This window comes from Grimontia sedimenti, assembly GCF_011045095.1.
Lineage (GTDB): Bacteria > Pseudomonadota > Gammaproteobacteria > Enterobacterales > Vibrionaceae > Enterovibrio > Enterovibrio sedimenti.
Genome location: NZ_JAALDL010000002.1, coordinates 346,029 through 576,714 on the forward strand (window position 1 = coordinate 346,029; position 230,686 = coordinate 576,714).

Genomic DNA, 230,686 nt, shown 5'->3' on the forward strand with positions numbered 1-230,686 from the left:
GTGGCGAAGTGCCTTTCTATGGCGAAGATATGGAAGGTGACGACGTTAACAGCCGTGTTTTCAACAACGATGAATTCCAGTCTCGTGTCAAGAACACTATTCCGGTGAGCCAGTTGAATGCCGACGACTACGACGCGATTTTCTACCCAGGTGGTTTTGGTCTGCTTTCTGACCTTGCACAGCATGCACCAACGGCAAACCTAGCAGCCAAGCTTTACGAAAATGGAGGTGTTGTTGGTGCAGTTTGTCACGGCCCTGCGGCTTTGTTGCCAGTCACGTTGAGCAATGGCCAGCCGTTGATTGCAGACAAAACAGTGACCGCTTTTACCCGTGAGGAAGAAGTAGATTTCGGCACCATCACGGATATTCCGTTCTTGCTGGAAGAGTCTTTGACACGCAAGGCTGCAAAATACAGCAAAATCCAACCTTGGGGCGTTCACGTGATTACTGACGGCAAGTTGGTGACAGGCCAAAACCCTGCAAGTGCGCATGGTGTAGGTGAAGCCATGGTTGAGCTTTTGAAATAATCATTCCTCGGAAGCGATAAGCAAAAAATCAAACGTCAGTGAAGAGCAATACCACTGCCTGCTCGACACTGGCGTTTACTTTTGCATACGCTTTGGAGTAACTAATTAGGCTTCTCGCTGCCCCACAGCCATGATGACCCTCATGTCTCCCATGCAGAATGGCTGGGTAATGGAAACCACATTAAGCCCTGCACTTTCGTAAGCCTCTTCAATTTCAATTGAAGAGAAGCCCACGCTGGAGTCACCCACTTTCTCCCAATCCCACTGAACCAACACACCTTTATCGGCGAGTAGCATTGTCAGTAATTCAATGGTTTCAGCATAATCAGGGACAAAAGCCAGCGCTGAAGAGGCTACCACCACATCAAAGCGTTTACCTGATTGGCGACAGTCACGAACAAAATCTTCGTCTACCTCACCCACCACTGTGGTGACATTGCCAAAACCCTTATCCTCCAACACTTGGATCATTTTGGTGGCAGGATCAATTGCCGTCACTGACGTGACACGAGGGGCGAGTTGCTCAGTCAGCAATCCGGTACCACAACCGAAATCCAGTACTTGTGCGCCGCGGATCTCGATGACTTCACAAAGGGTGCCGAAAGCTTTCTCTGAATAGGCAATGACGGCTTCGTTTTCATCCCATCCCGCCGCCAGATCATCCCAGCTTTCGCTCATTTTAGTACCCTTAATACGTAGTGAATCTATGGAAATGGTATGGCATTCTATAAAATGAATCTATTCAGTTGGGCCAAAACCCTTTCTAATTTCGACATTTTCATCGGTTCTGATGATTTTTCTCTGGCCCCAAAACGAAAAAGCCCGCTACTGCGGGCTTTGAATAGAATGAGAAGAGGCTTATGCCATTGGTCCGCCAAACCGGTGGAGGTTCGGGAACACAGTAGACAATCCCGCATTATTCATTCCCAGCCATTTCACCATGTGCGCAGCATATTGCTCATGGGCGATTTTAGGAATCAAGCGACCTTGACCGTTGTCATCCTGCCCACCGCGGGTGAAGTCTGGGTAAGTGCCGAAGCAAGTCCCCGAAGTAGTGCCACCACCAAACATGAAGTGACCACCACCCCAACCGTGATCGGTTCCCTCGCGCGAGTTATCGTGCATGGTGCGGCCAAACTCGGACAAAGTACACGTCAGTACGTTATCAGTGAGCCCTTCCTCATCCAATGTGGCATACAGTGCAGCAATCGCTTCAGAAAACTCTCTCATCAGTTCATCCTGACGACGAACTTGATTGTCATGAGTATCAAAACCACCCAGCGACACATAAAATACCTGGCGGTTATGACCCAATAACTGCGCACCTTCAATCATTTGCTTCACCGCACGCAGCTGCATACCCAGATTGGAGCCCGGAATACGGGTGTCCATTGGGATGGAATCGACAACAGGGCTCATCTGATCCTGCGCGTACATGGCTTGTTTTACCGCTTCGGCATAACCTGCCGTCAGTGGCGAATCATAGTATTGGTTGGCATTGTCTTCGTAACTGGAGCGCATCGCTGCATTTTGAAGCATCTTAAACGACTCAAAACCGTTCTTGTTAACGAAGATCTTGTCGGAATCGTAGGCATCTAACAGGGTATTCGGGCCAGTATGGAACGCGTTCGGCAAGCCACCATAGCTACGCGACAGTACATCCATCGACATACCCAGCCAACCGTTTTCACTGTAGTCCTGCCCCATCCAACTGTGCTGCCAAACTTCCTGTTGTTTGTTGTGCGCAAACAGGAAAGGAGGAAGCTCTGCGCGGTCTGCTGCTATATCATCCGCAGTAACTGGAGCAAGAAGTGGACCCACATTCAGGGCGATATTCGCTTTGCCTTGGTTAAAGAGGTGCATCAGGGGTGACATCGCTTTGTGCAGGCCAAACTGCACACCATTGGCATCCTTGATATTCAAAGGGTTGATCTGGCTACGCGAAACTAATGTGGAGTTACGTGACGACGCGTACTTATTGTAGTTGGTGCTGTCCAGTGGCAGTACCTGGTGGAAAAAATCGTTACCGCCAGCGAGGAAAACGCAAATTAGAGCTTTGTAATCTTCTGCGCCATTCGCTTTTACGCTGAAACTCATTGGAGCGGCAACCGTCGCACCCGCTGCACCCAGAGATTTGATGAAGTGTCTTCTTGTCAGTTTCATGCGCGGTTCTCCTGAACGTGGAAGTATGGTGATGCCAGAGCAATAAACAGTAAACGCTGTACCCATTTGCCCGGGTTCAAGTCCATCCCGTTATAATGTTTACGAAGTTCCTGTTTTAGTGGAGTAGGCATCGCGCCATTGAAAAAGCGTTCTGATGTTTCTTGGATAAAGCCTTCGATATTTTTAGCGGCAATCAATGATTTAAATTCTTCAACATTGATATAAAGCTGTTTAGCTAAAGGCGCGCTTAATTTCTGAAGGTTCAGACGAATAAGACCGTAAATAAAGTTGTGAACATAAATAATATGTGACCAGTCAACGATTTGTAGTTCTGGCGCAACCAAATTATTCTCTTTCACTACGCCTTTAGGTGCATAGTCTGGCAAGAAGAAATTAAATACCGATGGTGAACCCAGTGGATATTGATTACAGGTTTTCAAATAAACCAAATCAGTTTCCACCACTGCACTGCCAGCGCCCGGTTTAACATCCAGGGCTCGATATATAGCCACCAGAGACAACCAAGGCTCACGTACCTTACTCATGGTCGTCGGTGTTGCGGTGTAAACATCAGGGTCTGTCAAAATGGCCCAAACGACCGCTTTCAAGTCACCCGTCACGCCCATACCGTTATCGAGGAATACCTCAGCCACACGGCGAACGTAGTCAGGAGATGGGTTTGAGGTGGTCATTCGTTGAATCAAACCATGACAGATATTAGGTGCAGTCGATGGATGATGAAGCAACATATCCATGACCTGATCCATTTCCTGCTCTGCTGGCATGTTTTTCGGGAAACGATGCCCCAGCACTGATTTTTCACCGCGATCATGGTCAACAGCGTTATTCACCATTGGCACCATCAGATCCGCATCAGCGTGGTTCCAACCTGTGAAGACGCGTGCCAGCTCCTGAATGTCCTTTTCGGTATAGCAAGGAATTGGCTTGCCGTTACCATCCAGATAGTAGGTGCCATCCAGATCACGCTCATAAAGTCCGATTGAAAAGAGCTGCATGATCTCGCGGGCGTAGTTTTCATCAGGGCGGCGACCTGAAGCTGGGTCTCCTTTCTTGTTACCGACCATAGACAGGTATTGCCCCATCACCGGTGACACGGACACATCTTTCAGGAGGTCACGGAAGTTGCCAAACGCATGCTGGCAAAGAAGGTCGTTGTAGTTCGCGATAGCTGGCGCATGGTTGGCCAAATTCGGATCTTGATCCGACGCGACGAAGATTTGTGACAACGCATAGGCGACACGTTGGCGAAGTTGGTCTTTAGAGTAGAACGCGACATCCAGCCAGGCTCTTACACGGGTGGACTTTGAAGGTCTCTTCCCGTAGCCCTGCGCCACAAATTGCTTCTGGCATTGCTCTACGTGGGATGTCGCTGGAAGTGCTACTTGTTCATCAAACCAAGTTTTAGCGCGCTTATTTATTAAAATGTTTGCTTCGCCTTTCTTAGGACCGAAAGTCGCGAGGTCCAACCAACGCGAAGCATGTGCAAAAGAATCAAACTGCATATCAAATACCCTCAATTTGCCGAGGCAAACGGACCACTCTCCTTTGAGAGGCTGTCCGACTTTAACACCAGGTGTTATGCAAATGAGAATATTCATACTTTTCTAATCGAAAAATGTTTTGGTCTTAATTTTGGACTACATATTCAGAAAATAAATATTTTCCAATAAATGAGCCATGCGTTTATTTGATTTTTTACACCAATATGTTCTATGGGTTTTCATTCCCACAACTGGTTGTTGATAACGAATACAATGAATATTATTGATTAAATTCAATTGTTTTTGACGAGAATTAAGATGTCGTTATTTTTTACAGTTAATCAATATTACTTTAATATTCATTTGTTTATATTTGTATTTATCATTAAAAATAGACTAATTAGACATTAATTTTGTCGAATTTCACCGATTCACTGGATCGGTGTCTGAGGTTGAAAAGATATTTGATGGATAGGCGTGCCAGGTAACAGCGGCGTAAATGCATTATTTACATAATTTTCAAAGCCTTCACGATAAAAAGGCGATAATGGATGACCACTTTGCCCTCCTGGAAGCGTCAGAACCCCATTGACTTCGTCTCCTGGCTGAACAATAAGACGTTGAGAAGCACCAAAGGTTCTCCCCTGCACCGCAGGCATAAATCGGTCGCCAAACCCTGCCACGGGAGGCATATCTAAAATACCGCCTAAAATGGGGATTTGCTTGCTGAACGGATGCTGCACCTTTAGCTGATTAACTTCTCCCCATTTCAATGCTTGCAAAGAGCCATCGGCATGGCCTGTTATTTCAATCATGAGGGCATCGCGCATATCCAAGTAGACTTGCTTTAGAAAGGCATTCCAGCTTTCATGACCAGCAGGTAGCCAAGTCGGAGGCTGTTCCATCATCAGTTGCCAAAGTGCTGGTTCAATCTGTCGTTCAATGAGGGAAAGTGAAAGTTGCTGAGATTCAAGCTTGGTTTCAAGGGGTGCAAATAACGCATCAATAAGTGCATCACGGTATTTTCGCACCAAGGTATAACCAACAGAATCTGCACAGGCGCAGTTATTCCAACTGTTAAGCGCAACGATATCTTCCTGAAAAACGCCGGCATCCTGTTCTAGCACCTCAAGCAAGCGTGCATGCCAGCGTTTTAAGAACACGGCCTCATTGTCCAACTGGATGGCGTAGAAATCTTCAATATCGAAAAGATCTTTTTCCATCAATCTTTGTTTTATTTGTGCACTTCTCGCCCCGAGCGCGTATCCACCATTGCCAAAGCGTGGATCCTGCTTGGCACTAACGACACGGCTATTGCCTGTCCAAATTCGATCAGTTTTCGGGTTCATGGAAAAAGGGACATCCTTCGCTTGTTGCCACCAGCGTTGGTCGAATCGCGAAGAGGCTTCCGGCCTCGAGAGCGGTTTGCGTCTATCAGGTAGGGCTCCCGTCGCCTGCCAAGCGATATTGCCGGCAGAGTCCGCCACCACTAGATTCTGTACCGGTATGCCAGTATTTTTGCTGACCCCCAAAGCTTCCTGAACCGTTTTTGCCTGTTCCAGTTTCATCAGGTTCAAATTGACGGCATAGTCTCGGTGCGCCACCCAACTCAAGGCATATTTAAGGCCATTTATCACCTTAACTGGCCCATACTGACTTTGCTCGAGCAGGTACTTGTGTTCGCCTTCTTTTAGGGGAATGGTTTCTGTTTCCAGCGTCGTTTTCTCTTTGGGGCTCAACAGATACCAGTCTGCCGTATCCATATATCCATTGGTAAAGCCCCAAGCCACATGACCATTTGTTCCCACCACGACGGCCGGTGCGCCCGGTAAGCTCACTCCCGTGATTTGGGTTAGGTCATCACCTGAAAGGAGATTGATTTGGGTGCGATACCAGATAATGGGCACATTCAAACCGAGATGCATGTCATCAGAAAGCATGGCTTTGCCATTTCGGGTTAAAGAACCGCGTACCGCCCAGTTGTTACTCCCCACCGCCTGCGGTTTTTCTATTGTGATCTGCTGGGCATTCGCCAATAAAGATGGGTTCAAATCTGGAACAGACTGGGGCTTTATTGTGGTGGTTGAGCCATCCAATGCAGCCTGAAACGGCGAAGGTTGAAGAATGAAGCGGGCGATTTCGTCACCAAAATTGTTGTGTAGCGCGTCGATCAGTAGATCACGTTCAAGACTTCTTCCCTGCAAGTCCAGATACATACTGAAGATTGCCAATACCGAATCTTCTGGCTTCCATGGCAAGGGTTGGGTTTGAGTGACCAGATATTCAAAGGACGGCAGTGAAAGCTGGGCTAACGCATCATTCACGCCATTGGCGTAGGTTTCTAACGATAGCTGATCTTCTTTTGACAGTTGTTTAAAGGCGGCTTCACTTCGTTTGCGGAACTGATGGAAACGACGGTTTTCATCAATGGGCAATGCCGCCTCTCCAAACAAAGCAGACAATTCTCCTGCTGCGTTTCTTCTGAGTAGATCCATCTGGAAGAAGCGATCTTGCCCATGGGCATATCCAAGCGCATAGGAAGCATCAAGACGGTTCTCGGCGATAATAATAGCAGTGCCTAATTCATCGCGCTGCAGATGAACTGTATCGCTCACACTGTTTGAAGAGGCACTACCAGAGAGTGTTGGAAGGCTGAGCGTGAGCGCGCCGTAAAATACAGCGGTCGCGAGTAGCGCCAGCAAGATAGCACTATAGATGACAAATTTAATTGCCTTGAGCATCAGTCTTCCATGACTCCTTAGTTTTCTTGAATGTAGTCAACACTGACTGGTTTATTAGACTTCGTGAATAGTAACTGCACGCATTGAGTGTCATTTCAACACATTGAGGGCGCTGAAAAAATAACCACTCAAGCAAAAGCGGCCACAAACGTGACCGCAACGCCAGATTTTTTACAACTTGTCGCTTAAGTGTGACTATGTATACCTATTAAGTTTCCTTCACTGTCACGAAGCTGTGCGAAAAAGCCAAAGTTTTCACCAATTGCTGTTTTAGGGACAACAACAGCTTCTTCCGTTACGCGGCCTAAAACATCCTCAATGCTGTTTACACCAAAGTAGACAGTAGTCGCTGAAGCACCAGGCTCGCCCAAGACCAAAGCGCCGGTCGCACCATAGGCTGTTTCTTTTTCAACGGGGAACCAAGCCATTTGCTGCCCACCCACTTCTTGTTTACTTAGCGTCATGCCTAAAGCGGCTTCGTAAAATGCCATTGCTCTGTCCATTTATACCCAAACAACCTGAAGATGCATGATTCAGCGAGATTGACTGGCGTTGTGATCGCGGCGTTCCTTTGCAGGTGTAGTTCATCTCCATCAAAAAGGAACAACAATGAGCACGGCGTCAGTCAACTCGCCCGAAGGGAGGCCTTCAATGCGCCCACTTCTTCGTTAAACTCCACGGAAATAGAATGACTATTCCTCGCGGAATTTGCCTCGAATTGAACGCATTGATGACCTCTGAGTGCGAGCATCTTCAGGTCGTTTGGGTATAGCTAACTGCAATTTCAAACCAACCAACAGGATTCATCTTCCTTTCTCCTTCTGTGTTTTCTTGAAATCTAGCTGATGATTGTCTTCTTAGCAGAAAAAGAGGGGGATAAAAAAACGCCCCCTTAAATAAGGAGGCGTTTTTATCAAAGTCAGGACGATTTCCTGTTACAGATGCTCACCTACGCGCAGTGATGCAATGCGCTTATCTAATGGAGGGTGAGTCATGAACAGTTCGCTAAGCGATTTCTTGCCATTGATGCCGAAAGCCATCATAGAACCTTCAAGGCGGCTCTCATGGCTCATTTTCAGGCGCTCCAGCGCTGCAATCATTTTCTCTTTACCTACCAGCTTGGCAGCACCAGCATCCGCTTTGAACTCGCGATGGCGGCTAAACCACATGGTCAGGATGCTTGCCAGCAGGCCAAACACGATTTCCAGAATAGAAGATACGATGAAGTAAGTGATAAAGCTGCCGCCACCTTCACCCTCTTCATCACTGTTGTTAACACCACTAATGGCGCCAGCAATAAGGCGGGAAATGAAGATAACGAAGGTGTTCACAACACCTTGCATCAGAGTCATAGTCACCATATCGCCATTTGCGATGTGGCTGACTTCGTGCGCCAGAACTGCTTCTGCTTCATCACGGGTCATGTTTTCCAGCAGACCGCTGGAAACCGCAACCAGTGAATCATCGCGCTTCGCGCCTGTCGCGAAAGCATTGATGTCGTCTGAGTAGTAAACAGCAACAGTTGGCATACCAATGCCTGCTTGCTGAGCCTGACGGCTCACTGTGCTCATTAGCCAGTGCTCAGTCTCGTTACGTGGGTGTTCGATAACTTGGCCGCGCACTGAACGTAGTGCCATAGATTTCGACATCATCAGCGAAATCAGTGAGCCACCAAAACCGAACAATGCTGCCATCACCAATAGTCCAGACAAGCTGCCAGGTTGCAGACCGGTAACAGCGTATACGATGTTTAGTACGATGCTGAAGACAAACAGTACAGCAAGGTTTGTCATCAGAAATAATGCGATGCGTTTCATTGCGTCAATATTCTCCGAATCATGAAAGCGTATTACTCAAGCTACCTCAAGTCGCTGATCGCAGTGACCTCAGCTAGCTTGGGTATACAGTTCGAATAGTAGGGTCGAAATGTGGAAAAACAAGCCTGTGTAACAATTTAAAACACAAATCACAGGAATTTGTTGTTTTTGTTCTCTTGGTCAGAGGGTTAAAAGAAAAACCATTCACTCCTACTCGACCTTGAAGCCAAAGCATTCATCTACGTCATGTGCTTTGGAGTGGGTCAGCTCTGTACACTCTGCTATGGATTAACATCTCCACTACTCGTTATTTGCGAGGGAGCACAGTTTAAAACGCAAATTCTTGCAAACATACGCCGTATGCTATTTTTAAACCGTACAAATAACCATCAATAGATAAGGGTGTACGACGAGGGTATTAGACTTTTGTCGAGTTGTAATTATCGCTATTGAGGAATAACGTACGCACAAGGACGAAATGCCGAAGGCATATATTGTGGCCCTGCAGGGACGCGATTCTAAGGAGAGAGAATCATGGCTGACAAAGAAAACTATCGTATGGCAATCGATATCCTTTGCTGTCACTTGGGAATGAGCTTTGACGAAGCTTGTGCCGAGTTGGGGCTTGCCGACGATGAGAATCAAAAGCTCAAAGAAGTGTCCGATGTTCAGCAATCGCTGATGGGCTTGCTGCCGGAAGATAGCAAATAAGCACCAAACCAAGTTCCAAAAAAGCCAGCTTTAAGCTGGCTTTCTTTTTGTCACAACCCCAGTGGTGAGATGTCTATGTACCCACTCAAGTCACGCGACTTGATGGATGGCATGTAAGGGATCTCACCCAGCTTAGGCACTTTCAGGTGATGTTCCAGTGTTTTGACGATATCACTGTAGTGCTCTGTCCCCGGGTTAACGCGGTTCGCGACCCAGCCCACGATTTCCATGCCATCTCGGCGAATCGCTTCAGCGGTCAGATAAGCGTGATTTAAACAGCCCAGCTTAATACCAACAACTAGAATCACGGGCAGCTTCTCACCCACAACCCAGTCCGCCAGCGTAGTGTCATAAGTGACAGGCACTCGCCAACCTCCAGCACCTTCTACTAATGTGAATTCCGATCGCGCCTGCAGATTCTTCAAGCCATCTGTTAGAAGACTAAAATCGACCGTTTCATTTTCCAATTCAGCAGCAATATGCGGTGAACAAGCCGCATGCAAAAGACACGGATTCACGTCTTCGTAGCTAACTTCTACTGTCGTACATTCACGCAGACGAATGGCGTCTGAGTTCATTGGGCCTTGTTCTGTTTCCTTACTGCCTGCAGCCACAGGCTTGTAACCTGCCACACTATAGCCAGCCTTGGAGACGGCCTGCATCACCGCCATTGATGCGACGGTTTTTCCAACTTCGGTATCCGTACCTGTGACGAAAAAGCTTTTATTCATTATTTATAGCTCCAAAGCAAACCTGATACGTAGCGGGTACGGTGCCATCTTCGTTTCGGTAAACGTCATATGCGCTTTCCAATTCAATAAAGGCACGTCTGCCAACTAATCCCGCACTTCTGCCCTCTTGTAAATGCGTAGCACCAATCCCTTTTAGGTCTTTCATCAGTGCCAACGCCGAGGGGTAATACTCCGTAATCGGCTTACATTCTATGTGGTAGTGGTTGCAGTGAGCTTGAGCGAGCGCAATGTTTACCTGCTTGTGTGATAAAAAGGTATTAACGTGAGACTGCCCGTTCACTTGACGCCACGATTGCTTCAGCTCTTCCAGCGAACCTTCTAACAAGGTCGTAAATAGGATTTTGCCCCCCGGCTTCACGACTCTTTTTAACTCATTCAAAGGGACAGAAAGGTCATGACACCATTGCAATGCCAATGAACTGAAAGCAATATCAACACTGCTATCTGCCAATGGCAGTGCTTCGGCATCGGCGGAGACATAGTCCACGCTGTCTCCGCAACGTGACCTCGCCTGCTCAAGCATCTTGTCGGAAAGATCGAGCGCAATCATGTTTGCGCCCTGCTCCAGAATTTGTTTGGTGAAATAGCCAGTGCCGCAGCCCAAATCAAGGACAGTCTTACCTTGCCAATCCGTATTCATGTCCATCAGCAAATGGCCAACACGTCGCTGAAATGAAGCGCTGTTGTCATACGTTTTTGCCGCACGGCCGAAGGCGTCTTTGATGGCTTTCTTTTCGTCATTCAGCATGGTGAATGCACCTTGCTGAAGATCCATAGCCTGACTCATGATGCCTCCTGCAAAATCTGGCTCAGTGTCGCTGCTAACTCTTTCACTTGCGATTCGCTTTGGTTGACTGACAACGTAATTCGAAGGCGGGAGGAATTTGCTGGCACCGTCGGTGGACGAATCGCCCCCGTCCAAAAACCAGATGCTTTAAGGGATGTTGCTGCAATTTGCATACGTTCTACATCGCCTAGTACAACGGGTTTGATTGGCGTTATCGTAGGAATGACTTCTGAGACGTCAGCTAGCGAAGAGTGAAAAAGCTCAGAGAGTGCAGTAAGTTTTTCACGACGCCATGATTGTGTGCTGATGACCTCCACCGCTTGTGTTAAAGCATGTGCCTGAGCAGGAGGCATCGCAGTTGAATAAACGTAGTGACGGGCAAACTGCGTCAAATAATCGTGGACACTCTCACTGCAAAGTACGGCCGCGCCCATCATTCCGAAGGCTTTACCAAAGGTCACGATCAGTATGTCAGGTTTAATACCTGCATGATTACTACTACCTCGACCATCTTCGCCTAGAATCCCGCAGCCATGCGCATCGTCCACCATCAGCCATGACCCGTGAGCTTCACATTGTGCTTTCACATCAGCCAGTGGTGACAAATCACCATCCATACTGAAAACGCCTTCTGTGACCGTCAACGTTGGGCTGTCTGCTTTCTGGAGAAGTGCGCCAAGTTTAGTCACATCATTATGGGGAAAGCGTTTCATAGTGGCTTCAGACAGCATCCCTGCTTCCATTAAAGAGGCATGATTGAGCTTGTCTTGAAGCAGCAAATCTCCCTTTTCTAGCAAAGAGAAAATCACCGCCTGATTGGCAGAGAAACCACTGTTAAACAATATTACTCGATCAAAACCCAGCCACTCGCAAAGCTGGTCTTCCAAGAACTGGTGGGCTTTAGAGAAGCCAGTTACCAACGGCGAAGCTGTGCTTCCCGTGCCGTAAAGGGAAAGCCCCTCATGCCAGGCTTTGATGAGGGATGCGTCCTGAGCGAGGCCAAGGTAATCGTTGCCCGAGAAGTTCACGAACTGGCGATTATCTTGGTCCGTTATCAGTCCGTCTTGGCGGCTGAAAGCAGCCACCTGACGGTGAAGGCGTTGTTGCCGCCGCGCTTCGAGCCTCTGCTCGATACGGCTTTGCAGCTGGCATTGTTCACGCATTGTCGAAGCACGCTCCTAAACGTTCGCTTCGTAGAAGAGATCGTCTTTGCCCGGACGAGAAGCTACGCGTTCTGCCACTTGAGTCAACAGCGTTTCTTCCTGAACCTGATCCGGTTTTTGAACAGCCTGCTCGCTGTTAATGCCCAGCTTCTTAAAGAGCATCATATCTGAGTCTTCATCTGGGTTTGGCGTAGTCAGTAGCTTACATCCGTAGAAAATCGAGTTCGCACCTGCCATAAAACACATGGCTTGCATCTGTTCATTCATGTTTTCACGACCAGCTGAGAGACGAACGGCAGACTTTGGCATCATGATGCGCGCCACGGCAATAATACGAACGAAGTCAAAAGGCTCAACGTCGTCGACGCTTTCCATCGGCGTACCTTTGACCTTAACAAGCATGTTAATTGGCACACTTTCTGGGTGATGTGGAAGGTTCGCCAGCTCGACAAGCAGACCAGCACGATCTTGTTTGCTCTCGCCAAGGCCGATGATACCGCCGGAACATACTTTCATGCCCGCTCCGCGAACATGAGATAACGTGTCCAGACGATCCTGGAATGTACGGGTAGTAATAATGTTGCCGTAGTGCTCGCGAGAGGTATCCAGGTTGTGGTTGTAGTAATCCAAACCTGCACCTGCTAGCTCATTCGCTTGATCCGAACTCAACATGCCAAGCGTCATACAGGTTTCAAGGCCCATACCTTTCACACCCTTGATCATGTCTTTCAGATAAGGCATGTCACGCTCTTTCGGGTTTTTCCACGCTGCGCCCATGCAGAAACGCGTCGCACCTGAGTTCTTCGCTTTTTGCGCTGCATCCAGAACACGCTCTACCTCCAACAAACGCTCTTTCTCAACGTCTGTACGGTAATGTGCGCTCTGGGGGCAGTACTTACAGTCTTCAGGACACGCGCCAGTCTTAATGGAAAGCAGTGTGCTGACTTGCACTTGGTTAGCGGGTTGGTACTGTCGGTGAATCTGTTGCGCTTCAAACATCAGATCCATAAAAGGTTTTTCAAAAAGGGCCTGTACTTCCTCGACAGTCCAGTTATGGCGAACGTCCACCTGTCTTTCCTCAAATTGATTAAACGATAACTTGTCCAGTCTAAGGTCGCCCTTTACAATGTCAACAGCAAACACTTTACATAGTTTACATCTGGATATTTTTTAAGCATGGATATCGCATTCGACCGCAATCACATTTGGCACCCTTATACATCCACCATTAACCCACTGACTTGTTATCCCGTTAGCCGGGCGGAAGGCGTTCACATTTATCTGGAAGATGGCACCGAGCTTATTGACGGCATGTCTTCTTGGTGGGCAGCGATTCATGGCTACAACCATCCTGTATTGAATGAAGCTGTTACATCTCAGCTAGCCAACATGTCTCACGTGATGTTTGGTGGCATCACACACGAGCCGGCGATCGAGTTGTGTAAGAAGTTGGTAGCGATGACTCCGCCTTCGCTTGAGAAAGTATTTCTGTGTGATTCAGGCTCTATTTCTGTAGAAGTCGCGCTCAAAATGGCGCTGCAGTATTGGCATTCAAAAGGAGAAAGCCGGGCGAAGTTCTTGACGCTTCGCCACGGCTATCACGGCGACAGTTTTGCAGCCATGTCAGTGACCGATCCAGATAACTCGATGCACAAACTCTATAAAGGCTTCCTGCCGGAACACATCTTCGCGGACTCCCCGCAATGCGGTTTCCACGATGAGTGGGACGAAAATGACATTGCCGATTTCAAAGACAAACTAGAAAGCAATGCAAAGCAAATAGCAGCTGTGATCCTCGAACCTATCGTTCAAGGAGCAGGTGGGATGCGGATTTATCACCCAACCTTCCTCAGACGCGTCAGGGAGCTATGCGACGAGTTCGGCATCCTTCTAATCTGCGATGAAATCGCGACAGGTTTTGGCCGCACAGGCAAGCTTTTCGCTTGTGAACACGCTGGTATCGAGCCCGACATTCTCTGCCTAGGCAAAGCCTTAACGGGGGGCTATATGACCATGGCGGCAACTATCACTTCCAAGCATGTTGCAGACACAGTGTGTGGCGGTGAAGCGGGTTGCTTTATGCACGGCCCAACCTTTATGGGAAACCCTCTCGCTAGTGCTGTGGCCAACGCCAGCCTCCAATTACTTCAAGACACTCCTTGGCAGGGAAAAGTACTTGGTATCGAAGCAAAGTTAGCTGAATTACTTCCAGCATTGATGGAAACGCCACACGTAAAAGATGTACGTTGGCTTGGTGCTATCGGTGTGGTGGAAACGCACTCACCCGTCGATGTCGACACCATACAAAAACACTTCATTAACAAAGGGGTATGGATCCGTCCATTTGGTCGATTGGTTTACATCATGCCGCCATACGACATGAACAGTGTGCAATTACAGCAACTGGTTGAAGCTATTCGTTCTGGCTTGAATGACTATTTTAATAGCAAAGGTTAAAAAGCGGTGATCGCACACATTGTTCCCTCCGTAAATTTCTACGTGATTTTATGGAGGTTTCAATGCACTTAGGTCTTTTCCCATTACCACTGTTTTTATTGCCAGGCGGTGTGACCAAGCTGAGGATTTTTGAGCCGCGCTACGTGCGTCTGGTAAAAGAATCTATGGCGACCGACAGCGGCTTCGTTCTGGCAATGAAAGACGGTGATGCAATATGCCGCTTTGGCACGCATGTGAAGATCGTCGATTTTGAAACCCTGCCAGACGGGCTTCTTGGTATAACTATACGAGGCCAATCCCGTGTCAAACTCGACAACATAGGACAGGAAGAGGATGGATTATGGATTGGCAATGCCGAGGCACTACCTGATTGGAATGAAGTCGAAGTTGCCGGCGTGTTGGGCGAAGCGCTGGAAAACCTGTTTGATGCGCACCCTGAACATGCCTCCCAATACCATAGCGAAAAGCAATTTGATGATATGTTGTGGGTCTGCCAACGCTGGTTGGAAATCCTTCCGCTGGCAAACAATCAACGCCAATGGTTTTTGGCACAGCAAGACCTACAAGAAGCAAAACAATTCATTTCCTTGCTCCTCACAGAAGAAAAAATTTGATGTATTAGTGATCCAAAATTGAATTTAATTCGTTTCGACTGATAAGACATTTAAAGGACACAATCATCATGGAACTGGTCGAAAGCACTTATAATTCAAGCAACCAGAAGCGATCAAACAGTCGGTCATCTATGTCTACACCTACTCCTGAACATTTGGCGGAGTTACTCACACTCGTTGCGAACAACAGAGACGATAAGGCTTTTTCAAGCCTCTTTAGTCATTTCGCTCCGAAAATCCGAGCTTATGGTCTTCGCCATCTCAGAGCAGACGGCCAAGCGATGGAGTTGGTGCAAGAAACCATGATACTGGTATGGCGCAAAGCACACTTATACGACGGTTCCAAAGGCGGGGCTTCCACCTGGGTCTTTACGATCATGCGTAATGTGAGTTTTGACATGCTCAGAAAAGTGAAGAGTAACAGAGAAGATTGTTTGAGTGGCGATATTTGGCCGCTTATTGATGGAGAGGTCGGCGACCAAGAAGACGAAGCTCTGCAGGATCAGATCCAAACTCAGCTTCTCTCTTACATCGATTTGCTTCCTGATCTTCAGCAGCAAGTCGTGAGAGGCGTCTACTTGAAACAACTGACACACCAAGAACTCGCAGATCAGCTCAACGTACCACTTGGCACAATTAAGTCGCGTTTAAGACTGGGTTTACAAAAACTGCGTAGTCATCTGGAGGTAAACAATGATTAAGTACCATCCGTCTGAAGCTTTACTAGCGTCGCACGCGGCGGGTGAATTACCGGCGTCAATGTCTATCGCCGTAGCAGCTCACTGCGAACTGTGCCCTTGCTGTGCAGAAAAGCTCACACATTATGAGGCAAAAGCCGCAGACGCAGCATTTAATGACGACAATGTTATAGAGCAAGATAACGTCCAAGAAGACATTTTTGCCGATATGATGGCGTCCATCATCAGCGGAGAAAGCGCGCCATTGACGAAAGTCTCCGCATCACCTGTTTCGGAGATCGAGGTCGCTGGTGAGCGTTACAATTTGCCCACGGCACTTCGCCGCTACCACCATCTAGGTTGGAGTTCGATCGGTGCTATAAGCCGAGCCAGGCTTCCATTGAATGAGGGCGACACAAGAGCGAGCCTGCTTCATATCGGTATGAATGGTAGCGTTCCAAGCCACACACACAAGGGCATGGAAGTAACGCTGCTACTGAGTGGTCATTTCGAAGACGAGCACGACAAATATGTCCCAGGCGATTTTATCGTTCTTGATAGCTCGAATCATCATACGCCACAGACCCATGATGGATGCCTATGCTATACCGTCGCTGATGCTCCACTTCACTTTACCAAAGGGGTGAGTCAGCTGCTGAACACCGTAGGTAGGGTTATTTATTAAAGCGATAAATTCAGCCTGATACATTCACAGCTCATCTAAAGCGCCCTGTAGGGCGCTTTTTTATTGGCTTCATTAACAACTGATAAACAGTAATTTATCCAACACATTACATTATTTATTACAAATATACCGTTATAAAATCATGCATATGCGATCTGATTGTATATTTTATATCATTTTCCGCTTTACAGAACGGCAGCCCTACTGATTTAATCCAACCGCTAACCTCGTGTTAACAGTTTTACCTCAAGCGTGATGACGTTTGAGGCTTTGTAGGTTATGGGCCCAAGACCCTTACACAGTGAAGTGAGAATATAATGAAGCAAACACAATCTCCTCTCGCTCGCATTGCCAATGCCAGTCTGGTTGTCCAGATTCTGGTCGGTATTATTGCGGGTGTCGCGTTGGCAAGTTTTTCGCCAGAAAGTGCCAAAGCCGTTGGATTCCTGGGCGGACTTTTTGTCAATGCATTGAAAGCTGTCGCGCCAATTCTGGTATTCATCCTGGTTGCCGCATCCATTGCTAATCAACGCAAAGGCCAACATACACATCTTCGTCCAATCGTTATCCTTTACCTTGTTGGTACCTTTGCAGCTGCACTGACAGCAGTAACCATGAGTTTTCTGTTTCCAACGGAACTGACGCTAACAGCCTCTGACGCTGCAATCGCACCGCCTGAAGGTATTGTTCAGGTCATCACTACCCTACTGTTCAGCATCGTTGACAACCCAATCAATGCCCTGATGAATGGCAACTTCATCGGTATTCTTGCATGGGCAATTGGTTTAGGGATCGCTCTTCACCACGCGAATGACACCACAAAAACCGTATTCGGTGATGTTGCGGAGAGCGTGTCTTTTATCGTTCGTAACATCATCAAACTAGCACCACTGGGTATCTTTGGTCTGGTGGCGAAAACCTTTGCGGAAACTGGTTTTGAAGCACTGATGGGCTATGCTCACCTGTTAGCCGTTTTACTTGGAAGCATGGCGATCATCGCACTGGTCGTTAATCCAATTATCGTCTACTTCAAAACACGCTCTAACCCATACCCATTAGTGTTCCAATGCCTGCGTGAAAGTGGCATGACTGCCTTCTTTACGCGAAGCTCCGCTGCCAACATCCCTGTGAACATGCAGCTATGTAACCGTTTGAAGTTGGATAAAGACACTTACTCCGTTTCAATCCCTCTGGGTGCGACCATCAACATGGGCGGTGCGGCGATTACCATTACAGTGCTGACGCTGGCGGCAGTTAACACTCTGGGCATTCAGGTAGATCTGGCAACTGCACTTCTGCTAAGCATTGTTGCGGCAGTTTCGGCATGTGGTGCATCTGGTGTAGCAGGCGGTTCTCTACTGCTGATCCCTCTGGCGTGCAACCTGTTTGGCATTCCTAATGATGTGGCGATGCAAGTTGTCGCGGTAGGCTTCATTATCGGCGTGGTTCAAGATTCAGCTGAAACCGCACTAAACAGCTCAACAGACGTAGTGTTTACTGCGGCGGCTTGTCGTGAAGTAGAGCGAAAAGCGGTACTGGAAAAGCTGGCGAAATAGCAACCTGTTCCCATATTTTGACAAAGGCGCTTCGGCGCCTTTTTTATTGGTTCTCAATTTCGCTCCGTTCAAAGCTTCATCAAACGTCTATCTTGGTTTACAGAAAGGTTTAGACGTCTAGACTGATAGCTTTCCTTTCTCCAAATTTATCCTATATAATCCCGCCTCATTTTTTGCGAGCCACTTAAAATATTTGCATCACGAAGCGTCCTGGCTCGCCTTCGATCAGCCGGGCGTGAAAGGTTATCTATGAATCTCTCTGCAAAAACAGTCGTTATTATTGCTATTGGTGCCGCTCTTTACGGCATCGGTGGCTTGCCCATGTTTGGTATCCCCGTTTTTGCCAACACCACACTGAAACCTGCTATGGCGATTCTGGCGCTGTTCAGCGTGCTCTTTGGCCCAGGTGTCGGTTTTTTTGTTGGCTTCATTGGCCACTGGGTGACAGACCTTTTCGCTGGATGGGGCGTATGGCTGACCTGGGTATTGGGGTCAGGTATTGTTGGTATGATCATCGGCCTCTTCCCGGTTCTAACCAGAAAGCGCCTCAAATATGGCCACTTCAAGCTGCCTGATGTGTTCTTGTTTTCGCTTTTAGCATTGCTCGGCAATGTGGTCGGTTACGGCTGCTCAGCTTTTCTTGACACTATTTTGTACGCAGAACCTTTCACCAAGGTGTTTATCCAGCTTTGTATCATTGCCGCTGGTAATGCTTTGCTCGTGTCAGTTGTCGGCTACTTCATCCTGCAATCTGTCGCCAAGCGCAATAGCCAGTGCCGTAACCTGACTGAGGCCTGACCGTTCTCCATGACCATCGAATTTAAAAACTTCAGCTTCCGTTACGATGCGCTGGTAAACCCGACGCTTAAAAATATCAATCTGCGTATTGAGAAAGGTGAAAAAGTCCTGATTATTGGCCCAAGTGGAAGCGGGAAATCCACGCTGGGTCAGTGTATTAACGGTTTAATTCCTCATGCTGTAGAAGGCGATATTTCTGGCGACCTTTTTATTGGCGGTCACAACGCTAACACCATGTCGTTGGTTCAGCATACCGAACAAGTCGGCACCGTTTTGCAAGATACCGACAGCCAGTTTGTTGGCCTAACCGTAGGTGAAGACATCGCTTTCGCACTGGAAAACCAACAGGTTTCAGTTGCTGATATGTACCCTGTTGTGAAAGCCACTGCCAAGATGGTTGAGCTGGAAACCCTACTCAACCATGCGCCTCATGATCTATCCGGTGGCCAGAAACAACGCGTATCTCTTGCTGGCGTGCTGGTCGACGATGTCGATGTGCTGCTGTTCGATGAACCGCTAGCCGCTCTTGACCCAAAAACAGGCAAGCGCACCATTGAAATTATCGACCAACTTCACCGTGATACCGGTAAAACTATCATCATCATTGAGCACCGTTTGGAAGATGTGCTGACCCAACATGTTGACCGAGTGATACTGATGGATAACGGTACCATAGTGGCAGACACCACACCGAATGCGCTGATGATGTCTGGTTTGCTTGAAACTCATGGTATCCGCCAACCGCTCTACTTTTCTGCTCTCAAACATGCAGGTTGTCAGCTGACTGAATCCGATTCTCCTGCTTATCTGTCAGCGCTACCTGTCGAGAAGTTCAAAGAATCGCTCCAACATTGGGCAACAGTGAACAACGCTTCTGCTCGCACAGAAAATCAGCAGCCTTTGCTAACTGTGGAAGAACTCACCTACTCCTATGACGGTGAGAAAAATGCGCTTGAAGACGTTTCCTTCACTGTTTACCGCGGCGAATTGGTATCCATTCTCGGTAAAAACGGTTCGGGCAAATCCACCATCACCAAGCTGGTGATGGGTGTGTTGGAGCCAGACTCAGGAAGCATCACTTTCGAAGGTCAGGATTTCAATCAGATGTCGATTTTTGAGCGAAGCAAGAAAGTCGGCGTCGTAATGCAAAACCCTAATCATATGATCTCCCACCATATGATCATGGATGAAGTGGCATTCGGCCTGAAAAACCAAGGCTTGGATGACAAAGAGATCGAACAACGCTGTCTTGAAGTACTTGAATTCTGCGGTCTGAGAAAATACCGACACTGGCCGGTTGATGCACTCAGCTACGGCCAGAAGAAACGTGTCACTATCGCTTCTATTCTAGTGATGGAACCTGAACTGCTAATTCTGGACGAACCGACTGCGGGTCAGGATTACCGTAACTACACCGCGATGCTGTCCTTCATCAAACGACTAAACGAAGAACGTGGAGTGACAGTGATCATCATCTCCCATGACCTGCACCTGGTGCTTGAAAACACCACCCGTTCGATCGTAATTGCTGACAGTAAGTTGATTGCTGATGCACCAATGACTGACGTCTTCAGTCAGCCGGCTTTATTAGAGAGTGCCAACTTAACCACCACCAGCCTTTATGAGCTGGCAGAGCGGGCTGATATCAGCGATATCAATGGATTCATGCAGCAGTTTATTGAGACAGAGAGCAACGCCAAATGAAAGCATCCAAAATGAAGTTCGGTATCAACTACATTGATACTCAATCGCCACTTCATGCGCTAAATGGCATCACCAAATTTGCCCTGTTTATGGCTTGGGTCACTGTGGTTCTCACGACCTTCGACCTGCGTATTATTGTTGCAATGGTGCTGCTCGGCCTAGCCTTGCTGAAGATGACAGGCGTAGCCTTTCAGGTTTATAAACCACTTTTGTTGGGTACATTGAGCGTGCTCGGCATGAATGCCTTGTTTATGTTTTTGGTTGCGCCCCAACAAGGCTCAGAATGGACAAACACTGCAACTGAGATCATTGCGTTACCGGGTCACTATTCGCTAACCCAGGAAACCTTGTTTTACTTACTCACGGTCACGTTGAAATACTTCAGCATGTTCCCTATCGCGCTGGTGTTTGTGTTTACCACTCACCCAACGGAGTTTGCCTCTAGCCTGAATCGCATTGGTGTACCCTACAAGATTGCTTATGCGGTCAGCCTGACGCTTCGTTATCTGCCAGAAGTGAAGAATGATTTCGTCAATATCATGCATGCACAGCAAGCTCGCGGTGTGGATTTCTCAAAGAATGCACCGCTGATGACACGTTTCCGTGGTGTGGCAAAAATTCTTATTCCACTGATTTTTTCCAGCCTAGATCGTGCCGACGAAATCTCTAATGCCATGACACTTCGCGGCTTCGGACGCAATAAATCGCGTACTTGGTATAACGAGCGCCCGCTGGCTCTGAAAGACTGGAGCATGCTGGCACTTATCGCTATCTGTGTTGCGCTGGCGCTGACGAAACGCTCGCTCGACAATGGTGTTGTCTGGTACCCGCTACAATACCAATCGTAGTAAATATCTGCTCATCCTAGCTTGTTAAAATGCTCGATAACTGTGTTGAAAAATTTGATTGTAGAATAACGACTTATTGAAATTTTTTGCCTTGCTCTCGAGCATTTTTCCTGCGCTATTTCTGATCACCTACCTACTGTGATTGGTATAAACAACAAAAGGAGCCAATGGCTCCTTTCTGCATTGTCACTCTTAGGGGCTGTCGATCTTTACCCTTCCAGCACCTTCATCAGCAAGTACCCGTCATACATGGCGCGTTTCACCAGTGCAGCGCCTGGCATGGTTGCCTGTGTATAGAAATGGCTTTCTTCCAGTATCAAGTTCTCAAAGTAATGTGGAAGTGTTTGGTTTTGAATGCGCTCCATGATGGCTGGGTACAACACAGATTTCGCCTGGTTGAATTCACCGCCAATCAAAATTCGCTCTGGGTTAAACAAGTTCACCACGATGGCAATTGCCTGACCCAGATTGTGTCCGAGCTCAGTGATCACTTTTACCGCAACACCGTCACCCGCTATTGCCGCAGCACAGAGAGAATCAATCGTCAGCGGTTTGTCCTGCAATACACTTTCATGGCCTTGATCCAGCAGTACCTGCGCATCTTCGAGCACTGCTTGTAAACTGGCCACCGTTTCCAGACAACCGCTGTTTCCGCAATAGCAGCGTTTGCCGAAAGGTTTAATCTGAATATGACCTAATTCGCCGATGTTACCCACTTGGCCTTCAAGCACTTTGCCGTCAATCATGATGCCAGCGCCGACACCGTGGTGGATCGAAATCAGTACTGAGTTTTCAACATCACGCGCATTCCCGAACAGCTTTTCCGCCAATGCCCATGAACGGGTGTCATTACCGATAAAAACAGGTAAGCCTGTCGCACGGTGAATAGCTGGTCCCAAAGGCATATTGTGGACATCATAGTGCGGCATTTGAATCACAATACCTTGCGTGCTGTTCACCAAACCGGGCAGGGAAACGGCAATGGCAGTGACACGATCAACCACCTCAGAGTGGGTGGAGAAGAACTGGTTGATGTGTTGCTGAATCAATTCGAGCAGTAAGTCTTGTTCAAGCACCAGAATGTCATGGCGTTCTTCCACCAAAATGTCGCCACCCAACTCGTGGAGTGCCAGTGTCAGGTAGCCACGTCCAAGACGGATAGAAAGGAATTGCCAGCCTTCATTGTTTAACACCAATCCGATAGCAGGACGTCCACGGCTGACTGGCTCACCGTACTCAGTCTCTTTGACCAAATGGGCTTCAATCAGCTCACGGGTGATTTTGGTAATACTGGCAGGCGCTAGCTGGCTGCGCTTAGAGAGTTCAATTCGGGAGATTGGCCCTAGCTGATCGATCAACTTATATACTGCTCCAGCGTTGTTACGCTTGATGTGATCTATATGTCCTGGCTGGGCGAGGATCATCCCATACTCCCTGTAAAATTCTTGAATAATGAATTTTTTTACTTTGCGAAGTAATTGTGAAGCGTCATGAGATAATGTCGTGAAGCTCGTCACGAGCTAATTAATTTACCGCATAGATAAAAAGCTCAGATTCATAAAATCAATAAGTTAGCGCCATTTCAATCGGTAAGAGATGTATCTGTTTATTTCGGGTCAAGACAGTCGCCCCCGAAACTGACATAATCTGCCCCCTTCTTTGAACCAGTGACTGTTTTAGCGGTATGTACAACGTCAACGAAATATTCGAAACTATTCAGGGCGAAGGCACCTTCACCGGCGTACCTTCTGTCTTTGTTCGTCTTCAAGGCTGTCCGGTAGGCTGCCCTTGGTGTGATACGCGCCAGACATGGGATACTCTGCCAGCCGATGAACGTGATTTTGGAACCATTATCGCGAAAAATGGCGATAGCCCATTGTGGACGAAAGTCACTGCCGAAGAAATTCTGACTCACCTGCAAAGCAGCTATCACGCCAAACATGTGGTGATTACTGGTGGCGAGCCTTGTATGTTTGATCTACTGCCTTTAACTTCACTATTAGAATCAAATGGTTATCGCTGTCAGATCGAAACCAGCGGCACCTATGCAGTAAAAGCCACCTCCAATACCTGGGTCACTGTTTCCCCTAAGATTAATATGCGAGGAAAACTGCCAGTTTTGGGAGAAGCCTTAGCGCGTGCCAATGAGATAAAGCACCCAGTGGGTACAGAAAGTGATATTGAAAAGCTCGAAGAACTACTGAAAGGCATTGATTTATCAGACAAAGAAGTTGCACTTCAACCAATCAGCCAAAAAGAACGCGCAACTAAGCTATGTATTGAAACCTGCATCAAGAAAAACTGGCGTCTTTCGATTCAAACACACAAGTATCTGGAAATTGCCTGATATTACTCTCTGAAAAAGGCAGGTAGACTGCTTATTTTTCAAGGCACAAAAAAAGGGCCAAGTTGGCCCTTTTTTATTCCGCTGTTAAAGCAAACTGCTTACTCGCCAGTGTAAATACAACCCGCTGTACAGGTTTCTTTAATCATAACCTTACTAAGGATTGGCAGTTCTGGTTTTAGCTGATCCCAAATCCACTTCGCCAACACTTCACTGGTTGGGTTTTCCAGACCTTCAATATCATTCAGGTAGTAATGGTCCAGGCGATCATAGATAGGTTTGAATGCTTGTTTGATCTCAGAAAAATCAATCACCCAACCAGTATGCGGGTCCACTTCACCAGCCACATAAATTCGAACCAGGAAAGAGTGGCCATGCAGACGACCGCACTTATGTCCCTCTGGGACATTCGGCAGCCGGTGTGCCGCTTCAAACATGAATTCTTTAAACAGTTCGGTATGCATTTTTAGCGTTCCTGTGATCGAGTGTTTTTACATTGCGCGGCGATGCTACTCAATAATTGCGTTGAGCTCAAACTGATTCGGCTGCAATAACAATATCCAAGCGTGCGAGACGACCCATAAATTTTTGTGTTGCAACAATCACACATTAACATCATGGTTAATACTTATTCACATTATTGCAGCTAAACTATTGATAATAATAACTACATGGAAGTCATCGTTAACAATGCGCCTACCAATAGCGGTCAAAATACTCTTCGTCTTGCTCGGTATATTTTCTGTCGTATTAGCTGTTTCCCTGATCTACCAAACTAACCACCAGAAAACTTTTGTTACTGATATTGTCGGAGAGCAAACCTTAGATAAAGCCAGCAATTATTTCGATAGCCTGAACATGATGATGCTGACCGGCACCATCCATCAAAAGGAAGCGCTGAGAAATAAAGTACTGGAACAGAATGGCATTGAAGATGCCCGAGTTATCCGTGCCGATGGCATTACAAGCATCTTCGGCCCCGGAAATCCCAATCAGGCAATTCTCGATAACATAGATCAACGTGCGGTAGCAGGAGAAACCATTGTAGAGCGTGTTACCCGTGATTATGGTCCCGGTATTGTTGTCGCTCTGCCTATGAAAGCCAGCGCAAACTATCGCGGCACCAATTGTATGCAGTGCCACATTGTTCCAGAGGACACCGTTCTTGGCGTCGTGAGGCTGGAATATAACCTGTCTGAACTCTATGAAAGTATCAACGGGGATATGTGGGTCACGGCTGGCATTATGGGAGCCATTACCCTCGGCGGTTTCGCACTGACCTTCGGCTTTGTTCGCGTCAGTTTGGTTTCGCCTTTGAAGCGAATCTCCCATTTCATGCATCGTTGCAGCGAAGAAAAAAACCTCAGCCAACGCTTGGCCATGCACCGGGACGATGAAATCGGCCAATTGGCAGCCAGTTGCGATACCCTGCTCGACAGCTTTTCTAGCAGCCTGAACCGCGTGAAAGGTACAGCCATGACATTGCTTGAGGAAGCCACAGTGCTGACTAATGTCTCCAGTGAAACCAATAACCTGGTTGAGAATCAACACCGGGAAACGCAGGAGATGTCTTCGTCTATTGATGAAGTTCAACATCATCAGCACATCGTGGAAGAGAAAACCACGGAGGCAGCAGAACTGAGCCAAAACCTGGCCGAGAACGCACAACAAGGTCGCAACGTCGCGAATGTCGCAGCGGAACAGATCCAGCAATTGGTTCAGGAAGTCGATCAGGTTCGTCATCAAATCCTTGCTGTGAACCAGCAAAGCAAGGAAGTAAACAGCATTCTGGAAGTCATTCGCGGTATCGCCGAACAAACCAACCTTCTCGCGCTTAACGCTGCGATCGAAGCAGCCCGAGCTGGCGAGCAAGGTCGCGGGTTTGCTGTTGTCGCTGACGAAGTGCGAAGTCTTGCCAGTCGCACCCATGATGCGACAGGCGATATTCAGAGCATCATCGAGCAACTGACAGCCGATGCCGAGCGCTCAGCTTCAGCCATCGAGACCACTTGCGAAAACACGGCTCAGCGCTCTGATACCGTCATGCAACTGTCTAACTCATTGGCTCAGATCGCCGAGGAAATACTGATTGTGAATGCGAACGCCAAAGAGATCAGTCAAGATACAGTACATCAGGCTGAAATGGCGGATAACCTTAGAGAACAGGTGGTGACCATTCAGTCCCATGCGGAAGACACATCAACCAACGCCAACCAGACACAGGCCATCAGCGCGATGCTGAAAAACCTCGCCGATCAACTCGAGCAACTGATCGACCAATTCAAGTTGGCATAACCCAGCGAGCTCAGTCTTAAATATCAAAGTCCCGCAACCAAGGCGGGGCTTTGTCTTTCTGGCAGTATATCTTACCCACTATTGTCCCATTCGATGACTTGAACCCCAGGCTCAACCAGCCCAATAAAGCCTTCGACATTTTTTCACACGCTTCGATTTATATCTAACGTTTAATCCTTTGAAGCAACGGACTGTTAGAAATGAAAAGCCGTATTCCCGAACAAAAATTCGTTTCGGTTCCAATGACGTTGGCAGCATTACCCCTTATTTTTGCCGCAAGTTGTTACTCACAAGATGACTTCAACACTTATCAGCTAGATATCACAACGGAAATTCTTACCGAAGGCGGCGTCGCCGCCGAGGATGAGTTATTGATTGGCGGTGAGTTTAGATATTTCTTTTTGCGCCAGTCACCTTTTCATTTGTACCTGTCTTCCGGCTACCGTACAGACTCCGACGATGAAGGCAGTACTTTTGACATTTACAACGCTGACTTCGGCTCTCAGTGGGACTTTGGTTACTTCTGGGGAAACCGAGCATTTTTAGAAGCCGCAGTTGGGGCTGCTTACATTCAAGAGTCCTATGCCATTTCGCTCATCGACCGCAATGCTAGCAGTGACTTTGATGAATTCACTTACAAAGCTGCTTTTGGACTGGGTGTTGAATGGCAAAACACAGTCGGAACCAAGCTCTTTATCAATCAATACGGCTCGGATTACCGCACACTCGGTATCAGCCTTTCCTATTCATTCTAAGAGGTATTCATGATGAAAAGACTTTTTACCATGGTACTTCCACTTCTTCTAACAGCCTGTGGTGACGCCTCATTAGGTGGTAATGGGAACAACCCTCAAGTCGGAAGCTTGCCACTATCCATCATTGAGCCGGCAGACAATCCATCTACCAACGAAAAAATCGCTCTTGGCAGGATGCTGTTCTGGGATCCGATTCTTTCAGGCAATGAAGATGTAGCTTGCGCCACCTGCCACCACCCGAATGTTGGCTATGGCGACAATCTCGATGTCAGCATGGGCGTCGGCGGCCTTGGTTTAGCCACAGAGCGCGTCTCTGGTGCGCTGGTGTTGCGTAATGCGCCCACCATTATCAACACGGCTTACAATGGGATTGACGAAGATGGCAACTACGACCCCAGTGCCACCGTGATGTTTTGGGATAACCGCTCAGTGTCTCTTGAAGCACAAGCGCTTGACCCTATCCGCTCTTTGGAAGAAATGCGCGGCGAGATGTTTACAGAAGAGGAGATCCTGCCAGAAGTCGTCTTCCGTCTCTCACAGAACTCAGAATATATTTCGATGTTTACCGACGCCTTTGGTGACAGCACGATTAACGAAGAGCGAATAGGTAAGGCCATCGCCGCTTTCGAGCGTTCTTTAATCGCCAATAACTCGCCTTTTGACCGCTATGCGAGGGGAGATAATTCAGCGCTCAGCCAACAACAAATCCAAGGGCTTAACGCCTTTATTGATGCCGGTTGTAATGCTTGTCATAGCGGCCCTATGTTCTCAGATTTTCAGCTTCATGAGTTACCCGTCGACAGCAACCACAAACTGGTTTCTGAAGGCATCAGCGACAATGGCGTCAACAACACATTCAGAACACCTAGTCTACGAAACGTTGAACTCACCGCGCCTTACATGCACAACGGCACAGTCAAAACGCTCCGTGAAGCCATCGTATTTTATGACGACATGGCGAACCCCGGTGGAGACCCTGATATTTCCCAACTGGACTTTGAGGATGTTGACGCTGAGACCATTGATGCGATTGAAGCCTTCCTTCGCTCGTTGACGGATCAAGATTTTGATAAATCGATTCCTGAATCTGTACCCAGTGGATTGAACCCGGGCGGCAACATCTAACCGACAACCAGACCACAATATTGCAGTTTTGGCCCGGCGCTCTGCGCCGGGTCATAAGTTTTTCTACTTATTCCTATATTTCTGCTGGTTTTTTCTTCGATCTCATCGCACCATGAAGCCTCGTTATTACTGCATCTTGAGGTAGCTCAGGTATGCGGGTAAACTTGCCAGTCCTAGTGCGAATTATCCTAATCCGACGACTCTGAATCGTCGGATATTCTTCAACGGAGTTAGATGCAAATTATGAACTATGTGCCTGTAGCAGACGTCCTGCACGGCAAAGCGGCAGTAGACACAGAAGTCACTGTTCGCGGTTGGATCCGCACACGTCGTGATTCAAAAGCCGGTATTTCTTTCCTTGCCATTTATGACGGCTCTTGTTTTGACCCTATCCAGGCGGTTGTTCCTAATGAGCTGAATAATTACCAGGAAGAAGTATTGCGTCTTACCACAGGCTGCTCTGTAGAAGTTACCGGTAAAGTGGTAGAAAGCCCGGGACAAGGTCAGGCATACGAACTGCAAGCAACTGACGTGAAAGTGGTTGGTTGGGTTGAAGATGCTGACACGTACCCAATGGCGAAAACCCGTCACTCGATTGAGTACCTGCGCGAAGTGGCTCACCTGCGCCCACGCACCAACGTCATTGGTGCAGTAGCACGTGTACGTAACTGTCTGGCACAAGCGATCCACCGCTTCTACCACGAGCAAGGTTACTTCTGGGTATCTGCTCCACTAATCACAGCGTCTGACGCTGAAGGTGCTGGTGAGATGTTCCGTGTTTCTACACTGGACATGGAAAACCTGCCTCGCACTGACAAAGGCGACGTTGATTACAACGAAGATTTCTTCGGTAAAGAAACCTTCCTGACCGTATCTGGTCAGTTGAACGCAGAAGCTTACGCTTGTGCGATCAGCAAAGTTTACACCTTCGGTCCTACTTTCCGTGCTGAAAACTCAAACACCAGCCGCCACCTTGCGGAGTTCTGGATGGTTGAGCCAGAAGTCGCGTTCGCAGAGCTGGACGATGTTGCGAAGCTGGCAGAAGACATGCTGAAGTTTGTGTTTAAAGCTGTGCTTGAAGAGCGCCGTGACGATATGGAATTCTTTGCTCAGCGTATCGACAAAGAAGCGATCACCCGTCTTGAGAAGTTTGTTGATTCTGACTTCGCTCAAGTGGATTACACCGATGCTATCGACATCTTGATCAAATCTGGCAAGAAGTTCGAATTCCCTGTTGAGTGGGGTATCGATCTGGCATCTGAGCACGAGCGCTTCCTGGCTGAAGAACACTTCAACGCGCCAGTTATCGTCAAAAACTACCCGAAAGACATCAAAGCTTTCTACATGCGTTTGAATGACGACGGTAAAACTGTTGCTGCGATGGACGTTCTGGCACCTGGCATCGGCGAAATCATCGGTGGTGCACAGCGTGAAGAACGTCTGAATGTACTTGACGAGCGTATGCGCGCGATGAACATCGACCCAGAGCACATGAACTGGTATCGCGACCTGCGCCGTTACGGCACTGTGCCACACGCTGGTTTCGGTCTGGGCTTCGAGCGTCTGGTTTCTTACGTGACAGGTATGGGCAACGTTCGTGACGTTATTCCATTCCCACGTACCCCACGTAGCGCAAACTTCTAATCCATTTTGGTTTTTTAAAAAGGTCGCGAAAGCGGCCTTTTTTGTCTGTAATTTTTCTTCATCTGGCGCACGAGATTTTCATCTTCTCTGGCACGTCCGACTCCCCTTCTCATGGGTGTTTCAGGATTTTGTGTCACTCCTCCAAAACTTGTCTGTCCCGCATCACGCCAATAAGAAAAGATAGAGAAATAGAGGCTTTATTGTCATCCAGTAGCCAAGTGATAGCTAATCGTAAAAAATCCTTAAATTTCCGTTTTATTACGATCAGCCAAATGTTATAAAAAAAGAAAGTTACTAACGCCATGGATGAACGAAGATGTTTGAAAAAATTGCTGCGGCTCCCGCCGACCCTATTCTAGGCCTAACCGAAGAATTCAAAGCCGATACCCGTGCTGAGAAAATCAATTTGGGTGTAGGTATTTACAAGGATGAATCCGGAAACACCCCTGTTCTGGCAACCGTTAAAAAAGCAGAAGCTGTTCTGCTGGAAAACGAAACCACCAAATCTTATCTGGCGATTCCAGGTACCCCTGAATACGGTCTGGCAGTGCAAAAACTGCTGTTCGGCGCTGATGCTCCAGTAATCGCAGACAAACGTGCACAAACTGCACAAGCTCCGGGTGGTACCGGTGCTCTTCGTCTGGCGGCGGAATTCATCAAACGCCAACTTGGCGAAGTGAAAGTTTGGGTGAGCAACCCAACTTGGGCAAACCACAATGGCGTATTCGCAGCGGCAGGTCTGGAAGTCGCACAGTACAGCTACTACAACGCAGAAACCAAAGACATGGACTTTGATGCCATGCTGGCTGACCTGCAAACCGCAAATGCTGGTGATGTTGTGCTTCTGCACGGCTGCTGCCACAACCCAACCGGTATCGACCCAGATGCTGGCCAATGGCAACAACTGGCAGCACTGGTGAAAGAAAAAGGTCTTCTGCCTCTGTTTGACTTCGCTTACCAAGGTTTTGCAAAAGGCGTTGAAGAAGATGCTGCAGGTCTGCGTATTTTTGCAGAAAGCTGCTCAGAGCTTCTGGTCGCAAGTTCATTCTCGAAAAACTTCGGTCTTTACAATGAGCGTGTTGGTGCATTCACACTGGTCGGTCAATCTGCTGAACAAGCAGCAACTGCATTCAGCCAAGTGAAGAGCATTGCACGTGTTATCTACTCTAACCCACCAGCGCACGGCGCTGCGGTTGTGACTGTTATCCTGAACGATGCCACACTGCGTGCAGAGTGGGAGCAGGAAGTGGCAGACATGCGTGTTCGCATTCAGGCGATGCGCGAACTGTTTGTAGCGACCTTGAAAGAAGAAGGTGTAGACAGCGACTTCAGCTTCATCGAACGTCAAAACGGCATGTTCTCTTTCTCCGGCCTGACCAAAGAACAAGTGAACCAACTGAAAGAAGAGTTCGGTGTTTACATTGTTGGCTCTGGTCGAATCAGCGTCGCTGGTATGACCCGCTCAAACATGGGCCCACTATGTAAAGGTATCGCTGCTGTTCTGAAATAATCTGGAACGGTAGAGACAGAAAAAGCGCCAATCGGCGCTTTTTCTTTTTGATCTGCTTTTTACCAACCAGCTTTGTCAGCCGATGCCGTGAAGAAACTCAGCACGGGTTGAAGCATTCGATTTAAATATGCCACCCAAAGCAGTTGTCGTGGTCGCACTGGTAGCATCCATAACACCACGTGCTTTCACACAGTAGTGAGTAGCATTCATGTGAACTGCTACGTTGTCGGTTTCCAACAGTGTTTGCAGAGCCACCAAGATTTGACGCGTTAAACGCTCCTGAACTTGTGGGCGCTGGGAAAAGAAACGCACGATGCGGTTAATCTTTGAAAGGCCGATAATCTTGTTCTTTGGCAGATAGGCCACAGTACATTTGCCGTCTATCGTCACTAAGTGGTGCTCACAGGTACTGGTCAACGTAATGTCTTTCACCCGCACCATCTCGTCACAGCCCATCTTGTTGTCGATAACTGTAATTTTTGGGAAGTTGGTGTAATCCAGGCCAGAAAAGACCTCATCCACATACATTTTTGCTATGCGGATCGGTGTTTCGGTCAAGCTGTCATCTTCCAAGTCGAGATCCATTGCAGTCAGGATCTCGCGCATGTGGTATTCGATTTTCTCTTTCTTCTCTTGGGCGGTCATAGACGAACCGGCCTGCATCGGAGTCTCAATGCCACGTGCTATCAGCGCCTCACGGACTCGTTTTGCAGAATCGCTCAATGCTGTCATAGTCATTCCTCGGATCGTTCCAATGTTATAGTTTTATTTATTACTCGCCTTTTGAGGACAAGGATCAATGTGCTGTCAGAATTTTGAAGCATAACGTTAATAGTAGGAAAATTACACCTCGAATTGCGTGTGGGCATTAGTTTCCGCCCACAAAGTTTGCGATAATACCGCCTTTCTTCTACGAGCTGGGCGGAATACGCTCTGACATAAATCTCGTTGCCCCGATGGCGAGAGCCATATGTACATCTCTACATAGAGATCATAGGCTAAGCATCAAAGTCACGTCATATGACCTGACATTCGCAATCGGCTACAGTATTCAAAAATCGAAAGAGAGTTTTTATATGGGTTGCTGCGACACGCCGGGATTGATGCCCGTTTCTGAGGCCATTACCACCCTTCTGGACAACACAACACCGCTGACAGAAACAGAAGTGGTCTCTCTCGTGAATGCGCAAAACCGCATTACCGCGGAAGACATCCGCTCACCGCTAAACGTGCCACCTTTTGCTAACTCTGCCATGGATGGATACGCACTTCGTACCAGCGATTTGGGAGAATCCCACACCTTGACGTTGGCAGGCAAATCATTTGCCGGTGTGCCATTTGAAGGCGAATGGCCAACAGGCAGTTGTATCCGCATTATGACAGGCGCAGAAGTACCGGAAGGTGCGGACGCAGTTATCATGCAAGAACAAACGACAGTTGAAGGCGACCAGATCACTTTTACCGCATCTGCAGAACCACAGCAAAACATCCGCCCTATTGGTGATGATGTAAAAGCAGGTGACGTTGTTATTCCAAAAGGCACGCTGCTAACACCACGCGAAGTGCCAATGCTGGCGACACTGGGCATTGCTGACGTTACTGTTATACGCCGCCCAAAAGTCGCCTTTTTCTCGACAGGTGATGAATTACGTCAGGTGGGTGAAACACTGGGCAAAGGTGAAATCTACGACAGCAACCGCTATACCATTCGCGCCATGCTCGAGAAGATGCATTGCGAAGCCATTGATCTCGGTGTAATTCCTGATTGTCCCAACCAACTTCGCGAGGCTTTCCTTAAAGCAGCAACTGAAGCCGATGTCATTGTGACTTCGGGTGGTGTCAGCGTGGGTGAAGCCGATTACACCAAAGACATTCTGGATCAGGAAGGCGAAGTCGGGTTCTGGAAAATCGCCATTAAGCCAGGGAAACCTTTTGCCTTCGGTAAAGTAAAGAATGCCCTCTTCTGCGGTCTGCCAGGTAACCCGGTTTCAGTGCTAGTAACGCTGCACGTCTTGGTTCAGCCGCTATTGGCAAAATTGGCAGGCCATACACAGTGGCAACCTTCAATTACGCTAAAAGCCAAAGCCGAAACCCGCTTCAAGAAAGCACCTGGTCGTGCAGATTATCAACGTGCAATTTATCGCACGGATGAAAATGGCGATTTATTGGTTTCAACAACGGGCAATCAAGGTTCAGGTGCATTCAGTTCTCTGTCTCTCGCGAACTGTTTCGCGGTACTTGAACAAAGCCGTGGTCATGTAGAAGTGGGCGAAACCGTCACCATTGAACCTTTTAATGCTGTGTTGAACTGAGGAAAGCGTGGATATTCTCTCTCCTGAAGAAGAACTCAGATATAACCGTCAGATCATTCTGCGTCAGTTTGATTTTGACGGTCAGGAAGCGCTCAAGGAAGGCAGTATTCTGGTATTGGGTGCAGGCGGCCTTGGCTGTGCTGCGACTCAATATCTTGCTGCTGCAGGGGTCGGGAAACTGACCCTGATAGACGATGACGTCGTTGAATTGTCTAACCTGCAGCGCCAAGTCCTCCACAGTGACAGCACTATCGGCGAGCTCAAAGTCGAGTCAGCGGCATCCAGCCTTCGTCAACTTAACCCGCATGTTGTGATTAATACCATTGCCAAGCGGTTAGATGACGATTCGCTTCGCCACTTGATTGCACAACATCATTTGGTAATGGATTGCTCCGACAATATCGAAACCCGCAACCAGTTGAACCGTCTTTGTTTTGAAGTGAAAAAGCCATTGGTCAGTGGTGCTGCTATTCGTCTTGAAGGACAAGTTGCAGTGTTCACCTATGGTGATCAAGAACCCTGTTATCAGTGCCTCAGCGCCCTGTTCGGCGAGCAAGCTTTAAGCTGCGTTGAAGCGGGGATTTTGAGCCCAGTAGTAGGCATTATCGGTGCTTGCCAGGCACTGGAAGCGATAAAACTGTTATCAGGATTTGCGCCTGCCCCAACAGGCAAGGTTATGCTGTATGACGCCATGAGCAGCGAATGGCGAAACTTCAACTTGCCCAAGTATCCAACCTGCACTGTCTGCAATAGTTAACACCACCACCTTGATTTGCTGACACTTTTCTCAATATCGACAAATCTCTACTACATTTATAACAGTTTATGCTGCCTAGGCATATCGAGGCAGCCCTAACCTCCTTGCAAGGGTCTTTTGACCTTAGTATTTCACCGCGGGCGAAGTGATAGGACGATGATTACGACCGTCTCAATAGTGCTTGTCATACTTGGAATGCTCGCCCTCATATCGGCGCTGAAATCCTCGATCATCCTTTATCGTCGAGATCGCCGTCCGTCTACGTTTAGCTTTATTCCGGTCATGCTCGGCTTTGTGTTGGGATATGCGACTTTTGCAGCCTACCTCTCCACGAAAGCAGATGCGTCGACAATTGAATTCATCGTCTCGATGGTCTTTTTCGGCGGAGGGATTTTCTGCGTCATGATTTTCAGCGTGGTCTCACGCAGCATGGAGCGCATTGCCTATGCGGAATTTCAACAACGCCACAACGAGTCTCATGACAACCTGACAGGACTACCCAACCGGAAGTTTCTGCTGAGCAGCATTTCCACACAGATTGTCGACTACAACATTTCCCAGCAACACTTCGCATTGATCACGTTTGATATCAATAACTTCAACAACATCAACGAAGTATTCAGCCATCAAAAAGGGGATGTGTTGCTCGCACAGTTTTCGGCTCGACTGAAAGAGTTTGTGGATGAAGACATTTTTCTCGCGCGCTCCAGCGGCAACCGCTTTACCATGATTATGAATGATCCTGAAAACATCAATATTGCTCAGTACATCGAGGGCATTCAGAGCTATCTGGACTACCCACTAACGATCAATGACCACGATGTGAATCTCACCAATACGGTCGGCGTGGCACTTTTCCCAGAACATGGCAGTAACGCCGAAGAAATTCTCAAACGAGCGGAAGTAGCCATGTACAACGCCAAGCGGATTCAGGCGCCATACGCTATTTACGAGCCAGCGGCATCCAGCCACTTCTACGATAAAACGGAATTGGCCGCCATGCTTCACAACGCGCTTGAAACCATGGATTTTGAGCTCAATTTCCAACCCGTCATGAACGTACACAATCCGGGCAGCACCACCTTTGAAGCCTTAATACGCTGGCCTTTGGCTGACGGTTACAGTGTCAGACCGGATGACTTTATCCCGCTTCTGAACAAACCAATGCCATACAAAAAATTACCCATTGGGTACTGGAAAGCACAGTCGCCCAGCTCGCCGTGTGGCGACAGCAATCTATAACGCCGCAAGTTCAGGTCAACCTTTCGGCAAAAGACATTGAAGATGACTCACTCGAACCTTACCTGTCAAAACTGCTCAGCCGTTATGCCATCAACCCTGCCCAACTGACGCTGGAAATCACGGAAACCAGCATGATGCAGAATCCGGCGAAAGCGCGGGCTGTACTGGAGAAAATTAAGAAGTTGGGTGTATCACTGAGTATTGATGATTTCGGAACTGGCTTTTCATCACTGTCGATCCTGAGCAATATGCCGATAGACGAAATCAAAATTGACCGCAGTTTTGTGACCGATCTTCTTTACAGTAGCAACCATGAAGCCATCGTAAGATCAACCATTTACCTTGCCCATAGTCTGGATTGCCGTGTGGTTGCTGAGGGTGTGGAAACCGAAGCTTTAGGTCAATATCTCGTCTCTATTGGTTGTGACAAAATACAGGGCTACTGGTACGGCCGCCCAATGAACCTTGCTCAGACCGATGCCTGGCTAAACGAAGCCCTACTTATCAACTCCCGCGTTGCCAGTCAAAACTGACCGATATTTCTTTCTCAGAACCCCCAACCTATTCATCCCAAACATGCCTGCCTACTGAACCATACGACTCATATCTAACTCCCTGTCTCGTCATTAATGCTTAATTTTGTTGAAACATGAGTGTCATAAAAGAGACCTAAAGTTGCCATCGTTGACTCATACACGACCTTCGAGAAAGGCAACGATTAAGGAAATCTATAATGAAATCAAAAGTATTCACCGCACTTTGTATGGCTGGCGCACTCGTTGCTCACACTGCTACCGCTCAAGAAACCATCACAGTATCTGGCTCAACGTCTGTAACAGAAGTGATGGAGGTTTTGGCTGAGACTTACCAAACACAGAACAACAACACCTTTATCGAAGTACAGGGAACAGGCTCTTCTGCTGGCGTAAAAGCCGCTAAGAACGGAACGTCAATGTTCGGCATGGCATCCCGCGAATTGAAAGATTCAGAAAAAGAATCATCACTGAAAGAAACCGTGATTGCGCGTGACGGCATCGCCGTTGTGGTTAACAACGCAAACACGCTGGACGATCTGACTATCGAAGACATCGCAAAAATCTACCGCGGGGAAGTGCAAAACTGGTCTCAGGTTGGCGGCGAGAATAAGCCAATCGTGGTTGTTACCCGTGACACAGCATCCGGCACCCGTGGCGCATTCGAAGACATCATGGGTCTGAAGCGCAAAGTTAACGGCATAAGTGTTTCTGCTATCTCGCAGCGCGCTCAGGTAGGCAACGGTAACGGCGTGATCAAAACCATCGTCGCGAACAACCCATTCGCCATCGGTTATATCTCTCTGGGTTCGATCGATGAATCACTGAAAGCCGTCAAAGTGAACGGCGTTGCGCCAACTTCTGAAGCAGTCGCAGCCGGCGATTACAAAGTAGCCCGTCCTTTCCTGGTTCTCAGCAAAAATGGCAAACCTTCACCAGCAGCAGATGAATTCCTGAAGTGGGTCGTTTCTTCTGAAGGCCAGAAAATCGTTTCAAACCAAGGCTACGTGCCAGTTAAGTGATACCCCTTGGCCTGATGGTTTTCATCAGGCCGCTTTTTCAAGAAGTTAAGCATTTCCCTACTGTCATCATGTGACACAAAGGACAGCAATTATGACCATCGCAACCGAACAATCTATCCAAATCCCCGCAGGTAAGCTGGGAACAGGCAAACGCCGAGACTGGCGTGAAGACATCTTTCGCACGCTATTCCTGACAGCCGCAGCGCTGGGCGTGTTGTCTCTCGCGACTATCGGATTCTTTATTTTCCGTGAAGGCCTCCCTGCTATCCAGGAGGCCGGTGTTACCGGTATCGTCACCGGCTCAGAATGGCTGCCACCAGCCCTTTACGGCATCGCGCCAATGATTGTGGCGTCGCTGGCATCAACCGCAGGCGCTGTTGCGCTCGGCGTGCCAGTCGCGGTTTTAACCGCCGTTTTTATCGCTGAAGTTGCACCAAAATGGCTGGCAAACATCATCCGTCCAGCCGTTGAACTTTTGGCAGGTATCCCTTCTGTGGTATACGGCTTCTTCGGTCTGGTGATTATCGTTCCAATGATTCAGGACATCTTCAACGTTCCAGCGGGTAACACACTTCTGGCAGGTATCATCGTTCTTGCCGTCATGATTCTGCCAACGGTTATCGCTGTCTCCGAAACGTCGCTGCGCGCAGTACCAAAGGCCTATAAAGAAGGCTCTCTGGCACTTGGTGCTTCGCCGATGTTCACCACTTTCAAATTGCTGGTGCCTGCTGCACGTTCAGGCATCATGACAGGCGTCATCCTTGGTATCGCCCGCGCTTTGGGTGAGACCATGGCCATTATCATGGTGATGGGTAATGCACCTGCTATGCCCAACGGTCTGCTCGAATCAGCACGTACCCTGACCGCCAACATCGCACTGGAAATGTCATACGCATCAGGTGTCCACGCCAGCGCTCTCTACGCAACAGGTATCGTCCTTCTGGTCTTCATCATGATCCTGAACGCATCCCTGCTTTACCTTAACCGTGAAAAAGCGAGGTAATGACCATGTTGACCCGTCAAATGAAAGACAAAATTTCACTGGTTACCGTTTGGGCCGCAGCAGCGATGACCGTCGGTTTCCTGTTCTGGATTATCTGGTACATCCTGAGTAATGGCCTGCAATACGTCGATTGGTCATTCATTACCAGCGATTACACCCGTATTGGTGAGCAATCAGGTATCTGGCCGATGATTGTTTCAACCATCTACATGGTGATCGCATCTATCTCTATCGCGGCGCCTATCGGCATCATGACGGCAATCTACCTGACCGAATACGCAAAAGTAGGAAGTCGTCTGGTGAAAGTGATTCGATTTTGTACTGAATCACTGGCGGGTATCCCGTCTATCATTTTCGGCTTGTTCGGTATGACATTCTTTGTCGCCGTGCTTGGCCTTGGTTTCTCTATCCTCTCTGGTGCACTGACGCTGAGCATTCTCATCCTGCCAGTGATTATCCGTACTACTGAGGAAGCGCTAATGGCGGTGCCTCAAACCTATCGAGAAGGCTCGTATGGTCTGGGCGCATCGAAGATATACACCATCTGGAAACTGATTCTGCCTAGTGCGATGCCAGGCATCGTGACTTCCATCATTTTGAGTGTAGGTCGCGTCATTGGCGAATCTGCACCGGTATTTCTGACAGCAGGCATGGTCGCACGTATCCCAGAAAGCGTGTTGGATTCAGGCCGTACACTGACCGTACACCTCTACAAATTAACCCAGGAGCTCTACACCATTCATGAATGGAACCAGGCGTATGCCACCGCGACAGTGCTGATTGTTGTCGTGCTGTTTATCAACATGCTGACCAAGATTATCGCCAGCAAATTTAGCAAAGCCACTTATTGAGCCCGGGAGAGAACACAATGATGACTGCAACTGCAATGAACACAGCAAACAAATTCGATATCGAAAACCTGAACCTGTTTTATAACAACGGCGCTAACCACGCACTGAAAGACATCACTCTGCCGATCCCGAGCAAGAAAGTAACGGCGCTGATAGGTCCTTCAGGCTGCGGTAAATCTACCCTGCTACGTTGCCTGAACCGCATGAATGACCTGATTGAAGGGGTTAAGATCAACGGTCGCTTGGAGATGGACCGAGAGAACGTTTACGGTAACATCGACATCGCCAACCTTCGTATCAAGGTGGGCATGGTGTTCCAAAAGCCAAACCCTTTCCCAATGAGTATCTACGACAACGTGGCTTATGGCCTGCGTGCGCAAGGCGTGACTGACAAGAAAAAGCTGGATGAAGTGGTAGAGAGAAGTCTTCGAGGTGCAGCGCTTTGGGATGAAGTAAAAGATCGCCTGAAATCTCACGCTTTCGGTCTGTCTGGCGGCCAGCAGCAACGTCTGTGTATCGCCCGTACCATTGCCATGGAGCCAGAAGTGATTCTGATGGACGAACCGACTTCTGCACTTGATCCGATCGCCACCAAGAAAATCGAAGATTTGATGGAAGAGCTCAAGAAGAACTACACCATCGTCATCGTGACGCACTCTATGCAACAGGCACGTCGTATTTCAGACCGCACCGCCTTCTTCCTGATGGGCGAATTGGTGGAACATGATGAAACTGCCAACCTGTTTGCCAACCCACGTGACGATCGTACCCGTGGTTATGTGAACGGTGATTTTGGTTAAAAACCAACCGTTCAGTACAAGAGCTTCTCATTACTACTATAACAATCGCGATGGATTATTTTGCCCCCGTCTCCCGGGGGCTTTTTTATTTCTTCGCTAAAAACCAGCCCAATATAAATGACTGATATTTATAAAATATCGTCATTTCGGTTAACAAATCGTTGAGACAATTCTTAAAACGAACAAACCCTGTCCAAGTTCCGCAATTTAATACCAAATTGACAGATTTCTGACTTGCTAAGCGACTAAGATTCATAATAATCATTGAACCAAGCCAATCAGGCGCTGTCTCTACGTGACGAAATGTAGAAACACTCAGAGATCAATCTGGAGTTAATAATGAAAAAGATGGCAATCGCAATGCTGGTCGCTCCTGCAATTCTGGCAGGCTGTGCAACCAGCACTTCAGGCAAAGGTGACGCAATGGAAGTGTCTCAAGCAAACATGCAGCACCACAACTGGGTTTTGGAAAGCGTTGATGGTCAACCACTGAGCCTGCCAGAAGGTTTTGCAGCACCAAGCTTAGAAATTGGTGAGTCATTCACAGCAAACGGCCATGGCGGCTGTAACCGTTACTTCGGTCAAGGTGAGCTGAAAGGCAGCAAATTCCGCATCGACAAAATGGCTAGCACCATGATGGCGTGTCCTGAGCCTGCGATGAAGCTGGAGGGTGTGATGACCAATGTACTGAGCGATTGGAGTGATGTCACGCTGACCAAACAGACACTGGTTCTCGAAAACGGCGAGCACGTTCTGACTTTCCAACTGCGTGATTGGGTAAACTAAACCCACACGAAGTGATGAGGACACCTAACTTCAGGTGTTTCTAACAGCCTCCTCCGGGAGGCTGAATTGTTTCTGGCACATACACCCAGTTATATGTTCCCCTGCCTTCGGCAACAACCTTACCCAGCGCCACCTCTCCGTAAGCCAATACTTTCGCTGCATCGAGAGACTTCGCTTCCTGAACAGTCACACCACCGATAGAAATCGATATGATTGCCGGGCCTTCCTCTTTGTCAAAAGGCAATCTCAGCTTCTGCACCGCTTCAATACAGGCTTCCGCCATTGGCGCACCGTCCTTTGTGTTGGGCAAAAGAACAGCAAAGGTTTCACCGCTGTAACGTGCCAGCAAATCACCAGGGCGCTTGAGGGTATCTGATATCGCAGCGCCAATCAGCCGGATAGCCTTATCTCCCGCTACCCTGCCATGTTTAGTGTTGTACTTAGACATTTGATCGATTTCGATGATCATCAGACTGATAAACAGATTGTCTCGCTGACTTCGTCGCACTTCGGCTTCCACAATCAATTTGAAGTAATCCCGGTTGTAATACCCCGTCAGACCATCACTTTTAGAAAGCTTTTCCAGTTTCTTGTTCGCATCACGAAGTTCCCGCGTTTTTTCGTCGACCCGTCTTTGAATCGTCATCGCACGGTATTGCAGCATGTAGAGAAGATAAGCAAGTAAAGAGAAAATCAGTACGCCGATAAAGAAAATCAGATGCGGAACAATACTCATCCGGGAATGAACATAAGACGCCGATGGCGTGCCTCGCAACAACCATTCCCTTCCGGCAAAGAAGATAGGTTCAGACTCATAACGCAGCGCTTCAACGGGCGGTTGGGCCAAATCAACCACGTTGCTGTAAATCACACCGCTTTGCTCAGAAAGCCCTTTGTCCACCAACTCAAGGTTGATCGACTCTTTCACTGTGTTGTTAATGGCCAGATCAAAAATATCGGAGACATCAAACAGTGCCACTAAAAAGCCGCGCAGTGCTTCCTCCCTGTCGGCATCCGTCTCCGGATCGCCAAAAAACACCGGTAACAGCATTAGAAATGCGCTGTGATCTTCAAACTCGCGCTTCAAGCGAATCGCTGGCGTAGCGATGGGGACACCACGATACCAGCTCATTTCCAGTGCATCTTTCATTAACGGGCGGGAAGCAAGATCGAAGCCCATGACATTTTGGTTGTTTTCGTAAGGATGAACATAACGAACAGGAAAGTAGCGGCTGCGACTTACCGCAGACACCAGATTACCCTCTTCACTGAGCTCGACAATCTCAAACAAAGCGAATTCTAATGCCGCTTCTGCTTCATAGAGTTCACGGTCATTTTCGTTGACCACTTCCGCCCACTCCATTGCGTGGATATTGGGGTGTCTGTCCATTACGACTTGGGAAAGATTGATGAAGGCGTTTTCATTGATGTCCTCATTCATCAGCAATTGATTTCGGAGGGCGTACATGAGCTCAATGCCGATGTTTAACTCGCGCCCGAGAGAGAGCGCCGCATTCTCGACATCTTTCTGAATTTCATGCTCGATTGATTGCTGTTCAGACTGGTAAAGAGACATGGCGGCCAGGAACGAAAAAAACAGCCCCACAAAGACTGTAAGTATCGTTGAATATAAAACCCGCTTCGCCATCCCTTCATTGCCCTTTTCAATATGTTAACTAATTGTTGGACATAATCTTAGATCCCGCCAGCATTGGGCAGTCGATACAGCGTAACCGCACGTTGAAATACAATAACGCCCGGACCTTTAAAAAGACCCGGGCTGTTTGTTAACGTTCCGTAAATTTTTCTACTGTGTAGCAGAGCGCAACGTTTTCGCCGCTTCTACCAGGTTAGTCAATGCCACTTCTACTTCCGTCCAGTTGCGGGTTTTCAAGCCACAGTCTGGATTGACCCACAAACGTTCATCCGGAATGGTTTTGCGCGCTTTTTCTAGCAATCCCACGATGCTTTCCACTGAAGGAATGTTTGGTGAATGTATGTCGTAAACGCCAGGACCAATTTCATTTGGATACGCAAAGTCTTCAAATGCCCCAAGCAACTCCATGTCAGAACGAGAGGTTTCGATGGTGATGACATCAGCATCCAGCGCCGCCACAGATTCAATGATGTCGTTGAATTCGCTGTAACACATGTGGGTGTGAATTTGGGTGTCAGACACCGCACTGGAGGCTGAGATCTTAAACGCGTTGACCGCCCAGTCCAGATAGGTTTGCCACTCACTGGCTTTCAGCGGCATCCCTTCACGGATAGCGGGCTCATCAATTTGAATGATTTTGATACCCGCCGTTTGGAGATCCGCAACTTCATCACGCAAGGCCAGTGCGATTTGCTCTGCAATTTGCTGACGTGAAAGATCTTCGCGTGGGAACGTCCAACCCAGAATCGTCACCGGTCCTGTCAGCATGCCTTTGACGGTTTTTTCTGATAATGACTGTGCGTAGGCCGCCCATTCAACAGTGATCGGTGATTCACGGGAAATATCGCCAACGATCACCGCTGGTTTCACGCAACGCGAACCATAACTTTGTACCCAACCAAATCGTGTCGCTGCGAAGCCATCGAGATTTTCGGCAAAGTATTCCACCATGTCGTTCCGTTCAGGCTCTCCGTGAACCAAGACATCCAGCCCCAGTTTTTCCTGACGCTCAATGGCATCTTTGATGTGTTCTTGCATTGCCGCGACGTATTCCGTCTCGGAAAGGGTTCCGGTTTTATAGCCACGACGCTGTTGGCGAATTTCGCCGGTTTGCGGGAAAGAACCGATGGTGGTAGTTGGGAACAGGGGAAGATTCAGGGCCGCCTGCTGTGCTTTGGCGCGTTCCACGTAATTCTCTTCACGCTCAGCCAATGCTGCCGTTATTCCGTTTACACGTGCCTGTACATCAGGTTTGTTCACCCGCGTGCTCGTCGCTCTGGCTTCAATGGCCGCACTGTATTCACGACATTTTGCAATGGCAGACTCGTGACCATTCAGAGCGTCAGCAAGCAAAGTCACTTCGTGGGTTTTCTGCTTGGCGAAAGCCAGCCAGGATTGCACTTCCGGATCGAGATCAGTTTCCTGATCTAAATCTACCGGTGTGTGCAGCAACGAGCAGCTTGTCGAAACCCACGCCCTGTCTCCCAGCTTTTCAACCATAGGAGACAGCGAATTAAGCCAGGTATTCAAGTTCGCCTTCCACACATTCCGGCCGTTGATGGCTCCTAAAGAGATGATCCAGTCTTGCGGCACCTGGTTGATGACGGCATTGAGCTGTTGTGGCGCCACACTCAAATCGATATGAAGGCCATTCACTTTCAGGTCGGAAATAATGTCTAGCTGCTGCTCTACAGATTCAAAGTAAGTTGTCAGCAACAGCTTCACATCACCTGCAATCACCTGATACGCGAGTTTATAGGCTTTTCGCCAAGACTCAGGCAGCTCTAATGCCAGAATAGGCTCATCAATCTGCACCCATTCAACGCCTTGTGCTTTGAATTTGGCAAAGATTTGTTGGTAAACAGAAAGCAGACGTGGCAGCAGGTCTAAGCGATTAAAACCGGCCTCTTTTTCTTTGCCTAAATAGAGGTAAGAGATGGGTCCCAGAATGACTGGCTTAACAGTGTGACCCGCCTTTTGCGCTTCGTTAACCTCATCGAAAATTTGGTTCCAGCTCAGGTTAAACTCATCATCCTTGGTGAATTCAGGAACGATATAGTGGTAATTGGTGTTAAACCATTTCGTCATGTCTGATGCCGCGCAACTGCATCCTGTCGGTGCTTTCCCGCGGGCAATACGAAACAAAGTATCCAAATCTGGATGGCCGCTGCGATGACGTTTCGGGATATGGCCTAAAGTCAGGCTGGTTTGTAGCACCTGATCGTACCAAGCGAAATCACCGACAGTGACAAAAGAAAGGCCCGCGTCCTTTTGTACCTGCCAGTTGTGATGGCGAATTGTCGCGCCAACATCCAGCAATCCTTGTTGATTGATTTCACCTTGCCAGTATTGTTCGAGTGCAAATTTCAGTTCGCGTTTGTTACCGATGCGAGGGTAACCAAGAATATGCGTTGTGGTCATGACTCTTTCCTTATTTTTAGCCGTCCAGATGTTTACATGTCCACATTGATTCATTAGAGTGCATAAAACAAACTCAAATTACTCAAACGGATGTTGAGAAAAATTCATGCTAGAAGTGAAACACTTACGTACGTTGGCGGTACTCAGAGACACGGGCTCATTGACCTCAACCGCCACACAATTGTGCTTGACTCAATCCGCGTTGAGTCATCAGTTGAAGGACTTAGAACAGCGTATCGGCGCGCCTCTGTTTCTTCGTAAAACCCGCCCTGTGCGCTTTACCGCTGAAGGTCAGGTACTTCTGAAACTGGCGGATAATGTGCTGCCAAGACTCGCTCAAGCAGAAACTGAGTTGGCCGCTTTGAAGGAAGACGCGCAAGGACGCCTGCACATGGCTATCGAGTGCCATTCCTGTTTCCAATGGCTGATGCCAGCACTAAAAGAGTACAAAATCAGCTGGCCCTTGGTCACACTGGATTTCTCTTCAGGGTTTGGCTTCGAACCATTACCAGCGCTGGCCGGTGGTGAACTGGATTTGGTGATCACTTCTGACATTGCGCCTCGCAGCGAAATTCATTACGAAGCGTTGTTTGATTTCGAGATGCGTTTAGTGCTGGCTGACAACCACCCATTGGCGAGTAAAAAGTCCATTGAGCCGGAAGACTTGGCTAACGAAACCTTGCTGACCTATCCGGTTCAGCGTCAGCGAATGGATGTGATTAAGCATTTCCTGCAACCCGCAGGTATCGAGCCCGCGCACTTCAAATCGGCTGACAACACCTTAATGCTTATCCAAATGGTGACCGCAGGCCTTGGTGTAGCAGCACTTCCTAATTGGGCAATCAGCGAATTTTCTCGACAAGGCTTGGTTGTAGACAGACCTTTAGGGAAGGGATTATGGCGACGCTTATTTGCGGCGGTCAGAAACCAGGAGGCACAGCGTCCGTACCTTCAAGCTTTCTTTTCCACCGCCCGTAACCAATGCCACACACACTTGGAAGGCATTAAGCGCGTGTAACTTGTGGGTCTGTTGACCTTAGGGGCTATTTTTGACGAAGCTGGTTCACCAGTGGATCGTAATAGCACCCCATGGCGTCGATTTTGGCCTGGAACTCTTGTAAATCCAGGTCGAATTGCGACGCCAAATCATCCAGTGAAGAACATTCAAGACGAAGCTTTTCATTCACGATGCCATACATGATGGCGCTATCGAGGTGATCAAGGTTATGTATTTCCATGATGGCAATCCTACACGCGGACACATACTTAAAGCATAGTTCGGCTGCCGTCCTGCCAGTGTGAATCAAACAACAAAAAAGGCACTTCACGTGCCTTTTTATTGCTGCTGAGACAGGGATTCCTGAAACGGCTAGATAACGCTCGACAAAGCCACACCGGATGCGCACCCGATCACCAGCAAGGTGACACAAAGCTGTGCCAGATGAGGGGTGGTCTGTCGAACTAAGTGGGAAGTCCACACAATGACACCGGCAATCGCCAGACCTAGGCTGATTACGACTGTCGACACCAGCGATTGAGCCGCTTCCGGCTCCAACATCATGCTTGCCACAGCCAGTGTCACGGCGGTCAACATCACTGCGACAACGCCAATCACGGGCAAAATACGGTGGAACGCCTGCAGACGAGAACGCGCTCTAACCAGCAAACAGTGTGCGGTGATTGCCCCTACCAGAAGTACCTGCGATATCATCAATAACGTGGTGATCACGCCCTGCTCAACACTGACCATCAAAAGTGCCAGCACGCCAAAGGCATTTGAAAGATGCAATAACGGCACGGGTCCCGTTTGACGTGTTTTGCCTGATTTAGAGCGCAGCGAGAAAATGCCGAGGGTAATAAAAGGCAGCGCTGAAAATGGCGAGAAAGGAACGGTTAGCGCCCAGCCAACAACCAAGAACCAGAAAGCTTTGTGTAAACGCCCACGCTGTCCCGGACAAATGTCCCCTTTCAGCAGGACTAAGGTTAAAACAGCTTGTGCTCCCAGCACACCCGCAAGCGTCACTGCGCTAAAAATTTCGTACATCTTTTCTTACCCAGATCAATTGAGCACCGATTATATACCGATTAAAAGCGATATACCCAAATGTTCTGAATGAAGCATCTTCAGATTTTTTCGGTCTAAAACCACACAAAAAGTGTGTAACAACGTTGAGACGCTCACAGTTATTAACGATTATTTTGCAATCAGTCGCACGGATATGTAACTGTTTTTATATCAAAGTTACAAGTGTGAACACGCTTCAAAAAAATGGCCTAGTGAAGAGTAAAAAAGCCTAGGTGTATTGATGACTTCAACTAACAGGATGACAAGTGCGGGATATGGAATTGTCCTTATCACAGTACAAAACCCAAGTGTTAGAGCTGCTGACTGACCGAACACATGCTGCAGCGTTCAACACAACGCGCGCCACTTACCTTCGCACCCGCATTATGGCGCTTTGCTATATTTGGGCGGCGCTCTGTCTGCTTTGGATCCCCATTGACGCGATACTTCTTGAAGACGCTGCTGGCTCCATAGCCATCCTGAGACTGAAGCTATCTGCCGTGTTGATATTTATTGGTTGGATGACCAGTCTGCGCAGCACATTAAGCGCCTGTAGAAATGGCATATTTGCGCTGGTGTTCAGCCTCAACATGTTTTACGTACTGGCAAACCATATTCTGGGCTACCCACATAGTATTGATGCTTTCAGTTACTGTTATAACCTACTGCCATTCGTGTACGTGGTGATCCTGACTATTCTTCCCTTAACGGTGAAAGAATCTGTCAGTGTCATGCTGATGACGGCGGTTTCACAAATATATGTCGATGTGCAAAGTGGCGCGTTACTCTCTTTCGAAACGCTGGGGCTATATTGGTTGCAAACCGTGGTTGGCTTCCTGGTAATTTGGGCACAGACCTCAAAGCTTCACATGATGCTAAGACTCTACCGTCACGCCACGCTCGACCCGCTAACAGGTGTCTACAACCGCCGCATGCTGTTGACGCTTGCCCGTCGGGATTTCGAAAACACCCGTACAAAATCACGCCCCTACTCCGTGCTTCTGATGGATTTAGACAGGTTCAAGCGCGTCAATGACAGATATGGGCATCACGCGGGTGACATGGTGCTTCAGGCATTCACCCAAGCCGTACAGGAAACCCAACGTAAGAGCGATATTTTTGGTCGGTTTGGCGGTGAAGAGTTCATTTTGTTCCTACCACGTTGCAGTGCAGACAACGCGCAGTTGGTGGCTGACCGTATCATGACAAGAGTTCGCGATATGGGTATCAAGGTCGACGGCTTTCCCGAACCTTTGAAAGTCACCACCTCAATCGGGATCAGCACCAGCCTGTGTAAAGATGATGACCTCTCCAAGATTCTCGAACAGGCAGACCTCGCGCTCTATCAAGCAAAGAATGCTGGCCGTGATCAGAGCAGCACGTTTGATCAGGTGAACGAAGCGGTCGAAGATGGCATGAAGCGCCCGTGGTTGGAATTGGTCAACTGACAGTGCTGTCCAACTTACATTAACAAGGTTCCTGAACAGGGACCTTTTTGTTTTTGGCACCAAGCAGTTGAATCAAAATAATGTTTGCGAACGCGAGTGACAAAGCACCAAGCGTCACAGCGTGCCAACCTCCGATTTCCCAACACCCAACAAGATAGAACCCGCCGAGACTACCACCCACGTAGTAATGAACCAGATACAATGCCGTTGCAGTCGCTTTTCCTTGCCGCGCTTGACGACTAACCCAACCATAAGCCAGTGAATGAGTGAAAAACGCACCGCCACTGACCACAAGTAAACCAATTACCACCGCAGCCTGATGCTCAATATTGGCAATCAGAACACCCGTTAATGTCACCAAGGTACCAAACGTCATGCCCGAAATGGGTGAATATCGGTTTGCCCAGCGGCCGCTCAATCTCGAAGTTAGGGTTCCCGCCAGATAACAGATAAAAATGGCGGAAGCGATACTAACCGGGAGGTTGAAAGGCGCGGCAAGCAGACGAAACGTGGTCACAGAGTAAATATTCACGAACACGGCAAAGTTGATGCCGCCGATAACCATCGCCATCCACAAAATCGGATTTCTGATGTGCCTACCTACCATTCTGAATTGTTTGAAAAAGGAATCGTTTGAAGGCACAAACTGACGCTGAGGAGGCAGCAGACAATACACCAATGCCATCCCCAAGACAGTGAATGTCGCCATGGCAGCCACTGCCCCTTGCCATCCATAGAAGTCAGCCAACATACCGCCGGAAAGGCGTCCAAAAATGCCACCTAAAGAGTTGGCACTGATATAGGCCCCCACTGCAACCACCAAAGCAGTCGGACTGAATTCATCCGCCATATAAGCAACAGCAACAGCCGCATAACCAGCCAGCGCAATACCCATTAACCCCCGAATAGCAACCAAGCCCCAAAAGGATTCAATCAGAAGCGATAACACGCCCACTAAAGGCATCAACACCAGACTGAACAGCATCACAGGTCGTCGACCGATTTTTTCTGATATCACCGCCCATGGAATCAAGCTGACAGACAAACCCAAAGTGGATGATGCCAGCAACCAATTCGCCTTAGTGGCTGTCACTTCAAACGCATTGGCAAAAACAGGCAACAAGGGTTGAAACAGATAGAGATTACAGAACACAAGAAAAGAGCCAAATGACAAGGCAAAGGCAGCTTTTCGATAGGCGGGTGTCTGTAATTCAATCATGATGTTATTCACTGTTTATCTCTGGATATACAGTGAATTTAGCAACGCCCTCATGATAAAAGAAGTATATTAAATATATAGAAGTAAGATCTTTTATTTATACCTACTCACCTCTTTCTATGCGGGATCGATAGGAATCGAAATGGATATTCGTCAGTTACGCTACTTCGTCTGCGTTGCAGAACAACAGAATTTCACACGTGCCGCAAGGCAACTCAATATTGCGCAACCCGCACTGAGTATCGCCATCAAAAAGCTGGAGCAGAGTATTGGCCTGCCTTTGTTTGACCGTAATGAGCGTCAGGTTCATTTAACCCACGAGGGTGAAATTCTATTACCCCATGCTCATCGGGTGCTTCAACAGGTTAAAGACGCCAACACTGCGATGGCAGAGCTGCGCGGTCTGCAAAAGGGAGAAGTTCGCGTCGGCGTTCCTGGCATGCTGGGTTCTTACTTCTTCCCTTCGATTCTGATGGGCTTCAAAAGCCGCTACCCAGACCTCAAGCTCAGCGTGGTGGAAGCCGGAACACAATCCATTCGTCAGATGTTATTAGATGGCGACTTAGATATTGGGGTGATACACAATCAAGATGTTCCGTCAGCCCTGGAAACCACTCATCTGATTTCCTCGCAAATGGTGGCGGTCACTTCAACTGACCATCCGTTGGCAGAGCGCGAGTCGATCAGCTTTCATGAATTCTTTAATGAAGAGTTGGTGATGTTCAAGAAAGGGTACTTTCACCGCGAATTTGTCGATCGAATTTGTGCCAGCCATAAAATCTCACTGCATCTGTCGTTCGAAACGAACCTGTTAGCCATGATCCTCAATATCGTCCGGCATGGATTTGCCATCACGGCACTGCTGGAAATGGTGACAGAACACGAACCGGGGTTGATACCCATTCCTTTTGAAGAACCAGTCACACTGGACATTGCGATGGCGTGGCGTAAACATGGCTACCTTTCCTTGGCCGACCGCGCCTTTATCGACTTTGTCCAGAATAACAAATAGGAAATCAAAGTGAGTCACTATGCCTTTGGCGACAGCAGCGCAAACCTCCATGTCTATGTTGAAAAAGCGCCGCCATCAGAAGAATTATGGGGAGAGGCTCCGGAAAGCGGCCACGTTAAAGCCCTTCAAGAAGGTGACATTAAATCCCTTGGCAATATAGGCGGTAATGGTTGGCGAAAAGTCTTCAATGTCTACGCCAAGTTGTTGTTCACTTTTCCAGAGAGTTCCCCATTTAAACCGAGCGGCTTCTCAAGCTGGCAAGATTTCAGAGACCAAGCGCTTTTGCAATATCAAAGCGGAACGTCACTTCTGTTCGGAGATTGGGATGTCGAGCGAAACGCGAGACAAGGCGGTATCCATATTGTTGCTGGGAGAACACATGCCCTGAAATTGGGTCTCTCTGAACAATGTGTCTGGCTGGATAATGAATTTGCCAAACATGCCACCTTGCCTATTTTTATTTGCCCATATTTTGACTATCGCCAACTATCAAACTTGAAAATTGAACGGCTTGTTGGGCTAATTGAAGGTTCACAGAGGTGATCTTTACTGACCGGTATTCCGTATTTGTTATTCGTAACTTATAGATATTAAATTGTTTTTTAAGTTTCCCAGTCTGTTAACATAATCAAACAACCTTACGACGCAAGACTCAGGTTGTTGAGTTATCCATGCACCGCACAACACCTCAGGGACAGAATAATCGATGAAAACAACGACCCCTCTTCTTACAGCCATTGCACTTTTGCCGTTTGTTGCTCATGCAGGTCTCGCTGAAAAAGGCGGATTGAGTGGTGAAATTTCCGTTATTGCCGGCGCGACATCAACAAATTCTAATCTTTCAACCAACGGCAATGCGGTTAAAAACGCACCTTTGAATTCCGAAGGTGAGCAAGAGACAAGCTCCATCGTGGGTGCGTTGGGTAGCGTTGCATTTACCTTTGGTCAGAGCTTGGATAAGCAAATCTTCGTCGGTACGTCCCGTGAAGATATCGCCATCGGTACCATTGCACTGGAGCTTGGCTACCAACAAGAGCTTGAATCTGGCACCCGGGTTTCCTTGTCATACCTTCCAACGGTACTCGCAGAAGATGTGTGGACAGACCCTTTCACACTGGGCGCTGCCAGAAGTGAAACGGAAAAATCCGGAGACGCTTACCGACTCCAGTTGAATCGCATTGGCGGCTCTATGCTCTCGCTCGATTTGGCCTACGCCCAAACTGAGGTCGATCTTGAACAAAGCGGCAGCACACTGGGGCTTTCGCCTGCCCAGCAACAAAGTCTGGATCGCAGCGGAGACACCTTCTACTCCAAAGTCAGTTATCGCCAATTTCTTGGCCGCGGATTAGGTATTTCACCTGCATTCGTTTACATGAAAAATGAATCTGACGGCGATGCCATGTCACACCAAACCTACGGTGGCGAACTCAGTTATTTCAGCTTTGCAGGCCGAAACAAAGTGGTACTGACCGGTAAATACCATTACCGCGATTACGATGCCGTGCATCCGGTGTTTGGCGAAGTGAGAAACGATCAAGAATTCAGCGCATTCCTGGCATACGAATATGCACATTTCTTCGAAGTTCATCCGCTCTCGTTTGTCACACTGGCGGGTTATAACAACACTGACTCAAACATCGACTTCTACAACGCCAGTGAGTTCTTTGGTTCAGTTGGCGTGACCTACCGCTTCTAAACTTCACTTCAAACACGCTCAAATTGACGCCGTCTTGCTATTGGCTAAGACGGCGTTTCTTTTCGTGTCAGAAAATCCTAGCAAATCCATCTTTAAAGCAAATGTTTGAATTAACTGAAATTCACCCCACCAATAGTCCGGTTATGTATTTGCATTCTGAAAATCATTTTGCGAAAAGACAACAAACTTAGGCATCCGCCCTTTATGTTAAAAGAAGAAGATTAACCTATTGATATCTTGATTATTTAGGTGCTAATTAAAAAAGTTGGCCTGTAGGTTGCTTTAGGAAAATAACAGTACGACGTAGAGTAACGAGAGGTCTAAAACAAAAACGAATGGATACTGTTAGCGTGCAAAAAGCAATTAAAAGAGTTTGTTGAGGAGCTTTGTATGATTTGCATGAACAAACACGGTGAGCTAATCCAGCTGCAATACCATAAAAAATGCCCAGTTAAAGGGTCGGTATACGTGAAATATTTGGATGGATTGAAAAAAGGGAATTTTTACATTGAGTTAGAACCTGATTCACTCGTGAAAGTGACGGTTCATTGAACATTGACGCTGTTTTCCTTTAATCGCCGCTGTATCGCGATTGCCTTAACAACAAACCGGGCCTTGAATATCTTCGCCTTTTCACTCTCAAGGCCCAACTCGTTAGTACAATTCGATATCATCAACATCTCGCCACAGACTATTTGTCCAACATTTCAAATACCAATGAATTTATTGTGTAAATAATTCATACACAAACGGCTCACTTTCAACTCACACCCGTTAAATAATCCGATATTCACTTCATTAATGACACATCACAATCAAAGCTAAGTCTATCCGCTGCCAATTAGTTGGTAAGCGGCTCCATGGAAAGGATTCATTGGTTTAATTGTTTTGGGGAAAACAACGTGGACAACATAAAAAGATTGAGAAGAGACGTGTTTTTATGGCCATTAAAGAGTCATTTATAAGCACCGTTCCTTACTTGGTTTTATCTTCCATCATTGTGCTTATTAACCAACTTCTGATCTTAACGGATTTCACCACCCCCTATCTGAACAGCATTGTGCTCACCAAAATCATCGGTTACATGAGCGACTTCTTTCCCGTCATACTAATGACTTCAATCGCGTTCCACTTTTCAAAACGTAATAACATCAACAATATATTTATCATCACCTTATCCTTCGCGATTTTCATCACCATTGAGTCCATGATAAATGCACACAAGGTTCAATGGTTACTTCATGATGCTGGCGTCTCCTTTTTTGTTCTTATCATACCCATCGTGTCCGTTGCGCTGTTCAACATCCTTCCTCAGTTTGAAAAAGACCTGAAGCTATCAAATGGTCAACTTAGCCACGTTTTCTTCCACCTGAAATCTTTTATCCTTATTTATTTTGTCTCGATTGTGGCCTATTTACTGATGGTTAAAGGGTTGGAAATCATTGCCAGCAATATCAGTTTCGGCTTTCTGGACTTAGATCTTTTTTCCATCATGACGCTCAGAACGCTTGCGTCACAGTTTCTTTGGTTTTTAGGGGTCCACGGCCCCAACACCCTCTCGATTATTGCGCCAAGTGGTAGCCTCTCTTCCCCCATCATCAACGATATTTCCTACAAAGCTTTTTATGACGTATTTGTCATATATGGCGGCTCAGGGTCAGGTTTATCATTAATTTTTGCAGCACTTATTTACTCAAAGAGCAAGCACATCAATAAGGTGTCAAAGATCTCTCTTCCTTTCGCGATCTTTAACGTCAATGAAACACTGGTCTACGGCCTGCCCATCGTCCTCAACAAGTACCTGCTTGCCCCGTTTATTCTTATCCCTGTTTTCAACATTGTTATCGCCTACTTTTATGTGGATTTTTTTAATATTTCCTTCGTCAACAATCAGGTTTCCTGGATAACCCCTATATTTATCAACGCCTTCATCGCTACCGATGGACATGGTGGAGCACTATTGTTGCAGCTCCTTCTCGTCGTTGCTGGCACCTTCATTTACGCACCATTTATCAAACGGTATTCACTGGCACAGTCTTCTTCCAATCATCTGGAAAACCTGAAAAACAATCTGGAGATGATTGAATTAATGGAGTCAAACGAAGGCATTAAGTCCAATGCCGCGGAATCGAAAATCATCAAGTCCAATCAAGAAGTCGACAAAATCATCAAGTTCATCAGCTCAAATAAGCTCGAAGTTCACTACCAACCCAAAGTAGACATTATTGAAGGACGTTGCAGTACCTACGAAGCCCTACTCAGAATCAGGAGGGACGACGGTACCATCTCAGGCCCATTTTTCCTTGAATCTCTCGAACTCGCAGGTTTAGCAAGCGTCATTGATCTGTGGGTATGCAAGGAAGTGAGAAAACACTTCCAGATTTGGCGTCTTGGAGGATTTACGCCAAAAGTCGCTGTCAACATTCACCCTGACACGCTCACCGATAACAAAACCATTGAGCTAATTATCAGAGAGTTGAAAGGACTGAGTGTCGAGTTTGAAATTATTGAGCGTGATTCTGTCAAAAGCCCCAGCTCTATCGCCAATATTATGCGGCTTCATGACAACGGATTTGGTATTTCACTTGACGATTTCGGCGTTGGCTACAGCTCATTTGAAACGCTGACCTTCCTGCCAATCAATACAATAAAAATCGATAAGTCTCTGATTGACAACATCGAATCAGAGAAGGGCTATCACATTTGTAAGAACATTTTCTCCCTATGCAATGACCTAGGTCTCCACTGCGTGGCTGAAGGGGTTGAGAAAGACATCCAATATTTAAAATTGAAAACGATGGGAGTGAGGTACATCCAAGGTTTTTATTTTGAGAGAGCGATTCCTTTTGATCATATTGATAGATTTAAACCTCGATTCAAAGATCACGAGTCCTATCAGAAAGTTGCGACATAAGCTCCCAGCAATCCCCAAAGGTATTCTTTAAGGACGTTGCTCAAGCAAATCCCTTTTAAATTTGCGGATTTATTCGATCTGGCTCTCACCTGCGCAAGCCGCTATAATTCACGCCTCGCGAGAAAGAGGTTAAAAAATGCGCAATTCTGTAACTCCGATTTTCGATTACCCGAAATACTGGGCTGAGTGTTTTGGTCCTGCTCCTTTTCTGCCTACCAGCAGAGAAGAAATGGACATGCTCGGCTGGGATAGCTGTGACATCATCATTGTTACCGGCGATGCCTATGTCGACCATCCTAGCTTTGGTATGGCGGTTATCGGTCGTACGCTTGAGGCACAAGGCTTCCGCGTAGGCATTATCTCGCAGCCAGAATGGCAGGATAAGAAAGCCTTTATGGCACTTGGCCAGCCAAACCTCTTCTTTGGTGTAACAGCCGGTAACATGGACTCCATGATTAACCGCTACACCGCTGACCGTAAACCTCGCCATGACGACGCCTACACAGCAGGTAATGCTGGCGGCAAACGTCCAGATCGTGCCGTACTGGTTTACTCGCAACGCTGTAAAGAAGCATACAAAGACACCCCTATCGTACTGGGCGGTATCGAAGCCAGCCTTCGTCGTCTTGCGCATTACGATTACTGGTCAGATAAAATTCGTCGTTCCGTCCTGTGCGACGCTAAAGCTGACATTTTATTGTTCGGTAACGCCGAGCGAGCGCTGGTTGATGTGGCGCACCGCCTTTCTCGTGGCGAAAATATCGCGGATATGACCCGTATTCCTGGCACCGCAGTGATGCTGAAAAAAGTGCCGGAAGATATGAAGGAAATCGACAGCTCACGTATCGACAAACCGGGCAAAGCCATGGTGATGCCAAACCCGTATGCAACGGAAACGGCCTGCGCGACTGACAAGAGCGAAGTAAAAGAAGAAGCGCCGAAGCCTGTGATGGTGCGTCCTTCCCGCCACGATGCGGAAAATAGCTTCGTTCGTCTGCCTTCTTACGAAAAACTTCTGAATGACCGTATTCTGTATGCGCACGCAAGCCGCGTGATGCATTTGGAAACCAACCCTTATTCCGCACGTGCGCTGGTGCAAAAGCACGGCGAGCGTGAACTTTGGGTCAACACGCCGCCTATTCCTCTGACAACAGAAGAAATGGACTATGTATTCGGTCTGCCGTTTGCGCGTGTTCCTCACCCTAGCTATGGCGATGCGAAAATCCCTGCGTATGAGATGATCAAAACCTCGGTTAACATCATGCGTGGTTGTTTTGGTGGTTGTTCTTTCTGTTCGATTACCGAGCACGAAGGCCGCATCATCCAGAACCGTTCAAAGGATTCCATCCTTAACGAGATCAAAGAAATCAAAGAAAAGGTACCGGGCTTTACTGGCGTGATTTCAGACTTGGGTGGCCCAACCGCGAACATGTACCGTCTGGGTTGTTCAGACCCACGCGCAGAGAAGAACTGTCGTCGTCCTTCCTGTGTGTTCCCTAAAATCTGTGAAAAGCTGGACACTGACCACAAACACACTATCGACCTCTACCGCGAAGCACGTGAGCTTGAAGGCGTGAAGAAAGTGGTTATCGCATCCGGTGTTCGTTATGACCTGGCGATTGAATCACCAGAGTACGTGAAAGAGTTGGTCACTCACCACGTGGGTGGTTATCTGAAAATTGCGCCTGAGCACACAGAGAAAGGCACACTGGATCTGATGATGAAGCCGGGAATGGGCACCTATGATCGCTTTAAAGAGCTGTTCGAGAAATACTCGAAAGAAGCGGGTAAGAAACAGTACCTGATCCCTTACTTCATCGCAGCGCACCCTGGCTGTACTGACGAAGACATGATGAATCTGGCACTGTGGCTGAAAGAAAACGATTTCCGTTGTGACCAGGTACAGAACTTCTACCCATCACCGATGTGTAATGCAACGGCGATGTACCATGCGGAAACCAACCCGCTGAAACGCGTGAAGTATAAGAAGCGTGAAGATTTGTTCGTCGCTAAAGGTGAACGCCAGCGTCGTCTGCATAAAGCCTTCCTGCGCTACCACGATCCAGCAAACTGGCCTCTACTGCGTGAAGCGTTGATCTCTATGGGCAAACGCCACCTGATTGGTGACCGTCCGGGCTGTCTGGTGCCTCGCGAAGGTACAGAAGCGGAAATGACACCAGCACAACGTCGTGGTTCAAGTCGTCATGGCGCTAAACGCTTTGCAACGAAACACCCGAACCAGCCAGATATTCGTAAGCCTAACCAGCGTAGCGGCAAACCAGCGGGCAAGAAACCAACCAATGGCAAAGCAACGCCACAAGGTGGTAAGCCAAAAGCACATTCAAATACTGGCGGTAAACCAGCGCAAGGTGGAAAGAAACGCCCTGCTGGAAACAGAAGCCGTCAGGCGGTGAGATAAATTCCTAACAAAAAAGCGAACCATCCGGTTCGCTTTTTTATTCGGTTTATACCCAAGCGACCTGAAGATGCTTGGGCATAACGTTTAACGCATTAATTCTGAAATCACCAGCAACACCACAGCCAATGCGACTGTAGAAACAGCGCCAATCAAAAACTTCTTCTGGGACTTTTCATCGAGGAACTTGGCAACCAAAACGCCAATAATGATCAGGCCAACAATAAATCCAATTTTAATCATTCTGATACCTCTGAATGAGATAGTTCAGATCGTCTCTTACAACCATCCATTTGATTTTTAAAGCTAACACATATCGATTCCCAGCGTAACAACTACCCAATTGTAAATTACCCCCCCTTAAAGCCGCTGAATTGTGACACTCGAACCAGCATACAGGTCATAGGTACGTTTGATGGCACGTTGGGGTATCAAATTATGAATAACACTCTAAATAAAGCATAGAGTGCTACTTTTAAGCATGTACCCAGATCTAAATAACTCAGATGGCAAGGTAGTCATGAGTACGGTTTTCTCACGTGCCGTCCTAAATACAACTAGGGAGATCGTGAAATGTTGAAGAAATTGACAGCAGAATTTATTGGCACCTTTTGGTTGGTGCTTGGGGGTTGCGGTAGTGCTGTATTCGCAGCCGCTTTTCCCGAACTTGGTATCGGCTTCTTGGGCGTCGCGCTGGCCTTCGGTTTAACCGTTGTGACCATGGCTTACGCCATTGGCCATATTTCCGGTTGTCACCTCAACCCAGCCGTATCCTTTGGCCTATGGGCCGGCGGACGCTTTCCTACCGCTGAGCTGATTCCCTATATGCTGGTTCAGGTCGCAGGCGGTATTGTCGGCGCGTATGTTGTTTACATTATTGCCAGCGGCGCACCGGGTTTTGATTTAGCGGGTGGCTTGGCATCAAATGGCTACGGTGACCATTCACCAGGCGGCTATGACATGCTCTCCGGCTTTATCACCGAAGTGCTGATGACCTTTATGTTCCTGATTGTCATCATGGGTGCGACCCACAAACTGGCAAGTCCAGGCATGGCAGGATTAGCGATTGGTCTTGCCCTGACTTTGATCCACCTCATCAGTATTCCAATCACCAACACATCAGTGAACCCAGCACGAAGCACGGGTCCTGCGCTGCTTGTTGGTGACTGGGCAATGGCACAACTTTGGATGTTCTGGGTGGCCCCATTGATTGGTGCTTTCATCGCCGGTGTGGTTTACCGCTGGCTGAGTCCGAACGAAGATTAAATACTCCATGAAAAAGCCCCGACAATTCGGGGCTTTTATACCTAAACAACCTGAAAATGCTGGATTCGGCTGTTTAGGTATACTAAATCTCTACGTGTTCGGCGGGACAACTCAGCATCCACCTTATCCCGTACTTGTCCGTCACCATACCAAAGCGCACTTTCCAAAACGTGTAATCCAACGGCATCACAATTTGCCCCATTTCAGAAAGCGCCATAAAGACTTCGTTTTGTCTTTTCTCATCCTCAAAACTGACATGGAACGCCACATCGCCAGAGCCTTGCGCCAACGAATCGTCTAACCCATCGGACGCATAGAAGCTCACTTCCGGCGATTCGAATTCCGCATGCATGACTCTACTGAGTAAATGATTGGGAAACTCCACCGGAGATTCGTCAAATGTCGCGATTGTCTTAATTTCCCCGTTAAGTGCCTGACTGTAAAAGCCAAGAGCCTCTCTACATACACCATGGAACGTCACATGTGGCTTAATCTTGCTCATGTCTGACTCCTTTCCATCTATCTATGAATCAGACTATCAGGTGCCACTTTACGCCCCGCCTAATAATTAAGACGTTTTAGGATTTATACCAATCACAGTAAGTAGATGATCAAAGATAGCGCAGGAAAAACGCTCGAGAACAAGGCGGAAAATTTCGATAAGCAGTTATTCTACAATCAAATTTTTCAACGCAGTTATCTGGCATTTTAACAAGCTAGGATGAGTAGATATTTACTACGATTGGTATTCTACCCAAACAAGAGCAAAAAGGGGGAGCCCAATGGCTCCCCCTTCAATACAGCAATAAGCGGATTAAACCAACTTCACCAGCACTTGTACCGGGTGCTTGAGCTTTTTACTTTCAAAACGCTTCACCTGACTGCGGCACGAGTAACCTGTTGCCATACAGCGTGATGGTGGCAAAGATTCCAAGCGAGGTTTCCAACTCAAACCGAAAATACCTTTTGAGCTTTCCAGCTTGTCAGATTCGTGCCCGTAAGTCCCTGCCATGCCACAGCAACCGACTGCAACAGCCTCGAGCTTGCCGCCAAAGTGATGGAAGATTTTGCCCCACTCAGCTTCTGCATTTGGCATCTTGGTTTTTTCAGTACAATGCGCAAACAGATACCAGGCGTCTTTGTCGGCATTTTCTTTTGCGGAACCTCAGCAATTGCATTGAGCAACCACTCATGCGCGGTCTGCACTTGAAAATCGCCCCGGCTTTCGCCCAGAATCTCGTTGTACTCATCGCGATAGCAAAGCACCAGCGCAGGGTCGACACCCACCATTGGCACGTCCAACGCTGCCAGCTGATTCAGGAAGTCAGCGGTGTTGCGAGCTGTTTTGGCAAATTTCTTGAGGAAGCCTTTAATGTGCTGCGCTTTACCGTTTGGCTTAAACGGCACCAGCATCGGCTTTTTACCCAGCTTCTCAACCAAGGTCACCAGGTCCTTAACCACACCCGCTTCATAGAAGCTGGTGAACGGGTCTTGGACAATCAGCACATAGCGGGAACGTTCTTCGTCGCTCAACGCTTTCAGCCACTCCAAGTCGAACTTGGTGGCATGGTGGCCATCCAGCGACTCCATCAGTGTAGGTACTGACAGCGCAGGCGTATCCACATAACCAATCGCTTTTTCAGTGACAGACTGCGCCCATTTTGGCTGGGTGAACGCATTCACAATCACCGGCGCTTTTGCCATCCAAGGCAGCATAGTTTCGATATTTGCCACCAGATAGTCCTTCGCAGGACGCTGATAACGGCTGTAGTAGAGATTGATAAAGCGAGAACGGAAGCTCGGCACATCAACCTTGATAGGACACTGAGTCGCACAGGCTTTACATGCCAAACAACCATTCATCGCTTCCATCACTTCGTGAGAGAAGTCGTAGTCATCTTTGTTTGAAAGCCAGGTGTTCTTGAACCGTGCGAAGATTTGGCGAACCGATGGTGTTTTCTCCATCAGCTCTTTTTCCATGGTAATTGGGTCAACACCCTGCTCTGCCAACAAACGCAGCCACTCACGCACGATGCCCGCACGGCCTTTAGGCGAATGACGGCGGTCATAGCTGATCTTCATCGACGGGCACATTGGTGAGCTGGTATCGTAGTTGAAGCAAAGGCCATTACCGTTACATTCCATCGCCTGCTTAAAGCTATCACGCACGGTAATTGGGATTTGGCGGTCCAAGGTTCCGCGCTTCTCATCATCCACTTTCACCAACGAATCGCTGCTATCGATTGGCGTACAAATCTTCCCTGGGTTCATGCGGTTATGAGGATCAAACGCCGCTTTGACTTTACGCAGCTCGTTGAAAAGCTCCTCACCAAAGAATTCAGGACCGTATTCAGAGCGGAAGCCTTTACCGTGCTCACCCCACATCAGGCCGCCGTATTTCGCCACCAGCGCGACCACCTGATCGGAAATCGTCTTCATCAGACGTTCCTGCTCTGGGTCGCAGAGGTCAAGGGCAGGACGAACATGCAATACACCCGCATCAACGTGACCAAACATGCCATAGTTGAGGTTATGACTGTCCAATAACGTTCGGAATTCGGCAATAAAGTCCGCGAGGTTTTCCGGCGGTACACAAGTGTCTTCCGTAAAGGCAACTGGCTTCGCAGCACCTTTGGCAGCGCCAAGTAGTCCAACGGCCTTCTTGCGCATATTGTAGATTTTGTTGATAGAGGCCAGGTCGTTACAGACTTGATAGCCAATCACGCCTTTGTCACCGGCTTCGACCAATACATCCAAACGCTCACACAGTGAAGCGATTTGTGCGTCGATTTCCTGTGCATCATTACCGGCAAACTCAACGATATTGATGCCCTGCATATCTTTGCCAGGAACGTCCGTCAGCAGGTCTTTCACCGTGTTCCACACGATATCTTCACGCGCCAAATTCAATACACGGGAATCCACCGTTTCAACGGACAAGGCATTCGCTTCCACCATCACAGGCGCACTGCGAAGTGCAGAGTCGAAACTGTCGTACTTCACGTTAACCAGCGTACGGGCTTTAGGAATTGGCGTGATATTCAGTTTGGCTTCGGTGATAAATGCCAGAGAGCCTTCCGCGCCACAAAGCACACGCGCCATGTTGAAAGTGTCAGTCTCAGGCTGGTACGCATTTTTCAGGTCGTAGCCTGTCAGGAATCGGTTCAGTGGCGGGAATTTTGCGTCGATTTCCGCACGTTTGCTTTGGCAGATTTCCGCCACGCGGCGCAGTGCTTCACCTGCGTAATCATCACGGGTGTTACCCGTCACATCCGCCATCGACTGGGGTTCGGTATCCAATACTGAACCGTCTGCCAGCACCGCTTTCAGTGCCAAAACATGGTCTGAAGTTTTACCGTAGCGTAATGAACCCTGGCCTGATGCATCTGTGTTGACCATGCCACCCACTGTTGCGCGGTTACTGGTCGAAAGATCAGGCGAGAAGAAAAAGCCGTGCGGACGCAGTGCATCATTCAGTGCATCTTTGACCACACCAGCCTGTACGCGCACCCAACCCTCTTCCGGGTTAATCTCAAGGATATTGCGCATGTGGCGCGACATATCGACAACGATATGTTGGGTCAGGGACTGGCCATTGGTGCCGGTACCACCGCCACGGGCAGAGAATTTAATCTCAGCGAATTCGGCATCTTTGCAGACTTCGCCTAACAGCGTTAAGTCTTGCGTTGAGGTAGGAAAAACCACCGCCTGTGGAAGAAGCTGGTAAACCGAGTTATCGGTCGCGACAGCAAGGCGGCTGGCATAGAAGGTCTCCGTCTCACCCTGGAAACCTCTCTCTTTTAAAGTATCAAGAAAACGCCCGACGATGGGATCGAGCGTATGCTGGTGTGTAAGTGCTGGTAACATCTTGCTCCCTGAAGCCATTTGTACGATCTATTTCCATACGATCGTTGGCAATCTTATAAACTAACGACTGCCATAACTTTACCTCAGGTGTGAGATCCATCAAAGAGGTAATCCTAAGAGAAATCCCTTTAAAAACACGCCGCGCAATCGTTTACGTGTCACCGAACAAATTGATGAAAAATACGTGGTGTCACCACCAGCAACCATACTGAGATGCCCCAGGCCGCTGCGCAGTTCACGGCAACAATAATGGTGCTCACGGCATAACGGGACGAAATCACGTAGTCTGCGTATAGGATCGCCAAAACACCTGCCAATGCAATCATGAAAAAAGTCAGCTTAGCGGGGCGTCGAACGGCGGAAATATAAAGAGGAAATGCCTTCAGCCAGAGAATCGCACAGTAAGTTCCCAAGCAAAACGCAGAAAGATACACAATATGCGGTTTGTGAATGGTGATGCCAATCAGTGCGGTTGCCACAAAGCTCATCAACCAATAACGCGCGGAGCTCAAAGCACGGTTACGGTTGGCAAAACGCCACTCTCTCAATCGTTTGAAACCGACAGCAAACCCAAGGCCGATCAGTAGCCCCAAGACCATGTCTGATGGATAGTGCTCGCCAAGCAACATGACTTTGCCACTGATCGCCGACACACATATCACAGCACAGGCAAAGAGGCGCTTTCGCCCTGCGGGGCAAACCTCTTTGTCCCAGTTAAGCAGTAACCAGCTAAAGAAAAACGTGGTGAGCGCGACCATACAGCTCGGCAAGGTATAACCCAAGGTATCCTGCTCACCAAACACAGGATCGATGAAGTAAGGTCTGGGTAGCTCAATCACGGTGGTCAGTATCAGCACAAATACAGAAAGCGACAGCAATCCCGCGCCGTAAAGCAGTGCTGCACGGTGACCATGGTAAGCGCGGATAAAAATAAGCGTGCCGATAAACAGCATGGGTGTAAACAGACTTCCCAGCACGATCGTCCCTTTCACCAAAACCTGCACAAAAGCACTCTCGGCTTTCCATTCATGCAAGGATTGAAGCGCTGATAACTGTGCACGATAAAAGGGTGTGAGCACCACAGAATCTCCCTCCGAGAGAACAAACTCACTCGGCGGCACCTCCGGCACCCAATGCCTAAACATCCATTTATGCTCCGGGAAGCGGTAGTTATCGCGCACGGCTTTATTGTCCGGCATCATCAAAACACGGGTCACTTCCTTACCGAAATGCGGTGCCGACCACGCCATCAGCACCTTTCTTCCCATCGAATCGATAAAATACGGTGTGGGTGAAGCCAACTGACAGGCGAAAATGGCAGAATTATAAGTGCGGGCGATTTGCTGACCGACTTTCACCTCTAGACCGGTTTCCTCGTAAGCTTCGCGCTTGGCGGTTTGTTCCGGCGTTTCTTCTCCAATGATTGATCCGCCAGGAATGGAATAGCGCCCGCTGATCGCTTCATCAATCATCAAGATGTTTTTGTCTTTGTCGACGATAAGGCAATCTGCCGCCTCGATTGGCAACGTACTATTGATTGCGTTTTCTTGGCTTGCCATCACTCCCGACGATATAAAAAGAAGTGATACCAGAAGAAGTATCCTTGAAATGAGGCGTGTTATGCTCACTAACTGTCTGTCCCTATTGAATGCTATTGAACGATTGAATGCTACTGAACCATCGAGTAAGTCTTCGTTTTAAATCGACAAGGATGCCATGAGCCCGTTGACCACCCCGCCAGTTTTGCCGCCTCACTACTATCTGGATAACTTCCTATCCATCGTCGATGTCGTCTCGACCCGATACAGTGATTTACTCACAGAAACAGAAACGCACTGGCTTACTGCATTTTCAGCGCTACCCAAAAATGCCCAACTCTTGTTGGTTCGGCTGCTGACACGCAAAGGGGATTGGTTCCGCTGCGATAAACTTATTTACCCGGAGATCCCGGATATTGAAATCGCTACCAAACGGTTATCTGAAGAAGGTTTCCTCACTGAAACGACGCAACCGCCGTTTGAAATCGTCGCGAAGCTGATGACAAAAGCGGAATTACTCTCGCTTTATTGTCACCTTTCTATAAAAGCTACCCTTCGGAAGCCAGAAATCATCGCGACCATTGCTGAAAACAATGAAGAAGCTGTCCCACCTTTGCCAACCCGTTTTCTTTGCCTGAAACACGATGTTTTGCCTGTATTCTTGCTGCTCTACTTCGGCAATTCTCGTCAGGATCTCAGCCAGTTTGTTCTTAACGATTTAGGCATCTACCGCTTTGAAAGCGTCCGGCTTCGTCCAGAAGACAGATTATTTACTTCGCGGGAGCAAATCGCTGACTGGCTTTTCTTGTCATCACTTGCTGATTTGTATTGGGAGTATACAGAAGCAAAAGAAGTCACTTCTGCATTAAAAGTGAGTCAACAACTTCCTGAGAAGCCCGACTGGCCTCCGTTGACACGGAAATGGGAAAGGCTGGCGAACAAACTGGCTAGAGAGTTCGAAAGACAAAAAGACGAAGAAAGCGCCCAACACCTGTTTTCACAGTCCTCGCTTCCCCCTGCCAGAGAGCGATTGGCGAGGATAGCCATCAAACAAACGCGCTTTGAAGACGCTGCAGCTATTGTCACCGATATGCTCACTGCACCAAAAAATGAGGATGAAGCCGATGTTGCCGCGCGCATAGCAAGACAGCTAGCCAAAAAAACCGACTGCCCTTCGCCAGAAAAAGCGGGCGAGGCGTTTGGCTCAGAACACATCACCTTGGTGCTTAATGAGCGCGTAGAACTCGAATCTGCGCGACATTATGCAAAACAAGGCTGGCAAGTCTGGTATTGCGAAAACAGCCTGCTCAATGCGCTGTTTGGCCTGCTGCTGTGGGATATCATTTTCGCCCCTGTACCCGGTGCGTTTCTCAATCCTTTCCAACGCGCGCCACGGGACATGTACTCGACGGATTTCACCACCGCTCGAAGAGAAATGATTGAGCAGCGCTTCGAGGCTTTGGAACAGGGTGAATACGACCTCCTTGCGGTTTATGATGCAAAGTTCGGCATCACTAACGATTGGGTAAATTGGAGTTGGGCAGAACGGAATATGATTGAAGCGGCGCTTTCAACAATGTCACCAACGCAAATTATCGCCTGTATAAAACGCATCCTGTTCGATGCCAAATCCAACCGAGCCGGACACCCTGACCTGTTTATGGTGAAAGAAGGCAAATGCCAGTTAGTTGAAGTCAAAGGACCCGGCGATAAACTTCAACATCACCAAGTGCGTTGGCTTAACTTCTTCACCACTCAAGGGCTTTCCGCTCACACACTCTACGTGTCTGCTGATATACCCAAACAAGCTGATGACCTCTGAATCCTGCCTCTTCAGGTTGTTTGGGCATAATTGATTTCTCATTTGTGAGGCAAAAATTTCAAGTTAATACATACTTATAGAAAACAGGCCTTATCGATGGAGATAGGAGTTCAAAATGAGCGATAACTTACAGCAGATCGTCTACATCAGCAGCGCAGAACACCCTTTCACTGATGAAGAATTCGCTGAAATGCTCGCCGTGATCCGCGATAACAATGAAAAGCTCGGCGTCACCGGAATGTTGCTTTACAAGGATGGTGATTTCATACAGGTGATTGAAGGTAAGGAAGACATTCTCGCCCCCCTGTTTAAGAAGATTTGCAATGATTACCGCCACTATTCCATCGTTGAAATGATGCGGAAAGATATTGTCGAGCGACAATTCAAAGAATGGAGCATGGGCTTCCATCACATCAACAATGATGACCCAAGATTAGAGGGCTTCAACGGCTTCTTTGATGACCATGCCGATCATGAAGTCGACCCGGGCGACGCGCTTAATCTGTTACTGGTATTCCGTGAGTAACAGCCATTTCCAAAGACATTAAAAAGGGTGCCGAAGCACCCTTCTTGCTAGTTGTTTACTTCACCGCCACGCCCACATCAAGTCGTTCGAACCAATCCAAGAACTTGCCAACATTTTCCCCTGTAAACATTCGGCCATGTTGGGGACACATCATTTCGATATCCAGTTCGCGCACCCGACGAATCCAGTCATTTTTGGCGGTGTTCGATGGCATCCAGCGCTGGTGAAACCCTTTCATCTTCGGAATATGTTCCTCAAAGTCTTCCACTTCCATTGGTGCATCGTCCGCCTCCAGAGCCGCACCAATATCGCCACTCATCAGAATCTTCGCCACTGGGTCGTAAACATGAAAATTGCCTGAAGAATGGAGGTAATGCGCCGGAATGAAGCGGATTTCAACGCCGTTCAACACCAGGGTCCCGCCCTCGTCAGCGATTGGAGCATATTCAATATGCTCCATCCCAAAGTGGCGAACAAATCCTTCCCAAAGCCAGGGAGCATGAAGCTTAGATTCGGTTAAAGCGGTATCCCATAAACCGAGGGAAGAAATAATGTCTGGATCCTGATGCGAAGCAAAAAGATGCCCAATCTGGTTAATCGGTACCTGTTTAACAACGGACGCCAGCATCGCGGAGAAAATCTCTATGCCACCCGGATCCATCAACAGCGCGTTATTGTGAGTGCGTATCATGTACTGGTTGGTGTCGATGATTTTTTCAGGCTTAGACGGGTCACGCCCGAACATAAACCACTGGTGCGTTTCCCCTGAATAGATTTCCTTTGTGATCATTCGATCTGTCTCCGAAGCGTTTACGGTTCGAGCGATTAGTATTCGTCTGCCAATTCACGACACAGCGACTGAGACAGCATGACGTGTGTCTGTATTCGATCTGCAGCGGTAGAAACGTTGTCTGCGACAACGTTCAGTCCCTCTTCAAATTTCTTACCGGACTGTGAAGCCTCAACACGCGACATAGCAGACAGCACAGAGGCGGTTTTGATCTCGCGGGCCAAATTTTCCAGTAGCTCTGATAGCGAAGTGACTTCGCGGTAAAACTGGCGGAGCAACTGCGCATGCTCTGCCTTCATATTTTCAATCGGCTTTTCTATCGTGCCAACGAAGGCGGCACCTTTACTTATTTTCGCGGCTTTCTTGAAGCATTCCATGGTGCGTTCGTTACGCACCGCAACCGTCGCCAATCTGCTGATGGTGACTGCTTTGAGGTTAATGATGTCTGAGGTTTTTACCGTGGTATCGGCCAACTGATCGATGAAATCGGTAATTGCCCTAAACCCCGCCGCACCTTGCCCAGCGCGTAATGCCAGCGCGCGCGCATTGCTTGCGGTAAGTGATATATCGTTCGCGATTTCCCGGGCTTTATACAACTCCGCCGCGACTACCGCTGCCGTCACAAAGTGACTGTCTGCGTTTGCATCTGTCATGGAGGTATCTGATTTATTAAGACCTTTTATCAGTCTAGACAAGTATTTCTGTCTGTTCAGAAATGAGACAGCATTTCTCTACATTTTGTAGGGTCTGTTGACCTTTGGTAGTTAAATTTTGTTCTAGCCCTAAGCGTTTTTGGCGAGGCGAGGTTTGTGCCGCGTAGTTACTCTAAGCAACTACGCCTCAACAAAGCATAAAACGCATAGGGCTGAACCCTTCGGGCAGAGTTTGTGGGGACTTTCTCCTGCGTTATCGGCTTCTCATGTAGGCCAGCTACACATCGAAGCCTCTGCCTTGAATAAAGCCCCCACAAACTGCTGCAAAAATCATCACTAAAGGTCAACAGACCCTGGAGTTTCTTCGATTTCAGGCATTAAAAAACACCGCAGTTGCGGTGTTTTCACTAACCACCAAAGGTCAACAGACCCTCGCTAAGCACCCGGCGTCTGATCTTTTTTCGGGCTCTTGAACACGTATTTTGTCCCGTCGTAAATCAGGTTCGACAGCAAACGACGACAGTTCGCCTTTCCGGGTTCATCAAAGACCATACCGTAATTCTGCTTACCCCGCTTTTTACGGCAGTTCTTCACGGCACCACTCAAGGCGTAAGTGTCGCCAGTAAATCCGTTGATAACTTCCAAAACAATCTTGGTGTCCACATCAAATTCTGGGGAAATGGCATCAAAACTAAAGCCACACCCACCGGATGAAACGTCGGTCAACACCACACGTAATTTGCGGTTTGAGAGCTGAATGTCACCAGGAAGTTTAAGTTCATAGCGTACTTCATTACGAAGCAACACCAGTTTTGCTTGCTGAGGCACTGGGAAAACCAGAAGCTGAATAGGCCTGAACACCACATGTTCTATTCGCGTTCTGAAACGAACCAACGCCCCTTCACCTTGCTCAGAAATGCCTTCAATATCGACGTTGAAACCTTGCATGAAGAACTCTTCATATTCGCTCTTCTGAAGGCGAGGCATCGTGAAGAAGATATGTTGCTGGTCATCAAACCCAATAAAGTTGGATTTGAAGTTAAGACGTTGCCCCAATGGCGTCACAATCTCCAAAGACGCTTCAGTGCCATGTTGGATAAAATCCATGGCCTGAAGCCCCATAATGACGCGTTCTTTTTGTTTTGCCGGCGGCTTTTTCGCTTGAGCCGAATTTGTGTTCATCTAACATCCTCGCCGGAAATGCTGCTCTGAATGGAATACCTTTTGCCGTTAACAGAAAGTGGCTTTGATGTTTTCTATGAAGCACTTTCCGCAAACCCTGAATGCCACTTGCTTGCTCTGCTATCGACTGAGCTTATTAAAACTGTTGGATATTTTTACAACCGCATCACAACAAACGTTGGCTAAACAACTCATTGCATTAATAACTTATAGGCAAAAGAACACATTATTTCAAAGCGATAGTTACTGTTTCATAATTAATAAAACTATCATTTCGCCTTGTTTATCCAAGGATTTTCTGAATACTCACTCTCAAGAACTTAATTCACAAATGAAACTTTTTGTTTTCTTTTGTGACAGTGTCATCAAATAATTTCTCAAGAATCTAAGCACGCGACCGCTATCGGCATTAAGGGGCATTGTTCATAAAGTGTGCAATTTGGCATCACATATCGACGACCGTTCACCTTGTTACGGCGACCATTGAGAGGTTTGTTATGGCTAATCGCTTAGTAAAAACAGTCTGCTTATTCATGGGGATTCTCTTATCACCAAGCGCGTTAAGTGACCGCATGGACAACACCTTCCCGGATTCGAGTCAAATGAAAAATGCACTCTTTGCTCTGGGGTTTGACGAACCATGGAACGCAACACAAGACGGAGAGAAGCAAACCCTGACCAACGGGGAGTTGTGGATTCGTGAAGGCAATTACTTTGCCGTGATGGCGGTACATGATGACAACGAGCAAGTCATGCAACTCTCGCTGATCAATAATCTTTCTGTCTGTGCGCAATTAGGCATTGCTGCAACGGGCGATTCCTCAAAATCGGTTTTCAGTGCTTTTAGCCATCTCACCGGACAAGCCTTAACCCAGCCAGAAACCACCGCTTTCAATCAGCACCGCGCTTTTCATTACCATGTGTTGATCACTGAAATGATTGCGGAGAGAACCCTGATGCAATGTGGTGTTAAAAATCAATGAAATAAGTTCGCTTTCTCGCAGGTCTCATTATTAAGACTAAAATCTTAGAGAGACCCAGGGTCTGTTGACCTTTGGTGATGATTTTTGCAGTAGTTTGTGGGGGATTTTATGCAAGGCAGAGGCTTTGATGTGTAGCTAGCCTACATAAGAAGCCGATAACGCAGCAGAAATTGCCCACAAACGCTGCCCGAAGGGTTCTGCCCTAAACGTTTTATGCTTTGTTGAGGTGTATTGGCTTAGACTACTAGGCGGCACACACCTCGCCGCGCCTAAAACGTTTAGGGCCAGAACAAAATTTGACCACCAAAGGTCAACAGACCCTAGTTGAAGGCAAAGGGACTTATGACAGATACCACACACTATCAGTCGCCGACCCGCGCGGTGCTGCACTACGTCACCGCCGTATTTATCTTCACGCTCTATGGCGCCAGAGTCTGCCCCTTTATCGATGCCTTGCCCACTGCCGTCCTCTTCATCCAAACCGCGACCGTGTTCATTCTGCTCTATTTCGCCCGATTGCTTATCCGCGCTGTAAAACATGACGAAGCGAGTCTGGCCACCAATGTGGGTTTATTTACGATTGTCGGGATTGGCTTTGCCGCCTGGTACTCGGTACTTTACGACTTTCCTTTCGATAGCAATCTCAAAGTCATTTTCGGCATGACCCTACTGGGTATTGTCATTAATCTGGATTTGGCCATTTCCAACGCCCGCCACCTTTCCAAGCACAAGATTGATAAGAACCAAATGCCAGACAATATCAAACCGCTGGCGGGTCAAATCGGCTTGGGTGCCATGTTCCTGACCGTGATGGTCACCGTGCTACTGGGGCTGGTCGTGACGAAAGATTTGTTGTGGCTGGTTGAACACACTGAACATCAGGTTGCCATTGCAGACATCGATAGTATTCTGAAAGAGTTCGTGTATGTTGCAGGCGTCGTATTGGCATACATCGCGCTGATATCCTTTAACGGCAGCGCACTGATCAGCGAACAACTCACCCGCCAGACCAACGCCATGACATCCGCAGCTTCCGGCAATTTCGACGAAAGAGTCCCTTTGAACCAGACCGGTGAGCTCAGTGTGATCGCCTACTACACCAACAAAATGTTTGGCGATCTCAAAAACAGTTATGATGAGATTAACCGCACCCGCGATGCCACCATTGTCGGGCTCTCTACCCTCGCTGAAGTACGTGACAACGAAACTGGCGCGCATATTCTTCGCACTCAGCATTATGTAAAAGCCCTGGCCGACGTGCTGAAACGCCAGCCGAAATACTCGAGCTACCTGACCGAAGAAACCATCGACCTGCTTTACAAATCAGCCCCTCTGCATGATGTCGGTAAGGTGGGCATTCCGGATTCGATTCTGCTCAAACCCGGCAAGCTGACAGACGAAGAATTTTCCATCATGAAAACCCACGCCCAGCTTGGCGCAGATGCCCTCAGCATCACTGAGAAAAGTGGCGATGGCATTGCCTTCCTGCGCTTTGCCCGCGAGATTGCTGCCACCCACCATGAAAAATGGGACGGTTCAGGGTATCCAAAAGGTTTATCCGGCGAAGAGATCCCGCTATCGGGCAGGTTGATGGCGCTGGCAGATGTTTACGATGCACTGATTTCCAAACGCGTCTACAAACCCGCTTTCAGTCATGAAAAAGCCAAAGAGATTATTTTGGAGGGAAGATGCACCCACTTCGACCCTGCCGTGGTGGATGCTTTTCTGGCCTGCGAGCATACCTTTATCGATATTGCCAAGCAGTACAAAGACGAAGATATGAAGGCGGCTTAAACCGCCTGCAGCACCTTCTTCGAAAGCTTAGACGTGACAGGATAACTTCCTTGCCACAATTCTTTCGCGAAAACAGATGGTTTTTCGGGATGTGAGAACACCCAGCACTCATGTCGTGCACGGGTCAACGCCACATAGAACAGGCGTCTTTCCTCCGCATGTTCCATTTCATCAACCACTGACAGCAATGCAGATTCCAATCCTTCACCTGATGATTTGGCTGGAAACGTGCCGTCATCCACATCCAGAATAAAGCTGTAATCTGCTTCAAGACCTTTACTGCCGTGTGCCGTGACATAGCTGATAGATAGGTTCGGATACTGACTCTGCCACTCACCAAGAGATTCTGGTTTGTTTGCGTTATTGCGCCCAATCAACAATAGGCTGGTTGGTTTGTCGCCAACGGATTTTGCCAGCTTCTCCAATACCGACTCCACCGCATCCGAGGGCATCAAATGCACCGCTTTTTTCTTTTGCTCTCGTGCACTGTCGAGCGGTTTGCTGAGTTGCTGTGGGTCAACCTGAATAAAGGTATTGGCAACAGCACCAATCTGAGAATTAAAGCGATAAGTGGTATCAAGATAGCGAATGACACCGGAAGGAAAACGGCTCATAAAACCCGTGGTCAGGCTGACATCAGATCCCGCAAAGCGGTAAATCGCCTGCCAGTCATCCCCCACCGCAAACAGCGACGGCGCACGGTTTCGTTTACCGCCGCAAAGCGCTTCCAGTAACGCAAGACGCGCAGGGGAAATGTCCTGATATTCATCGACCATAATGTGGTCGTAGCGTGCACCGAAGGATTCACTTTTCTTGGAAAGCAGCTTGGTGGCTTCTTTGATCAGGCTGTTAAAGTCATAGGCCTTCTGCTCTTTCAGCGCCGCGAGGTAGCCTTTCAGCACAGGCTGAACCAATGCCAGTTCACTTTCGGCTTTTTCATCGCCTTTGATCGACGCCTTAATCGCGGTTGCTGATTGGCTTTGTTGCGCGAGTAAATCCACCAGTCGCCACAGCCACCTTTGCAGCTTAACCTCGTGAGCCTGTTCCACCAGCGGACGCTCTGCAGATAAACCCGGAATTGACCACTGCGCCAAATGCTTGAGCCAGCGCTTTTCAACCGCAGGCTGTGCGAAGTTTTCCGCCAGCCACAGTGTCATCCAACTGTGTTTGGTTTCTTCATCCGTCGCCATTGGTGCAATGTTAGCGTCCTGCCCAGAAATCTCTTTGATTGCCTTGAGCGCAAAGGCATGGAAGGTCGACGTTTCCACGCCATTCAAACCCACTTTCGCCAAACGCTCCGCCATTTCCTCACTGGCTTTCTTACCAAACGCCAACATCAGAATGCGCGAAGGTTCCGTTTGCTGGCTGGCAACCAAATACTGCGCCCGTGCCATCAAAACACTGGTTTTGCCCGAACCCGCCCCCGCCAACAACAAGTTGTGGTTATCGTCCATCAACACCGCCTGACGCTGTGAATCATTCAACGGTGACGATTCCACGCCATCAAACCAGGTAGACCAACGCGCTAATTCTTCATCACGCCATGCAGTATTTCGGGCGTTGCGCTGCGCTTCACCATTTTGCAGCCAGCCATAAAGTGATTGATAAAGCGCAGGATTGGCTGTCGCCATCACTTGCGGTAATACACCACACCGTTCAAACAATTCCTGCGCTTTCACCTGCCACGCTTTCAAATCTTCATATCGCAGAAAACCCGAGAAGTCGCGCAACTCATCACGCAGCGCAATCAATTCCGGTTCCACCAGCATGAACTTGTTTTGCTGCTTACCCAGCCACGCTTGATAGTGCTCAGAGAGCGTCTCAGCAAACTCATGCACCTGACTCCAGGGCAAACCATAAACCGTGATTTTCTGTGCGGGCCTATCCGCAGGAGAAACAATGAAAGTCAATCGCCCCCAAACCAGACCGCGAGACACGCGGCACTGCCCATCCCAAATGGAAAAAGGGACGGTTTGCGTCATTTGTTTGGATTCAAAAACCAGTTGATTTTCGTCCAGCGCGATACTGTAGTGATCGCCCTGTACAAACCACTGAGCCAGATTGGAGGCGGTGAGTTTCATGGTTGGATTCTATTTTCCTGTCTATATGTACAGCATATCAATTTCAGGCGTTATTTATAGCCCAACAACGCAAAGAGTTTAGATAGATGAATGAAAATCAAGCAAAAGGACGCTTTCCCTGTCTTGTCCAAGCGAAATAGTCTTCGTTTTTGATCTCGTCCCTTGGATGACACCTTTAATCTGCTATCTTAGCCACACTTGCCTTAACGCTGCATTGAAATGATTTCAAAGAAAACTTCTCTTACATTCAGGGAATACTGGGCCAACAGCCGCATTAACTACAGTGTCCGCGTGTTTATCGCCCTTGTGGGTGTTGCCCTTCCCTGTTGGTGGTATGGCGCCTCAGAAGCGATCACACCACTGGTTCTTGGCATTATTGCCTCTGCACTGGCAGAAACAGACGACAACTTCTCCGGCAGACTCTCTGCGCTGCTCACCACTCTTTTCTGTTTTGCCGTCGCCACCTTCTCTATCGAACTGCTTTTTGATTACCCATGGTGGTTTGTTACCGGTCTCATGACCTCAACCTTCGGTTTTATCATGTTGGGCGCAATAGGCGCGCGGTATGCCAGTATTGCATTTGCATCCTTGCTTATTGCTGTTTACACCATGCTCGGCGCGCACGAGTCACAAAACCTTTGGTATCAACCTTCACTTCTGCTGGCAGGTGCCGCGCTTTACGGCGTTATTTCACTGATTTGGCTGCTGCTATGGCCGCACCAGCCGGTACAACAAAGCCTCGCTGCATTGTTTAAATCCCTTTCCGGTTATCTCGACCAGAAATCAGAGATGTTCCACCCCAGTAGAGATTTAAAGCCACAGCCTTTGCGCCTGCGTGATGCAAAAGAAAATGCGCTGGTTGTCACAGCGCTAAACAGTGCCAAAGCCGCGCTGCTAAACCGTGTACGTGGCGGCAGACTCAGCGACAGCAACCGCCAATACCTCAAGATTTACTTTCTGGCGCAAGACATTCACGAGCGCGCCAATTCCTCGCACTACCGCTATCAGGAACTGGCTGAAGTCTTCTTCCACAGCGATGTCTTGTTCCGCTTGCAGCGTCTTTTGCATCTGCAATCCAAAGCGTGTTTGGAAGTCTCGCAGTGTCTGACGTTGGGACAGCCTTACCGACACGGCGAAGAAAGCGTAAAAGCGCTGGATGAGCTCAACGAATCCCTGCTGTATGTGAAAGCGCAGAACAATCCAGAATGGACACCATTACTGCCGCAGCTCGATTTTCTGTTCCGCAATCTGGCGACCGTCGAGCGCCAGCTTTCCAATGTCAGCAACCCGGATGCCACACAAACGGATGAAGACAAAGAGATTGCCGACTCAGATGCGCACGGCTTCCGCGACAAGCTTTCGCGCATTCGCGCCCAGTTAACACCGAAATCCCTGCTGTTCCGTCATGGGGTGCGTTTGAGCCTCGCATTGGCGGTCGGTTACGGCATTATTCAGGGCTTCGACCTCACCCGCGGCTACTGGATTTTGCTGACGATCCTGTTTGTCTGTCAGGCCAATTACTCCGCCACGCGCAGCAAACTGACCGAGCGTATTTCCGGCACTTTGATTGGTTTGTTGGTGGGCTTACCGCTGCTGACCCTGTTCCCGGACTTGACCGGACAACTGGTGTTGATGGTGCTGTTCGGCGTACTGTTCTTCGCGTTCCGAACCACCCACTACGCCGCAGCAACCGCGTTTATTACCCTGCTGGTATTGATGTGCTTTAACCAGTTGGGTGAAGGTTACGCCGTGATACTGCCGCGCCTTGGCGATACCTTAGTTGGCTGCGCCCTTTCCGTGTTGGCAGTACGTTTTGTGTTGCCGGATTGGCAGGCTCACCGACTGCGCGGGATCATGAAAGATTCTGTTGCGGCTAACCGAGATTATCTGGCGCAGATCATTGGCCAATACCGCATTGGTAAGCGTGACAACATGGCTTACCGTGTCGCCCGTCGTGAAGCGCATAATGGTGATGCCCAGCTTACGACCGCTATCAGTAACATGCTGGCGGAACCTGGCCGGTATCGCACAGCCACTGATGAAAGTTTCCGATTCCTTTGCCTGAACCACGCCATGCTGAGTTATATCTCTGCACTGGGCGCACACCGCATGCAAATGGACGACGACAGCATTCACGAGTTGGTTTCCAAAGCGCACCGTGGCATTCACGAAGAACTGGATTGTCTGGTGTCGAAGCTTTCAGGCGAATCCTTCGAGAAAACGCCATGTCTGGATGAAGCGCTCGGCAAACACCTTGAGCGCTGGCGAGAAGAAGAAAGCAGTTCTGCCCGAATGGTGCTGCAGCAGCTGCATTTGATTCACCGTATCATGCCGGAAATGCACAAGCTGACGGATGATCTGGCGAAGAAAGCACTGAATAGCTCGAAGTCTTAGTATCGCTCCCGGCGGCACCTTCGCCGGGATTTTCTTAATTCCGCAGCTCCAAGCCCCACATACATCTCTTTTCCCTACTCTCGAATCTGCATCACATTTCGGGCATTTCAATTGCTCTCTCTTTGTAACTGTCTTTACTTTCTACTCAAATCGATAATAATTATCACTTGCGAATAGTTATCATTATGATTGGGGCGCAGTGATATGGATGATTGGAGAAACTTGATATTGGCGGGGAACCAATACTTCGCCATTGATGAGATGGAGCATGCTGAAGACAACTACTTCGATGCCCTCACCTTGCTGGATGAGAACAGCGAGTCTCTGTTCACAGACCGCGAAAAGCTCTCAGCCTGGCTGGCCTGTCATCACAACCTCGCCACCGTTTACAAGCAATCAGATCAATCTGAACTCGCCAGATTCCACCTTGAATCGCCGCTGGAAATCATCGAAGTCCAGCTGAAAAAGGCCTCACCGGACCACCAGCATTTTGTTGAGCTTTTAAAAGCTTATTCAGCCGGACTCAGTGAGTTGGTCGTGTTCAAACAAACTACCCAACGCGCTGCGTGAGTGGCCGGAGGAAACCATGTTCAAGAATTTCACACTGTTTGCCCTTCTGTTTCTGTTCAGCACAGAAGTACTCGCCCACAAAGGCCACGATCACGCGCATTGGACAGCCGATTTCATTCACTTTCTGTGGCTAATGCCGATCCTGTTTGGCTGTGCGCTCATCATCTTTGCGATTACTTATCTGGATAAGAAATCCAAGTCACGGAGATAGCCACCATGCTTCATTCTTTGATGGAACGCCTCGACCACACATTCTCTTTTGGCAGAGTTTCTGCCCACTGCGATATTCCCTGCAAAATCTACGATCCTGTCCACGCGCAAATCGCCGTACTGACGATGATCCGTATGATTGACCTGCTCAACGAGCTGCCGGAACAAGATCTGACTAAACAGCAGAAAGCGACATTTGCACGCCTGATTGAACAGAAAGAAGAGCACGGTAAAAAGCTGAAAGAAGAAGTCCGCATTATCTGGGGAGATTATTTCAAGCAGCCACAGCTTGACCAGTTTCCGGAAATCCACTCCCTGACTCATGAAATCATGATGCTGGCGTCAGTGGTTAAGCAGGAATCAGACAAAGATGCGGCACTGAAACTGTTGGATAAAGTAAACCGCTTTGCAGAGATATTCTGGGCGACCAAAGGCGTGAAAACTTACACGGCAGACTGTCCCTATCTCCCCGAGTTGCCAACTGTGTATCCTGACCTCAAGCCCTAAGTGCCTAAAGCGAAACCTTTGAGATGCTGAAAATCATGCGTATTGCGGGCTCTTCAATGAGCCCGACACTCAACACAGACGATTACGTGATTGCTATTCGCCAACCCAAATGGTGGCCGAAAAAGCGCGATCAGATTTACCTGTTCGACCACCCGAGCATGGGCTGGATAGTGAAAAGGTTTCAAAAAACCACGCTCGGCAGTTTCTTCACCTTCCGGGGTGAACACCCTTTCAGCATCAGCGAAGAGGCCATTGGCCCTATCGACAATCAACTGCCGCTGTATCGTCTGGTCTTGGCGATTAAGGCCGATTAGTTACCACTTATTAAAACTCAAGAACACGGTTAAACACATATCGGATATATCCATCGCGCAGCACTGTTCCGCGGGAAACAAATTCCACTGTCCAGAGCGGATAACTGTTCGATTTCAGCCCCAGCGAGTCAACAAACTCCACCGCTTCTGATTGGGTAAATTCCACATCTTTTGGGAACATGTCCGCGATATCTTCCGTGGACTGATGTTCTGGCGTTTCAACACGGCAATGAAAAACCGTATTAATCGGTTCAGGCTTGTATCGGAGAAATTTAGCGTAGAGCTTCGGATGACTTTTGATGTAAAGATCCAAATCGTGTTCAGCTTCCCCTTTTACAGGGAATAACGAACTGGGAGAAAAGAATTCCTGAGTAAATGCTGCCTTGCCCGTATCGTCGATAAACCGCTTCGCGAATACCAACGTTTTATCTTCAAGTGCTTTGCGTGAAGGGCTGAACGCCTTAAAAAGCTCAATACGGTAGATCTGCCAAACACCAGATTGCGTGGTGAACACCCAATCGCCAGTTTTAAATTCGAACATCCATACCTCTCTGGCTGTTTTTCCAGCGCAAACTCCATTGTTCGTCATGCTCTCACTGCCGCTTCTATCAATACGACACGCTCAGCATTACCTTCGACAATCTGTCGTTATTCTTCCCGCGGTTCTTCATCAGGTGAAGGCATTGAAGGGTCTTCACCTGTAATATCCTGATAGGCGAAAGAGAGCGCGATAACCGCCAAAACCGTCACATAAGAAATCATGATGTTGGTTGCCAGAATGGCATACAGGGGAGAGTTTTCAGGCGCGGTATAGGCAATCAGCGCTGTGATGGGAATAAACACAATGCCAAAGATAAAAGGGGCAATCACCACCACGCCGATCATCAGCCAGGTTTTTTGTGCCGTTTGCGCCCAGGCATAAGGAAAAGAGACACCTTTTCCCATCGCAATCGCAGGGAACACCAGGCTAAGGCGACACCCAAACACCAAGCTGATAATCAACAGGAGAATGAACAGCGGCCCTATCCAATTCATCGCAAAGGCCATAAGCAAATACGCGACACCAAGCCCCATATAATGCAGCCAAAACCAAATCTCGATTTTACCGAAGGTAAAGCGTCCAAAGGTCGGCACAGAATCCGGCCCCATTAACACAACCCGATGCACGTTTACCGCGAGAATAGTACTCAGCACACTCCACAAGAAGTAATCGACCCACTCCATCCACTCACTGTCAGAAGAAAACGCAGCCACTTCCAGTGCGGCCGTCAGAAGAATGGGGATGAGAGTGACGCGAAACAGCAACCCCTTGTAGCTATATGCAAAGTTAAACGCTGAGGAAAGAATGTTTCCAAACATCGCCAAATCCTTTTCAATCCATTGAACCCACTCGCCATAGCCGCGAGCCACTGCATCTAATCACCAAACTATCGCAATTCTCCTTACAACTATCGTTCAAAACTAAGACACGATGGAGAAATTTGATAAGCAGGATGCCACCGCTGAAAAAGGTTTCAGGATATACGCCTTCCCTAGGTGATTCCCAAGAGAAGGCAGTAATAATGAAGGGGGGAATGGCCTAGTAAAGAATCACATCAGAATCACTGGCACGGGGAGAACTCACCTGACCGCCAGCACTGGGGTCAAGGTCGACTTGTAGCGTCACTTCCTCACGCAGAGGACGCACAAAGGTCGCATTCACGCCGACAAAGGAATAAGTGTCGCCAGGGAAAATGCCTCCATTGCCGATGTAAGTAAAAGTGTGGAGACCGCCGACCGAGCTGTATGTCCAATCTGCATTACTCACGCTGCGACCATTTAAACTCGTCAGTGTTGGGTCATATTCCACCCCAAAGTAATCGCCTGACGGAAGGGTAAATTTCACCGGATGGACGCCATTGCTATCGACGCCATTAATTTCGCCGACGAACACCACAAAGCTCATGTCGCCGACATCCTGACCCACAAAGTTAGTCGATCCGGTCATGATGCTCGTGACATAGCTCGGCGGGTTGAACGTCAAGAAAGGGAGTTTTTCTTCAGCGCTGGTTGCATGGCTGAACAGGATAGACAGAGAGAAAACTGCCGCCAAGACACCGGCACTTTTCATGGTTTTTAACGATTGGGTAAAGCTCGAAAACGGAAGCATACTCATACCTCTTTGCAATGCAGAGAATGCAAACAGGTAAAAGTGAAATATTGGCCTGCATTCCCGCATGAATCAGACACACAACCGGCGAATCCGGCTGCGCTCGATACATTGAAGCGTTGGCAGACTGACTGTCATTCCTACTTCGAAGGTGCCGCATTCATCCGAAAACGGTTCCCCACTCTGACCTCACCAAGTGTTCAATCAGTAAATAAGCTAATGAAGGAAAACAGGAATGGAAAGGCACTCAGGCAGACATTGATAGGCGGATACATCAATTCAAACACTGACTACATATCTAAGATATTTACGCGTGTAAGTACAAAAATCTGAGCGGCTTTGCCAGAAATCACAGTTTGAACGTTATCCATCCAACAGCTTGTTCACGTCGATAAACTTGCTGTCAATTCACACAACAATCATTTAATACAAAGATAAATCAGGTTTATTTGATAAATTTCCAAACAGATACATCGACTCTGCAGGTAACGCGCTTAGGACAAAACAGCGGAATTACCTGTCACTTAAAGTCTGCTCTCAAAAGATAAGGATGTTGGTTTGGAAAAATGGCTTAGAAGATACCTTGGCGCGACATTAGTCGGCGGTGGAATGATTGCGGTCGTGATATTTGGCGGATATCTAGTTTCCGGCGCCTTAGACACTTTATCCTACATCCTTCTTATCGTAATGATGACGCTTTACACTTGGGGCTTCATTGCGGGAATGTTGATTCTGGAGGGTGGAACATCAAGACACCTTTACTTCCAGGCTCTCGCATTACAGATCATTCAGATACCTGTCATCTTTATTAGCGAGCTAAGCTATCAATTCGCATCTGGATTTCGCTTCGAACTTTTACGTTTCCCAGAAGATTCAAGTTTCAAGTTTGTGTTTAATCTTGGGTCGATGAGCACATTAAGTATTAACGAAGAGCCACTGACGCCGATCTGGGGCGTAAACATCGCGGCACTCATTACATCCGTACTGATTTGGAAGTGTTTTATCAATCCAAAGCATGCATCAACCAGTGAGACTTTGGATAAGTCTGACCAAGAATGACCTCAACTTTTTCCCAACGACCAATGAAAGCACTCTGCCTAGTTGGTCGTTGGAAATCACCAGCGCCCTTAAAGCTGCACCGAAGATCAAGGGTCGCTGACAAAGTTTGTTAAAAGCTGGATTGACCGGGATGGGCAGGATTGAACTGGTCAAGCTGACACCTCAGTTCCACCACATTTCCCTCAGGGTCTTCAAGATAGATGGAATTACCATAACCTTGCGCGCCATATCGGCTGGCAAAATCTTCATGGGCAATCCCGTGTGCATTGAGGTGGTCGAGAATGCTTTGTTCAGACACCGCTTTAATCTGAAGACAGAAATGATCCACGTTGCGTTCTGATTGCGTGGGCGCGCCGCCGCCCATCTTGCCCAGTCTGCTGTCCACCACCACGATATCGATCAATGCATTGCCCGCACGCAATTGCGTTAAGCCCGTTTCCGGTGGGGTTTCGCGTTCAACCGCGCAACCCAACACCTCGGTATAAAAGCGCAACATCTCTTCCAGTTTGGTGGTTCGCAAAACAATGTGGTCGATGGCCAACACTTGGATCATCGTACAGCTCCTTTCGATATTGAGTGATAGCTCATTAATGATAGGAAATCGCCCTTCCCTCACAACTTAGCCACACTATGATGCGATGCGGACTTCACAATCACTGTGCCTGTTGCAGAGCCTGTAGCATGCCTTTTTGTCATCCTGCCAGATCGTAACTTTTGGTAACGATATTTGGCTTAGCTTGGCTTAATCACGGATTAACCCCTCATCGCCATCATTCTCGAATATTTGCTAAAATGCTGCCCTTTCAGACTTTATCAGCAATACAAACTTGCCCAGAGAGATGCATTCCATGACAGAACCGCGCGTAATCATTGGCCTATTTAACCCCAAAAGCCCAACCAATGTGGGAGGCGTGATGCGTGCCGCCGGATGCTATCAGGCAGACAGTGTCGTCTATACCGGTACGCGATATGACCGCGCAGCCAAGTTCTACACAGACACCCAAGACGCGATGGAAACCATTCCCCTCACCAACGTCGACTGTCTGACGGATGACCTGCCGTCTGACATGAAAGTGGTGTGTGTGGAATTGGCCGTCGGCGCAACGCCGCTTCCGCATTTTGAGCACCCAGAGAAGGCGATTTACATCTTTGGCCCAGAAGACCACTCGCTGCCTCAAGCGGTGGCAGATAAAGCGGATCACGTTGTGTATGTGCCAACGATTGGATGTATGAACCTCGCCGCAACAGTCAACGTAGTGCTGTATGACCGCCTCGCAAAGGCTGAAACCTCACTCGCTGGCGATGACTTGATTCGCCAAAGCCGTGATAGCCGCAATCGCCTTACCGTAAAAGCCTCCACTGAAACGGCATAAACCGCTCTCCCAGATACCAATAAGGCCGTCACAAGACGGCCTTTCTTTTGCCCTTCGTCCCTTCCCCTTTCCAAGGGGAAAGCTAGGATGGGGTTTGGCTCTTATGCCCTCGCCTGCTTATCTCTTTCCTGAACCAATCTCTCATTATGCAACTTGTTGGTTTTATTGATGAATGTCGCAATATTCATACGGTCTTATGGATAGAATGTCGTCCATGTTTATGTACATGGGATCGTGAAGTGTTTGAGTGTTGAGGCAGGTAGAAACAATTTACTTTCTGAGAGTTTGGCGTTTGGCATCGCAAATTGATATTGCTCCAAAGCGAGTTAGCGTTCCGACCATCCAAGTGCTCGAACCATCCAACAAAGTCTAGATTTTTCTTATTGATTTTATCTGTATAAATGCACAGTGTAATGCATATAGTAAAAATGAGCTGGATTTTAGTACGGGGCGCCTTTTTTCTTTCATTCAAGTTGCGAACTAAAACTTAAATAACTGTTTTTGCGAGGACAAATGGTAAGCCAGCAGAAGTTTGCGCGGACTAGTCGGGCGTCCCGTTTTTGTACTAAACGGGCAAGTTTCCCGCTAATAAGTTGTTATATTTCCTTATCAATTTCGGAGTAAGGTTTGAGTGAAATAGCAGAAGCTGTAGAGAGTTTAGAGGCACTTCTTGGTTTGCCAAAGGGGTTTTACAGTAAACTACATCAAGAAGATGACTGGTCATTTATTATCAAGTTAAGTGCGCTATTCGAAGCTGCTAGCACAGAAGCGATAGCTTCAAAACTCCAGCATCCCGAGATCTCTAGTGCTTTATCCAGTCTAGATCAAGCTCACCCTCGGCATGGAAAAATTGCACTTATGTTGAAGCTAGGAATTATTAGTCCAGAGCAAAAAACATTCCTTGTTAAATTAGCCGAATTAAGGAACAAGTTAGTTCATAACATTTCAGAAGTAGCCTTTGATTTTGAAAATTATTTGAGTTCATTGGAAAAGGGTCAACAAAACGCACTGGCTAAGATACTTGGTCACGGTGTTAATCCAACATTTAAGATCCAAGGTGTTTCCTTAAATCGTACGGATTTCACCATTGAAAACCCCAAAATAGCAACATGGGTTACAGCTAATGAAATCTTGGCTTGCTTGCACTCAGAAATCGCGCATGGTGTAGATATGCAAGAGATTACAAGGCTAGGTATATCAGTAATCGAGAATATAACAAGGCATTTAAGCCAGATTCACAACGCTTAGCAACTTTAGTGTTAACGTTAGGTTCTGTGTTTACGGTGTAGTAATTAGGTAGTGTGGCAGCGTTGCTCATTATTTAACGCGGCGTTACATAGCTAAATAAACATCTCAGTCAATTAAGGAGTTGATGTGCATAAAATTGATTGGATCAGAATTCGTAATTTTCGCTCTTGCTCTGATATCACTTTGAACTTAGAGCCATATTCACCGCTTGTTGGTTATAACAATGCAGGAAAGTCGAATATTCTGAAAGCAATAAAATGGTTTTTAAGACCATCAGGATTACAAGAAAAAGATTTCAACAATACCGAAGAAAAAGTACTTGTTTCTGCAAAAATTAGTGGTATTAGTTCTGACTTGCTTAACTCATTAGATGATAACCATAAGGCAAGTATTGAACCATACATTACAGATGAATCTTTCTTTGTAAAAATGGAGCAAAGAGCGCCTGGTGGTGCAAAAGGTCTTAGGAAACTATATGTATCAACTGGAGGTGATAGTCAGGACGAGGATTCTTGGGTGTGGGGTTCAAACCCTAATGGGCTTCAAGAAGCATTACATGATCTTTTCCCTGAACCAATATTTGTCCAATCTATGGACAATGCAACAGATGACGTTTCAAAATTTAAAACAACCTCTACAATTGGCAAATTATTACAACTTCTTAGTTCACAAATAGAAAATGAACAGCATGAGTTAGTCGAAGCTCTTGAAACAATAAGCAGAAAATTGAATTTTGATGGTTCTGAACGCCTTGCAGCGCTAAACCATTTTGATGATATAGCAAACAACCGTGTAAAGGATTTTTTCCCTGGCGTATCTCTCAAAATTCATGTTCCTACTCCTTCTCTCAGCAAATTGTTCACTGACGGAACTATAAAAGTACAAGAGCCAGGTCGAGATATGGCAGATGTCGATTCTTTGGGGCATGGAGCGCAAAGATCGATTCAGATGGCACTTATTAGGCTCTTGGCAGAAGTACAGACAGAAACAGACTCTGGACAGACAACTTTACTATTAATTGATGAACCAGAATTATATTTGCACCCTCAAGCGATTGAACTGGTTAGAGAAGCTCTGAAATCCTTAAGTGGTTCAAACTATCAAATTGTATTTTCGACGCACTCTTCTCTTATGGTCGAACAAGAAGATGTTCCGTACACAAATATCATAAGAAAAGGTACAGGAGAAAATACTGTTGCCTGTGAGAGAATTTCTGAGGCTATTGAAGCAGTAATTCATGGCAATATGAATCAAGCTAGAATACTTTTTGAAATTTACAATATGAATCAAATTTTATTTGCTGATAGGGTTCTAATTGCTGAGGGTGCAACTGAACAATCAGTATTACCAGAACTGTTCAAATCATTAGGTAGGCAATTTAGCACGCATAAAACCGCTCTGGTTATAGCTGATGGTTGTGCTGGAATTCATAAAATGGGACGTATTCTCGATAGAATCGGGGTTCCTTACAAAGCACTGGTTGACCTTGACTATGCTTTTACAACAGCTAGAGCTGCAAATTTATTAGCAGATGATGATGAAACACTCACTGAGGCAATATCTTTATTGTCAGCATCAGCTTTTCAAAACAATTTTGAACTTGAAGGTGGAGTACTTCCAAAGAAAACAGGAGGTATTAAAGCTTGTGTAGCCTATGAGCTTTTCGCCGATGAAGAAGCATCTCAAGATGTAATAGCAACTTTGCACAACAAACTCAAAGCTCATGGTTATTGGCTTTGGACTAAAGGTGCTATCGAAAAGCACCTTTCACTAGAAGCTAAAACAACAAACGATTGGATATCATTTAAGCTATTACTTAGAACTGATGGTGCAGAGCAAGTATTAGACGATTACGAAACTGTAAATGATATGGCTATTTGGGCTACGTCATAGTCGCCATGTAACAAGAAAATCCAGGTGATGCCTAAGGCGCACCTGGTTTAGGCGTTAGTTTTCAAAATGGATTTCGCATGCAGTACATAAAAGGTTTTTACACTTGGTTTAACGAGCTTTTCAGTGATTCTCGTAACAACAAAGAACCGTTACTTACTAAAACTTTAGCAACCATACTAATAGTAGCAGCTAGTATTGCTTTAGTTTTGATCTTGATTAATTTCTATGCTTTATTTTTCACAGATAAAAGTAGTAACTTAGGTGCATTTGGTGATTTTTTGGTGGTGTTTTAAACCCGATCCTGACATTTTTGACTTTATTTGGCCTGATATCGACTATTGTGATTCAAAAGCAAGAATTAAAACTTGCAAGAATTGAATATGAAAAGACAGCTGATGCCCTAAGCACTCAAGCAGTGGAAGTGACATTCTTTAATATCCTCGATTTACATCATAAAATTGCTGAAAATTTGAAAGTGGATATTAATGAATTAAAAGAACGTGGAGAGTTTGTTGGTCTCGCGGAAGAGCTAATTTCCAGCTTTATAAAAATCTCCAAGAAGTCAACTTTTGAGGGGCGCGGTGCATTTGAAGAAATACTCAATTTTGTCTCATATAATGTTTCCAAACCACAAGAAGTAGTCGACAGATATAAATTAATTCAGCAAAGGCATAATCATGTTCTAGGTCATTATTTTAGAAATCTATATCAAGCATTAAAAATAATACACAGTCATGATAAAAATGTCGTTTCGGATGATGACAAGCGTAAATATGCAAGTATCTTAAGATCTCAACTTTCTACCAAAGAGCTCGCGCTCTTATTTATAAATTGCTTAGAGGGAGTCTCTGATAAAGGGCAATTTAAAAATTTATTGATTGAATACTCGATGCTAGAGCACTTACCTATAACAAAGGATGGCGAAAAGCTAATTATAGCTGGTAGCTTTGAAGTAACTGAAGAGATGTTGCTAGAGTATAAACAATTAAAAGTTTTTGGAACAATAGAGTTAGATAAGTTTTATGGTGGTGCATTTGGAAAAAACAAAGGTGTGCCATACAACTTGAAGAAAACTAGGAAGGTATTAAAGTCGGATTCGTAACAGCTTGCTCGGTTCCATTTCGTTCCACATTTTAGCAAGCTATTACTCACCGCTCAACGCGGCGTTAGCTCCACATGATTTGAGCTGTCGATATCAATATTGAGCGTTGGAATAAATATGTTTCATTCTTTCGAGCTAACTTCGAAGAATGTGTATTCAAAGATGAACTCATAAGTAAGTGTAGTGGAAGACAAAAACCAAAAACACAAAGACCGCCTCCCGGCGGTCTTTTGTCTTACGGAACATTGCTTGCTTTTAATCTATACGGCTTAGCCGTTTTCACGCATGGCGCGGAGCATCCAGGCGGTTTTCTCGTGCTCTCGCATACGGTCTGAAACCAGTGATGCGGAAGATTCGTCGTCAGCGTCTTGGGCTACTTTCAACACGCTTCTTGCAGTGCGTACGACTTGCTCGTGACCTTGGGTGAGTATATCTACCATCTCGTCTGCACTTGGTACGCCTTCCACTTCTTCAATCGCGCTCAGTTCAGCAAAGGCTTTGTAAGTGCCCGGTGCGGCGACGCCAAGGGTACGAATTCGCTCTGCAATTTCATCTACCGCCAGCGCCAGTGCGCTATAGTGCTCTTCAAACAGCAGATGCAGTTCACGGAATTGTTTACCGGTAACATTCCAGTGGAAGTTGTGTGTTTGCAGGTACAGGGTGTATGAGTCCGCCAATAGGCGTTTCAGCCCTTCTGCGATCGCGATTCTGTCTTGTTCTTGAATGCCGATATTGATGCTTGTCATAACCCCTTCCCCACTTGTCTTTTGCTTCAAAAAAATAGGCTTTTGCGTTTGCCGCTTCGCCTTAATGTCTATGGGGATATCTTATGACGGGAAGAGTGATAGGTATAATCGTTGATGATTATAGATTCAATCTGTCATACCTATCACTGAGTGTGGGTTTTAGCTGTTGCGGTAACGCGATGGAAATTGGTGGCCGATGTCGGTAAATACACCGTCGACGCCCCAGTTAAAGAGCTGGTTAGCGCGCATCAGGCTGTTTACTGTGTACACGTTCACTTCTAAGCCAAGGTCTTTGAATTCTTCCACTTTGGCTTTGGTCAGCCCTTCGTTCGCAACGTGGATGGTGTCAGATTTACAAGCCTGCATGATAGTGAACCAGTCTTCCGGCATCTCTTTGTCGAACAGGCAAGCAACTGGCACATCTGGGCAACGTCGTTTGAATTCGGCCAATACCAGTGGGTTGAAGCAAGAAATCAGTACGCTGGCGTCTTTGTTGAGGTTTTTCATGCCTTCAATCACGCCGCTGATAAGCTTCTCGGTGTTTTCCCAACTGCTGGTGCAGGCTTTGATTTCTATGTTCGCATTGAGCTTGAGAATGTTCATCAGGGTGATGAACTGATCAAAGGTTGGCAGCTTTTCACCGATAAACTCGTCGCCGAACCAGCTTCCGGCGTCGATATCTTCCAGATCTTCGCGGGTGAAGTCGCAGAGGCTTCCTGAATGGTCGGTGCAGCGGTCGAGGGTATCGTCATGGCAAAGCACGATAGTGCCATCGGCGAGGATATCCACGTCGCATTCGACCCATTTCAATCCGTGCTCCGCACAAAGTGAAAAAGCAGCCAGTGTATTTTCAGGGGCCAGGGCTGACATCCCCCTGTGGGCGTAAAGGGTTTTCATGGTTCTTTTCTGTTTTGTTTGAGTGACTAAAACTTACATCAAGTTTTGTGATTACGACATAAAAAAGCACTGCTTATTGCAGTGCTTTTGTTATTTGCTTCAAGAATTAAACGCCGTTATCTGTGATACCGCGCTTAATCCAGCTTGAGCGTTTGCAGTTGAACCAGTTCCGTCAGGATTTGCGTGGTGGTTGCACCGTCTGCAAGGCCAAGGTCGGTCAGGCCGACAGAGTCCAACACGATGTCCTGCGCTTCCATGCTGCCCGCAGTTTGCGAGATATGCAGGGTTAAGCTGCCATCTGCGCCTGCTTCTGGGCGAATGTAATCCAACAGTTCTTCAATGCTGGAACCACTGCCCACGGCTTCTGGCAGCAAGGCGGAAATATCCAGCTTGTCACCGGTGGTTTCTGTGCCCAAATCGAAGTCCAGCACGGTATCAACCGCGACGGTGCCGACTTCCACATCAGACTCCGCAAAGGCATAGGTGTCATCGCCTGCGCCGCCGGTCAGGGTGTCGTTCCCCGCCCCGCCCATCAGCAGGTCGTCTCCATCGCCCCCGCTGAGGATGTCTTCGCCATCACCACCAACGAGAATGTCTTCGCCGAGGCCACCTGTGACGGTGTCATCGCCTTCACCGGCGTAGATGCGCTCGCCGTCGTCATCTGCGGTGAGGGTTTCATCCGCTTCGGAGCCGAACTGGGTGGTTGCTGGATCAAACACCACCAACTGACCCGTCATCATCATGGATTCGAGGATTTCATCTTGCGTGAGTCCTGTTGCGTCCACGCCTAAAAGGTCATTGAGCGAAACGCCTTCGACGATGATGTTCTGGATTGGTGCGCTGGTGTCATCCAACACCTGAATGCGGGTGTTACCGTCTACGGTCTGGATGTCCAGGCGGTTCGCCAAATCAGTGAAGGTGACAATGCCCGTCGAATCGAATGCGTCGGAGATGTCGATAACATCAATACCTGATTCGAAGTCTTTAATGGTGTCGGTCGCTGCTGCTGCCGCGTTGCCGAAATCACCGGACTGCCATTTGAAGGTGTCTTTGGTGCTATCGCCTGTGCCGCCAAGTTCGCCGCCCCACATTTCGTCGTCGCCTGCGCCACCAACGAGAATGTCTTCGCCGAGCCCGCCGACCACAATGTCTTCTCCGTCGCCACCATGGACTTCGGTGTCAGCATCGCCATCAATCACCAGATTGTCTGCGCTGCTGTCGGCCGGTGCGGTGTTCAGCTCGCCTGTGGTTTCGGTATCCACTACGTTGGCATTGATGGTGAGTGTGGCTTGTTGCGGATCGCCATCGCCCACATCAGAGAGCGCCGTGACGGTAATGTCGCTCGGTGGCTGAGCGCTGAAGCGAAGGTTGAGGTCGCTCAGGGTCAGGGTTTCCAGCTCGGTTTGGTTGAATGTCCAGGTGCCGTCGCCGTTGTTGGTGCCGACTGGCGTGCCTGCTGCATCCACGATTTCAGCCGCTGTGCCCATGCCGCTGAAAGTGAGGCTGAACTCATTGTCGATAGGGTCAACCAGCGACGTCATCAAGCCCAGCAGCGGTACCAGTACGCCTGTGGCTGCGCGCATTGACGCAAGTTGCGTTGCGGCAGTGAGTTCTGGCAAATCCGATTTCGGTGCAACAATGATCGCCACTTCATCGCGGTCAAATTTCTGACCGCCAGAACCAAAGTTACCGCGGTCTCGCGTGGTCATGGTCAGGCTGTCCTCACCTGATGTATTTTCCCCGGCAAATGCGTAATCCACACCTTCTGCCAACAAGGCATTAATGGCATCAATATCGCCTTCCATCACCAGTTTGTTTGTGCCGTCACCGGTAACGGTAATGCCTGTGGTGTCGCCTTTCAGGGTCAAGCTGTTACCAGCACCCACCACCAGCTCCACATTGACAATGCTCGCACCATCACGGGCATCCACATCTTCGACTTGTAGATCGGTGATGGTGAGCACGGTGTCTTCTTCGGCTTCGTAGCTGTCAGCCAGAATGTTGACTGGCTCGTCGTTCACAGCGCTGACGCTGACGTTGACCTGCTTGTTCACCACATCATCAGAGACTGCGCCGTTATCCACGGTCTGTATCGCCAGATCCAGCGTGTAAGTGCCGTTTCCATCCTGTGGTGGCACAAAGGTCAGGTCGTTGAGTTCGGTGCCAGACACGGTGATCACGACGTCGCCGCCGTCTGAGGTTTCCGGTGTCACTGTGCCTGTTACGCCATCTGGCAACACAAGCTGACCACCTTCCGGCACGCCAGAAACGGTGATGAGCAAGGTTTCTGGTTCATTTTCCGTAAACGACACGCCCGGAGGCTGAGTGGTGGACAGGGTGTCTGTGTCGTCTTTGACAGAGATATCCAAATCCAGTGCGATCTCGGTGTCTTCCTCACCTGACGCGCTGCCATCAACAAACGCTATGGCACCATCGCCCTCTGGCTCAACCGTCAGTGAAAGCGCCTGGCTTTGACCAACGACGAAGTTTGCGCCCGCTTCTTTGGTGTAAACCGTCATCAGCAGGTCAACTTCACCACTGAAGTTAGCCGGAGGAATAATCTGCAACTGTGACAGTGAAGAAAGATCGGTCACATTACTTCCGGCAATAACCCAAATGCCGGTGCCTGCATTCACTGCAGGTGCCGCAAAGGTAAATCCTTCCGGCACGTTGGAAATAGAAACCGATGACAGTGATTCAGAGCCGTCAATATCGGAGAAAGATGCTCCAAGTGAGGCCAACGAGAGCCCACCCGCGGCATCTTCTGTCATGGTCAGTTCTACGGTGGCGTCGTCTTCAATTTCTACACCGTCGTTGGTGAAGGTCACTTCATCATGAACCGGCACTACGTCAAACGAGAAGCTGGTTGATGTTGTGCGACTGTCGACACCTGTTGTCGCCGTGTCGGTGATGGTGAGCTCCGCAGATATCTCAACCGTTCCACTGAAATCTGCCGCGGGTTTGAAGGAGAAGTCAGACAGGTCTGCGCCAGTGAGTGTCATCGTTGACGACTCAGTGCCATCCGCCGCCACAAACACACCGACGGATGCCGGTACGCTCAGTACTGCGGAAGAGATAGCTTCCAGACCATTGGCACTGTCTACATCTGCCAGAGAACCGGCAATGCTCAATGAGATAATGCCGTCTTCCAGCGCTTCATCTGGGTAGAACTGCTCTGTATCTCCCGGCTCTACCGGCTGCGGTGGCGTTTGGTCGTTCAACCCATTGGTGCCGTTCACAGTCAAGCTGAACGAGAAGTCGGTTGAGTTATCGCCCGGTTGCTCCGCACCATCCGGTGGCGGTAAATCAACCAGCGGTTTCACGTCGACCTGCACATTCACCGTGGTGGTTTCAGTATCACCACTTGATGTGTCCAGATTGACAAAATTGACCGGAATGTTCATCACGCCCGCAAAATCGTCCGGTGGCGTAATGGTCAATGTTGATAGATCAAACCCTGACGGATATGGGTTACCGCTGCTCTCTCGTGGCGGCGTGAAAACGTAGGTGTCATTTTCAAAGTGATAGATGGCGCCGGTGATAACGGTTCCTTCGGGAATTTCATCACCGTTGATCACAACCGTCACCTGATCGAATTCGACGTCTTCCGTCAAACCAGAGCCAGAAGGCCATTCGATCGCATCGCCCAGCCCTTCCAGAGAGATAGCGTTATCTTCATCGCCTTCGATCACCACTGGCGTCGCGGGTTGTTCAATAACCTGAGCCTGATTAGCATCGACATTCACATTCTGATAGTTAAGGGTGATTTGGGTTTCGATGGTCTCAGGCAAACTGGTATCGCCTTCACCCGCATCACCTTCGTCAATCACCAGCGCTGAGATGGTAAAAGTTGTCTGTTGGACAGTTGGGGTATTGGCGGGCGCCACAATGCTGAAATTATTCGGGTCACTGATCACCCAACCCATTTGACCGTCGTATACCGCGCCAGTCACCAAGAAGCCGTCGGGTAAATCACTGATGTAAACATTCAGGAAGCTCTCGGTACTGGAGGTATCAGGGCTAACAATCTGAAGTGCATTTATCAGGTCAATATTGCCCAGTGAATCTGTGGAGATTTCAGTGGTCGGGTTGCCCGCGTTGTCTCGGAACGCAAGTTCGCTATCTTCCGTTTCAACCACCGCCTGAATATCAACATTCACCGTGCCTGAGATTTCTTTTTCTACCTGGCTTTCGCCTTCGAAATCGACCTGACGAACCGTGACTGTGGTTGAAAGCGTCAGGTCAACATCGCTGTGCTCTTCACGCTTCACCTGAAGTTGGTAGCCATCTGCAATCTGCGCTTCGGTGATCACCACGGTGCCGCTGGTTGGTGTCAACGCAATGGTGGTGCCATCACTCTTGATCAATTGTACCGAATCCGTGTCGGCAAACCCTGAAATCACAGCACCCACTACCGTTTCTGCCACATCAGCAGTGGTTGAATCGGCAAGGCCACTAATAGAGAGTTCAGGCATCCAATTGATGGTGACCCACTCATCTTCTTTACCTTCGGAGGTCGAATCTACGTAGTCTTCTGCATCAATCACCGGCGGATTGATTTCAATGTTGATGGTTGTGTTGATTGAGGTTTCATCACCATCATTTTCTGTCGCGACCAACTCCGCATTGATCGTGATATCTTTGGTCGAACTTGGTGGCAGTTTCAAGTACACATCACCGGCTTCAAACACCGAGACATCAATCGAGTAGCTCGGTACAGACATGCCCGAGCCATCGGTAATCCACTCTACAAACGCCAATTCGACTTCCGTTGTTGAACCATCATCGTTTTTGGTCACGAATGACGCGCCATCCGGAATATTTGAAACGATAAGCGACAGACGTTCTGAGTTGTCTGCTGGCGACAAGGCCTTTTCTCCGGAAACGACGGAGAAATCCATGAGTACCAAACCATCACCATCGACCCCATCTTCTGGCACCGTGGTTGAAACCGTGCCTGTGGTTTCATCGACCTGCCACTGACCTGCATCCGTACCCGGATTATCTACGTTGAACTCCGGCGTATCTGCCACACCTGTCAGAATGATATCCAGCGAGGTGGCTGGGATAATGCGCTCGTCATCCGGCGAGTCTGGTGAGGTATCTACCACGATACCTTCTACCTGAATGGTGAAGTTCTCGTTGCTGTTCACTGGCGGCACAATTTCGATCTTGTCGATATCGTCCACGGAAATGCGGTCTGTGTCGGTCAAGGTGGTGATGGTGCCACCATCATTCAACTGCAGCACGGCACCGTCTGGCAAATCGAAGATGCGCACGAACATGGACTCTGAACCGTCATCATCATTGCCCAGCGAGGTCAGGGTAATCTTGCCTGCCAACGAAATCGCATCGCCTTCTGCCAAGTCAGGGTCTGGGTTGCCTGCATCCTCGTTGTCAAACACACGTTGCACGCTCAAACGCGCATCGTCTGCCTGCGGTTCTACCCGCAGAATAAGAGAAGTTTCTGTTGACGCTTCTTCCACGCTTGATGGCGAGGATTCGGTAGAAACCGCTTTTATGGTGAGCGTAATGTCACCACTGAAACCCTCGTCGGGAACGAAACGTACTCTGTTTAGTTGCGACGGGTCAGACAACACGTAAGAACCATCACCCCCCGAAATGAAGCCCCCTAAAAGCTGGCCCGAGTCCGGTGAGAGGGTGAATTCATAGCGCAAGGTTTCAGAGCCGTCGGTATCTTGCAGCGCCCCTTCAAACAGTTCCGCCAGCGTGAAGTCGTCTGCGCCAAAACGTTCGTGGTCTTCGTCAACTTCAAAGACGCCATCTGCTGCTTCGCCAATCAAGCTCAGCGTCGGCACATCTGCCACGCCTTCAACCGTAATTTCCAGCGGTGAGGTTGAAGTGACTGGGTTGTGACCGTTCACTTCCAGTTCGACATCAAACTGGATCAGGTTGCTTCCGTCGTAAGAGGAATAATCCGGATCCGGCACGAAGGTGACGCCCGTCAAATCAAAGGTGATGGGGTCGTCCGTGCTTGAGGCTTCAAACATATCGGCACTCAGAACGATATTGCCATCAGCATCTGGCATGATTTCGGTGCCGTTAAAGTAGAAGGTGCCGCCGATATCACCCGCATCATCGCGGGTTGCAAGGGTGACTTCACCATTCAGCACCAATTGACCATCTTCTTCCAACGCTTCGCCGAGATCGTTGTCGCCGATGTTAAGCTGCATGTTGATTGGGATACCCGCAGTGCCATCCACACCTGCTGATTCGGTGTTGGTGTCTGCCTGGCCCTGGTCTTCGGTTCCTGTGATATCTCCGGCTGTATCTGGCGCTATGGTCAGGGTTGGTGTTTGGTCAATCAGCCCAAGCGTAAACTGGCCTGTGGCGGTGTCGCCATCATAGTCTGTCACCTCGAACTGGAATTGTTCGTTTTCAATATCGCGTGGGTTATCAAGCTCGGGGTTAAGCGTAAATACCACTTCACCAACAGGTTCGTTTCTTGGATCGATAGATAGGGTTCCGAGCTTTTTGCTTGGATCGGTTGATGAGAAAATATCAAAGGTCGATGGTCGGGTTGATGAGACGTCTACCCACTCAATGCCGTTATGAATACGGGAAATCGAGGTCGGCCCATCAGCACCCGCAAGATCTTCAATTCCCGGTAGCGAGCTTGGGTCTTGCAGAGCCAGAACATCAATGGTCGCCGTAAAGGCACCTGAACCGTCATTGTCGAGGTTCAGCGCAATGTTACCTTCCATATGAGGCACGTCATCAACCACGGTGATTGGAACGTTGATTCGTGGCGACTCATCGCCGTCTGCATCGACTGTGTAGGCTTGCAGCGCAAAGGTGGCTTCGTTGGTGCCGTCACCCGGCGCGTGGTCAATCGCAGACAGAAGTTCGAACTCGAAGGTGCCGTCTTGATTCACGGTGAATTTGAACACATCACGCAGATTGCCCGTGCCGTCATCTGCGGTACCGAAATAGGTTTTCGGATAGGCATCGCTCACTGGGCGTTGTTCCAAGAAAATCGGGTGACCACTTGCCTGAACGGGCGTGCCGTCTGGGTAAACAACGTAGTCTGATACCAGATTGAAGTTTTCAACGGTATCGCCGTTGTCTTTATCGACTTCGAGCGAGAGCGGGTTGCCGTCATCGTCTGTGCTGTCGATGTTCAGGGTGCCGCTGGCTTTCGAGCCCTGGTTTGCGCCGGTACCATCATCAATGCTGCTTTCATCCACACGAACGGTATCACTGGAGCCAAAGCCAAAGGTGGTGGAATCGTCGTCAATGACCACAAAGCTGATCACGCGGGGAGATTCAACGCTTGGGTCATCCGGTCGACCAGTTTGTCGCCGTCGGTATCGGCAACCTGTACCGGCACTTTGATGGTGATATTGGTGCCATCCGCTGTCACTAAACCTGAGGTGTGTTCTGTCTCAGGATCTTGCGGGTGGATCAGCGGCTGGTATTGGGTAATGGTGGATTCCAGATCCACATCCAAACCGTTAGCGCCTTGTGTCGCGGTCATCACCATTTCCAGCGCGACGTCACCGTTAATACTGGCGGTGATGGTGAACGTTGGGTTGCCATTGGCGTCCGTGGTTTCGGTCACGGTGACGGTATCTACATTATCGCCAGCGTTGTTTTTCAGCTCTTCCAACTCGGCTTTCAGTGTGTCGAGTTGTTCGATTGTGACTGTGGTTGGGTCGAGTCTGTCTGTCGCGGCTTCAATGGTGAAGGTGTCTGTCACTGTGCTGGATGTCGATTGCTCTGTCGGCGTACCTTGCTCTGGCAGTGCCAGTTTATCAATCGCTGCACCATCTCCGTCTACGCGCTCTCCACCTTGTGCCACTTCGCCGTCGATCAATTTGAACGACACTTCCGACTCGTTACTGACGTCGCCATCCGCATCTGTCACGGTGAATGGGAAAGTAAAGGTAGTGCTTTCATCATCACCATCGCTGTCACTATCGCCGTGTTGGTCAAACGGCTGATATTGGGTAACAGAGTATTGCGCGGGCTCTCCCGGGATGTCGGAAGGCTTGAGGGAAATCTCCAGCACTTTTTCAGGTGTGCCGCCATTGTCGGTGTATAGGGTGATCACGCCCGGAACCGATGTGTCGACTGTTGTTGGCTGACCATGCGTGGTGATGCCCGCAAACTGGTCTTCCGCAGCCCTTGCGTCGAAGTTCACGCTGACGATTACATCACTACCAAGATCGACACCGTCTGTTGTCGATGCAGTGTTCCCCACTACAGACGCGGCAACTTCGGTCAGTTCAACGGCAGCTTCAGCAATAACCGGCGCTGCGCCATCGTTACTTTCCAGCGTCAATTGCGCTGGGTTCTGCATAAGATCGCCGCCTGTATCCGCCACTTGCAACGGCAGATTGATGGAGATGGTATCGCCATCAATATTGACGTAGGTGCCTGTGCCGGAGGTGTGATCGAGGGGGCCGCTCTGGGTCAGCGTGGCGCTGATATCCAGATCGTTTCCGTTTTGGGTCGCGGTGATCACCAATTCAACAACAGTTTCACCATCTACGGTGCCTGTCAGGGTAAATGTTGCAACGCCACTGCCGTCCACACTGGTCTGGCGAGTAAAAACGACGGCTTCTCCGTTCGCGGTAATTTGCGCAAGTTCCGCTTCTACAGCCGCCAGATCGCTTGGGGCAATTTGCAGTGAACTGGCAACGAGGGCTTCGGTACCCGCTTCTATGGTGAAATTAGTGGTGTCTGGCGTACCGTACGGCTCGTTGTCCAGATCACCTTCGTTGACGGAAAGTGAAGCACGCTGGCCACCTTCTGCATCAATATCAGGTGCTGGTGGGTCAACAGGATCTACGGGACCACCGTCACCATCGTCGCCATCATCACCGCCTGTGATGCTGCCAGTGCCGTCGTCGCCACCAAGGAAGTCTTGAGTATCATCCAGACCGCCCAGTGGCCCTAATGTGTCAAAGCCTGCTTCTGTCAACGTGGCGGCATAACCGTAGTCGACCACAATAAAGCCTGCATTCGCGGAGCCATCACCGCCCTCGCCTGCTGCAGTTTCTTCAAAGACTTCTGTTGGGTCGACACCATCAAGAATCAGTTGTTGTAGTTGGGCAACATCGATATCAAGAGGAACATCGGCGTTTAAAGCATCGCCGTTAAATGTGAGGCCATGAGTCGCGGAGTATTGTGCAAATTCACTCTCGCCTAAAGGCACCAAGCAGGACGCACATTTTCCATCAAATACAAAGCGTTGGTCAGCTTGGCTAACCAGAACAGAACTGTTTTCATTTGTTAGTACGACTTGATTAGGCGCAATTTGCATGCCCGCGCGAAGAGTGATGATGCGTGCATCATCTGCCACCAAGTACGCTTGTCCATCCACCTTGTCGACGTTTAAACCGACATCGAACTCATGACCAATCATAATTCTTTCCCAACTTCCGTTCGCATTTTTTCACGCGAATCCATGTCTTTAACTGTTGTGCAGAGAGTTTAACCAGCCAGATGCGCAGTGTCTTACCGTTACCCAGCTAGTTTCATGTCTTGCTCAACATTGAGAATTGGTGAGACAGAATTTCATGCAATTCCATCTCCTTACTGACACAAATGACACTTTTAAGATTAGGAAATGAGGGCTATTCGTGGGAACTTTTCTTAGTGAAGTCTCATGTATGCACAAAACAGCCGTACTTTTCATAAGAATCTGAGCAGTAACTACTTGAATATTCCGCTCATAGCCCAGATATTGTCTTGAAGAACAATGAAGGATGGATATGAAATAAAGTCAGAACGTCATCCTAATGGAGAATATATGGCCACACATGTCGGTATTATTGACCAGGACCCGGTCCGATTGGTCACTGCCTTGCTGCACCGAAAGTTCAAGGCCGAGAAAGTGATTTTCATTGGCGTTGAATGTCAGCTTCCGCAGTATGAGCAGCTGAGTCAGGTTCTCACGCCGAAAGGCTTCGAAACCGAATTTTTCCAAATCCCTTCAGACATCAACATTCCTCTTATCAAGGACAAAATTGAAGCGCTTGCCCGACGTTTGAAAGATGAAGGGGCTGAAGTGTTCTTCAATGCCAGTTGCGGGTTGCGTCATCGCCTTTTGACTGCTTACGAAATTTTTCGCACCTACCACTGGCCGATTTACGTGATTGAACCTTTCAGTGATGAGCTTTGCTGGTTATACCCTTACGGCAAAGAACAGGAGCAAGTCGAAGATCACATCAACATCAGCGATTACCTGACCATCTTTGGTGCGCGCTGTGAACTGCCAGAAGATGATATTCGCAGTGTGTTGGACACCACGATTGAAACCGTCGGCCACAAATGGGCAAGCAACGCCTATGAGTTGGGCCCAGGCTTGGCGACCTTGAACTATTTGGCGACAACCTGTCGCAAAGAACAAAAGCTGGATGTTGAGCTGAGCGACAAGCAACAGGGCTATCGCGAACTCGGCATGTTGATTGATGATTTGAACGACGCGGGTCTTTCAACCTATCAGAACGGTGTGCTGACTTTCTCAAGCGAAGCGGCACGCCGGTTTGCAAACGGTGAATGGCTGGAGTGGTATGTTCACCATATCGTTGAAGAAATCCAGCGCGAGCTGCTGACCATTCAGGATCTCTCTTTGGGCGTTCAGGTTTATCGCCAGATTGGCGACAAAGAAGTGCGCAATGAGCTGGATGTCGCGACCGTGGTGAATAACAAGCTTCACATCATCGAATGTAAGACGAAAGGTATGTCGAGCGACGGCGATGACACGCTTTACAAGCTGGAATCGATTCGCGACCTGTTGGGTGGCCTGCAAGCACGCGCTATGCTAGTGAGCTTCCGCCCTCTTCGTCATCACGACATTACCCGTGCGACAGATTTAGGGCTGGCATTGATTGGTCCCGATCAGTTGGGTGATTTGAAAACGCACCTATACCAATGGTTCCTCCGCGCGGGCGGCCATGACAAAGGTCTGTTTGACTGATTCCTTCTGCCACAAAACAAACAAAAAAGCCGACGCAAATGCGTCGGCTTTCTTTTTGGGTTCTGCTATATCAGTGATTAAGCGTTCAGTAACTTGCGCGCTGACTCGACAACCACTTTGATCGAACGCGCTTCGGTCGCTGCCATGGTTTCTGCATTCGGGATTTCTTTTTGTGTGCGGTTAACGATAACACCCGCTACACAACCCGCTTTCAGGCCTGAGCTTGCACACATGGTCAGCAGCGTTGCTGATTCCATTTCGAAGTTCAGCACGCCCATCGCTTGCCACTCTTCCATTGAACCCTGGAAGCGACGTGTAACACGACCGCTGAAGGTGTCATAGCGCTCTTGACCTGGGTAGAAGGTATCGCTTGAAGCTGTCACACCCGTGTGAACCGCTGCACCAGACTCATCTGCCGCTTGCTTCATCGCGGTAGTCACGTCGAAGTCAGGAACAGCGGGGAACTCCATGGGTGCAAAGTGCAGGCTCGCACCGTCAAGACGGACAGAGCCAGTCGTCACGATGATATCACCCACATTGATGTGCGGCTGGATAGCGCCGGTGGTACCGACACGCAGGAAAGTGCGAACACCCAATTGTGCCAGCTCTTCTACCGCAATCGACGTTGAAGGACCACCAATGCCGGTTGAACAAACCACCACTGAGTGACCGTCCAGCTTACCGAGGAACAGGGTATATTCGCGGTGGCTGGCCAGAAACTTTGGCGAGTCCATCAGCGCTGCAATTTTTTCCACGCGCGCCGGATCGCCCGGAATAATCGCCATGGTTGCGCCTTCAAGATCAGATTGGTTCACGCCTAAGTGGAATACGGTTTGTTCGGTCATTATTTAGCTCCTCAGTCATCAACACAAAGGGTCGACACATCTAAACGTAGGGTATGAGCTCCTCTCAGTGGGAGCTGCTGTTTCATGCTCCCACCATACCAATCACGGAAGAAAATAAAGTGACAAACCTCTCTTTTGATAAAGTTTCATTTCATTACATTTCAGCATTTAGTGACATAAATCACTTAAAACAATGAAACAAAGTGCACTCCATCCAGAGACGGTTTTTGAGTGCTTAGAACGCCACTCAAGCTTTAAAGCGAAGTAACCTCAGAGCATTCAGAGTAACGATAGCAGTGGCACCACTGTCTGCTAAGACTGCAACCCAGAGCCCTGTAAAGCCAAGCACACTGGTCACCAGGAACACGGCTTTTAAACCGACCGCCAAAGCAACGTTTTGTCTGACATTGCGCATGGTGGCGCGGGACAAGGCGATCACTGATGGAATCTGCTCTATGCGATTTTGGCTGAGTGCAATGTCTGCCGTCTCCAGCGCGACATCTGTGCCTCCGCCCATGGCAATACCAATAGTGGCGGATTTCATTGCCGGCGCATCGTTAATACCATCCCCGACCATCGCCACGCGGTGTTTCTGTGCGATGTCATGAATGGCTTCCACTTTGCCTTCAGGCATCAGACCTGCCCTGAAGTCCATATTCAGACTTCCTGCTAATCCTGCAGCGGCATGGGGGTTATCCCCTGTCAGCATCACTGAACGCACACCAGCTTTGTTCAAAGCATCAACGGTGGCTTTGGCGGTTGCTCTCAGCTCGTCACGCCAGGCAAGCGCGCCAGAGGCAATACCATCAATGAACACAATGGCCACGGTTTTGCCTTGGTCGGCAATGGCCTGCGCAGCATTCTGCCGCTCGGCACTGACGGCATATTTCTCATCCAGCTTGTCGAGTGCCAACACTTCGAGGTGTTTGCCTTCTACTTGACCTGAGACGCCTTTGCCTGCTGTAGCGATAACATTCTCGGCCTTCAGGCTCGCTAATCCTCTGGCGTCGGCAGCTTCCACCACGGCTTTTGCCAAGGGGTGATGAGAACCCCGCTCGACCGCTGCTGCCTGTGCAAGAAGTGCGTTGTCATCGCCTTCCCAAACTAGCACGTCAGTCACGACAGGCTTACCTTCCGTGAGTGTGCCGGTTTTATCAAAGGCAACCCACTCTACTTTGCTCAGGGCTTCGAGCGCGGCACCACCTTTAATGAGTGCACCTTGCCTTGCCGCTGTCGCAAGACCAGAAGTCATTGCAGCGGGTGTCGAAATCACCAATGCACACGGACAGGCAATCAGCAACAGTGCCAGACCACGATAAATCCATGTATCCCAGCTTTCACCGAACATGAGTGGCGGAATCACCACCACCAGCGAAGCGAGCACAATCATCAGTGGTGTGTACCAGCGACTGAATCTGTCTATAAACCTTTCTACTGGTGCGCGACGCGATTCTGCATCTTCAATCAAATTCAAGATGCGGTCGATGGCGCTTTCACCTTGTTTTGACACGACTTCCAATGAGACAAATCGATCGACGGCCAAAGCACCGGCCAACACTTTATCGCCCCGCTGTTTTTCAACGGGTATGGACTCGCCGGTAAGTGCGCTCATATCAAAAGCGGCGATCTCGTTTTTCAAAACCGCATCTGCCGGCAACCTGCCACCCGGTGCGATTTCGATGGCGTGTCCCGGTTGCAAAGAAGACACGGAGACAGATTCTTTTCTGCCGTCTTCAAAAATACGGGTGACCGTTTCTGGCACCAACGCCATCAGCGCTTGGATCCCGGCACGTGCTTTGGCTGAAGCGTAACCTTCCAACCGCTCACCAATCAGAAACAGAACTAATACCATGGCGGCTTCAACCGTTTCTCCAAGGTACAGGGCGCCAAACGCCGCAATGGACATCAAGGTCTCTATCGAAAACGGGGAACCGGATCGCCCAAGGGTGATGGCTTTCTTCACAATGGGGATAAGGCCGAGAACGGTCGCCAAGGTAAACAAGGCGGAGCCTACTTCTGGCATCCACCGCGACAACACGGCTGCGAACGTCATCACGGCAACCAATGAGATCAGTAAGCCGTCTTTTTTGAAGGTAGTAAGCCAGCCGGATTCTGACTCCAGGGGTTTGGTTTCTGTCAGGCTAAGCAGCGGAAAACCGGTTTTGGCGGCCTTGGCTTCAATCGTTGCTTTCAGCTTATCGCTGTCGGCTTGGTTAAGGTTCACGATGAGCTTTTCGGTCGCAAAACGCACCTGTGCGGATTCAACGCCGGTGATGCCTTTGAGTGCGGTTTCGAGCTTATTGGCGCAGCTTGGGCAGTCCATATTGGTCACGCGCCATTGCAGACTGTCACTGAAAGGGATTGGCTCAGAGGGCGTGTCGTTATTCTGTGTTTGGCTGCTGCATGTTTGACTGCTGCAACAGCCTTGGGACGATGGATCGTCAGTGTCTCCATCTGTTATCTCTGCGATTGAGCAACTGCTCTCGCTCGCAGTCTGCGACGAACAGCAAGCCTTCGGTTGGATTTCCGGCTTGGTGGTGTGTTGAATCGGGTTTTGGCATTTCACTGAATGACATGAATGGCACATAGGTTTATCTCCTTAACCAAGTTTCATATTCAGTGTAAACCTTGGAGCCTACTCCAAGGTCAACCCTGATCTGTGAAATTACTTCAATCTGTCCAACACCACCTGTGTATCGAGCACATCAGGAAAGTCTCGATAATCCAGACCTGCATCAAACACATACTGAGTCACCAGCTTTTTGGCTGCGCTAAGCAATGCTTCTGCATCCCAGGGTTTTTCAAAGTAGCGTTCAATGCTGGCATTGTTGATCGCTTCAATGGTATCGGCATGGGTGGCCTGCCCGGTCAGAAGGACTTTGCGGGTAAAGCGAAAACGCGGATCCAGCGACACTTCGGTTAACAGTTCCACGCCGGTTTTCTCTGGCATGACATGGTCAGAGATGATCAGCGCGACATGCTCGCCTTCTGCATCTAACTCATCAATCAGATCCAGTGCTTCATCTGCCGACTCACAGTCTTCGATATGAAAGGCCACCGCCAGAGAAGAGAGATCTTTCAGTACGGCACTCAGCACCTCGCGTTGGTCATCAACGCAAATGATGTTTACTTTTCCATCTGTTTCCCTCATTACAGGAATTCCACCATGCGTAGAATCCATACCATTACAAAACTGAGCGCGACACCCACCACGCCCAAAATAACGCCTACTTTCGCCATCTGGTTGCTACTGACATGACCCGTCGCATGCGCCAACGCATTCGGTGGCGTACTGATTGGCAGAGACATACCCAGTGAAGCGGCGAAAGTCACGACAAGAATCAGTGTGGTTTCGCCACCAAGTGGTGACAGCGAAACCATGGACACACCCAGCGCCGCCATGATCGGCATGAGCAAGTTGGCCGTTGCTGTGTGAGACATAAAGTTCGCCATCAACAAACAAAGTGCCGCAGCGCCAAGTAGCACAATTTCCGGTGCGTAGTTTTCAAATGGAATGCTGTTTACCAGCAGCGCCGCCAGCCCGGTTTTATCCAATGCCAGACCCAATGCGAAACCACCTGACACCAGCCACAGCACATCCCAGGAGACTTTTTTCAGATCTTCTTTGTTGATGATGCCTGTCATCGAAAAGACAGCAACAGGGATTAATGCCACGGTGTAGGAGTTCATGCCATGGCTTGAACCCATCAGCCAGAGAAGCACGGTGACCGCAAAGGTGACATACACGGTGATGGCTTTCGGGGTTTTAAGGAAGCGCCCTTTGATAGCCAGATTGATGTGTTTTTCATCTGCCGGAAACAGGAAGCTGAGTAATACCCAAGCCAGAAGGAGCATGACGATAACAAACGGCACACCAAACGCCATCCACTCGCCGAAAGTGATCAGGTTATCGCCTGTCAGGTATTTCAAGGCAATCGCATTGGGAGGGGTGCCGATAGGCGTACCAATACCACCAATGTTTGCCGCGACCGGAATTGACAGTGCAAAGGCAATTTTGCCAGGGTCATTGGGTTTAAACAGTGCGAGGATTGGCGTGAGGATCGCTAACATCATCGCCGTGGTAGCGGTGTTGGACATAAACATGGAGAAGATGGCGGTGATCATCATCAGGCCAGCCATCACCATTTGTGGTTTGTTGCCAAAAGGCTTCAATAACACCCGCGCAAGGTTGATGTCCAAACGGTATTTTGTTGCTGCCATGGCAAGGAAGAACCCGCCCAGGAACAGCATGATAATCGGGCTAGCAAACGTCGCCATGATGGTGTTGTATTGCAGCAGGTCACCAAATTCGGCGCTTCCCGCGTTGCTGCGAAACCAGATTAACCCTTTGTCTGACAGGAACAGGAGTTCGAGCACAATCACCACCACAGACGTTGCGTAAATGGGAATAGGCTCTAGCACCCAACACAGCGCTGCCAGCAAAAACAGGGCAATGGCTCGCTGCTGCATCACGGTGAGGGTTTCAAACGGAAATGCAGATGCCGGAAGTATCAGCACCAGCAAGGGGATAAGAATTGGAAGTATGTATTTCGCCTGAATGCGCATAATCGCCTGTAGTCCCTTAAAAGCTAAAACGCCCACTTCGTAACCTGCCGAATCCGTGGGCAACCAGGGGCTGTTGACCTTTGGTGGTTAATTCTTGTTCTAGCGAAAAGCGTTTTAAGCGCGGCGAGGTGTTTGCCGCCTAGTATTCTAAGCAAATACACCTTAACAAAGCATAAAACGCTTTTAGCAGAACCCTATGGGCAGCGTTTGTGGCAGCTTTCTTCTGCGTTATCAGCTTCTTATGTAGGCAAGCTACACATCGAAGCCTCTGCCTTGAATAAAGCCGCCACAAACTGCTGCAAGAATCATCACCAAAGGTCAACAGCCCCTAAATATATTGCGCGCAATGTCAGGATCAGTTACTGAATTAGATCAATAAAATGCGGTGTATTTTCAATAGTCTGCATTCCGAATTTTCAAATAAAAAAGGACGCTCAATGGCGTCCTTTGGTAAAGTCATCGTTTTGGCTAAGAGCGTGATGTGTTCTTGGAGATATCCTCGTCTGATAACAACTCATCAGCATCTTCCGCCATTATTTCCCGACAGCTTGTCAGCCCTGCCGCCGGAACATTAGGCTCCACGGGAACAAGATCTTCTTCTTTTTCCTCGTGATCATCTGCCAACTGGTTGATAAGACGTTTAACCAGAAAATAGCCCGCGATACCAAACAACACAGAGCCGGCAGCCTGACCAATCAGCACCCCTTCAGCACCTGCGTAATGACCACCCACATACACAAATGGAATGGTGCCGAGTGTCGCTTTGCCCACGTTGAGCATGGTCGACCAAGTTGGTCGGTTAAGGTTGTTAAACGCGGCATTGGAAACAAACAGGGTACCGTTGAAGATGAAGGTAATGGCGATATAGGTACAGAACAGTGCCACCATAGAAGCGGCATCCCCATTCAGGCTAAAGGCATCAATGATTAACCCTTGGGAGAAATAAAGGATAATCGCGACGCCCACACAATACGCTGTCACGAACTTCACTGAGTCGCTCAAGGTCAATCGCACCCTATCAAAACGCAGTGCACCATAGTTCTGTCCGAGGATAGGGCCTACCGCCCCAGAGAGAGAGAAAATCAGTGCAAAGGACACAGGTAATAAGCGCCCCATCACCGCATAGCCTGCAACATAATCGGCACCAAATTTCGCAATCTGAGCAGTCACAATGGCGTTACCGATGGGCGTCGCTGTGTTAGTGATGATGGCAGGACCCGCAATATTGGTGATGGCTTTGAAGTGGGTTTTCAAATCTTCCAACGTCGGCATAGTGACCAAATCGTGCTTGCGGTGTACGGCTTGGAACGCCACACCGAACATGACGAAGCGCGATATTAAGGAAGCGGTTGCTGCACCTTCCACGCCCATGGACAAGGCGAAGATAAAGATAGGATCTAATACGGCATTCGCAGCACCTGCTGCCAACGTTGCTGACATGGAACGTTTTGCATCTCCCACGCCTCTTAACGCCGCACCACCAGCCATACCCATCGCCATTAAAGGTGCGCCAGGGAGCAAAATCCAGAGGAAGTCAGCCGCTTTCTGTGCCGCTTCCCCTTCTGCGCCAATAGATGCAAGGATAGGGTCAAGGAAAGCCAGAATAATCCCTGCTGTGATGATGCTGATCAAGGCTGAAAACACCATCACGCTGCCAGTAATTTTACGGGCTTCCTCACGTTGACCTGCACCGAGCGCACGACTCACCAAGGCGCCCATCGCAATGGAGGTACCAATAGAAACTGACGTCGAGAAGAAGATGATGGTACCGGCAAAACCGACGGCGGCAGCCAGCTCGACTTGCCCGAGCAAACTGATGAAGAACATGTCAGCCAAGTCGACTAAAAACAGCGCCATCAAACCCACAGCACCGGATGTCGACATCACGGTGATATGGCGCATGATAGAACCATTAACAAACTTGGCCTGAGATTGGTTTGGCATGAAAAGTCCTGCTTTCTATGTGGTTTTATCTGCCGTTTTACGGCTAACAGGCTATCATGCCACGAAAAAAAGGTGCCTCAAGCACCTTCTTTGATACAACACGTTCTATTTTTTTGACAGTTAAACTGGATGGTGGAACGAGTCGTCAATTTGCGCTGCTATCGCACGCAGAATATCGCGTCGTGAAATACAACCGACCAGCCTTTCATCTTCGTCAATCACCGGATAGACCTTTGGCTTGGCTGGCAGCATTTCTTCTGCAAGGCGGATGATGCTGTCATCAGGAAGAACAGCCTTCACATCACTGTGCATACAATCTGCTACGTTGTTGCTGTCCTGACAGTAATAACCCGCTTTCAGCAGTTTGTGAATCAAGTCCTGTTCGGATAGGAATCCAACCACTTTGTTTCTGTCATCAACGACGGGGCCGCCCGTCTGGTTGGCACTAAGCATTTTCTCCAACGCCCTGGAAAGCGGCATGGAAGCGGTGAAGGTAACCGGTCTTTTGTTCATGTAATCTTTCACTTTGATCGATTCCATGCATCCCCCTAGTTTTGTTTGATACGTTGTTAGAAACAGGGACAAATCTCTGTAGCTTGTACTAACAGTGTTGACCAAGCTGAAAAAATTACTAGCTGCGACAAGGGTATTTTTACGCTTTGTCACAAATGGAAGGCGGTTTTCGTTCATTTTTTCACGTAACTGAAACAGAAAAGCCGGTCACAATGGACCGGCTTCATTTACTAGCAAATGCAAGACGTTACATAAACATCATCATGAGTAGACCAATTGGAATGCGCTCACCCGTTGGAGAAACTGCTTGGTCGCCTTCAATCTTTGCTTCAAGCGTCACGCCATTTTCGCTTTCGCTGATAAAGCCATAAGGTTCAAGGTTGTTCAGTGAAGCAGAAACTGGCGGTACACCATGAACATAAGCTGCTGGAACATTCACCAACAGGTTACCTTTCAGCTTGGACATCAGCGCGCCAAAGTTTTGGGTCACACTGCCAAGGCCCGGTTCAACCGTTAGATCAAACTTGGCATCTACGCGGCCTTCAGGTGTATCCACTTCCAATGGCAATAATTCGAAAGTCATGCCGCTTTCTACCAACCCATCCAGAGACGTCGCAAGTTGCATCATATCTTCGTCGGTTGGCTCTGCATTTAAGCTATCTGCTTTTTCTGCCAGCGTCAGCATGGCGGTGTAATCCAGATCTTTGAAGTTTACGCCCAGCTTGAAGTTATTCAGCTCAATGGTTTCTGGCACATCAAGATTCTGGAATGAAACGGTATTTTTGTTTGTAATACGCAGTTCTTCAGGCGTTGCCGTTGCGACATCACCATTAGTGGCATCCATTTCATTTCGGACATCAAGTCCAAGGTTGGTCACGGTCGCAGCCATGCCTGTGACATCAGTCAGGCTCACTGTCTTTGCGTTCATGAGTTGTTGACCAACCCACATTTCATCGACCATTTTACCTTGGCCAGAGCCGGTAATTTCGGTAAAGGTAAACTTCTCGCCCTCGACACCGGAGAGCTCAACAGAAGGCATTTCCATCTGATAAACGATGTTGCCGTCTTTGTCCGCTGAACCTGAGACATTGGCTGGTGAGCTGACAATCTTGAGCTCTTCGTCGCCGCCATCCATCGCACGAACAGTCAAATCAAACTGCGTGTCCCCAAAAATCGACGTTTCACTCACCAAAGTGATTGGTGATTCGCCTGACGGCCAAAGCACTTCAGACAATGCTTTAAGTTCCGGGGTCATATCAATGATGGAAATTGAACTGATGCTAAGGAAGCCATGGTCGATTTCACTCAAGACAGTGAAAGACGTTGGTAAGCCTTCTTCTTCATAAACGGTTTTGGTAGAGCCTGTCAGCGAAAACTTGGTCACTACATTTGAAGATAAGTAGCCACGATCGTAAGAAACGTTTTCAACCGCCATGTAAGGGGATTTGGCTTTCTCTACCTCAGCTTCATATTGAGACTGACCAATTTGTCCCGTCGCAAACGGCCATAAGACAGCAATCGCTACCGCACCTGCTACAGCCGCATATTTTCCAAAAATCATTTTCACTCCAACTGACTCGACTTTCTAGTGCTTCCGAGTGTAACCCATTGGTTCTCATAACCCTATTAGGCAGCGGCGTTTTCTTAAATTATGTGTCAGTTTGCAGCGCTCTTCTCAGCTTAAAGACGGGCAAAGCGATACACTCACAAAAAATAGAGATTTAACGGTAAACGCATGAATTCCAATGTCATCCTGTGTCTGGACGACGACCCTTCTGTATTGGCGCGAATTGAACACGAATTGGTTGGTTTTACCGAAACCTTCGACCTTATCTGCGCCGACAATGCTGCGGCCGCCAGTGAAATATTAGAGCAACTCCATCGGGAAGATCGCCGGGTCTCCCTTTTCATTTGCGACCACACACTGGGAGAAGATGAAGGTATCAACCTTCTGATTAATATTGATAATCATCCTGCCTCCCATGGTGCCAGAACCGTGCTGCTTAACGACCAGCCGGATTTGGAAAAAATCATGCAGGCCGTCAACGAAGGGCGATTGAACTATTGTCTCACCAAGCCTTGGGCGGACAATGAAATCAGTGAGTTGGCAAGAAAAGAACTCACGCAATTCGTGTTGGAATTTAATACGGACGATCTTCTGCGTTACTGCAACACGCTGGATCAACGCCGATTGTTGGATGCTCACATCGAGAAAAAACTGGCTTCCTATCGCAGCGGCTTTATCGAATCTTCACTGGGCGTCTCGGACGAAGAACTGTCTAAACAACTGATTGATGGCATATCGGATTACTTCGAGCAAAGCAGTGAGCACAACGTTAGTCGCCTTTACAGCGAAGACCACATCCTTACTCATGAAGACAAACCCAACTCATTCCTTTGGTTTGTGGTGGAAGGGGAAGTCGCGCTACTCAAACGCGATGAAACTGGCGCATCACATGAAGTGGCAAGGCTTGGCCAAGGTAGCTTGATCGGCGGTATGTCTTTCGTGACTGGCGATGTGTCCTTCTCAACGGGCATTACCCTTCAGCCAACCAAAGTGTTGAAGCTCAACAGAAATCTGTTTTCCCAAGTGATGCAGGCCCGCAATGACTTATTGCCTCTGTTCTCTAACTATCTGCTTCGCCACTTTAACCGTCGCCTAAAACGCAGCATTACGACAGAAGTGAAACTCCAGCAAACACTGCAATCGCTGGAATTGGCGCACAAGCAACTTATCGAGAAAGAAAAGATGGCGATGCTCGGGCAACTGGTTGCTGGTGTCGCCCATGAGCTCAATAACCCGGTTTCTGCGATTTTGCGCAATAGCGAAACCCTTCGCGATAACATTGGCACCCTCATTAATGTTGAGCTAAATACCCAAGCGCGCGAGAAAGCGAATCAAATCATGGCGGAAGCGCTGCTCTCTCGTCCGATGTCGACAGCCGATGCCCGCAAACTCGCCAAAGACATTGAGCCGCTTGTGGGTAACCGCAACCTCGCCAGAAAAGCCGTCAATATGGGGCTGGATAAACCTGATGATGTGGCGTTCTGGACCAAGGCATTGGGCAACGAGTTCCAGCACACCCTCAATCAATGGGACATGTTCTATCAAGCAGGCAGCTTGCTTCGCTCGACCAATGTCTGCGCAAGACGTATCGCCGATATGGTGAAAAGTCTCAAAACCTATGCCCGTCAGGACGACGAAACCATGCATGAAGTCGACATTCACGAAGGCATTGAAGACACCTTGGTGATGTTCGAGAACCAGCTAAAGCGCATTACACTGGTCAAAGATTATGGCGAGTTGCGACCTATCCGCTGCATGCCCATTGCATTGCAACAGGTCTGGACCAACCTGATTTCCAATGCGCTGGATGCTGTGGGGCAAAATGGCGAGGTTGAAGTTAGAACCCGCGAAACCGTTTATCGCAGCCGCAAAGCCGTCAAAGTCACTGTGATGGATAACGGCGTCGGTATTCCTGAAGGGATCAAAGATAAAGTCTTCGAACTCAACTATACCACCAAGCGTGAAGGCCATTTCGGGCTTGGTATTGGGCTTTCTGTCTGTCGCCAGATTGTTGAGCATCATGGCGGTGCCATTAACGTGAGTTCCTCACCGGGCGAATTTACCGCGATGACAGTGACCCTTCCCTATTCTCCCCTTATCGCGCCATACATGGAGGACAAATGAGTAAGTACCTTATTTTATGTGTAGACGATGAACGCGATGTTCTGGATAGCGTGGTAAACGACATTTCAGCGCTGGAAATCCATTTTGTCATTGAAGCGGCGGAGTCGGTCGCGGAGGCCAAAGAGATTTTGGCCGAAGCCAGCGCAGATGATTTGCGGTTAGCACTTATTCTCTGTGACCACATTATGCCGGAAGATCTCGGCGTGGATTTCCTGATTGAGCTGAATAGCTCGGCGGAAACCCAAAAGGCCAGAAAGCTGTTACTAACCGGACAAGCGGGGTTAGAAGAAACCGTTCAGGCGGTCAATCACGCCAGCCTGGATTACTTTATCGCTAAACCTTGGAGCGGCGATACGCTGCAACAAGTGGTGATTGACCAGCTCACCACCTTTGTTATTGAGAACGACAGTAATTTGCTCCCTTGGGTAAGTGTGTTGGATGCGGAACGTATTATGGAAGCTATCAGCAATAACCGTCTGAGCTACTCTGACAACTGAGTCGACACTTAGGGTGACCAGGCCCTAATTCCTGACATTCAATGTCGTGAGTGGTCAAAAAATCAGCCTTTTAAGTACAAAATAACGGTCATAGCGCCAGATTAAGGTGCTATGCTGTTGTTTCGCAAAAGCGACTTCTATTAGAATACGCACACAATATTTTCTTCACGAGACCCTTTTGATGCGCAAAACCAAGATTGCCGGTATTTTGCTGGCTGCCGCGACTTCTGCTGGCTTCTCTGCTGCAAGTGCTGCTAACGACACAACCATGAGCAACTTCAGCTACGACTACTTTGAAGCTCGCGTTGGTATCAGCCCAGTCACATACGGTGTTGGTTTCAGCACTTCGATTCACCCGAATGCGCACATCCGCGCCGAAATCGACACTGAGTTCGAATCTGATTTCGATACCACTGCAGCGATTGGTTTCCATGCGCCAGTAAACAACTGGGCAGACGTCTATGGTGAGCTGGGTCTTCGCACCATGAAGCAGCGTGGAAAATACAACCACGACACAGAGTTTGGTGTGGAAGTAAACCTGGGTCTTCGTCAGTGGCTAAGCCCACAACTGGAAGTAGGTGCTGAAATCGGTCATCTATCTATCCATGACGACGATGACATTTTCGGTTCTGTGAATGCTCGCTTCCACGCGACTGAGCTGTTCTCTATCGGTTCTCAGCTGCGCTTCAATGAAGCTTACGGTGACCAGTTCATGTTCACCACCCGCTTTAAGTTCTAAGCGACGGAACATTAAAAAGGCCTCTCATTCGAGAGGCCTTTTTTCTAGGTTCTGTTGACGTTATACCAATCGTAGTAAATATCTGCTCATCCTAGCTTGTTAAAATGCTCGATAACTGCGTTGAAAAATTTGATTGTAGAATAACTACTTATCGAAATTTCCCGCCTTATTCTCGAGCATTTTTCCTGCGCTATTTCTGATCACCTACTTACTGTGATTGGTATTAGGTGATGATTCTATTGGCAATCCGCCACATTAAAACCCTTAGGTGTGTCTTTAGTGATTAGCGTTGCGACAGGCTCATAACCCATGGAAGCGGCCAAGTCTCCATAACGTGCGTTGATGGTGTGAACCAAAATATCACCGGTTTTTCCACCACACATCTGGGCAAAGCTCATCCCTTCAAGAACTCCACATTGCGAGAAAATAACATCTACGCCGCTATTTCTCAGCAAGCTCTCACTCTCAAAGATACTCATGCCTGACGATTCACACTGAACCGCACCTTTGGTTTTATACACTGTGATTTCTTCTGCGGGCTTGATGGCACAACCTGCCAAGATAACTGCGAGAGCAGTCCCTGACGCCAATCCTCTCAGACCGGTTTTTCTCATTGCCTAGCTCCTGAAATGATTACTCAATGTCGATTTCTAATAAGTAAATCGTTGATAAGCCGATAAGCTCAATGACCATGGGCTGGCCAAATTGCTCAATCAGTTTGGTAACACCAAAGGCGACTTTTTGTTTGCCTTGCTCGCCCCCATTCACCGCACCCAATAGATAACGGATGCAGTTAGAAAATTTGGTTTCGGAGAGCGCTTCAATCCAGGTTCGTTTGATGGATTCACTGTCAGTTGAGTCGATTTGGCTGGTGACGTAAGCCAGTACCTGCCCTTGAAATGCACTTACCATATCTTCTTTTGTGGGCACGACACGTTGGATACCGCTTCGGCTCAGCCCGGTTCTTTTGGCGATAGAGCCGTAAGTGACAGCATCCCAACCTTGTTCCATAAAGATGTCAACGATGGTGCGATAGATAAGCGCCTCTGTTTCTAAAGCGCCTTGCTTGGTGTTCTTCGCCATTATTCCCTTAAACCCACCCAAATCAGCGCTCAGCGCTGGGTTACATCAGCCATCGCGCTGTTACTCGCGCGTTTATCTTCAGATAGTTCACATTCCTAGTCGCAAATGTTACCTGATTTCGCAGTGGTTTTTTATAATTAGCGGTCACTTTATACCCAAACAACCTGAAGATACTCGCATTCAGAGGTCATCAATGCGTTCAATTCGAGGCAAATTCCGCGAGGAATAGTCGTTCTATTTCCGCGGAATTTAACGAAGAAGTGGGCGCATTGAGGGCCTCCCTTCGGGCGACAATGTCCAAATTGATAAGTAAAGTTAGGCGCTATTCAGCGCGCTTAACTGGCTGTCCAACCACTGTTTGAAGGCCAGTATCTTTGCGTTTCCCTGATGTTCTTCCCGATAGACAAGATAGAAACTGTAGGGTGACTTAACAGGGCGATCTACCGGTGCTACCAATCTTCCGGACATCAGATAATCCTGTATGTAAGCCATGCGGCCTATCGCCACGCCCATACCGCATGTTGCTGCATCCAAAGCAAGATCTGCCCGATCAAAACTATGGTTGGTGCCATTGAGTTCAAGTCCGTTAGCATTGGCCCAATAAAGCCACTCATCGCTTAGACTGGCGCTTGCCCATGGGGCCGCATCATGCAAAAGCTGGCACTGAGCCAGTTTCTCTGGGTTGTCGAAAAGTGAATGGCGCTCTGCATATTCAGGGCTGCAAACCGGCACGATGGCATCATCCATCAGGTGATGGCTGATTAGACCGTTATAGCGTCCATGGCCAAAGTAAATCGCACAATCAAAAGCTTCGGCTTTGAAATCGATAAGATCATTTCGGGTTCTGAGATGTAAGGTGACATCTGGGAAAGCCTCTGAAAACTGGGCAAGTTTTGGCACTAACCACTTTTGTGAAAACGTCGGCGGGGCTGAAATGATGAAGTCACCAAAAGGCTTGGCCCGATTGAGTTCAAGGAGTTTAAAGCTGATGGCAGAAAACTGTTCGGTCACCACCAACTTTAACTGCTCTCCTTCGTTGGTAAGGGATAAATGGCGAGGTCTTCGAACAAACAATGACACTTCCAATCGCTGTTCTAGTTTCTTAATCCGGTGACTAACCGCACTCTGTGTCAGGTGTAGCTCTTCAGCTGCGCGTGTGAAGCTCATGGTTTCAGCCACCACAGAGAAACAGTGCAATCCGGCAAGTAAGGAAGAAGAAAGCTGAGGCAATTTCATTGTTTTATTTTGTTTTTTGGGTGATACGGAGACTTTAGCAATAATCACCTTTTGGGTACACACAGCCAATCACCAGGCGAGATTCATCACTTGAAATAACAGATCTGGTTTTAACGATAGGGTCTGTTGACCCTAAGATGCGGGCATAAAAAAGCCGCTTTAAGCGGCTTTTTGGGCATTGAGATATAAGTTAGATTGCGCGAAGTAGTTGTTGTTTGGTTTCTTCGCTCAGCAATGTCCAGTGAGTACCGTTTTGGGCACCAGCGAACATCCACAGTAATTTCACGTCGACATCGTAACCGTGTGCCTCCTGCACTTTACGGAACAATTCTTCCGGGCTCATTGAGAAGAAGGTGTCTACATCTTCTACGCCCGCTTTTTTGAGCATACGCTCAATGGTCAAACGCAAGTTGGGTAAATCGCGCAGACGCTTGTTGAGCTTGGAGTCGCGGTATTCTTTCTCTGCTACCGAATTCTCTACGGACTTTTTTACCATCACATCCAACCCCTGATCCTCCGTTTCGTAAAGATCAGTGATGTCATAGTAGTTCACGATAGCGGTAGAGCTTTTCTTAACGTGAACGAATTTCTTGCACTCTTTGTCGATGAGATTTTGCGTTAGGTCGTTACCACCACGCAGGTAAATACGGTCTTCCTTAACCAGTGCGAACATAGCTCCGCTCACGAAGAAGCCAGTTCCACCGAACATTGAACGTTTTTCAGTCTCGCCAAACTGCGACAAGTACTCTACAAAGCCACTTTTAACTTCCAACACGTGTGCCTCCTTTCTCCCCATAAAATAAACCAAAAAGTTTCGGTTTAAATATCGTAATTTCTCAACGCGAATTAATGATGACGCATTAGGGCATAGAAAACCATGCACCAGATCACCCAACACCGAAAACTGTAGCCATTTTGCAACATTCGTCACGGTTATTGGATGTAATTTTTATGTTTATATCATGTTAATTGAGCGGTTACACTCGCAAATTGTTGCGTTTTTTTGCAGAGAGATTTCTTCACAAACGTTAGATTACTTCAAAAACTGGCACTTACAGCTGATCAATCTTGCGTTTTATCTACTAATAAGATCGTCAGCCAGCACCTTGCATGGATAGCTATACAAATAAGGGCGTAAAGTGCCTTTCGTTCAAATTTATCAACAGATGTATTTCAATTAAAACACGAGACAATTACTATTAACTCAGCGTTCTTTCGAGTCTAAAAAGATGGATCATCTATCGTTATTCTGGGTCTCCCCTGACCGTGAAAAATACCTCAGAGCCATAGAAACTGATTTTTTCCAGCGTGTTTATCGCAAGCTGAAAGATGGCACTCTTGAGCTTCCTCCCATTCCTGACGTCGTCGTTAAGCTCCAGCGCGCCTGTAATCAGCCCAATACAACTGTCCGCGATGTAGCGACCTTGCTCCTTGATGATGCCACGCTGACCGCAGCAGTGATTCGCTCTGCAAACTCTGCGGTATTTAGCCCACGCAACAACCGTCCTTGTCATGACATCAACATGGCGGTATCCCGTTTAGGCATTCAACGTGTACTCGGCATTGCAACCGCTCATGCGATCCAAACCTTGAAAACCAACTCCCCTTTCAGCAAAGAATGCAATGCCCTTTTGAAAAAAAGCGCGACGTCGTCTCGGGAGTTTGGCTCCACCATGGCACTGCTATGTCAAAAGGTGCGTGGTTATGATGAAGAAAACCTCCATCTCGAAGTCGAAAAATCCCTGTTAATTGGCCTGTTGGCTGACATTGGAATTTACAGCGCGGTGAAGGCGTTTCACGACTACACAGAAGAAGGTAACTATCTGGATTTTGAAATCGCCAGCCACGTCTTTTTCACCGTCAGTCGTGAAGCCAGTCGTTTCATACTTAAAAGCTGGGGCTTCGATTTAGACTTTGTAGAAGTGTCGCTCAATCGCCGGATCAGAAAAGCCAGCGAAGACGTTTCTTATCTGGATGTCGCTAAGATGGCGAATCATTTGCTGATGTTCAGAGCCAAAGATGAAGACATTGATGAGCATGAAGTGGAAATCACGTTGGCAGGTGCTGAGGCGCTCTATGAGCTGTCGAATTTGAATGAAAGGGACTTTCGAAGTCAACTGAATAACATTATCGATAACTGTGGTTTTTAATGCTGGCATTTCAGTTCCCACTGAAATTTTGACCTAGTTTTCGCACACAGATTGACCTGATTGGATCGCGACTGATACTCTCATCGCGATTTCTTTTTTATCAATAAGGTCTTACGCGAATGCTTCCCGGCATGCTTTATATCTTCCTGCCTCTGGTCGTTGGCTATTTCATTACGATCAAAAAGGCATCCTTGCTCGAAAAAATCAATCGCTCCACGTCCCATCTCGTCTTTGTCATTCTTGGCTTAATGGGACTCAGCCTTGCTGCGCTGGATAACCTTTCCAGCAACCTCAATCAGATCCTGCTTCTTGCAGTCACCTTCTTCTTTTGTATCGGAATCTGTAACCTTTTAGCCCTGCCGCTTTTAGATAAGGTACTCAAAACTAAAACCGAACAACACAAACGTGAAGTACCGATTTCTGCTATGGCAATGGAGTCCATCAAACTGGTGTTTGTCGTGGGTGGTGGCCTCATTCTCGGATTAGTTCTTCGGATTCCTCTGGATTGGGTTGACCCTGCCAGCGAAGGTATTCTACTTATCCTTCTTTTCCTGATTGGCATTCAGCTTCGCAACAGCGGTATGACACTAAAACAAATTATTCTGAACAAGAAAGGGCTGAGCGTTGCCCTGATCGTCATCATGACTTCTTGGTTGGGTGGGCTTCTCGCCGCTTGGATTCTCGACCTTCCATATAACTATGGTTTGGCGATGGCTTCTGGTTTTGGTTGGTATTCTTTGGCAGGGATTTTGATGGGTGATGCGCTTGGCCCTGTTTATGGTGGTGCCTCATTTATGCTGGAACTTTCCCGCGAGCTTGTCGCGATTATTCTTATTCCTCTGCTTATTGCCCGCTACCCTCTCACCGCTATCGGTTACGGTGGCGCAACCTCAATGGACTTTACCCTTCCAATCATTCAAACCACGGGCGGTGTGAAGTGTGTGCCTATTGCTATCGTCAGTGGGTTTATCCTGAGCTTACTGGTTCCGATACTCATGCTTTTCTTTGTTGCTCTATGATGAATCACGCGACGACATAACAAAGAAAAAGGAGAGCCTAAGCTCTCCTTTTTTAATAGCGAGGGGGAACGCTATTATCAATTAGTTATTACGGATCCACTCGTCCATGTCTGATTTCAGGTTGTCAGACTTGGTACCGAAGATAGCCTGAACACCGCCACCAGCCATGACTACGCCAGCCGCACCCAGTTTCTTCAGTTGGTCTTGGTCAACTTTATCAACGCTTGCTACAGCGACACGCAGACGTGTGATACAAGCATCCAAACCTGTGATGTTGTCTTTACCACCGAAAGCCATTACCAGGTTCTTCGCCATTTCAGATTCAGAACCCTCAGCCGCTGCTGAAGTTTCATCTTCGTCTTCACGACCTGGAGTTTTCAGGTCCAGCTTCACAATAGCAACACGGAATACGATGTAGTAGAACACTGCGTAGCACAGACCCAGGATTGGGAACAGCCACATTTTCTGAGAGTTCGCAGACAGCACCACAAAGTCAATCAGACCGTGTGAGAATGAAGTACCGTGAACCATACCCAGCAGGTTAGTCAGTACGAATGCAGTACCTGCCAAAATTGCGTGGATAACGTACAGAACTGGTGCAACGAACAGGAATGCAAACTCGATTGGTTCAGTGATACCAGTCAGGAATGAAGTCAGCGCTGCTGAAACCATGATACCACCCACTTTCGCGCGGTTTTCTGGTTTCGCGGTGTGCCACATTGCAATCGCTGCTGCTGGCAGACCATACATCTTGAACATGAAGCCACCAGCCAGCTGACCGAAGCCATTACCCGCTGCGCGAGACGCCGCGTCTGCTTCCAGGTAACAAGTCAGTACACCAGTACGCGCTTCGCCCGCTGCGTTCACACAAGAGCCAGCTTCGAAGAAGAAAGGTACGTTCCAGACGTGGTGCAGACCAAATGGGATAAGAGAACGTTCAACGATACCGTAAATACCGAATGCTGCTACTGGGTTCTGGTTAGCTGCCCAGTGTGAGAAAGCACCGATTGCAGCGCCGATTGGTGGCCAGATAACAGAAAGCAGCAGTGCCAGACCAATAGCACAGAAGCCGGTCATGATTGGAACAAAGCGCTTACCCGCAAAGAAGCCAAGGTAGTCAGGCAGTTGGATACGGAAGAAGCGGTTGAATGCCCAAGCAGCCACACCACCAACCAGAATGCCACCAAGCACACCAGTATCGATCTTCTCTACACCCATCACTTGTGCCATAACGCCCAGCGTAGCAGCCATGATGCCGTAACCAACGATTGCAGCTAGACCTGCAACACCGTCGTTGTTGGTAAAGCCAAGTGCAACACCTACTGCAAACAGCAGTGGCATTTGGCCAAATACCGAACCACCGGCACTTTCCATGATTTGTGAAACAACTGTAGGTAGCCAGCTAAAGTCGGCAGCACCAACACCCAGCAAGATACCCGCAACCGGCAAAACCGATACAGGCAGCATCAGCGCCTTACCGACTTTTTGCATGTTCGCAAACAGGTTTTTAAACATAAAAACGCTCCTGATTAATATTGAGTTGCTTTTAAACTCAAACCGATGCGAGTTCTCGACAACCCAGTAACTTATGTAATTCGCTGAGTAATATAAGACTGCTCAGTTACAGTGACTACGTAACACGATTTTGTTGTTCAGAAAGTAAATATAGATCACACACAAAACAGTCTGGTTAGCACTTTTGATACTCATTAAACCATTGTTTTAAAACAACTTAAATGAAATTAGCGCTGAGATTGATTGATCTTCGTTCAACAAAATCCTGTTCCACTTTAAGTTATTTAATGTAACGAAATTAGTGCTAAATCACCTCTCCCCGTTACAGTGAGATTTATCACTTAACCGCATGTATTTGTTAATATTTCATTGCCATACATTTGCACCATGTATAACTCGCAAACCCAGTCAGTTACTTTCAGTCCGACCTCTGCTTTGCCGTATATTTTCAGTCCAGTTCTGGCTAGACAGGAATAAAGATGAAAACAATAAAACACTTTGCTTGCTTGATGTTGGTGGCTCTTGTCACCGGCTGTCAAAGCACTTTGATTGATCAGCCATTCAGTGCCGATAGTAGTTGGCAGACCCAAACATTAGAGAATGGATTGACTGTTCACATTAAGGAGTTGCCCAACCAAGCCGTATCCACACGCTTCATGGTTCGTACAGGTTCAAGAGACGAGGCCGAAGATCAGAAAGGTTACGCCCACTTCCTGGAACATATGGCGTTTAATGGCAGCGAAGCCTTCCCTAAAAATGAAATTGTCTCGCTGCTTGGCGAAGAAGGTGTGGCTTTTGCTCAACATCTCAACGCGTTTACTTCATACACTCATACCGTCTACCAGGTAGACCTTCCTTCAAATGAGAAGCTCTCTGATACTTTGGCTTGGTATCGGGAAATCGCGACTTCACTGACGTTGGACCCCGAAGAGATCACCAAGGAACAAGGTGTAGTGTTAGGGGAGTTTCGCTTTTCTTTTCAGGGTCACAGCGACGCAAGCAGCGCCGACTTTGAAATCTATCGACTGATTGCCGAACAGTTATATAACGTCGACGAGGATGTCCTTGGTACCGAAGATAGCATCCGAGATATCTCGGAAAATCGATTAAGAGATTTCTATCAAACCCACTACACACCAAGCCGCAGTGAGATTTTCATAGCAGGTGATGTCGATGCAGCGTCGACCCTCAAGGAGATCAGCGCACTCTTCGCCACCTGGACGGCGACAGATCAACACGCTCCGATGCATAAAATCTATCCGCTAAGCCGTGGAGAAAACAGTTTCGTTCGGGTGAATGATGTTTCATTCCCCTCCACGACCTTGCTCTTTGATTTGGGTGCAAACCCAATGGAGACAGCAGCTGACTTTGAAAACTTTGCTGCCGCAAGCATTTTGTCGAATGCTATCAGCACTCGCTTGAATGACCGCGCCAGGGATCTCAATGCTCCTGTACAAAGCACTCATGCACAGTTGATCCAGTCGTTTGAGCGCATGGTTCTTAGCATTCAGGTTTCTTACGAAACGAAGAATCAGCAGGAAGCAATGCTGTTTCTTGGCGAGGAACTGGCCACCTTACGTGATCAGGGACTGAGTACGCCGGAAATTGAAGCTCAAACCAGTGATTTCCTGATGCTTGAGTCAACATTCGCTGACAACTATACCGCACGCGACTATGCCGAAGACCATGTCTTTTTCCGCATGATAGGCAGGCAGACTTTGTCACCGGAGACCTACAAGTCATTGTCGACCGTCTTCGTCAACCGCGCAGATAAAGCCTGGTTCAATAAAGAACTCAAATCATTGCTCACGACCAAGGATGTGCAATCGCTCGTTGCATTAGAACATCACATCTACCCTACTGAGCAAGTAAAGCAGGAACAACTGGCTTTAATTGCTGATATGCAAAAGGCCTTCAATCAAACCGGTAATGTGTTAGTGCTGCCAGACGTGGTTTCGGACTTCCCTCAGCCTGACAAAACCGGTGAGATCGTGGCGATACAAGATCTCGATGCCAACACTACCCAATGGCAACTCAGCAATGGCGTTACTGTCTACCTGAGACACATGCCAAACTCAGGTGATGAAATTCATGTTTACGCGGGCTCTAAAGGCGGATTAGCAGCACTTCCAGCCTCTTTGCGCCCTGCGGGTCTGTTGATGCCGGGCGCTTATTCTGAAAGTGGTCTTGGCGGATTCTCGTTCAATGACTACAACCGACTGATGGTCAAAGAGAATGCCTATATAGAGCCTATGGTATGGGAACACCTACATGGATTCTATGGTAGCTCCACCAAATCCTCTTTACCCTTAGTGCTTGCTTCCATGTTCCAAGGCTTCCAGCACGCCACGCTGGATGAAGAGATGTTCGAACGTCATAAAGCGCAATTCATCAAGAATAACCGTCAATACCTCGAGTCCGTTGACGGTAAAGCACTGATGGCTGTTTCAAATGAAATCTATGATGAGAATTCAGTTCGCCACACCCTCACGCATGAGGACTATGAAAAAGTCAGTGCCAGTGACGTTAGGATGGCTTATAACAATCTGATGAGGACAAATCGAGGTCTTGTTTATGTCATCGCTGGAGATATCGCTGTCGATGAATTCAAACCACTTGCCCGAACTTATCTCGCTGGCATGACGTTCAAAGACTTGCCGTCTGAAGGCCTGTATGACGTGAAGTTAGATCCGAAAAAAGAAGAACTTACCATTGCTTTTGGTCCAAAAGGTAACAATGTGGAGCTGTTTACCATGTTCGCCCGGGATGCGGAGAAGAAAACGACCAAGGATTACTTTCTGGCAGATATTGCGGGACGTATTCTTACTTCCCGTTTGACAGAACAAGTCCGAGAGACAGGGAGTTTAGATTACTCTCCCTACTCGTTTGTGATGTGGCCTGAAGGTGCAGATACTCAGCAATTGCTTATTGTCATGAGCTCTTCAATCATAAAACGAAAAGAGGCACGAGATGCGCTGGACAAGATAGCCGACTCTATTGGACATGGAGCGACATCAGAGGAATTCAGCAGTACCTCGAAGCAGTTATCTCATGCTCTGCAAGATGGATTATCACAACCACAAGAGCAGGCGCGGATGATGTTTAATTACGTCCTCGCAGATGCAGACCCCCTTGCAGTGGTTAACCCTGACAGCGTAATTGACTCGTTAACACAAGAAGATATAAACCAATATCTGAAAGCATTTACGTCAAAATCCGCCACCCGGATAGACGTAACAAATTTGCCGTCAGCGCCATAAATGTGAAAAGCCGGGGATATAATCCCCGGCTTTTCGTTATATTTGCCTATTCTCACTTCTTCGCCTGAGAAAACAGCTTAAAGAAGTTCTCTGTGGTGACCTTAGCGACTTCATCGCCAGATACGCCTTTCAGCAGTCCCACATATTCCGCGACTTCACGCACATATGCAGGCTGATTCTCCTTGCCACGGAATGGAACTGGTGCCAGATACGGCGAGTCCGTTTCTACCAGCAGTCTTTCCAACGGCAGGCGACGCACCACGTCTTTCAGTTCAGAGGCTTTATTGAAGGTAACAATGCCAGAAATAGAAATGTAGAAGCCCAGCTCAATCGCTGCTTCTGCCATTTCGTAGCTTTCGGTGAAGCAATGGAGAACACCACCGACTTTCTGCGCATTTTCTTCACGTAGAATTTGCAGCGTGTCTTCTCGTGCCATACGGGTATGGATGATCAGAGGTTTGTTCAGCTCCACCGCCAAACGAACATGCTGACGGAAAGCGTCTTTCTGCTTCTCCGCAGGCTCTGGCTGGTAGTGATAATCCAGACCTGTTTCACCAATCGCGACCACACGATCATCTGAAGCCAGTGCTTTCAGTGTGTCGTAATCAAAGCCTTCTTCGATATCCAGCGGATGAACACCACATGACGCGAACACATTATCGAACGGGCGAATCAACTCCATCATTTTTGGGAAACTTTTCAGCGTCACACCCACAGACAGCAGATAATCTACGCCGCGCTGTTTGGCGTTTTCTACCACTGCGCCTACGTCAGCGTGTAAATCTTCGTAGTTGAGTTTGTCGAGGTGACAATGCGAGTCGACTAGCACGTCTTTTTCTCCGGTAGGTTTCTGACTAAAGCGGACGATTATACGATATTTGAAGCGGGATAGCTCACCATCCCGCGCTATTTAGGAAGCAGTAAATTCGGTCAGCCAGCGGCTGATAAGGAGCTCACTGTTAAGGCCGGTATGCTTTGAAAGCTCTGCTTTCAAGCGGTTCAAGGCCATCAGTTGTGACATGACTTTTGCCTGAGGTAAGGCCGAAGCTAGGTTCTGGACGGTTTTCATATCGTCACAGTGGACAATCGCTTCATCTGAGCCTTGCTGAACCTTGATGATATCCAGCATCAAGAAGCTCAGCCATTGCAGCCCTTCCTGCTGTGCCTTAACGATAAGGTCAGTGACAGAAAAAAGCCCCTGCCTCTTACTTACAAACTCAGCGAACGCATCGACTAGTGCCTTGTGCTTACCGACGCTGCCATCTTCAATGAATGCTTTCGCCGCTAACGGTGCCCCACGGTTAATGCGCAGCACTTGCAGAGGAACAGACTCAAACAACTCGCCTTCAACCCAACGCTTAACCACTGCTTCTTCCGGCAGTTTGGGTTTCCACTTGTTACAGCGGCTGACAACCGTCGGTAACATGGTGTCCATCGATTGTGATAGGAGAATGAAGTGACAGTGCGATGGTGGCTCTTCCAGAGTTTTCAGCAGAGCGTTGGCGGCCGCTTCACCCATCCGGTCCGCATTTTGAATCAAAATAACGCGTTGGCCTCCTAGTTGAGAGGTTTCCCACGCGTATTGATTGCCTGCACGAACCGCATCGACACCCAGTTGTTTGCCTTCAGATTCTGGTTTCAACCAGTGAAAGTCTGGGTGCGTATCAGCATCAAACAATTGGCAGCTATGGCACATGCCGCAAGGCTCAGTGACCCCATTCTTACAAAGAATGGTTTTCGCTAGGATGGCGGCAAGTTCAATCTTGCCACTTCCTTTTGGTGCACTTAGAAGTACAGCGTGATGTAAGCGCTCCTGACCGAGCAATTGCTGCCAGTTTTGCCAGATTTCCTGATGCCAAGGATAGAGCTTAGCCTGCATGATTCAGCCAGTTCTCCAGTGCCTTACGAATATCTGCCGATACCGCGTCAATGCCCTGCGAAGCATCGATAATCACAACGCTGTCATCAGCCTCTGCCAGCTCAAGGTAACGAGCACGGGTACGGTGGAAGAAGTCCAGCTTCATCTTTTCAATTCGATCCAATTCGCCACGTGCTTTTGCGCGTTGAAGGCCAATTTCAGGGTCAAGGTCAAGATACAGCGTAAAGTCAGGACGGAAATCGCCCAATACGGTGTCGCGAAGGTTCTGCATCAGATCCTGATCGAATCCGCGGCCACCGCCTTGATATGCTTGTGATGACATGTCATGGCGATCGCCCACCACGCAAGCGCCTCTGGCAAGTGCGGGCTTGATGACGTTATCAACCAATTGAATGCGCGCCGCGTAAAGCAGCAACAGCTCCGCCATGTCGGTTAAAGGTTCATCGGGGTGCCCCTCTTTCACCAATGCACGCATTTGCTCTGCGAGTGGCGTTCCACCTGGCTCACGGGTGGTTTCAATGTCTGAAATACCTTGGGCTTTCAGTGTCTCGATAACGTTGCGGATTGCTGTGGTTTTACCCGCGCCTTCCAGACCTTCAACGACGATAAATTTTCCGTTACTCATTGGCTTCTTAATACTTTTAAATACTCTCTCACTGCACGGTTGTGCTGTGCGAGTGTTTTGGAAAACGTATGGCCACCATAACCGTCGGCCACAAAATAGAAATATGGGGTATCTGCAGGGTTTGCTGCAGCAATAATAGACGCTTTACCCGGCATTGCGATTGGCGTTGGCGGCAAGCCGAAAATCACGTAGGTGTTGTATGGCGTTGGGGTGCGTAAATCTTTCTTACGGATGTTGCCGTCATAGCTGTCACCCATGCCGTAAATGACCGTTGGGTCAGTTTGCAGACGCATTCTCTTATTTAGGCGGTTAACAAAAACAGAAGCGACTTTTCCACGCTCTTTATCAACCGCGGTTTCTTTCTCGATAATAGAAGCGAGCGTCAACAAATCATAAGCCGACTTGATGGGTAACCCTTCCTGACGCGAACCCCAAGCTTCATCCAGTGCAGCTTGTAACTGGATTGCGGCACGTTTCAGGATAGAAAGCTCACTTTGACCGGCCACATAGTGATAGGTCTCAGGTAAAAGCAGACCTTCTACTTTCTCACCTTCCAACTCTAGTTTTTCTGCAATTTGTACTTCAGTCAGATCGGCAGTGTCGTGGGTCAGGTAATCTGTTTCCGCCAGTTGCTCGCGCCACTCTTTAAAGGTGCTGCCCTCTACAAAGGTAATGGTGAACTGGTGTTCTTTTCCAGAACGCACTAAAGCAAAAAGCTCAGCAAGACTGATACCTGGCTGAACCTGAAAAGTGCCCGCTTTCAGTTTGGTCAACTCCGGATGGGTTTTCGCTGCCCAACGCGACCATTGAGACGCATCAATAACGCCATCTGACACCAGTTTGCGGGTGAACGAGTGATAGTTTGACCCTTCTGGTACATTTACTAACAAGGTTTCTGTCGGTTTAATATCACTGTTAACGTAATTTTCAATTTGGGTATAAGCCCAGTACGCGCCGCCGGCAACCGCCAGCGCTAAAAACAATACAATCAGCGCAAGTTTCTTAATCACACATCCAACCTTAAGGCGATCGCGCTAGAAGCATCGAAGTCGCGGTAGTTTTTCCCTTCAAGACAGTGAACAGGCACGACACCCATTACTGCGTTTGTTATGAATATCTCGTCTGCTTTCAGCAAACTGTCAGGCGTTTCCAATACTTCCTTGGTGGCGTAACCCAGCGCTTGGGCCACTGAGATAACCTGAGCCCGCATAGTACCAGCAACACCGGAAGTAGTAAGTAAAGGTGTGTACAAGGTTTGGTCAATTCGCCAAAAAATATTTGAGGCAGAGGTTTCAATGACATGTCCGTTCATGTCACAGGCAACACCATCCTCCGTATCACAGTTTTCGACCTCTCGCTTGAGCATGACTTGCTCTAGACGGTTAAGGTGTTTGAGGCCTGCTAATGGAGATTGGCCAATACGTTGCTCCAATAGAGACAATGAAATGCCCGTTTCCCGCCATGACAGATACTGTGTTGGAAATGGATGAGATGAAACCGTCACTGTTGGCTTGTTGCAACCCGCCGCGCTATAGCCACGACCACCAGAGCCTCTGGACACAATGACTTTGAGTATTGCCCTTTCAGTCCCTTTAAGTGAATCCGCAACAGTGTCGACCCACTGATATACCAATGACCAATCTACACCTTCAATGTGCAGCGCAGAAACGTTTTGCTCGAGACGCGCTTTATGTCGACCCCAATCACAAGCCTGGCCATTTTTCACCAAGACAGTGGTGAACACACCATCACCGTACTGAAATGCCCGGTCACTGAAAGCTACGGTATCTACTTGCTGTCCATTTATGAGGATCATCCGTATTCCCTGCACAATAAAAAACGGCTCGGTCACAAGTCCCGAGCCGTTGCATTCTATCAAAAAAACCTTCTTCGCCAAAAAATCAGGCGAACAAAAAGACTTAGATTTTCTTGAAGATAAGTGAACCGTTGGTGCCACCGAAGCCAAATGAGTTACACAGTGCGTAATCCATCTTCACTTGACGTGCTTCATGCGGAACGTAGTCAAGGTCACAGCCTTCGTCTACGTTGTCCAGGTTGATTGTTGGTGGTACTGCTTGGTCAACCAGTGACATCGCAGTAATGATCGCTTCAACGGAACCCGCTGCACCCAGAAGGTGACCCGTCATAGACTTGGTAGAAGATACCAGCGCCTTATCCGCAGCAGCGCCAAGCGCCAAACGAATACCTTTGGTTTCAGCAACGTCACCAGCAGGCGTTGATGTGCCGTGTGCGTTAACGTAACCAATTTCTTCTGGAGAGATGCCTGCATCACGGATAGCCGCATTCATCGCCAGTGCGCCACCTGAACCGTCTGCGCTTGGAGACGTCATATGGTAAGCATCGCCACTCATACCGAAGCCAACCAGCTCACAGTAGATTTTCGCGCCACGCGCTTTAGCATGCTCGTACTCTTCGAGAATCATCATGCCTGCACCGTCGCCCAGAACAAAACCGTCACGGTCTTTGTCCCAAGGGCGTGATGCTGCTTGTGGGTCATCATTACGGGTAGACAGTGCTTTCGCTGCTGCGAAACCGCCAATACCCAGTTCAGTCGATGCTTTTTCTGCACCACCTGCAACCATTGCGTCAGCATCGCCGTATGCAATCATACGAGCTGCGTGGCCAATGTTGTGCAGACCAGTGGTACATGCGGTCGAGATCGCGATGTTTGGACCACGAAGACCGTAATTAATAGAAACGTGACCGGCGATCATATTTACGATGGTCGACGGTACAAAAAATGGGCTGATTTTGCGTGGGCCTTTTTCGACATACGCACGGTGGTTAGTCTCAATCAGACCAAGACCACCAATACCAGAGCCGATGGCTACACCAATTCGGTCTGCATTTTGTTCTGTGATCTCCAGACCAGAATCTTTAAGTGCTTGCACACTTGCTGCGATGCCGTACTGGATGAACAGGTCCATTTTTTTGGCATCTTTCTTAGAGATGTAATCTTCACTGTTGAAGTCATTAACCAGACCAGCAAACTTGGTTGCGAAATCGGTGGTATCGAAGTGAGTGATACTCTGGATACCGCTCTGGCCAGCCAGCAGCGCTTTCCAAGATGATTCAACGGTGTTACCTACAGGCGATAACATCCCCATGCCAGTGACAACAACACGACGCTTAGACACGATGATATTCTCCGGAGAAGGTGTTATTACGAAAATTCGGGGGTGGTATAAAAAACTCAGGCGGTCAAGGTGACCGCCTGGGAGGATCTTGTTCCGATTACTCAGAAGCGCTAACAACGTAGTCGATAGCTGCTTGTACAGTAGTAATCTTCTCTGCTTCTTCGTCTGGAATCTCGGTATCGAATTCTTCTTCCAGAGCCATTACCAGCTCAACGGTATCCAGTGAGTCTGCGCCCAGATCGTCAACGAAAGATGCTTCGTTTTTAACTTCTGCTTCGTCTACGCCCAGTTGCTCAACGATGATTTTTTTTACGCGTTCTTCGATGTTGCTCATATTAATACTATTCCTTACAAGATTCGCAGATGCGATATGTGCAGTAGTTTATTCAATAACGTGGAAGTTGCAACACCCGAAATGCTGGTCAAACCACGATTTGGCTGATAAACCATCGGATTTTGACCTGAATCATTTAGAGGTGCAACTTTATTGTTTAAATCATGTACATGCCGCCGTTGACATGCAGTGTTTCACCCGTGATATAAGCTGCATCATCTGATGCAAGGAATGCGACAGTAGCCGCAATTTCACGCGGATCACCCAGACGACCTGCCGGTACCTGAGCCAATGTCGCTGCACGCTGATCATCGTTCAGCGCTTTAGTCATATCGGTTTCGATGAAACCTGGGGCAACAGTATTTACAGTAATCCCACGTGATGCAACCTCACGTGCCATAGATTTGGTGAAGCCCACAACTCCAGCTTTCGCTGCAGCGTAGTTTGCCTGACCAGCATTACCCATGGTGCCCACCACTGAGCCTACGTTGATGATACGGCCTTTACGCTTTTTCATCATCGCGCGAAGCACGGCTTTCGACATGCGGAAGATAGACGTCAGGTTGGTGTCCATAATGTCCTGCCACTCATCGTCTTTCATACGCATCAGAAGGTTGTCACGAGTAATACCTGCGTTATTTACCAGAATATCAACGTCGCCAAACTCTTCTTTAATTGCTTTGAGCACTGCCTCGATGGATTCAGCGGAGGTTACGTTAAGTGCATAACCTTTGCCATTTTCACCCAGATACTCACTAATTGCTGAGGCACCGCTCTCAGAAGTTGCAGTACCTACAACAGTTGCGCCACGCTCAACCAGAAGTTCAGCAATTGCACGGCCGATACCGCGGCTCGCACCTGTTACAAGAGCAATTTTACCGTTCAGGTTCATCAGTTATCGTTCCTTTAGTAAACAGCCAGCTCTCGCTGGCTGTGAATCCCAGAATTTATTACTTAGCTGCTTCCAGAGAAGCTGAATCGTTTACCGCTGACGCGCTCAGACGTTTGTCGATACGCTTAGCCAGACCGGTCAATACCTTGCCTGGGCCCATTTCCAACAGTAATTCAACACCTTCATTCGCCATTTTTTCACAACCTTCAGTCCAACGAACTGGACCATAAAGCTGTCGAACCAACGCGTCTTTGATCGCTGCAGGATCCGTTTCGGTTGCCACATCGGCATTGTTGATCACTGGAATGGAAGGCGCTGAGAACGTAAGCTCTTCCAAAGCTACCGCCAGCTTATCTGCAGCGGGCTTCATCAATGCACAGTGCGAAGGTACAGACACTGGCAGCGGTAGTGCACGTTTTGCACCCGCGGCTTTACACAGAGCATTTGCTCGCTCAACCGCTTCTTTATTACCTGCGATAACAACCTGGCCTGGTGAGTTGAAGTTAACCGGAGAAACTACCTGCCCTTCTGCCGCTTCTTCACACGCTTTCGCGATCGCGTCGTTATCCAAGCCAATGATCGCAGACATGGCACCAACACCTGCAGGAACCGCTTCTTGCATCAGTTGTCCGCGCAGTTCAACCAGCTTCACGGCTTCTTTGAAGTCAATCACGCCTGCACAAACCAGTGCAGAGTATTCACCCAGGCTGTGTCCTGCCATCACTGATGGTTGTGCGCCACCCTCTTGTTGCCACACTCGCCAAATAGCGACAGAAGCCGTCAGCAATGCTGGCTGAGTACAGTGAGTTTGGTTTAAGTCTTCCGCAGGACCGTTTTGAACCAAAGCCCAAAGGTCATAGCCGAGTACTTCAGATGCTTCTGCAAATGTTTCTTTAACAACGGCAAACTGTTCGCCCAGTTCTGCCAACATGCCCACAGCTTGTGAACCCTGGCCTGGAAAAACCACAGCAAAGTTAGACATAGCGTATTCCTTATTAAAATTTGATCAAAGCTGAACCCCAGGCGAAACCACCGCCAAAGGCCTCAAGCAAAATCGTTTGGCCGCGCTGAATGCGTCCGTCTCGTACTGCTTCATCAAGCGCAGTAGGAACGGAAGCGGCCGACGTATTGCCATGCTTATCAAGCGTGATCACTACCTGATCCATCGACATCGCGAGTTTCTTCGCCGTTGCCTTGATAATGCGGTAGTTGGCTTGGTGAGGAACAAGCCAGTCGATTTCTGACTTGTCCATTTGATTTTCATCCAGCGTCTCTGCAACGATGTTTGCCAGTTGGGTCACTGCCACTTTAAACACATCGTTACCTGCCATGTGAAGCCAAGAGTCAGCTTCTACAGGGCTTCCCGCTTTCGCACGCTGAGGGAATTTGACTTTCAACAGGTCGCCAAATTTACCATCTGCACGAAGGTGCGTTGAAATGATGCCTGGCTCTTCGCTGGCCCCAACCACCGCCGCACCGGCACCATCACCAAACAGGATGATGGTTGAACGGTCTTCTGGATCGCAAAGGTGTGATAGACGATCTGCGCCGATCACCAAAGCGTTGCGCGCCATTCCTGATTTCACATATTGATCAGCCACGCTCAGCGCATAGACAAAACCAGAACATGCCGCAGCAATATCAAATGCAGGGCAGCCACTGATTTCCAACATAGCCTGCACATCACAAGCTGCAGCAGGAAATGCACTCTCACCACTGGTAGTGGCAACGATAATCAGGTCGATGTCTTGCTTATCAATGCCCGCCATGTCGATAGCCTGACACGCAGCGTGATAACCCATGGTCGCAACGGTTTCTTGCTCGTTGGCAATACGACGCTCTTTAATACCAGTACGCGCAGTGATCCACTCGTCGCTGGTATCTACCATTTTTTCGAGATCCGCATTGGTGCGGATTTGCGCAGGCAGATAGCTGCCTGTGCCTAAAATCTTACTGAACATGAAGACTAATAATGCCTCTCGAGTAGTACGGCTTCCAAACGGTCACATATTTTATTAGGTAGTTGCCGTTCGACTTCGTGTACCGCTTCTCCGATAGCATGTTGGAAAGCGGAAATATCAGCACGTCCGTGGCTTTTAACTACAATGCCGCGCAATCCTAACAGACTTGCGCCATTGTACTGGTCGGGGTTCAGGTGTTTTAGCCGATTAAACAGCCCACCAAATAACCATTTAGCCACCAGTTTCTTGAGCGGGTTCGCCAAAACGTGCACTTTTAGGCTTTCTAAAAACAGTCTGGCGACACCTTCACTGGTTTTCAGGCTTACATTGCCGACAAATCCATCGCAGACAATCACATCGGCTTTTCCGGTATAAAGCTGATCGCCTTCTACATAGCCGATGTAATTCACTGCAGAGCACTGCTGCAGCATCTCTGCACAGCGCTTAACTAAATCATTTCCTTTGATCTCTTCTTCGCCAATATTCAGCAAACCTACTGATGGCTGATAGCCCAGCTGTTCTTCAGCCAGTACTGAACCCATCACGGCAAACTGAAATAAGGTATCAGCATCCACCGAGACATTTGCGCCCAAATCCAATAGCCAACTTTGCTGGTTGCCCATGGTTGGCAACTCGGATATCAATGCAGGACGATCAATGCCCGGAAGCAACTTAAGAAGAGAACGGGAAAGTGCCATTAACGCGCCAGTGTTTCCTGCGCTCACACAGGCATCTGCCTTTCCTTCTGCAACCAGTTCGAGTGCGATACGCATCGAGCTTCCCTTGCTTGAGCGCAAGGCTTGCGAAGGACGTGTGTCATTGGCGATAGAAGATTCCGCATGAACAATCGAAATGCGGGGATTATTTTTTTGATCCAGCGATACGAGCTGGCGGGTGATCTCGGATTGATCACCGACGAGTACCACTTTTAACGAGGGGAAATGCAACAATGCCTGCACGGAGGCAGGCACTGTTACTTGAGGACCGAAATCCCCGCCCATCGCATCAAGTGCAATGGTTAGACCTGTCAAGGCTCAACCTTACTTGTTGATTACCTTGCGGCCACGGTAGAAACCGTCAGCAGTCACGTTGTGACGCAGGTGAGTTTCACCAGAAGTTGCATCTACAGACAGAGCTGAAGTGCCCAGCGCATCGTGTGAACGACGCATACCACGCTTAGAACGGGTTTTACGGTTCTGTTGTACGGCCATTGACCCTACTCCTCGTTACTTTGCTTTAAGTTTTTCAAAACGGCAAATGGATTCGGACGCTCATCAGCAAGCGGGATTTCCCCGAATACCATGCCATCAGAATCGACTTCGCAGTCTACTTCGTCGTGCATGGCAACCTGTGGCAGAGCCACAATCAACTCATCTTCGATAAGTTGAAGCAGGTTAATCTCACCATTTTCGTCGACTAATGCCGGCTCATAAGCATCCGGTAAATTGCCAACCTGATCTTCATTGAAAACCGGGCTGTAAATAAATTCGACTTCACAATGATACGGGAAGGCTTTCCAACAACGCTGACACTCTAAATTGACGTCGACCTTGGCGTTTCCGCGTACAATCTTCAGCCCTTGAGCATCAATGTCAAACGAAAGCTTCACTTCAGCATCACTGATTACACCTTCAGTTGCCTCAGCAATACGCTCCAGTTGCTTCACAGCGATGATGCCATCGTAGTCAAGTCGCTTTTGCGCACTTCTAAACGGGTCAACCGTTAGTGGTAGCTTTACCTTTTGCATAGGGCGCGAATTCTAGCCTCCAATGTAGCCTGAGTCAAAGAAATTTATGCCTTTACTTCTATTCAAGCGCTTCAAAAGCCCAAGAAAAAGAAAAAAGGTTATTTTCTGTTCAACAGGTACTTAGCAATTGAGAACATCGAATGGACATTGGTATGAAACGACACCCAAGCCCACTCGCCTCCGCAAGTTTAAAACATTACACTTGCCCACGTATACGAATATTCTGGTAAAGGATCATCGTTAGATGAATAAACAAACAATTGTGCTGGCTTCTGGATCCAAGTACCGCCAGACATTACTTCAAAAACTTGGCTTACCTTTCGTTGCCCACTCACCGGATATTGTTGAATCTGCTAAAGAAAATGAGTCTCCGGCTGATTTAGTGAAACGACTCTCATTGGAAAAAGCACAGGCATGTCGAGATGCACATCCAGGATCGATCATCATAGGATCCGATCAAGTTTGTGTGATCGATGGAAAGATTTTGGGAAAACCCCATACAGAAGCAAAGGCGATTGAGCAGCTAATGGCGGCATCGGGAAAGCATGTCACCTTCTATACGGGATTAACTTTGCTGAATACTGACTCTGGAAAAGCACAAACAGACCTAGAGCCCTTTCATGTTCACTTCAGAGATTTGAGTGAAGAGGAAATTTCGCGCTATGTGCAAAGAGAACAACCGCTTGATTGTGCAGGTAGCTTTAAATGCGAAAGCCTTGGCATCGCTTTATTCGATAAGCTAGAAGGGCGAGACCCAAACACCCTGGTTGGATTGCCTTTGATTCGCCTATGCGAAATGCTCAGAGAAGAAGGAATCGAAGTCCTTTAGCCTTTTATACCCAAACGACCAGAAGATGGGGCTTTCGCCCCACTTTCTTCTTATCTTTCGTCGACGATTAAAGAAGTGCTTCCAGAGAATCTACAATCGCGACAGGATGGTATGCCGCCAGCGTCGTCCTGTCATGGACCCCCCATGTAATACCGATAGCATCCACACCGGCATTTTGCGCCAAATGCATGTCGTGCGTTGTGTCCCCCACCATCACGGCATCTTTTGCCTCAACACCAAGCTGAGCCAAAAGCTCATTGATCATCAATGGGTCAGGTTTGGAAGCCGTTTCATCCGCAGTGCGAGTCGCCGCAAAAAATGCTGATGTGCCGGTATCCGCAATGGCCTTCTCTAATCCCGGGCGGGATTTACCTGTCGCAACCGCTAGCAAATGTCCTCTTTGCTTTAGCGTTTCCAAAAATGCAAAAGTAGAAGGATACAGGTCAATGGGCGTATCGTTATCTACACGAAACTGTTGCCCGTAATGGCGTTTCCACTCATCCAGTTTTTCTGAAGGCGCTCCGGGATAGAGAAACTCATATCCTTTGTCGAGGCTCAAACCAATCATTTGTTTGAGCTCATCACCAGACAACTCTGGCAAACCACCCGTCAGACGGGCAGCGGCTTCAAGACTGGAAACGATACGTGCGACAGAATCCATCACGGTGCCGTCCCAATCAAAAATGACCAACTTATAGTTAGCTAACACGTGGCGCTTTCCTTAAACCTTCCAATGCTCTTTCTAGTTGTTTATCCATTGGGGCAGAGATATCCATCAGTTCTTCTGTGCCCGGATGGGTAAACTTGATGTTGGCTGCGTGCAGGAAAAGACGGCTCAAACCAAACTTCTTGGTGTAAGCATCAAACCTTGGATCGCCATAGCGGTCGTCCCACGCCAGCGGATGTCCCACATATTGCGCATGCACACGGATTTGGTGAGTGCGGCCTGTTATTGGGCTAGCTTGTACCAATGTCGCTTGCTCGAACTGTTCCATCACTTTAAAGCGGGTTTCAGACGGCTTACCATTCGGGTTTACACGAACAATGCTGTTCACTTCGTTTTTAAGAAGTGGCGCTGTTACCTTCTTCATAGAAGGCTTCCAGTTGCCCATGGCTAAAGCAAAGTAGTATTTCTGCACCGTTTTCTCACGGAATTGCGCCTGCAAATGACGCAATGCTGAACGCTTCTTAGCAATCAGCAAGATGCCTGAGGTATCGCGGTCGATACGGTGCACCAGTTCTAGAAAGCGTGCATCTGGACGCAATGCGCGCATCGCTTCAATGGCGCCGAAGTGCAGACCACTTCCGCCGTGAACCGCAGTGCCTGACGGTTTGTTAAGCACTAACATGTGATCGTCTTCATAAATCACACATTTTTCCAACTCTGCAACACGATTCAGTTTGGTATTGGGTGTCTCAGCCTGCGCTGTCTCTGGGATCTTAATCGGTGGTACGCGAATAACATCGCCCGCCTGAAGCTTATATTCAGGTTTTATGCGTTTTTTATTAACTCGCACCTCTCCTTTGCGCAGAACGCGATAAATCATACTTTTAGGTACGTTTTTAAGCCTATTTCGGAGAAAGTTATCGATCCGCTGGCCTGCAATGTCATCTGAAATGTCGATGAATTGCACTTTAGGTTTTTCAGTATTCATAGGGCGTAGATTCTACATTGCATCAAAGTAGTTTGCTGCAAAAAAGTGTCCCTGCTATAGTTGCGCCGTAAAGCAGAAAAGTTTGAAGCTTTTTTGCTCGCCACGACTAAAAAGTCGACAAATAGAGTAAATCTTTACCGCTTTATCTCAGACACCTAACCGCCACTAGCACTATTTCTGAGTAGTATCTTGATCAGCTGGCAGTTAACGGTGTCTTAATCATGCAGCACTCGGCGTAAGACATGAGGAATAAAGCACCCGTTAGTTTGTTGGCACGACGGGATAAATAACCAGTGTCAAAGAGACTGTCGCCATTTGTGGCGAATAGCCGACTGAATAAACCGGAGTGAATATCTTAATTCCGTATCAGTGGGTGGATAAGTAGTGCCCTAGAGCGTCCCTGATTCCCCAGCCGTGAGGCTGCATTAACATCAGACTTGGGACCTGGCAGCATTGCGTTCTTTCTCTCGTATCCGACAACTAATAACAACAAATAATCGAGAACAATTTGATATGAAAAGAATGTTGATTAACGCAACTCAAAAGGAAGAGTTGCGCGTCGCATTGGTTGACGGTCAGCGCTTATACGATCTGGATATCGAAAGCCCTGGCCATGAATCGAAGAAAGCAAACATCTATAAAGGCCGTATTACACGTATTGAGCCAAGTCTTGAAGCAGCATTCGTAGACTATGGTTCTGAGCGTCACGGTTTCCTTCCTCTTAAAGAAATTGCCCGCGAATACTTCCCAGACAATTACAGCTACCAAGGTCGTCCAAACATCAAAGAGGTGTTGAAAGAAGGCCAGGAAGTGATTGTTCAGGTTGATAAAGAAGAACGTGGTAACAAAGGCGCTGCCTTGACCACTTTCATCTCTCTCGCTGGTAGTTACCTTGTTCTGATGCCAAACAACCCTCGTGCTGGCGGTATTTCCCGTCGTATCGAAGGTGAAGAGCGTAGCCAACTGAAAGAAGCGATGTCTGGTCTGAAACTGCCTCAGGGCATGGGTCTGATCGTTCGTACCGCTGGCGTTGGCAAATCTGCTGAAGAGCTGGAATGGGATTTAAACTACCTGCTGAACAACTGGGAACGCATCCAAGGCGCCGCTGATTCTAAACCAGCGCCATTCCTGATCTATCAGGAAAGCGATGTGATTGCGCGTGCATTCCGTGATTACCTGCGTCGTGACATCGGCGAAGTGCTGATCGACAGTGAGAAAGTTTACAATCAGGCTCGTGAGCGTATTCAGGCTACCCGTCCTGACTTCCTGAGTCGCGTTAAACGCTACGAAGGTGAAGTTCCACTTTTCAGCCACTACCAAATCGAAAGCCAGATTGAATCTGCCTTCCAGCGCGAAGTGCGTCTGCCTTCCGGTGGTTCGATTGTTATCGACCCTACCGAAGCACTGACTTCTATCGACATCAACTCCGCTCGCGCGACCAAGGGTTCTGATATCGAAGAAACCGCACTGCAGACAAACCTTGAAGCAGCAGACGAAATTGCACGTCAATTGCGCCTGCGTGACCTTGGTGGTCTGGTTGTTATCGACTTCATCGATATGACCCCAGTTCGCCACCAACGTGAAGTAGAAAACCGTCTGCGTGAAGCTGTCCGTATGGATCGTGCGCGCGTTCAAATCGGTCGTATTTCACGCTTTGGCCTGCTGGAGATGTCTCGTCAGCGCCTGAGCCCTTCTCTGGCAGAAGCTAGCCACCACATCTGTCCTCGCTGTACAGGTACCGGTGTGATTCGTGATAACGAATCTCTGTCTCTGTCTATCTTGCGTCTGATCGAAGAAGAAGCGTTGAAGGAAAACACCGCCCAGGTAATGGCAGTTGTACCCGTTCCGGTTGCTTCTTATCTGCTCAACGAAAAACGCCGGTCAGTGCAGCACGTTGAGAAGTATCACAACGTTCGCGTTATCGTTGTACCTAACGCCAACATGGAAACACCGCACTTTGAAGTGGTTCGTATCCGTGGCGGCGATGAAGTAACGTCACTGTCTTACCACCTTCCAGAGCAACTGGAAGCAATGCGTGAGACTGAAGGCAAAGACGAGGCACCAGCTGAGCGCGTTGTTAAGAAACGCGAAGAACCAGCATTGCAAAGTTTCGCTGCCCCTGCTTCTCCAGCTCCGGTTGCCAAGCCAGCAGCAAAAGCAGCAGTTGAAGCTAAACCTGGCCTGATCTCTCGTCTGGTTTCTTTCATCTCTGGCCTGTTCGCAAGTGCGCCGGCGGAAGAAGAGAAGAAAGAAGAACCAAAACGCGAGTCTCGTAACCGTCGTGATCACAAGCGTTCTCAGGACCGCACCCGCCGTGGCTCGCGCAATGGTCAGCGCGATGAGAACGGCAAAAATGGTGAGCGCAATGAACGAAGCGAGCGTGGAGATAAGAAACCACGTCGTGGCAAAGAGCGGACTGAAAATAACGAACGTTCAAACGCACGTCCGGAAAAACAAGCTAAGAAGCAAAACCGCAAGCAAACTGACAAGTCAGAGAAAGCTGACCAACGTCAACAGCAAGCGAAAGCGGCTAAGCCAGTAAAAGAAGAGTCTCAAGCTGACAAGCAAGAGAAAGCGGAAAAGACGGAGAAGGTAAAACAACGCCGTCAACGCCGCAAGCTGAACAAGAAAGTCCGTGTTGCTGATAACTCAGAAGAAGTAGAAGTTGCAGCGGTGAACCCACTTCACGAAATGGGTAAAGCTGTAGCAGAAGAAGCGAAAGCTGAAGCTAACACCGATGCACCAGAAGCTGTTGAAGCTAACGAAAATGGTGAGCAACGTGAAGAGAAGCGTCGTAACCGCCGTTCACCTCGTCACCTGCGCGCAAGTGGTCAACGCCGTCGTCGCAGCAATCGCGAAGATGAATCAGCAAACGCTGAGCAAGGCCTTGACCAACTGGACATGATGGAAACGGCTGTTTCTATCGTTGAAAAGCGCAACAAAGTTGTTCTGAAATCTGGTGTCGCTTCTCCAGAAATGGCAATGGGTAAAGTATGGCCTTCGAAAGCTGCACTGAAAGCCCCTGTTGTGGCAGAAGCTGTGACAGAAGCCCCAGCTGCAGACGAAGCACCTGCACCGAAGGCTGTTGCCGTTGGTGGTGTAGCCTTCCCTGAAATGGCAATGGGCAAAGTGATTGTGCGTCGTTCAGTGCCAACAGTGCTGGAAGAGAAAGCCAAGTACGAAGGTGCTGACGCCCTGAACGAAGAGCTACCCGTTGCTGTTAATGCACCGGAAGAAGAAGCTCCTGCTGCGGAACCAGTTGTCGAAACCGTTGCTGCACAGGAAGAAGCACCAAAAGCGGAAGAAACCAATGTGAAGAGCGTGATGGAATCTAGCGAAATCCCTGCTGTAGAGGCTGAGAAACCCGCTAAACCTGCCATTCGCATCGGTCGTGCTACGTCTCCAATGACAAAAGCGCCAGCACCGGAAAGTGCAGAGTCAGCGATTGAAGTAGCCATTGCTGAATTCCGAAGCGAACGAGCTGAAACGCGCCAAGCAGGTAGCCAAACGGCAACCAACAGCGCTGCAGCCCCAGCGACAAAGCCTAACTTCCAATAAGAAGTGATGAATAAGAAAGAGCCATGCCTAGCATGGCTCTTTTTTTATGTATCTGTACCCAAACAAAAAGCCAACGCTTGGGCTTTTAGGGTCTTATTCATCAAACTGCCATCGCTTTGATGTCTAATCAGTTTGGCTAATTGCAGCACGTCTTTTTTGTTATAACCCGATGTTCTGCCTAGACGTAACCTGCTTTTAAGTTTCACAAATACGTTACTAAGATTGAACAAAATCACACTTTTAGGTAGTATCGCCGTCTTTGTCGAATTGCCAACAACCCACTTTTAGAGAAGTAACCGAACAAGATGTTTGAATTCCCCAAGTTTCCTAAACACTCGGCCAAGAACGACATTCTGTCAGGTCTGACTGTTGCACTCGCTCTGGTACCAGAAGCCGTTGCGTTTGCTTTCGTTGCAGGCGTTGACCCAATGGTTGGCCTGTATGCTGCGTTCATCATGGGTCTACTGACTTCTATCCTTGGCGGTCGCCCTGGTATGATTTCTGGTGCGACTGGCGCAATGGCTGTGGTCATGGTCAGCCTGGTCGCAGAACACGGTATTCAATATCTTTTTGCGGCAATTATGCTGGCGGGTACGCTTCAAATTCTGGCGGGTGTATTTAAGCTCGGTAAATTTATCCGCATGGTACCACACCCGGTAATGATTGGCTTCGTCAACGGTCTGGCTATCGTCATCTTCCTTGCTCAACTTGGTCAATTCCAAGTGCCTGGCCTGAACGGTGAAATGGAATGGCTGCAAGGCGAGCAACTGTATCTGATGCTTGGCTTGGTGGCGATTACCATGGCTATCATCCATTTCCTGCCAAAAATCACCACCGCAGTACCATCCTCTCTGGTTGCGATTGTGTCTGTGACCGCGGCGGTCGTCCTGCTGGATCTGGATACCCGCACCGTTGTCGACTTCCTGCGCTCAATGAGTGGTGACGAGAACGCTACGCTTGCTGGTTCACTGCCAACTTTCGCTTTCCCAACTGTTCCGTTCAATCTGGAAACCCTATACATCATCCTGCCATACGCGCTTATTCTGGCGGCTGTTGGTCTGATTGAATCCCTGCTGACCTTGACCGTCGTTGACGAGATGACGGGCACCCGCGGTCGCGGTAACCGCGAATGTGTGGGCCAAGGTGTCGCGAACGTAACTTGTTCCGTATTCGGTGCAATGGGCGGTTGTGCGATGATTGGTCAATCGATGATCAACGTAAATTCAGGTGGCCGTGGCCGTCTGTCAGGCATCGTTGCCGCACTTGCCCTGCTCTGCTTCATCCTGTTCACCTCTTCGCTGATTGAGATGATACCACTGGCAGCGCTGGTTGGTGTGATGTTCATGGTGGTTATCGGCACCTTTGAATGGGCGACGTTTAAGCTGGCCAGCCGTGTACCAAAACGCGACTTTTTCGTTATCGTGCTGGTGACTGTTGTTACCGTTATGACTGACCTAGCGATTGCGGTTATCGTTGGTGTGATTGTGTCGGCGCTGATGTTCGCATGGGAACACGCTAAACACATCTATGCATCAAGCCATATCAACGAGGAAGGCTCAAAAGTCTACGAAGTGAATGGTCCATTGTTCTTTGGCTCAGTGGCTAACTTCCTTGAACTATTTGATGCTCAGAACGACCCACAAGACGTAATTGTCGATTTCGGTAAATCGCGAGTGGCAGACCATTCTGCTATCGAAGCGATTGATACGCTGGCCGAGCGTTACAACAAAGCAGGTAAAACACTCCATCTTCGCCACCTGTCACAAGATTGTCTTGCGTTGCTGACCAAAGCGGGCAGCCTGGTTGAAATCAACCACATTGAAGACCCAAGCTATAAGGTTGCAACCGACGTTCTGGCTTAATCAGTGTTCTAAAAAACAAAAGCGGGCTCTTTAGCCCGCTTTTTGTTTTCTAGATTCTTCGCTTACTGAGGAATAATCACGTTATCGATAACGTGGATCACACCATTAGAGGCTTTGATGTCTGTAGCGACCACATTAGCGTTGTCGACTTTTACACCACTTGACGTATCAATAGCAATTTTAGCGCCTTGCACTGTACCTGCTTCGGTTAGTCCGGCCACATCTGCTGCCATCACTTTGCCAGGCACCACGTGGTAGGTCAGGATAGCCACGAGCTTGTCTTTATTCTCTGGTTCTAACAGGCTTTCAACCGTTCCTGCTGGAAGCTTTGCAAATGCTTCGTTCGTAGGTGCGAATACGGTGAATGGGCCGTCGCCTTGAAGGGTTTCCACTAGCCCTGCGGCTTTAACCGCTGCCACCAAAGTGCTGAAATCAGAGTTTCCAGCAGCAACGGCTACAATATCTTTTTTTGCACCGTACGCATGAGCCTGGGCACCAATTGCCCCCATCATCAGTACGGCCATTCCAGCCAGTAACGTTGATTTAAAAAACGGCAAAACCTTTGCAGAAATCATACGATCTCTCCCTATATATTCATTATTTGAACGGGCTTATGCCCAGGTTTTGCTGATCAGCGAGTGTTATTACGGGCGTGATTTCCTGATGGTTTACTTTCTATACATTTTTGCTTTCACAAAGCGACAAATAGTGCTGAAACGACTTTACCCCACTGGCTTCAAAATGCTCTTTGAGGGCTTCCATACCCTCAATACGATCAACGCGAAAGCTTCGATAATCGTCCCGCAGCTCACACCAAGCCACCAGCGTCCAAACTTTGCCCCAAAATACCTGCCCTAAAGGGTGAACAACGCGTTCGGAGTGTATTCCTTCGCCAGTTTTATATTTGATGCGGACTTTTTGCTTTTCTGTCGTGGCTTCGCGCAAGCTTTCTCGCCATGCGGTGCATTCTGATTCAATGTAAAAGTCAGGCACCGCAAGAGGCAAAGCATCAATCTGGGCTTTAAGGTGTTCTGGCAGTATGGACTGGATTTTTCTTGAGGCAGATTCAGAAGCAGCCGCCAAACTCTTATCTGACCAGGCGCGAACCATTCGCATACCCAGCTCCAACGCCACCATTTCCTCTTCGGTGAACATAAGCGGTGGAAGGTGAGAGCCTTTGCCTAACAGGTAACCAATCCCTGCTTCGCCTTCAATGGGGACACCGGACAATTGCAGGGATTGGATATCACGGTAAATCGTGCGCTCACTGACCTTCAGCTCTTCCGACAATGACTTGGCCGTCACCGCGTAACGTTTACTACGCAGCAGTGTTAAAAGCTCAAACAAGCGCTCCGATTTACTCATTCACTCTTCCTAAGCTGTTTCAGTCATACAGGGACTCATCTTAATTTGCTCGTGGGCCATCACTAGCGTTGAAGCATCAATATAAGACACCATCTTCTGAGCACCTTCATCCTTCATGAAGTTGTCTGACGCTGCCTTAGCATCAGCGAGTGTCGCCCAGTAAACAATGTCTGTCCATTCTTGTGTCTGCTCATTAAGACTCAGCGAACGGTAAAGATAGCCTTCACATCCTTTAATAAAGGGAATAGTGCCTTCTGCTGCCTCAACAAATGCCTTCATATCCGCGCCGTCTTTCAGTTTGAATCTTACGGTTTCTACAATGTTATCCATGGTGTTATCTCCTTTCGTGTGGGGTTGAGAAGAGATTACTGACACCTACTGACAGATCGTGTCAGGAGCGTTTCCCAGAAACAAAAAAAGGTCAGCTTTTGGCTGACCCTCTATTTCAGGAGCTTAAACACATTACGGCAAATCGAAGACCAACGCCGTGACGTTTTCTGAGCCGTTGTTTTTCAGCGAGAGCTGGGAGAGCCTGCTAACTTTTGCACCGTCGCCAGCTGAGAGAGCATCGTCATTCACTGACAACTCACCCGCGACGACATGCACATACACATTGCTGCCCATTTCCGGGGTGAAAGTTTCCGAACTACCGTTTTCCAGGATTAACTGCAGTAATCGGGCATCTTGTTTAATGTGCAATGTGCCATCACGGCCATCAGGCGTTGCTATCTCAGTGAAGCCCAATGCTTTACCAAAGTCCTTCTGCTGATAACCCGGTGATCCACCTTTCTTATTAGGCTGAATCCAAATTTGCAGGAAACGAAGGTCACTGTCGGAAGAACCATTGTACTCGCTGTGGTAAATCCCCTTCCCTGCAGACATCAATTGAAATTCGCCCGCTGGCAGAGACTGGATATTCCCTTCACTGTCTTTATGCTCAATCACACCGTCCAGAACATAACTTATTATCTCCATATCACGGTGACCGTGAGTATCAAACCCAGCCGATGGTTTCACCACATCATCATTAATCACACGAAGCGCCGAGAAACCCATTTGCTCAGGGTCATGATAATGACCAAACGAGAAAGTATGGCGACTGTCCAGCCAACCGAAGCTTGCACGGCCACGTTTCTCAGATTTACGGATATCAATCATTTCGACCTCCCTTTGCGCTTAACTCATTGCTTTAGAGGTTAAGCAATCCCAATCTTGAATAAAACCAGAGAGATTTGAGTTTGATGTTCAACTTTTTCGAACATCAAAAAGGAACAACAAAGGGCATGGCGTCAGTCAACTCGCCCGAAAGTAGTGCCTCAATGCGAGCATCTTCAGGTCGTTTGGGTATATAATTGCCGCCTTCAAAGCACTAAAAAGACCAAAGAAAATCGATGTCGCTAAGCCCAGAATTAGAAAGTTTGCTCGAGCCAGTGCGCGGGTTTCTGCACTGCGAAACGCCACAGGCGTGGATTGATGAAGCCATTAAGCCTGAAAACGAAACCATACTTCTGCGTGACCACGCTAACTGCGAATTAAAAGCCAGCCAAACCGCAATGTGGCTTATCCGCAAGTACGCGATTGATGCGTCCAGCGGCGAGCTGCTTTTGGAATGGGCAAAACCTTATGAAGATTTTGTATACCGTGGCATGCGCGATGGAATTTTCCACGCTAAAAAGAATGGGCTGAGCGCTCCACTCAAACCCAAAGATGGTTTCGAACACGGCCCAGATTTAATCGACAAAATGGTTCGGCTGATTAAAGAAGAATTCCATCATTTCGAGCAGGTCATCGAAATCATGGAAAAACGCGATATGCCATACAGCCCGCTCAATGCCGGCCGCTACGCACGAGGATTGATGTCGACTGTGCGTACCCATGAGCCAGCGATGCTTATCGACAAGCTGATTATTGGCGCTTACATCGAAGCTCGCTCATGTGAGCGCTTTGCCAAAGTCGCACCGTACTTGGATGAAGAACTGCGAAAGTTCTATATCTCTCTGCTTCGGTCAGAAGCGCGCCACTATCAGGATTATCTGAAACTGGCGGCAGCCATTGCCGGCGGTGATATTTCCGACCGCGTCAAAGCGATTGGTGAGAAAGAAGCCGAACTTATCCAAACACCAGATGATATGTTCCGCTTCCACAGTGGCGTGCCGTCACTCGCCGCATAACTCGACAAAGTCAGGGCCTCCTCCCCTGACTTTTTCTTTATTATGTCCGTGACTTGCACCGACAGCCAATGTTCGGTAAACAGGGAATGACACTGAACAATCAAGGATTACTATGTTCAAGAAACTCAAAGCTTCTTTAGGTATTGGTGCCACCAAAGTCGATACCATTCTTCACAATGAATCTGTTTACCAAGGCGAAACCCTGCGCGGAACCGTTCATATCAAGGGCGGAGATGTTGAGCAGGAAATTGACTCCATCACATTGAAACTCTGCACTGAAGTCAAAGTTGAGTCTGACTCTGGTGTGGGTTATCAGGTCTTTGTCCTTGGTCATATTCAGGCAAATGACCCTTTCACCATTCAACCGGGTGAAGAAAAAGAAGTGCCGTTCGAACTAAAATTGCATGCCGAAACGCCAATTACCGCCGTCAATGCAAAGCTCAACCAGAGCCATGTTTGGGTAGAGACTGTTCTGGACATCGATTTCGCCATCGACCCAACTGACCGAGATTATCTGGAAGTTCGCCCACTGCCTGCGGTACAACGTGTGCTTTCCGCCATTGAACGTGAAGGCTTTGCCTTGGTGAAGGCAGATGTAGAGAAAGGACATTTGCGCGGCAATGGCTTTGCCTCTGTTTCTGGCTGTTATCAAGAGCTTGAATTCAAAAATAGCGGTATGTTCAACAAGAAGGAAATTGAGCTTTCTTTCATCTTGGATGGTTCGGTTATCCACTGCCTTGCCGAGATTGACCGTTCATTCGGCCGCGGTGATACCTATCGCTCGTTCACCATTTCCCGAGATGCGTCAGAAGGTGAAGTGTTACAAGCGTTGGCATCGACACTCAACGTCTGATAAACAGTGAGGCCAGCTCCCTATGACCCGCTACCTGCGGGTCTTTTTCTTTCCGACATTCCACGTCATCTCAATGGCGTTGAATACGTCTTCTAATGATTGGTTTCCGACAAATCTTATAACTTACCTTTCCTCCGCTGCGCTTGTGTTTTGTACTGTTCAAAACCAAAGGATATAGGCAAAGCCACCCGCATCAGATATGGCTTGCCAAAACAAGGAGCCCCGATGACCACGCAGGTAGAACACGACCTCAGCAGCAATGGCGTATTGCGATTAACCTTGAATACCCCCCAGCGGCGCAACGCTCTCTCACAGGCCATGATTGGAGAGCTTCACCAAGCCATCACAGACGCTTCTATTTCATCCGATGTGAAAGTGGTTGTTTTATCTGGTAGTGGCCCTGCATTCAGCGCTGGGCATGATCTCAAAGAAATCACTGCCGCCAGAAATAATGACGATAAAGGGCGTGCCTTTTTCACCTCTCTCATGAGCCAATGTGCCGCGATGATGACCGCCATTGTGAACTGCCCTAAACCTGTGATCGCAGAAATCGACGGCATTGCCACCGCAGCGGGTTGTCAGTTGGTGGCCAGTTGTGACCTCGCCTATGCATCAGACACATCACGCTTTGCCACACCGGGCGTGAATATTGGTCTTTTCTGTTCTACCCCAATGGTTGCTCTTTCCAGAAACGTTTCGAGCAAGCATGCCATGGAAATGCTGCTCACCGGGGACATGCTTTCTGCCGCTGATGCAGAGCGAATGGGGCTGATTAATCGCGTCACTGAAAGCGCTTCCTTAAAAGCACTGACACAGGAAGTAGCAGATAAGATCGCTGCCAAATCCTCTCTGACACTGGCTATCGGAAAAGAAGCATTTTACCGCCAGCAGGAAATGAATCTACAAGAAGCTTATGCCTACGCCAGCGAAGTGATGGTAAACAATATGCTGACAGAAGACGGCGAAGAAGGGATCAGCGCCTTCGTTGAAAAACGCCCTCCTGTCTGGCGAAATCAGTGAGGTTTAGTGATGTCGAACCTTTATAACATTGGACTGGACCGAAATCCTGCAAACTACCAACCACTGACGCCCCTTGGCTTTCTCGAGCGCACAGCATCAAACTACCCAGACTCGGTTGCCATTGTTCATGGTGACATGAAAATCACTTATCAGACTTTCTATGACAGAAGCCGTCAGTTGGCGTCGCAACTGGCCAATCTCGGCCTTGGTAGGGGTGACACGGTTTCTGCTATGTTAGCCAACACGCCCGCCATGCTGGAATGCCATTATGGCGTGCCTATGGCAGGCTCAGTTTTACACTCCATTAATACCCGCTTAGAAGCGGCCACCATCGCCTATCAACTTGATCATGCAGAAGCCAAAGTGCTGGTCGTTGATCAGGAGTTTTTGCCAATTGCAGAGGATGCGCTCGAACTGGCAGAGCGTTCGCCAATTGTCATTGTTTACTGTGACCCTGTGTGGGCTCAAGAGACTAAACAACCGCACAATACAACCTATCAGGACTACGAAGCCTTTCTCAGTCAGGGCGACAAGTCCTTTCGTTGGTTAATGCCAGAAGATGAATGGGATGCCATTTCTATCAATTACACGTCCGGCACAACAGGAAATCCGAAGGGTGTGGTATGTCATCACCGTGGTGCTTACCTTCTTGCTCTAGGAAATGTGTTCACTGCAGATATGCCCAAGTATTCGACGTATCTCTGGACACTTCCGATGTTTCACTGCAATGGCTGGTGCTTCCCGTGGACAATGTCAGCTATCTGCGGCACACACGTTTGTCTGAGACAGGTTCGCGCAGAGCCAATCTGGCATGCATTAACCGAGCATAAGGTCACTCATCTTTGTGGCGCGCCGATCGTTATGGACATTATTTTGTCTGAACAAACCCAGCGACTCGCTCATAAAGTGGCGTTTTTCACCGCTGCAGCGCCGCCACCGGAGAGCACACTCGCGAAGATGCAGCAGGCAGGTTTTGACGTCACCCACCTCTATGGTTTGGCCGAAGTCTATGGCCCTGCTGTCGTGAATGAATGGCATGATGACTGGGATGACCTACCGATTCAGGAGCAAGCCAAACTAAAAGCACGGCAAGGGGTTCGATATCTACCGCTCGAAGCCTTGGATGTAATGAACCCAGAGACCATGGAGCCCGTCCCCGCTGACGGAAAGACCATAGGTGAAGTTATGTTCCGCGGCAATGTGGTGATGAAGGGATACTTCAAAAACCTGAGCGCCACTGAGTCTGCATTTGCAGGAGGCTGGTTCCACTCCGGTGATTTAGCAGTGAAATTCCCAGATGGATACATTCAGCTTAAAGACCGCTCCAAAGACATCATTATCTCTGGCGGAGAAAACATCTCATCGATTGAGATTGAAGATGTCCTCTACAAACATCCTGCCGTTGCCGTGGCTGCTGTGGTTGCTTGTCCACATGAGAAGTGGGGTGAAGTGCCTTTTGCATTCGTAGAGTGCTGTGAAGGTCAGACCGTTTCCGAGCACGAGTTAAAAGCCTGGTGCCGCGACCACATGGCAAGCTTCAAAGTCCCCAAGCATTTTGCCTTTACCACCATTCCCAGAACACCCACGGGGAAAATCCAGAAGTTCCAGTTGCGGGAGCAGATTAAGCAGTCCAAATAGGCTTCATCGCTTGTTTCCTTGCACTGAAAAAGCCGCCAATGCGGCCTTTTACCTCTGTCTCACGCCAGTACAGAAAACGCCATCTTCAACACTGCCCTCACTTTCTCGACGTCTTCTCCACGCGCCCGTTGCGCCAAGGCTGCAGTTAATTGCGCATCGATATAATCTGCCACAAACTGGTTAGACATAGTTTCAGGTATCTCGCCGCCTTCCCTTGCTCTTTGTGCCCAGCCTTCGATGAAAAACATAAATTGGTGATGAATTTCCGCTAACGCATTCTGTGTTTTGTCCCCGAGCTTAGTTTGCGTATCCCGCATTTTGACCATCAGGCACCCATCAGGTAACTCTTCTCGCTCATTGCAGACGAATTCAACCAGTTCCGCCAGCACACCGCTTAACGAAGTTTGGCTTTCTAACGTGGCAATCAAAGGGGAAAAGGTTTGCTCAATATATGCTGCTAGTGCTGCCTCCATTAATCCATCTTCATTACCAAATTCCCTGTACAGACCGGGCTTCGACACTTCTGCCAGCTTACAGATTTCGTTGATGGAAACACCACGGGTACCTTCCTGCCAATACGCTTTCATTGCCACATCCAGGATACGTTCTCGGTTGATGGTCTTGGGTCTTCCCCTGGCAGCTTTGGTTTTTTCTTGGGTCATATTTAAGTACCAACTGGTATTTTAATGTTGACAGTATGTTCTGATTGGCATTAATGTACCACCCAGTATTTTAATAAACAATTCAAAAAGGACATCTACCATGGCGCAAGAAACTCGTGGAAAAGTACTGCTGACCGGCATTTCAGGTTTTATTGGGCTCCACTGTGCGAAAGAGGCACTTGAACAAGGCTTTGAAGTTGTTGGCTCTGTTCGAAGTGAAGCGAAAGAAAATGAAGTTCGCGCAACACTTGAAGCAGCGTCGGTAGATACTGCCAACCTGAGTTTTGCTCATTTGGACCTGACCTCTGACAAGGGCTGGGATGAAGCAGCAGCAGGATGCGATTACATCATGCACATCGCCTCTCCTTTCACAATTGCCAACCCTAAAACCGAAGATGAAATGATCATTCCGGCCGTTCAGGGTTCCCTTCGTGCTTTGCGTGCGGCTAAAGCGGCAGGCGTTAAGCGCGTTGTTCTGACAAGCTCCATTCTTTCGATGATGGGTACCATGAAGACGGGGACTTTTGGCCCTGAAAACTGGACGGACACCAGCTCACCTAGTATCAGCACATACACCAAGAGTAAAACACTGGCAGAGCACGAGGCATGGAAATTTATGGAAAGCCTCCCTCGTGAAGATGCTATGGAACTGGTTGTTGTTAACCCAGGTGGTGTATTCGGCCCTCCGCTGGGTAAAAACATCACAGGACAAACCATGGCACTGACCGACCAAATGCTACGTGGCAAGCTGCCAATGCTGCCAAACATTGCTTTCCCGATGGTAGATGTTCGTGATCTGGCGGTATTACATGTGAAAGCGCTGACCGAAGCCAGTGCCAAAGGTAAGAGAGTCATTGCAGCAACATCTGACCCAATCAGCTTTATCCAAATGGCACAGGTCATGAAAGACCAAGGCTACAAAGGACCAAGCACCCGAAAAGCGCCAGATTTTGTGTTGAAGTTCACCGCCCTGTTTGACCGCGAAGCAAAAGGTATGCTGGGAATGCTAAACATGAACCTGAGTGCGGACACCTCTGAAACCCAGGAAGTGTTTGGTTGGACACCACGCCCAGCCGTGGAGTCTATTCAAGACACCGCCAACGCTGTACATGCACTACAAAACTAATTCTGCATACAAGTGCTAACACCAAAGAGAAAGGCCGCGATTGCGGCCTTTCTTGTTTATACCAATCACAGTAGGTAGGTGATCAGAAATAGCGCAGGAAAAATGCTCGAGAACAAGGCGGAAAATTTCGATAAGTAGTGATTCTACAATCAAATTTTTCAACGCAGTTATCGAGCATTTTAACAAGCTAGGATGAGCAGATATTTACTACGATTGGTATATTCCACTTACCCCATGGTCGGCATAGTGAAGTGACTATCGTGGGTTTCCAGTCGCACACTGGCAGGCCAACGGGTGGTGACGGTTTTCATTCGGGTATAGAAACGCACGCCGTCGTTGCCGTGTACATTCAATGGCCCAAAGATTGAGCGTTTCCAGCCGCCAAAGCTGTGGAATGCCATTGGCACCGGGATTGGTACATTGACTCCTACCATACCTGCCAACACATCTTCACTGAACTGACGGGCAGTTTCACCGTCTCGGGTGAAGATGGCAGAGCCATTGCCATACTCATGGCGGTTAATCAGTTCTAATGCAGTTTGGTAGTCAGGCACGCGGACTACAGACAACACAGGGCCAAAGATTTCATCCTGATAGATGGTCATATCTGGCGTGACGTCATCAAACAGCGTGGGGCCGACAAAGTAGCCATTGTCATGCCCTTCCACCTGACAGCCGCGGCCATCCACAACCAGCTTCGCGCCTTGCTCAACGCCCGCATCAATGTAGCCGACAATTTTGTCGCGATGTTGTGCCGAAATAACCGGTCCCATGTCGTTTTCAGGGCCGTCTACAATACCCGGGCCTACACGCATTTTGTTGATGCTTTCTGACAGCGAGGCCACCAGCTTATCGGCGGTTTCATCGCCCACAGCGACAACAACAGACAGCGCCATACAACGCTCGCCCGCCGCGCCAAAGCCAGCACCGACTATCGCGCCGCTTGCCATTTCAAGGTCGGCATCAGGCATTAAAATGCAGTGATTTTTGCACCACCGAGTGCCTGACAACGTTTGCCATGTGCAGACGCCGTGGAGTAAATGTATTCCGCAATAGGTGTAGAGCCGACAAAGCTCACCGCCTGAACGCGTGGATCTGTCAGCAACACATCAACCGCTTCTTTGTCGCCGTTGACCACGTTGAACACGCCGTCTGGCAATCCGGCTTCTTTCAGCAGTTCGGCAAGCATCAGACCCAAAGACGGATCCTTCTCTGAAGGCTTGAGTACAAAGGTGTTACCGGTAGCAAGGGCAATCGGGAACATCCACATTGGCACCATCGCGGGGAAGTTAAACGGTGTGATACCGGCACACACGCCAAGGGGCTGCATAATGGAATGACTATCGACCCCAGAGCCCACATTCGCCGAGCTCTCCCCTTTCTGTAGATGAGGAATGCCGCAGGCAAACTCGACGACTTCCAAACCGCGGGTCAACTCACCCACGGCATCAGAGTAGACTTTGCCGTGTTCATTACTGATAAGGCGAGCCAGTTTGTCCTGATTCGCTTCAAGCAGCGCTTTGAACTTGAACATCACACGGGCGCGGCGCAGTGGTGGCGTTTTCTTCCATGCAGGAAAAGCCGCATGCGCGGCAGCCACGGCTGCTTCTGCCTCTTCCGCTTTGCTCAATACCACCTGACGGGTTTGCTCGCCAGTCGCCGGGTTGAATACTGCGCCAAACCGTTCAGTACTGCTTTCTGCGATTTGTCCGTTAATAAAGTTATGAACTGTTTCCATGTCTTGGGTCTCCATGTCTCAATCACATCAATCCGGCATTTCGCGCAAAGGACGCCAAATTGTTATATCCGAGTGTTGCGTATGTCAGTGGGTGCGCAATCGAAGGATCTTGCTCTGCTTCTACCACTAACCATCCTGAGTAATTTGCCTGTTTCAGCACATCCATCACCGCCGCATAGTCAATACAACCATCGCCCGGTACGGTGAACACGCCATTTAATACGGCATCTAAAAAGCTGAGCCTGCGGTTTTTGGCATCGTCCAGAACTGATTGGCGAATGTCTTTACAATGCACGTGATTAATTCTGTCGGCGTGACGCTTGGAGACAGCAATCGGATCGCCACCGGCAAAATGCAGATGACCGGTATCCAGCAGCAAACCCACTTCCGGGCCCGTTTCCGCCATCAAACGATCCACATCCGCTTCGCTTTCAATCACGGTGCCCATATGGTGGTGATAAGCGATCTGTACCCCGTGGGATTGGGTGTACTTCGCCAGTTCCGTCAGTTTTTGTCCGTATTCCTGCCAGCGCTGTTTAGGAAACGCCGGACGCCTCTCGACAGGCATGTTTTGATTTCCATGAACACAACCTGTCACTTCCGCAAACACCATGACCTTCGCACCGAGCGCTTTCAGCAAGTTCAGGTGCGATTGCATCGCTTCAATCTCCTGCTCAACACTTCGGCTCAGCAGTTCACCTGAATACCAGCCAGATACCAGCTTTAGATCCTGCTTCGCCAGAATTGGGCCCAACACATCAGGGTTACGCGGAAATTTGTTTCCCAACTCAAACCCTGTAAAGCCGGCCTGTCTGCCTTCGGAAAGGCATACCTCTAACGGCGTTTCAGCGCCCAGAGAGGGCAAGTCATCATTCGTCCACGTCAGTGGGTTTATCCCTAATTCAACAGCCATGATCGTCTCCTTACTCTCCGCGTTGACGCCAGGTTTCAATCAACCCGAGATAATTCGCCTTCACGGCAGCAACTAAACCTTGGTTATCCAGCTCGCCGTGCATCCACTGACGGCTTGGCTCACCAAAGATGGTGCGGCCGACAGCAAAACCCCTCACGGTTTTCGAAACTGACGAAGCAGAAAAACCCGCTTTCAGCTCATCGGCCGGCGCATCCAATCCCAACAGCACCACGCCACGACAATGCGTATCGCGTTGTTCAATCAGTTCATCTACCGCTTGCCAGCCTTGCTTGGTCAGTGGTGGCAGTTTCCACCAATCCGGTTTAATGCTGAGGTTGTAAAGACGTGTCATGGCGCGAAGATAGAGAGAATCTGCTTCATCTGCGGAGCCAACTTCCATATCTTTCGGCAAAATCACTTCCACCAACAACTCGTTCCCCGTCGCGCAGCAAGCTTCATAGACTTCACGAAGCGTATTTTCCTGCTCAAGTTGCAATTCCCGGGCGTCATCAGGATGGTAGAACATCAAACATTTCACGACTTGTTCCTTCGGCCAGCTCGCCAATTGGCTACCGATGTTGCCGTGTTCAAGGCGTAAAGGACGAGAGCCCGGCAGCTCGATAGGTCGTCCTACCCACCAGCGCTCACTGACATGATTGCCAAACCCTGTTGCAGCATTCAGCACTTCCATGCCAAAGGTAGAGTCGCACAGAATCCCCGCTTTTCCCTTCAGGCCAGATTCCTGCGCCACTTCCTGAGCTGCTTGCCAGATAAGTTTTTTGAGATAAGGGATATGCGCAACATCGATTCCCGCTTCCTGAGCCATTTCGACAAACTGGGAGCGGTGGTCGAAGGCCAGCACACACAAGTCGCTCCAAGCCAGCTCGCGGGTGGTCACTCGGTGAAGGTGGTTCAGCATCCCATCCCTGTCTGGACGTGGGATTTCATGCTCATGTTGAAGGTAATAATCCAATTCTTCTTTGGTGGGCATGGCAGGAGAACAACCGTGACGGGAAACCACCAGCGCGCCACAGGCGTTCGCATAGCGGCAACATTGCTCCCAGGATTCATCATTTAGGTAGCCGCGAAGCAATCCCGACATAAAGGCATCACCCGCCCCGAGTACATTCAGCACTTCCACACGCACGCCTTTCACCGTGATACCGTCATCCAGCACACTGCCGATTTCGTCGGTAAATACGCTGCACCCCAGCGGGCCACGTTTGCACACCAAGGTCGCATCGGTAAAGGTGCGGACAGATTTCAGCGCTTCGACGGAATCTTCCGAGCCACCTGCAATGTGAAACTCTTCTTCGGTGCCGACAATCAGGTCAAACAGACCCAAGACTTCCTGAAGCTGGCGGGTAACGTCATCTGATTCGATGTAGCGGGTTTCACCATCTCCGAGCGAGGTCAGGCCCCAAAGTACCGGGCGGTAATCCACATCCAAGGCTGTACGAACGCCATGTTTGCGTGCGTAATTCAGTGCAGTGATTACCGCTTCACGGGAGCTTGGATTGGAAAGATGGGTGCCCGTGATCGCCAAACATTTGGCTGAAGCTATGTACTCTTCATTAATGTCTTCTGGGGTGATGGCTTTGTCTGCACAATTATCGCGGTAAAAAATTAGCGGAAAGGTGTCTTCATCTTTGATGCCAAGCAGCACCAGTGCCGTCAGCCTTTCTTTATCGATGATGATATTGCTGGTATCGACGCCGACACGCTCCAATTCCTCGGTCACAAAGCGTCCCATGTGCTCATCACCAACACGTGCCAGCATGCCGGATTTCAACCCCTGCCTTGCGGTACCGTGAGCAACGTTGCCCGACGATCCACCCAGATATTTGGCAAAGGTTCGCATATCTTCTAGGCGCGAACCGACCTGCTCTCCATACAAATCAACGGCGACTCGCCCAAGGCAAATCACGTCCAATGTTTTTTCTACCGTCGTCATTCCCGACTCCTGTCAGATTTCCCATCCTGTTCAGTGTGGCTGAACCTGAAAAATACACTTCATCTAACCGCATTATGAAATGTACGTTTCATTTTATACTAAGATCGAAACGGTCAGATCGCAACCAATGAAACAAACATTTCATGTGTTATCTCACTGGTTGGATCATCCCTAAGATCATCACTAGACGACTGGTCTAATTTCCGTTAATCTGTTTCACCATGAACACAGAAACCCAATCTACCCGCCAGCAAATTCTCGACGTCGGCTACCAACTCATTGTTGAAAAAGGCTTTTCGAACGTCGGTCTGGCGCAACTGCTTAATCATGCCGGGGTGCCGAAAGGCTCCTTCTATCACTATTTCAAATCCAAAGAACAATTCGGCGAAGCTTGATAGAAGAGTACTTCTCTCAATATCAGGCCAAACTGGATGCGCATTTCAGTAACCCTGGTCTCAATGGCTTTGAGAAGCTTATGGGTTACTGGATGAAATGGATTGAAGTGAATGACGGCATGTGTGGCAGTCAGCGTTGTCTGGTGGTGAAGCTGAGTGCAGAAGTGTCTGACCTGTCTGAATCTATGCGTATTTCATTACTGAATGGCGCAAACCGTATTGTCACTATGCTTGCTGATTGCGTTCAGATTGGCATTGAAGATGGTTCGATTCAGGTCAGTAACGCCGAAAAAACCGCCAGTCAGCTTTATCAACTTTGGATTGGTGCAAGCCTTATGAGCAAGCTCAACCAAAATGTAGAGCCGATGAAACAGGCGCTGGAAAGCACAGAGCGCTTGCTCAAAGGACAACACGCTTTTTAATCAAACGGCGCAGCCGCGCCAATAAAACCGCCAATTGCACTTGGCGGATTTTTTTACTCAATTACTAGACGACTGGTCTAGTGGTCATAACGTAAAGGGAATCAGCACATGTCAGTTTCGTTGGAAAACAACCGAATCGTTCTAGCTTCACGCCCAGTAGGCGCGCCTGTTACTGATAACTTCCGTTTGGAATCTCAGGAGGTTCCAGCCCTGAAAGATGGCGAACTGCTGCTTCGCACCATTTACCTTTCACTCGACCCTTACATGCGTGGCCGCATGAGCGATGCCAAGTCTTACGCTGATCCCGTTGAGCTTGATGATGTGATGGTCGGTGCCACAGTTTGTCAGGTAGAAGACTCACTGAATCCAAACTTTGAAAAGGGTGAATGGGTGCTGGCATACACAGGTTGGCAGTCTTACGCTGTATCTGACGGCGAAGGTCTGCTGAAACTGGGCAAATCCCCTTCTCACCCTTCATTCGCACTGGGTATCATGGGTATGCCGGGCTTTACCGCTTATATGGGTCTTTTGGATATCGGTCAGCCGAAAGAAGGCGATACCCTGGTTGTCGCAGCCGCGACTGGCCCTGTTGGTGCGACAGTGGGTCAAATCGGCAAACTGAAAGGCTGCAAAGTCGTCGGCATCGCAGGCGGCGAAGAGAAGTGTCGCCACGCGGTTGAAGTGCTGGGCTTCGATGTTTGTATCGATCACAAAGCGGAAGACTTCGCAGAACAACTGGCAGCGGCCTGTGACAAAGGCATCGACGTTTACTATGAAAACGTCGGTGGCAAAGTGTTCGACGCCGTCATGCCATTGCTCAACACCGGCGCGCGCATTCCAGTATGTGGTTTGATTTCTCAATACAATGCGACCGCACTGCCAGAAGGGCCAGACCGTATGTCTCTGCTGATGGCGACCTTGCTGATCAAGCGCATCAAGATGCAAGGCTTCATCATCTTTGATGATTACAGTCACCGCTACGACGAGTTTGCAGCCGACATGGGCAAATGGCTGATGGAAGGCAAAATGCAGTACAAAGAACAAATCGTTGACGGTTTGGAAGCTGCACCAGAAGCATTTATGGGTCTGCTGGAAGGAAAAAACTTCGGCAAATTAGTGGTGAAAATCGCCGAGCCAATCGCTCTCTAATTCCCGCTCCACAATTGAGAAGAAATTGAAAAAGCCCGCCCGGTTTTCGCCCGGCGGGCTTTTTGTCACTTCACCTGCTAAAGCAACGTGTTAGGTTACACTGTATTTAAGAAAGAATTTCACGCAGGGGATGCAATGAAAAACTGGATCGTTTTACTTTTCACTCATGGCTTTGCCATCGCCATCGGTTTTGCGGCTGGCATATACGCACTACCCATTCTTATCGCGCCGGAAGGCCCTTCTGTTGAAGTGATCGAATCAACCGCGTCTAAAGCCAATTACTCTGGTGAATTCCGTAAAGATCTGAAAGACAGCGACACCTTCCATTGGGGTGAAGGCAAAGTGTCTATTGGCCCGGAAAGTATTTCGCTAATGGGAGAACTCGCGCCAGGCCCAGACTATAAACTCTATCTTTCACCTGAGTTTGTTGAAACAGAAGCCGACTTCAACCGCTTGAAGCCACAAATGCAACACGTGGGCGATGTAAAAACCTTCCAGAATTTCTTGGTAGAAGTCCCTAGTGATGTCGACCCATCGCAATTCAATACCGTGATTGTTTGGTGTGAATCTTTTGGCGAGTTTATTACCGCAGCGCGTTATAAGTAACAGACTGAAAGAAGAAAAGGCGAAGCAGAGTGCTTCGCCTTTTTCCGTTTATGGCACCAGTTTTCTGATAAACGAAGAGGCAAACAAGTAATGAGGATCGTAGCTTCTCAGTTTGCTCACCGTTTCATCATAGCTTCGGGTTGCGGTGTTAAATGTGGTCGGCAAAACGTTGGAAATAAAGGCATCGTTTTGCCAAGCGCCTTGTGCGTTGTATCCCCATCCTTTTGACCACTCCACGCGAACCTGCTCAGCGGGTAGTTGTTGGTATAACCACTCCTCTACTTCCTGATAGAACGCCCCTGCTCCCGGCATATCCGCAAATGTCAGCAGATCGACCCATACCACAGTATCCAACGCCGCATCGTTTGTGGATGTTGTTGCTGAGAAAGCTGGTGGCTTTGCGCCAGGAATATTCAGGCCCTCAGTGCGATCTGTTCCCGTGACGCGAATCTCCATTGGCCCTGCCATTGGGAACTGTTTTCTCGCCGCATATTCTGCCTGAATGCGCAAATACACATTGGCAAAGTCATGCAGGAAACCTTGCACATCGTTGCGGTTAAGGTGCACCGCATACCCGTTGGCTGTCACGCGCAGCGTGGTGTTACGCACATACACCAAGGTCTTCCACGCAGGCCCCCAAATATCATAGCTTTGTGCAAACAGGCTTCTGGCCGTGGCATCCGGTTGGGTTTCTTCCACCGCCTCAATGTAAGGCAGTAACTCATCAAACTCTTCCTGAGTAATAGTTTCGCCTGAATTCAGGCTTCGTGAGGTAGCCGAGCCAACCACCTGATTTTGCAAATTCTCTCGGTTTGCTCCACCTTTTAGCGCCAAGGTGGTCGTGACAGACTGCAAGATGCCAAAAGCAGGAACAAGGAAAGGTTTGGCAACCAGAATGCCTTTAATGATGTCTGAAACGAACAGCGGAATATTGTCACTGAACGGGTAATTGTAAGGACCAGAAACAGCACGGGAACCCGCAGGTTGCGCTGCTTCATTCGACCATACTTTCAGCCAAGGTTTTTGACTGTAAGGGAACCAGATCACTTCCATCCTTCCGGCGGTATCCAAAATATTCGCGATGGAGAAAGTGCTTTCTTCCTGAGTCGCAGCAAACAGTTCTGCATAGTGAATATCAGTGAAGCTCTGGCAACGCAGGTTATAATTCGGCAGCACCAACATGGTTACTTCAAAAATCAGGGTCGCACCTAATGCCGTGAGGAACAGATCCCCATCTTCCTCGTCACGGGTAAAAGTACGAAGCGCATATTTAGAGCCGTTCCAAACTAACGCTGTCACTGAGAGTACATTGTTGCTGATGCTGCCATTGAGCGTTTCATTCTCGTCAGAGCCGTTGTAACTCACTTTAGTGCCGTGACCACCAATCGAGAGCATGCCCGCCAACGAAAGATTCCCCGGCGCAGGCGTGTTTGAAAAGGCGTAGCCAGGAATGTCAGGGTTACCGCCCGCTTGCGCTTCAATAAAGGCGTAGAGGTTTTCAGCCTGCACGCCGCTTCCCGCTCTCACCACGCCATAATCCTGATGGGATTCCACCATCTCCAAATGATTGAACGCGGACACATCCAACAACAGGATTTTGTCTTTCGGTTCCGTTTCAGAGATGATCAGCGGCGACCAGTTATGCATGGAGCCGAAGGCTTTGACCGCATAGCCGTTTTCCAGCGCCCACTCAGCAACCCGCTCTAAATCTTCTTTCGCTTTCGCACTGGCTGCCATCACGCTTTTCACTTTGATGTCCTGAGACCAGTTTTCATACGTGATGTAGTAAAACTCGCTCTGACAACCCGAAAGCAGAAACGGCATAGGCAGCGATGAGATCGCCACTGAAGTAAATAACAGCCCTTGGCTATTCTTGAGGAATCTTCTTCGTTCGTTATTAAATGACATACCTTTTCCCTTGAGTCTAAAAACACACCTTTGTTTAAAAAAGCATTACTTGACTGCCTTATTTTGCAGACAGGCCCAGCAATGACCTAACTCAAGAGAGTTTGGTAACAGCATCAGATCACACTTCATTGTTTAAAACGATTAGAGAAATACAAATTCCCACAAAGGCAACAAAAGGAGCGGAAACACGCTAATGCGTATACAAGCATAATGATAAGCCGCAGCTATCGATAAGATAGTCACTAACGATTTCAGCTAGCAGATGAAAAACCTTAACCTGACGCCAATAGCTACAGAGTGAGAGATAAGAAACATGTCAGGTAAGAAAGCACTGGTCGTTGAAGGTGGAGCTATGCGCGGTATTTTCGCGAGCGGTGTGTTAGATGCGTTTTTGGACGTCAATTTTAATCCTTTTGATTTCGCCATTGGCGTGTCTGCTGGTGCCTCTAACCTGCTGGGTTATCTTGCTCAGCAGCCAAACCGCAGCTATCAGGTGATCACTGGTCTAGCGACTGATGATGCTTTCTTTAATCCTGCACGTTTTGTTCGTGGCGGTAATCTGGTTGACGTTCAGTGGCTGGAACAGGAATCTCTGCGCCGCTTCCCTCTCGACACAAATACTCTATTCGACAATATTCCTTTGCTGGCAGCCGTGACCAATGTTGATACTGGTGATGCGGACTATTACTGGGTGAACCCAGACAATATGTCCAAAGTGATTGAAGCAACCACTGCCCTGCCGATCGCTTATCGCCCGACGCCGTGTTTCTCTGGTGGTTGCTACACGGATGGCGGCGTTGCGGATTCCATTCCGGTTGCAGAAGCCTATCGACGCGGCGCGCGAGAAATCACGGTTATCCTGTCACAGCCTGGCGACTATGAAATGTCTCCGATGAAAATGCCAAAGCTGATGGATCAACTGCTGAAGAAATACCCTCACGTTGCAGATGCGATGCGTAAACGTGCCGAGCGTTATAACGCCTCGCTGGCGTTTATTAAGAATCCGCCAAAGGATTGCGTGGTGAATGTGATTGCACCACCAGACACCTTCCCGGTTGGTCGCTTTACCATGAAGAAATCCAAGCTCGATGAAGGCTATGGCATGGGTATTCGTGCGGGTCAGGCGTACATGTTTAATCTGTACAAAGACGTGCTAAAGCAGCAGGTTTTGGAAGAAGGGGCTACGAGAAAGGTTCGGGATTTGGTGGCTTGAATTCGCATACGGGAACGTATCACGCCTTCGTATAGACTCAGCGGATTGGCATTTCTAGTTTGCGACCCAATCGGGAGAATTTGTTCACTCTGCATTCAAAACCAATCCAAAAATTCCCTTGCCCACTCGTCTCTATTTCTGTAGTTTAAAAATTCATCACCAAAAAGAGTCACTTATGGTTTTCCAATCTCTACCACTCTGGCTACTTCTTCTTATGCCCTTCAGTCGGTAGAGTGACTCGTTTCCGGCTGTGAGTAGAACAGCCGGATGTCGCCCTCTCACAGCCTTGATTAAAACAACAAACCCATATCAAGGAAGTGAACAATGAATGACGCGTCTGTCAGTACGCAAGACTCCTCCGATTACCGAACCGGTATCATTTACGCCTTAATTGGCACGGTGCTTTTCTCTATCAAGCCTGTGCTTATCAAGCTCGCGTACACAATGGGTGGTGATGCCACTACAATCATGAGTCTTCGTGCGGCGTCTTCCCTTCCAATTTACTTCCTCATCCTGCTCTGGCTATGCCGTAATGCCAGTGAACGCTGCAAAGTTCGACAATTTGGCTGGAAAGCTGCACTTGTCGGTGTACTTGGCTACTACTTCGCAGCATTGCTGGACATCATGGCGCTGGAGTTTATTTCAGCTCAATTGGAACGCTTGTTGATCTTCCTGTTTCCATCCTTTGTGGTGATCATCAGCTGGGTCTTTATGAAAGAAACACCGCGAAAAGGCACGTTTCTCTCCATTGCCATTGGTTATGTCGGCGTTGCCATGATTGTGCTGCATGATTTCAGCTCATTTGGTTCACAGGTTTGGCTTGGCAGTGTGATGGCCATTGCAGCAGCCTTGGCCTTTGCTGTTTATCTGGTGTTGAGCAAAAAAGTGATTGGCCAGATGGGTTCCCAACTTTTCACCAGTATTGGTATGGGCAGTGCGGGTCTGGTGATCATGGCTCAGTATCAGGTAAAAGGGGCGCAATTCAGTGATATGTCGAATGAGCTTATTGCGCTGGGCGTCGTGCTGGGTTTTTTCTGTACGGTGTTGCCTTCGTACTTTGTCGCTGCGGCCATGGCAAGGTTAACCCCTTCTGTGCTGAGCCTGACCAGCAATATTGGCCCCGCAGTGACCGCAATTTTGCAATTACTCTGCTTGATGAAGCATTCACCATCTGGCACGGCCTAGGGATGATTCTGGTAGTTTATGCGGTGGTGAGGATCAACAAGAAGAGCTAAAACAGAAAAGCTGGCAGAGATGCCAGCTTTTCATTTGTTTTTTATCGATCTTATTCGCCGACATCCACCCCATAGCGGAAACAGCTTGTCAGGTGATCGTTGACCATACCTGTCGCTTGCATGTAGGCATAGCAAATCGTGGTACCCACAAATTTAAAGCCTTTCTTTTTCAGCGTCTTACTCATGGCGTCAGATTCAGGTGTGGACGTTGGGACATCGGCTAAGGTTTCCCAATGATTGATGATGGGTTTCCCACCCACAAACTGCCAGATGTACTCATTGAAACTGCCAAACTCTTTCTGGATTTCCAACACCAACTTGGCGTTAATCACAGTGCCATTCACTTTGAGTTTGTTACGGACGATAGCTGGGTTTTCCAACAGCTCGGCGATTTTCTTTTCGTCATAAGCTGCTACGGTTTCGATGTGGAATTTATCAAAGGCTTCACGGTAACCTTCACGCTTTTTGAGAATGGTGGTCCAACTTAATCCTGCTTGCGCGCCTTCCAAAATCAGCATTTCGAACAGTTGCTGATCATCATGAACAGGCACACCCCACTCTTCGTCGTGATATTTCTGATCCAGTTCGCTTACATTCGCCCAGCTGCAACGTTCCATGTCTTCCCCGTATTTTGTGTGAATACCAATACTGTATATTTATACATACAAATTGCGATTCGCGCAAAAAAAAGAGGACGCAATCATGAGACTACGCCCTCTCTTTTCAGGGGGATTAATTCACTTTCACCGTTTGGTGCATTTCCAGCGATTCCAGTGCGCACTCCGCGAGGTACAGCGCCAATTCACCATCCACGCCAGTACATTGCGGCTCTGCTTTGCCTTCCAATACATCAACAAAATGCTGCCACTCGGCAATGTAAGCCTCTTTGTACCTTTCCAGGAAGAAGTACTGAGGCTTAGCCGCAGCACAGCTTTCATCGCCCCAATGTTCAACCTGATGCTCGCGGACATTGCCAGCTTTTAACATGCCTTTGCTGCCATGCAGTTCGATACGTTGATCGTAGCCATAGCCAGAACGACGGCTGTTGATGATGGTCGCCATCGCACCGGATTCGAAATGCATGACCACAACAGCACTGTCGATATCGCCAGCTTCACCAATCGCAGGGTCTACCAAGCATGAGCCGTGCGCTGATACTGAAACCGGATCTTCACCCATGATGAAACGTGCCATATCCAAATCATGAATCGACATGTCGCGGAAAATGCCGCCGGATACTTTCACGTATTCAGCAGGTGGTGGCGATGGGTCGCGGGACGTGATCACCAAGGTTTCGGCTTTACCAATTGCGCCGGATTCAAACAAATCTTTCAGGGTACGGAATTGAGGGTCGTAGCGACGGTTAAAACCAACGAGTAACTTGGCATTATTTTCATTCACGACATTCAGGCATCCTCTGACTCGCTCCAAGCTCAGGTCGATTGGCTTTTCACAGAAAATCGCTTTGCCCGCTCGCGCAGCTTGCTCAATCAAATCCGCATGGGTATCTGTCGCGGAACAAATCACCACGGCATGAATATCCGGATCTGCCATGGCTTCTTCGGTCGTCATCACCTCGGCATCATATTCATCTGCGAGTTTGGCAGCGCCTTCATGATAAGGGTCTATCACCGCTTTGATCTGAGTCAGCGGGTGAGCGTCTATATTCACTGCGTGGACTTTCCCTATCCGCCCACAGCCGAATAACGCGATATTAAACATGGCCTCTCCTTTTGCTACTGCTATTTTTGATTGTTGTGTTTGTTGGCATATTCCGGACTGTTCACCCACGCATGGTCTTCTTCCCAGGTGAACAACCATTTTCTTACTGGCCCCGCCATCACATTCAAGTAATAGCTGTCATAACCCGCTATGGTCGCCACAGGGTGGTAGCCGCGGGGAACCATGACCACATCGCCGTCGTAAACAGCCATGCATTCATCGAGGTCACGCTCATCGGTATAAACCCGCTGAATGCAGAAGCCCTGAGACGGATTCAGTCTGTGGTAATAGGTTTCCTCAAGGTGTGTTTCTTCCGGCGGTGCGTCCCTGTCATGTTTGTGGCTGGGGTATGAGCTGGTGCAGCCTTCGTCAGTATAGACTTCCACCACCAGCAGGCTGTCTGCGTTCTCGTTGTCTGGGAGAATGTTGTGTACATAGCGTTTGTTATTGCCGTTTCCTCTCGCTTCTGCGCCAACTTGTTCAGGACTGATAAGGCGAGAAGGAAAGGTGCCTTTGCCCGGAGCGCGACATACTGCAAGCTCAACATCCGTGGTGGCAGTCAGTTCAGCAGCGTCACCCGCAGTGATATACAGCGAGTACGGTTTTTTCTTTTCAAACGGCCCTGAACGGTCGCCAATCTCCCCCAGTGATCCGCCCGCCAGCGTAGCAGTGGCCTTGCCGCCCACCAGCACCAGACAAATCTCTTCATCGCTGCTGGCTTTAAAAGTGAGCGTTTGATTAGGTTCGAGTTGGTAAGCCTGAAAGCCTACGTATTTCCAGCCTGCAGAGGCGGGGGTGATGTTCTGGTAGCGCCCTTTTTCGTCGGGCAGGTTTCGCTTGGAAAGCAGGTCAGACATAACGGCTCCTTGTCGTGACTGATCGTTGATTCTTTGAAGATCTAGTCTGCCAATAATAGAACATATTTTTCAATTCTCAACAAAGTGAAATCTATATTTCATTTTTAGCGCTATAGTGAAACAATAAATGTCATGACACGAATCAGCCAAAGAGGTCACGCTATGGACTTGCAATCCCCTCCCCGCCTGTCGTTTTTCAGCAAAGCAAACTGCGATATTGAAGCCTTCGCAAAAATTTGCGCTTCGCAAAAGGTTAACAAGGCTGACTATCCGCTTGCCGCTGATGTCATCCATAATGTGGTGGTTTTCGATGGTGATGCCATTCGCTCTGCCAGTAACAACGTAGGTGCCTTTCAGGACGAAATCGCCCACGCACTGCAATACGGACCAGGTGTGATTGCCATAAACGTTTCTACGACAACACTGCCGTGATTGATGAAATGAGCAAAGTGTTCGAAAAAATCCTTGAAGCAGAGAGGGGATTTGGCGCAGGAGACCACTTTGGAAAAACAGGTCCGCAAGCTAATGGACGCATCTGGAATGTGTTCCAGAAAAGTGCCGAAGCTGACCCGGAAACCTTCGTGGATTACTACAAAAACCCGCTATTAACTTGTGTCAGTGAAGCCTGGTTGGGCCCGCATTATCAGGTGACTGCGCAAGTCAATATTGTCCGCCCTGGCGGTGAAGCACAGGTTTCGCACCGTGATTACCATCTAGGCTTTCAGGTGCCGGAAGAAACAGTTCGTTACCCGCTTCATGCTCAGCAGATGTCGGCGATGCTGACGTTGCAAGGTGCAGTCGCGCATACCGATATGCCTCTCGAAAGCGGCCCAACCAAGCTATTGCCTTTCTCACAGCAATACCCGCTTGGATACATTGCATACCACCAGAAAGCGTTTCAGGACTTTTTTGAATCTCACTACATTCAGGTCCCCTTGGAAAAAGGCGATGCAGTGTTTTTCAACCCGGCGCTGTTCCACGCAGCCGGCGCAAATGTGACGGATGATTTCCATCGAAGCGCTAACCTGCTGCAAATATCGTCGGTTTTCGCTAAACCGATGGAGACCGTCGACTCTGCGGCAATTTGTCGAAAGCTCTATCCCGCTCTTCAATCACGCTGGCAAGAAGGCTCACTGTCGTCGGCTGAAAAAGCCGCCATCGCCACAGCCGCCGCAGATGGCTACGCCTTTCCAACCAATCTGGACACGGATCCCCCGATTGGCGGGCTGGCACCTGAATCCATGGAAGCCCTACTCTGCCGAGCTTTGGATGAAAATATGGATGCTGATACCTTCGAGATTGCTCTCGCTCAGTTGAAGGAAAAACAGCGGGCATAAATAAGCACTGAGCCCGGCGGTTGCCGGGCTCAGTGCTTTTTAGAGAGCTAATGCTTTAGATGATGCTTACACCGTCTTGATAGACATTTTCTGCATCAGTCCAAATCGTGATGGTGTCATGCACCGCGTGGTCGAACACATATGCTTGCAGTTCGCCAACTTGAGCGCCGCTCAGACCAAGAATGGAAATCATCTCTGCGGAAAGCGTGGCTGATGGTGTACCTGCAGCGTTGTATTCCCAACCGTCAGACTCCAGGTTGAAAGAGTCATCGCCTTCGCCCAGATAAGCAACAAATCCATTCCACTCACCTGGGTCAACAAAGGTCGTTGACTGAGGAAGATCAGATTGCGCATGAATCGCGAAGGCGCTAACAGAAACTGACTGGTCCCCTTCATCACCGATTGCGGCTTCCACCTGCGCGATAGGATTTTCCCCACCCGCGGTCACGCCATATGAGACGCCAGTGAAATCAACATTGGCATCGCCTTCAATGATCAGCTGGTCAAAGCCACGGTCGCCCAGGTAAACATTGTCATTGGCGTTAATGAAGTTGATGTCTGAGAAGTCTTCTGCGTCAAAAAGCAGGATGTCATCACCCTCACTACCGCGGTAAATATCCAAACCTGTGCCGCCATCAAGGAGGTAGTCTTCATCGAAACCAGACTCCAGAATGTCGTTGCCTGCACCACCATAAAGCTCATCACTGCCGCTACCGCCTTTGAGGAGGTCATCACCGTCACCACCGTAGATGATGTCATCACCCGCATTTCCGTAGAGCACATCGTTGCCGGCGCCGCCGTGAATGGTGTCATTCCCGGTACCGCCACGGATGTCATCATTACCTTCGTTGCCTTCGATGTAATCGTCACCCTGCTCGCCCCAAATAGTGTCGTTACCATCACCGCCAAACAGCATGTCATCGTCACCCTCGCTGTCTGGTGTTTGTCTGAGGGAGACATTGTCAATCAGCGCACCATAGGTGTCTGATTTTCCTTTGCCTTCAAAGCGGATGCTGATGAAATCCATGCCCTGTGGGATGGTCACGTCAGTTGCAAACGACACATAGTGATCATTGGCTTGAGTGTTATCGAAAAACTGGGAGTAAACGACATTGCCCTGTTGGTCGAAAACTTTCACTTCAAACTGACTGGTAGAAGTATCAGAACCGCGGTAACGATTAGCGTAATCAAAAGACAGCGACAGTGTGGCATCACCGTTTTCGGCAAGACCTGTGATGTCGACATCCTGCTGCACCCAAGTGTTGGTGTGGCTGTCCAGTTCCAGTACGGTGTTGGTGACGTCATTCTGTGGAGTACCGCCGAAAGTGCCTTGCTGAAGCTCAATCTTGTTGCTGCCCGGTGTGTACCAACCCGTAACCTGATGATCGTCCAACAGGCTCCAGTGATTGGTGGTGTTGTTACCGTAATCTTCAAAATCGCCGTTGATAAGAAGTTCACGGGTGCCATTAACATCAAAGCCATCGTTACCATAGATAACGTCATCGCCTTCGCTGCCGTAGACTTCGTCGTTGCCGTTGCCACCGTAGAGGGTGTCATTACCCGTCAGGCCATCGATAAAGTCATCGCCTTCATAGCCATTGATGGTGTCATTAACATCACCCACGGTAGACGTTGTCAGCGCAACGTTGTCAATCAATGCGCCATAGCTGTCAGATGCACCCTTGGCTTCAAAACGCAGCGAAATACCGGTTGTTCCTTCAGGTACCGAAAAGTCGATTTCAAAGTTCACGTAGCTGGTATTCGCTTGGGTGTTATCGAAGAACTGGCTGTAAAGCAGGTTGCCCTCGTTATCCAACACCTTGACTTCAAACTGACTGGTTGATGTGTCCGAGCCGCGATAGCGGTTGGCATAATCAAAAGAAAGGTTGAGTGTTGCGTCGCCAGAATCAGTCAATGTGGTGACATCGACATCCTGTTGTACCCAAGTGTTGGTGTGACTGTCGAGTTCTAAAACCGTGTTGCTCACACTGTTCGTCGGTGTACCGCCGAAAGTACCCTGTTGCAGTTCGATTTTGTTGGTGCCCGGTGTGTACCAACCCGCTACCTGGTTGTCGTCGAACAGCCCCCAAGTGTTGGATGAATCATCACCCCAAGCTTCAAAATCGCCATTGATAAGAAGATTATTGCTTTGTTCTATGTCGCCATAGAGCGTATCGACACCGCTAGTGCCATTAATAATTGCCATACCTTTGTCCTCTGTGCTTTTTTATATCGCACTGACCAAATAGGGCTGAACAGCAAAACCGGTGCGGAAGAGTTTTTCAGAATAGAAGCACCGAAAAATCGAGCCTGGGATGGACGCGCGTTTCAGGGAGAATATTCACGGACGAGACAAAATGAGACAATTCCTTCGAAGGATGATCAATCAAAAGTCAGTCTATTTCCTGATGATTGATTATTTACAGTATGAGATACGGACATACATTAGGGCTGACTTAAGTATGACCAAAAACAAAATCCGGCACGAGGCCGGATTCTTAGACAATTTCGTCGTTTGTTTTAGATGATGTCGTCACCATTCAGAGTAAAGTGCTCCGCATCAGTCCATACTGTGATGGTTGAGCCTGAGTTGGTCTCGAATACGTAAGCATCCAACTCGGCAACTTGTGTATTGTTCAGGCCCATGAATGCAATCATGTCAGCTGACAGTTCTGCGGTTGGTGCTGCATCTGCATCCAGCTTCCAGCCATTGCCATCCAGGTTGAAGGTATCATCACCCGCACCCAGGTAAGCCACAAAACCATCCCAATCGCCTGGGTCAGTCAAAGAAGCAGACTGGAATGGGTCAGATTGTGCTTTGATAGCGAACGCATTCGCGGTCACAGTCTGGTCACCCTCGTCACCAATCACAGCTTCTACCTGCGCGATTGGCTTAAAGCCAGCGCTCAGGCCGTATGACTCACCAGTCATATCGACGTTTGCATCACCGTTCACAATCAGTTGGTCAAAGCCACGGTCACCGATGTAGATGTTGCCGTTCTCTTGAAGGAAGTTCAGGTCAGAGAAGTCTTCCTGATCGAAGTACATGGTATCGTTACCTTCACTACCTACGTAAAGGTCTTTACCCGTACCGCCATCCAGCACATAGTCGTCGTCATAACCTGCTTGCAGGTAGTCATCACCCGCGCCACCGTATAGCTCGTCGCTACCGTTACCGCCGCGAAGAATGTCATCACCTTCACCACCGTAAAGGATGTCGTCGCCGTTACCACCCAGAATGGTATCGTTACCTTCGCCGCCGTAAATAACGTCGTTACCTTCGCCACCGTTGATGTTGTCATTACCTTCATCACCGTAAACCAGGTCGTCGTCGTCACCAGAGCGAATGAAGTCATCACCTTCACCACCGTGAATGGTGTCTTTGTCGCTTACTGTCACTTCTTTCGTGGTTTCAGCGAAATCGGTGTAATCAATCTCTCTCAGGTTCTCATAAGAGTGAGGAACCAAAGTCAGGTCAGTTGCTGATGTGATCTCCGGACCTTCGATTTGCAGCAGGATCTTGCCGTTTTCTTCAAGGTTCCAGTAGTGGTGCTTGTTGCCATCCAGGTCCACGTCGATGATCGCGAACTTGTAAACGTTAGTACCGTCGGTGTACTTCAGGGTGTAATCCAGGTTCACCGCGTAGGTGTTGTTACCAATGGTCACAGTTTGGGTTTTGTCGTCAGAGTACTCATTACAGTAGTTGTCACCGTGGAGCACGCCATCGTCATCCTGGAAAGTCACTTCTGTCATGCCGCCATCAAACGCCAGTTTTGATGGGAAACACCAAGTGTGGAATTCACCGCCAGAAGGCATTGAGAAGTCATCACCCATCACGAACACTTTCGCTGTCGGGTCAGTTTCGATGGTTTCAGTCGCGATTTGACCACCATAGATGATGTCATCACCTGAACCGCCGTGGATCTCGTCATCGCCCCACTGACCGTAGATGGTGTCGTTACCTGCACCGCCATCGATGTAATCATTGTCGTTATACTTGATGGTTTTCGCAGTCGCGATGTCGTCGTAGTCCAAAGAGTTCACGTTCTGATAAGAATGCGGAACCAGAGATAAATCCGTCGCGTCGGTGATTTCCGGGCCGTCAATTTGAAGCAGCAGGTTACCGTTCTCGTTCAGGTTGTGGTAGTGGTGGCCATTGCCATCCAGATCCACATCAATGATCGCAAAGGTGTATACATTGCCGTCTGAATCACAGTATTTCAGCGAGTAATCCAGGTTCACTGGATACGTCTTACCGTCGATAGTCACGGTCTGCGATTTGTCGTCTGAGAACTCGTTGCAGTAGTTGTCGCCGTTAAGTACACCATCATCGTCTTGGAAAGTGACTTTCGTGGTGGTGCCATCAAACGCCAGCTTTGGTGGGAAAGACCAAGTGTGGAAGTTACCGCTGTCCATGCTGAAGTCTTTGCCCATCTGGAACACGGTAACGGTTGGTTCTTCGCTGAAGTTTGGCGTTGCTGTGTTGCCGTAGATGATGTCGTCACCGTCACCGCCAAACAACTTATCGTTGCCGTTTTCGCCAGAGATGTGGTCGTTACCTTTCAGACCATATACGGTGTCGTCGCCATTGCCCGCTGTGATGGTGTCATCAAGATCAGCTGGGTTGACAGTTTGTGGCTCAGTAATATCGTCGTAATTCAGGCTGCTGACGTTCTGGTAAGAGTTAGGTACCAAGGTCAGGTCAGTGCTGCTGGTGATCTCTGGGCCATCGATTTGGATCAGGATTTTGCCGTTTTCGCCAATGTTGCAATAGTGGTGACCGTTACCGTCTGAATCCACATCAACAATCGCGAAGGTGTAAACATTGCCGTCGCTGTCACAGTACTTGAGGCTGTAATCAACGTTTGCAGAGTATTCCTGACCATCAATTGAAACAGTCTGGGATTTGTCGTCAGAGAACTCATTCCAACGGTCATCACCGTTCAGCTGACCATCGTCATCATTGTAAGTCACGGTTGACGTGGAACCGGTAAAGCTCAACTTAGGTGGGAAAGACCAAGTGTGGAAATTGCCACTGTCCATGTTGAAATCGGCGCCCATAACAAATACTGCACCGGTTTTCTGATCGCTGCTGCCGCTACCGATATCGCCGTACAGTGTATCTGCGCCTGAAGTTCCGTTAATGTCTGCCATTACCGCTGTCCTCGTCATCTATTGGGGTTACGCCTACAAATGATGCTATGAAATCAGTTGAGCAATCATTGATAATTAGAGAGTGCTCATATTCGAGATAACTAACATCTGTCAGCGCTTGCTGTGACAACAGTTTTATTGATAAGACAGGCTCAAACAACGGATCTATTGCAGATTCAGAATATAGTCAGCGAGCGGAATTAATAAGGTTGAAAGGCACAATGAATGAAGTGCCATTAGTCAGATTATAAAAGGACTAGTTTCATACAGCCTCTCGGCAGCGTGTCCAGATAGTTAACACAGCTAGTTTTGGATATAGGAAGAACAGCACCATCCTTTCTTTGGTTACCTGCCTGAATTCAGTCGTGACAAGCTTTCGGAATAAAAAAAGCCCGGCAAATGCCGGGCTGAACAAATAGAGATGAGCGTCTCTTAAAAAATATCGTTACCGTCTTGCGTGAAGTGTTCAGCATCGGTCCAGATAGTGATCGTTGAACCTGAGCTGTTCTCAAACACGTATGCATCCAGCTCGCCAACCTGGGTATTCGTCAGACCCATGTAAGCAATCATGTCTGCAGACAGTTCTGCTGTTGGTGCAGCGTCTGAATCATAAGTCCAGCCTGCCGCTTCCAGGTTAAAGGTGTCATCACCTGCGCCCAGGTATGCCACAAAACCATCCCAATCGCCCGGGTCAGTCAGAGACTCTGACTGGAACGGGTCAGACTGTGCACGGATAGCAAATGCATTCGCTGTAACAGTCTGGTCACCTTCATCAGCCACTACCGCCTCTACCTGAGTAATCGGCTTAGGACCGGACGTGATGCCGTAAGACTTCCCAGTTAAGTCAACGTTCGCGTCACCCGTTACGATGAGTTGGTCGAAACCACGGTTACCGTTGTAAATGTTGCCGTTCTCGGTCAGGAAATCGACATCGGAGAAGTCTTCCTGATCGAAGTACATGGTGTCATTACCTTCACTACCAATGTAGATATCAAGGCCTGCGCCACCGTCCAACACGTAGTCGTCATCGTAGCCAGCTTGCAGGTAGTCATTACCTTCACCACCGTAAAGCTCATCGCTACCATTACCGCCGCGCAGGATGTCGTCGCCTTTGCCACCGTAGATGATGTCGTCGCCGTTACCACCTAACAGGGTGTCGTTACCTTCACCGCCGTAAATAACGTCGTTGCCTTCACCACCATTGATGTCGTCGTTACCCGCATCACCGTGAACAACATCGTTACCGTCGCCAGAACGGATGAAATCGTTACCGTCACCGCCGTAGATGGTGTCGTTGTCAGAGTAAAGCTTCTGCTGCTCAACAGTGATGGTGAATGTAGTGTCGTTGAAGTCTTTGTCACCCAGGTTCCAAAGGTCTTCCCACTTAGATGTATCACCATCTACTTTCTCGTGGTCTTTGCCATCGCCGTTTTCTGCCGCATTAGAGACGTAAACGACTGAGCTAGAGGAACCTTGCGTGATGGTTGAGCTGGAACCTGAAAGATTCAGGTCAACAGATCCAACGTCGAAGCCTTTGCGGTCACCATTTGGAATCAGGAACATGCCGAAAGACACACCGCCTGATACATCGATATCAACGCTCAGTTCAGACACGTTTTTCACGTTATCTGCGATAACTTCTGCGCGGAGAATGTTACCGTTCGCGTCAACCACGTAGTAACCAATGCTGTTGTTGTACGCTGCACTGTGAGTAAAGTCGCTGACAGAGATAGTGACAGTGTCTTCGCCTTGCAGGTTGTAAACGGTTGCGCCGTCGACATTCTCGAGGTCGAAAGTTTTGCTCGCCTCGGAACCACCGTAGATGGTGTCGTCACCTTCGCCACCGTGGATTTCGTCGTCACCGTGCTCGCCGTAAATAGTGTCGTTACCCGCACCACCGTAGATGGTGTCGTTGTCGTCTTCTACGTTCACTTTTTGCTTCAGGGAAACGTTGTCGATCAACGCACCGTAGCTGTCTGAACGGCCTTCTGCTTCGAAGCGAACTGTGATGTAGTCAACACCTTGTGGCAGAACCACATCAGAAGAGAATGACTCATAGTGGTCGTTTGCCTGGGTGTTAGCGAAGTACTTGGAGTAAAGCACGTTGCCTGAACTGTCGAACACTTTCACTTCGAACTGGCTAGTTGAAGTGTCGCTGCCGCGGTAACGGTTTGCGTAGTCAAACGACAGATCCAGAACTACGTCGCCATCTGCTGCCAAGCCTGACACGTTCACATCTTGTTGAACCCAAGTGTTGCGATGGCTGTCTAGCTCCAGAACGGTGTTGGTCACATCATTCTGTGGTGTGCCACCAAACGTGCCCTGTTGCAGTTCGATTTTGTTAGTGCCCGGCGTGTACCAACCTGTTACTTGATGATCGTGGAACAATCCCCACTGGTTGGAAACGTTGTCGCCGTAAGTAAGCTCGAAGCCACCATTGACCATCAGCTCACGCTCGCCTGCGCCAAAGCCTTTGTTACCGTAAATGGTATCGTCGCCTTCACCGCCTTTGATGGTGTCGTTACCTTCGCCGCCGTAAAGGGTGTCGTTGCCCTGACCGCCATCAATGTAGTCATTGCCTTCGAAACCGTTGATCTTGTCGTTCAGGCTGCCATTGGCATTATTGGTCAGAGACACGTTATCGATTAGCGCGCCGTAGCTATCAGACTGACCTTTACCTTCGAAACGCAGTGTCACACCTGAGGTGCCTGCTGGTACTGAGAAGTCGACTTCAAAGTTGTGGTAGCTTTCGTTTGACTGGGTATTGTCGAAGTATTTGCTGTAAAGAACGTTACCGTCGTCGTCCATCACTTTTACTTCGAACTGGCTGGTCGAGTGGTTGTCGCCTTTATAGCGGTTTGCGTAATCAAAAGAGAGAGACAAAGAAGCATCGCCAGACGCTGTCAGACTGCTTACGTCTACGTCTTGCTGAACCCAGGTATTACCTGTTGAATCCAGTTCAAGCACAGTGTTAGAAGATGAGTTAGCTGGCGTTCCGCCAAAGTCACCTTGTTGAAGTTCGATTTTCATGCTGCCCGGCGTGTACCAGCCTGCAACTTGGTGATCCTGGAACAGACCCCACTGATCGGATGAATCGTTACCCCAATCTTCGAAGTCACCATTCATCAACAGATTTTGATTATTCTCATCACCATACAAAAATCTGCGTTAGTCGTTCCGTTGATCTCTGCCATACCTTTGTCCTCATCTTATTTGTTTGAAAAACGCCGATGAAGCTGTGGGAATCTACCACTCGTCTTCCTAACGCAATTTCTCGTTTACAAGTCTTTGCTTATATATGAGATTGCTAACATTCATTCAGCGCTTGGTGTGACAAGAGTTTTAATGACAAGACACTCAAGAACAATGGTTTTGGAGCAAGATCACGCTAATCTCAGTAAGCGCGATTAGACCTTATTTAAACAGTGATGAGTTAAGTATGAGTTTTCACCTAATCGAGGAACTAGAGCGGGGTTCAGTAGCAACATCACTGGAAATTTTCTGACGCGTTTTAAACAAAAGAGAGCAATTGCTCCAAGAATTAGCCAAAAATTCGCCAAATCATATATGCAACGACAGAAACGATATTCAAAAGATGAGAAAGCCCGGCACAATCAAGTACCGGGCTATCATTACTAAGGCTCTGAATTAGATGTTGTTACCGATAGATTTAACGATCTCAGCATCCGTCCAGATAGTGATTTTCTCGTCCGCATAGGTGAAAACATAAGCACGCAGCTCTGTCACCTGCGCGAAGCTCAAACCCATGAACTCAATCATCTCATTGGAAATGGCAACAGACGCTGATGCATTTGCATCGTAACTCCAGATACCAGCGTCAACATTCAGTGTGTCGTTACCCGCACCAAGATGAGCAACAAAGCCGTTCCAATCGCCCGGATCAGTCAGAGAAGCAGACTGAAAGCCATCAGACTGAGCATGGATTGCAAACGCATTGACGGTCACCGCCTGGTTTCCTTCAGCGCCAATCACTGCTTCAACCTGAGCAATAGGTTTAGGACCAGAGGTGATACCATATGAAACACCAGTGAGGTCTACGTTTGCATCACCAGTAACAATCAGTTGGTCAAAGCCACGATCACCGTTGTAGATGTTTCCGTTCTCAGTAAGGAAGTTCACATCAGAAAAATCTTCCTGATCAAAGAACATGGTGTCGTTACCTTCACTACCGATGTAGATATCAAGGCCCGTTCCGCCATTCATGACAATGTCATCGTCATAGCCCGCGTGCAGGACGTCGTTTCCTTCGTCGCCAAACAATGAATCATTGCCACCCGCACCGTACAGGGTGTCATTACCCGAACCGCCGTAAAGTACATCGTCGCCAGCACTGCCATTGATAGTGTCGTTACCTGCACCACCGTAAATGGTGTCGTTGCCTTTGAAGCCAGTAATGGTGTCATTGCCTGAACAGCCATGAAGAACATCGTCACCCGACGTACCATTAATTATTTGGTCAGACGCTGTGGTACCTTCCAAAACACGCATTGAACGTGGAGCTGAGAAATCCAGATTCTGGCCGTTTCGCGCACGTACATTTTCCAGTTGGCTGTTCGGCGTCACACAGTTGAAAACGCCTAAACGGTTGTAAGAAAGGTTGTCCCAATCTGACAGCATCACTGCTGTGCCTTCTGATGGTTCAACACGCACTTCATGCGCTCGAATCCAGCTTGGCAGTGAGTAGCCTGAACGCTGCCCCACTGGCAGACAGTATCTCTCGCCGGTTTCTAGGCTCACGATACAGCCCAGTTTCTCGTTGCTAGCCACAACACGCATCGAGCGTGGTGCTGAGAAATCTAAGTTCTGGCCGTTGTAAGCACGGACATTAGTCAGTTTCTGGTTTTCAACGGTACCTGGGAATACCGCTAAACGGTTATAGGAAAGGTTATCCCAGTCTGACAGCATGACAGCCGCCCCTTCAGACGCCTGAACATAAACCTCGTGAGATTTGATCCAGCTTGGGAGTGAGTAGCCTGAACGCTTACCCACAGGCAGACAGTAGCGCTCACCGGTTTGGAGGCTAACAATACAGCCCAGTTTGTCATTGCTGGCCACAACGCGCATAGAGCGTGGTGCTGAGAAGTCGAGGTTCTGGCCATTGTACGCACGAACATTGGTCAGTTCGCTGTTGGTGACAGTACCCGAGAATACCGCCAGTCGGTTGTACGAGAGATTATCCCAATCAGACAGCATCACTGCTGCACCTTCTTCCGCCTGGACACGAACCTCATGGGACTTGATCCAGCTTGGTAGTGAGTAGCCTGAACGCTGTCCCACCGGGAGACAATATTCAGCACCTGTTTCCAAGCTGACAATACAACCTTTTGGCGTGCCCTCCGAAGACTCGTTTGCGTTTACTGCGCTGCTAATAGATACCGCAATAGATAGTCCTACTACCCATCTCAGCATGCTAAGTAACTTATTCATAACCTATTGCCTTAATTTGAAGGATGTTTGTGTATCTTTGTTTTTGTTAGTGGGGCATGGTTACTGCTATTTGGCATAAGAACATGGTCAGGAAAGGTCTTTCTCTAACCCAAAAGATGTGTCGATCAACAATACGAATTTGAGGGAAACATCCTTGTGCGTTGCAAATACAAAATGCAGTTGTTCCAGTCACACACCGTGGGAATCAGTCATCGTTGCCGCTATCAACATCACCATGCTGTTTTATCAAACAGTCAGTGTTTTGATTCATTTTAGAGACATCTAAATAACAAGTTAGCCACGGTGTAAATGTTTTATACGCATTCAAATAGGTGAGCAAACAAGGGTTCAAAGGTTAATATAAATATCAAACCTAAGCATGAGATAAAAATTATAACAAGATGATTTAAGATGGATGTTTTGGAGCAAAAGAATACCAAATATTAGTGAATTAGAATAAATTACGGAAAGCTTTATTAGGAATTCAATATTCATGACATAAATATAAAACAAATTATCATTATATAGAATGTTAGAAATTACATTTAAACAATTAAAAAGTACGATCGCTTAGATCGTACTTTTTTAATAGATAGACCTCTGTTTTTATGTGGCTTTTTCAATAGTCAGATTGTTCACCCATTTATTGCCAAACACGCGTCTGATAGTGGGATATAACTTCACGATTTCTTCAGATGTCATCATCAAAAATACATACGGTAGCGGTAATTCCAACCACATCGCTGCGATGGCGGTCATTGGTACTGCCCATAGCCACTGGCAAACTGCGTCCATGTTCATGCAAAATTTGGCATCACCACCTGCCCTGAGCACGCCCACAATCAAAGTAATATTGATGTTTCTGACTAAGGCACTGATAGCGAGAACAGGGAAACAAAGTGAGACCAATGCCAGCACATCGTCATTCACCTGCGTATATAGAGACAAAATATAGCTTTGCGCCATCAGGATAAGAGCCGATGCCATCAGTCCTGTTAACACAGCTGTTTTGAGTGCATACCTTGCGTATTTCTCGCTGGTTTCAAGCCTATTTGCACCAAGGGCATTACCCACAATAATCGCCGTCGCGCCTGACAAACCCGAGGCCACACATAAGGTAATGGCTTCAAGAGGAGAAATGATTGCCATTGCTGCCAGTTCATTTTCACCGATACGACCCATGATCAATTGATACGTAAAGATGCCGCCACTCCAGATAAGACTGCCAACAATCACAGGTGCAGTCACATTCACATATTTCTGGAAAGTGGATTTTCTGAACCTGAAATCAGCGGAGCCGAGAATCAACACCTTGTTGTAGAAAATAATGACCAGGAGAGACATGAACACACGGAACAAACGGGCGATCACGGTGCCCCATCCCGCTCCTGCTAACCCCATCGCAGGCAAACCAAAGTGACCGAAGATTAAGATGAAACTCAGTACAATATTCAGCGCGATTTCAATGAAGGACATGTAGAAGGTAGTTTGGGTTTTACCTAAAGCGCGCAGCGCGGCATCCATCGCAATTGAAGGACCTGCGACCAGAAGTGCAATACTGATGATTTGAAGGTATTCGGTTGCGAGCGCGGCTGTTTCACCTTCCACTTTAAACATGGCTGGCACCACTTCCGGTGATGTCCAACAGAACATGAAAATCAAAAACGACGCCAAAGACGCCACTAATGCGCCCAGCGCAAAGTTACGTCTCAATCCTTCTGCGTCATTGGCTCCCCAGTATTGGGCAAGTAGCACTCCCATACCGGTGCCTGTTCCCCAAATGAAAATACCCGTAAACCAAAATACACGAGCGCCAATACCCGAAGCTGCAACTTCTTCGGTACCCAACTGGCTAACCATTAGGTTGTCGATGAAACCGCCACTGCTAAATAACAAACTTTGTAGAGCAAGTGGCAAGCCCAGAACCAACGCCCGTTTTAAGAAATAGGTGAAATTATCTTCTGACATCGCATCTCCTTTTGCCGACTGACATAGCCAGAGAGCCCCCGGCTTTTTGACTTTATTTTTGCCATTCTTTAAATAAAGTTTTTTATTTACTATACAGCACTTAACAAAAGGTGGGAGATGTAATCCCATGTAATTTATGGGCTATTGTTTTCGAGAATGGTCATCAAAAAGTGTTAGGAAGTAAACAGTCAACGCAGAAAACCAAACCGTAGACAGCATTTCATCGACTTCTGACTTCTAGCTGGGTGAGACTCTACGCTCTATTGCCCCGTTTCCAGGTGGATAAGATAAAGGCGCGTATCAAATTCCAACTGGTGGTAATCCGGCTCCATATGGCAACAAAGCTGATAGAAGGCTTTATTGTGGTCTTTCTCTTTCAAGTGAGCCAGCTCATGAACCACCAGCATACGAAGGAAAGGCTCCGGCGCGTCCTTGAACATCGATGCTATGCGGATTTCATTCTTGGCTTTCAACTTGCCGCCATGCGCCCGTGACACAAAGCTGTGAAGCCCAAGTGCATTGTTCACGACATGGATTTTGCCGTCGTACGCCACTTTGCTGATCGGCGACGACTTCTTGAGATATTGGTTTTTTATCTCCTGCACGTAATCATAAAGCGCTTTTTCAGACTTGATGTTGTGTTTGTTTGGGTAGCGCTGTTCCAGCCACGCGCCGAGTTTGCCGGTTTCAATCAGGCGGGAAACTTGTTCAATAAGGTTTTCTGGGTAACCACCCAAATAACGAAGTGCAGGGTTCATGCTTTTAGGGTCTATCGACTTTAGGTACTGCGCAGAGTATATACCCAAATAACCTGAAGATGCAGGATTCAGCGAGTTTGACTGGCGTTGTGATCGCGGCGTTCCTTTGTAGGTGTAGTCACCTCCATCAAAAAGGAACAACAACGAGCACGACGTCAGTCAACTCGCCCGGAGGGAGGGCCTCAATGCGCCCACTTCTTCGTTAAATTCCACGGAAACAGAACGACTATTCCTCGCGAAATTTACCTCGAATTGAACGCATTGATGACCTCTGAATGCGAGCATCTTCAGGTTGTTTGGGTATACACCGATATCAAGTGCGCGTCTTTTGCGTTGAACCACGCACCACCGCCTCGCATGGCAAGGTAATAGATTGTGGCGGCAAATGCGGATCAGCGATGTGTTCGAACAAGGCATCAATGGTGCTTTGGATCATCTGCTCATTCGGCTGACGAATCGTGGAAAGGTTGTAGGAGCGGCTTTTCGCAAGACGAATATCATCGACGCCAACAACACCAATATCTTCTGGCACGGTCAAGCCGAGTTCATAGCGTAATGCATCCATCCCACCACAGGCCATGATGTCATCAGCATAAAACAGCGCGTCTGGCTTTTCTGTGTGTTGGAAGATACGTAAGGTGGCATCGTAGCCGGCGTCGTAGCTGAACTCACCGCCTTCCACGACTTGCCATTGGTTGCAGCCACGCTCCATCAAACGGCTAATAAAACCGCGTTGGCGATCAATCGTCGCAGAAGTACCGATGGGGCCTGCCACAAACGCGGGCTTGGTGTAGCCAGCATCGAGCAGCATATCTGCCGCCATATTGCCTGCCAGCACATTGTCACAACTCACCACAGTGACACTGTTTTCACTCGAATCACGACCAAAAATAACTGCTGGTGTATTCTGGGAATGGCAGGCATCAACAAGCTCTTGCGGCAGCGATGCCGACGTGATGATAAGACCGTCTACGTTGTATTCCATCACCAGCTCGACGGCTTCCTGAATATCCATGTCACCATCGACGTGGATAAGAAGGCTATGGCAGTTACGCTTTTGGATTTCAGTGGTAAAGCGGGAAAGAATGGGCAGATAAAACGGATTGTTGAAGTCGGTCAACAAAATGCCGACAAGACTTGAGCGGGATTTAATCCCCCTCGCCAAGCGGTTGGGTTTGTAGTTTAACGACGCTGCCGCTTTAAAGACTTTTTCTCGCAGTGGTCTGGAAATACTCGCATCAGGATTAAACGCGCGGGAGACCGCAGAGACAGAAACACCTGCCGCTTCAGCCACTTCTACGACAGTGACTTTACGTTTTTTCTGAATCTGTGTTGCTGCAACGGCAACATTGGTTTCTTTCGTCATACGCTTTCCTGCTTACCATGTCGTTCCCTCGCCCTCAGCTATAGAGCCCCAGGCGCAACACCATAATAATGAAAATGTTTTCAGCCGCACAAGCTGGGCTGACGCCTTTTCATTAGAAATGACTAAAAGTGCTGGTCAGGTTCAGACAATTTCAAGTGAAGAAAGTCTGAAAAGAGCGCGCCCGGCGGAGGGTTGCCGGGCGCTTTTCATGGTTAGCGATATTCGCCAGCCAGTTTTTCTACCAACTCAACGTTCTCTTTAGTCACGAAACCTGGACCAGAGTTGATGTTGTTAGATGGAGAGATACCGTAACGGTTGTAAAGAGTTAGCACCATAACAGGCACATAACCTTGCAGGAATGGCTGCTGGTCGATCCCCCATTGGATGTGACCGTCTTTGATGCCCTGAGCAATTTCGCCGCTCAAGTCAAAGGTACCGAAGTAGATTTTGCCCAGCTGACGGCTCTTGTCCAACGCACGAATGGTTGGGTGAGCAGATGTTGGGCCCAGTGTCAGCACGGCTTCAGTATCTGGGTTCGCACGCAGGTAAGCAGATACTTTCTTCTCGATGCCTGTTGGATCCTGGCCCACATCGATCATCTGGCTGCCAAGCTCCACACCCAGTGCATCAGCAAAACCCTGACAACGCTCTACAGAAGCTGGGTTGGTGATGTAGTGGTTAACACAGACAAAGCTTTTCACACCGTCTTTTTTAGCGCGTTTACCTGCACCATAACCCGCATCATATTCTGGTTGTCCAACGTGGAGGATCGCACCCACGTCTTCACTTTGCTGGTGAGTACCCGAGTTGATGGTGACAACAGGAATACCTTTTTTCTTCGCTTTTTCCAGTGGACCTTTCAGCACTTCATAGTCCGCGATGGTGGTGATAATACCGTCAGGATTGGAAGCAACAGCCTGCTCGATGATGCGAGCCATATCAGCCAAGTCGCCGGTAGTAGGGTTACGGTATTCCACTTCTACATTGAGCTGTTCGCCCGCTGTACCAATCGCATTCTTGATGGTGTTCCACCAAGAATCTGAGTCCGGTGCGTGGCTGATCAGGACAAAACGCTCACCATCAGCGAGTGCAGTACCTGGCAGCATTGCGGCCAAACTGGCTGCTATTGCTAACACAAGGACGGACGCTCTCTTTGCTACAGATTTAAGTAGGGTATTCATCCGGTGTCTCCAAATTATATTAATTATTGTATCCATGGGGCGAGCTGTACAGCTGCCCACCCGGTTACAGCTAAGGGTTGGGCAGCGAACTGCCCCGTCACGTTTACTAAAAGCCTAATCCGCAGTGGCAGCATCTGCCCGCTGGAATTCAGCCAATTCTGCTTCGAGTGATTCCAGCTCTTGTCCGCCAGCCATCATCTCGAGGATTTCTTCACGGGTAACATCTTTCTTCAACCAAGTCCCCAGACTCTTACCGCGGTTCAGCAGCGTGAAACGGTCAGCGATGGGATAAGCATGGTGAACATTGTGCGTAATCAAGATCACGGCAAGGCCTTTGCCGCGCGCCCTTGCCACCACTTTGAGCACGTTGGCAGACTGCTTTACACCCAGTGCTGCGGTTGGCTCATCGAGGATCAGCACTTTCGCACCGAAGTGAATGGCACGCGCAATCGCCAGACACTGACGCTCACCGCCCGACATAGTGCCGATAGGGTGCTCAGGGTCACGCACGTCGATCCCCATGTCCTTCATACCTTCCTTCGCAATTTCGTTGGCATTTTTGGTATCAAACACTTCAAAGGGGCCAATTTTCTTGGTCAGCTCGCGACCCATGAAGAAGTTACGGGTAACACTCATTAAAGGAACCAGCGCAAGGTCTTGATAAACCGTCGCAATACCCGCATCAAGCGCATCACGTGGTGATTCGAAGGTGGTTGGCTTACCGTTCATCAGGAATTCACCTTCTGACGGTTTGTGTACGCCTGCCAGGGTTTTAATCAGGGTGGATTTACCTGCACCGTTGTCACCCAACAGACAGTGCACCTCACCCATCTTCACCTGCATATCGATATCTTTCAGAGCAATCACCGAACCGAAGTAACGGCTTACTTTTTTCAGTTCGAGGATAAAATTGTCGTTCTCTGCCATTGTCTTTCTCCTGAATTCCGTTTCCTGATCCGCCTTTAGCGGGCGCTCGTGACTTTCTTGCGGATGAAGTTGTTAAACAGCACCGCGATAAGAAGCATCACGCCGAGGAATACGCGGAACCAGTCAGAATCCACGCCTGTAAAGAAGATACCCATCTGCACCACACCGAAAATCAATGCGCCGAAGAAAGCCCCAATGACCGAGCCATAACCACCAGTCAGCAGTGCGCCACCGATAACCGCCGCGATAATGGCTTCGAATTCTTTCAACAGACCACGGTCAGCTGCCGCGGAGCCAAACTCCAACACCTGACAAGCGGCGAATACCGTTGCGCAGAATGCGGTGAACATGAACAGCAGGATTTTCACGCGGTCAGTCGGTACACCCACATTTTTCGCCGCGTTGGCATCACCACCAGAAGCGAAAATCCAGTTACCGAAACGGGTACGCAGCAGCACGAAGGAACACACCGCTGTCAGCAAGAACCACCACACCACGACCATTGGAATACCGGTTACCACTGGTGTACCGTCGGAGTAGGTTTCAATCCAACCTGCGCTACCAAGCCAGTTAAAGAGCCCTGTCCCTATCTTGCCGCCAAACATGGCAGCCAACCAGTCACCTTCTGCCAGATTACCTACGCCAGAAATGATGGTTTTGTTGGTCAGCGCAATCGACAGAGCGATTGTCAGACCACGCAGAATGAAGAGGAATGCGAGGGAAACAATGAAAGAAGGGAGCCCGGTGCGAACCACGATGTAGCCATTGATAAAGCCCACGGCCATCGCGCCAACAAAGGCAAATAGGATTGCCGCCCAGACTGGCCAACCCCAATATACGGCAGGGATAGCAATCATCATCCCGGCAAAGCCAATCATTGAGCCAATGGAAAGGTCGAATTCGCCGGCGATCATCAGCAGACATGCACCGACAGCGATAATACCGAGCTGCGCTGACACCACCGTCCAGTTGACGACACCATCAGCGTTGAACATGCCTGAGTCCCAGGCGACGAGTGCGAAGAACGCGAATACCAGAATGGCACCGGATACAGAACCCAGTTCCGGGCGGGATAACATACGATTGAGCGTTGAAACTTTGCGAACCCGCTCATCTCCCGGTGCGAGCGGTTTTGAATCTGTCCCTGATTCGGCTTCTTTTACCGACATACTTGCCTCCAAATTCCTTGCTGTACTCGAGCTTTCGCCCGACTCCTTGCTGCCGGATGGCAGCTTTCTTGCATTTAAGCAACTTTCGCGATCACTGCTTTCTCAATGAAAGCTCTGCTCTTTTCGGCATCAGTTTTCGCATCGCTTTTCGCTGCCGGGTCAGTGTCCTGCTCAACCGTGACCCAACCGTTAAAGTCGATCTCGATAAGTGTTTGTCTTACCTCGTCGAAATCGACACAACCCTGCCCTAACGGACAAAAAATGTTATTCCCTATTGCAGTATAGAAATCCGTGCCAGCCTTGACGGATACCGCATGCACGTCGGCGTTAATATCTTTGAAATGCAGGTATTTAACGCGATCTCTGTAGGTGCGGAGCACTTCACTCGGGTCCATGCCTGCATAGACGCAGTGACCGGTATCCACACACAACGACATCAGCTCTGGCGGCAGGTCACGCATGGCTTTATCCAGCTCGTCGCGGTACTCAATGTAAGTGCCAGCATGGGCATGAAGCGTTGGCGTAATGCCATATTCCGCACACACAGTGCCAACACCACGCAGCGTTTCCATCATCTCCGCCCACTGCTCATCATTCAGACGTGTTGCCGTTTCTACCTGACCCGCCTGATCGGTGCGCGGTGATGAAACGTGGTCAATCACCACCAGAAAATCTGCGCCCTGCTCTTTCAGGATTTGGCAAGTCACTCGCGTTTTCTCCAAAATCGCATCGCGTTCTTCCGGCTTGTGCAAATGCACGAACAACGTCCCCGCAATCAAACCCAATGAACGTACTGACAATGCCTCGTTGAGTGCAGCTTTATCGGTCGGCAGGTAACCCAACGGTCCCAGCTCAGTTGCCCCGTACCCAGCACCAGCAATCTCATCCAATACGGTTTGCCATGTTGGGTTTGCCGGGTTGTCAGCAAACTCAATTCCCCATGAGCATGGTGCGTTGGCTATTTTCAGTTCCAAGGCAATGTCTCCTTGATTCAATGTTCCATCCCTGTTTAACGCTCCGCGGCTAAACCCGTTTCAAACGCCAAACGATTTACCCTTTCGATAATTAAACTTTCCGTTAACACTTTTTAAACATTTATGGTAATGATTTCACTTTGTCAAACCAAACAGCGTCTCAAAAGTGGGCTTTTTGCGGGTGATTGGTGTTATAGAATGAAAAATGAGCGCTAAATCTGATTTTTTAGCTTTCACCATTTGAAAACATTTTCATTACATGACTACTATTTCATCAAACAAGGAAAATTATTGGAGATAGCAAGGATGGGAACCATAAGGCTAACTACTGCTCAGGCGTTGGTGCGCTACCTCGCCGCACAGCAAATCGAGATTGATGGGAAGGTTGAGTCATTGTTTGGCTGCGCCTTTGCGATATTTGGCCATGGTAACGTGACCTGTCTGGGGCAACAGCTGTATGAAAACCAGTCTGTCTTCCCTACATGGCGGGGGCAAAACGAGCAATCCATGGCGCTGGCTGCAGTGGCCTATGCCCGTGCTCACAAGCGCCAGCGCATCGGTATTGCCACCTCGTCTGTAGGCCCTGGCGCAGCAAACATGGTGACAGCGGCAGGCGTTGCACACACCAACCGACTGCCCTTGCTTTTGCTTTGCGGCGATACATTCCAGTCCCGCTTACCTGACCCAGTGCTTCAGCAAACGGAACACTTTGCTAATCCTTCACTGACTGTGAATGACGCCTTCAAATCCGTTACCCGCTTCTGGGATCGCATCAATGCGCCGTCGCAACTGACTGTCGCATTGCCTCAAGCGATTGCGACCATGCTAGACCCCGCCGACTGTGGCCCCGCGATGATTGCCCTTCCGCAAGATGTGCAAGGTCAAGCATGGGATTTCCCTGAAAGCTTCTTCGAACCCAAAGTTCACCGTATCCGTCGTCCACAGCCAGAAGAAGTGGATTTAGACGCAGCCGTTGAAGCACTGAAAACTGCCAAGAAGCCGCTGATCATTGCTGGCGGCGGCGTGTTCTATTCCGGTGCACGTGACGCCTTGATTCGCTTTGCCGAGAAACACCAAATCCCGGTAGTGGAAACCATCGCAGGCCGTACCTTGTTGCCAGACGATCATCCACTGAATTGCGGCCCGATTGGCACAACGGGATCAGACAGTGCCAACCACATGTGTAATGACGCGGATTTAGTGCTCGCCATTGGTACCCGTTTACAGGACTTCACCACAGGTTCATGGACACTGTTCCGAGACCCAGGCATGAAACTTATCAGCATTAACGCTGGCCGTTTTGATGCTAACAAGCACATGGCGCAATCCATTATCGCAGACGCAAAAGACACCATTGAGCCGCTTGATGCCAAGCTGGGTGATTGGACGACGGATGCTGCATGGGTTGAAAAAGGTAAGGCTGAAAAAGCAGCGTGGACAGATATCGTCAACGGCCGCACGGCATTTGCGGAGACAACCTTGCCTTCATACGCGCAGGTCGTTGGTAAGGTGAACGGCCTCATCAATGAGGGCGACCGCGTTATCACTGCCGCAGGCGGCTTACCTGCCGAAATCAACATGAACTGGCAGGCGACCTATCCGTATTCGCTGGATGTGGAATTCGGTTTCTCCTGCATGGGCTACGAAGTCGCTGCCGGCTGGGGCAACAAGATTGCCAGACCAGACCATGAATCTATTGTGATGGTCGGTGATGGTTCGTATCTGATGATGAATTCCGACATCTACAGCTCTGTACTGACCGGGCACAAGATGATTGTGGTGGTTTGTGATAACGGCGGTTTCGCAGTGATCCGCAAGCTGCAAACCAACACAGGTAACACCGCTTTCAACAACCAGTTGGAAGACTGCACCACAGAGCGTGATTACGACCTGCCGCGCGTAGATTTTGTCAGTCATGCAAAAGGCTTGGGCGCACATGCAGAGAAAGTCACCAGCTTGGGCGACTTTGATGCCGCTTTCGAACGTGCCAAAGCCGCAGATCGCACCTATGTATTGGTCGTCGACATCGACGATACCAAGTGGTCGTCTTGTGATGCCTGGTGGGAAGTCGGTCTGTCAGAAGTCTCTGACGATCCAAATATCATCGAAGCCCGGGATAACTGGGAACAGGGACGTGTTAATCAGCGTCGTGGCGTGTAATAACAACAAGGAGAACACGCATGTTTAACGAAGAATTCCAGCTAGATGCACCGATCCGTTGGGGAATGGTTGGCGGCGGCCGCGGCAGTGAGATTGGTTACTCGCACCGCGCTGCTGCCCAGCGTGACCGTCTGTTTACCTTTGTTGCAGCAGCACTGGATTTGGATGCAGAACGTGGACGCGACTTCGGGACCAAGCTGGGTCTTGTTCCCGAGCGCTGCTATCCCGACTACAAAACCCTGTTTGCAGAAGAAGCCAAGCGTGAAGATGGGATTCAAGCTGTTTCTATCGCCACGCCGAACTCTACCCACTATGAAATTGCCAAAGCGGCGCTGGAAGCAGGTTTGCACGTCATTTGTGAAAAGCCCGCCACCATTCACGTTGAAGATGCACTTGAACTGAAAGCCTTGGCAGAAAAGCAAAACAAGATGCTGGCGGTGATGTACGGCTACACCGGATTCCAGATGGTGCATCAGGCGCGCGAAATGGTACGTCGCGGTGACATCGGCGCCGTGCGTGTTATTCAGATGTCTTTCGCCCACGGTTTCCACAACACCGAGATTGAGAAAAACAGCCCGGGCGCAAAATGGCGCATGAACCCAGAGGTGTCCGGACCAAGTTTCATTATTGGCGATTGCGGCACGCATCCGTTTTACATGGCCGGCATGATCACGGGGCTGAAAGTGAAGTCCCTGATGTGTTCACGCCAGAGCTTTATCGAATCCCGCGCGCCATTGGAAGACAACGCTCATGTGGTGTTCCAGTTTGAAGGTGGAGCGGTCGGTACACTCTGGGCGAGCGCCATCAACAGCGGCTCAATGCATCAGCAGAAAGTCCGCATTGTTGGCGAAAAAGCCAGCCTCGAATGGTGGGATGAATATCCAAACCAGCTTCGATATGAAGTTCAGGGAGAACCTGTCCGTATTCTTGAGCGTGGTATGGGCTATCTGCACAACGACGATCCTGGCGTTTCAGCCAATCGTCAAGGCGGTGGTCATGCTGAAGGTTTCTTCGAGTCCTGGGCAAACCTTTATCACCGCTACGCACTCGCGATTGATGCCTACAACCGCGATGACAAAGCCTTCCTTGAAAGTCATTGGTACCCAGATATCGACGGCGGTATCGATGGCGTGAAGATGGTGAATGCCTGTGTGAAATCGGCCGATAACGGTGCCGTTTGGGTGGACTATGACTGATTCCATTCACCTTTCAGATTGGCAGGCCAACAGGGACCGTCCGATAGACGTGGTTTGTCTGGGCCGCGCTGGGGTCGATTTTTATGGCAATACGGACGGTGCAGACTTCAACGTTGAATCAAGCTTCAAAAAATGCGTCGGCGGATCACCTGCGAATGTAGCGATTGGTCTTGCGGAACTTGGCGCCAAAGCAGGCTTTATTTCCTGTCTGACAGATGATGCTCAGGGACGTTATGTTCGCACTTACATGGAAGGGAAAGGGATTAATCTGGATGGTGTGGCAACGCTCACGGGTGAATACCGCACCAGCCTTGCTGTGGCAGAGTTGCGTCCAGAACCCGAAGTGGTGATTTACCGTAATAACGCGGCTGACCTTGCGCTCTGTGTTGAACACATAGACAGCAGCTACCTCAGCAACGCCCGATGTCTGTTTGTTTCAGGTACCGCGCTGTCCACCAGCCCTTCACGGGAAGCGACCTTCTGTGCCATGCAAATGGCACAACTGTCAGGCACCTTAGTCGTACTGGACTTGGATTACCGCCCTTACTCGTGGGCCTTTCCTGAGGATCCTCCTCACTTCTACCGTCTTGCCGCTTCTTTCTGCGACGTGGTGATTGGTAATCGCGAAGAGTTCGAGGTAATGGGCATTCCGCATGACGTTGAAGACAGCCATGTCAGTGCAGCATCAGAGCTGTTAAGTGGCAGTGCAGAGCTGGTCATCGTAAAAGGTGGCGCTGAAGGGTGTGATGTCTTTGGGTTAGATAGCGATAACAATCTCGCCAGCCTGTCTCAACCTATATTCAAAGTGGAAGCGCGCAAACCTTACGGTGCCGGTGACGCTTTTGCTGCCGGCCTGCTTTTTGGTCTGCTAAATCAATATTGTTTACAAGACGCCGTGGCCATGGGGGCAGCCAATGCTGCCATTAATGTCACAGGCGACACCTGCGCAGATGCGATGTCTTCGCTTGCACCGCTGCGGGAATTTATGTGCAACCGTGGTTACACATTTACCACAGACTGAGCATCAGAATCAGGGAAGGATTAAGGAGTACAAGATGGGAAAACATATTCCACCGTTTGATAACCGCAATGAACCCGTTATCAACGTTAATGACGATACGACACCACTGTGTTACTTCAACCCAGTGAAACTCACGAATAGTGAGTCTTATAGTTACATGCTTGAGGGTTATGAATCTGCCGTTGTGCTGGCAGGCGGCACCTGCAACATTACGGTTGATGGTGAAACCTTTGAGAACATAGGTAAACGCGCTTCCGTCTGGGAAGGCGACCCTGCTGCTGTGTACGTTCCTGTCGGTTCAAACGTGACAGTGTCATGTATTTCAGAGGTCGCAGATGTACTGATTGCCGGAGGACGTTATGAGCCGGAAGAAAACAGCGAGAAACTCACCCCATTCGCCATCCAGCCCGAAGACACAGACAAAGTGCAATACGGCAGCGATGACACCAAAACACACAGAAAAATCAAACACATCCTCGGACAGAAAAACGCAGACCAGCGCGGAAGATTGCTCGTCAGCGAACTGTTTACTGTCGGCGCAGGAGGTTGGTCAGGATTTCCTCCCCACAAACATGATGAAGAACGGCCGCCGCAAGAAACGCGTTACGAAGAGGTGTACCAGTTCCGATTCAATCCGGGTCACGGGTTTGGGGCACAATTCCTATATGAGCACGAAGACGACTACGGACCTGTCTACCACGTCAGAACCGGAAGCGTCATCGCCATAGACAAAGGCTATCACCCTTCTGTCGCTGCACCGGGTTATGAGATGTACTACTTCACCATCATTGTCGGTGAAAAGAGTAAGTCTCTCGTGCAGTACTTCGACCCTCACCATGAGTATCAGGTACATACGATTCCCGGCATCAAGGACATGGTCGCCAAGTTCAAGTAACGCTTTGGGTCTATTGACCCTGCAATAACGGAGACAAGGATGCTAGTTACCCTGAACGACCTTATGCCGGAAGCCGCGTCGTCCCAAGGCGCGGTGCCTTGTTGTAACGTATTTGGTATTGAAGAAGCGCGGGCGATTATCGCCGCCGCTGAGGAGCTGAACCTACCCGTGATCCTCGCTGTGAACAAAGACATGGTGGATCTCGCTGGTGTGGAGTCTATGGCAGGCATGCTGCTTCCCATGGCGCGGGCCAGCTCTGTACCTGTAGTAGTTCACCTCGATCATTGCTATGACGAAGCCATTGTTTACCGCGCTATTCACGCCGGATTCAGTTCGGTGATGTTTGATGGTTCACAATTACCTCTCGAAGAAAATATCCGCCGGACAAGAGCGGTCGCTGACGCAGCCCATGCAGTCGGCGTTTCAGTCGAAGGTGAACTTGGCTCTGTGCCTTATCAGGAAGGTCGCGACCATATCAAATCCGAATTTACCGACCCGGAAGAAGCACGGATTTACGCCGAGCAAAGTGGTATTGATGTGCTTGCGATTTCAGTCGGTAATGTCCATCGCATGACAGAAGCGGGAAGCCCAATTAATTTCTCCCTGCTTGATGAGATCGAAGCGGCTACCAGCTTGCCTCTGGTGATTCACGGCACCACAGGTATCACTGAAGCTGATCTTCGCGAACTCAAAACCCGCCGAATCGGTAAATTTAACGTGGGAACGACACTTAGAATGGCTTTTGGCAACGCAATTCGTGAAGCCATGGCTGAAGAACCGAATAAATTTGATAAACAATATTTCGCGGGCAAAGCCATGCCTGCACTGAAGCAAGAAGCCATGCGAGTGCTCACGCTCCTGGCAGCAGACAAGGAGTGACAATGAGCAAGGCGTATAAAAAGCTCGGACGACGTTTAAGACTCGGCGTGATAGGCGGCGGGCCAGATTCCTTTATCGGCTCCATTCACCGGTCATCTGCCACCATGCATGAAGAATTTGATGTTGTCGCGGGTGTGTTTTCCTCAAATCCTGAGCGTTCAATTGCTGCAGGAAAATCCATGGGTATTCCGCGTCCTTATGGCGACCCGGATGCCTTGTTTGCCGGAGAAGCTGCGGCGGATGAGCCCATAGATGCACTCGCCATCATGACGCCCAACAACAGTCACTATGAGCTTTCATGCCGCGCATTAGATGCTGGTTTTAACGTGTTCTGCGAAAAACCTCTGACCATGACTGAAGATGAATCTGCTGACTTGGTCAAGCGGGTTAATGCATCGGGTAAGCGTTACTGCGTCGCTTACGGCTACAGCGGTTATGCCATGGTGCGTCAAGCGCGTGAAATGGTGGCACAGGGTGTGATCGGTGACATCACAATGGTGCAAAGCAATTACGTTCAGGGACACTTGGCAGCACTGACAGAATCTGAGCTTGCTGGCTCTAACTGGCATATGAAGCCAGAGCTTGCTGGCCCTTCTCTGATCCTTGGTGATATCGCGACACATAGCTATCACCTGACCAGCTACGTTGCTGGCATGGAAGCCAGTTCATTGAGCGCCGATGTGACGGCATTGGTCGATGGACGCACGGCAGATGACTACTGCGGCATATTGCTTCGCTACCCCAATAACGCACGCGGCATCTTCTGGGTCACACAAGCCGCAGCCGGCGGTGTTCATGGTTTGAGCTTTACCATTTACGGCACCAAAGGCGGCTTGGAATGGCAACAGGAACAGCCTAATGAACTGATCGTCCGCCCTATCGATAAGCCTGCTTATGTGCTGACAAAAGGTGGTAAAGGTCTTTCAGGTGCGGGAGAGCGTGTTTCCCATGTCGCTATCGGTCATCCGGAGGGCTATCGCGAGGCATTTGCCAACCTCTACTACGACTTTGCTTCCAACATCGTTGATGATCTGACTGGCGAAACCCCAGAACCATTGAGCCTCTGGAACCCAACCGTTCAAGACGGTGCATACGGCATGGCGTTTGTTTACGCCGCAGTGCGCTCCCGGGACAATGAGGGCAAATGGGAACCTCTCCGAAATCTGACTTAGGATTTATACAACGCTTTTAACCTTGCGAGCAGGTAGCCAGTCGTCGGTCTGCTCGCTTTTTTTATCGTATTTAGAACAGTGCATTTTCCTGTCCCACGGTACATTAGCAAAGGACGATAAAAGGAGAATACGATGATGGATAACAAGAAAGTGGCCTTGTTTGGCTGGCATCCAGATGTGGTGAATTACGACAAGTGGCCAGGTATGACTGCAGATAAACTCCGCGCGGCACTGGAAGGAGATCGCGATAGACTTCTTACCCTCGGATATGCTGTCGACCTTCACTACATTCGTGACGGTGAAACTGCGTATGATGCGGCGACTGAAGCACTCAATGGCAAACCTTATGACTGCGTGCTGATTGGCGCAGGTGTCCGCCGTGATGAAGACCATTTTCTGGTGTTTGAAAAACTGGTAAATGCCGTTCATAAAGCCGCACCACAGGCGACAATTTGCTTCAACACCAACCCAAGCGACACGGCGGATGCGATTAAACGCTGGACGTAATATCCTAGGGGCTTGGCTCGGCCCTTTTTCATCATGTCATGGAGGACAGCATGTCGATACGCGCGACCGAAACGGGATTCAACCCAGAATACAGTGATGACGCCCCTTCTTTTGAGGATATCAGCGACCAAAAAGGTATCACTATCATAGAGTTTGGCGCGCCATGGTGCGGCCACTGCCAAGCGGCTGAACCCGCAGTAAAAGCCGTGCTAGAAGCAAAGTCTTTCCCTCACACCAAAGTTTATGACTGTAAGGGCAAGCCTTTAGGGCGAGCCTTTAAGGTGAAGCTCTGGCCAACCCTGATCCTTCTTCGGGATGGGTTGGAAGTTGACCGCATTGTTCGCCCGATTCATGAAGACGAGGTGGAAGATTTGATTTCACAGGCGCGCTAACCGATAAGAAAAACAATTTGGATTAATACAATCAGGAACAGGATAAGGCTTAGTCCTTTCCAGAAACGTAATGGGTCGCTTTCTAAAAGCGGCCTGTTTTCATTGGAAGACTTAAACGCTGGGTTAGGTTTCATCAAATCCTGTTCAAATTCGGAAAGCGCATGATAGCGGGCTTTCGGGATAGGATGACAGGCTTTTTTGAGCGCCTCATCAAACCAATCCGGGGCACCGGGACAATAGACCGTTGCTGGCACATAGTTTTTTCGGTTTGCCGCTCTGGGGTTGGAGGCATTCACTGCTTTGTAAGGCAAATGTCCGGTCAAAAGCTCGTAAACTGTCATACCTAATGAAAATAAGTCAGAAGAGAAATTGGCTTTGTTGCCTTTGAGGTATTCCGGTGCCGCGTAGTTTAAGTCACCGACTGGATATCCTTCTTCCTCACTCCCCATTAACTCTTCCAAGCCTGCTGATTGCGCAGTACCGTAGTCAATCAAAGTCACATTCATGTCTTTGTCGACCATGAGATTATCCGGTTTGATATCGCGATGAACCACCGAAAGGCGTTGAAGCACCCGAACCGCTCGAATAGCCCCTTTTGCCAGCGTACGAACCTGAGTGAGCGTCGGCGTTGGATTATCGATCATCCATTGTCTGAGTGTGACACCTTCGATGTAATCGCAGACATGATAGAGGTATGGCGAATAACTCGATGGCGGATGTATCTTCATCACGCCGGGTGATTTCACCTGCTCACCAATCCACCCTTCCCGTATAAAGCCCGCAAGATAAACCGCATCATCCGCAAAGTTGAGCGATGGCATTTTCAATACATACTGACGGCCATCCAAGTCACTGCGCGTCAGGTAGATATGACTCCGACTTCCGCTATAAAGCACCCTCGCCACGGTGTAGTGGTCAATCTTCTGTCCTTCTTTCAGAACAGGCGGAATTTTTCTTTCTGATAAATCGCGAAGCGCTTCGCCATAGGTCGCAGCGGGAAGCGAATCGACAGCTAACAACAGGCAAGTGATATTGTCATCGCTGCCCAACTTATAAGCATCATCAACAAACGATGCCGCTAAGTGTTCTAGATCAGACGTGGTATCGGAAGCGTAGAGACGTTGGGCGATTTCCCGCTCTGTCATGGTGTCATGAATGCCATCTGTCGCCAGAAACAACAGATCACCACGCTCTAGTGCAACGGGCTGATAATCCACATTCAAGTGGCTATCAATACCCAGCGCTCGGGTTAAGTGATGTTGGGTTTTACTTTGGTAGTGACGATGATCCTGCGTAATCTGGGTCAGTCTGTGCTGACGCCAAAGGTAGACACGGCAATCGCCGACATGAAAAACATGGGCGGTATTCGATTTCACAATCACTGAGCAAAAAGCCGCCACCATAGCACTGGCTTGCGTGCCTGCTTGTTGTCCATGATGGTAAAGCCAGTAATTGAGGGATTTCATCACCTTGCCAGCGGCATCTTTCACTGGCCAGGTAATCGGCGTGTCGAGGTAGTTGTTGACGAATTCAGTCACGCCCATTTCACTGGCTTTCTGACTGACTTCACTGGTGCTGACACCATCCGCTATCGCCGCTACCACACCTTTGTGTTTCAGCTCGCTTGCCTTTTTTGGCAAGTAAACAGCAAAAGCATCCTGATTAGGTGGCTTGCGCCCGGCAACCGAGCTGCCACCTGCACGAACGATCAAACGGGAAGCCGCTTCCTGCGTCTCCCCGTTTTCAGTGCCGGCAGCGCCATACGACGCTGCCTGTTCATGAAACTCTGGTTTCATACTTATGCTTTCGCCACATCAATCATGGTGATTGAACCATCATCATTCACTTCAGCAATCTGGCCTGACGGCTCTTCCATAAAGAGTAGCGTGACAAAGCCAAGAACCGCGGTACCTGCAATGATGTAGAAGAAAGTGCTGTAATCAACCAGCGACAAAATCGTCAGATAAGTCACTGCACCCACGTTACCATAAGCACCTGTCATACCTGCGATTTGACCCGTCATGCGACGCTTGATCAGTGGCACGGCCGCAAATACTGCACCTTCACCGGATTGTACAAAGAACGAACAACCCATTGCCGCTACAACCGCCAGCCAAACTGGCCACGCGCTGTCGACTTGACCCATCACGAAGTAACCCAATGCCAGACCCGCAGTGAGGATAAGCAGTGTTGGTTTACGACCGAATTTATCAGACAACCAGCCGCCACCAGGACGTGACATCAGGTTCATGAAGGCATAAGCGGATGCCACCATACCCGCCACTACAGGTGTCAGTTCAAAGGTTTCAGAGAAGAACAGTGGCAGCATTGAAACCACAGCCAACTCAGAACCAAAGGTCGCAAAGTACAGCACATTAAGCACAGCAACCTGCTTAAATTGGTAGCGGTGAATTTCTGGCACCTCTTCTTTAAAGACGTGCTTGTTCACTTTCCAAACTTGGGAAGCATCAAACAGGTAGATGCCCGCAAGTACCGCATAAATACCGTACACAGCTGCATCAGAGAACATGCCGATACCGCTTGGAGAAAGTTTCCAAGCCAACAATGCCAGTGCACCGTACATTGGGGTTTTCATGAATAGCAGAAGGTAGAAGTCGCCTTTTGAGGTGACTTCCATTGCGCCGCCGTTCTTTGGTTTGTAGTAGGTTGCACCTTTTGGCGTATCCGTTACGTTGCGATAAAACACGAAAGAGAAAGCCAGGCTTATCAAGCCAGTGATACCCATAGCGTAACGCCAGCCATCTTCACCACCGAACATCACAGCCACGGTTGGCAGGGTGAATGCAGCGGCTGCTGAGCCGAAGTTACCCCAGCCACCGTAGATACCTTCTGCAGTGCCCAGTTCATTGTGAGGGAACCACTCAGACACCAGACGGATACCGATAACAAAGCCTGCACCGATAAGACCCAGTGCAAAACGGGCAATGGCAGCTTGAACGAAGCTATCTGAAAGTGCGAAAACAAAACAAGGGATGGAACAGATAGCAAGCAGTAAAGAATAGATTAGCCGCGGCCCATATTTATCCGTAAGCATGCCGATTAAGACACGCGCTGGAATGGTAAAAGCAACGTTGAGAATAAGCAGAGTTTTAATTTCTGCGGTGGTTAAGCCGAGCGATTCTTTTACCGATTGCAGCAATGGCGCAAAGTTAAACCACACCACAAAGGTAATAAAGAATGCGAACCAACTTAAATGGAGAATTTTCATTTTTCCGGTAAAGGAAAATATATTGAACTTGTCACTAGATGACATTATTGACTTCCTCTTCAAACAAACAATCCCTGTGCCGTGATGTTTGAATCACAGCAAACTTAATTTGAAAATTTTTAACTTCCCCTGATTGGGTAATCAGGGGAATAAATATTTAAACCAGACTCAGTTGCACAGCACCTTCATGACAACGGACCGGGTAGGTGGTGATCGATACGTTTTCGTCTTCCAGACAAATACCGCTATCTAAGCAAAAATGCTGTTTATAGAGCGGTGAGGCGATCACTGTTTTGTCACCTATCGAGCCGATCATTCCGCGAGAAAGCACATTCGCTTTGCCGATTGGATCATAATTATCAACGGCATATAGCGAGTCTGTTCGGCCACAAAGAAATACCGCCACCTGCTTGTCTTCCAACAACGCGCACACGCCGGTGTTTTTGACCAAGTCAGACTTTTCACAAATGGTTTGCCACTGGCTCATTGCTTTCTCCTTAACTTTCCAGCGTGACGATATCGATACTTTGCGATGCAAGTTCAGCAGGAATACGCTGACCACGAACAGTTTGATATTTCAAACTCTCATCCTGCGCTTCGCTATTAACGAAATGTTTGAAGCGCTTGAGTTTCTCAGGCGATTCAATGGTGGTTTTCCACTCGCATTGATAGTTACCCAGGCTTGCCGCCATTTCTGCTTCCAGCTCTTCACCAATGTTGAGCTTGTCTTCGATCACCACTTGACGCAGGTAGTCCAATCCTCCTTCGAGGTTTTCTAGCCAAACTGACGTGCGTTGCAAGCGGTCTGCGGTTCGGATGTAGAACATCAACACGCGGTCGATGTATTTAATCAGGGTTTCACTATCAAGGTCTGATGCGAATAAATCAGCGTGACGCGGGCGCATACCGCCATTGCCACAAACATAGAGGTTCCAGCCGTTTTCTGTCGCGATAATACCGATGTCTTTTGATTGCGCTTCTGCACACTCGCGGGTACAACCTGATACGGCGAACTTCAGTTTGTGCGGCGATCTCAGGCCTTTGTAGCGGTTCTCGATATCAATCGCAAAGCCAACGCTGTCATCCACGCCGTAACGACACCAGGTCGAGCCAACACAAGACTTCACCGTACGCACTGATTTCCCGTAGGCATGGCCGGTTTCGAAACCTGCATCGACCAGAATTCGCCATATTTCAGGCAGTTCGTGAAGTTGCGCGCCGAAAAGGTCGATACGCTGACCACCGGTCACTTTGGTGTAGAGGTCAAACTGCTTAGCCACCTGACCCAGTACAATCAGTTTATCCGGCGTGATCTCACCACCAGCCACGCGCGGAACGACGGAATATGTTCCGTCTTTTTGCATGTTGCCAAGGTAGATGTCGTTGGTGTCCTGCAATCCCATATGTTCTTCTTTCAACACATAGTCATTCCAGAAAGACGCCAGAATCGAGCCGACAGCAGGTTTACAGACGTCACAGCCCAGTCCTTCACCATGGCTGTCTAACAGTTCGTCGAACGTTTTGATTTTCTTGATACGAACAATGTCAGCCAGTTCCTGGCGGGTGTAATGGAAGTGCTCACAAAGGTTGTTGTTTACCTCATGGCCTAGCGCTGCCAGCTCTGCGTCCATCACCTGCTTGGCAAGTGCTGAACAACCGCCACATCCGCTTGATGCTTTGGTTTCCGCTTTAAGATCGGCCATGTTGGTGCAACCCGCGACAACGGCTGATTTGATGTCTGCTTTAGTGACGTCATAACAAGAACAGATTTGTGCTTCATCAGGAAGGTTTGCAACACCAGCAGCGCCAGAGTCTGAGGAAGCCGCATCGCCAGACAGAAGCAACACTGAGGGGTATTCTGGCAATGGCATGTCGTTCAACATGGTTTGCAGCAGAGTTGGGTAACTTTCGGTATCCCCGACCAGCACAGCCCCCAGCAGTTTGGTACCATCTTCAGAGACAATAATGCGTTTGTAGATTTGCTCCACACTGTCGGCGTAAGTGTATGATTGCGCGCCAGGCGTGTTGCCTTGCGCATCACCAATGCTTGCTACATCCACACCCAGCAACTTGAGCTTGGTGCTCATATCAGCGCCTTTAAAAGCGGCTTCTTCACCGCAAATATTGGCGACGGCCACCTTGGCCATTTGATAGCCCGGTGCCACCAAACCAAAGATTTTGCCCTGCCACAGTGCACATTCGCCAATGGCGTAAACATCCTCTTCATTGGTCTGACACTGATCGTTAATCACAATCCCGCCACGCTCACCAATCTCAAGGCCAAACTCCCTCGCAAGCTCATCCTGCGGACGAATCCCTGCAGAGAAAACAATCATGTCAGTTTCAAGCTCGGAGCCGTCCGCAAACATTAGTTTGTAACGTGAAGTGCTGCCTGCCGTAATGCATTTGGTGGCTTTTTCTGTGTGGACTTTAACGCCCAGAGATTCGATTTTTTCTTTGAGCAGCTCACCACCGCCCTCATCCAACTGAACAGCCATCAATCTCGGCGCAAATTCCACGACATGGGTGTCAACGCCCATACATTTCAGGGCGTTTGCGGCTTCAAGCCCAAGTAACCCGCCACCGATAACGACGCCTGACTGGCTTTGCTTTCCAGAGGCTTCAATCGCTTCCAAATCTTCTATGGTGCGATAAACATGACAATGTGGTTGATCGTTACCTTCAATAGGCGGAACAAAAGGGTAAGAACCGGTAGCGACCACTAACTTGTCGTAAAAAACTTCTCTGCCTTTGTCTGTCACAACGCAGTGATTTTCAGCACGAATAGCGGTGACCTTCTCATTCAGGAAGTAGTGAACACCCTTTTCGTCGTAGGCTTCTTCACTGGTTAACATCAAATCATCCGCGGATTTCCCACTGAAATAGCCACTGAGCTGAACCCTGTCATAAGCCAGTCTTGGCTCTTCCGAGAAGGTCGTAATCTCAAAGGTGCCTTCAGCATTTTTGTCGCACAACTCCTCAATAAATCGGTGCCCAACCATGCCATTACCAATGACAACGATGCGTTTCTTTTCCATTGTTATTCCCTATGCAGAAAGCTTCTCTAGCTGTGTTTCAGCCTGAGAGATAAACCAGTTGAGGTCATCAGCCAGTGTGACGACCTCACCCACCACAACAAGCGCTGGGGACTTGACGCCCTCTCCTTGAATGGTGGCTTCAATTGAATGCAAATCGGCGGTAAAAACCCGCTGCTGCGGCGTGCAGCCATTCTCAATAATGGCGACTGGCGTGCTGGTAGAAAGGCCATGCTGACTCAGTGACTGAGCAATTTGCCCGACCTTCGACAAGCCCATGTAAAACACCAGCGTGTGATTCAGCGAGGCCAGCGCCTGCCAGTTGATGGAGAGCTCTTTTTCCGCATGTGCCGTGACGAAAGTTGCCCCTTGAGAAAGGCCCCGATGTGTCAAAGGAATACCTGCATAGCTGGTGCATCCTGACGCTGCGGTGATACCCGGAACGACTTCTACGGATATACCCTCACGGTGTAGCTCTAACATCTCTTCACCACCGCGACCAAACACAAAGGAATCACCGCCTTTTAAACGACAGATTCTTTTGCCGCGGCTGGCGAGTTCGATCAATAGCTGGTTGGTTTCACTCTGAGGAACGCTGTGCTTCCCTTTTGCTTTACCCACATACACCAGCTCGACGCCCTCAGGGATCAGATCAATGATTTCCTTGCTGACGAGTCTGTCATAAACCACCACGTCGCTATTCTCTATACAACGAAGTGCCTTAATGGTCAGCAAGTCCGGATCACCTGGTCCGGCCCCCACCAATGAGACGTGTCCTCGTTTAAAAGATGTAATTTTAACGGTGGACATCCTTGCCCCTCATGTCGCGTGTTATTCATCTCGCTAGAGCAATTTGGGTGCCATTAGGAAAACCTAGATTTAAAATCCTGATATAAAGTCATGTTTTTAAAAGTTATATTTTTACTGAAAAGCTTTAGAGAACCAGAATAAAAAATAGATTTAAAATAGATCTTTCGCTTCGAATTAGTGCATTGAGCTCTCATTAATGCACTGTTATTGCGCAATTTATTAATTTAATTTATTTGGCACTATTTCAGTGAAAGATAATATTTAAAACTTTTCCCATACTTATTCATTGGTTTTCATTAAATAAAAACTCAAATGCAAAAAATCATATTTAGCACCGAGTAGTTGGCGTGAGAGTTGCTTTATTCCCCTTAATAGAGATAAGAGAATCTCAAGAGGAATAAAATGACTAAAATAATGATTCCAGTTGGATAAAGTCGACATGTGCATATTGCGGAGTAGGCTGTGGCATTGAGGCCAAAGTACAAGCTGATGGAAAATTGGAAGTTCGTGGCGATGAAGAGCATCCGGCAAATTTAGGAAAGCTTTGCTCAAAGGGCTTAAAGCTGGGGGAAACCGTCACAACACAAGGGCGCATGCTTTCCCCTTCCGTTCACGGAGTAGATTGTTCATGGGATGACGCGCTCTCCCATGTCGCCTCCACCTTCAGCGATACCATCGCAAAGTACGGACAGGACTCGGTCGCGTTTTATGTGTCAGGACAACTGCTGACCGAAGATTACTATGTCGCCAACAAGCTGATGAAAGGCTTTATCGGCAGCGCCAATATCGATACCAATTCCCGGCTGTGTATGGCTTCTTCTGTCGTCGGTCACAAACGCGCATTCGGCGAAGATATCGTGCCTGGCAACTATGAAGATCTGGAACTTGCTAATCTCGTGATTCTCACAGGCTCAAACCTCGCATGGTGTCACCCGGTTTTGTATCAACGCCTTAAAGCCGCAAAAGCACGTCATGGCACTAAGATCGTAGTCATCGACCCACGGGAAACAGCAAGTTGCGAAATTGCTGACCTCCACCTTCCCTTATTCCCGGGCTCTGACATTGCGTTGTTCAACGGCTTACTCGCCTATATGGCAAAGCTGAATCAGATTAACCAAAAATATGTCGATCAACATACCGAAGGCTTTGATGAAGCATTAGAGCTCGCCAAGCGCTTCTCAAACATCACGTCAGTGTCTTTGGCTACTGGCCTCAAGACAGCCGATATTGAAACCTTCTACCAGTGGTTCCGCTCAACACCGAAAACCGTGACTGTGTATTCGCAGGGTGTGAATCAATCCACCAGCGGTACAGACAAGGTAAACAGCATTCTCAACTGCCATATAGCAACAGGTCGGGTTGGCCTGCCGGGCTCAACACCGTTTTCAATCACTGGACAACCTAACGCCATGGGAGGGCGCGAGGTTGGCGGTCTGGCAAACACGCTGGCCGCACATATGGAATTTGGTAATCCAGAACAATCAGAACTACTCAGTGAATTTTGGGAAGCATCCAACCTTGCGACAAAGCCAGGCCTCAAAGCCATGGACATGTTCGAAGCGATTGAGACAGGAAAGATTAAGGCTCTTTGGGTGATGGCAACCAACCCAGCAGTCAGCCTCCCGGAAAGCAACCGGATTAATGCGATTCTCGCCAGCTGTCCCTATGTTGTCGTCTCTGATTGCGTTGAAAGTAATGACACTCTGAAGTACGCCCACGTTCGTCTGCCTGCACAAGGTTGGAGCGAGAAGTCAGGCACTGTCACCAACTCCGAACGCCGGATTTCGCGTCAGCGTCGCTTGTTGCCTACCCCTGGTATGGGCAAACCCGACTGGTGGATAGTCAGCGAAGTCGCAAAGAAAATGGGATTCGAACAGCAGTTCAGCTACCGCTCGGAACTGGATATCTTCAACGAGTATGTAGAGCAAACCCGATTGGGAAATGAAGTCGGCACGTCAACCGCACGTGCCCTGACGCTGGAAAGCCTTTCAGATATGACGCCAGAAAGTTATCAATCTTTTGCGCCTAGGCAATGGCCTGCAAAAGATGGTGTTTGCCCGGAACGTCTATTCGGCGATGGGAACTATGCGACGCCGAATGGCAAAGGCAGGTTTGTTGCTGTTGATTACAAGCCACCCGCACTCTCTTTAAGTGAGCGCTATGGGCTTATATTGAACTCTGGGCGAATTCGAGACCAATGGCATACCATGACCCGCTCTGGGCTCTCTCCGTCGCTTTCAGAGAACGACAGCGTACCTCGGCTTGAAATTCACCCCTTTGATGCAGCCGATCGTGGAATTAAGGATGGTAACTTGGCGAAAGTCATCAGTAGCATTGGTGAACAAATCTTCATTGCTAAAGTAACCAGTACCGTTTCGGTCGGGCAATGCTATGCCCCTATTCACTGGACACATACCAACTGTTCAGATGGCAAGGTGTGCACTGTCATTCCTTCCAACACGGATCCGTTCTCCGGCCAGCCTGAGTTCAAAGCGACGCCTGTAGAGGTTAAATCGGTAAAAACTTATCTCGATGCGCAGATTGTTTCTAGATCCCCGTTGGATAAAACAAAACTCAATGCTATCCCCGCTGCTTTTTGGGTATCACAGCAATGTGATAGCGGTATTTTGTATTCACTCAAGCTAACCGTCAAAACATTGGAGTTGGAAGATTTGTTGGCTGCATTGATAGATGATGAACAGCCTACTCTGGTCACTGCATCCAGTGGCGAGGCGCAACGGGTGGTTTCTCTTCAGTCAGGAGAATTTGAACTTGCTGCTGCGATATATCCATCGTCGCTAGCCGGATCTCAACCGGATATTTCCCAGTTAATTTCAGCGGAAGCAGAGCCAGAAGTCATGCATGGTTTTCTTGCTGGCACGCTGAAAGCCAAATCGCGAACCATCTGCACCTGTAAAAAGGTCACCAAAGCAGATATTGAGAATGCCATCGATAACAGTGGCGTTTGTTCTGTGAAATCGCTGGGTGAGTCAACGGGAGCAGGAACCGGTTGCGGCTCCTGCGTGGCGGAACTGGAACAGTTTATTGGGAACGCAAAGCCGATTTCAATCATGCCGTATGAGCGTCAGGTTGAAAGCGCATGCGGCAAGTAGTCGGGCTTACTTGGCAAACAGCTTGCCTTCGATGTCTTTGAAGGCTTTAAATTCGAGCGCGTTTCCGGTTGGGTCAAGGAAGAACATGGTGGCCTGCTCACCCGGCTGGCCAACAAAACGGATGTAGGGCTCAATCACAAATTCGACGCCTCTGGATTTCAATCTATCAGCCAGTTGTTGCCAGTCTTCCATTTCCAGCACCACACCAATGTGCGGAACAGGCACTGACTTGGCATCAACAGCATTGTGATGAAGCTTGAGTGTGTTGTTTTCACCAATGTTTGGATCATGATGAATCACCAGTTGGTGACCATAGAGATTGAAATCAACCCACTCATCGCTGCTGCGCCCCTCTCCACAATTGAGGACATCCGCATAGAAACGTCGGGATTCTTCCAAGTGTCGCACTGGAATGGCGACATGAAATGGGGTTAATGCCATGACTTTCTCCTTGTCGAACTACTTCTAACCAGCCTACGCCAAAAATAACATTGTCATTGCCTTAAGGCTCGGAACAGGCACAAAAAAAGCACCCGAAGGTGCTTTTTCGTTTGGCGTGAAGAGATTACTTCTTCTTGCGCTTGTCAGTGATTTCCCACTTACCGTCGATAAACAGACCCGTCCAGCCAGAAGGCTTGCCGTCATCTTCGGTACGCACGTAGTTCTCTTTGCTCTTACGGCTAAAGCGAACCACTGCTTTGCGACCATCTGGATCTTCCGATGGTGCATCTGCCAGATATTTGAACTTCTCAGGCAGGCGTTCTTTGAAACGTGCCAGTTCTTCAACCAATGGTGCACGGGTTTCGCGCGATTTCGGGAAGTTACTTGCCGCCAGGAATAGACCTGATGCACCGTCACGAAGCACAAAGTACGCGTCTGAATTCTCACAAGGCAGTTCAGGGAAGTGTACTGGATCTTCTTTCGGTGGCGCGACTTCGCCGTTCTTCAGGATCTTACGGGTGTTCTTACAGGTTTCGCTGGTGCAATCCATGTACTTACCGAAACGGCCGTTTTTCAGCACCATGTCGGAACCACACTTGTCACACTCGACCACTGGGCCGTCGTAACCTTTCAGCTTGAACTCACCTTTCTCAACCACATAGCCATCACAGCTTGGGTTGTTACCACAAACATGCAGCTTGCGGTCTTGGTCGATGAGGTAAGCATCCATCGCCGTTTCACACTTCGGACAACGTTTCTTCGCACGCAGCGCTGCGGTTTCAACGTCTTCTTCCAAAACGTTAACGATGCCTTCTTCATCCATCAGGTTGATGGTGGTTTTACAACGCTCTTTCGGCGGCAGTGCATAACCAGAACAACCCAGGAATACGCCAGTCGATGCAGTACGGATACCCATCTTACGGCCACAGGTTGGACAGTCGATGTCGGTCATCACGATGCTGTTAGGCTTCATGCCACCTTCACCTTCTTCCAGCTCTGCTTTTTCCAGATCGCCGGTGAAGTCTTTGAAGAAGTTGTTCAGCACGTTTTTCCAATCTTCTGAACCCATCGCGATTTGGTCGAGATGTTCTTCCATTCGTGCTGTGAAGTCGTAGTCCATCAGGTCAGCAAAGCTGTCATCCAGACGGTCTGTCACAATCTCACCCATCTTCTCAGCGTAGAAACGACGCTGCTCTACACGTACATAGCCACGATCCTGAATCGTAGAAATGATCGCTGCATAAGTCGATGGACGGCCAATGCCACGCTTCTCAAGTTCCTTAACCAGTGCAGCTTCTGTGTAGCGTGCAGGTGGTTTGGTGAAGTGTTGCTTCGGATCCACTTTTTCCAAAGACAGAATCTCGCCCACATCAACATGCGGCAGCGTGGTGTCTTCGTTTTTACCCATTGGACGTTGAACACGTGTCCAACCATCAAAGCGTAAGGTGCGACCTTTTGCTTTCAGGGTAAATTCGCCTGCTTCCACAGTAATGGTGCTGGAATCGTACTTCGCTGGCACCATCTGACAAGACACAAACTGACGCCAGATCAGGTCGTAAAGACGATGTGCGTCTGGGTCCATACCCTGAAGTTCATCGGCTTTCACATCCACGCTTGAAGGACGGATCGCTTCGTGCGCTTCCTGTGCATTACCCTTTGAGCCGTACACATTTGCTGATGATGGCAGATAGTTGTCACCATACTCTGAGCCAATGAAACTGCGCGCAGCTTCAACTGCTTCTTTACTCAGGTTGGTCGAGTCAGTACGCATGTAGGTGATGTAACCTGCTTCGTACAGACGCTGAGCCAGCATCATGTCTTCTTAACACCGAAGCCCATGCGGGTGCTCGCAGCTTGTTGCAGCGTCGAGGTAATAAATGGTGCAGACGGCTTGCTTGAGGTTGGACGGTCTTCACGGTCAACCACTTTGTAAGTCGCTTTCTGCAGCGCAGCCGTTGCTGCCATTGCCTGCTCTTCGTTCAGCGGTTTAAACGCTTCACGATTTTGCTGGGCAACAACCAGACGCAACGCATTTTGGCTCGCCGTGGTGGTGTCAGTGTGAATGTCCCAGTATTCCATAGGAATAAAGGCTTTGATTTCATGCTCACGCTCAACCAGCAGTTTTACAGCAACTGACTGAACACGGCCCGCAGACAAACCACGCGCGACTTTTTTCCAAAGCAGCGGCGACACCATAAAGCCCACAACACGGTCGAGGAAACGACGCGCCTGCTGAGCATTTACGCCATCCATGTTCAGCTCGCCCGGTGCTTCGAACGCCTGCTGGATTGCGTTTTTAGTGATTTCGTTGAACACAACGCGCTTGAAACGGCTTTCGTCACCGCCAATGATTTCCCGCAAGTGCCAGGCAATCGCCTCTCCCTCGCGGTCCAAATCCGTTGCGAGATAAACGTGGTCAGCTTTCTCTGCCAACGTTTTCAGTTCCTGCACGACTTTTTCTTTGCCCGGCAGGATTTGATAATTCGCTTTCCAGTTGCGGTATGGGTCAACACCCATTTTGTTAATCAGCGCGTTTTTATCTTTCTCTTTTTTGATGCGCTCTTTCTCTTCCGCACTCAACCCTTTGGTTGAAACTGGCGTTGCTTTCTTGCCGCCTTGCGCGGCACCGGTAGGCAGATCTCGGACATGACCTACGCTCGATTTAACGATGAAGTCTTTGCCCAGATATTTATTGATCGTTTTTGCCTTTGCCGGGGACTCCACGATAACGAGAGATTTACCCATAGTGACCCAATACGCCCTCGCGTTTCTCATTCATAAAATTCATTCAGATCGCAGGCAATCGATGAGCTTTCCAACTCCAGTGCCATGCTGACGCTTTTTTTAATATTGTGCGACTCGATCCGAATATCAACCAGTTTCTATCTAATTTCCCCTGATTGGTCGCTGCTTCCCCAGTTGTTGTTCATTTGTTAACAACAAGTCTGCACTATCAGGGAAATGTTGCCGTCTCACTTTTATTAGTCGAGGATATCTTAGACCGCTAGCCCTTTAGCGCCGCACTTTTACCCTCTATTCGTCATTGCTAAGAAAGCATGACTGAAAGTGCAGGCTAAAGCAGGCAGGCGCGCTAATCATTACCATTGACCGAAGCATCTTTACCATTTCGCTTCGAATTTTTCTGGCTTGGCTCACAATAAGTAGCGGAAGCCGCAAAATATTGAGGCTTTGTTCAAACCTACTGTTTTTTCCTTCCCCAGCGCTATAATGCCCCTTCATTTCACCACCCGAATCGAGAAGAAAATGGCTGAGAAAACACCTATCAGCGCTGACGATTTATTGAAAATCGCAAACGAAATGATCCGTGAGCACGATGCTTACATCGAAGGCATGAACACTGACTTTGTCGAAGAAAAAGCCGGCGTCATGGTCTTCAAAGGGGAGTATTTTTTAGACGAAAACGGACTGCCAACCCCTAAAACCACTGCCGTATTTAATATGTTTAAGTACCTGGCGCACCAGTTGTCAAAGCAATATACGATTCAGTAGTTTTATAAACTTAAATGACCTAAAAATGCTGGGTTCAGTGATAAAAATGCCACCTTTCGGTGGCATTTTTATCTTTAACCTTCAAACACTGCTGTGTCTTTTTTCTCGTCTTGATGGACATCATCACCGCCACCAGAGCCCGGCTTCTGACCGCGTCCTTTCGGATCTGGGCCAAACTGATTTGGACCCGGTGTACCATCAAGAATACCTAACTCCACCAGCGCGAAGATAGGACCTACCAACGGAAGAAAAGTCACAATAATCCACCAAGGACTCTTGTTTCTGTCTTTCAGACGTTTGATATTCAGTGCGATAGAAGCATAAATGGCAAACAGTGAAATCGCCAATGCCAGTGCATCAAGCACTACATTCCCACCCTGATAGAAGAAAGTTGGCAGCACCATAATCAATACCGGGACGCTGTACAGCCAGTAATCTCGGCGTCGCATCCGGCCTTCAAAGGAGAGCAGTGCCCACTTTTGATTGTTCATTTTTACTCCTAAACGATTGGTCGCTGACCGCGGCTAATCCACTTCAGCAGCACGCGGTCTAGCGCTTCTGCCGACGCACCGGCCAGTTTTTCTGCCAGTTTCTTGCGTTGAACATAACGCACGCCCAGCACATCTTTTTCTTTCACTGCCGACACCAGATAATCGTCACTGGTTCCAATGCTGTCAATTAATCCCAGTGGCAGTGCCTGATTGCCAAACCAATGCTCACCAGTAGCCACTTTTTCAAGATCTAATGATGGACGGTGGTCAGCAATAAAGTCTTTGAACAGTGTGTGAGTTTCTTCCAGCTCACTAACAAATTTCTCACGTGCCTTGTCGGTGTTTTCGCCAAACATGGTTAACGTGCGTTTGAATTCACCTGCAGTCAATTGCTCAAATTCAATGTCATGCTTTTTAAGCAGTTTGTTGAAGTTTGGCAACTGTGCAATCACACCGATGGAACCTACTACGGCAAAAGGCGCTGCAACGATCTTGTCTGCCACACATGCCATCATATAACCGCCACTTGCAGCCACTTTATCCACCGCAGCTGTCAGCGGTATACCTGCTTGCTTGATGCGATCAAGCTGTGAAGAAGCAAGGCCATATGCGTGAACCATACCGCCACCACTTTCAAGGCGCACCAGCACTTCATCACCCTCTTTGGCAACAGCCAGAATTGCCGTCACTTCTTCGCGCAAAGAAGTTACTTCACGTGCATCGATACTGCCTTTAAAATCCAAGACGAAAACATGTGGTTTACGGCTTTGTTCCAGCGTTGCCGTATCTGTCATTTTCTTCGCTTCGTTCTTGGCTTCTTTAGCCTTCGCTTTCTCCGCTTTTTTATCTGCTTTGTCGCGCGCTTTTAATGCCGCTTCATCGTAGAGATGCGATTCCATCGAATGCACTAAATCTTTATGTTTTTCAGTCAGGTTAGTGATTTCCAACTCACCTTTTTGAGACTGTTTTCCGCCAGCGCTTTTAGCAATAATAAGCACGACGATCACGGCGACTGCAAAGGTCAGCACTTTCGCCAGGAAAAGGCCGTAATCAAGCAAGAATTCCAAACTTAGTTCCTCGTTTATTGTTGTTTCTGTGTACTTTTATTGAGCACAGATTTATGTGAATCCCGTCATTCTACTAGACATGAATACCCAAACAACCTCGTATGTCGCTTTCTTTACATCACCAGGTTGTTTCTTCTTCCCAAGCAGCCTTAAAATGCGAGCTTACAACAGTGCCTTTCACTCGCATGATGACGAGTGGCAAGTTTAGCAGGCACGCAAGATCAAAATGAAAAGGATATTGTAACGTGGAGTATCAAGTAGCAGCCGACGCATTGAATGGCAAAGTGATTCTGGTTACCGGCGCAGGCGACGGTATTGGCCGCCAGGCTGCCATCAGTTACGCACAACACGGTGCAACAGTGATTTTGCTGGGACGCACAGTGAAGAAACTGGAAAGCGTTTACGACGAAATCGAAGCAGCAGGTTACCCGCAGCCAGCGATCATTCCACTCGATATGATGGGTGCAACCCGCCAGCATTATTTGGATATGACCGACACCATCGAGCAGCAGTTCGGTAAGCTGGACGGTGTTTTACACAACGCAGGCATGCTGGGCGTGCTGAGCCCATTCGATCAAATAGAAGAAAAAGCCTACGACGAAGTCATGCAGGTGAACGTGAAAGCGACCTTCCTGATGACACAAGCGCTAATGCCTTTGATTCAAAAATCTGAAGATGGCCGTATCGTTTTCACCTCATCGACAGTGGGGCATTCAGGACGCGCATTCTGGGGCACCTACGCTATCTCTAAATTCGCGACTGAAGGTATGATGCAGGTGCTGGCTGATGAGCTCAGCAACACCACGGTGAAGGTCAACGCCATCAATCCAGGGGGTACGCGCACTAAAATGCGCGCCTCAGCTTTCCCTGCCGAAGATGCCAACAACCTTAAGACACCACTGGATATCATGCCACTATACCTTTACCTGATGGCACCTGAGGGTAAAGACGTGAATGGTCAGTGTATTGATGCTCAACCGAAGCGCTAGCGAGATACGAGATATGAGATACGAGATACGAGATACGAGATAGAAGACTGTAGTTGAGCTTCCACAGATAGTCTTTTATCTGCTCTTTCTATATTCTGCTCTGGCTAATCACTGCTCTTTTTCGGTTTCATAACGACAAAAGCCAGCATCTCTGCTGGCTTTTTCTTTACATATTCCAAACCATTAACGTGGTTTGCGATTTCCACCTGTCTTCTTCTGACGAGTAGAAGACTGACCGGAACGGTTTGCGCCAGGCTTACCTGGACGACCGCCACCTGTGCGGGTGCGGTTACCGGCTGGTTGACCACCACGACGATTACGTGGCTTGCGGGTTTCACCAGACTCAACACGCTCTTCATAACGACGCACTGCACGACGAATCTTTTGCGCACGCGCTTTACGCTTCTTGGTTTCTGGGTCGATCATGGTTTCTTGTTCTGCACGCAGTTCTACCATCTCGCGAAGATAGTTCACATCGCTCAGTTCAAGCTCCATCCAACCGCCACGAGGCAGTTCTTTGCTCAGGTAGATATCACCATAGCGAACACGCTTAAGACGACTCACAGTCACGCCCTGAGTTTCCCAAAGACGACGTACTTCGCGGTTACGACCTTCAGTGATCACTACGTAGAAGGTGTGGTTTGAACCTTCACCACCTGCGTAAACCACGTCTTCGAAACGTGCTTCACCGTCTTCCAGTTCAACGCCGCGAACCAGATTACGGACCATCTCTTCGTTAACTTCGCCGAATACACGAACCATGTATTCGCGCTGCACCTGACGGCTTGGGTGCATCAAACGGTTTGCCAATTCACCATCTGTGGTGAAAAGCAGAAGACCTGAGGTGTTTGCGTCCAGACGGCCTACTGCCACCCAACGCGCGCCATTCAGGCGTGGCAGGCGGTCAAACACAGTGCGGCGACCTTCTGGATCGCTGCGGGTACACAATTCGCCTTCCGGCTTGTTGTATGCCAGAACACGACAAACTTGTTCAGAAGACGCAGAAATTTGCACATGGTGACCATCAACACGTACGTTAGCATTCAGGTCTTCCAAACGGTCGCCCAGTTTTGCTACTACACCGTTAACACTCACTCGGCCAGACTGAATCATGCCCTCGATTTCACGACGTGAACCAAGACCTGCACGGGCCAGCACCTTCTGTAATTTTTCGCTCATTGACTAACTACCTTACTGTCGCCTTCACAGGCGTCGATGTCGGAAAGAAAACCTTTGGAGGCGCGACTGAGCGCGGATCTAAGGCAACGGCGTATTATGCCAAAATGCACACAATGACACCACATAATTTCACGGAATCGATAATGGCTGAATCTGGCAATTTTCGTTTGCACTCAGCGATTTTATTTAACTGAGAGTTTTTGCCCAATTGCCCCTCTTCTAGCCTATTCAAAAGGAGAGGTATCGCCTGTACCACGACGGAGAATTTCAGGCTCATCTTCGCTGAGATCGATAACTGTAGTTGGCTGCTCGCCCAGATAGCCACCGTTGAGAATACAGTCAACGGCATGTTCTAACTGGTCGCGGATTGCTTCCGGATCTGACTCTGTATGCTCATTCCCCGGTAAGATTAGCGATGTCGACATCATCGGCTCGCCCAACGCCTCAAGTAAATCCAACGCAATTTGGTTTTCCGGCACGCGGATACCGATGGTTTTACGCTTAGGGTTCATCAGTCGACGAGGGACTTCTTTAGTCGCTTTCAAGATAAATGTGTAACAACCCGGCGTATTGTTCCGAATCAAGCGGTAGGCACTGTTGTCGACACGGGCATAGACCGACAGCTCAGATAAATCACGACACATCAGCGTGAAGTTATGTCTGTCATCCAGTCGGCGAATTCGACAGATTCGCTCAAGTGCTTGTTTGTTTTCCAATTGGCAACCCAGCGCATAACCAGAATCCGTTGGGTAGATAATCACGCCACCGTTACGAACAATCGCAACAGCTTGATTGATAAGACGTGCTTGCGGGTTTTCAGGATGCACGTAAAAGAATTGGCTCACACTTCCTCCTCATGAGGCATTTCTGCCCCGGCAATCTCGGGCAAAGACCAGTTTTCCCAGACTTCCTTACAACCTTTCGGTAAGTATAAGTTACGACCCAACTCCAGCCACGGTGAAGGGTAATGAAAATCAGAGCCTTGGGAACCAGCTAACCCGAACTGAATAGCATAGTCGCCCAGCAGACGACGTTCATTGGGCGATTGTTGTGGCTGAGCAACTTCCATTGCATCACCACCTGCATCAACAAAAGCCTGAAGCAGGCGTTTCAACCATTTAGCGGTAAGTTTATACCGACCAGGATGAGCCAGCACGGCTTGACCACCCGCTTTGTGAATAACATCAACGGCTTCCTGAATCGTACACCAGTTTGGTGGTACATAACCCGGGTTTCCGCGGGTTAGATATTTTTTGAATACGGCCTGCATGTTTTTCACATGCCCCTGCTCCACCATCCAACGGGCAAAGTGGGCGCGTGTAAGCGCGACATCGCCTGCCAGCGCTTTTGTGCCTTCGAGCGCGCCGGGCATACGCTGCTTTTCCAAGCGTTCTGCAATTTGTACTGCACGTTCATCGCGGCGCGCTGACTGCTCTACGATCAGCTTCTGCAATTCAGGAGACTCAGGATCGATATTGAGACCGACGACATGGATGTCTTTGTTTTCCCAAACTGTCGATATTTCAATACCATTGACGATGTGTAACGGCAGATTGTCACGGGCGACGACTGCTTTGGCTTCTTCCAGTCCTGCCACCGTATCGTGATCGGTAATCGCCAACACATTGACGCGAAAATCAACCGCGCGCTTGACCAAGTCTTCCGGTGTGAAGCGCCCATCCGACGCTGTTGTGTGGCTATGTAGATCAAATAGCATTCATTTTCTTCTATTTGTTGCTTGACTTCGCCAACATATACTAGTTAACTAGTACACGATTACTTATTCAAATGGATATCGTCTTCATGGTACAGCATAACCTCATCCAACAAACAGCACTGATTAACTGGTGGTGGCACTCCCAATAGCGGGCGGTGTGATGAGTGATATCTCAAGGAAAGACGACACCAAGCCCGCATAACGCGGGTTTTTTTGTACCTATTTTTTCCCGGAAACTGGATTGGGAATGACAAGCTAAGGACTCAGATTATGATCATCGTGCTAAAGCCTCAGGCAACAGAACAAGAAGCAAAACACATCCTGAACAAGATTGAGAACGCTGGCTTGAAGCCACTTTACATGCCGGGTGTAGAGCGTATTGTTTTGGGCGCACTGGGTGATGAACGCGTATTACAGAAGCTTCATCTGGAAAGCGACCCACTGGTTGAAGAAGTTAAACCTATCCTGACCAAATACAAAATGGTGTCCCGCGAAGTACAGGCACACAACAGCGTGGTCCGTATCGGTAATGTGCCAGTTGGCGGCGACAAATTCGCGGTTATTGCTGGTCCTTGCTCTGTAGAATCCGAACAACAACTGATGTCTGTTGCAGATGTCGTCAAAGGTCATGGCGCGGTTGCCCTTCGCGGCGGCGCTTACAAACCACGCACCAGCCCTTATGACTTCCAAGGCATGGGCGTTGAAGGCCTGAAATTGCTTAAACAAGCAAGTGAAGCCACTGGCATGCCAACTGTTTCTGAAGTCATGGAAGTCGGTCAGGTTGATTCACTGTGTGAATACATCGACTGCTTGCAAATTGGCGCGCGTAATATGCAGAACTACGGATTGTTAAAAGCCGTGGGCGAAACTGGTAAACCGATCTTGTTAAAACGCGGACTTTCCGCCACTATCGAGGAACTGTTGCTGGCGGCAGAATATATCTATGATGCTGGCAACCCGAACATTATTCTCTGTGAGCGCGGCATTCGTACATTTGAAACAGCAACGCGTAATACTTTGGATTTAAATGCAGTCGCTTACATCAAGCAGCGCAGCCACTTGCCCGTGGTCGTCGACCCAAGTCATGGCACCGGCGTACGTGAGCTTGTCATTCCATTGTCTCGTGCGGCAGCAGCGGTAGGCGCCGACGGTATCATCGTTGAAAGCCACCTCAATCCAGCAGAAGCGCTGTCAGATGGGCATCAAGCACTGACAGGGGAAATGTTCGCGCAGTTAATGCAAGAATTGAAACCATTTGTAGAAGCAGCAGGGAGAACGCTGTGAAAAACCACGCTTTAAATAAAGGCGAACTCGACGTATTGAGCCTGGATGTGCCATACGTCGCTGCACCCACTGAATTGTATGCGGCGATCTGTCAGGATCGCCCACATAGTCTGTTACTAGAATCTGCCGAGATTGATTCCAAACAGGATCTCAAAAGCCTGATGTTGGTCGACGCGGCAGTGCGTATCGTTTGTCGTGGCCACACGGTTGAACTCGAAGCTAAGAGCCAAAACGGCCACAACGTGCTTGATGCCGTTGAAGCCGAGCTCGTCAGACAACAAATTGCTATCGAAAGTGAGCGTCAGCCAGAGCTGCTGACCTTACACTTTGCTGAAGAAAACCGCACACTGGATGAAGACGCCCGTCTGCGCCAGCCATCCCCTTTTGATGCGCTGCGTTTGGTTCAGCATGCTTTCAAACTGGATGGTCTGCCAGACGAAGCATTATTTGTCGGTGGTTTGTTTGCGTACGACTTAGTCGCGCAATTTGAACCACTGCCAGACGTGGAATCCGGTAACCGTTGTCCTGACTACCTGTTTTATGTTGCGGAAACCCTTTTGGTTATCGACCACCAGCGTCGCAAAGCCAAACTTCAGGCAACCCAGTTTGGTGGTAACGAAAACACCGAAACCTATTTTGATTTGAGCCGCCGCTTACAGGCGATTCGGGAAAGCTGCCTGAATCCAACCGAAATGCCTTCTGCGAAGCAACTGGACAGTGTTGATGTAGCCGTATCCGTTAGCGACGAAGATTTCTGCAATGCGGTCGATGAGCTCAAAGGCTACGTGGTAAAAGGCGATGTTTTCCAAGTTGTTCCAAGCCGTCGCTTCACTTTGCCATGCCCTTCCCCGCTAAACGCATACCTAAAGCTCAAACAAGGCAATCCGAGCCCTTACATGTTCTACATGCAGGACGAGGAGTTCACCCTGTTTGGCGCATCTCCGGAAAGTGCGCTGAAATACAGCAAAGACACCAATCAAGTTGAAATCTACCCAATCGCAGGTACTCGCCATCGCGGCAAAAACAGCGATGGTTCTATCAACCTTGATCTGGATGGTCGCATAGAGCTTGAACTTCGCAACGACATAAAAGAAAAAGCCGAGCACATGATGCTGGTTGACTTGGCGCGAAACGATGTGGCTCGCATCAGTGAACCTGGCACCCGCTATGTCGCTGATCTTCTTCAAGTAGACCGTTACAGTCACGTGATGCATTTGGTGTCGCGCGTTGTCGGACAGCTTCGTCATGATTTGGACGCTCTGCACGCTTACCAAGCCTGCATGAACATGGGTACCTTGACGGGTGCACCGAAAATCCGAGCGATGCAATTGATTCGTGAGTTCGAGCAAAGCCGTCGCGGCAGCTATGGTGGCGCAGTCGGTTACATTACCGGTCACGGCGATATGGATACCTGCATCGTTATCCGCTCCGCTTATGTAGAAGATGGCATAGCGCAGGTACAAGCCGGTGCAGGTGTGGTGTTTGATTCTGTGCCTCAGGCAGAAGCAGACGAAACCCGTGGCAAAGCAGCAGCCGTTCTTACCGCCATTCGCGCAGCACATACAGGAGCATAAGCATGAGCAATCAGGTCAATGCACATATTGTGCTCGTCGATAACTTCGACTCATTCACTTACAACCTGGTCGATCAATTCCGCTCACTCGGTTATCCAGTCACGATTTACCGAAACAGCCTGAGTGCAGACCAAATCGAACAGGCCCTGTCTGAGCTCAACAACCCAGTGGTTGTATTATCGCCAGGCCCTGGTGCACCTTCAGAAGCAGGCTGTATGCCAGAGCTGATTCTAAAACTGAAAGGCAAAGTGCCCATGATTGGTATTTGCCTTGGCCAACAAGCGATTACCGAAGCCTATGGCGGTACTGTTGCAGGCGCAGGTGAAATCGTTCATGGCAAAGCCTCGCTAATGAAACACAACGGCCACGATGTATTTGGAAGCATCGAAAGTCCGCTGACGATTGCCCGATACCACTCTTTGGTTGCGACCAAAGTGCCGGACTCACTGGATGTGATTGCGGATGTGGATGGATTGGTGATGGCTGTTGTTAACGACGCAGACAAAGTCGTGGGTTTCCAATTCCACCCGGAATCCATTCTTACAACAAAAGGCGCAGACCTTTTAACCAATACCATTAACTGGGCTACACAAGCGCGCTGATTGACAAGGACAAGGAGAGCATTATGGAAGCGATTATCAACAAACTTTACGACCAGACATCTTTGTCGCAGGAAGAAAGCCATCAGCTGTTTGATACCATTATCAAAGGCGAGCTTGACCCCATTCTGCTGTCAGCAGCGCTGACCGCATTAAAAATCAAAGGCGAAACGCCAGAAGAAATCGCGGGTGCAGCGTCTGCACTCACAGAAAACGCCAACCCATTCCCAACACCGGATTATGATTTCGCTGACATCGTCGGCACTGGCGGCGACGGCGCAAACACCATCAATATTTCAACCACCGCAGCATTCGTCGCCGCAGCATGTGGCGTGAAAGTCGCCAAGCACGGTAACCGCGGTGTATCAAGCAAGTCGGGTTCTTCTGATCTGTTAGCGGCATTTGGTATCGACCTGGCAATGAGCCCTGAAATCGCGCGCGGTGCACTGGATGATTTGGGTGTGTGCTTCCTGTTCGCGCCTCAGTATCACAGCGGTGTTCGCCACGCGATGCCGGTCCGCCAAACCATGAAAACCCGCACCATCTTCAACTTGCTGGGCCCACTGATTAACCCTGCGAAGCCAACGCTGGAATTGATGGGTGTTTACGACAAAGCACTGGTTCGCCCAATTGCCGAAACTATGTTGAACCTCAACATGAAACGCGCAGCCGTTGTTCACGGCAGTGGTTTGGATGAAGTGGCGATTCACGGTGAAACAACAGTCGCGGAAATCAAAGACGGCGTCATCACCGAATACACACTGACACCGGAAGATTTTGGTGTTCAAACCTACCCGCTTGAATCCATCAAAGGCGGAACGCCAGAAGAAAACCGCGAAATCATTTCGCAAATTCTACAAGGCAAAGGCACCGACGCGCAGCAATCTGCTGTCGCTGTTAACGTAGCATTACTGCTACGCCTGTTTGGACAAGAAGATCTCAAAGCTAACACGCAAAAAGCGCTGGATGTGATGAATAGTGGTAAGCCATTCGAACTGGTTCAGCAACTGGCATCTCGGAGCAACTAATGGAAACGGTACTGGCAAAAATTGTTGAAGACAAAAAAGAGTGGGTAGCAGCGCGTAAAGAGTCGCAACCACTAGAGAGTTTTATTAACGACGTGGTACCCAGCGATCGTAGCTTCTACCACGCGCTTTCTGGCAACCCAGCGAAGTTCATCCTCGAGTGCAAAAAAGCGTCACCGTCCAAAGGCCTGATTCGTGATGACTTTGATCTTAACTACATTGCAGGTGTTTACGGTAAACATGCCGCTGCGATTTCAGTGTTGACTGATGAAAAGTACTTCCAGGGCAATTTTAGTTTTCTACCGATTGTTCGTTCGCAAGTACCTTGCCCAGTGCTTTGTAAAGACTTCATGGTTGATACCTATCAAGTGTACCTTGCGCGCTATCATCAAGCCGATGCCATTCTGCTGATGCTATCTGTACTTAACGATGAAGAATACCGCACACTCGCAGCGGTCGCGCATGAGCTGAACCTCGGTGTGTTGACGGAAGTCAGTAACGAAGAAGAACTGGAGCGTGCGATTGCTCTCAATGCCAAAGTTGTTGGCATCAATAACCGCAACTTGCGTGACCTAAGCATCGACCTGAACCGTACCAAAGAACTGGCACCTCGCCTGCCTGATGATCGCATTGTAATTTCAGAGTCGGGTATTTATACCCACCAGCAAATTCGCGAATTGGCACCGTTTGCGAATGGCTTCCTGATTGGTAGCTCGCTGATGGCAGAAGCCGATGTCGAACAAGCGGTTCGCCGTGTGCTTTACGGTGACAATAAGGTGTGTGGTCTAACCCGCGCCGAAGACGCCAAAGCGGCTTACGAAGCATATGCCAACTATGGCGGCCTGATTTTCGTTGAAAAATCGCCACGTTATGTCGACTTGGAAGCTGCGCGGAAAGTGATGGAAGGCGCGCCGCTGCAATACGTTGGCGTGTTCCAGAACCACGACCTGAACCATGTCGCTGACACCGCAAAAGCGCTGGATCTGGCAGCGGTTCAACTCCACGGCGCTGAAGACAGCGAATATGTGAAACAACTTCGTGCCGAATTGCCGAAAGGTACTCAGATTTGGAAAGCGCATGGCGTAAGCGACACGGTTCCTCACATTGAGCCTCACGCTGATCGTAACCTTCTGGATAGCCGCGTCGGCAACCAAAGTGGCGGTACAGGAACACAGTTCGACTGGTCTTTGGTGCCGGATGAACAAAAAGAAAGCCTGATGCTGGCCGGTGGACTGTCATCAGAGAACGCAAGAGAAGCTGCGCAAATCGGCTGTGCGGGACTCGATTTTAACTCGGGCGTGGAAAGCGAACCGGGTATCAAAGATAAAGACAAATTGGACGCTGCATTTACGGCGCTGAGAGATTACTAAGGACTGTTATGACTAAGTTAAACGCCTATTTTGGAGAGTTTGGCGGACAGTATGTTCCTCAAATTCTGGTTCCAGCGTTAGACCAACTGGAGCAAGCGTTTATTGACGCACAGAACGATCCAGCTTTTCAGGAAGAGTTCATTTCTCTTCTGAAAGAGTATGCGGGTCGTCCTACTGCCCTCACCCTTTGCCGCAACCTGACCAAAGGGACGAAAACCAAACTTTACCTGAAACGTGAAGATCTGCTCCACGGCGGTGCACACAAAACCAATCAGGTATTGGGTCAGGCGCTACTGGCTAAGCGTATGGGTAAAAAAGAAATCATTGCCGAAACCGGCGCTGGCCAACACGGTGTAGCAACGGCACTGGCTTGTGCCCTGCTGGATTTGAAATGCCGCGTGTACATGGGTGCAAAAGACGTTGAACGTCAAAGCCCGAACGTATTCCGCATGAAGCTGATGGGCGCAGAGGTCATCCCTGTTCATTCTGGTTCTTCAACGCTGAAAGATGCCTGTAACGAAGCGCTGCGTGACTGGTCTGCAAGTTACGAAGAAGCTCACTATTTGCTTGGTACCGCGGCGGGTCCTCACCCATTCCCGACGATTGTTCGCGAGTTCCAGAAGATGATTGGTGAAGAGACCAAGCAGCAAATTCTGGAAATCGAAGGCCGCCTGCCAGACAACGTCATCGCCTGTGTGGGTGGTGGTTCTAACGCTATTGGCATGTTCGCAGATTTCATCAAAGAAACCGATGTGGGTCTGATTGGCGTTGAGCCTGCTGGTCTGGGGCTGGACACAGACCAACATGGTGCGCCGCTTAAACACGGTAAACTCGGCATCTTCTTTGGCATGAAAGCACCACTGATGCAGGATCCAAATGGTCAGGTCGAAGAGTCTTACTCTGTGTCTGCTGGTCTCGACTTCCCATCGGTTGGCCCTCAGCACGCGCACCTGAATTCCATCGGCCGCGCCGAATACGTTGCAATTACCGATGACGAAGCTCTGGACGCCTTCCAGGAACTGGCTCGTCACGAAGGCATTATTCCAGCACTGGAATCTGCTCATGCTTTGGCGTATGCGCTGAAGATGGCAAAAGAAAACCCAGAAAAAGAGCAGCTGCTTGTAGTGAACCTGTCAGGCCGCGGTGACAAGGACATCTTTACTGTCCACGACATTTTGAAAGAAAAAGGAGTGATGTAATGGCTGCTACCTTGTCTCACCGCTATGGAGCGATGTTCGAAAAGCTGGATGCTAAAGGTGAAGGCGCATTCGTTCCTTTTGTCACCATTGGCGATCCAAACCCAGAGCAATCACTGCGTATTATTGAAACGCTGATTGAAAATGGTGCCGACGCACTGGAGCTGGGTATTCCGTTCTCAGATCCATTGGCCGATGGCCCGACCATTCAGGGTGCCACCATTCGCGCATTGGAGTCTGGCACTACGCCAGATAACTGCTTCGGCATTCTGAAGGAAGTGCGTGAGCGTCACCCTGATATTCCAGTTGGCCTTCTGATGTACGCAAACCTGGTTTTCGCCAATGGTGTCGATAACTTCTATGCCAAGTGTGCAGAGGCCGGTGTGGATTCGGTACTGATAGCTGATGTGCCAGCAGGCGAATCTGCCGAGTTCCGAGCGTCCGCTGCCAAGCATGGTGTTCACGCTATCTTTATCGCGCCACCAAACGCGAACGAAGAAACCCTGAAAACCATCTCTGAATTAGGCGGTGGCTACACGTACCTGCTTTCCCGTGCTGGTGTTACCGGTGCAGAAACCAAAGCCGGTAAGCCAATTGAGCACCTCCTCGCTCAACTGTCGGCATTCGATGCCCCCCGCCCTCTGCTGGGCTTTGGTATCTCTGAGCCAGCACAGGTGAAAGAAGCGATTACAGCAGGCGCAGCTGGCGCAATTTCAGGTTCAGCGGTTGTTAAGATCATCGAGCGCAATGTGGCTGATGAAGCAAACATGCTGAAGGAGCTTGGCGAGTTCGTTGCAAACATGAAAGCGGCAACAACCAAGTAAGCAGAAGTCGTCCCAAATCTCCGATGTTTAAGGCCATCATCCGATGGCCTTTTCTTTTCTCTATCGCCTTTACGTTTTAACTGCCAGAAGTTTTCGGTAAACTTTGGGTCTTATTGAGCATGCCTAAAGCTCTGCCACAAGGATCACTCTCTGAATGAAACAGCTTCTCGACTTTATTCCGCTCATTATCTTCTTCGCGCTTTACAAGATGTACGATATCTACACGGCAACGGGAGCGCTGATTGTCGCGACAATCATTCAAGTCGCCGTTACATGGGTGCTCTACAAAAAAGTCGAGAAGATGCAGATAGTCACAGCGGTATTGGTGGCTGTTTTCGGCGGCATGACGCTGTTTTTCCAAGATGACAATTTCATCAAATGGAAAGTAACGATCGTTTACACCCTGTTTGCCATTGGGTTGACGATATCTCAGGTTCTGGGTAAACCACTTATCAAAGGCATGCTTGGCAAAGAAATTACCCTGCCAGACAATGTGTGGCGAAACATCAACTCAGCCTGGGTTGGTTTTTTCGCAGCGTTGGCGGTGCTCAACGTTTATGTCGCCTATCAGATGCCACTGGATGTTTGGGTAAATTTCAAAGTGTTCGGTTTGTTAGCACTGACGTTGGCATTTACCATGGTAAGCGGTGTTTACATCTACAAGCACATGCCAAAAGAAACCGATTCAGAAGAACAATAACTCGCACTTAAAACACTCTTAGGGTGATTAGGCTCACCCTTTTTCAATTTCATTTCCCGGAAGTCGTATCATGTCGGAAACGAATAATTGCCCTCGCGGTCAACTGTTACTGCGAACGCTTGCTATGCCCGCTGACACCAATGCTAATGGTGATATTTTTGGCGGTTGGATTATGTCCCAGCTTGATTTAGCTGGTGCCATTTTGGCGAAAGAGATTTCCCACGGTCGGGTGGTCACTGTGTCTGTTCAGGAAATTGTCTTTAAAACTCCTGTTTCAGTGGGTGATGTGGTTTGCTGCTATGGAGAATGCACCCGCATTGGTCGCACTTCTATGAGTGTGAGTTTAGAAGTCTGGGTGAAACCTGTCGCAACAGATGGTATCGGCACACGACGTAAAGTCTGTGAGGCAACGTTTAATTATGTTGCTATTGATGGCGATGGACGCCCAAGACCGATAAATAAGTCATAAATCAGAAAAACTTGCCTGCGCGATAAAGTAGCCTTGCATACAATAGGCCGAAGACCTTAGGTGAGAAAAACTCGGAGAGAAGCACGGATGTGGTACGTTATTTTTTCACAAGATGTTGAAAACAGTTTGCCGTTAAGAATGCAAGTGAGGGAACAACACCTCGCCCGTTTACGTGATCTGGAAGCGCAAGACCGTCTTCTGGTGGCAGGCCCAAACCCAGCGGTTGATAGCGAAGACCCAGGTGAAGCAGGTTTTACAGGCTCTACTGTGATTGCAAAGTTTGACAGCCTGGAAGACGCAAAAGCTTGGGCAGACGCTGACCCATATATCGAAGCTGGCGTTTACAAAGATGTCATCGTGAAACCATTTAAAAAAGTGCTGCCGGCGTAACATTCGCCGACAGTTCAAACGCACAGGAATGTTCAATGCGAAAGACTCTAAAAACAGGACGTATTGCGCTGATTAGCGCTGCAGCGCTGGTTCTCTCGGCCTGTTCAAGCACGTCAGATCTCGAGATTGCGGAATCCTTTGCTGCGCAACGTGCAGATATGCTCAGCAAACTCGTCCCTATTCAGTTGAATGGCTACAACCTTGTCCGTGCTAAATCTAACAGCACTGAAATTGAACTGACTCTTCTGTATTCAGGCAGTGGAGACGTGGCACCAGCTGCATTAGCTGAAGGTTTGGAGAAAACCTATTGTACGGATAACGAAATCTATTCGCTGATGGAAAAAGGCGTGCACTACAAACTGCTTTTCCGCGATGCACGGGGACGCCCTGTTCTGGAGCGAACCATTCGCAGTGAAGATTGCGAAAAACACCAATGAAACAACAAAGCCCGCAAAAGCGGGCTTTGTTATTTTTGTAGCTCGAAACCCAGAATGAAAGACATCACTTTCTCTCTTGGCATTTCACAGGGCTTCAACGACCAGATATCATCAACAAGATACAAATTCCCGCTGATAAAATCAGATCCCGCCAGAGACTCTGCGTAAACTTTTACCGCATGTCCGTTGCTGTAGCGCTTCAGTGAAAGTCCCCAACGCTCATCTTTGTACCGAACGTCATAATGACCAGAATCTAGGGTCTGTTGACCTTTGGTGATGATTTTTGCAGCAGTTTGTGGCGACTTTATACAAGGCAGAGGCTTCGATGTGTAAGAAGCCGATAACGCAGGAGAAAGTCGCCACAAACGCTGCCCGAAGGGTTCTGCCCCTAAGCGTTTTATGCTTTGTTGAGGTGTATTTGCTTAGAATGACTAGGCGACACACACCTCGCCGCGCCTAAAACGCTTAGGGTCAGAACAAAATTTAACCACCAAAGGTCAACAGACCCTGGTGTTTCTATCCGTTGAAATGCATCCATAAAGCTTCGAACCTAAATTAAGCCCTATGTTTAAAATGCATCACTTTCAGCGCACTGTCAGTATCAATATCTTCAAATTCCGGTGGATTGGTAAGGCGTGAGACAAAAGTAAACTCAGGAGCCAACTCAGCCATTTGATCTGTCAGGAATTCTGGTTTCACGTCTGGCGCATTCACACAAGCCAGCACATCACCACCATCAGCGACCAACTCCGGTAAACGTCTTAGGATCTTGGCGTAATCTTTGGTCAGTACGAAGCTGCCTTTCTGGAATGAAGGCGGGTCGATTATCACCAGATCGTAAGGGCCAAACTTCTTCACCTTGCCCCATGACTTGAAAAGCTCGTGACCAAGGAAACTTACTTTGCTCAAGTCGTGCTGATTCAGGTGATGGTTTTCTCGGCCTCGTGAGAGTGAAGATTTCGCCATATCCAGATTCACCACTTTTTCTGCGCCACCTTCAATAGCCGCTACAGAGAAACCACAGGTGTACGCAAACAAGTTCAATACGCGTTTGCCAGCTGCATTTTCTTGCACCCATTGACGACCAAGGCGCATATCCAGAAACAGACCGTTATTCTGGCGCTTACCCAAGTCCAACTTGTAGTTAAGGCCATTCTCAACCACTTCAATCTGGTTTGGCATTTCGCCCACAATGGTTTCGGTTTCTGAGCCTTCACGGTCACGATGCTGAAGAATGACCGTCGTACCTTGGCATTTCGTCCACACATCACTTGCTACCAAAGCGCTTATGCCTTCTTGCAACGCTGCATAGAATTCACTATCTGATTCTTTGAATATCGCAATCTGAAGCACGCCTTTACCCAGCCAATCGGCGGTTAGCTGTTCTAAACCTTCGTAGCAACGCCCACGTCCATGGAAAACACGGCGTACCTCTTGGTTACACTCAGCAAGGCGAGCGATAAGCACTTCAAAAAATGTAGGCAGCGCGGCGGCATTCATCATTCAATCGTATCCTCTGCGTTTTCGGTAAAGACATTCTGTTCGACAATCTGACTGCTCAACTGCAAGTTATAAAATTCACAGTTGCGGCGGTTACACCCGCGCGCTTTTTTCTTTCTCAGTTGGCGACGAAAGTTCGCCAAGCTCCAATAACGACTCGAAGAGCCTGACTTTCTAAGCGTGCGTGTTTTCTTTTGTTTAAGTGCCATTTTCGACTCCATACTTCCATCCTTGGAGTACTTAATTGCTATTTTTGGTGCGGTAGCTTCGGCCAGTTTAACGCGTCCGGTGTTTGCCATTCTTCTGGCAGTTCAGGCCATTCGTTACCAATGCTTGGCTTTTGTTGGAATGAAAATGCCTCGCCACCGTGATTGAACCTAAGGGCAAACGCATGAAGGTATCCCCTGTCTGCCCCCGCCCCGCTGTAGGTTTCATCACCCATAATTGACGACCCAACACTTTTTAGCGCCACCCGGATCTGGTGAGTTTTTCCTGTGTAAGGCTTGCAGAGAAATAAGCGTTTACCTTCACCACCAGACGTGGAAAAGAACTGAGTAACAGCAGGATTGGTTTTGGTAGATAGAAGCTTCCACATTGAGCGGCGACTTTTGGTCATATCACCAATAATGGTGCCCTGCTTTTTATTAGGCTTCTTTGCAGACAGAGCCAGATAAAACTTCTTCACAGTTTTGTCGGCAAACATGGATGAAAGCTCAGATGCCGCTTGTTGATGACGTCCTAATAGAAGCAATCCAGAGGTCATTTTGTCCAGTCGATGGATCAGGTAGAGTTTTTCGTCGCCCGTTTGCTTCGCCACTTCACTCAAAAGAGGCTGATCATTATCGTCTTTGTGAACACTAATGCCGGGATGTTTATCGATAACCAGAAAGTCATCATTCTGAAAAACCAGACTAAACATGGGTAAACCTGTCGCTGCAGAAAAATAAGCGCAGAGTGTAAACCCTATCGCCCCAAATTTCTCTAATCAGAAAAGAAAATCCCCGGTATTTACCGGGGATACGAGGTTGAGTTTGCGCTTGATGAGGATTACTTAAACAAGGGCCATAGGAAAACCAACGCCATCAGGATTGGACACACTACACGAACGTAGGTTGGCCACACTTTCCAGAACAGACTCTCCGAAATTTCTGGGTTACCTTGACGCAACTCTTCCAGTACCTGGTTACGCTTCCAAATCCAACCCGCAATCAGCGCCATGATAAGCCCCAGAATTGGCTGCATATACTCTGTGGTAATGCTGATCACCAGACCAAACAGTGAACCAAAGTTAAAGATGATAACGGTTGAGAACAGCGCAATTGCACCGCCAATCCACCACACAACTGTCTTACGATCTTTATTCAGTTCTTCAGAAGCACAAGACACTGGCACTTCAAGCATAGAAATTGATGAGGTCAGGGCTGCGATAACCATCAGCGCAAAGAAGGCCACACCAACAATCAGACCTGCGCTGCCCATGGTGTCAAACATCGCTGGCAACACACTGAATACCAGCGTATCACCATCTAAGAGGCCACCGGCTTCGTTGTAAATCTGCACACCGTTGTGTTGAGCCGCAAACATTGCAGGGAGGATCAGAAGGCCCGCAACAAAGGCAACACCCGTATCTAACAAAGCAACCTGCGCCGCTGTTTTAGGCAGATCCGCATCTTTGCGAAGGTATGAGCCGTAGACCATCATAGTGCACACACCGATAGACAGAGAGAAGAATGCCTGCCCCATCGCACTGACCATCAGATCAGGAGAGAAGTGCGAAGTATCCGGAACCAGATACATCTTCAGGCCATCAACAGCACCCGGTTGGAAAAGGGTGTAAATCACCATCAAGATGAACAGCACAAACAGCACTGGCATTAAACGGCTTGACCATTTTTCAATACCATCTGCAACACCATTACGAACCACTAGAATCGTCAACACCATGAACAGCAGCATCAATACCAGATTGCGTTCAATGCTGAAGCCTTCCAGCCAAGCCGCAGCCGCGTCCATGCCCACCGCGCTCAGCAACGGGCCCACGAGAAAGCCAAAGAACCAACCGGCCACGATGGCATAGAAGCTGAGAATGCCACTCACGCCTAACATACCGGCGATACCCACCGCAGAGCCAAGCGCTTTTTGTTTTGGTGCAACAGAAATCAGGGAACGAATAGGGTTAGATGCACCGTAACGACCAATGGTCAGCTCCGCCACTAACAGTGGGTAAGCTAGAATAAATACCATTGCGAGGTAGGTCAGTAAAAAGACGGCACCACCATTGCTAGCCGCTTGCGTAGGGAAACCCCAAATGTTGCCAAGGCCCACCGCAGAACCTGCGGCGGCAAGAATAAACCCTAACCGGGAAGAAAATTGGGCTCTATTACCGCTTGCCATAATCACTCTCTAAAAATTTTTAATAATGTTGTTATACCCAATTCGTCCCTGACAGCCGCATTCAGCGAGAGTTAACTGGGTGATTCTTTTCCTGGTAATGTTCAACCTTCCTTGGGGGCGAACGCCAAGCTGTAAACTTATCATTACAGAATTCAAAGCTCCTGTTTGATGTACAGGCATGGCAAGTAAACCAGTTAGAGAATAAAATTTGAAGCGATCGCGCTATATTTTTCGATCAGCCAACATAATTCCCCATTCTCGCCCTCCTTCTGATTACTTTATAAACACTTAGTGACAAAGATTTATTAACAATTGTCTGTTGAGTTGGAAAATACTTCCCGTCTGCCTCGCGATTGGGAATATGCATAGCTAAATACAGTGCATACTGTTTCTTAACAGCCTATATTGGGGATGTTTTGGGTCTAAGTGGATTGAAATGGATAAGATTTATCAGTTCTTGGTGTGGGCAAGCGTCTTCTTTTATTGGTTGCTTATCGCCGGTGTGACTATTCGCGTGGTGCTCAAACGTCGCGCGCTCGGTGTTTCCATCGCCTGGTTGATGATCATCTATATCATTCCTATTGTTGGTGTCATTCTTTACCTGCTTTTTGGCGAGCTCAACCTTGGCAGGAAAAGGGCTGAACGCGCCAGATCTATGTTTGCGCCTTATGGTAAATGGCTTGAAACCATCAATGAATGTGAAGCTCACCGACCACAGCACCAAAGTTTCCTCGCTCGCCCTGTTCACGATTTATGCCTGCGACGGGCAGGGATCCCTGCGTTGGCGGGCAATCAACTCACGCTGTTCAATGAAACCGCAGACATTCTGCGGAATATTGCTCAAGATGTCAGAGAGGCCGAACACTCCGTCAATATGGTCTTCTATATCTGGCATCCTGGTGGACATGCTGACGATGTCGCCAAAGCGGTGTGTGATGCAGCGAAACGCGGCGTTACGGTACGAATTCTGCTTGATTCCGCTGGAAGTAAAACCTTTTTCAGAAGCCATTGGCCTGATGCGATGCGTAATGCCGGGGTTGAACTCATTGAAGCTCTTGCCGTCAGTCCAGCGCGTATGTTCCTTCGCAGATTGGATATCCGTCAGCATCGCAAAATCGTGATAGTGGATAACAAGATTGGCTACACAGGTTCGATGAACCTGGTCGACCCCCGTTTCTTTAAACAGAATGCAGGTGTAGGCCAATGGGTCGACATTATGGTCAAAGCCGAAGGTCCTTCCGTGCCTATTCTCAACAGCATATTTGCCTGGGACTGGGAGGTGGAAACCGGCCTTCGCTATCTGCCCGATTTGCCCCAGTGCAGCTTGATTGAAGAGCATCGCCATGCAAACCACTCGGTCCAGATCGCTCCTTCCGGCCCCGGTATGCCAGATGGCATCATTCAACAGGTATTAATGCTGGCGATTCATCAGGCGAAAAAGAGCCTGACAATCACTACACCTTACTTGGTACCCAGTGAGAGCCTGCTTAGTGCACTGCAAACGACCGCACAGCGCGGAGTCACAGTAAATATTATTATTCCGGCCAAAAACGACAGCCTGATGGTGGAATGGGCCAGCCGCTCTTTCTTTAACGAGCTGTTACGCGCGGGTATTAATATCTATCGTTTCAACGGCGGACTTTTGCATACTAAGTCAGTGATGGTCGATGATAATTTCTGTCTTATCGGGACAGTGAACTTGGATATGCGCAGCCTTTGGCTCAACTTTGAATTGACGCTCTGCGTAGATGATCCTGAATTTTGCGACGATTTAGTTGCGCTGCAAAATGGCTACATGGCTAACTCTTCTCTCGTAGACCGAGCCGAGTGGTCACGACGCTCGGTGTTAAATCGCCCGATTGAGCAGTTCTTTTATATGTTTAGTCCTTTACTTTAACTTATACCCACTCTATCCAGAAAATTGTTACTAATACTTGCGTTAAAAGTATTCAAAAAGTTGAGCTTTATATATATTCATAAAGTTTTACAAAATAATAGAATGTGACCTGAAACTTTCTTATAGGCCTTTTTTGGTTACTAAATAACCTTCCTGATTAAAATAAACTCAAAGTAATAAGTGATAGATATCACATTTGCTACAAGTCATCTCACACGCCTATTAAAAGTCCTTATTTTTCATTATGTTATTTTTACAAAAACAATAAACTCATTACGATACATTCTTACAACGCAACTGCCTAGCGGATTAGACTTTATTTCATTTCCAGTTGTACTATGCGTGCCACTTATAACACCAATAAACTAGTGATAATCGTGTATATTCAATCGGAACTGAGTTTTTTATGCCGACTCGTTGCTCTCAAATCAGCCAAGCGTCATCACGATTGGTTGGAACAGCAAGGCGTCACATTAAGTTCTGAACAGGCAATTACTATCGCCGCAGTGGCAGACAAAGGTGAACTGCGTCAAGGCGATCTGATGGGGTTGCCATATTTAGCCAGTGAAAAGTCTAAAGTCAGTCGTGTCGTGCAAGGCTTGGTAATGGAGGGTTATATTGACCGTCGTGATGACATACATGACCGTCGCTCCAAAATCTTGACCTTGTCTGAAAAAGGACAAATGATGGCCGATATGATGTCTCAAGCAGAATCCAACAATAAGTTGATTTTGTCTTCATTGCTTTCCAGTGAAGAGATGTCTTCGTTGCAAAAAGCATTGGAAAAAATTGTACGCGCAATGTGATTCCCGTAAAGCCCGAGCCCTGCTCGGGTTTTTCTTTTTAAGCCCACCTAAAGCCTGCAACTTCTTAAAAATTACCGTATTTAATACGTGAAAAAAGATCCATATACGCATCAGTATCTTGATCAATGTTTGTGCATTTTTACGCATTTTTTGCGATCCATATACACTCAGTTGACTACACTTGAAGTGCGGATTGGGGACGCAGCTAAGGGGTGGTTAATGTTGGCTCGACACAGAAACTATTTGCTCAAAGACACAAAGCAATTACACGCTCATGTACAGGTTAATCCTACCGGCCTGTTAGAAATTGAGATCGTTGAGAAACGTCAATGCCACGCTGCAGAGTTTGAACACTTAAGGTTCGAACGCAGCGGCAGAGTGACGAAGTTGGTAGGCAAACACACGTCAAATGGCAAACCAGTCCATTGGCAATTGCCACTTGCAAATGATGACGCCAAGGAACTGGAGCATCTTATCGAAGAAGCCACGGAAGAGCTTGAAATACTGATGAGAGATCTATAACAAACTCATTGCACCATAGTGCCCATTGACGCTGCTCCGGCAGCGTTTTTTCTTTTTAAAGTCACCATTGATCCTGCATAATGTCTACTGGTTTCGAGCAGGCTTAACGCTTCATGTCTAAAGATATTTTTAATACTATCGACCTTAATCTTCTCAGAGTTTTTCTTGTCTTGTTCCAAGAGAAAAACACGAGGAGAGCCGCCGAACGTTTGTATGTCACACAACCTGCCGTTAGCCAAAACCTTAAAAAGCTCCGTCACTTTTTCAATGATGAGCTTTTTATAAAAGTTCCAGAGGGGCTGCAACCAACATCCAAAGCGGAAGAATTAGCCGCAAAAATTATTCCGGCTTTAAACGACCTCCAATCTTCTTTGAATGAACTGGAAGCGTTTGAACCTCTCACCCTGAAGAAAAAAATCAGGATCGCATTTGCCCCTCAAGTCATGATACGTCTGTCTGGCACTTTTATTCTTGAGCTCAGGGAAAAAGCCCCCTGCCTCGAGGTTGAAGTTGTTAATTGGACTTCTTCTACTATTACAGACATTGAAAGTGGCCAACTTCTAATGGGTATTTCATATGGCCTTGATGTTAAGCCAAAACATATTCGGGAGCAGAAGTTAGTCGACCTCACAGGTTGTTGCGCGGTAAGAAAAGACCACCCAATTCAATCAAAATCCGCGACACCGAACGAATTTTCCAAGTACGAGCTTGCCTCTCTTTTCATCCCTGGTTGGAGTGAAGACCTTCCCGTTGCAGCCAAGAAGATGAAAGAATTATCTCTTCCTTACAAAGTTGGCTTTCGCTCTGCCTACCCGATGGCGATAGTCGATGTTTTACATAAATCAGACATGTTTTTCGCTACCAGCAATCTCTTTCCCTTCAGTTCATATCCTTCTCTGCGTCGTATAGATGTTGATACCCAAGATTTCGAACTAACCTACTCCCTCAATAGTTTCTTCCACCAAAGAAACGGTAACGACCCTCTGACTCTTTGGCTCAACAGCCTTGTAAAAGAAGAACTGGAACTCGCTATCCAATAACCATTACTAATCACCGACATAACTGCTGCTAATTGGGGGTTATCACACTAATCCCCTATTCTGGTCTCGCCACTTAAGGACAGGCTCACGTAATTAGCAAGGATGCTCCCTTTTTAAGAGAGCAATCATGAAACGACTTCTTTGGGCAGCCACACTTTTAACCAGTTCATTCGCCGTCGCGGATATTCACTTTTCTCCAGGCCTAAAAATCGGAATGCAGTGGGGCTTGGGTGCTCAACTTGGCGTTAACGATGTCATGGGGTTTGAAGCCGTGTATGGCAGTTTCGGAATTGCCGATTCCTACTGGTTCTCTGACAAAGAGTCAGTCAAACACTACCGTTTAGGTGTTCAATATTTAGAAAGCAAGCACCAAGAGTATTCGGTTCAACTCGAAGCTGGGATTGCTGAGTACCGAGGCACAAGAAATTACTTTGGCCGTGATAGAGAAGATCTTAAAGCCTATGGACCTAGTGTCGGCGCTGCTTTGGTGTTTGATTACAACCTACCTATAAAAGTCAGATATGGCCTTGAAATGGGATATTTTCGACATCAGGACACCTTTCTACCGAGCGGCTTAGCGCCTCAACTCAATGTCGGTGTGATCCTCCCACTTTGATGGCTGCCGTTTTTCAGCATTTTTCGCCGTAACTTTAACGCTCAACGCATGTTGGGCGATTGTTACATCCTCATACTATGGATGAATGTACATTTAAGGCCACTCTGGTAAAATGCGCCAAAATTCAAATGTGAGCATGACGAGAGCCAAATATGCCAATGTATGTTGTGGGTCATAAGATCCCTGATTCTGATTCTATCTGTGGTGCAATT

Annotated in this window: 192 protein-coding genes, 6 pseudogenes and 1 other annotated feature (2 of these 199 only partly in view); of the genes and pseudogenes, 97 read left to right on the forward strand and 101 right to left on the reverse strand. The window is 48.7% G+C overall.

Annotated elements, in window-relative coordinates:
* Positions 1–527 carry the 3' portion of a type 1 glutamine amidotransferase domain-containing protein gene (locus G5S52_RS04385; RefSeq protein WP_165011949.1) on the forward strand. 145 nt of this gene lie to the left of the window's left edge, so 527 of the gene's 672 nt are visible here — the last part of the coding sequence; its start codon lies off the left edge, out of view; it ends in the stop codon at positions 525–527.
* Positions 528–632: 105 nt separating this feature from the next.
* Here the strand turns inward: G5S52_RS04385 and G5S52_RS04390 are convergent, their stop codons facing one another.
* The 6 genes from G5S52_RS04390 to htpX form a co-directional block, all read right to left on the reverse strand.
* Positions 633–1,205, reverse strand: a complete 573-nt coding sequence (locus G5S52_RS04390) for a class I SAM-dependent DNA methyltransferase (RefSeq protein ID WP_165011950.1) — start codon at positions 1,203–1,205, stop codon at positions 633–635.
* 180 nt (positions 1,206–1,385) lie between these two features.
* The gene (locus G5S52_RS04395) at positions 1,386–2,690 is read right to left on the reverse strand and encodes a DUF1501 domain-containing protein (RefSeq protein WP_165011951.1); all 1,305 of its coding nucleotides are present in this window, start codon (positions 2,688–2,690) and stop codon (positions 1,386–1,388) included.
* Positions 2,687–4,213, reverse strand: a complete 1,527-nt coding sequence (locus tag G5S52_RS04400; protein ID WP_165011952.1) for a DUF1800 domain-containing protein — start codon at positions 4,211–4,213, stop codon at positions 2,687–2,689. Before G5S52_RS04400 ends, G5S52_RS04395 begins: the two co-directional genes overlap by 4 nt.
* Before the next feature lie 410 nt (positions 4,214–4,623).
* Complete coding sequence (locus G5S52_RS04405; RefSeq protein ID WP_165011953.1) at positions 4,624–6,933, reverse strand: penicillin acylase family protein; 2,310 nt, start codon at positions 6,931–6,933, stop codon at positions 4,624–4,626.
* A gap of 185 nt (positions 6,934–7,118) precedes the next feature.
* A complete protein-coding gene (locus tag G5S52_RS04410) occupies positions 7,119–7,424 on the reverse strand; it encodes a VOC family protein (RefSeq protein ID WP_235956088.1) in 306 nt (101 codons plus the stop codon).
* Between the two features lie 444 nt (positions 7,425–7,868).
* Positions 7,869–8,750 (reverse strand): protease HtpX, encoded by an 882-nt coding sequence (gene htpX / locus G5S52_RS04415; protein ID WP_165011955.1) that lies wholly within the window; start codon positions 8,748–8,750, stop codon positions 7,869–7,871.
* A gap of 534 nt (positions 8,751–9,284) precedes the next feature.
* On the opposite strand from htpX, the gene G5S52_RS04420 reads away from it, so the two are divergent.
* Positions 9,285–9,461 carry a hypothetical protein gene (locus G5S52_RS04420; protein ID WP_002535055.1) on the forward strand — a complete coding sequence of 59 codons (177 nt, stop codon included), beginning with the start codon at positions 9,285–9,287 and terminating at the stop codon, positions 9,459–9,461.
* Between the two features lie 50 nt (positions 9,462–9,511).
* Here G5S52_RS04420 and bioD read toward each other — a convergent pair whose 3' ends face one another.
* The 4 genes from bioD to bioB are packed head-to-tail and all read right to left on the reverse strand — an operon-like array spanning position 9,512 to position 13,231.
* Positions 9,512–10,192: a dethiobiotin synthase gene (bioD, locus tag G5S52_RS04425; RefSeq protein ID WP_165011956.1), complete on the reverse strand. Its 681-nt coding sequence runs from the start codon at positions 10,190–10,192 to the stop codon at positions 9,512–9,514.
* Positions 10,185–11,000, reverse strand: coding sequence for a malonyl-ACP O-methyltransferase BioC (gene bioC / locus G5S52_RS04430; RefSeq protein ID WP_165011957.1), 816 nt, complete (start codon positions 10,998–11,000; stop codon positions 10,185–10,187). Before bioC ends, bioD begins: the two co-directional genes overlap by 8 nt.
* Entirely contained in the window at positions 10,997–12,163 is a 1,167-nt protein-coding gene (gene bioF / locus G5S52_RS04435; RefSeq protein WP_165011958.1) for an 8-amino-7-oxononanoate synthase, read from the reverse strand. The genes bioC and bioF overlap by 4 nt, the downstream gene beginning before the upstream one ends.
* A gap of 15 nt (positions 12,164–12,178) precedes the next feature.
* On the reverse strand, positions 12,179–13,231 hold the full coding sequence (gene bioB, locus G5S52_RS04440) for a biotin synthase BioB (RefSeq protein ID WP_062662009.1): 1,053 nt from the start codon (positions 13,229–13,231) through the stop codon (positions 12,179–12,181).
* Positions 13,232–13,339: 108 nt separating this feature from the next.
* Between bioB and bioA the strand changes: the two genes are divergently transcribed.
* The 8 genes from bioA (at position 13,340) to G5S52_RS04480 (ending at position 21,502) form a co-directional block, all read left to right on the forward strand.
* Positions 13,340–14,620: an adenosylmethionine--8-amino-7-oxononanoate transaminase gene (bioA, locus tag G5S52_RS04445; RefSeq protein WP_165011959.1), complete on the forward strand. Its 1,281-nt coding sequence runs from the start codon at positions 13,340–13,342 to the stop codon at positions 14,618–14,620.
* A gap of 62 nt (positions 14,621–14,682) precedes the next feature.
* Positions 14,683–15,234 carry an LON peptidase substrate-binding domain-containing protein gene (locus tag G5S52_RS04450; protein ID WP_165011960.1) on the forward strand — a complete coding sequence of 184 codons (552 nt, stop codon included), beginning with the start codon at positions 14,683–14,685 and terminating at the stop codon, positions 15,232–15,234.
* Positions 15,235–15,302: 68 nt separating this feature from the next.
* The gene (locus G5S52_RS04455) at positions 15,303–15,935 is read left to right on the forward strand and encodes a sigma-70 family RNA polymerase sigma factor (RefSeq protein ID WP_062662015.1); all 633 of its coding nucleotides are present in this window, start codon (positions 15,303–15,305) and stop codon (positions 15,933–15,935) included.
* Positions 15,928–16,596, forward strand: coding sequence for a ChrR family anti-sigma-E factor (locus G5S52_RS04460; protein WP_165011961.1), 669 nt, complete (start codon positions 15,928–15,930; stop codon positions 16,594–16,596). Before G5S52_RS04455 ends, G5S52_RS04460 begins: the two co-directional genes overlap by 8 nt.
* A gap of 317 nt (positions 16,597–16,913) precedes the next feature.
* The gene (gene sstT, locus G5S52_RS04465; RefSeq protein ID WP_165011962.1) at positions 16,914–18,152 is read left to right on the forward strand and encodes a serine/threonine transporter SstT; all 1,239 of its coding nucleotides are present in this window, start codon (positions 16,914–16,916) and stop codon (positions 18,150–18,152) included.
* Between the two features lie 249 nt (positions 18,153–18,401).
* Positions 18,402–18,950, forward strand: a complete 549-nt coding sequence (locus G5S52_RS04470; protein ID WP_165011963.1) for an ECF-type riboflavin transporter substrate-binding protein — start codon at positions 18,402–18,404, stop codon at positions 18,948–18,950.
* A gap of 9 nt (positions 18,951–18,959) precedes the next feature.
* Positions 18,960–20,654, forward strand: coding sequence for an ABC transporter ATP-binding protein (locus G5S52_RS04475; protein ID WP_165011964.1), 1,695 nt, complete (start codon positions 18,960–18,962; stop codon positions 20,652–20,654).
* The gene (locus tag G5S52_RS04480; RefSeq protein WP_165011965.1) at positions 20,651–21,502 is read left to right on the forward strand and encodes an energy-coupling factor transporter transmembrane component T family protein; all 852 of its coding nucleotides are present in this window, start codon (positions 20,651–20,653) and stop codon (positions 21,500–21,502) included. Before G5S52_RS04475 ends, G5S52_RS04480 begins: the two co-directional genes overlap by 4 nt.
* Before the next feature lie 209 nt (positions 21,503–21,711).
* On the opposite strand, the gene mlc is transcribed toward G5S52_RS04480, so the two are convergent.
* On the reverse strand, positions 21,712–22,926 hold the full coding sequence (mlc, locus tag G5S52_RS04485; RefSeq protein WP_165011966.1) for a sugar metabolism global transcriptional regulator Mlc: 1,215 nt from the start codon (positions 22,924–22,926) through the stop codon (positions 21,712–21,714).
* A 260-nt stretch (positions 22,927–23,186) separates the two neighbouring features.
* Here mlc and queE point away from each other — a divergent pair, with 260 nt between their 5' ends.
* Positions 23,187–23,849: a 7-carboxy-7-deazaguanine synthase QueE gene (queE, locus tag G5S52_RS04490; protein WP_165011967.1), complete on the forward strand. Its 663-nt coding sequence runs from the start codon at positions 23,187–23,189 to the stop codon at positions 23,847–23,849.
* Positions 23,850–23,947: 98 nt separating this feature from the next.
* Here the strand turns inward: queE and queD are convergent, their stop codons facing one another.
* Positions 23,948–24,310: a 6-carboxytetrahydropterin synthase QueD gene (queD, locus tag G5S52_RS04495; RefSeq protein ID WP_002535034.1), complete on the reverse strand. Its 363-nt coding sequence runs from the start codon at positions 24,308–24,310 to the stop codon at positions 23,948–23,950.
* Positions 24,311–24,536: 226 nt separating this feature from the next.
* Here queD and G5S52_RS04500 point away from each other — a divergent pair, with 226 nt between their 5' ends.
* The 5 genes from G5S52_RS04500 to G5S52_RS04520 all read left to right on the forward strand — a co-directional run bounded on the left by G5S52_RS04500 (position 24,537) and on the right by G5S52_RS04520 (position 31,175).
* Entirely contained in the window at positions 24,537–26,141 is a 1,605-nt protein-coding gene (locus tag G5S52_RS04500; protein ID WP_165011968.1) for a methyl-accepting chemotaxis protein, read from the forward strand.
* 200 nt (positions 26,142–26,341) lie between these two features.
* Entirely contained in the window at positions 26,342–26,896 is a 555-nt protein-coding gene (locus tag G5S52_RS04505; RefSeq protein WP_165011969.1) for a hypothetical protein, read from the forward strand.
* 9 nt (positions 26,897–26,905) lie between these two features.
* On the forward strand, positions 26,906–28,021 hold the full coding sequence (locus G5S52_RS04510; protein WP_235956089.1) for a cytochrome-c peroxidase: 1,116 nt from the start codon (positions 26,906–26,908) through the stop codon (positions 28,019–28,021).
* A gap of 243 nt (positions 28,022–28,264) precedes the next feature.
* The gene (gene asnS, locus G5S52_RS04515) at positions 28,265–29,665 is read left to right on the forward strand and encodes an asparagine--tRNA ligase (protein ID WP_165012119.1); all 1,401 of its coding nucleotides are present in this window, start codon (positions 28,265–28,267) and stop codon (positions 29,663–29,665) included.
* Between the two features lie 316 nt (positions 29,666–29,981).
* Entirely contained in the window at positions 29,982–31,175 is a 1,194-nt protein-coding gene (locus G5S52_RS04520) for an amino acid aminotransferase (RefSeq protein ID WP_165011970.1), read from the forward strand.
* 75 nt (positions 31,176–31,250) lie between these two features.
* On the opposite strand, the gene folE is transcribed toward G5S52_RS04520, so the two are convergent.
* A complete protein-coding gene (gene folE / locus G5S52_RS04525; RefSeq protein WP_165011971.1) occupies positions 31,251–31,907 on the reverse strand; it encodes a GTP cyclohydrolase I FolE in 657 nt (218 codons plus the stop codon).
* Between the two features lie 344 nt (positions 31,908–32,251).
* Here folE and moeA point away from each other — a divergent pair, with 344 nt between their 5' ends.
* From moeA to G5S52_RS04565, 8 genes and pseudogenes are all read left to right on the forward strand, one after another.
* A complete protein-coding gene (gene moeA / locus G5S52_RS04530) occupies positions 32,252–33,487 on the forward strand; it encodes a molybdopterin molybdotransferase MoeA (protein WP_165011972.1) in 1,236 nt (411 codons plus the stop codon).
* A 7-nt stretch (positions 33,488–33,494) separates the two neighbouring features.
* The gene (gene moeB, locus G5S52_RS04535; protein ID WP_165011973.1) at positions 33,495–34,244 is read left to right on the forward strand and encodes a molybdopterin-synthase adenylyltransferase MoeB; all 750 of its coding nucleotides are present in this window, start codon (positions 33,495–33,497) and stop codon (positions 34,242–34,244) included.
* A 429-nt stretch (positions 34,245–34,673) separates the two neighbouring features.
* Positions 34,674–36,019: pseudogene (locus G5S52_RS04540) on the forward strand (putative bifunctional diguanylate cyclase/phosphodiesterase).
* 200 nt (positions 36,020–36,219) lie between these two features.
* The gene (locus G5S52_RS04545; RefSeq protein WP_165011974.1) at positions 36,220–37,041 is read left to right on the forward strand and encodes a phosphate ABC transporter substrate-binding protein; all 822 of its coding nucleotides are present in this window, start codon (positions 36,220–36,222) and stop codon (positions 37,039–37,041) included.
* A gap of 91 nt (positions 37,042–37,132) precedes the next feature.
* Positions 37,133–38,044 (forward strand): phosphate ABC transporter permease subunit PstC, encoded by a 912-nt coding sequence (gene pstC, locus G5S52_RS04550; RefSeq protein WP_046305514.1) that lies wholly within the window; start codon positions 37,133–37,135, stop codon positions 38,042–38,044.
* A gap of 5 nt (positions 38,045–38,049) precedes the next feature.
* Positions 38,050–38,895, forward strand: a complete 846-nt coding sequence (gene pstA, locus G5S52_RS04555; RefSeq protein WP_046305535.1) for a phosphate ABC transporter permease PstA — start codon at positions 38,050–38,052, stop codon at positions 38,893–38,895.
* A 35-nt stretch (positions 38,896–38,930) separates the two neighbouring features.
* A complete protein-coding gene (pstB, locus tag G5S52_RS04560) occupies positions 38,931–39,695 on the forward strand; it encodes a phosphate ABC transporter ATP-binding protein PstB (RefSeq protein WP_235956105.1) in 765 nt (254 codons plus the stop codon).
* Positions 39,696–40,034: 339 nt separating this feature from the next.
* On the forward strand, positions 40,035–40,481 hold the full coding sequence (locus G5S52_RS04565) for an META domain-containing protein (protein WP_002535015.1): 447 nt from the start codon (positions 40,035–40,037) through the stop codon (positions 40,479–40,481).
* A 40-nt stretch (positions 40,482–40,521) separates the two neighbouring features.
* Here the strand turns inward: G5S52_RS04565 and G5S52_RS04570 are convergent, their stop codons facing one another.
* Together G5S52_RS04570 and metE are read right to left on the reverse strand one after the other, a co-directional pair.
* Positions 40,522–42,087 carry a CHASE domain-containing protein gene (locus G5S52_RS04570; protein WP_368737449.1) on the reverse strand — a complete coding sequence of 522 codons (1,566 nt, stop codon included), beginning with the start codon at positions 42,085–42,087 and terminating at the stop codon, positions 40,522–40,524.
* A gap of 201 nt (positions 42,088–42,288) precedes the next feature.
* Positions 42,289–44,559, reverse strand: a complete 2,271-nt coding sequence (metE, locus tag G5S52_RS04575) for a 5-methyltetrahydropteroyltriglutamate--homocysteine S-methyltransferase (RefSeq protein WP_165011977.1) — start codon at positions 44,557–44,559, stop codon at positions 42,289–42,291.
* 106 nt (positions 44,560–44,665) lie between these two features.
* Between metE and metR the strand changes: the two genes are divergently transcribed.
* On the forward strand, positions 44,666–45,577 hold the full coding sequence (gene metR / locus G5S52_RS04580; RefSeq protein ID WP_165011978.1) for an HTH-type transcriptional regulator MetR: 912 nt from the start codon (positions 44,666–44,668) through the stop codon (positions 45,575–45,577).
* 25 nt (positions 45,578–45,602) lie between these two features.
* On the opposite strand, the gene G5S52_RS04585 is transcribed toward metR, so the two are convergent.
* Together G5S52_RS04585 and G5S52_RS04590 are read right to left on the reverse strand one after the other, a co-directional pair.
* On the reverse strand, positions 45,603–45,797 hold the full coding sequence (locus G5S52_RS04585) for a DUF4250 domain-containing protein (protein ID WP_002535009.1): 195 nt from the start codon (positions 45,795–45,797) through the stop codon (positions 45,603–45,605).
* A 131-nt stretch (positions 45,798–45,928) separates the two neighbouring features.
* Positions 45,929–46,603 carry an HI_1241 family integral membrane domain gene (locus G5S52_RS04590; protein ID WP_165011979.1) on the reverse strand — a complete coding sequence of 225 codons (675 nt, stop codon included), beginning with the start codon at positions 46,601–46,603 and terminating at the stop codon, positions 45,929–45,931.
* 296 nt (positions 46,604–46,899) lie between these two features.
* On the opposite strand from G5S52_RS04590, the gene G5S52_RS04595 reads away from it, so the two are divergent.
* Positions 46,900–48,072 (forward strand): GGDEF domain-containing protein, encoded by a 1,173-nt coding sequence (locus tag G5S52_RS04595; RefSeq protein WP_165011980.1) that lies wholly within the window; start codon positions 46,900–46,902, stop codon positions 48,070–48,072.
* 19 nt (positions 48,073–48,091) lie between these two features.
* On the opposite strand, the gene G5S52_RS04600 is transcribed toward G5S52_RS04595, so the two are convergent.
* Complete coding sequence (locus G5S52_RS04600; RefSeq protein WP_165011981.1) at positions 48,092–49,291, reverse strand: MFS transporter; 1,200 nt, start codon at positions 49,289–49,291, stop codon at positions 48,092–48,094.
* A gap of 142 nt (positions 49,292–49,433) precedes the next feature.
* On the opposite strand from G5S52_RS04600, the gene G5S52_RS04605 reads away from it, so the two are divergent.
* The 5 genes from G5S52_RS04605 to G5S52_RS04625 all read left to right on the forward strand — a co-directional run bounded on the left by G5S52_RS04605 (position 49,434) and on the right by G5S52_RS04625 (position 57,332).
* On the forward strand, positions 49,434–50,303 hold the full coding sequence (locus tag G5S52_RS04605) for a LysR family transcriptional regulator (RefSeq protein WP_165011982.1): 870 nt from the start codon (positions 49,434–49,436) through the stop codon (positions 50,301–50,303).
* 9 nt (positions 50,304–50,312) lie between these two features.
* Positions 50,313–50,846: a DUF6942 family protein gene (locus G5S52_RS04610; protein WP_165011983.1), complete on the forward strand. Its 534-nt coding sequence runs from the start codon at positions 50,313–50,315 to the stop codon at positions 50,844–50,846.
* Positions 50,847–51,009: 163 nt separating this feature from the next.
* Positions 51,010–51,999 (forward strand): DUF2860 domain-containing protein, encoded by a 990-nt coding sequence (locus G5S52_RS04615; protein WP_165011984.1) that lies wholly within the window; start codon positions 51,010–51,012, stop codon positions 51,997–51,999.
* Between the two features lie 940 nt (positions 52,000–52,939).
* A complete protein-coding gene (locus tag G5S52_RS04620) occupies positions 52,940–54,913 on the forward strand; it encodes an EAL domain-containing protein (protein ID WP_165011985.1) in 1,974 nt (657 codons plus the stop codon).
* A 136-nt stretch (positions 54,914–55,049) separates the two neighbouring features.
* A complete protein-coding gene (locus G5S52_RS04625) occupies positions 55,050–57,332 on the forward strand; it encodes a YgiQ family radical SAM protein (protein ID WP_165011986.1) in 2,283 nt (760 codons plus the stop codon).
* Positions 57,333–57,416: 84 nt separating this feature from the next.
* On the opposite strand, the gene G5S52_RS04630 is transcribed toward G5S52_RS04625, so the two are convergent.
* Positions 57,417–57,572, reverse strand: coding sequence for a hypothetical protein (locus tag G5S52_RS04630; RefSeq protein ID WP_002534997.1), 156 nt, complete (start codon positions 57,570–57,572; stop codon positions 57,417–57,419).
* Between the two features lie 333 nt (positions 57,573–57,905).
* Between G5S52_RS04630 and aqpZ the strand changes: the two genes are divergently transcribed.
* A complete protein-coding gene (gene aqpZ, locus G5S52_RS04635; protein ID WP_369700103.1) occupies positions 57,906–58,595 on the forward strand; it encodes an aquaporin Z in 690 nt (229 codons plus the stop codon).
* An 82-nt stretch (positions 58,596–58,677) separates the two neighbouring features.
* Here aqpZ and G5S52_RS04640 read toward each other — a convergent pair whose 3' ends face one another.
* From G5S52_RS04640 to G5S52_RS04650, 3 genes and pseudogenes are all read right to left on the reverse strand, one after another.
* Entirely contained in the window at positions 58,678–59,097 is a 420-nt protein-coding gene (locus G5S52_RS04640; RefSeq protein WP_165011987.1) for a VOC family protein, read from the reverse strand.
* 312 nt (positions 59,098–59,409) lie between these two features.
* Positions 59,410–62,462: pseudogene (gene ydiJ, locus G5S52_RS04645) on the reverse strand (D-2-hydroxyglutarate dehydrogenase YdiJ).
* A gap of 158 nt (positions 62,463–62,620) precedes the next feature.
* The gene (locus G5S52_RS04650; RefSeq protein ID WP_165011988.1) at positions 62,621–64,021 is read right to left on the reverse strand and encodes a bifunctional NUDIX hydrolase/phosphatase PAP2 family protein; all 1,401 of its coding nucleotides are present in this window, start codon (positions 64,019–64,021) and stop codon (positions 62,621–62,623) included.
* Between the two features lie 157 nt (positions 64,022–64,178).
* Between G5S52_RS04650 and G5S52_RS04655 the strand changes: the two genes are divergently transcribed.
* Positions 64,179–65,822: a VRR-NUC domain-containing protein gene (locus G5S52_RS04655; RefSeq protein ID WP_165011989.1), complete on the forward strand. Its 1,644-nt coding sequence runs from the start codon at positions 64,179–64,181 to the stop codon at positions 65,820–65,822.
* Positions 65,823–65,937: 115 nt separating this feature from the next.
* On the forward strand, positions 65,938–66,348 hold the full coding sequence (locus G5S52_RS04660; protein WP_165011990.1) for a BLUF domain-containing protein: 411 nt from the start codon (positions 65,938–65,940) through the stop codon (positions 66,346–66,348).
* 55 nt (positions 66,349–66,403) lie between these two features.
* On the opposite strand, the gene G5S52_RS04665 is transcribed toward G5S52_RS04660, so the two are convergent.
* The 3 genes from G5S52_RS04665 to G5S52_RS04675 form a co-directional block, all read right to left on the reverse strand.
* Positions 66,404–67,138, reverse strand: a complete 735-nt coding sequence (locus G5S52_RS04665; RefSeq protein ID WP_002541794.1) for an oxygen-binding di-iron domain-containing protein — start codon at positions 67,136–67,138, stop codon at positions 66,404–66,406.
* Positions 67,139–67,173: 35 nt separating this feature from the next.
* The gene (locus G5S52_RS04670; protein WP_165011991.1) at positions 67,174–67,791 is read right to left on the reverse strand and encodes a chemotaxis protein; all 618 of its coding nucleotides are present in this window, start codon (positions 67,789–67,791) and stop codon (positions 67,174–67,176) included.
* Positions 67,792–68,226: 435 nt separating this feature from the next.
* Positions 68,227–68,973 carry a flagellar brake protein gene (locus tag G5S52_RS04675; protein WP_165011992.1) on the reverse strand — a complete coding sequence of 249 codons (747 nt, stop codon included), beginning with the start codon at positions 68,971–68,973 and terminating at the stop codon, positions 68,227–68,229.
* A 497-nt stretch (positions 68,974–69,470) separates the two neighbouring features.
* Between G5S52_RS04675 and G5S52_RS04680 the strand changes: the two genes are divergently transcribed.
* Both G5S52_RS04680 and G5S52_RS04685 read left to right on the forward strand, forming a co-directional pair.
* A complete protein-coding gene (locus tag G5S52_RS04680; protein WP_235956090.1) occupies positions 69,471–69,956 on the forward strand; it encodes a hypothetical protein in 486 nt (161 codons plus the stop codon).
* Positions 69,957–70,298: 342 nt separating this feature from the next.
* On the forward strand, positions 70,299–71,750 hold the full coding sequence (locus G5S52_RS04685) for an HD domain-containing phosphohydrolase (protein WP_165011993.1): 1,452 nt from the start codon (positions 70,299–70,301) through the stop codon (positions 71,748–71,750).
* Here G5S52_RS04685 and helD read toward each other — a convergent pair.
* Positions 71,747–73,831: a DNA helicase IV gene (helD, locus tag G5S52_RS04690; protein ID WP_165011994.1), complete on the reverse strand. Its 2,085-nt coding sequence runs from the start codon at positions 73,829–73,831 to the stop codon at positions 71,747–71,749. The two genes, G5S52_RS04685 and helD, sit on opposite strands and share 4 nt — an antisense overlap.
* Positions 73,832–74,050: 219 nt before the next feature.
* Here helD and yccS point away from each other — a divergent pair, with 219 nt between their 5' ends.
* The 5 genes from yccS (at position 74,051) to G5S52_RS04715 (ending at position 77,826) form a co-directional block, all read left to right on the forward strand.
* The gene (gene yccS / locus G5S52_RS04695) at positions 74,051–76,225 is read left to right on the forward strand and encodes a YccS family putative transporter (protein WP_165011995.1); all 2,175 of its coding nucleotides are present in this window, start codon (positions 74,051–74,053) and stop codon (positions 76,223–76,225) included.
* Between the two features lie 204 nt (positions 76,226–76,429).
* Complete coding sequence (locus G5S52_RS04700; protein WP_062662100.1) at positions 76,430–76,795, forward strand: DUF2753 family protein; 366 nt, start codon at positions 76,430–76,432, stop codon at positions 76,793–76,795.
* Positions 76,796–76,811: 16 nt separating this feature from the next.
* Positions 76,812–77,006, forward strand: a complete 195-nt coding sequence (locus G5S52_RS04705; RefSeq protein ID WP_165011996.1) for a hypothetical protein — start codon at positions 76,812–76,814, stop codon at positions 77,004–77,006.
* A 5-nt stretch (positions 77,007–77,011) separates the two neighbouring features.
* On the forward strand, positions 77,012–77,512 hold the full coding sequence (sodN, locus tag G5S52_RS04710) for a superoxide dismutase, Ni (RefSeq protein WP_165011997.1): 501 nt from the start codon (positions 77,012–77,014) through the stop codon (positions 77,510–77,512).
* Between the two features lie 23 nt (positions 77,513–77,535).
* On the forward strand, positions 77,536–77,826 hold the full coding sequence (locus G5S52_RS04715; RefSeq protein WP_165011998.1) for a S24/S26 family peptidase: 291 nt from the start codon (positions 77,536–77,538) through the stop codon (positions 77,824–77,826).
* 10 nt (positions 77,827–77,836) lie between these two features.
* Here the strand turns inward: G5S52_RS04715 and G5S52_RS04720 are convergent, their stop codons facing one another.
* The 3 genes from G5S52_RS04720 to G5S52_RS04730 form a co-directional block, all read right to left on the reverse strand.
* Positions 77,837–78,367: a hypothetical protein gene (locus G5S52_RS04720; RefSeq protein WP_165011999.1), complete on the reverse strand. Its 531-nt coding sequence runs from the start codon at positions 78,365–78,367 to the stop codon at positions 77,837–77,839.
* 107 nt (positions 78,368–78,474) lie between these two features.
* Complete coding sequence (locus G5S52_RS04725) at positions 78,475–79,185, reverse strand: hypothetical protein (protein WP_165012000.1); 711 nt, start codon at positions 79,183–79,185, stop codon at positions 78,475–78,477.
* A 220-nt stretch (positions 79,186–79,405) separates the two neighbouring features.
* On the reverse strand, positions 79,406–79,975 hold the full coding sequence (locus G5S52_RS04730) for a hypothetical protein (RefSeq protein ID WP_165012001.1): 570 nt from the start codon (positions 79,973–79,975) through the stop codon (positions 79,406–79,408).
* Between the two features lie 558 nt (positions 79,976–80,533).
* On the opposite strand from G5S52_RS04730, the gene G5S52_RS04735 reads away from it, so the two are divergent.
* Positions 80,534–81,034 (forward strand): hypothetical protein, encoded by a 501-nt coding sequence (locus tag G5S52_RS04735; RefSeq protein ID WP_165012002.1) that lies wholly within the window; start codon positions 80,534–80,536, stop codon positions 81,032–81,034.
* A 109-nt stretch (positions 81,035–81,143) separates the two neighbouring features.
* On the opposite strand, the gene G5S52_RS04740 is transcribed toward G5S52_RS04735, so the two are convergent.
* Positions 81,144–81,587 (reverse strand): VOC family protein, encoded by a 444-nt coding sequence (locus G5S52_RS04740; protein WP_165012003.1) that lies wholly within the window; start codon positions 81,585–81,587, stop codon positions 81,144–81,146.
* A 295-nt stretch (positions 81,588–81,882) separates the two neighbouring features.
* On the opposite strand from G5S52_RS04740, the gene G5S52_RS04745 reads away from it, so the two are divergent.
* The 5 genes from G5S52_RS04745 to G5S52_RS23810 all read left to right on the forward strand — a co-directional run bounded on the left by G5S52_RS04745 (position 81,883) and on the right by G5S52_RS23810 (position 86,650).
* Positions 81,883–82,407 (forward strand): RNA methyltransferase, encoded by a 525-nt coding sequence (locus G5S52_RS04745; RefSeq protein WP_165012004.1) that lies wholly within the window; start codon positions 81,883–81,885, stop codon positions 82,405–82,407.
* A 627-nt stretch (positions 82,408–83,034) separates the two neighbouring features.
* On the forward strand, positions 83,035–83,655 hold the full coding sequence (locus G5S52_RS04750) for a hypothetical protein (RefSeq protein WP_165012005.1): 621 nt from the start codon (positions 83,035–83,037) through the stop codon (positions 83,653–83,655).
* Between the two features lie 126 nt (positions 83,656–83,781).
* Positions 83,782–85,548, forward strand: coding sequence for an ATP-dependent nuclease (locus G5S52_RS24345; RefSeq protein ID WP_165012006.1), 1,767 nt, complete (start codon positions 83,782–83,784; stop codon positions 85,546–85,548).
* Between the two features lie 77 nt (positions 85,549–85,625).
* On the forward strand, positions 85,626–85,841 hold the full coding sequence (locus tag G5S52_RS23805; RefSeq protein ID WP_235956091.1) for a hypothetical protein: 216 nt from the start codon (positions 85,626–85,628) through the stop codon (positions 85,839–85,841).
* 47 nt (positions 85,842–85,888) lie between these two features.
* Positions 85,889–86,650: a putative phage abortive infection protein gene (locus G5S52_RS23810; protein WP_368737450.1), complete on the forward strand. Its 762-nt coding sequence runs from the start codon at positions 85,889–85,891 to the stop codon at positions 86,648–86,650.
* Positions 86,651–86,919: 269 nt separating this feature from the next.
* Here the strand turns inward: G5S52_RS23810 and G5S52_RS04765 are convergent, their stop codons facing one another.
* The 4 genes from G5S52_RS04765 to G5S52_RS23815 form a co-directional block, all read right to left on the reverse strand.
* Positions 86,920–87,396 (reverse strand): Dps family protein, encoded by a 477-nt coding sequence (locus tag G5S52_RS04765; protein WP_165012007.1) that lies wholly within the window; start codon positions 87,394–87,396, stop codon positions 86,920–86,922.
* 159 nt (positions 87,397–87,555) lie between these two features.
* A complete protein-coding gene (locus tag G5S52_RS04770; RefSeq protein ID WP_165012008.1) occupies positions 87,556–88,293 on the reverse strand; it encodes a glycerophosphoryl diester phosphodiesterase in 738 nt (245 codons plus the stop codon).
* Positions 88,294–88,427: 134 nt separating this feature from the next.
* Entirely contained in the window at positions 88,428–95,570 is a 7,143-nt protein-coding gene (locus G5S52_RS04775) for a T1SS-143 repeat domain-containing protein (RefSeq protein WP_235956108.1), read from the reverse strand.
* A complete protein-coding gene (locus G5S52_RS23815) occupies positions 95,567–97,684 on the reverse strand; it encodes a retention module-containing protein (protein WP_235956092.1) in 2,118 nt (705 codons plus the stop codon). The genes G5S52_RS04775 and G5S52_RS23815 overlap by 4 nt, the downstream gene beginning before the upstream one ends.
* 387 nt (positions 97,685–98,071) lie before the next feature.
* On the opposite strand from G5S52_RS23815, the gene G5S52_RS04780 reads away from it, so the two are divergent.
* Positions 98,072–99,241, forward strand: coding sequence for a Card1-like endonuclease domain-containing protein (locus tag G5S52_RS04780; protein ID WP_165012009.1), 1,170 nt, complete (start codon positions 98,072–98,074; stop codon positions 99,239–99,241).
* Positions 99,242–99,318: 77 nt separating this feature from the next.
* On the opposite strand, the gene udp is transcribed toward G5S52_RS04780, so the two are convergent.
* The 7 genes from udp to G5S52_RS04815 form a co-directional block, all read right to left on the reverse strand.
* Positions 99,319–100,086: a uridine phosphorylase gene (udp, locus tag G5S52_RS04785; RefSeq protein WP_165012010.1), complete on the reverse strand. Its 768-nt coding sequence runs from the start codon at positions 100,084–100,086 to the stop codon at positions 99,319–99,321.
* A gap of 247 nt (positions 100,087–100,333) precedes the next feature.
* Positions 100,334–102,673 carry a zinc/cadmium/mercury/lead-transporting ATPase gene (locus G5S52_RS04790; protein ID WP_165012011.1) on the reverse strand — a complete coding sequence of 780 codons (2,340 nt, stop codon included), beginning with the start codon at positions 102,671–102,673 and terminating at the stop codon, positions 100,334–100,336.
* A gap of 78 nt (positions 102,674–102,751) precedes the next feature.
* On the reverse strand, positions 102,752–103,237 hold the full coding sequence (locus G5S52_RS04795; protein ID WP_165012012.1) for a response regulator: 486 nt from the start codon (positions 103,235–103,237) through the stop codon (positions 102,752–102,754).
* Positions 103,237–104,652, reverse strand: a complete 1,416-nt coding sequence (locus G5S52_RS04800) for an SLC13 family permease (protein WP_165012121.1) — start codon at positions 104,650–104,652, stop codon at positions 103,237–103,239. The genes G5S52_RS04795 and G5S52_RS04800 overlap by 1 nt, the downstream gene beginning before the upstream one ends.
* Before the next feature lie 468 nt (positions 104,653–105,120).
* A complete protein-coding gene (locus G5S52_RS04805) occupies positions 105,121–106,596 on the reverse strand; it encodes an MATE family efflux transporter (protein ID WP_165012013.1) in 1,476 nt (491 codons plus the stop codon).
* A 120-nt stretch (positions 106,597–106,716) separates the two neighbouring features.
* Positions 106,717–107,136 carry a CBS domain-containing protein gene (locus G5S52_RS04810; RefSeq protein WP_002541752.1) on the reverse strand — a complete coding sequence of 140 codons (420 nt, stop codon included), beginning with the start codon at positions 107,134–107,136 and terminating at the stop codon, positions 106,717–106,719.
* A gap of 220 nt (positions 107,137–107,356) precedes the next feature.
* Positions 107,357–108,670 (reverse strand): DUF945 family protein, encoded by a 1,314-nt coding sequence (locus tag G5S52_RS04815; RefSeq protein WP_165012014.1) that lies wholly within the window; start codon positions 108,668–108,670, stop codon positions 107,357–107,359.
* Between the two features lie 174 nt (positions 108,671–108,844).
* Here G5S52_RS04815 and G5S52_RS04820 point away from each other — a divergent pair, with 174 nt between their 5' ends.
* The 3 genes from G5S52_RS04820 (at position 108,845) to G5S52_RS04830 (ending at position 112,036) form a co-directional block, all read left to right on the forward strand.
* Positions 108,845–110,800, forward strand: a complete 1,956-nt coding sequence (locus G5S52_RS04820) for an ATP-binding protein (protein ID WP_165012015.1) — start codon at positions 108,845–108,847, stop codon at positions 110,798–110,800.
* Positions 110,797–111,297 (forward strand): response regulator, encoded by a 501-nt coding sequence (locus tag G5S52_RS04825; RefSeq protein ID WP_165012016.1) that lies wholly within the window; start codon positions 110,797–110,799, stop codon positions 111,295–111,297. Before G5S52_RS04820 ends, G5S52_RS04825 begins: the two co-directional genes overlap by 4 nt.
* A 181-nt stretch (positions 111,298–111,478) precedes the next feature.
* Complete coding sequence (locus G5S52_RS04830) at positions 111,479–112,036, forward strand: outer membrane beta-barrel protein (RefSeq protein ID WP_165012017.1); 558 nt, start codon at positions 111,479–111,481, stop codon at positions 112,034–112,036.
* Between the two features lie 236 nt (positions 112,037–112,272).
* Here the strand turns inward: G5S52_RS04830 and G5S52_RS04835 are convergent, their stop codons facing one another.
* The 4 genes from G5S52_RS04835 to G5S52_RS04850 form a co-directional block, all read right to left on the reverse strand.
* Positions 112,273–112,650 (reverse strand): hypothetical protein, encoded by a 378-nt coding sequence (locus G5S52_RS04835; protein WP_165012018.1) that lies wholly within the window; start codon positions 112,648–112,650, stop codon positions 112,273–112,275.
* A gap of 19 nt (positions 112,651–112,669) precedes the next feature.
* A complete protein-coding gene (locus G5S52_RS04840) occupies positions 112,670–113,119 on the reverse strand; it encodes a TetR family transcriptional regulator (protein ID WP_165012019.1) in 450 nt (149 codons plus the stop codon).
* A gap of 315 nt (positions 113,120–113,434) precedes the next feature.
* Complete coding sequence (dsdC, locus tag G5S52_RS04845) at positions 113,435–114,403, reverse strand: DNA-binding transcriptional regulator DsdC (protein WP_368737452.1); 969 nt, start codon at positions 114,401–114,403, stop codon at positions 113,435–113,437.
* Between the two features lie 142 nt (positions 114,404–114,545).
* Positions 114,546–115,130 (reverse strand): TfoX/Sxy family DNA transformation protein, encoded by a 585-nt coding sequence (locus G5S52_RS04850; RefSeq protein WP_002541741.1) that lies wholly within the window; start codon positions 115,128–115,130, stop codon positions 114,546–114,548.
* 454 nt (positions 115,131–115,584) lie between these two features.
* On the opposite strand from G5S52_RS04850, the gene G5S52_RS04855 reads away from it, so the two are divergent.
* On the forward strand, positions 115,585–116,505 hold the full coding sequence (locus tag G5S52_RS04855; protein ID WP_165012021.1) for an HDOD domain-containing protein: 921 nt from the start codon (positions 115,585–115,587) through the stop codon (positions 116,503–116,505).
* A gap of 119 nt (positions 116,506–116,624) precedes the next feature.
* Positions 116,625–117,524, forward strand: coding sequence for a LysO family transporter (locus G5S52_RS04860; RefSeq protein ID WP_165012022.1), 900 nt, complete (start codon positions 116,625–116,627; stop codon positions 117,522–117,524).
* A gap of 81 nt (positions 117,525–117,605) precedes the next feature.
* Here G5S52_RS04860 and ptsG read toward each other — a convergent pair whose 3' ends face one another.
* Complete coding sequence (ptsG, locus tag G5S52_RS04865; protein ID WP_165012023.1) at positions 117,606–119,039, reverse strand: PTS glucose transporter subunit IIBC; 1,434 nt, start codon at positions 119,037–119,039, stop codon at positions 117,606–117,608.
* Between the two features lie 479 nt (positions 119,040–119,518).
* Here ptsG and G5S52_RS04870 point away from each other — a divergent pair, with 479 nt between their 5' ends.
* Complete coding sequence (locus G5S52_RS04870; RefSeq protein ID WP_165012024.1) at positions 119,519–122,299, forward strand: M16 family metallopeptidase; 2,781 nt, start codon at positions 119,519–119,521, stop codon at positions 122,297–122,299.
* Between the two features lie 52 nt (positions 122,300–122,351).
* On the opposite strand, the gene G5S52_RS04875 is transcribed toward G5S52_RS04870, so the two are convergent.
* The 13 genes from G5S52_RS04875 to yceD all read right to left on the reverse strand — a co-directional run bounded on the left by G5S52_RS04875 (position 122,352) and on the right by yceD (position 132,895).
* Positions 122,352–123,128: a TatD family hydrolase gene (locus tag G5S52_RS04875; RefSeq protein WP_165012025.1), complete on the reverse strand. Its 777-nt coding sequence runs from the start codon at positions 123,126–123,128 to the stop codon at positions 122,352–122,354.
* An 81-nt stretch (positions 123,129–123,209) separates the two neighbouring features.
* On the reverse strand, positions 123,210–124,178 hold the full coding sequence (gene holB, locus G5S52_RS04880) for a DNA polymerase III subunit delta' (RefSeq protein WP_165012026.1): 969 nt from the start codon (positions 124,176–124,178) through the stop codon (positions 123,210–123,212).
* Positions 124,168–124,803, reverse strand: a complete 636-nt coding sequence (gene tmk, locus G5S52_RS04885) for a dTMP kinase (protein WP_165012027.1) — start codon at positions 124,801–124,803, stop codon at positions 124,168–124,170. Before tmk ends, holB begins: the two co-directional genes overlap by 11 nt.
* Positions 124,800–125,813: an endolytic transglycosylase MltG gene (gene mltG, locus G5S52_RS04890; protein ID WP_165012028.1), complete on the reverse strand. Its 1,014-nt coding sequence runs from the start codon at positions 125,811–125,813 to the stop codon at positions 124,800–124,802. The genes tmk and mltG overlap by 4 nt, the downstream gene beginning before the upstream one ends.
* The gene (pabC, locus tag G5S52_RS04895) at positions 125,810–126,619 is read right to left on the reverse strand and encodes an aminodeoxychorismate lyase (RefSeq protein WP_165012029.1); all 810 of its coding nucleotides are present in this window, start codon (positions 126,617–126,619) and stop codon (positions 125,810–125,812) included. Before pabC ends, mltG begins: the two co-directional genes overlap by 4 nt.
* Positions 126,620–126,722: 103 nt before the next feature.
* Complete coding sequence (fabF, locus tag G5S52_RS04900; protein WP_062662191.1) at positions 126,723–127,961, reverse strand: beta-ketoacyl-ACP synthase II; 1,239 nt, start codon at positions 127,959–127,961, stop codon at positions 126,723–126,725.
* Between the two features lie 97 nt (positions 127,962–128,058).
* Positions 128,059–128,295 (reverse strand): acyl carrier protein, encoded by a 237-nt coding sequence (acpP, locus tag G5S52_RS04905; RefSeq protein WP_002541727.1) that lies wholly within the window; start codon positions 128,293–128,295, stop codon positions 128,059–128,061.
* 157 nt (positions 128,296–128,452) lie between these two features.
* Positions 128,453–129,187: a 3-oxoacyl-ACP reductase FabG gene (fabG, locus tag G5S52_RS04910; protein ID WP_165012030.1), complete on the reverse strand. Its 735-nt coding sequence runs from the start codon at positions 129,185–129,187 to the stop codon at positions 128,453–128,455.
* 58 nt (positions 129,188–129,245) lie between these two features.
* Positions 129,246–130,169, reverse strand: coding sequence for an ACP S-malonyltransferase (gene fabD, locus G5S52_RS04915; RefSeq protein WP_165012031.1), 924 nt, complete (start codon positions 130,167–130,169; stop codon positions 129,246–129,248).
* Between the two features lie 13 nt (positions 130,170–130,182).
* On the reverse strand, positions 130,183–131,148 hold the full coding sequence (locus tag G5S52_RS04920; protein ID WP_165012032.1) for a beta-ketoacyl-ACP synthase III: 966 nt from the start codon (positions 131,146–131,148) through the stop codon (positions 130,183–130,185).
* Between the two features lie 5 nt (positions 131,149–131,153).
* Entirely contained in the window at positions 131,154–132,179 is a 1,026-nt protein-coding gene (gene plsX / locus G5S52_RS04925) for a phosphate acyltransferase PlsX (RefSeq protein WP_165012033.1), read from the reverse strand.
* 9 nt (positions 132,180–132,188) lie between these two features.
* Positions 132,189–132,359 carry a 50S ribosomal protein L32 gene (gene rpmF, locus G5S52_RS04930; RefSeq protein WP_002541721.1) on the reverse strand — a complete coding sequence of 57 codons (171 nt, stop codon included), beginning with the start codon at positions 132,357–132,359 and terminating at the stop codon, positions 132,189–132,191.
* A 5-nt stretch (positions 132,360–132,364) separates the two neighbouring features.
* Positions 132,365–132,895, reverse strand: coding sequence for a 23S rRNA accumulation protein YceD (gene yceD / locus G5S52_RS04935; RefSeq protein ID WP_165012034.1), 531 nt, complete (start codon positions 132,893–132,895; stop codon positions 132,365–132,367).
* Between the two features lie 244 nt (positions 132,896–133,139).
* Between yceD and G5S52_RS04940 the strand changes: the two genes are divergently transcribed.
* Complete coding sequence (locus tag G5S52_RS04940) at positions 133,140–133,724, forward strand: Maf family protein (RefSeq protein WP_165012035.1); 585 nt, start codon at positions 133,140–133,142, stop codon at positions 133,722–133,724.
* A 67-nt stretch (positions 133,725–133,791) separates the two neighbouring features.
* Here the strand turns inward: G5S52_RS04940 and G5S52_RS04945 are convergent, their stop codons facing one another.
* Positions 133,792–134,433, reverse strand: a complete 642-nt coding sequence (locus tag G5S52_RS04945; RefSeq protein ID WP_165012036.1) for an HAD family hydrolase — start codon at positions 134,431–134,433, stop codon at positions 133,792–133,794.
* Positions 134,423–135,379, reverse strand: a complete 957-nt coding sequence (gene rluC, locus G5S52_RS04950; protein ID WP_165012037.1) for a 23S rRNA pseudouridine(955/2504/2580) synthase RluC — start codon at positions 135,377–135,379, stop codon at positions 134,423–134,425. The genes G5S52_RS04945 and rluC overlap by 11 nt, the downstream gene beginning before the upstream one ends.
* A gap of 522 nt (positions 135,380–135,901) precedes the next feature.
* On the opposite strand from rluC, the gene rne reads away from it, so the two are divergent.
* Both rne and G5S52_RS04960 read left to right on the forward strand, forming a co-directional pair.
* Positions 135,902–138,937 carry a ribonuclease E gene (gene rne, locus G5S52_RS04955; protein ID WP_165012122.1) on the forward strand — a complete coding sequence of 1,012 codons (3,036 nt, stop codon included), beginning with the start codon at positions 135,902–135,904 and terminating at the stop codon, positions 138,935–138,937.
* A gap of 305 nt (positions 138,938–139,242) precedes the next feature.
* Positions 139,243–140,799 carry a SulP family inorganic anion transporter gene (locus G5S52_RS04960; protein ID WP_165012038.1) on the forward strand — a complete coding sequence of 519 codons (1,557 nt, stop codon included), beginning with the start codon at positions 139,243–139,245 and terminating at the stop codon, positions 140,797–140,799.
* Positions 140,800–140,861: 62 nt separating this feature from the next.
* On the opposite strand, the gene G5S52_RS04965 is transcribed toward G5S52_RS04960, so the two are convergent.
* The 4 genes from G5S52_RS04965 to G5S52_RS04980 form a co-directional block, all read right to left on the reverse strand.
* On the reverse strand, positions 140,862–141,374 hold the full coding sequence (locus G5S52_RS04965; RefSeq protein WP_165012039.1) for a fasciclin domain-containing protein: 513 nt from the start codon (positions 141,372–141,374) through the stop codon (positions 140,862–140,864).
* Between the two features lie 100 nt (positions 141,375–141,474).
* The gene (locus G5S52_RS04970; RefSeq protein ID WP_165012040.1) at positions 141,475–142,164 is read right to left on the reverse strand and encodes a helix-turn-helix transcriptional regulator; all 690 of its coding nucleotides are present in this window, start codon (positions 142,162–142,164) and stop codon (positions 141,475–141,477) included.
* Positions 142,165–142,173: 9 nt separating this feature from the next.
* Positions 142,174–142,494 (reverse strand): antibiotic biosynthesis monooxygenase family protein, encoded by a 321-nt coding sequence (locus G5S52_RS04975; protein WP_002540125.1) that lies wholly within the window; start codon positions 142,492–142,494, stop codon positions 142,174–142,176.
* Positions 142,495–142,626: 132 nt separating this feature from the next.
* A complete protein-coding gene (locus G5S52_RS04980) occupies positions 142,627–143,322 on the reverse strand; it encodes a pirin family protein (RefSeq protein ID WP_165012041.1) in 696 nt (231 codons plus the stop codon).
* Between the two features lie 233 nt (positions 143,323–143,555).
* Here G5S52_RS04980 and miaE point away from each other — a divergent pair, with 233 nt between their 5' ends.
* The 4 genes from miaE (at position 143,556) to G5S52_RS05000 (ending at position 147,846) form a co-directional block, all read left to right on the forward strand.
* Positions 143,556–144,335, forward strand: coding sequence for a tRNA isopentenyl-2-thiomethyl-A-37 hydroxylase MiaE (miaE, locus tag G5S52_RS04985; protein WP_165012042.1), 780 nt, complete (start codon positions 143,556–143,558; stop codon positions 144,333–144,335).
* A 112-nt stretch (positions 144,336–144,447) separates the two neighbouring features.
* A complete protein-coding gene (locus G5S52_RS04990; protein WP_165012043.1) occupies positions 144,448–145,188 on the forward strand; it encodes a sporulation protein in 741 nt (246 codons plus the stop codon).
* 225 nt (positions 145,189–145,413) lie between these two features.
* Positions 145,414–146,208 carry an enoyl-CoA hydratase gene (locus tag G5S52_RS04995; protein ID WP_165012044.1) on the forward strand — a complete coding sequence of 265 codons (795 nt, stop codon included), beginning with the start codon at positions 145,414–145,416 and terminating at the stop codon, positions 146,206–146,208.
* A 9-nt stretch (positions 146,209–146,217) separates the two neighbouring features.
* Positions 146,218–147,846, forward strand: a complete 1,629-nt coding sequence (locus tag G5S52_RS05000) for an acyl-CoA synthetase (protein WP_165012045.1) — start codon at positions 146,218–146,220, stop codon at positions 147,844–147,846.
* A 59-nt stretch (positions 147,847–147,905) separates the two neighbouring features.
* Here the strand turns inward: G5S52_RS05000 and G5S52_RS05005 are convergent, their stop codons facing one another.
* Positions 147,906–148,508 carry a TetR/AcrR family transcriptional regulator gene (locus G5S52_RS05005; protein WP_165012046.1) on the reverse strand — a complete coding sequence of 201 codons (603 nt, stop codon included), beginning with the start codon at positions 148,506–148,508 and terminating at the stop codon, positions 147,906–147,908.
* A 100-nt stretch (positions 148,509–148,608) separates the two neighbouring features.
* On the opposite strand from G5S52_RS05005, the gene G5S52_RS05010 reads away from it, so the two are divergent.
* Complete coding sequence (locus tag G5S52_RS05010) at positions 148,609–149,634, forward strand: NAD-dependent epimerase/dehydratase family protein (RefSeq protein ID WP_165012047.1); 1,026 nt, start codon at positions 148,609–148,611, stop codon at positions 149,632–149,634.
* Positions 149,635–149,861: 227 nt separating this feature from the next.
* Here G5S52_RS05010 and G5S52_RS05015 read toward each other — a convergent pair.
* The 3 genes and pseudogenes from G5S52_RS05015 to G5S52_RS05025 all read right to left on the reverse strand — a co-directional run bounded on the left by G5S52_RS05015 (position 149,862) and on the right by G5S52_RS05025 (position 154,239).
* A pseudogene (locus G5S52_RS05015) lies at positions 149,862–151,372 on the reverse strand (CoA-acylating methylmalonate-semialdehyde dehydrogenase).
* Between the two features lie 22 nt (positions 151,373–151,394).
* Complete coding sequence (iolE, locus tag G5S52_RS05020; RefSeq protein ID WP_165012048.1) at positions 151,395–152,285, reverse strand: myo-inosose-2 dehydratase; 891 nt, start codon at positions 152,283–152,285, stop codon at positions 151,395–151,397.
* Between the two features lie 10 nt (positions 152,286–152,295).
* A complete protein-coding gene (locus tag G5S52_RS05025) occupies positions 152,296–154,239 on the reverse strand; it encodes a bifunctional 5-dehydro-2-deoxygluconokinase/5-dehydro-2-deoxyphosphogluconate aldolase (protein ID WP_165012049.1) in 1,944 nt (647 codons plus the stop codon).
* A 221-nt stretch (positions 154,240–154,460) separates the two neighbouring features.
* On the opposite strand from G5S52_RS05025, the pseudogene G5S52_RS05030 reads away from it, so the two are divergent.
* The 3 genes and pseudogenes from G5S52_RS05030 (at position 154,461) to G5S52_RS05040 (ending at position 156,811) form a co-directional block, all read left to right on the forward strand.
* Positions 154,461–155,056: pseudogene (locus G5S52_RS05030) on the forward strand (TetR/AcrR family transcriptional regulator).
* Between the two features lie 108 nt (positions 155,057–155,164).
* Positions 155,165–156,205 carry an NADPH-dependent curcumin/dihydrocurcumin reductase gene (curA, locus tag G5S52_RS05035; protein ID WP_165012050.1) on the forward strand — a complete coding sequence of 347 codons (1,041 nt, stop codon included), beginning with the start codon at positions 155,165–155,167 and terminating at the stop codon, positions 156,203–156,205.
* 135 nt (positions 156,206–156,340) lie between these two features.
* Positions 156,341–156,811 (forward strand): DM13 domain-containing protein, encoded by a 471-nt coding sequence (locus tag G5S52_RS05040; protein WP_165012051.1) that lies wholly within the window; start codon positions 156,341–156,343, stop codon positions 156,809–156,811.
* Positions 156,812–156,859: 48 nt separating this feature from the next.
* On the opposite strand, the gene G5S52_RS23820 is transcribed toward G5S52_RS05040, so the two are convergent.
* Entirely contained in the window at positions 156,860–158,719 is a 1,860-nt protein-coding gene (locus G5S52_RS23820; RefSeq protein WP_165012052.1) for a cholesterol oxidase substrate-binding domain-containing protein, read from the reverse strand.
* Between the two features lie 313 nt (positions 158,720–159,032).
* On the opposite strand from G5S52_RS23820, the gene G5S52_RS05050 reads away from it, so the two are divergent.
* Positions 159,033–159,932, forward strand: a complete 900-nt coding sequence (locus G5S52_RS05050; RefSeq protein WP_165012053.1) for a patatin-like phospholipase family protein — start codon at positions 159,033–159,035, stop codon at positions 159,930–159,932.
* Positions 159,933–160,256: 324 nt separating this feature from the next.
* Positions 160,257–161,167, forward strand: a pseudogene (locus tag G5S52_RS05055) (DMT family transporter).
* A 50-nt stretch (positions 161,168–161,217) separates the two neighbouring features.
* Here G5S52_RS05055 and G5S52_RS05060 read toward each other — a convergent pair.
* From G5S52_RS05060 to iolB, 3 genes are all read right to left on the reverse strand, one after another.
* Complete coding sequence (locus tag G5S52_RS05060; RefSeq protein WP_165012054.1) at positions 161,218–161,784, reverse strand: DNA-3-methyladenine glycosylase I; 567 nt, start codon at positions 161,782–161,784, stop codon at positions 161,218–161,220.
* Positions 161,785–161,899: 115 nt separating this feature from the next.
* Entirely contained in the window at positions 161,900–162,889 is a 990-nt protein-coding gene (gene iolG, locus G5S52_RS05065) for an inositol 2-dehydrogenase (protein WP_165012055.1), read from the reverse strand.
* 20 nt (positions 162,890–162,909) lie between these two features.
* Entirely contained in the window at positions 162,910–163,746 is an 837-nt protein-coding gene (gene iolB, locus G5S52_RS05070) for a 5-deoxy-glucuronate isomerase (protein WP_165012056.1), read from the reverse strand.
* A gap of 162 nt (positions 163,747–163,908) precedes the next feature.
* Between iolB and G5S52_RS23825 the strand changes: the two genes are divergently transcribed.
* Both G5S52_RS23825 and G5S52_RS05075 read left to right on the forward strand, forming a co-directional pair.
* A complete protein-coding gene (locus G5S52_RS23825; RefSeq protein WP_235956093.1) occupies positions 163,909–164,178 on the forward strand; it encodes a hypothetical protein in 270 nt (89 codons plus the stop codon).
* Positions 164,179–164,186: 8 nt separating this feature from the next.
* Positions 164,187–165,083: a phytanoyl-CoA dioxygenase family protein gene (locus tag G5S52_RS05075; RefSeq protein WP_235956094.1), complete on the forward strand. Its 897-nt coding sequence runs from the start codon at positions 164,187–164,189 to the stop codon at positions 165,081–165,083.
* Between the two features lie 55 nt (positions 165,084–165,138).
* On the opposite strand, the gene G5S52_RS05080 is transcribed toward G5S52_RS05075, so the two are convergent.
* The 11 genes from G5S52_RS05080 to G5S52_RS05130 form a co-directional block, all read right to left on the reverse strand.
* Positions 165,139–167,289: a calcium-binding protein gene (locus G5S52_RS05080; protein ID WP_165012057.1), complete on the reverse strand. Its 2,151-nt coding sequence runs from the start codon at positions 167,287–167,289 to the stop codon at positions 165,139–165,141.
* Positions 167,290–167,603: 314 nt separating this feature from the next.
* A complete protein-coding gene (locus G5S52_RS05085) occupies positions 167,604–170,237 on the reverse strand; it encodes a calcium-binding protein (protein WP_165012058.1) in 2,634 nt (877 codons plus the stop codon).
* A gap of 432 nt (positions 170,238–170,669) precedes the next feature.
* Positions 170,670–173,363, reverse strand: a complete 2,694-nt coding sequence (locus G5S52_RS05090; protein WP_235956095.1) for a DUF4114 domain-containing protein — start codon at positions 173,361–173,363, stop codon at positions 170,670–170,672.
* A gap of 522 nt (positions 173,364–173,885) precedes the next feature.
* Positions 173,886–175,685, reverse strand: a complete 1,800-nt coding sequence (locus G5S52_RS05095) for a calcium-binding protein (RefSeq protein ID WP_205743770.1) — start codon at positions 175,683–175,685, stop codon at positions 173,886–173,888.
* Positions 175,686–176,291: 606 nt separating this feature from the next.
* The gene (locus G5S52_RS05100) at positions 176,292–177,653 is read right to left on the reverse strand and encodes an MATE family efflux transporter (RefSeq protein WP_165012059.1); all 1,362 of its coding nucleotides are present in this window, start codon (positions 177,651–177,653) and stop codon (positions 176,292–176,294) included.
* A gap of 260 nt (positions 177,654–177,913) precedes the next feature.
* Positions 177,914–178,411 (reverse strand): M48 metallopeptidase family protein, encoded by a 498-nt coding sequence (locus tag G5S52_RS05105; protein ID WP_165012060.1) that lies wholly within the window; start codon positions 178,409–178,411, stop codon positions 177,914–177,916.
* 313 nt (positions 178,412–178,724) lie between these two features.
* The gene (locus G5S52_RS05110; protein WP_165012061.1) at positions 178,725–179,777 is read right to left on the reverse strand and encodes a LacI family DNA-binding transcriptional regulator; all 1,053 of its coding nucleotides are present in this window, start codon (positions 179,775–179,777) and stop codon (positions 178,725–178,727) included.
* A 212-nt stretch (positions 179,778–179,989) separates the two neighbouring features.
* Positions 179,990–180,958: a sugar ABC transporter substrate-binding protein gene (locus G5S52_RS05115; RefSeq protein ID WP_205743771.1), complete on the reverse strand. Its 969-nt coding sequence runs from the start codon at positions 180,956–180,958 to the stop codon at positions 179,990–179,992.
* Positions 180,959–181,072: 114 nt separating this feature from the next.
* The gene (locus G5S52_RS05120; RefSeq protein WP_165012062.1) at positions 181,073–181,885 is read right to left on the reverse strand and encodes an ATP-binding cassette domain-containing protein; all 813 of its coding nucleotides are present in this window, start codon (positions 181,883–181,885) and stop codon (positions 181,073–181,075) included.
* Between the two features lie 35 nt (positions 181,886–181,920).
* Positions 181,921–183,054, reverse strand: a complete 1,134-nt coding sequence (locus tag G5S52_RS05125; RefSeq protein WP_165012063.1) for an ABC transporter permease — start codon at positions 183,052–183,054, stop codon at positions 181,921–181,923.
* A gap of 74 nt (positions 183,055–183,128) precedes the next feature.
* Positions 183,129–184,028: a TIM barrel protein gene (locus G5S52_RS05130; RefSeq protein WP_165012064.1), complete on the reverse strand. Its 900-nt coding sequence runs from the start codon at positions 184,026–184,028 to the stop codon at positions 183,129–183,131.
* A gap of 306 nt (positions 184,029–184,334) precedes the next feature.
* On the opposite strand from G5S52_RS05130, the gene iolD reads away from it, so the two are divergent.
* From iolD to G5S52_RS05170, 8 genes are all read left to right on the forward strand, one after another.
* Positions 184,335–186,188, forward strand: a complete 1,854-nt coding sequence (gene iolD, locus G5S52_RS05135) for a 3D-(3,5/4)-trihydroxycyclohexane-1,2-dione acylhydrolase (decyclizing) (RefSeq protein WP_165012065.1) — start codon at positions 184,335–184,337, stop codon at positions 186,186–186,188.
* 20 nt (positions 186,189–186,208) lie between these two features.
* Positions 186,209–187,384, forward strand: coding sequence for a Gfo/Idh/MocA family protein (locus G5S52_RS05140; RefSeq protein ID WP_165012066.1), 1,176 nt, complete (start codon positions 186,209–186,211; stop codon positions 187,382–187,384).
* Positions 187,377–188,405 (forward strand): 5-dehydro-2-deoxygluconokinase, encoded by a 1,029-nt coding sequence (gene iolC / locus G5S52_RS05145; RefSeq protein ID WP_165012067.1) that lies wholly within the window; start codon positions 187,377–187,379, stop codon positions 188,403–188,405. Before G5S52_RS05140 ends, iolC begins: the two co-directional genes overlap by 8 nt.
* 34 nt (positions 188,406–188,439) lie before the next feature.
* Positions 188,440–189,300 carry a 5-deoxy-glucuronate isomerase gene (locus G5S52_RS05150; protein ID WP_165012068.1) on the forward strand — a complete coding sequence of 287 codons (861 nt, stop codon included), beginning with the start codon at positions 188,440–188,442 and terminating at the stop codon, positions 189,298–189,300.
* A 39-nt stretch (positions 189,301–189,339) separates the two neighbouring features.
* Complete coding sequence (locus G5S52_RS05155; RefSeq protein WP_165012069.1) at positions 189,340–190,179, forward strand: class II fructose-bisphosphate aldolase; 840 nt, start codon at positions 189,340–189,342, stop codon at positions 190,177–190,179.
* Positions 190,180–190,181: 2 nt separating this feature from the next.
* Positions 190,182–191,351 carry a Gfo/Idh/MocA family protein gene (locus G5S52_RS05160; RefSeq protein ID WP_165012070.1) on the forward strand — a complete coding sequence of 390 codons (1,170 nt, stop codon included), beginning with the start codon at positions 190,182–190,184 and terminating at the stop codon, positions 191,349–191,351.
* A 132-nt stretch (positions 191,352–191,483) separates the two neighbouring features.
* Positions 191,484–191,858 carry a hypothetical protein gene (locus G5S52_RS05165; RefSeq protein ID WP_235956096.1) on the forward strand — a complete coding sequence of 125 codons (375 nt, stop codon included), beginning with the start codon at positions 191,484–191,486 and terminating at the stop codon, positions 191,856–191,858.
* 50 nt (positions 191,859–191,908) lie between these two features.
* Positions 191,909–192,250: a thioredoxin family protein gene (locus G5S52_RS05170; protein ID WP_165012071.1), complete on the forward strand. Its 342-nt coding sequence runs from the start codon at positions 191,909–191,911 to the stop codon at positions 192,248–192,250.
* On the opposite strand, the gene G5S52_RS05175 is transcribed toward G5S52_RS05170, so the two are convergent.
* From G5S52_RS05175 to cobA, 5 genes are all read right to left on the reverse strand, one after another.
* Positions 192,247–194,046 carry a bifunctional protein-serine/threonine kinase/phosphatase gene (locus G5S52_RS05175; protein WP_165012072.1) on the reverse strand — a complete coding sequence of 600 codons (1,800 nt, stop codon included), beginning with the start codon at positions 194,044–194,046 and terminating at the stop codon, positions 192,247–192,249. The genes G5S52_RS05170 and G5S52_RS05175 overlap by 4 nt on opposite strands.
* A gap of 2 nt (positions 194,047–194,048) precedes the next feature.
* Positions 194,049–195,524, reverse strand: a complete 1,476-nt coding sequence (locus tag G5S52_RS05180) for a NarK family nitrate/nitrite MFS transporter (RefSeq protein ID WP_165012073.1) — start codon at positions 195,522–195,524, stop codon at positions 194,049–194,051.
* A 112-nt stretch (positions 195,525–195,636) separates the two neighbouring features.
* Complete coding sequence (gene nirD, locus G5S52_RS05185; protein ID WP_002540180.1) at positions 195,637–195,966, reverse strand: nitrite reductase small subunit NirD; 330 nt, start codon at positions 195,964–195,966, stop codon at positions 195,637–195,639.
* Between the two features lie 10 nt (positions 195,967–195,976).
* On the reverse strand, positions 195,977–198,517 hold the full coding sequence (gene nirB / locus G5S52_RS05190) for a nitrite reductase large subunit NirB (protein WP_165012074.1): 2,541 nt from the start codon (positions 198,515–198,517) through the stop codon (positions 195,977–195,979).
* A gap of 9 nt (positions 198,518–198,526) precedes the next feature.
* Entirely contained in the window at positions 198,527–199,324 is a 798-nt protein-coding gene (cobA, locus tag G5S52_RS05195) for a uroporphyrinogen-III C-methyltransferase (RefSeq protein WP_165012075.1), read from the reverse strand.
* A 428-nt stretch (positions 199,325–199,752) separates the two neighbouring features.
* On the opposite strand from cobA, the gene G5S52_RS05200 reads away from it, so the two are divergent.
* The gene (locus G5S52_RS05200) at positions 199,753–202,437 is read left to right on the forward strand and encodes a nitrate reductase (protein WP_165012125.1); all 2,685 of its coding nucleotides are present in this window, start codon (positions 199,753–199,755) and stop codon (positions 202,435–202,437) included.
* Positions 202,438–202,443: 6 nt separating this feature from the next.
* On the opposite strand, the gene G5S52_RS05205 is transcribed toward G5S52_RS05200, so the two are convergent.
* Entirely contained in the window at positions 202,444–202,878 is a 435-nt protein-coding gene (locus G5S52_RS05205) for a VOC family protein (RefSeq protein WP_165012076.1), read from the reverse strand.
* A 124-nt stretch (positions 202,879–203,002) separates the two neighbouring features.
* A pseudogene (gene topA, locus G5S52_RS05210) lies at positions 203,003–205,623 on the reverse strand (type I DNA topoisomerase).
* 519 nt (positions 205,624–206,142) lie between these two features.
* Here topA and G5S52_RS05215 point away from each other — a divergent pair.
* The gene (locus tag G5S52_RS05215) at positions 206,143–206,388 is read left to right on the forward strand and encodes a YciN family protein (protein WP_165012077.1); all 246 of its coding nucleotides are present in this window, start codon (positions 206,143–206,145) and stop codon (positions 206,386–206,388) included.
* A 74-nt stretch (positions 206,389–206,462) separates the two neighbouring features.
* On the opposite strand, the gene G5S52_RS05220 is transcribed toward G5S52_RS05215, so the two are convergent.
* Both G5S52_RS05220 and sohB read right to left on the reverse strand, forming a co-directional pair.
* Positions 206,463–206,879, reverse strand: coding sequence for a DUF805 domain-containing protein (locus G5S52_RS05220; RefSeq protein WP_002540187.1), 417 nt, complete (start codon positions 206,877–206,879; stop codon positions 206,463–206,465).
* An 8-nt stretch (positions 206,880–206,887) separates the two neighbouring features.
* On the reverse strand, positions 206,888–207,946 hold the full coding sequence (gene sohB, locus G5S52_RS05225) for a protease SohB (protein ID WP_165012078.1): 1,059 nt from the start codon (positions 207,944–207,946) through the stop codon (positions 206,888–206,890).
* 245 nt (positions 207,947–208,191) lie between these two features.
* Here sohB and G5S52_RS05230 point away from each other — a divergent pair, with 245 nt between their 5' ends.
* The gene (locus tag G5S52_RS05230) at positions 208,192–208,935 is read left to right on the forward strand and encodes a YciK family oxidoreductase (protein WP_165012079.1); all 744 of its coding nucleotides are present in this window, start codon (positions 208,192–208,194) and stop codon (positions 208,933–208,935) included.
* A 183-nt stretch (positions 208,936–209,118) separates the two neighbouring features.
* Here G5S52_RS05230 and rluB read toward each other — a convergent pair whose 3' ends face one another.
* The 3 genes from rluB to rnm form a co-directional block, all read right to left on the reverse strand.
* Complete coding sequence (gene rluB / locus G5S52_RS05235; RefSeq protein WP_165012080.1) at positions 209,119–210,114, reverse strand: 23S rRNA pseudouridine(2605) synthase RluB; 996 nt, start codon at positions 210,112–210,114, stop codon at positions 209,119–209,121.
* Positions 210,115–210,338: 224 nt separating this feature from the next.
* Positions 210,339–210,959: an L-threonylcarbamoyladenylate synthase gene (locus G5S52_RS05240; protein ID WP_165012081.1), complete on the reverse strand. Its 621-nt coding sequence runs from the start codon at positions 210,957–210,959 to the stop codon at positions 210,339–210,341.
* A complete protein-coding gene (gene rnm, locus G5S52_RS05245; protein WP_165012082.1) occupies positions 210,956–211,831 on the reverse strand; it encodes an RNase RNM in 876 nt (291 codons plus the stop codon). The genes G5S52_RS05240 and rnm overlap by 4 nt, the downstream gene beginning before the upstream one ends.
* Positions 211,832–211,953: 122 nt before the next feature.
* Positions 211,954–212,048 (forward strand) — a sequence feature (Trp leader region).
* A gap of 53 nt (positions 212,049–212,101) precedes the next feature.
* On the opposite strand from rnm, the gene aroF reads away from it, so the two are divergent.
* The 11 genes from aroF to gspS2 all read left to right on the forward strand — a co-directional run bounded on the left by aroF (position 212,102) and on the right by gspS2 (position 221,699).
* Positions 212,102–213,115 carry a 3-deoxy-7-phosphoheptulonate synthase gene (gene aroF, locus G5S52_RS05250; protein WP_165012083.1) on the forward strand — a complete coding sequence of 338 codons (1,014 nt, stop codon included), beginning with the start codon at positions 212,102–212,104 and terminating at the stop codon, positions 213,113–213,115.
* Complete coding sequence (locus tag G5S52_RS05255; protein WP_165012084.1) at positions 213,112–214,689, forward strand: anthranilate synthase component 1; 1,578 nt, start codon at positions 213,112–213,114, stop codon at positions 214,687–214,689. Before aroF ends, G5S52_RS05255 begins: the two co-directional genes overlap by 4 nt.
* Positions 214,690–214,691: 2 nt before the next feature.
* Positions 214,692–215,291 carry an aminodeoxychorismate/anthranilate synthase component II gene (locus G5S52_RS05260; protein ID WP_165012085.1) on the forward strand — a complete coding sequence of 200 codons (600 nt, stop codon included), beginning with the start codon at positions 214,692–214,694 and terminating at the stop codon, positions 215,289–215,291.
* A 23-nt stretch (positions 215,292–215,314) separates the two neighbouring features.
* Positions 215,315–216,316 carry an anthranilate phosphoribosyltransferase gene (trpD, locus tag G5S52_RS05265; RefSeq protein WP_165012086.1) on the forward strand — a complete coding sequence of 334 codons (1,002 nt, stop codon included), beginning with the start codon at positions 215,315–215,317 and terminating at the stop codon, positions 216,314–216,316.
* Positions 216,316–217,683, forward strand: a complete 1,368-nt coding sequence (trpCF, locus tag G5S52_RS05270) for a bifunctional indole-3-glycerol-phosphate synthase TrpC/phosphoribosylanthranilate isomerase TrpF (protein ID WP_165012087.1) — start codon at positions 216,316–216,318, stop codon at positions 217,681–217,683. The genes trpD and trpCF overlap by 1 nt, the downstream gene beginning before the upstream one ends.
* Positions 217,684–217,691: 8 nt before the next feature.
* Positions 217,692–218,882 (forward strand): tryptophan synthase subunit beta, encoded by a 1,191-nt coding sequence (gene trpB, locus G5S52_RS05275; RefSeq protein WP_062662331.1) that lies wholly within the window; start codon positions 217,692–217,694, stop codon positions 218,880–218,882.
* On the forward strand, positions 218,882–219,703 hold the full coding sequence (gene trpA, locus G5S52_RS05280) for a tryptophan synthase subunit alpha (protein ID WP_165012088.1): 822 nt from the start codon (positions 218,882–218,884) through the stop codon (positions 219,701–219,703). Before trpB ends, trpA begins: the two co-directional genes overlap by 1 nt.
* A gap of 154 nt (positions 219,704–219,857) precedes the next feature.
* Complete coding sequence (locus G5S52_RS05285; protein ID WP_165012089.1) at positions 219,858–220,403, forward strand: septation protein A; 546 nt, start codon at positions 219,858–219,860, stop codon at positions 220,401–220,403.
* A 70-nt stretch (positions 220,404–220,473) separates the two neighbouring features.
* A complete protein-coding gene (gene yciA / locus G5S52_RS05290; RefSeq protein WP_046306492.1) occupies positions 220,474–220,872 on the forward strand; it encodes an acyl-CoA thioester hydrolase YciA in 399 nt (132 codons plus the stop codon).
* Between the two features lie 87 nt (positions 220,873–220,959).
* A complete protein-coding gene (locus tag G5S52_RS05295) occupies positions 220,960–221,262 on the forward strand; it encodes a YciI family protein (RefSeq protein ID WP_002540202.1) in 303 nt (100 codons plus the stop codon).
* A 35-nt stretch (positions 221,263–221,297) separates the two neighbouring features.
* Complete coding sequence (gspS2, locus tag G5S52_RS05300) at positions 221,298–221,699, forward strand: type II secretion system pilot lipoprotein GspS-beta (protein WP_165012090.1); 402 nt, start codon at positions 221,298–221,300, stop codon at positions 221,697–221,699.
* 29 nt (positions 221,700–221,728) lie between these two features.
* Here the strand turns inward: gspS2 and G5S52_RS05305 are convergent, their stop codons facing one another.
* The 5 genes from G5S52_RS05305 to G5S52_RS05325 all read right to left on the reverse strand — a co-directional run bounded on the left by G5S52_RS05305 (position 221,729) and on the right by G5S52_RS05325 (position 225,593).
* Positions 221,729–222,064: a hypothetical protein gene (locus G5S52_RS05305; protein WP_235956097.1), complete on the reverse strand. Its 336-nt coding sequence runs from the start codon at positions 222,062–222,064 to the stop codon at positions 221,729–221,731.
* A gap of 190 nt (positions 222,065–222,254) precedes the next feature.
* Positions 222,255–223,202: a class I SAM-dependent methyltransferase gene (locus G5S52_RS05310; protein WP_165012091.1), complete on the reverse strand. Its 948-nt coding sequence runs from the start codon at positions 223,200–223,202 to the stop codon at positions 222,255–222,257.
* A complete protein-coding gene (locus G5S52_RS05315; protein ID WP_157515729.1) occupies positions 223,199–223,408 on the reverse strand; it encodes a hypothetical protein in 210 nt (69 codons plus the stop codon). Before G5S52_RS05315 ends, G5S52_RS05310 begins: the two co-directional genes overlap by 4 nt.
* A gap of 38 nt (positions 223,409–223,446) precedes the next feature.
* A complete protein-coding gene (locus tag G5S52_RS05320; protein ID WP_165012092.1) occupies positions 223,447–224,118 on the reverse strand; it encodes a TIGR01621 family pseudouridine synthase in 672 nt (223 codons plus the stop codon).
* Between the two features lie 128 nt (positions 224,119–224,246).
* On the reverse strand, positions 224,247–225,593 hold the full coding sequence (locus tag G5S52_RS05325; RefSeq protein WP_165012093.1) for a sodium-dependent transporter: 1,347 nt from the start codon (positions 225,591–225,593) through the stop codon (positions 224,247–224,249).
* 436 nt (positions 225,594–226,029) lie between these two features.
* Here G5S52_RS05325 and cls point away from each other — a divergent pair, with 436 nt between their 5' ends.
* The 6 genes from cls to G5S52_RS05355 form a co-directional block, all read left to right on the forward strand.
* Positions 226,030–227,490: a cardiolipin synthase gene (gene cls / locus G5S52_RS05330; protein ID WP_165012094.1), complete on the forward strand. Its 1,461-nt coding sequence runs from the start codon at positions 226,030–226,032 to the stop codon at positions 227,488–227,490.
* A gap of 338 nt (positions 227,491–227,828) precedes the next feature.
* The gene (locus G5S52_RS05335; protein WP_205743772.1) at positions 227,829–228,296 is read left to right on the forward strand and encodes a winged helix DNA-binding protein; all 468 of its coding nucleotides are present in this window, start codon (positions 227,829–227,831) and stop codon (positions 228,294–228,296) included.
* 219 nt (positions 228,297–228,515) lie between these two features.
* Positions 228,516–228,818, forward strand: a complete 303-nt coding sequence (locus G5S52_RS05340) for a hypothetical protein (RefSeq protein WP_002540214.1) — start codon at positions 228,516–228,518, stop codon at positions 228,816–228,818.
* A 113-nt stretch (positions 228,819–228,931) separates the two neighbouring features.
* A complete protein-coding gene (locus G5S52_RS05345) occupies positions 228,932–229,858 on the forward strand; it encodes a LysR family transcriptional regulator (RefSeq protein ID WP_165012095.1) in 927 nt (308 codons plus the stop codon).
* A 127-nt stretch (positions 229,859–229,985) separates the two neighbouring features.
* Positions 229,986–230,474, forward strand: a complete 489-nt coding sequence (locus G5S52_RS05350; RefSeq protein WP_205743773.1) for a hypothetical protein — start codon at positions 229,986–229,988, stop codon at positions 230,472–230,474.
* 152 nt (positions 230,475–230,626) lie between these two features.
* A protein-coding gene (locus G5S52_RS05355) for a manganese-dependent inorganic pyrophosphatase (RefSeq protein ID WP_165012096.1) crosses the window boundary here: on the forward strand, positions 230,627–230,686 show its beginning. The gene runs 861 nt beyond the window's last position; 60 of the gene's 921 nt are visible here — the first part of the coding sequence; its start codon is at positions 230,627–230,629; the stop codon falls past the right edge of the window.

Excerpts from the sequence above, each read along its gene's own strand:
- G5S52_RS04390 (WP_165011950.1), bottom strand. The coding sequence starts at position 1,205 with ATGAGCGAAAGCTGGGATGATCTGGCGGCGGGATGGGATGAAAACGAA.
- G5S52_RS04395 (WP_165011951.1), bottom strand. The coding sequence starts at position 2,690 with ATGAAACTGACAAGAAGACACTTCATCAAATCTCTGGGTGCAGCGGGT.
- G5S52_RS04400 (WP_165011952.1), bottom strand. The coding sequence starts at position 4,213 with ATGCAGTTTGATTCTTTTGCACATGCTTCGCGTTGGTTGGACCTCGCG.
- G5S52_RS04405 (WP_165011953.1), bottom strand. The coding sequence starts at position 6,933 with ATGCTCAAGGCAATTAAATTTGTCATCTATAGTGCTATCTTGCTGGCG.
- G5S52_RS04410 (WP_235956088.1), bottom strand. The coding sequence starts at position 7,424 with ATGGCATTTTACGAAGCCGCTTTAGGCATGACGCTAAGTAAACAAGAA.
- htpX (WP_165011955.1), bottom strand. The coding sequence starts at position 8,750 with ATGAAACGCATCGCATTATTTCTGATGACAAACCTTGCTGTACTGTTT.
- G5S52_RS04420 (WP_002535055.1), top strand. The coding sequence starts at position 9,285 with ATGGCTGACAAAGAAAACTATCGTATGGCAATCGATATCCTTTGCTGT.
- bioD (WP_165011956.1), bottom strand. The coding sequence starts at position 10,192 with ATGAATAAAAGCTTTTTCGTCACAGGTACGGATACCGAAGTTGGAAAA.
- bioC (WP_165011957.1), bottom strand. The coding sequence starts at position 11,000 with ATGAGTCAGGCTATGGATCTTCAGCAAGGTGCATTCACCATGCTGAAT.
- bioF (WP_165011958.1), bottom strand. The coding sequence starts at position 12,163 with ATGCGTGAACAATGCCAGCTGCAAAGCCGTATCGAGCAGAGGCTCGAA.
- bioA (WP_165011959.1), top strand. The coding sequence starts at position 13,340 with ATGGATATCGCATTCGACCGCAATCACATTTGGCACCCTTATACATCC.
- G5S52_RS04450 (WP_165011960.1), top strand. The coding sequence starts at position 14,683 with ATGCACTTAGGTCTTTTCCCATTACCACTGTTTTTATTGCCAGGCGGT.
- G5S52_RS04455 (WP_062662015.1), top strand. The coding sequence starts at position 15,303 with ATGGAACTGGTCGAAAGCACTTATAATTCAAGCAACCAGAAGCGATCA.
- G5S52_RS04460 (WP_165011961.1), top strand. The coding sequence starts at position 15,928 with ATGATTAAGTACCATCCGTCTGAAGCTTTACTAGCGTCGCACGCGGCG.
- sstT (WP_165011962.1), top strand. The coding sequence starts at position 16,914 with ATGAAGCAAACACAATCTCCTCTCGCTCGCATTGCCAATGCCAGTCTG.
- G5S52_RS04470 (WP_165011963.1), top strand. The coding sequence starts at position 18,402 with ATGAATCTCTCTGCAAAAACAGTCGTTATTATTGCTATTGGTGCCGCT.
- G5S52_RS04475 (WP_165011964.1), top strand. The coding sequence starts at position 18,960 with ATGACCATCGAATTTAAAAACTTCAGCTTCCGTTACGATGCGCTGGTA.
- G5S52_RS04480 (WP_165011965.1), top strand. The coding sequence starts at position 20,651 with ATGAAAGCATCCAAAATGAAGTTCGGTATCAACTACATTGATACTCAA.
- mlc (WP_165011966.1), bottom strand. The coding sequence starts at position 22,926 with ATGATCCTCGCCCAGCCAGGACATATAGATCACATCAAGCGTAACAAC.
- queE (WP_165011967.1), top strand. The coding sequence starts at position 23,187 with ATGTACAACGTCAACGAAATATTCGAAACTATTCAGGGCGAAGGCACC.
- queD (WP_002535034.1), bottom strand. The coding sequence starts at position 24,310 with ATGCATACCGAACTGTTTAAAGAATTCATGTTTGAAGCGGCACACCGG.
- G5S52_RS04500 (WP_165011968.1), top strand. The coding sequence starts at position 24,537 with ATGCGCCTACCAATAGCGGTCAAAATACTCTTCGTCTTGCTCGGTATA.
- G5S52_RS04505 (WP_165011969.1), top strand. The coding sequence starts at position 26,342 with ATGAAAAGCCGTATTCCCGAACAAAAATTCGTTTCGGTTCCAATGACG.
- G5S52_RS04510 (WP_235956089.1), top strand. The coding sequence starts at position 26,906 with ATGATGAAAAGACTTTTTACCATGGTACTTCCACTTCTTCTAACAGCC.
- asnS (WP_165012119.1), top strand. The coding sequence starts at position 28,265 with ATGAACTATGTGCCTGTAGCAGACGTCCTGCACGGCAAAGCGGCAGTA.
- G5S52_RS04520 (WP_165011970.1), top strand. The coding sequence starts at position 29,982 with ATGTTTGAAAAAATTGCTGCGGCTCCCGCCGACCCTATTCTAGGCCTA.
- folE (WP_165011971.1), bottom strand. The coding sequence starts at position 31,907 with ATGACAGCATTGAGCGATTCTGCAAAACGAGTCCGTGAGGCGCTGATA.
- moeA (WP_165011972.1), top strand. The coding sequence starts at position 32,252 with ATGGGTTGCTGCGACACGCCGGGATTGATGCCCGTTTCTGAGGCCATT.
- G5S52_RS04545 (WP_165011974.1), top strand. The coding sequence starts at position 36,220 with ATGAAATCAAAAGTATTCACCGCACTTTGTATGGCTGGCGCACTCGTT.
- pstC (WP_046305514.1), top strand. The coding sequence starts at position 37,133 with ATGACCATCGCAACCGAACAATCTATCCAAATCCCCGCAGGTAAGCTG.
- pstA (WP_046305535.1), top strand. The coding sequence starts at position 38,050 with ATGTTGACCCGTCAAATGAAAGACAAAATTTCACTGGTTACCGTTTGG.
- pstB (WP_235956105.1), top strand. The coding sequence starts at position 38,931 with ATGAACACAGCAAACAAATTCGATATCGAAAACCTGAACCTGTTTTAT.
- G5S52_RS04565 (WP_002535015.1), top strand. The coding sequence starts at position 40,035 with ATGAAAAAGATGGCAATCGCAATGCTGGTCGCTCCTGCAATTCTGGCA.
- metE (WP_165011977.1), bottom strand. The coding sequence starts at position 44,559 with ATGACCACAACGCATATTCTTGGTTACCCTCGCATCGGTAACAAACGC.
- metR (WP_165011978.1), top strand. The coding sequence starts at position 44,666 with ATGCTAGAAGTGAAACACTTACGTACGTTGGCGGTACTCAGAGACACG.
- G5S52_RS04585 (WP_002535009.1), bottom strand. The coding sequence starts at position 45,797 with ATGGAAATACATAACCTTGATCACCTCGATAGCGCCATCATGTATGGC.
- G5S52_RS04590 (WP_165011979.1), bottom strand. The coding sequence starts at position 46,603 with ATGTACGAAATTTTTAGCGCAGTGACGCTTGCGGGTGTGCTGGGAGCA.
- G5S52_RS04595 (WP_165011980.1), top strand. The coding sequence starts at position 46,900 with ATGGAATTGTCCTTATCACAGTACAAAACCCAAGTGTTAGAGCTGCTG.
- G5S52_RS04600 (WP_165011981.1), bottom strand. The coding sequence starts at position 49,291 with ATGATTGAATTACAGACACCCGCCTATCGAAAAGCTGCCTTTGCCTTG.
- G5S52_RS04605 (WP_165011982.1), top strand. The coding sequence starts at position 49,434 with ATGGATATTCGTCAGTTACGCTACTTCGTCTGCGTTGCAGAACAACAG.
- G5S52_RS04615 (WP_165011984.1), top strand. The coding sequence starts at position 51,010 with ATGAAAACAACGACCCCTCTTCTTACAGCCATTGCACTTTTGCCGTTT.
- G5S52_RS04620 (WP_165011985.1), top strand. The coding sequence starts at position 52,940 with ATGGCCATTAAAGAGTCATTTATAAGCACCGTTCCTTACTTGGTTTTA.
- G5S52_RS04625 (WP_165011986.1), top strand. The coding sequence starts at position 55,050 with ATGCGCAATTCTGTAACTCCGATTTTCGATTACCCGAAATACTGGGCT.
- G5S52_RS04630 (WP_002534997.1), bottom strand. The coding sequence starts at position 57,572 with ATGATTAAAATTGGATTTATTGTTGGCCTGATCATTATTGGCGTTTTG.
- G5S52_RS04640 (WP_165011987.1), bottom strand. The coding sequence starts at position 59,097 with ATGAGCAAGATTAAGCCACATGTGACGTTCCATGGTGTATGTAGAGAG.
- G5S52_RS04650 (WP_165011988.1), bottom strand. The coding sequence starts at position 64,021 with ATGGCAAGCCAAGAAAACGCAATCAATAGTACGTTGCCAATCGAGGCG.
- G5S52_RS04655 (WP_165011989.1), top strand. The coding sequence starts at position 64,179 with ATGAGCCCGTTGACCACCCCGCCAGTTTTGCCGCCTCACTACTATCTG.
- G5S52_RS04660 (WP_165011990.1), top strand. The coding sequence starts at position 65,938 with ATGAGCGATAACTTACAGCAGATCGTCTACATCAGCAGCGCAGAACAC.
- G5S52_RS04665 (WP_002541794.1), bottom strand. The coding sequence starts at position 67,138 with ATGATCACAAAGGAAATCTATTCAGGGGAAACGCACCAGTGGTTTATG.
- G5S52_RS04670 (WP_165011991.1), bottom strand. The coding sequence starts at position 67,791 with ATGACAGATGCAAACGCAGACAGTCACTTTGTGACGGCAGCGGTAGTC.
- G5S52_RS04675 (WP_165011992.1), bottom strand. The coding sequence starts at position 68,973 with ATGAACACAAATTCGGCTCAAGCGAAAAAGCCGCCGGCAAAACAAAAA.
- G5S52_RS04680 (WP_235956090.1), top strand. The coding sequence starts at position 69,471 with ATGGCTAATCGCTTAGTAAAAACAGTCTGCTTATTCATGGGGATTCTC.
- G5S52_RS04685 (WP_165011993.1), top strand. The coding sequence starts at position 70,299 with ATGACAGATACCACACACTATCAGTCGCCGACCCGCGCGGTGCTGCAC.
- helD (WP_165011994.1), bottom strand. The coding sequence starts at position 73,831 with ATGAAACTCACCGCCTCCAATCTGGCTCAGTGGTTTGTACAGGGCGAT.
- yccS (WP_165011995.1), top strand. The coding sequence starts at position 74,051 with ATGATTTCAAAGAAAACTTCTCTTACATTCAGGGAATACTGGGCCAAC.
- G5S52_RS04700 (WP_062662100.1), top strand. The coding sequence starts at position 76,430 with ATGGATGATTGGAGAAACTTGATATTGGCGGGGAACCAATACTTCGCC.
- G5S52_RS04705 (WP_165011996.1), top strand. The coding sequence starts at position 76,812 with ATGTTCAAGAATTTCACACTGTTTGCCCTTCTGTTTCTGTTCAGCACA.
- sodN (WP_165011997.1), top strand. The coding sequence starts at position 77,012 with ATGCTTCATTCTTTGATGGAACGCCTCGACCACACATTCTCTTTTGGC.
- G5S52_RS04715 (WP_165011998.1), top strand. The coding sequence starts at position 77,536 with ATGCTGAAAATCATGCGTATTGCGGGCTCTTCAATGAGCCCGACACTC.
- G5S52_RS04720 (WP_165011999.1), bottom strand. The coding sequence starts at position 78,367 with ATGTTCGAATTTAAAACTGGCGATTGGGTGTTCACCACGCAATCTGGT.
- G5S52_RS04725 (WP_165012000.1), bottom strand. The coding sequence starts at position 79,185 with ATGTTTGGAAACATTCTTTCCTCAGCGTTTAACTTTGCATATAGCTAC.
- G5S52_RS04730 (WP_165012001.1), bottom strand. The coding sequence starts at position 79,975 with ATGCTTCCGTTTTCGAGCTTTACCCAATCGTTAAAAACCATGAAAAGT.
- G5S52_RS04740 (WP_165012003.1), bottom strand. The coding sequence starts at position 81,587 with ATGATCCAAGTGTTGGCCATCGACCACATTGTTTTGCGAACCACCAAA.
- G5S52_RS04745 (WP_165012004.1), top strand. The coding sequence starts at position 81,883 with ATGACAGAACCGCGCGTAATCATTGGCCTATTTAACCCCAAAAGCCCA.
- G5S52_RS23805 (WP_235956091.1), top strand. The coding sequence starts at position 85,626 with ATGCAGTACATAAAAGGTTTTTACACTTGGTTTAACGAGCTTTTCAGT.
- G5S52_RS04765 (WP_165012007.1), bottom strand. The coding sequence starts at position 87,396 with ATGACAAGCATCAATATCGGCATTCAAGAACAAGACAGAATCGCGATC.
- G5S52_RS04770 (WP_165012008.1), bottom strand. The coding sequence starts at position 88,293 with ATGAAAACCCTTTACGCCCACAGGGGGATGTCAGCCCTGGCCCCTGAA.
- G5S52_RS23815 (WP_235956092.1), bottom strand. The coding sequence starts at position 97,684 with ATGATTGGTCATGAGTTCGATGTCGGTTTAAACGTCGACAAGGTGGAT.
- G5S52_RS04780 (WP_165012009.1), top strand. The coding sequence starts at position 98,072 with ATGGCCACACATGTCGGTATTATTGACCAGGACCCGGTCCGATTGGTC.
- udp (WP_165012010.1), bottom strand. The coding sequence starts at position 100,086 with ATGACCGAACAAACCGTATTCCACTTAGGCGTGAACCAATCTGATCTT.
- G5S52_RS04790 (WP_165012011.1), bottom strand. The coding sequence starts at position 102,673 with ATGTGCCATTCATGTCATTCAGTGAAATGCCAAAACCCGATTCAACAC.
- G5S52_RS04795 (WP_165012012.1), bottom strand. The coding sequence starts at position 103,237 with ATGAGGGAAACAGATGGAAAAGTAAACATCATTTGCGTTGATGACCAA.
- G5S52_RS04800 (WP_165012121.1), bottom strand. The coding sequence starts at position 104,652 with ATGCGCATTCAGGCGAAATACATACTTCCAATTCTTATCCCCTTGCTG.
- G5S52_RS04805 (WP_165012013.1), bottom strand. The coding sequence starts at position 106,596 with ATGCCAAACCAATCTCAGGCCAAGTTTGTTAATGGTTCTATCATGCGC.
- G5S52_RS04810 (WP_002541752.1), bottom strand. The coding sequence starts at position 107,136 with ATGGAATCGATCAAAGTGAAAGATTACATGAACAAAAGACCGGTTACC.
- G5S52_RS04815 (WP_165012014.1), bottom strand. The coding sequence starts at position 108,670 with ATGATTTTTGGAAAATATGCGGCTGTAGCAGGTGCGGTAGCGATTGCT.
- G5S52_RS04820 (WP_165012015.1), top strand. The coding sequence starts at position 108,845 with ATGAATTCCAATGTCATCCTGTGTCTGGACGACGACCCTTCTGTATTG.
- G5S52_RS04825 (WP_165012016.1), top strand. The coding sequence starts at position 110,797 with ATGAGTAAGTACCTTATTTTATGTGTAGACGATGAACGCGATGTTCTG.
- G5S52_RS04830 (WP_165012017.1), top strand. The coding sequence starts at position 111,479 with ATGCGCAAAACCAAGATTGCCGGTATTTTGCTGGCTGCCGCGACTTCT.
- G5S52_RS04835 (WP_165012018.1), bottom strand. The coding sequence starts at position 112,650 with ATGAGAAAAACCGGTCTGAGAGGATTGGCGTCAGGGACTGCTCTCGCA.
- G5S52_RS04840 (WP_165012019.1), bottom strand. The coding sequence starts at position 113,119 with ATGGCGAAGAACACCAAGCAAGGCGCTTTAGAAACAGAGGCGCTTATC.
- G5S52_RS04855 (WP_165012021.1), top strand. The coding sequence starts at position 115,585 with ATGGATCATCTATCGTTATTCTGGGTCTCCCCTGACCGTGAAAAATAC.
- G5S52_RS04860 (WP_165012022.1), top strand. The coding sequence starts at position 116,625 with ATGCTTCCCGGCATGCTTTATATCTTCCTGCCTCTGGTCGTTGGCTAT.
- ptsG (WP_165012023.1), bottom strand. The coding sequence starts at position 119,039 with ATGTTTAAAAACCTGTTTGCGAACATGCAAAAAGTCGGTAAGGCGCTG.
- G5S52_RS04870 (WP_165012024.1), top strand. The coding sequence starts at position 119,519 with ATGAAAACAATAAAACACTTTGCTTGCTTGATGTTGGTGGCTCTTGTC.
- holB (WP_165012026.1), bottom strand. The coding sequence starts at position 124,178 with ATGCAGGCTAAGCTCTATCCTTGGCATCAGGAAATCTGGCAAAACTGG.
- tmk (WP_165012027.1), bottom strand. The coding sequence starts at position 124,803 with ATGAGTAACGGAAAATTTATCGTCGTTGAAGGTCTGGAAGGCGCGGGT.
- pabC (WP_165012029.1), bottom strand. The coding sequence starts at position 126,619 with ATGATCCTCATAAATGGACAGCAAGTAGATACCGTAGCTTTCAGTGAC.
- acpP (WP_002541727.1), bottom strand. The coding sequence starts at position 128,295 with ATGAGCAACATCGAAGAACGCGTAAAAAAAATCATCGTTGAGCAACTG.
- fabG (WP_165012030.1), bottom strand. The coding sequence starts at position 129,187 with ATGAACCTGAACGGTAAAATTGCTCTTGTAACAGGTGCGAGCCGCGGT.
- fabD (WP_165012031.1), bottom strand. The coding sequence starts at position 130,169 with ATGTCTAACTTTGCTGTGGTTTTTCCAGGCCAGGGTTCACAAGCTGTG.
- G5S52_RS04920 (WP_165012032.1), bottom strand. The coding sequence starts at position 131,148 with ATGTTCAGTAAGATTTTAGGCACAGGCAGCTATCTGCCTGCGCAAATC.
- rpmF (WP_002541721.1), bottom strand. The coding sequence starts at position 132,359 with ATGGCCGTACAACAGAACCGTAAAACCCGTTCTAAGCGTGGTATGCGT.
- yceD (WP_165012034.1), bottom strand. The coding sequence starts at position 132,895 with ATGCAAAAGGTAAAGCTACCACTAACGGTTGACCCGTTTAGAAGTGCG.
- G5S52_RS04940 (WP_165012035.1), top strand. The coding sequence starts at position 133,140 with ATGAATAAACAAACAATTGTGCTGGCTTCTGGATCCAAGTACCGCCAG.
- rluC (WP_165012037.1), bottom strand. The coding sequence starts at position 135,379 with ATGAATACTGAAAAACCTAAAGTGCAATTCATCGACATTTCAGATGAC.
- rne (WP_165012122.1), top strand. The coding sequence starts at position 135,902 with ATGTTGATTAACGCAACTCAAAAGGAAGAGTTGCGCGTCGCATTGGTT.
- G5S52_RS04960 (WP_165012038.1), top strand. The coding sequence starts at position 139,243 with ATGTTTGAATTCCCCAAGTTTCCTAAACACTCGGCCAAGAACGACATT.
- G5S52_RS04965 (WP_165012039.1), bottom strand. The coding sequence starts at position 141,374 with ATGATTTCTGCAAAGGTTTTGCCGTTTTTTAAATCAACGTTACTGGCT.
- G5S52_RS04970 (WP_165012040.1), bottom strand. The coding sequence starts at position 142,164 with ATGAGTAAATCGGAGCGCTTGTTTGAGCTTTTAACACTGCTGCGTAGT.
- G5S52_RS04975 (WP_002540125.1), bottom strand. The coding sequence starts at position 142,494 with ATGGATAACATTGTAGAAACCGTAAGATTCAAACTGAAAGACGGCGCG.
- G5S52_RS04980 (WP_165012041.1), bottom strand. The coding sequence starts at position 143,322 with ATGATTGATATCCGTAAATCTGAGAAACGTGGCCGTGCAAGCTTCGGT.
- miaE (WP_165012042.1), top strand. The coding sequence starts at position 143,556 with ATGTCGCTAAGCCCAGAATTAGAAAGTTTGCTCGAGCCAGTGCGCGGG.
- G5S52_RS04990 (WP_165012043.1), top strand. The coding sequence starts at position 144,448 with ATGTTCAAGAAACTCAAAGCTTCTTTAGGTATTGGTGCCACCAAAGTC.
- G5S52_RS04995 (WP_165012044.1), top strand. The coding sequence starts at position 145,414 with ATGACCACGCAGGTAGAACACGACCTCAGCAGCAATGGCGTATTGCGA.
- G5S52_RS05000 (WP_165012045.1), top strand. The coding sequence starts at position 146,218 with ATGTCGAACCTTTATAACATTGGACTGGACCGAAATCCTGCAAACTAC.
- G5S52_RS05005 (WP_165012046.1), bottom strand. The coding sequence starts at position 148,508 with ATGACCCAAGAAAAAACCAAAGCTGCCAGGGGAAGACCCAAGACCATC.
- G5S52_RS05010 (WP_165012047.1), top strand. The coding sequence starts at position 148,609 with ATGGCGCAAGAAACTCGTGGAAAAGTACTGCTGACCGGCATTTCAGGT.
- iolE (WP_165012048.1), bottom strand. The coding sequence starts at position 152,285 with ATGGCTGTTGAATTAGGGATAAACCCACTGACGTGGACGAATGATGAC.
- G5S52_RS05025 (WP_165012049.1), bottom strand. The coding sequence starts at position 154,239 with ATGACGACGGTAGAAAAAACATTGGACGTGATTTGCCTTGGGCGAGTC.
- curA (WP_165012050.1), top strand. The coding sequence starts at position 155,165 with ATGTCAGTTTCGTTGGAAAACAACCGAATCGTTCTAGCTTCACGCCCA.
- G5S52_RS05040 (WP_165012051.1), top strand. The coding sequence starts at position 156,341 with ATGAAAAACTGGATCGTTTTACTTTTCACTCATGGCTTTGCCATCGCC.
- G5S52_RS23820 (WP_165012052.1), bottom strand. The coding sequence starts at position 158,719 with ATGTCATTTAATAACGAACGAAGAAGATTCCTCAAGAATAGCCAAGGG.
- G5S52_RS05050 (WP_165012053.1), top strand. The coding sequence starts at position 159,033 with ATGTCAGGTAAGAAAGCACTGGTCGTTGAAGGTGGAGCTATGCGCGGT.
- G5S52_RS05060 (WP_165012054.1), bottom strand. The coding sequence starts at position 161,784 with ATGGAACGTTGCAGCTGGGCGAATGTAAGCGAACTGGATCAGAAATAT.
- iolG (WP_165012055.1), bottom strand. The coding sequence starts at position 162,889 with ATGTTTAATATCGCGTTATTCGGCTGTGGGCGGATAGGGAAAGTCCAC.
- iolB (WP_165012056.1), bottom strand. The coding sequence starts at position 163,746 with ATGTCTGACCTGCTTTCCAAGCGAAACCTGCCCGACGAAAAAGGGCGC.
- G5S52_RS23825 (WP_235956093.1), top strand. The coding sequence starts at position 163,909 with ATGGACTTGCAATCCCCTCCCCGCCTGTCGTTTTTCAGCAAAGCAAAC.
- G5S52_RS05075 (WP_235956094.1), top strand. The coding sequence starts at position 164,187 with ATGAGCAAAGTGTTCGAAAAAATCCTTGAAGCAGAGAGGGGATTTGGC.
- G5S52_RS05080 (WP_165012057.1), bottom strand. The coding sequence starts at position 167,289 with ATGGCAATTATTAATGGCACTAGCGGTGTCGATACGCTCTATGGCGAC.
- G5S52_RS05085 (WP_165012058.1), bottom strand. The coding sequence starts at position 170,237 with ATGGCAGACATTAACGGAACTTCAGGCGCAGATACACTGTACGGCGAT.
- G5S52_RS05090 (WP_235956095.1), bottom strand. The coding sequence starts at position 173,363 with ATGAATGGTGACTTCGAAGATTGGGGTAACGATTCATCCGATCAGTGG.
- G5S52_RS05095 (WP_205743770.1), bottom strand. The coding sequence starts at position 175,685 with ATGAATAAGTTACTTAGCATGCTGAGATGGGTAGTAGGACTATCTATT.
- G5S52_RS05100 (WP_165012059.1), bottom strand. The coding sequence starts at position 177,653 with ATGTCAGAAGATAATTTCACCTATTTCTTAAAACGGGCGTTGGTTCTG.
- G5S52_RS05105 (WP_165012060.1), bottom strand. The coding sequence starts at position 178,411 with ATGAACCCTGCACTTCGTTATTTGGGTGGTTACCCAGAAAACCTTATT.
- G5S52_RS05110 (WP_165012061.1), bottom strand. The coding sequence starts at position 179,777 with ATGACGAAAGAAACCAATGTTGCCGTTGCAGCAACACAGATTCAGAAA.
- G5S52_RS05115 (WP_205743771.1), bottom strand. The coding sequence starts at position 180,958 with ATGAATACCCTACTTAAATCTGTAGCAAAGAGAGCGTCCGTCCTTGTG.
- G5S52_RS05120 (WP_165012062.1), bottom strand. The coding sequence starts at position 181,885 with ATGGCAGAGAACGACAATTTTATCCTCGAACTGAAAAAAGTAAGCCGT.
- G5S52_RS05125 (WP_165012063.1), bottom strand. The coding sequence starts at position 183,054 with ATGTCGGTAAAAGAAGCCGAATCAGGGACAGATTCAAAACCGCTCGCA.
- iolD (WP_165012065.1), top strand. The coding sequence starts at position 184,335 with ATGGGAACCATAAGGCTAACTACTGCTCAGGCGTTGGTGCGCTACCTC.
- G5S52_RS05140 (WP_165012066.1), top strand. The coding sequence starts at position 186,209 with ATGTTTAACGAAGAATTCCAGCTAGATGCACCGATCCGTTGGGGAATG.
- iolC (WP_165012067.1), top strand. The coding sequence starts at position 187,377 with ATGACTGATTCCATTCACCTTTCAGATTGGCAGGCCAACAGGGACCGT.
- G5S52_RS05150 (WP_165012068.1), top strand. The coding sequence starts at position 188,440 with ATGGGAAAACATATTCCACCGTTTGATAACCGCAATGAACCCGTTATC.
- G5S52_RS05155 (WP_165012069.1), top strand. The coding sequence starts at position 189,340 with ATGCTAGTTACCCTGAACGACCTTATGCCGGAAGCCGCGTCGTCCCAA.
- G5S52_RS05160 (WP_165012070.1), top strand. The coding sequence starts at position 190,182 with ATGAGCAAGGCGTATAAAAAGCTCGGACGACGTTTAAGACTCGGCGTG.
- G5S52_RS05165 (WP_235956096.1), top strand. The coding sequence starts at position 191,484 with ATGATGGATAACAAGAAAGTGGCCTTGTTTGGCTGGCATCCAGATGTG.
- G5S52_RS05170 (WP_165012071.1), top strand. The coding sequence starts at position 191,909 with ATGTCGATACGCGCGACCGAAACGGGATTCAACCCAGAATACAGTGAT.
- G5S52_RS05175 (WP_165012072.1), bottom strand. The coding sequence starts at position 194,046 with ATGAAACCAGAGTTTCATGAACAGGCAGCGTCGTATGGCGCTGCCGGC.
- G5S52_RS05180 (WP_165012073.1), bottom strand. The coding sequence starts at position 195,524 with ATGTCATCTAGTGACAAGTTCAATATATTTTCCTTTACCGGAAAAATG.
- nirD (WP_002540180.1), bottom strand. The coding sequence starts at position 195,966 with ATGAGCCAGTGGCAAACCATTTGTGAAAAGTCTGACTTGGTCAAAAAC.
- nirB (WP_165012074.1), bottom strand. The coding sequence starts at position 198,517 with ATGGAAAAGAAACGCATCGTTGTCATTGGTAATGGCATGGTTGGGCAC.
- cobA (WP_165012075.1), bottom strand. The coding sequence starts at position 199,324 with ATGTCCACCGTTAAAATTACATCTTTTAAACGAGGACACGTCTCATTG.
- G5S52_RS05205 (WP_165012076.1), bottom strand. The coding sequence starts at position 202,878 with ATGGCATTAACCCCATTTCATGTCGCCATTCCAGTGCGACACTTGGAA.
- G5S52_RS05215 (WP_165012077.1), top strand. The coding sequence starts at position 206,143 with ATGGCTGAGAAAACACCTATCAGCGCTGACGATTTATTGAAAATCGCA.
- G5S52_RS05220 (WP_002540187.1), bottom strand. The coding sequence starts at position 206,879 with ATGAACAATCAAAAGTGGGCACTGCTCTCCTTTGAAGGCCGGATGCGA.
- rluB (WP_165012080.1), bottom strand. The coding sequence starts at position 210,114 with ATGAGCGAAAAATTACAGAAGGTGCTGGCCCGTGCAGGTCTTGGTTCA.
- rnm (WP_165012082.1), bottom strand. The coding sequence starts at position 211,831 with ATGCTATTTGATCTACATAGCCACACAACAGCGTCGGATGGGCGCTTC.
- aroF (WP_165012083.1), top strand. The coding sequence starts at position 212,102 with ATGATCATCGTGCTAAAGCCTCAGGCAACAGAACAAGAAGCAAAACAC.
- G5S52_RS05260 (WP_165012085.1), top strand. The coding sequence starts at position 214,692 with ATGAGCAATCAGGTCAATGCACATATTGTGCTCGTCGATAACTTCGAC.
- trpD (WP_165012086.1), top strand. The coding sequence starts at position 215,315 with ATGGAAGCGATTATCAACAAACTTTACGACCAGACATCTTTGTCGCAG.
- trpCF (WP_165012087.1), top strand. The coding sequence starts at position 216,316 with ATGGAAACGGTACTGGCAAAAATTGTTGAAGACAAAAAAGAGTGGGTA.
- trpB (WP_062662331.1), top strand. The coding sequence starts at position 217,692 with ATGACTAAGTTAAACGCCTATTTTGGAGAGTTTGGCGGACAGTATGTT.
- trpA (WP_165012088.1), top strand. The coding sequence starts at position 218,882 with ATGGCTGCTACCTTGTCTCACCGCTATGGAGCGATGTTCGAAAAGCTG.
- G5S52_RS05285 (WP_165012089.1), top strand. The coding sequence starts at position 219,858 with ATGAAACAGCTTCTCGACTTTATTCCGCTCATTATCTTCTTCGCGCTT.
- yciA (WP_046306492.1), top strand. The coding sequence starts at position 220,474 with ATGTCGGAAACGAATAATTGCCCTCGCGGTCAACTGTTACTGCGAACG.
- G5S52_RS05295 (WP_002540202.1), top strand. The coding sequence starts at position 220,960 with ATGTGGTACGTTATTTTTTCACAAGATGTTGAAAACAGTTTGCCGTTA.
- gspS2 (WP_165012090.1), top strand. The coding sequence starts at position 221,298 with ATGCGAAAGACTCTAAAAACAGGACGTATTGCGCTGATTAGCGCTGCA.
- G5S52_RS05310 (WP_165012091.1), bottom strand. The coding sequence starts at position 223,202 with ATGATGAATGCCGCCGCGCTGCCTACATTTTTTGAAGTGCTTATCGCT.
- G5S52_RS05315 (WP_157515729.1), bottom strand. The coding sequence starts at position 223,408 with ATGGCACTTAAACAAAAGAAAACACGCACGCTTAGAAAGTCAGGCTCT.
- G5S52_RS05320 (WP_165012092.1), bottom strand. The coding sequence starts at position 224,118 with ATGTTTAGTCTGGTTTTTCAGAATGATGACTTTCTGGTTATCGATAAA.
- G5S52_RS05325 (WP_165012093.1), bottom strand. The coding sequence starts at position 225,593 with ATGGCAAGCGGTAATAGAGCCCAATTTTCTTCCCGGTTAGGGTTTATT.
- cls (WP_165012094.1), top strand. The coding sequence starts at position 226,030 with ATGGATAAGATTTATCAGTTCTTGGTGTGGGCAAGCGTCTTCTTTTAT.
- G5S52_RS05335 (WP_205743772.1), top strand. The coding sequence starts at position 227,829 with ATGCGTGCCACTTATAACACCAATAAACTAGTGATAATCGTGTATATT.
- G5S52_RS05340 (WP_002540214.1), top strand. The coding sequence starts at position 228,516 with ATGTTGGCTCGACACAGAAACTATTTGCTCAAAGACACAAAGCAATTA.
- G5S52_RS05345 (WP_165012095.1), top strand. The coding sequence starts at position 228,932 with ATGTCTAAAGATATTTTTAATACTATCGACCTTAATCTTCTCAGAGTT.
- G5S52_RS05350 (WP_205743773.1), top strand. The coding sequence starts at position 229,986 with ATGAAACGACTTCTTTGGGCAGCCACACTTTTAACCAGTTCATTCGCC.